Here is a 225015-nt window from a genome sequence, read left to right as displayed (position 1 = left end):
TCCCACGGTGCTGAATCGTCGGGAGGCCGCCTTGCGGGGCACGGAGCGCCGCTACAGCGGACCGGGGCGACGCGCCTCGGACAACCGCAGGGGTCCGCCCGCCTGGGCTCGCATCCTGCTGCTTTGCATTACGCTGGCTGTCGCCGTCTATGTGCTGCTCTTCGCCCGCGAACTGGCCCGTCCGGCCCGTGAAGCCCAGACCCTGCGCGAACAGGCGCTGAACCGCGAAACCCAGCTTTATGCCGCCGTGATCCAGGCCCGCCTGGGCGAAGCGGCGGCCGGACTGAGCGTCGCCGTTCAGGCGCTCGAAGACGGCTCTGCCCCGGCCGCCCTGGCCCGTGCCCAGGCGGCGGCACCGAACACCCGTTTTTCGATCGGCGATGCCGGAGTGGCCGGGACCCGCCTCAGCCCGGACGGTCGCTCCCTGTTGACGCGCAGACCGGCTGCCGACCAATGGGTGACCACGACCACTGCCCTGCCGGCCCTGAACAGCGCCGACGCGGACGTCACGGTCAATCTGATGCCGACCGAGGCCGCCACCGATGCGGGGTCGGCCAATACCCGTCGCGTCGCCCTGCCTCTGGGAGAAACCGGCCTGAGCGTGGTCGGATCTCAGCCGCAGTCGACCGCCCCCAACCTGCTGGACGATGCCTGGGTCCTGCTGGCACCGGTGGTGATCGGCGCCATGGTTCTGTTGCTGGTGCTGATCCAGCAGGCCCGGCAGCGGGGCCTGCGAAAGGAGTTCGCCGAGACCGAGCGCCGGTTCCGGGTAGCGGTCGAAGGGGCCCGCTGCGGTGTCTGGGAATGGGATCTGGAGGCGGATCAGGTCACCGTCTCGGACTATATGGCCGTGATGCTGGGCCTCGAGCGCGGCGGGGTGGTGCCTGCCGAAATCGTGATGGCCCGCGTCCATCCGCGCTATCGCGATCCGCTGCTTCATGCCCTGCGCCAGGCGGCGACCTTCGGAGCCTTCGAGGCCAGCTTTCCGGTGCCTGACCCACAGGGCCGCGCCCGCTGGATCGACGCGCGGGGTCAGGCCCGCGGCGACCGGGGCGACGAAGGCTTCACCGTCATCCTCGGCGTGGCTCTGGACATCACCGAGGAACGCCGTGCCAAGGCCCAGGCCCAGGCCGCCGAGGGGCGCCTGCGCGATGGTATCGAGAGCGTGTCTGACGCCTTTGTTCTGTTTGACCGCCAGGGCCGGCTGATCCTGTGGAACCAGGCCTTCAAGGACGCCTTCGGCTTCGACGAGGGCGTGGTCCGGCGCGGGGCCCAGAAGGACGAGCTGAACCGCATCGCCGCCCTGTCCATCAAGACCGAACACGCGGCCGCCGGGTCGCGGGCCGGTGCGCGCGAGGTCGAACTCCAGGACGGCCGCTGGCTGCAGCTGTCCGAGCGCTATACGTCCGACGGCGGCACGGTCGTCACCGCCGCCGACATCACCACCATCAAGATGCAGGAGGCCGAGCGCCGCCGCGCCGCCGATGGCCTGCGTCAGATGATCGACCAGCTGGAAAAGAGCCAGGAAAAGCTGTCCCTGCTGGCGCGCAAATACGAGGTCGCCATGACCCGGGCCGAAGCCGCCAACCAGGCCAAGTCCGAGTTCCTGGCCAATATGAGCCATGAGCTTCGCACCCCCCTGAATGCCATCAACGGCTTTTCGGAAATCATGGCTGCCGAGATGTTCGGCCCCTTGGGCGACCAGAGGTACAAGGGTTACGCGGCCGACATCCTGCGCTCGGGCCAGCATCTGCTCAGCCTGATCAATGACATCCTGGACATGGCCAAGATCGAGGCCGGCAAGCTGACCCTGCACTATGAGACGGTCTCGGTGCAGGAGATCTGCGAGGACGCGATCCGTCTGATGCGGGGCAAGGTCGACGAGGCGGGTCTGACCCTGCGGCTGCAGACCCCGGACCTGCCGACCATCGAGGCCGACCATCGCGGGGTCAAACAGGTGCTGCTGAACCTGATCTCCAATGCGGTGAAGTTCACGCCTGAAGGCGGCAGCATCACCGTGGCCCTGTCGATGGCGGCGGGCGAACGCATCCGGGTGGCCGTCACCGACACGGGCATCGGCATTGCCGCCGACGACCTGGCCCGGCTGGCCCGTCCCTTCGAACAGGTCGAGGGCCAGCATTCCAAGACCACCCAGGGCACGGGCCTGGGTCTGGCCCTGACCAAGGCGCTGATCGAACTGCACGGCGGCGAACTGACGATGGACAGCGAGCCCGGCCGCGGCACCACCGTCGCCTTCGACCTGCCGATGCGCCGCCCGGCGGCAGCGCCTGTGGAACAGGCCCGCGCGGCCTAAACGGCCTCAGGCCGGGACATAGGTCAGCCGCACCACGTCGCCACTCATGACCTCGTGCTCAACAAGGCGAAGCCGCGATCGCGGGCCTGCGAACAGGGGCTTGCCCTCGCCGATGACGACGGGGTGGACATAGAGGCGATACTCATCGACCAGGCCGAGGTCACCCAGGCCTTTAGCCAGTTCTGGCCCCGCGACCTCGATGATGCCCTCATGCTCGGACTTGATCCGTCGCAACTCAACTTCAACGTCTCGATCAATCAGAGTGGCGTTCGGCCCTACTGACCTCAGGGTGCGCGACACGACCCATTTGGGCTGCGCTCGCCAGGCTGAGGCAAAATCGCGTTCGGCGGCACTCCAGCCAGGCTGGTCTTCGTCCCAATACCGCATCGTCTCGTACATGCGTCGTCCATGCACCACGCCCGAGAGACTGCGCATGTCCTCGACGAAGTGCTGAAACAGAACCGGATCGGGCGCGAAGGCGTCATGATCGACATAGCCGTCCAGCGACTGGTTCAACGCAAAGACGAACTTGGCCATGTTCCAAAACTCCTGACGCTCACTGCAGTCGAGCCTGCGCCAGACTTATGGCATCGGCACCTTCGGTTCACGTCCCTCCCCTCGCCCGCGCCCGCCGCCCCGACCACGCGGGCCATTGCGGGACAGGATGGGGGCCAGGGCCGCGCGGTCGGCGGGCGTCAGCGTTTCGAACAGGGCCAGGGAATCCTCCTCCAGCCGTGCCCGTCCCCGCAGCTCGGCGGTCCGTGAGCGTTCCAGCAGGGCGCGGACGGCAGCGGCATCATAATCCGGTGCGGTGACCGCCTGGACGGCCTGGCGACGCAGCGTCCGCGCCTCCTCGAAGTCCGGGCGAGCCGCCAGGGCCGAGGCCCGCATGGCGGCACGAACCGTCTGCTGCACTTCGGGATCGACGCTCTGGACCACCTCCCATGCGGGCGGACGGCCACCGGGTCGCCGCTGCTGTTCTACCCGTTCCTCGACCTTGGGACGGGTCACGGCCACGGTCACAAAGGCGGTCGCCGCGAACAGGTTCAGCGCGACCGAGACGGCCAGCAGGATCTTCAATGTGCGTGCGGTCACCCCACCCACTCCGTGTCATCGACGGCATCCAGCGACGCCTGATACAGGACCGCATCGGCCTGGGCATCGGCCGTCAGGTGGGTGGTCAGGCCAAGACCGGCCACAACCCCGGCACAGGCCGCCGCCGCCCAGCCGGCGCCCGCCACCAGGAAGATCCGGTCCAGCCACCGCCGCCCCGTCCGTCCGGCCTTCAGGCCCGACTCTGCGGCCGCTGCAATCACCCGATCGCGCAGGGCCATGCTGACGACGGGGGCTTTGGACCCGTGCAGCAGGGCATCGATCTCGTCCGCCTCGGCCAGGGCTGCGCGTGTAGCCTCCGGCGCTGTGGCCAGAAAGGCCTCGGCCGCCGCCCGTTCGGACACGGGCCAGCGCCGCGCATCCGCGCCATAGGCGTCGATCAGGGCGTTGAACCGATCCGGCGTCATCTCAACTCTCTCCATCTGCGCCGGACCGGAGATCGGCCAGCGACAGTCTCAGAGCCCGGCGTCCACGGGACAGCAGGCTTTCCAGCGCCTCGACACTGATCGCCATCAGGGCCGCAGCCTCGATATTGGTCAGTTCCTGATAGTGGCACAGCACGATGGCTTCGCGCTGACGCTCCGGCAGGGCCGCCAGGGCCGCATCGACACGATGGGCGGTGTCGGCGGCGATCAGGCCGCGATCCGGGGCGGGCCCCTCATCGGGACGATCCGGCGGGCTGTCGGTCGGCACCTCACGGCGACGCCGCAGCCGATCATAGCACAGGTTCAGCCCGACCCGATGCAGCCAGGTGTCGAACCGCGCCTGCCCCGGCGTCCAGCGCGGTGCCTGTTTCCAGGCCCGAAGCATGGCTTCCTGCGCCACATCCTCGGCCTCGACCGGGTCGTTCAGCATCCGTTGGGCGAGCGCCAGCATGCGCGGCAGCTTGCGGGCCACCATGGCCTGAATGGCCGCGGGGTCGCCCTGACCCACGCGGCGCACCAGATCCTCATCGGGGTCGGCGACGTTCGCCAAGCCGGCCTCTCTCCTGAGCGCAAGGAGGGGCGACCGAGCGATCGCGACCGTCCCCGACATGGTCTTACTCCGAAGTCGACGCCGCTGGCGATGCCGCCTGTTGACGGGCAGCCCGGCGTTCGCGGCGATCCTCGCGGCGCGCCTGATGGGCGGCACGCTGTTCCTCGGCCGTGACATAGCCGTCGCTGTTGGCATCCATCCGGCCAAAGGCCTGTTCCGCCTTGGCCTGGGCCTCGGCGATCACCACCGGACCCCGCTCACGGCCCTGTCCGCGACCGCCCGCACGGTGCGGCCCACGGGGACCATGCCGGCGTCCGGCACGGTCACCGCGTTCCGGCCGCGCTTCGACGGCGGCATCGAACTCGGCCCGCGTGACCGAACCGTCGCCATTGGCATCCAGACGGGCAAAGCGGCTGTCAGCGCGTTCGGCGCGCCGGGCCTCGCGATGCGCCTGCATCTCCTCGGCGCTGACCGAGCCGTCACGGTTGGTATCCATGGCCGTCAGGCGGACGATCCGACCATCGACGAACTCCGCCCGGCTGATACGGCCGTCGTTGTCGGTGTCGGCGCGCTGCATACGGCCGGGACGATCCTGTCCCGTACGGTCCTGACCGGGCATGGACTGCTGGGCAATGGCAACGCCCGCTGCGGCGGCCAAGGTCAGGGCTGCCACGCCGCCGACCAGCAATGTCTTGGTCTTGGTCTTGTTCATCTCGATCTCCACGATCCCAAAGGGAATCCAAAACCCCCGTCTTGGAAGATCAAACGCGAACCGGGTCAGAGTCCGTCGCGGACCGGTTTCAGCACCCGTTCGAACGCCGCCCGGGCCCGCTTGCGCACCGAGGCGAGCCGCTTCTCCAACTGGCCGAAGGTCTTGCAGCCGCCCGCCGTGGCCAGCAGCGCGCGCAACCCCTCAGGCTCGCCCTGCGGGTCGGGCTTTTCGTCAAAGGCCGCCCCAAGCACTTGGTTCAACGCCTGCTGCAACCGCCAGGCCTCGGCCAACGCCGGATCGTCCTTCAGCGCCGCCAGGGTGGACACCGTCAGCGGCCCGCCCTGCGCCGCCGAAGCCAGCTGACGCACCTGGGCCACGAACTCGGCATCCACCTGACCGCCGGGGGCCAGCTTCAGATCCCACGGCCCCTGGCCCGGACGCTCGCGCGCCATCAGATCGCGCATCCGCCGCGCATCCGCTGCCACGTCGATCCCAGGCCGGGGCCGTCGCAGGATCGCCTCCAGCGTCGCCGTCGTCCGGGCGGCAAATTCCGGATCGTCGCTCCACACCACCCGCGCGCGGGTCAGAGCCATGAACTCCCAGGTATCGGCCTCCTGGGCATAGTATTCGGCCACGGCGGACAGCCGCAGGGACACCGGCCCCTTGGACGCGCCGGGGCGCAGCCGCATGTCGACCTCATAAAGCCGGCCCTCTGCCGTATGGGCCGACAGGGCCGCGATCAGCCGCTGGGTCAGCCGCGAATAGAACACACCGGCGGCCCACCCCTTGGCGTCCGTTGCCGCTTCCGGCGGCGCTTCATAGACGGTCATCAGGTCCAGATCCGACGCCGCCGTCATCTCGCGAGAGCCCGCCTTGCCCAAGGCGACCACGGCGAGACTACCGCCGTGCAGGGTGCCGCCCTGACGCACCGCTTCGGCTGTCGCCACCGGAGCCAGGGCCGCGATCACGGCATCGGCCAGGGCTGTATGCGCCCGGCCCGCCTCGTCCGGTTCGATCCGCCCGGTCAGGGTCTGGATGCCGATGCGGAACATCTGATCGCGGTGCAGTCGCCGGACCGCATTCATCGCCGCCTCGAAATCGGGTGCCGTACGCGCCTCCTCGGCCATCTGGTCGAACAGGCCGGTGTTGGCCCCCAGCGGTGTCTGGAACCGGGAGTCCAGCATACTGTCCAGCGCTGCCGGATAGCGGCCCAGGGTCCGGGCCAGACGCGGCGCATAGGCCAGGACCCCCAGAACCATGGCGAACAACGCCGGCTGATTCAGAAACAGAGCCTGGACCTGAACCCCGGCGGACAGGGCCGAAAAGAACACCGCAAACCGACGGAAGGCGGCATCCGGCGTCCCGGTCTCGGCAACCGCCGTCAGCAGCCGGGGGGCCAACCGGGTGAACAGCTCTCGCCCGCGTTCCGATCGCGTCGCCGGGATGCGCCCATGATGCCAACTGCGGATGGTATCGGCGACATTGGCCGGATCGCTAAACCCCATCCGGCTCAGGGTCAGCAGGGTCTCGGGGTCGTTCTCCACCCCCGTGAAGACCAGGCTGCCATAGGGAGAGGCCAGGGTCTCCTCGCCCTCGAACAGCTCTCCATAGCGATGGTTCACACCCGTCAGCAGCGCTTCGACCGAGGCGTCGAATCCAGCCAGATCCCCTTCGCCTGCCAGCGCCGCCACCATGCCGCGCCGCACCGGATCGACGGGCAGGACATGGGTCTGTTCGTCATCCAGCATCTGGATGCGGTGCTCCAGCCCGCGCAGACGGCCATAGGCAGCGCTCAGTTCCGCCGCCACGGCTTGCGGCACATGACCGGCCGCCGCCAGGGCGGCCAGGGCGTCCAGGGTCCGAGGGCTGCGCAAGGTCCGGTCGCGCCCGCCCAGGATCAGCTGCTGGGTCTGGGTATAGAATTCGATCTCGCGGATCCCGCCGCGGCCCAGCTTCACATTGGCCCCGGCGGCTTCCAGCCCGTCGCCGGTCTTGTGGACATGGATCTGTCGCTTGATCGACTGGATGTCGAGGATGGCCTGATAATCCAGGCTGCGCCGCCAGACGAAGGGCACCAGAGCCTTCAGGAAGGCCTTGGCCTCGGCCATGTCGCCGATCACCGGCCGCGCCTTGATGAAGGCGGCCCGCTCCCAGTTCTGGCCGACGGATTCGTAATAGGCCAGGGCCCGCTGGGTGGCGATGACCGGCGGGGTCGATGACGGATCGGGCCGCAGCCTCAGATCGACACGGAACACATATCCGTCCGCCGTCCGCTCCTGAAGCAGGGTCGCCATGGCCTGCGCCATCCGGTCGACGAACCGCTGCACCTCTGTCCCTTCAGGCAGGACCGCGGCGACCGCGTCGGGGTCATAGAACAGCGACAGGTCGATATCGCTGGAATAATTCAGCTCGAACGCCCCGTGCTTGCCCATGGCCAGACCGAACAGGCCGGGCACGGGATTGTCCGCATCGGGCGCCGACAGCAGTCGTCCGCGCTCCCTCTGGTCATGGGCCACCGCTCGCAGGGCGCACTGGGCAGCCGCATCGGCGAAGCGTGACAGGGCCCCTGTCACGGCGTCCAGGTCCCAGACCCCGCCCAGATCGGCCAGGGCCGTCAGCAGATGCAGGTCCGCCTTCAGGCGCCGCAGCGGCACCCGAACCTCATCCGCCCCCCCCGTCAGGGCTCCGGTCTCGGCCAGCAGGTCCGCCAGCCGCTGATCGGGCCGGGTCTCCAGGATCAGGTGCAGGGATTGCGGCCGTCGCCGCGCCAGACCCGCCAGATAGGGCGACGCGCCGAACACCGGGGCCAGTTGGGGCCAGGCGGCATCCAGCGTCGGTTGCCAGCCTTCCGCACCGGCGGCTTCCGCCAGGGGTTCGCGGGCACGTTCTGCCGCGCCGGGATCAAAGACCGGACCACAGGGGCGAAAGACCGTCATGAGGGTTGCCGCCTCATGCCGAGGCCGGCGGCAGGATCAGCGCGACCCTCAGGCCGGGCCCGGAACCATCATAGACGCCCGGCCCCTCGTCCAGGGTGATGCGCCCACCGTGTGCCTCGATCACCGCCGCGACCAGCGACAGGCCCAAGCCCGATCCCGCCTCGGTCCGGCTGTTGTCCAGGCGCACGAACCGCTGGATCACGCGCTCGCGGTCTGCCTCGGGCACGCCGGGGCCGGTGTCGGTGACCGAGAACTCGATCTCGCCCGAGGACCGCCTCCGCGCCCGCAGCTTCACCGCCCCGCTGGGCGGCGTGTATTTGATGGCATTGTCGATCACATTGGCCAGGGCCTGGGCCAAGAAGGGCTGATTGGCCTCCACCATCAGCCCGCGCTCGATCTCGGCGGAAAACTCCAGCCCCTTGTCCTCGGCCGCGGGCTCGTACAGTTCGGCCATGTCCTCGGCCAGGTCCGCAGCATCGAACAGGGCGGGGTCCGGCGTACGCCCCGCCGCCGCCTGCAATCGGGCAATAGCCAGCACGGTGTTGAAGGTTTTGAGCAGGGCGTCGGCCTCGTCCAAAGCCACCCCCAGGGCATCGACCCCCGACACCTTTCCGGCCTCGGCATCGATCAGGGCCACCTCCAGCTTGGCGCGCATCCGCGTCAGCGGCGATCGCAGGTCGTGGGCGATGGCATCGCCCGCGTGACGGATCGAGGCCATGGAGGTTTCCAGCCGATCCAGCATCGTGTTCAGCCCCTGGCCCAGCTCGTCCAATTCGTCGCCGGTCGAGCGGACATCGGCGCGCGCCCGCAGGTCGCCTTCCTGGACCGCGAGGACGACCTTGTTCAACCGGCCCATGGAGCGTTCGACATTGCGGCTGATGATCAGTCCGCCGCTGAGGCCCAGCAGCAGCACCATGGCCATCGCCCCCCACAGCGCCTGGGTCAGACGGTCCAGATACCGTTCGGTGTCGCCCATCGACTGGCCGACGAACAGCCGCTCACCACCGGCCAGCTCATAGTCAACGCCGATCCCCTGCGGTCGCTCGACCCGGCCTTGATCGTCCGTTTCGGTCAGTCGAAACGTGTCCCACTGGCCCTCGGTCGCCCCTGGTGAGGGCGAAATGGGCGACTGATCCAGATTGCGGCTGACAAAACCCCCGTTGGCGTCGGTCAGGACGTAGAGGCTGGGCCCGCCCCGGCTGATCCGCTCGATCAGCGCCACGTTCAACCCCTCAAAGCCGCGCGCCCGATAGACGGCCATCAGACTGTCCGCCTCGGCCCTAACCTGGCTCCGCGCCCTCGCCTGCGCCTCCGACGCCGAGGCCACATAGACATAGGCCAGCACCGCACTGGCCGTCGCCGCGAACAGCGCCAGAAAAAGCAGCGTCACCCGAAACGGCGTCCGCCGAAAAAGCGTGGGAAGCCTCAACTCTCCCTCCCCTTCATGGGGAGGGACGACCGCGTCAGCGGTCCGGGTGGGGAAGTCTCCAGGACGTCTCTGATATAGGTCAGCACGGCGTGCAGATTGTCCCGTATGGCGGCATTCTCAAAGCGCAGCGTTCGGAATCCCTCGCGTGCGAAGACCGCGTCGCGAATTCGATCGTGTTCAGCCTGCTGCTCCGTTCGATGGGAGGCGCCGTCAACTTCCAGGATCAATCGATACTCAAAGCAGACGAAATCCAGGAAATAGCCTCTGACCGGCGCTTGCTTGCGAAAATGGTAGCCGTCACGCCTCAGCCCCTTCAGTCCGACCCACAATCGCGCTTCAGGAGGGGTCAGTGCCTTGCGCATCTCCCTCGCCCTGGTCGTCGGTTTCATGGGCTGAACTTCCCCACCCGGCTTCGCCTGAAGGCGAAGCGTCCCTCCCCATAAAGGGAAGGGAGATTGCGTATTGCCCCCTCCCCTCCGGGGGAGGGAAAAGCGACCCCCTGCGTCAGGCTTCCAGACGATACCCCGCCCCGCGCACGGTCTGCAGCATGGCGCGGTCGAAGCCCTTGTCGATCTTGGACCTCAACCGGCTGATGTGGACGTCGATCACATTGGTCTGAGGGTCGAAATGATATTCCCAGACCTTCTCCAGCAGCATGGTCCGGGTCACCGACTGCCCCGCATGGCGCATCAGAAACTCCAGCAGCTGGAATTCGCGCGGCTGCAGGTCGATTTCGGTCGTTCCGCGATGCACCGTGCGGGCGATCAGGTTCATTTCCAGGTCGCCGACCTTCAGCACCGTCTGCACCCCGCCGGTCTCGCGCCGGCGCGACAGGGCCTCGACCCGCGCGATCAGTTCCGCAAAGGCATAGGGCTTGACCAGATAGTCGTCGCCGCCGGCCTTCAGACCTACAACCCGGTCTTCGACCTCGCCCAGGGCCGACAGGAACAGGACCGGCGTCTGGTCGCCGTCCTTGCGCAGGGTCTCGACCATGCCGATGCCGTCCAGGCGGGGCATCATCCGGTCCACGACATAGACGTCATAGCCGCCCTTCTGCGCCTCCAGCAGGCCGAAGGCACCATCCACCGCATGGACAACGTCGTGCCCGCCTTCACTCAGGCCCCGGACCATGGCGGTCGCGGCCTCGGCGTCGTCTTCGACCACCAGAATACGCATGGATCAGCCCCTCGCTCAGATTCGACGCACCACCATAACCGATCGGCGGCGTTCGGATCATTGATTCGGCGTCAGGATTCCGGCAGCGCCAGCACGACGGGCAGGGCCCCTTCGCCCGGCACCCACAGCTGGATGAACAGACCCTCGCGGCGCGCCTGGCGGGCGGCCCCGACGGCCCCGGTCAGATCGGCCACCGCCGCGACCCGGCGACTGCCCACGCGCTGGATCACAAAGCCGGGCTCCAGCCGCCGATCCCCGCCCGGCAGGATACCGGTGACGACCAAGCCGTTCACGCCATCGGGGATGCCGTAGCGCTGGCGCAGGGGCGCGCTGATCGGGGCCACGCTCAGACCGGCCACGGCCTGTCCGGCCACCGTGCCGCCCGGCGCATCGGGATTGGCCGGCAGGGCGTTGCGCGTCGCGTTCAGGGCCGCGCGGGCCGGGCGAACACCCGATCGCACCGTGACGGTGCTGCGGCGACCATCGCGCAGGATTTCCAGCTCGAACCGCTGGCCCGGCTGCACCGCGCTGACCCGGCGGGTCAGGTCAGTGGAATCGGTCACGGCGCGGCCGTTCATGGTGACCACGACATCGGCGAACTGCAGGCCCGCCGCGGCGGCGGGACCGCCCGGCGTCACGTCGCTGACGACCGCCCCCTTGGTCGTGGCCGGCAGGCCCAGGGCATCCAGCTGTTCCGCATCCGGCGTACCGATGCTGACCCCCAGATAGCCGCGCTGGATCGACTCGCCCCGCATCAGCCGGTCCGTGATCGGCTTGGCCACGGCGGCCGGGATGGCAAAGCCGATGCCGACCGATCCGCCGGTCGGAGAATAGATGGCCGTATTGACCCCGATCACCCGCCCATAGACGTCAAAGGTCGGCCCGCCCGAGTTGCCCCGGTTGATGGCCGCGTCGATCTGCAGATAGTCGGTATAGGGGCTGTTGGGGTCGTTGATGTCGCGCGCTTTGGCCGACACGATCCCCGTCGTGGCCGATCCGCCCAGGCCGAACGGATTGCCCACCGCGATGACCCAGTCGCCGACGCGTGGTTCGGCCTGTTCCTCGAACGTCACGAAGGGGAAGTCGCCCCCGTCGATCTTGATCACGGCCAGGTCGGTGTCCTCGTCGCGGCCCACCAGACGGGCCTTCAGCTCGCGCTGGTCGGCCAGCCGGACGGTGATCTCCTCGGCATTCTCGACCACATGGTTGTTGGTGACGATGTAGCCGTCGGCCGAGATCAGAAAGCCGGATCCCGCGCCGATGGCCGTCTCGCCCTCGCCCGGCTCGGTGCCTTCGGGAACCGGCGGCGTCGCTCCGGGCGGGACGCCAAAGTCGAACGGCAGGCCGGGAATGGAAAAGCCGCCCTGCCCGCGCTGCACGCGGGTCTTGACGTCGATCTGCACCACGGCTGGCGCGACCTGCTGAAAGATGTCGGCAAAGCTGAGCGGGGCACCCACCGGCGGGGCAAAGGCCAGGCCCGGCGCACCGGCGCTGGGCGTCAGGCGGCCACTGACGGCCCCGGGCTCGGCCCGCGCGCCCGGCCACTGGATCACGCCGCCCAGCGTCGCGACGGCCGCGACGCCCAGACCGGCAGCCGCCCCCAGAATGAACTCCTTGCGCTTCAGCATCGTGGTCCCGGACTATCCATGGGCTCCGGCAGACCCGGAGCGGTTTCGCCTTCAGATATAGGGTGATCGGCCAGGAGGCCAATCATAGCTCCGACAAGCTTCAGCGTTCCCGCGTCAGGGATGGGGCGCCCCTGCGTCCATATCGGGGCCGTCGCCGGGGGTGCCGGTCAGGGCGGCCAGCCGCGCCTCCTCGTCGGCGGTCAGCGGCTGGGGCTCTTCACGACGTCGGCGCGAGGCCAGCCACAGCCCGCTTCCGACCGCCAGCACCAGCGCCAGCGGCCCGAACCACAACAGCCAGGTCCCCACCCGCATCGGTGGCGTGAACAGCACATAGTCGCCGTATCGATCGACCATCCCCTGGCGGATCTGGGCATCGGTGCGCCCCGCCGCGATTTCCTCGCGGACCAGTCGCCGCATGTCCGAGGCCACACCCGCCGGTGAATCCGCAATCGCCTCATGCTGGCAGACGACGCAGCGCAGCTCGTCGAACAGGGCCTGCGCGCGCGCTTCCTGCGCCGCCGACGCCAGGGGCTGGTCGGGGGCAGGCGTCGGCTCCTGCGCCAGGGCCGGGCTGGACAGGCACAGGACCGACACCATGGCGCCGGCGATCAGGTGGCTCCGAAGAACCGTCATTGTGCCCTCGCCCGCCGCATCCCGACGCCCACCCGCAGCCGCCGGTCCATCAGCGACAGCAGGCCGCCCAGCGTCATGATGATCGGCCCCAGAAAGATCAGCCGCGCCCAGGGGTTCCAGTGCACGCGCACGCTCCAAGCCGGGGCTCCGTCCGGGGCCCTGCGGCGCTCGCCCATGACCACATAGACGTCGTCCAGACCCCGGAAATCCAGCCCGACCTCCGTCGTCGTCTGACCCCCGGCCGGGAAGAACCGCCGCTCGGCCGTGATGTCGCGCGCCGTGCCGCCCTGCGTCGGGGCGATCGTCAACCGCCCCTGCTCCGCCAGATAGTTCGGTCCTTCGACCACCTCCACGGCGTTCAGCGTCACGGTGAAGGGGCCGCTGGCCACCGTCCCGCCGACGGGCAGGACTGCCACCGACTCGATCTTGAAGGCCGTCTCAGCCACCGCCCCCAGGACGAAGACCCCCAGGCCCGCATGGGCCAGGGTCATACCCCAGGCGGCCAGAGGCAGGCCGCGCGCCCGGCGGCCGACCTCGCCCAGGGGGGCCCGGAACAGCCGGACCCGCTCCGCCGTCTCGGCCAGAGCCCCCAGAATCAGCCACGCCCCGACGCCCAGACCGGCCGCCGCCAGCGCCTTCTTCGGCTCGAAGGCCATCCACCCGGCCAGGGCCGCGACCAGGGTCAGGCCGCCCGCGACGGCCAGACGCTGGCCCACCCCCTTCAGATCGCCGCGCTTCCAGGCCAGCAGCGGACCGGCCGGCAGGATCAGAAAGGCCAGCACCATCAGCGGCGTGAAGGTCAGGGCGAAATAGGGCGGGCCGACCGAGATGGTCTGGCCGGTCACCGCTTCCAGGATCAACGGATAGAGGGTCCCCAGCAGCACCGTCGCCGCCGCCGCCGTCAGGAACAGGTTGTTCAGGACCAGCGCCCCTTCCCGGCTGACCGGTGCGAACAGACCCCCGCCCTTCAGCCGCGGCACACGCCAGGCGAACAGGGCAAAGGCCGCGCCCGCCGTCACGCCCAGAATGGCCAGCAGCATCAGCCCCCGCTCCGGGTCCACGGCAAAGGCGTGCACGCTGGTCAGGACCCCTGACCGCACCAGGAAGGCCCCCAGCATGGAAAAGGTGAAGGCCAGCAGCGCCAGGAACACCGTCCAGCCGGCCAGGGCCCCTCGCCGCTCGGTCACCACCGCGCTGTGCAACAGGGCCGCCCCGGCCAGCCAGGGCATGAAGCTGGCATTCTCGACCGGGTCCCAGAACCACCAGCCTCCCCAACCCAGTTCGTAATAGGCCCAGAACGACCCCAGGGTGATGCCCACGGTCAGCAGAGCCCAGCTGGCCAGGGCCCAGGGCCGCACCCAACGCCCCCAGGCCGCGTCGATCCGCCCTTCGATCAGGGCGGCCACGGCCAGCGAGAAACAGACCGAAAACCCGACATAGCCGCCGTAGAGCAGGGGCGGATGGAAGGCCAGGGCCGGGTCCTGCAGCAGCGGGTTCAGCGACGCGCCCTGGAACGGGGCCGGGTCCAGCCGCTCGAACGGGCTGGAGGTAAAGACGGCAAAGGCCAGGAACAGGGTGGACAGCAGGGCCTGGGCCCCAAGGGCCGAAGCCTTCAGCCCGAACGGCAAACCGCTGCCGCCCGCCGGGGCCCGCGCCAGCACGGCGCCAAAGCCGGTCATGACCAGGCACCACAGGACCAGCGACCCCTCATGGCTGCCCCAGGCCCCGGCCACCTTGTACAGCATCGGCTTGTCGGTGTGGCTGTTGCCCGCGACATTGGCGACCGAGAAGTCCGAGGTGACGAAGGCTAGGATCAGCGCCCCGAACGCCAGGGCGACCGCCGCCGCCGCCGCGATCATGGCGCCTTCGCCCGCTCCGGCCAGGACCGGGCTGTTGCGCCACCGCCCCAGGCCACAGAAGGCCGTCGACAGCGTTGACAGGGCCAGCGCCAGGGCCAAAGCAAACGCCCCCAGTTCGGCGGTCAAGGCTGCGCCCCCTCTGGCCGCCACTCGCCGCGTTCCTTCAGCCGGTCGGCGACTTCGCGCGGCATATAGGTCTCGTCATGCTTGGCCAGGACCTGATCGGCGCGGAAGCTGCGGTCCGGCTGGAAGGTGCCTTGGGCCACGATGCCCTGCCCTTCGCGGAACAGGTCCGGCAGGTCGCCCCGGAACACCACCTGGGTGGAGGCGGCATTGTCGGTCACGCGGAACCACACCTGACCCTCGGCGTCGTGGCGCACGCTGCCCGCCTCGACCAGTCCGCCCAGACGCATGTCGCGTCCGACCGGCGCGGTTTCGGCATTCGCCTCGGACGGGGAAACAAAATAGGTCACGCCGTCCTGCATGGCCCACAGGGCCAGGCCGACGGCCAGGGCCAGGATCGGGGCGACCGCCGCCACGACCCATAGTCGCCGCCGGGCCTTGGGTGATCGGGGCAGCCAGCTCATGGCGCGGTCTCCGGTGGCAGGCGGGCAATCAGGTCGGCCCGGCGGGGATCACGCGGGTCCAGGACGGCGATCAGCGGTCCCCACATGGCCCGCACCGTCGCCCCGTCACCGCGCGCCAGCGCCGCCTCTCCCAGGAAATAGCGCGCGCCCAGCTGGTCGGGATCACGGTTGATCGCCTCGCGGAAGGCCGCTTCCGCATCGGTGCCCACGACGCCGTCATTGGCCCGCACCAGGCTTTCGCCCAACCGGGCCCAGCTCTGTGCGTCGTTCGGATCGATGGCCAGAGCCCGGCGGAACGCCGAGGCGGCCCCGATCGGATCGCCTGCCTCAAACCGCGCCACGCCCAGGAAGGTCAGGGCAGTGCGGTCACCGGGCGCGGCCTTGACCCTCTGCTCCACCACAGCAGCCAGTTGCGCAGGCTCCAGCGTTTCCAGCGGCCCTGCCGCCCATTCGGCGACCCGCTTCTGATAGGGCTGGTCCGGCAGTCCCAGGCTCCCGGTTCCCAGATACAGGCCCAGGGCGGCCGCGGCCGTCAGTCCGACCCCCGCCAGCACCCACTGCCGATCATGCGCCCCCGTAACGGGTGCGGCCGCTTCCGGCCCGGCTGCGAGCAGACGCCGCCCGGCCTCGGCCCGTGCAAGCGCGTGCGCCTCCGCGTCCAGCAGGCCGCGCGCCAGCAGTCGATCCAGCTCAGCCAGCTCGACCGCGCCCGCTTCTGCCGGGGGCTCGGCCGACGCACCGCGCCGCGCACCGGTCAGGACCAGCAGCCCCGCCAGGGCTGTCGCCAAACCGGTCAGTATCCAGAATACCGTCATGACGGCGGGCTCTACAGGATCAGGCCGCCTGGGGCGAGGGGCCGTCCGTCGTAGTGGGCGCACCGGCCACTGCGGCTCGACGCCGCACGGTGCGCGCCGCATCCGTTGCGTCCAGCCGACCCAGCAGATCGGCCACGCATTCGATCAGGGCCAGGGCCCGGTTCTCGTCCTCGACTTCGCCCGCATTGACCAGGTCCAGCGCCTCGTCGGCATAGGTCGACAGCCGTTCGGTCAGTCGCTCCGACAGCTTCCTGCGATCCGATTCGCAGCCGAACACGGCCGCCGATCCCCGCAGCCGCCCGATCAGGGTCAGTATGGTCGCCAGATCGGCCAGGGCGGGGCTGGCCGGGTCCGCGTCCAGCCGTGGCGCGGCCCGCGTCATCCGACCGGCCAGCTGCGTCCGCGTCAGCGGCAGGGCCGTGTCCATCAGCTTGTCCGCAGACATCATCAGGGCCGTCATCCGGGTCGCCACCTTGACCCGCGCGTCGCGCAGCGCCTTGCCCCACGGGCCGTCCGGCTGGGGCGTCAGGGTGACATCGATCTCGCCGATCGTCGCCGCGCTCCAGGCGATGTCCCGCAGCAGCCGCTCCGTCCCCTCCGCACCGTCCTTGGGCTTATAGGCTTCGACCTGACGCACCCGATCCTGGATGCCTCCGATCAGTCGGTTGACGAAGATCGCCATCTCCGACACCCCCAGAAAGCTCTCGCGGGAGGCGGCGTTGGAGCTGTGCGTCACCACCCGCAGGATCAGGGCCGCATCGCCCAGATGGGCAAACAGGATCTCCATCATCCGGCAGGCGCCGTCCACCGCGATGCCGGCACTGTCGGTGACGAGCAATCGCAGGTCCGCCAGCTGATCGCCGTCCGCCCTGCCGACCCAGGCCGGCAGCTGCGGCAAGGCCCGCCGCGCCAGGGGCGCCAAATCCAGACAGACCGCCAGTTGCTCCAGCCCGTTTTCGCGCTGCTGCGGAGCCAGTGCCTGGGGCCAGACGGCCTCGGGCCTGTCGCGGACGGCGCCAGCGGCGGCCCGGCACAGGCGATCGGCCACGGCGACGGCATCGTCACCATCTTCGTCCAGCTGCGGCAGAAGCTCCGGTTCAGCGGCCGAGGCCTGACGCCACAGGCGGTTCAACACCTCGCGCGGGAATGTCACCCCTTCGAGACCGTCCTGGCGCGGCATGAACAGGGGCATGAGGGGCCACAGGGCCGTATCGCGCCGCGCCCTGTCGGCGACGGCAGCGGACAGGGTCTGCGAAACCAGTCGGGCACGGTCCCCCGCCATCGCCCCCACGGCGTCGGCCAGCTTGACCAGCTGATCGTCGGAACAGGCCGCGATCAGCGGGTCCATCATTGCGCGGTGTGCGACCGAAAGTTCGGCCATGCGAAACTCCCGCAGCCTTTCTGGGGCCGGTCGATCCAGCCTGCACAGCTTGGGTTAACGCCGTATTGCCGCCCCCATCGACGATGATCTGGCCCCTTGAAGATCGTCATTCCGGGTTCTTGGCTAGGCCAAGCCCCGGAATGACGGAGACGGAGCGAAGGTCTTTTCGAATCTAAATCTCGGCGGCCGGCAGTTCCAGCAGCACCTTCAATCCGCCCATGTCGCTGCGGGCCAGGGTCACACGCCCGCCATAGGCCTTGACCAGGTCATCGACGATCGAAAGACCCAGGCCCGATCCCGGCGCATTCTCGTCCAGCCGCGCCCCGCGCTTCAGCACTTCCTCATAGCGATCAGCCGGCAGGCCTGGCCCGTCGTCCTCGACCACCACCACCATCTGACCCAGGCCCGTCGGACCGGCCGAGACACGCACCCGCCGCCCGGACCATTTGCAGGCGTTCTCCATCAGATTGCCCAGGATCTCCTGCAGGTCCTGGCGCTCGCCGCGGAAGCCCAGGGCGTCGGGGGCACGCCAGTCGATCTCGACCCCCTTGGTCTCGAACACCCGCTCCAGCATCACGGCCAGCTCGTCCAGCACCTCGCCCAGGGGGGTGCGTTCACCCAGGCCCTGAGCCCGGGCGGCGGCGCGGGCCCGGCGCAGGTGGTGATCGACCTGCCCCTTCATGATCTCGCTCTGGCGGCGCACGACATCGGGCAGCTGCCCCTCCAGGCTGCCGGCCTCGGCCAGCATCACCGACAACGGCGTCTTCAGGGCATGGGCCAGGTTTCCGACATGGGTCCGCTGGCGCTCCACCACCTCCTGATTGTGGGCCAGGAGGCGATTGACCTGATCGGCCAGGGGCTGAATCTCGATCGGATAGGCCCGCTCGATCCGCGCCGTCTCGCCCTTTCGGACCGCCGCGATCTCGTTGCGCAGGCTGAACAGGGGCCTCAGGCCGATCTGGACCTGGGTGAACACCGCCGCCACCAGTCCCGCGCCCAGCAGGGCCAGGGCGATCCAGGTCACGCGCGCAAAGGCATCGGTGTCTTCGTCGATGGTGGAGCGGTCGATGGCCGCAAAGAAGACGATCGGATTGACCTGCCCGGTCAGGGTCTTGACCGAGGCCGCGACCCTCAGCGGCTCGTCCGCCGGGCCGCGCGCATTATAGGAAATGGTCTTGCCGCCGGCATCGGCCAGCATGTCCGGCAGCTCGACCGGGGTCGGCATTTCGGCGTCCCACAGCGAGACCGAACGCGACAGCATGACCAACCGGCCGTCGGGCGTCAGCTCGGCGACGGCCCAGTATTTCCCCGACAACTGCCTCAGGGTCCGGCTGTCCTGGATCTGGGTCGTCGTGACGCCCATCGGTCCCGACCGCGTCGACAGCAGAACCTCGTCCACCGTCGTCCCGAGCACCCCGCCCAGTCGTCGCAGGCCCGATTCCTCGAACTGCGACGTCAGCACCATGCCGGTCACGGTCAGGGCCACCACAATCCAGGCCGAGGCCAGCCAGATCAGACGCCGCGTCAGCGACCGGCCGGGCCGTCCCAGCCAGCGCGACCACCGCGGTGAGCGGGTCCCAGACGACGGCTCCTCGGCCTCGACCGGCGCGGTCGTCACGCGGCTTCGGCCTCACCGGCCAGCGGCGTCAGGCGATAGCCCAGGCCCCGGACCGTCTCGATGCGGTCAGACCCGATCTTCTTGCGCAGGCGACCGACGAAGACCTCGATCGTGTTGGAGTCGCGGTCGAAATCCTGATCGTACAGATGCTCGACCAGTTCAGTCCGGCTGATGACCCGTCCCTGGTGCATCATCAGATAGTGCAGCAGACGGTATTCCAGCGACGTCAAACGCAGCGGCTCCCCGTTCACATTGGCCCGCGCCGCTCGCGGATCCAGGCGCAGTCCGCCGCACGTCAGCGTGGCCGAGGCGATGCCCGCCGAGCGCCGCAGCAGGGCCCGCAGCCGCGCCAGCAGCTCCTCGGTATGGAACGGCTTGGTCAGATAGTCGTCGGCCCCGGCGTCGAAACCCGACACCTTGTCCGACCAGGCCCCGCGCGCCGTCAGGATCAGCACCGGCGTCGTCTTGCCGTCCCGGCGCCAGCGCTCCAGCACCGAAACGCCGTCGATCTTGGGCAGGCCCAGGTCCAGCACCACCACGTCATAGGGTTCGGTATCGCCCAGGAAATGGGCCTCCTCACCGTCCGCCGCGTGATCGACGGCATAGCCGGCGTCCGACAGCGCAGCCTTCAACTGGCGCGACAGATCGACGTCATCTTCAACCAGCAGAACGCGCATGGGTCAGCCTCCTCCCGCGCGGCCGGACCGCGCATCGACCGAGATGTCGAAGATGCGACCATCGTCGTCCTCGAACCGGAACACATAGCTGTTTCCGCGCGGCGGCAGGGCCCCGACATAGCGCGCGCGGCCGGCCCTCTGGCGGGCGATGCTCAGCGCCTCGGACGAGCTGATCTGGCGCTCCTCGCGAGCGCGTTCACGGGCCTCGCCCTGGCTCATGGAACCGGGCGTTCCGCCACCATAGGGGCGACGGTCCTGGGCGGAGGCCTCGGTCCCCGCAGCGCCAGCGGCGATCAGGGCGGCCAGAAAGAGAAGGCGGACATGGGTCATGGGATCGCTCTAGGCCCCGGCCTCTGAACAGCGGCTGAACGTCATCGCCGCCACCCTGTCAGGCTTCTTGCCGCAGCAGGCCGGCAAACACCAGACCGGCGATGGCGACAGTTCGACCGGGCCGTTCAGCTAGCTGAACCCCAGCTGAAACGCCGTGTTCAGCTTCGGCTCAGGCGGCGGGTGATTTGATGGCCCCATCGCAGCCCATTCCGGACTGCGCCGGAGACAATCTAGGAACCGTCCGATGAACAAGAACGTCCTCATCCCCGCCCTCGCCCTTGCCGCGGCTTCGGTCGCGGTTCCTGCGGCCGCCCAGTCCTATCGCGGCGACAACTGGCAGTCGATCAACCAGCGCCAGCATAATCTGGATCGCCGCATCGATCAGGGCATCCGCAGCGGTCAGCTGAACCGGCGCGAGGCGACCCACCTTCGCGCCCAGTTCAACGGCCTGTTGCGGCTTGAACATCAGTATCGCCGCGGCGGCCTGACCCGCTGGGAACGGGCGGACCTGGATCGCCGCTTCGACAGCCTGTCGGCCCAGATCCGCTATGAGCGCCGCGACCGCCAGCGCGCCCGCTGGTAACCGCCCCCCGCCTGACATCCCCTCAGGCCAGACGAAGGGCGCGATCCGCAAGGGTCGCGCCCTTTTTGTTGCCGCTCAGACCCGCAACCGGCTTTCGACCACCGTCACGGCCCGGCCGCGCAGCAGGACCCGCTCGCCCATCGCCTCCGTTTCGATGTCGCCGCCCCGGCCGGGAAAGGCCTGATGGAAGCGGACGGTCGCCCGGCCCAGCCGGTCGGCATACAGCGGCCCCAGGATGCAGTGGGCCGACCCCGTCGCCGGGTCCTCGTCCACACCGCAGCCGGGCGCGAAGAACCGGTCGATCACATCCACGTCGTCGCCCGGATTTGCGGGCGCACAGACGACGACATGGCCCGCCTCTCCCACCTCGCCCTGGATCGTGGCCAGGGCGCGGATGTCGGGCGACAGGGCCCTCACCGCCCCTGCATCGGCCAGCACCGCCACCAGATACCGCCCGGCCCAGACCTCGACCGGCACCATGCCCAGCGCCTCGTTCAGACACGGCGGGCTGTCCGTCCGGCGCGGCGGATCGGCCGGAAAGTCCATCTCATAGCCCTCGCCCGCCCGCCGCACGATCAGCGGCCCCGATCGGGTGTCGAAGGTCACGGCAGGCACGTCCAGACCCAGCTCGGCCAGCAGGACATGGGCCGCCGCCATCGTCGCATGGCCGCACAGATCGACTTCGGCCGCCGGGGTGAACCAGCGCAGATCGAACCGCGCCGGGTCGTCCGTGGCCCGCAAAAAGGCCGTCTCGGCCTGATTGTTCTCCATCGCCACGGTCTGCATCCAGCCTGCGTCCTGCCAGGCCGCGACCGGCTCGACCACGCAGGCCGGATTGCCCCGGAAGGGCGCGGCGGCAAAGGCATCGACGGTCCATTGGCGGGTCATGACGTGGGCTCCATCACCGTGATCTCGGGCCAGCGCGCCATCGCACTGTCCACCGTCCGCCGCCAGCCCCTCGCCACCCCCCGCAGGGGATTGGGCCGCAGCGTCAGGCCGAACACATCCTCCAGCCCGAACGGCGCGGCCACGCTGATCGTGTCGTCCGCCTCCAGCCGCACCCCGACCCCGAACGCCGGCGTCACGAAGCGCGACAAGGCCTCGTCGGTATGGGCCAGCGGCTCATAGGGTTCGCCAAACCGGTCCTGAAACCACAGATGCACCCGCGCCTGGTTGCGCACCTCGACCATGGACCGCAGCGGTTCGTCGAAGGCGGCGGCGACGCGTCTGATGACGACGTCCTCGGCGTCCCAGGACGTATCCGGGTCGAAATAGCCGAGGTCGTAGTCCTTGATGCCGTATCCGACGGGCCGCCCCGTCATTGCATTCCAGACCCCCTGATAGACCGCCCCCGAAAACACGCGCCAATCGGGCAGGCCCAGCCTCCGCACCGTGGTCAGCACCTGCATCAGCGCGGGATCGGCCCGGACGATCTCCGTCAGGCGGTGCTCCAAATCGCTCATTCCCGACCCCGCACCGGCCAGCCGTGATCCAGCGGACCGTGCCCGCCGCCCAGGCCGGGGGCCCGGCGTATGGCCTCGGCCACATAGGCCCAGGCCTGGGCCACCGCCTGTTCCAGCGGCAGCCCCCGCGCCAGCCCGGCCGCACAGGCACTGGCCAGGGTGCATCCGGTGCCGTGGGTATGGCGGGTGTCGATCCGTTCGCTGGTCAGCAGGGTCTCGCCGTCGGGCGTCAGCAACAGGTCGGTCAGAACCTCGCCCGGCACATGGCCGCCCTTCATCAGCACCGCCCGCGCCCCCAGCCGCAGCAGCGCCTCGCCCGCCCGCCTCTGGCCGTCCAGATCGGCGACGGCGACACCGGTCAGGGCCTCGGCCTCGGGCGCATTGGGGGTCAGCAGCGCCGCGCGCGGGATCATCAAGCTCCGCACCGCACCGACCGCCGCATCGTCCAGCAGGGCCGCCCCGCCCTTGGCCACCATGACCGGATCGACCACGGCGGGCACGGTCGCGCTGTCCAGAACGGCGGCCACCGCCTCGACCACACCCACCGATCCCAGCATGCCGGTCTTGATCGCATCGGCCCCGATGTCGTCCAGCACGGCCCGCGCCTGGGCCGTGATCAGGTCCAGCGGCAGGGGATGCACGCCGTGCACGCCCAGGGTGTTCTGAACGGTGATGGCGGTGATGGCCGTGGCGGCATAGCCCCCCAGCATCGTCACCGCCTTGATGTCCGCCTGGATGCCCGCCCCGCCGCCCGAATCCGAGCCGGCAAGGATCAGGACCCTGCCCCTCGGCAGGCTACCGCTCGCGACGCGGTCGCTCGCTGCTTGAGCCGTCACGCCGGTGCGCCGGAAAACAGCTTCAGCCCCACGATCCCCGCGACGATCAGGACGATGCACAGGATACGGATCGTCGTCGTCGGCTCGCCATAGACCAGCATGCCAACGCTGGCCGCCCCCACCGCCCCGATCCCGGTCCAGATGGCATAGGCCGTGCCGATCGGCAGCTTCTGCGTCGCCAGCCACAGGAACCAGAAGCTGGCCAGCATCGCCACCCCGACCGCCAGCGACGTCACGGGCCGCTGCGGCCCGACGAATTTGAACCCGGAGGCCCAGCCCACTTCCAGCAGCCCGGCAATGACCAGGGCCAGCCACGGATTGATCGCGATCGGAGACATCCCCGCCAGATGGGACAGACCGCGACGGGGGGCAAGGCAAAATCGCCCGACGCAGCCCCACCCGCCTGCGGCGCTCAGTCCCGCGCCAGCGCCTCCTGCACCGCCAGGGCCTGGACCGTCTCGCGCACATCATGGACCCGGATGATCCCTGCACCGCGCCGCGCGGCTTCCAGCGCCAGGGCCAGCGACCCGCCCAGTCTGTCGCCGGGATCGGTAGCCGACGGGTCGATGGCGGCGATCATCCGCTTGCGGCTGGCTCCGTACAGCACCGGAAATCCCCGTGCCGCCAGCCGGTCCACCGCGCGGGTCAGCGCCAGATTGTGCTCCAGCGTCTTGCCGAAGCCTAGGCCGGGATCCAGCCAGATACGCTCGCGCGCCACCCCCGCCGCCATGGCCGCCTGGGCCCGCCCGACCAGCCAGCCACAGACCTCGGCGACTACATCGTCATAGGCGGGATCGGCCTGCATGGTTCGCGGCGCACCGCGCATATGCATCAGCACGACCTCGCACCCAAGGTCGGCGGCGACTGCCGGGGCCTCGGGACTATAGGTCAGGGCCGTGACGTCGTTCCACATCGTGGCCCCGGCGGCGACGGCGGCGCGGGCCACGGCCGGCTTCATGGTGTCGATGCTGATCGGCCCGGCCCAGCGGTCGCGTAGACCCAGGATCACCGGCACCACCCGATCGATCTCCTCTGCCTCCTCGACCGGCCCGGCTCCGGGACGGGTGCTTTCACCGCCGATGTCCAGGATGGCCGCCCCCTGCTCGACCAATGCCAGCCCGTGGTCCACCGCCGCTTGGGCCGAACCCAGCCGACCGCCATCCGAGAAGCTGTCGGGCGTGACGTTGACGATCCCCATCACGCGCGGCACCTCACGCACCACCTTTTCCCCGAACATCAGGGTCAGCACACCGTCCAGTATGCGGCTTCCGATCATGTTGGCCTCCCGATCAATCCGCCCAGGGCTTCCAGATAGGCGGCAAAGGCTTTGCGGCCGGCAGGCGTGATCGAGGCGCGGGTCAGGGGCTTGTTGTTGCGGAAACTCTTGTCGATGGCGACGTATCCGGCCTCGGTCAGCTTCTTCAGATGAACCGACAGATTGCCCTGGCTGGTCTCCAGCGCCGACTTCAGCTCTGTGAACTCGGCGGTCTCCACATCGGCAAGATAGATCATGATCCCCAGCCGCAACCGGCCATGGATCACCTCATCGATCTTGCCCAGATCGCCCAGCCCCATGATCAGTCCGCAGCCTTCAGGTCCACGGCCCGCGCGCGCAGGGCCCCGCGCACCATGACCCAACCCGGCAGGGCGAACAGCAGGAACAGCGCGGCGGTGCAGACATACATATAGACGTCCGGCTGGCGGACCAGCAGGCCCAGCACCACCGCCGTCACCCATCCCCCGGCCGAGGTGGCCAGCATCCACGGGCGCTTCTTCAGCGACCAGGCTACATACCAGGCCGCCGCCTGCCCTGCGAAGATGATGGCCGGATAATACAGCCAGACGGCAAAGTCCTGGTCCCGGCTGGACCCGACGCCGAAGATGATGATGACAGCCAGATTGACCATGCCCGTGCCGGTGAAGGCTGCATTCATGGTCCGCGTGACCACCGGCCCGGCCGAGACCCCCTGTTTGCGATCCTCGCGCACGGCCCAGACCATGACGGCGATAAAGGCCAGGGTGATGAAGACGACAAAGGCCAGCGTCGGCAGCGCCGGCCAGCGGATCACGCCCCAGATCTGGCCCAGGTGAAACAGGCACTGCAGACCGTAAAGCAGCCCCCCGGCCATATAGGCCACCCCCATGGTCAGCATGGCCTTGCCGCTGTTGTGGCCGCCCTCGACGATGGCGCGAAGAAAGGCCAGATCGGCCTCGGGATTGCTGCGGGTCTTGGCGGTCATGGCGCGACTCTCATGGGGCGTCCGGCTCGCCTGGCGTGGACGAGCCGATCTGTGTTGGCAAGCTATTCGGCGAGGTGGCTATTCGGCGGGAAGCGCGTCGGTCCCGGCCCTGGCCTTGCGCCAGGGGATGCGCCGTCCATTCAGCCAGCCCCCGACGAAGGTGTGGCGCACCAGCAGCTCATAGCTGGCCAGGCTGATCGCAAAGGTGCCGACGATCACCACGGCGAACTTGATCCACCACGCCGCCTCGATCTGGAACATGACCACCTGAAGGGCCAGCACGATCGGCATGTGCACGATGTAGATCCAGTAGGAGGCATCGGCCAGGTATCGCCGGACCGCGCTGTATCCCGACAGGAACCGCAGACACAGGGCCATGGCGGCCAGGGCGCTGGCGAAGACGGCAAAGCCATAGACCGCGGCCGCACCGGCGCGCGCCACGGGATCGGCCACCGGGGCCAGTTGCGGCATGGCCCCGCCTCCCAACACCCAGGCCCCTGTGCCCGTGCCCAGCGCCATGACCAGAAAGACCGGCCACAGCCGCTCGATCCGGACCAGCAGGTCGCGGCGACGGTCCAGCAGAAAGCCGAACAGAAACGCCGTGCCGAACCCGGTCAGGGCGATGGCATTGGGCACCAGTCCGGTGTCGGGCGTCGGGATGCCGACAAACGGAATCCAGCCGGGCACCCAGGCCATGGCCACGGCCAGCGGCGCACCCAGCACCAGCGGCGACCACGGCCCCGTGGCGGCGCCCGTCAGGCGATCGACCCTCCGGCCCCAGCCGCCCGACCGGTCCAGCGCCGCGAACGGGGCCCTTAGCACCAGAACCACGGCATAGAAGATCAGCAGCACCCACAGGAACCACAGGTGCAGCAGGGGAAAGTTGAACACCGTCATCGGCGGCTGCGGCGGCCCCTCGGTCGGCAGGCTGCCGCCGTTGTCGATGGCCACCTTCCACAACAGGGCGATCAGGAAGGCGGCGAACACCGGCGTCCACAGCAGACCCAGCGGCCCGGCGATCCGCGCCAGCCGGTTACGCACGAACCCCGCCCAGCCCCGCCGCTCCAGCATCATGTGGGCGAACAGACCGGCGATGATGAAGAAGGCCGTCATCCGGAACAGGTGGATCGCAAAGAACAGCGTGCTGGCCACCTGCGAACCGTCCTCAGCCACGATCCACATCGGCGTGGGCGTATAGGCCAGGCTGGCATGCAGCACGATGCCCAGCAGCAGGGCCCCGCCCCTCAGGGCATCCAGCCCATGCAGGCGGTCGGTCGGATCGGTCGTGGCCGATGACATAATGGCGCTCCCCCTCGTCGAAGAGCCCGTATCTCACAGACTGGTTTGCATTGCAAACTTGTTGGACACTTCACGCCCGCAGCGATGTTCGGTGTGTATGTTCAGCGGCAATGTCACCCCGGCCCTTCCCCTGGAAGGGGGAAGGGTCGGAATGGGGTGGAGGCACGATCCGTCAGCGCTTCGGCTTGAACCCGCTCGGCTTGCCACCGGCCTTGAAGGCGCCGGTCTTGGTTCCGGTCTTGCCCTTGAAGGGGGCCTTGGGCGGGCGCGGGGCCTCGGCATCGGTGCGCGGCGCATAGGGTGCCTTTTCGCCCGCTTCCGCGCGATATGGCGGCTTGCGATGGGCCGGACGCGGGTCGCCGCCGCCACCGCCGATCCGCTCCTCGCGCGAGAAGGGCCGCCGCTCGGGCCGGCCCTCCGCCGCTTCCGGCGCCGGGCGATCGTCGCGGGCATAAGGCTTCTTCTTGAAGTCGGGCTTGCCGAAATCCTTCTTCTTGAAGTCCGGCTTGGGCCCACCCTTTCCGGGCTTGTCGCCCTTATAGCCGCCGCCCTGGCCGGGAGCCTCGGACGGGGTGATGGTCACGTCGTCGCGCGGGCTGGTCTTCAGGGCCTCACGGAACTTGGCCTCGTGCGTCTTGGCGATCTCGAACCGGGTCTCGTTGGGTAAGGTGCGGATGGCGCCGATCTGGGCCTTGGTGATGTGGCCGACGCGGCAGATCAGCGGGATCAGCCATTTCGGATCGGCATTCTTGGTCCGGCCCACATCCATGCGGAACCAGACCACCTCGTCCGGGCCCAGCCGCTCCCCCGGCCAGGGCTCGGCCACGAAGCTCTCGCCCTCGCCGTCCCTGCGGGTCCGCTTGGCGGGCGCGTGAATGGTGCCGGGGTCCAGCAGTTCCTCCGGCGCCGGCAGTTCCTTCCTTTGCAGCCTGACCAGGGCACAAGCGATCTCGATCGCGCTGCGCTCTCCGATCAGCCGGTTGGCCAGGGCCATGTCCTCGTCGGTCGCCTCATGGTCGAACAGGGCGTCGTCGAACAGGCGGCTCTCGTCCTTGGCCCGGATCTCGTCGGCGGTCGGTGCCCCGCCCCAGGTCGCCTCGACCCCGGCATTGGCCAGCAGCATCTCGGCCTTGCGGCGGCGGGTGTGCGGCACCAGCAGGACCGAGACCCCCTTCTTCCCCGCCCGTCCGGTCCGGCCCGACCGGTGCAGCAGCGCCGCCCGGTTCACCGGCAGTTCGGCATGGATCACCAGCCCCAGGTCCGGCAGGTCCAGCCCCCGCGCCGCCACGTCCGTGGCCACACAGACCCGCGCCCGTCCGTCCCGCAGCGCCTGCAGCGCATCCGTCCGCTCGCGCTGGCTAAGCTCGCCCGACAGTCCGACCGAGTTGAACCCCCGCTCCAGCAGCGAGGACTGCAGGTGCCGCACCGCATCGCGCGTCGCACAGAAGACCAGCGCCCCCGGCACTTCAAAGAAGCGCAGCACATTGACCACCGCATGCTCGATCTCGTTCGGCGCGATCCTCATGGCACGGTATTCGATATCGCCGTGCGGCTGGCTCTTGTCGGTGGTGTCGATGCGGACCGCGTCCCGCTGATAGCGTTTGGCCAGGGTCGCGATCTCGCGCGCGATGGTGGCCGAGAACAGCAGCGTCCGCCGCTCGGGCGGCGACTGCTCCAGAATGAACTCCAGGTCCTCGCGGAACCCCATGTCCAGCATCTCGTCGGCCTCGTCCAGCACCACCAGCCGCAGGGCCGACAGGTCCAGATTGCCGCGATCGATATGGTCCTTCAGGCGGCCGGGCGTGCCGACCACGATATGGATGCCAAAGTTCAGCGCCCGCGCCTCCTTCCTGGCATCCATACCCCCGACGCAGGTGGCGATCTTGGCCCCCGAGTACGCATACAGCCACGAAAGCTCGGCCGAGACCTGCAGCGCCAGCTCCCGCGTCGGCGCGATGATCAGGGCCAGGGGCGCATCCGCCTTACCGAACTGCGCCTCATCGCCCAGCAGGGTCGAGGCCGCCGCCGTCCCGAACGCCACCGTCTTGCCCGATCCGGTCTGGGCCGAGACCAGCAGGTCCGCCTGGCCATAGCCCCCCTCCAGCACCGCCGCCTGCACAGGCGTCGGCTGCTCATAGCCGCGTTCGAGAAGCGCGCGGTCGAGCGCGGGGTGGACGGCGGGAAAGGGCATGGAAAACCTGAGTTCGAGAATGGCGAGCGCCGGAAACGCCAGCGCCGGCCCCCATCCTGACCCCGGCGTCACCACCCGGGCCGGTCAAAGGGGACGCGGTCCCTATACACCGATCAAGGCGCTGGTGGGGCGCCGTCGTTTTTTCAATCGACGGTCTCGGCCACCGGCTCGGGCCCCAGCAGCCGCCGAATGCGCGGCCACAGGTTCGACAGGGCCGAAAAGAATCCCACGATCGAGGCGGCCACCTGGAATGCGCCCCAGATGCTGTCGAACAGTCCCGGGCCCAGCACCGCTTCGGTCAGCGGGTACAACAGGCGGCTGACCCCGATCTGGAACCCGGCATAGACGGCGGAATATTCGATGGAACGGTCGGCGAAGAAGGCGATTACCACCGCCGCCGACACCGGCGCCCAAAACAGCGGCAGCACCAGCAACAGCGCCAGGATCACGATCACCAGCTTGGTCCCCAGGGTCTGGCCCGACACCAGGGCCATCACCACCCCGACCCCCAGCGCCAGCCCCACCGCCCCCATCATGACCGGCAGAACGATATCGGCCATGGCCATCATGTCGGCGAACAGCATGCCCAGCAGGATCGACACCCCGCTCAGCAGGAATCCCCCGACCCACAGCGCCCCGTACCAGCCCAGCCGCTGCTTCAGATAGGCCCCGTTGAACATGCCCCTCGGCCCCGCCACAAAACACCGTTAACCCACCATGCCGCGCGCGCGGCGGCGAGTCCATCGGCGGCGGGGCGGGGCTCGGTATCGGCCTTCATCCGGCCCTTTGGGCCAGCTTCTCCCAACGCCAGAAGGGCAGCTCAACGAAATCATCCGCGAACACCTCGTGGCCCTGAACGCCGAGCGCGCGGCCGAAAAGGGGGCCGCCCACGTCCGCTGGCTGCGTCCCGACTCTCAGATCCCGCGTTTCGCCAAGTGCCACCCTCTCACCCCTAGTCCTCCGCGGTCCGGCCCAGGGCGGCCGCCATGGCGCGGGGGCGGTGGAGGTTCCAGTTGCGGTCGTCGTGGGCGCCGGGGGGCAGCAGCTGGCCGTCGGGGGTCCAGTCGCGCGGGTGGGACGAGGTCTGGCTGGCCCTGGCAAAATCGGCCTGTGCCACCTCCGGTCCCAGGGTCTCGGCGCGCCAGCGGTGGGCATAAAGGCTGTGGACGTGGCCCGGATCGGTGCCCTCCAGCATGGCGCGGGCCAGTTTGTCGGCCTCGACCCGGACCTCGGCCTGGCGCGCCTCCCACCGGGCCCGCACCTGCGCCTCCAGGGCGGCCATCTCCTCGGGCGTCGGCTCCTGCTCCGCCTCGGCCTCCTGCGGATGGGCCTCCAGCACGCGGCTCAGCGCCTCCACCGCCTTCAGCAGGGTCAGGGCCTCGGCCGGGCGACCGGCGGCCAGCAGGCGGGCGGCTTCCGTCCGGGCCTGGGCCAGGGCCAGATGCGGCGGAACCGGGTCGGCGGCGGGTTCGGGGCGGTCGGGGCCCGGTCTCTGCGGCGGCGGATCGGCGCGCAGGGCCTGGGCGGCGCGGGTCCAGCCCTCTCTCGACGCCTTCTTGCGCAGATTGGCCAGGCCGACATCGAACCGCCGGGCCACCGCCGGGCCGGGCTCCCCCTCCTCATAGGCAATGCGGACACGGCGCCAGACCTCGGCGCTGCGGTACTTTCTCAGGCGAAAATGTTCCATGACGCGGTCATGGACGATGACGACGCCAGATGCGGTCGTATCGGTGCCCAGGGCGTAGCGGGCGTCGCCGAATTCTCCACCGGGCCGTCGTCGAATTCTTCGGCCCGGTGGGGCGGGGATCAGCTGTCCAGGAAGGAGCGCAGTTTGCGGCTGCGGCTGGGGTGTTTCAGCTTGCGCAGGGCCTTGGCCTCGATCTGGCGGATCCGTTCACGGGTCACGCTGAACTGCTGGCCGACCTCTTCCAGGGTGTGGTCGGTGTTCATGCCGATGCCGAAGCGCATGCGCAGCACCCGCTCCTCGCGCGGCGTCAGGGACGCCAGCACGCGGGTGGTGGTTTCGCGCAGGTTCGACTGGATGGCCGCATCGATGGGCAGGATGGCGTTCTTGTCCTCGATGAAGTCGCCCAGGTGGCTGTCTTCCTCGTCCCCGATGGGGGTTTCCAGGCTGATCGGCTCCTTGGCGATCTTCAGGACCTTGCGGACCTTTTCCAGGGGCATGGCCAGTTTTTCGGCCAGTTCCTCGGGCGTCGGCTCGCGGCCGATCTCGTGCAGCATCTGGCGGCTGGTGCGGACGATCTTGTTGATCGTCTCGATCATGTGCACCGGGATGCGGATGGTCCGCGCCTGGTCCGCGATGGACCGGGTGATCGCTTGACGGATCCACCAGGTGGCATAGGTGCTGAACTTATAGCCGCGGCGGTACTCGAACTTGTCGACCGCCTTCATCAGGCCGATGTTGCCTTCCTGAATGAGATCAAGGAATTGCAGGCCGCGATTGGTGTATTTCTTGGCGATGGAGATGACCAGGCGCAGGTTGGCCTCGACCATTTCCTTCTTGGCCTGACGGGCTTCGCGTTCGCCCTTCTGCACCGTCTGGACGATGCGGCGATAGTCGTCGATGGGCAGGCCGGCTTCGGTGGCGACGGCGGCGACGTCGGCGCGGATCTGGGCGATCTGGCCGGTTTCGTTGTCGCTGAATTTGGTCCAGCGCACGCCCAGTTCCTTGATCCGCTCGGACCAGGTGGGGTCCAGTTCGGCGCCGAAATAGGCCTTCAGGAACTCGGGCCGCGAGATGCCATAGCTGTCGGCCAGGCGCAGCAGTCGCCCCTCCAGCCCGATCAGCCGCTTGTTGATGGCGTAAAGCTGCTCGACCAGGGCCTCGATACGGTTGTTGTTCAGCTTCAGCGTCTTCAGCCGGCCCGAAATGGCGGCGGACAGACCCTCATAAGCCTTCTGATCCTTGGCGCTGAGCGTCTCGCCCTTCAGCCGCGTCTCGACCAGCTTGTCCTGCAGCTTGCGGAAGGCGCCAAAGTCGCCCGCGACCGCGTCCAGGATCTCCATGACCCCGTCCCGCAGCTCCGCCTCCAGCGCCGAAATCGACAGACCGCCGCCATCATCGAAGTCCTCGTCATCGTCATCCTCAGCCCCCTCGGCCTTCTCGGCGGCAGGCTCGGCATCCTCGCCAGGGGTCTCGGACTCAGGTTGGACTGCGCCTGGCAGCGAGGACGGATTCAGGACGCCGTAGGTCGCGTCCAGATCGATAACTTCGCGCAGGAGAATGCGGTTGTTGGCCAACTCGTCGCGCCAGACCATGATGGCCTCGAACGTCAGCGCACTTTCGCACAGACCGCTGATCATGGCGTCGCGGCCAGCCTCGATCCGCTTGGCGATGGCGATCTCGCCTTCGCGGCTCAGCAGCTCGACCGAACCCATCTCGCGCAGATACATCCGCACGGGGTCATCGGTGCGATCATAGGCCGCCTTGGCCGGGGTCTCGGCAACCGAGGTTTCGGCGGCGGCGGCGACCTCGGTGCCCTGGCTTTCTGCCGCGTCCTCTTCGGCCTCAACGACGTTGACGCCCATCTCCGACAGCATGGCCAAGGTGTCCTCGATCTGATCGGGCGTCACCTCTTCGGACGGCAGGACCTTGTTCAGCTCCTCCATCGTCACATAGCCGCGTGCCTTGGCCTGTTTGATGAATTTCTTGACGCCGGCGTCCGTCAGGTCGAGCAGGGGGCCGTCTGCGGCCGCTTCGGTTTCCTGGGTCTCGGTCTGCGCACTCATGTCGTCTCGTCTCCGCGCCGATGTCGGGGTGATCAATCCCGTCGGCCTTGTCATACAATGTGTCGCGAGGCCGTTGGTTACGAGCCTGCGCCGTCTTCCCAAATCGTTCCGGTCTTTATGGCCCGCCTCAACGCGTCGCGCTCGGCCTTCAGACGTGCGAAGGCCGAGGTGTCGAAGGCCTGATTGGCCCCCGATTTCGCTGACGCTAGCGCCTGCTCCAGACTCGCGACACGAATCTGGGCGTCAAACGCCTGCGACCACCGGACCCTTGCTTCGGCGAGGGGCGCATTTGCGGCCAGGAAAGGCGCGCCGGACTTTGCCGCCGCCTTCTCGACCTCGCGCACTAAAGCATCGTGACCCGATTGCGCCAGATGGCGTCGCAGGCCCGCGCTGTCAAGGGATTGTCCGGCCAGCCGCAACCGTACCAACTCCTGCGCCAGCCCATCCAACGCCGGGTCGCCGAAACCGTGGGAAGAAATCGGCTCCAGATGATCGTCCATCCGATCAGGGTCGTCGATGACGCCGTGGGCGAGCGCGGCGGCCACCGGCTCGATCGAGCGCGACAGCGACTGCATCGCCTGGGCCCCCTCCGCCGTCTGGCCCAACTTCGGTGGAGGGCCGGGCCGCCACCGGTTGCCCGCGCCCTGCCCTGCTCGTGCCGGCGCGGCCCGCTGCGCTGCGGGGAGCAGCGCATCGAACCGCTCAAACAGGTCGCGGCGATATTGCTCGGCCAGGTCCTTGTCCTGGATCATCCCCGCTGCCTGACGCAGCCGGCCCTTCAGCCCTGCGCGGCGTTCGGGCGTATCCAGCGGCTCCGCCTCGGCTTCGCGTCGGAACAGCATTTCGGCGAACGGTCGGGTCTCGCCGAGAGCCTGCCGCAGTGCCAGCGCGCCTTTGTCGCGAAGGATGTCGTCCGGGTCCTGCCCCGCGGTCAGCAATGAGAAGCGGAACGAACGCCCTGACTTCAGCAGAGGCAGGGCGCGCTCAATGGCCCGGAATGCAGCACGCTGTCCGGCCCCATCCCCATCGAAGCACAGGACGGGCTCAGCCGAGATCCGCCACAGCAGAGCCATCTGCTCCTCGGTCAAGGCGGTGCCCATGGCGGCCACCGCCGGAAGGCCAGCCCGTTGGCAGGCGATGACATCCATATAACCTTCGACTACCATGATGGCCTGGCCGCCGGTCTTTTCCGCCCCCAGGATTCGCCGGGCTTCGGGCAGGCCGTAGAGCGTCGCCCCCTTGTGAAACAGCGGGCTCTCGGGGCCGTTCAGGTATTTGGCGCGGTCGTCGGGGTTCATGGCCCGGCCGCCGAAACTGACGATACGCCCCCGCGCATCCAGAATCGGGAACATCAGCCGGTCGCGAAACCGATCATAGGGTGCGCCGCCGCCCTCCGGCGCAATCAGAAGCCCCGCCTCGACCAGCTCGGCCGGACGGGCTCCGCGCTGAACCAGTGCATCCTTCAGGCCCGTGCGGCCCTCGGGCGCATAGCCCAGCCCGAACCGATCCCACTGATCTTCAGGCAGGCCGCGTCGTTCCAGATAGTCGCGCACTCCCTTGCCCACCGAGCGTCGCAGATTGGCGGCGAACCATTTCTGGGCCAGATCCATCCAGTCCGACAGGCCCTGCTTCTTCGCTTCGCGCTCTGCGGCGTGCGGGTCTTCTGCTGGCATCTGCATGCCCGCTTCCGCAGCCAGCCGCTCGACGGCCTCGGGGAACGACAGTCGCTCGGTCTCCTGCAGGAAGCTGATGACGTCTCCGTGTTTGCCGGAGCTGAAGTCGTGGAAGAAGCCCTTGTCGTCATTGACGAAGAAGGACGGCGACTTCTCTTTCGAGAAGGGCGACAGGCCGACCCACTCGCGTCCCTGACGCTTGAGTTTGACCGTCCGGCCGATCACGTCGGACGGGCGAAGGCGGGCCTTCAGTTCTTCGATGAAGCGATCGTCGAAACGCACGGGCGTCTTATAGCGCGCAACTCGGGCCGATGGGCCGATTAACGCCTGATTAACCATTTAGCCAGAACCGGGGCCACAACCGTCTGACTCTTAACGCAATTATCGATCAGAAGACGGAACTATCCACAGCCTTTGTGGATTAACCTTACCGCCGGTCCAGAAAGGATCAGCCCATGGCCCGTCTTCTCGAGCGAAGTCCCGAGGTGACAGATCCAAGACGAGCACGCCCCATGTTCATGACCGTCTCACATCCGGCGATACAGCCCATCGGTCCCGATGCCGTCGCCGTTCCCGGTGCCCCGCGCATTCATGACCTGACGCCCAGAGCCCTGCACGCGCGGCTGCTCGACAATGCCGCAGCCCGCCGTCGCCGCGCGATCGAACGCCGTCAGGCCCGCCGCGCCGAAGACGCCGCCTACTGGCTACATGCCGCCCCGGTCGCCGTGCGAAAGGCCCAGGACATCCGCTGTGGCTCCAGCTTTGCCCCCCTGCCCTAGCCCGACCAGAGCGAACTATCGAAGATCAGCCGCTTGCCTCTTGCGGTTCCCGATCGCACCGGGTTATAGACCGCGCCTTCCCGTTCCGGGTCCTTCCCGGAACCGCCACGGCGGACGCGTAGCTCAGCGGGAGAGCACTACGTTGACATCGTAGGGGTCACAGGTTCAATCCCTGTCGCGTCCACCATTGCTTCCCACGACATTGCAAGCGTTGAAGAAACCGCTCTCCGGCGGTCGAGAACGCGCGCTTGCTACACCAGCTTGCTACACCAACAGCATCTGGAAAGGTCGGAAAACCGTTCTGGATCAGGGGCTTCAGCCGACCCGGACTGCTACACCAACCTGCTACACCAACCGTCCAAACGGCCGTCTTCACCGTCTCCACGGTCACCCCATGGTCGGGGCGGAAATCCTCCCTGCATAATTATCAGGGGAAGGGTCTTTCATGTTCGGGTGAAGGTGCCTCGGAAGGCTCAGGCGACAGTCGGGAGAACGCAGGTCTGGCGGTCGCTGGGGACTGGCAACAGGTCTGACGCCATCCGAAAGTCGAAACTCGTCATCGCTGATTTGGAGCGGTCATTTTGGGCGGCGGCCGGAACACCGGCTGATGAAGTGAGGCCCGCCGCGATAGTCATGCCTAAGCCGTGCACGGTCGAGGCGGCACCGATTTCCGCGATGACGTTCAGCGACCTGTTTCGCCACTTCCAAGCAGACCCATCGAAGGTCCGCGCACCCAAGACCCAAATGATCTACGACGGCCTTCTGTGGATCACATCGAGCGTGTGGGGCGAGAACCGTCTCCTGACGTCCATAGACCGTTCTGCGTGCCGTGAGTTGCTGGAGGTGCTGCGCTGGCTACCTTCGAACCCTGCAAAGCGATTTCCGACGCTGAGCGCAGTTCAAGCAGCCAAGATGGCGAAGAAGGCCGGGCTACAAACGACCCTCTCGCCCGGCTCGATCAACGGCTACATGGCGAAGCTGCGCGCCCTCCTGACGTTTGCGGTGAACGAAGGCTGGATCGACAGAAATCCGGCTACTGGCCTGTCCGTGGCCGATCCGGTGCGTGACAAGGACAAACGGCTTCCATTTTCTTCAGAGCAGCTACGGCTGATTTTCAACGCGCCGATCTATCGAGGATGCGTCGATGATGAGCGGCGTTTCGCAACGCCGGGGCCTAATCGCCCCCGACGCGCGCGCTTTTGGATTCCCTTAGTCGCGCTATTCAGCGGGATGCGGCTCAACGAAATCTGCCAGTTGGATGTCGCTGACATACAGAGGCTGGATGGCGTGTTTTGCTTCTGCATAAGGGATGGCGCGGGACAGCATGGCGACGACAAGCGAGTAAAAACCGCATCGAGCGCACGGGTCATTCCAGTGCACCCGATTCTGCTCGCAATCGGGTTTGAAAGTTTTGTTGCCGAGCGATCAGGCGGAGCAAAGTTGTTTTACGAGCTACCGCGATCAAAAGCGGGATATTATTCCGATAGCTACTCGAAATGGTTTGCACGCTTCCTTTCAAAAGTTGGAGCGGCACAATCCAAGACATGCTTTCACTCGTTCCGCCACTGCTATCGGGACGCGCTTAGAGAAGCCCGCATCGACCATCAAATCGCGCTTTCCTTAGGGGGGTGGGCATCGAGCACAAGCGAGATGTCGGAAGTTGCCTCTGCATATGGTGGCGGATACAGACCAGCGACGCTGTTTGGCGCGCTGGAGAAGATTACTTACCCCGGACTGGACCTGTCACATCTTACTCAGGAAACGGGGGGCGAGGGGGCGGCGTCCAGATAGCCTTTTGCCGTGAGCACAGACGAGAGGTCTGCCAAAAGGAGGGCTTCTACACCGGGATAGGCTGGAACCGGCGTCCGACGAATGAAGCTTCCGCCCTTTTTCACAAAGGTCGGGACCAGCCCTCCCTCCCTTTTCCAGCGCGACTTCGTGAACACGCGAGAATACATCGGGCCTGTCACTCCGATGAACTGTCGGAAGTTCACTTGTGTTGTTGAGCTTTGATCGGGGTCTATAACGATGGAATCGTCAAAAAGCTCAGCAGCATAGCTCTTGGGATATGGCCTCAGGTAGAACACATCACAAATGCCGCTTGCTACAATATGTTTGGCGCAGTTGTGGCAGGGGAATGTATTTACAAATAATCGGCAACCCCTAATAGCTCTGCCACTGCGGGCGGCATCAGTGATCGCGTTCATCTCTGCGTGAACTGAACGCCCATATTCTAAAGAGTCCATTATCTGGGCGTCTTTGATGATCTTGTCTTTGCGCTTAAACAGGAAATCGCTGATCTCGGCGGCGGTCTTTAAGTTCTTTTTGAAGGCTCCGGCCTTTTCAAGCCGCAGGGCCAAGTCCATGAGGACGGCCCGTTTCCGCGCCTCGTTCGCATCTTCGCCTCGATTGAATTCCCGGCCATCGGGAACATCGCCCTCCCAGTATGTCCCGCCTCCCGCCCTTGGCACCTCGTTGCAGCCGAGGGCTTGGACCTCATTGTGCTGGTTTAGAACTGCTGCGCCAACCTGACGCGAGAGATCGGAAGAGCGTTGAGAGGCGGTATTAGCCAACTCCATTCCATACTCAGCAGGCGTAGGAGTGACCGAATTGTCCCCGAACAATGCTCTTAGGAAGCGTTCTGTCGTGGTCTTGATGCGGGCACGGTCACGAGCATCAATCACAACATCCGAAAGAGGAAATACATCTCTCACACGCTGGCCAAACGGCTGATCCTCTTGCGCTTCATCTTTCTGGATCAGTTCGGATACGACAGCATCCCATGAGGACGCTCGAGGGCTTTCAGGGTGCCCTGCCACAATCTTGCGAGATAGCCGCTCTTCACGCGACTTGAGCGTAGCGTGGCACGACATCTGAACATAATGCTCGCCGTAGACTGAGCGGAGAAGTTCGAATTCTTCTGGTCGCTTGATTTGGTTTATAATGTAAGCGACGCGACGCTCGGTGCTGGTCCCCAAGCCAGTCTGGCCTCTGAGACGGGTGATTTCCAACATGGCCAACTGTGCCATGATATCGGGGAGTTCCGTATCCGCGCGGAAATCATTGCAAGCAGAGATCAAGCTTTCGTATCGCTTGTCCGCCGGTTCTTGGATGATATTTAACGGCTTCTTAAGACCTATTAACAGGTCTGTGGTGTGAATTTCGACCGCTTCGTAATCGTAAGCCTGAAGCTCTTCCTTTAGGGTGCTTATGACTTCAGGCGTATCAACCCCAATGCGGGCCACAATGCCGATAATCAACTCAGCGTCAGCGGGTTTAAGGTCCATGTCTCACAGATTTTTTGTGCGCGGGGGATTCTCAGTCCGTTCCGTTTAAGTTAGCGTGAGTCGCTTGATGGAGAGAGCGAATGGCTGACGAATCGCGCGCGAAGGAAATTGAGCAGGCATTTGCGGCCGCTAATTCGGCCGTGCGACAGAATCAGGACTGGTCGGATAGGGTCCGCCAGAATTGGAATCGAAATAGCCAAGCTCATAGCGGCCCTCCACCCTCTCCTACGGCATTCAAGCAGTTCGCTTAGTTGACTGTCGCCTGAGCCTTCCGAGGCACCTTCACCCGAACATGAAAGACCCTTCCCCTGATAATTATGCAGGGAGGATTTCCGCCCCGACCATGGGGTGACCGTGGAGACGGTGAAGACGGCCGTTTGGACGGTTGGTGTAGCAGGTTGGTGTAGCAGTCCGGGTCGGCTGAAGCCCCTGATCCAGAACGGTTTTCCGACCTTTCCAGATGCTGTTGGTGTAGCAAGCTGGTGTAGCAAGCGCGCGTTCTCGACCGCCGGAGAGCGGTTTCTTCAACGCTTGCAATGTCGTGGGAAGCAATGGTGGACGCGACAGGGGACGCTCCTGCCACGCTTCCCGGTGAGCGTTCCGAAGCGTCTTGATCGTCGATGTCGTCCATGGGAGCGGCTCTGCGGCTGGCGATGAGAGAGAGTCGCCAAGGCTCTGATCGGACGGGGAGAAGGTCAACGTGTGGAAGCTGGATCACGTCGTCTCTGCGTCCGATGTTGACGCCGAGGAGCAGCGGCTCGCCGAGGTGCTGGCCAAGGCTGGCTACGATGTCGGGAAGCTGTCGCTGAACGCGCTGGCCCAGCAGGTTCTGGCCGAGCGGGCGAAGGCGGTAGTGATGGCTATCGGCATCGAGCCGTCGAACTGGCCCCACTACTCGCTCGGCAACGGAGGCGTGGAAGTGCGCTTCCAGTTCCGCCGCGAGGAAGATCAGGTGAACGCGAAGCTGGCTCTGGCTTAAGCCGGGACGCTCTCCATCGAACGCTTGATGGCCATCACGGTCATGGGCGATGCACGATGGAGCCGGGCGGTGGCGCGGATGCCCTGACCGTCCCGCAACGATTTCCTGATCGCTTCCACACGGTCGTCAGGCATGGGCTTGCGACCGCTCTTCTTGGTCGTCCGACGCAGCCCCGAGAACACGCGCTCCCTATGAATGGCCCTCTCGAATTCGGCAAAAACGCCAAGCATCGAGAACATCATCCGGCCGGAGGGTGTCGAGGTGTCGAGGCCCTGCGTGTGGACGTAGAGGTCCACGTTCTTGGTTTGGATGTCGCCGAGGAAGTGGATCAGGTCAGGCAGGGATCGGCCGATCCTACAGACCGAGAAGCAAGCGATCAGATCGAAATCCCTGCGTGCGACCCCTTTCAGTAAGGCGTCGAAGCCCGGTCGTTTGTCTCGTCCCTTGGCGCCGGATATGCCCTCGTCGAGGAACGTCGCCACGATCTCCCAGTCCTGCCTCTGGGCCACGGCTCGCAGATCACGAAGTTGGTTCTCGACGGTCTGGTTTTTATCGGCCGTGCTCACACGACAATACAGGGCCACGCGCTTGGTCAGGGTGTTCTCCGATCCGGTGATTGGAGAACAGGCTCTCATGGATCGGTAGGCCGTCAATCAAATCGGCCCCGACCTCGCCGCAGATTTTGCGGTGAATAGCAGCCGTAATCACCGCACCACCTATCCGACCATCGCCAGAGCGTTGCGAACTTCGACCTCTTCACCTTCCGACATGAAGCTGTCCGGGTCGCCGCCGAACCGCACCAGCAGCTTGCGTGCGCCACGGAAGAAGGCCAGCCACACCACCTTGAGCGGGAAGGACCAATCATCGGCCGTCACCGCGTCACGCCGAGGTTGGCTGGTCGGTGTGTAGTAGGATGCCGCAGCCCGCTCACCGTGCAGGAACTGCGAAAGATAGATGTAGGCGACGTAGAGTTGGGGGTCGTGCAGGGTCTCCATCATCTGTTCGACAGACGGGGCACCCTTCAATGCCGCGTAGCCATCAGGGAACCGACGCTCGATCTCAAGTCGGAAGGCTCGAAGCTCATCACGTCGTTTCAGTCGGTCAGAGCCGTCTTGTCCTGCCTTCGCCAGATGGCCCGCCAGCCGAGCCTCCATCCGCTCTTCGCTTTCCAGCAACTGAAGCCAACGTCGTTCACGGTCGAAATGGGCGTCACAGTCAACGAGCCAAGCAGCCTTCAGGCTTGTTTCGAAGGCACCCCGCGCCGCCATCATCGCTGCGGGGAACAACACCAGATCGGTTCGTGCGAGAGCCAGCACGCCTTCCACGGACCTGATCGCGACGTTGAACAGCGGCAAGGCGGCCCGATCCGCTTCGTATCGGCCGAGTTCCGCATAGCCATCAAGCGTTCGCCCACGGGCTGAAAGGAACCGGCCGATGGCATCGTCGATGAGATCGCACGCCGCGCGTATCTCGGGGGTAGGCGCAAGGATGATGTTCGTGCTGCTCATTCGGCCAGCTTAACGACATCGGTCGCTGATCCACCAAACAGATGGAAGCGGGCACAAAATATCGATTACGCCAGCACTGCGTTTGCGGGCCGTGAAACACAGCGATTTCCACCCCCGTTTTCGAGAACGGTCGTGACGGGGTTATCGAGCGATCTTCCGGTCGATGACACCCGATCCGGCTGAAGCCTCTGTCAGGATCGGGCCGACCTCACTCCGACTATACTGCCAACTTCCAGACCGATCTGGCGGCGGACACCGTTGGAGGTCATGTGCCAACGAGGATCAGCAGGGTCGATCACGTCTTCACACTTACGGAGATCGTGATTTCGTTGATTGTGCTCGGCCGGTGCTTCGGCATTCCCGTATAGTCGAAGTTCCGCCAGCGCGTTTCGGCCTGAAGACACATATGGCGTCTTTTGGTAGGCTATGTGGCCAGCCAGTTTTTGGGCATCGAAGACTGCCGAATAATAATGATATTGGCCGATCTGTCGGATAGAATAGATAAATAGATCAAAGTTCTCTGGTTTGGGTTTCAGCCGGGGGCAGGTTTCAAGAGGTCGCCTTCGGCGTCTCATGATCCAGCCCCGGCCGATGCCCCAAACCCGGCCGGGGGTTTTCTATTTCGGCGCGCTGTCAGGCCGTAATCTGACGAGGCTCATAACACTCGGGGGCATAGAGGCGGGCGGCCCCACCCGCAGAACTGGAAAAGGCCGGAATACAGGACCGGCGCAGGCGCCAAGGGTGGGCAAGTGGAATCCGATCTGTCGGAGCCGTCCACGATAAATGGTCCGCAAGGATCGTCGTCCGCTGCCACGGGCGTAGGCAAACCGATTCGGGGTCCATCGAGACAGAGTTGAAGCCCCGGAATCTTGTGATGCGTTCCCTCGTTCTGCGCTCGCGAGATGCGCCGCCCCTGTGCAATGGGCGGTCAACCGTTGTGAGGTGATACGTCACTCTTAACCGGCCATTAGATTGGCAGCGGATCGTCCGAAGCGACGACGTGGTTCTGATACCCCTGTCACTATTCAGGATGGGGCGATTTGCTGGCACCGGGCAACCACCAGCGGGGTAACACCCGAACGTCGCTGAACGAGGTTCATACCGACTCAGGAATGAAGAACATCCCTTGCCTTTCCCTCTTCTGCCCCGGCGATGCCGGAAATCAGTGTGTGGGAGGGGCAGGGGAAATTGTTCAATTGATCTTGGAATGAAGCAGATCAGTTCAAAAGAAGCATTCTCGTAGCTCTCAAACGTCTTGGCCGCGAACGGCAGTGAGCGAGCCAAGCGTGCAGAGAGCCGTTCGAGCGTAGCTCGGACGCCTCGGCACATCGGATCAACTATGGCAGATCGGCTCCAGCCTATCTCACTTTGATGGAAGCTGGCGTCCGCTCGTGAACAGGTCGAGTTCAACAACTTCAGGCGTCAGCCCGCGCCGCTTCGCTGTTTCGATAACGCTGGTGATGTAGGCACCGTAGGTGCGCTCTTGTTGGATGGGCGTCAGATCACGCTTTGACCGGTTCAGCGTGGCCTTAAGGTCCGCGAACTCCGGTTCCGCGCTCTGGGCAATCGCCCGGCGCACCATGGAGTCGTAGATCAGACATGGACCTTCGTTGGTCGTGAGCCGCGCAAAGTAGGCAATCTTGGTCGTTGTCGCTGTGCCGACGCCTTTCACGCACATGTTCAGCATCGCCACCGTCTCGTTTGCCGAGCGTGGCTGGGCGCGCAAGCTGTTGAGGGCGTCGCTGAAGCTGGATGAGCGGAAGGCGTCGGAGAAGGCGTGCCATCCACCGCCGGGCAGACTGCCCTTTGGGTAGCCCCACTTGATCGTGGAGATCACGCCCTTCAGGTCGGAGACGTCGAAGTGCTCAAACACTATGGCGCGGGTGAACCTTTGGCCGTCGAGCGCATCGTAGTCAGCAGCGTGTTGGTAGGGTGCCCCGTGACGCTCATCATCACGATGCTTGCGCCAGTTCTTCAACCGGAAGCTCTCGTCCGTAGCGAACTGGAGAATATCGTCAGTCATGGTGCCCCCCGGCAAGTGCCCGCACGGCGTGCGGTGCCCAGCGTTGGTAATCCCCGATCCGCTAACGGCCAAGCTCTTCACTGATCGAATGCGGCAAGCACCAGCTTCATGCCCGCACCTCCATCAGTTCCTCGATGCGCGTTGTGTATCTGGACGAACGGTTGTTGGCCCGCGTGGACCATGGCGTCACCTGACGTATCCCGCCGGGTCGTAGAGTTCCCCGGCCAAAGCGGGCATTCACCGCATCCAGGGCAGTCATCAGCTTCTCCGCCCTGACGGGATCGACGGTCGGCAGGAGATCGCGCGGTGCATCCTGTTGAGCCTGTAGGTCCAGCAGGATCACGCCCGCTTTGGCGTAGCGCGTGTCTGGCTTCCACATCGACCGCCCAGCAGCGACAGCCTGATTGATGATCGCAAAGCTGTCGGCAGTCGGCTCGATCTCGAACGACCTCTGCCCGTGATACCAAGGGTCGCCGTTGTGCGGATGGGTGTGGAAGAAGACCTGCATCGCACTCGCGACCAGACCGTGCTGGCGACATTTTTCGGCCGCCCGACCAGCGTGGACTGCCAGAGCCTCTCGCATGTCAGTCCATGTCTCGACAGGACGTCCGAACATCCGCGTCACCGCAGCCGTCTGCTTCTGATCCGGCGCCAGCGTGAGAGGCAGACAGGACACGCCGTTCAACTCGGCATGAGTCCTCTGCCCGGTGACCGTCATCAACTTCCGCACACTCGCTGATGGCAGCGCAGCGAACTGCTCGACCGTGAAAACGCCGAGGTCGTTGAGCTTGGTCTGGTTGGCTCGACCGACGCCCCAGATTTCGTCGATGGGCATGGTGGCGAACGCTTCGCGCCGGATGTCGATATCGCCGAAATCGGAGACGCCGGTTGCCGTCTTCGCGTGCTTGTTCGCCAACTTGGCCAACGTCTTGGTCGGCCCAATGCCGACGCATGTCGGAATCTTGGTGATGCGGCGCACCCGGTCTCGAACCCGGCGGCAGTAATCCACCCTCGCGAAGGCGGTCAGGTCCAAAAACATCTCGTCGATGCTGTAGGGTTCGACCCGCGCGAAATGGTCGGAGAGCACCTCGAAAACCCTCCGGCTCATGTCGCCGTAAAGGGCGTAGTTCGAGGACTTCGCAACGACGTCGCGATACTCCGGCTTCCGCTTCGACAGGTGCCAGACCTCGCCCATCTTGATCCCGAGGGCTTTCGCCTCGGCTGATCTGGCGATGGCGCAGCCGTCGTTGTTCGACAGCACGATCACTGGCTTGCCGGTCAGGCTGGGATCAAAGGCTCTTTCGCACGAGACATAGAAGTTATTGCCGTCGATCAGGCCGAACATCAGACATCGGTCCTGACCAACGCGGCGATCATGGCCCAGACTCCCGTTTCGTCGGAGACCGGCTGCGGCGTGTCATTCGAGGGTTCGAGCCACCACTGCCCATCCCTCTCCGTGAGGATCGCGAGGACCACATCACCGTGCAGGAAGGCGACGCAGACCTTCCCCGAGCGTGGCTCGGCGTCAGTGTTGACCACAAGGATGTCGCCGCCATGGATGCCGCGCTTCCGTAGCCCTTCACCCTTGACCCTCACTGCGTATCGCTGGGGCCGACGTAGCTCCAGCAAATCGGCCAGATCGGGCACGGCCTCGACGTGATCCTGCGCCGGGCTTTGGAAGCCTGTTGTCTCGGCACCTTTGTAAGCGGCTGCACCCATGCAGCACTAATGTTCTTTTTTTGTTCCGCCCTCAAGACGGGTTGGCTCCCTTGCCTGTGGAAGGTATGGGGTTCAAAAATCGGGGGTTGTAATGTCGTTGGCGTCTAACTTTGCGCGGAGCGTGAAGGTCGAACTGATCGCGAAACTGGTGACGTCATACGAGGCTTATGACGGCGGAACGCTGATCAAAAACGTCGCCCCCCACAATGTCCGAGACTACTTCCGAAAATACGGGAGCACGGCGCGCAAGTTCGATCACATCGAAAGCGACGACATCTACGTCGGATACGTCAGGATGCCGGGCAAACCCGAGTTCCTTTCGGCTATCGTTCTGGCGGGGGAACACGCCGTGGCAGTCAGTTTCGATGCCGAGACGGACGACAGCAATGACTTCCTGACTTTGATGGCCAAGAAGGAGTTTGCAGAGCGCATGACTGCCGCAGTGCAGCGCGCCTCCGCGATCATGAGGAAGGTCGTTGCGCCTACGCCTGTCGCCCCTGCTGCTGTGCCAGAGCCAACCGCCGCAAAGAAGGATAACTCGGTCGGATGGATGCTCATCGCCATCGTCGCAGTGATTGGAGGGGCAATCTTCCTCATCCCCATGCTCACCGCGCAGACCGCCCGAGAAACTGAAAACCCAATGGCCAACTTCAGGCTGCAAGACAGCTACGAGCAAGGCGGTCCACAGTATTCTGCTACGCCACCTGTCTCGGCGGATATCCCACAGGGCTACGAGCAAAAAGGCTCGGTAATCGAGGGGGTCACCTACGGGATGGCTGATGCCATTGAAACGGGCATTGGTGAGTTAAATGCGTCGTTATCAGAGGGAGGGATGTGGGGGGCGGAGGCAGCGAGTCTGGGGTGCTGGGATAGGGCGAAATCTTCTACAAGCATATTTGAAGTAGACAGATGTGCGGCGTTTGATCTGACGGCGCAGTATCGTGACAGGATTGCTCACGGGTCTATTGGAACGCCCCTTAACGAGCATTTTTCGAACACTACCGTGAGGATGCGCCAAGCTTATTCGCGCTTCACTGAAAGCAGCGAGCAAAGAATAGCTTTGGTGGAGGGCCAGACCGCGATTTTGCTTCGAGACCTGTCGACCTGATCTGGTTGACGGATTCGGCTTCCATGAGACCCTGAACCTCCACAGAAAATGGAGGTCAGTTGGCACCGTTCGAAGAACCGCTGCGATGTCTCGCAGTCAGCGTAGTCCTTGACGAAGCTGGCGAAGTCGATGGCATCGAACTCGAAGCATTCCTGAACCACATCGCGGGCCGACATCAGTGGCTATCAACGACGGAATGGCTTTTTGTCGAGCCTCCGGCCGAGGCCGAAGGGCATGCCACCGTGCCCGTGGCGATGCCGCAGGGGATAGCAGTTCAGGCGATCCTGAACGATCTGACAAACGAACCGCAGCGGATCATCTTCGACCTGCCGACAACCCCGGCTGAAACGCGGAAGTGGCGGTGGGTCGCGTTCCAGAGCGCGCCGAACAATCAAGGGCGGGGTCGTTTCCCATGGGAGGCCGCCCATGCGTGATGGAGGCTTGCTCGGCTGGTGCACGGAAGCTCTGGTGAAGCTGGATGACGCCGCCCCCGGTGTTCTGGCCCGCGTGCTGACGGCGGCGCCCGCCCGCCGACAGGCGATCTTCGCTGCGCTGGCATCTCGGGAAGAGCAGGTCGGCCTCTGCGATGCAGGTGACGATCTTCTCCCGATGTCGTTCGCCGAGGTGATCCGCCATGGCCGCCCCGGCGACATCCTGCGACGGGCGTTCGGTGAAGTCCCCGAAGGCTTTGCCAGCATGCTGACGCAGATCGGCGAACGACCTCTGCCGCGCGCCAAGGACTACATCGCCTTGCGCGCCCTCATCGCCGACAGTGATGCGCGAGCCGCCGACGCTTTGCGCGGTTCAGGCCGGATCACATGCCGGAAGCTGGATGTCCTGCAATCGTTGGACCCGCGCTGGCGTCACGCCAACACACTGGAGCGGATCGACAGCGGCGGCGAAGCCCTGATGTTTAATCAGGCCATCGGCTTCATTCAGTCGCTGAACTCGAAAGCGACCGATGAGGTGGTAGCTGGAGCTATCGACTTGATGCGTCCGACCTCCACGCTTGCTCGCTTGCTCGACCGATTCCTACAACGTGCAGATCAACTGCCCCCGCATCCCATCGCATCGGGCGACAACGAACTGCGTCCGCTGCTCTCGATGAGAGATGTGTTGGACGCTGGCCGACGCTATCGGAACTGCCTCCGTCATCGCCTTGCCGATGCGGCAGTCGGCCGTATGGCTCTGGCCGAATACCGGGGCGAATGCCTCGTGGAATTCCGCCCCCTGACTACCGGAGCGGGCTGGCTCCTCCGAGATGTCCACATCGAACGAAATCGCCCCGTGCCGTTGAGCTTGTTCGCCGACGTGGAAGCGAAATGCGACGAGATCGGCATTCCCCGCATCAACGAGACTGGAGGCGGTGATGGTCGCTCCAGCTACCGGCACTTCACGAAGGAGTTGGAGTGGGGCTGAAGTCTGCTCACTTCAATGACCTTGAACTTCCCTCAAACGCCTCGCGTCGAGCGACACGCAAGTCATCCAAGGTCATGCCTCTGCTGCGGTGAACCATGCGATGACAGTTCGCGCAGACCAATGCGAGGTCGGCTGCTCTCGTAATCACCGCCTCGTCTGATTCACCGAGCGGCACGATGTGATGCGCCTCGATGTAGCCCGAGCCCTTCGGGCCATAGGTCGCGGCGAAGTCGAACTCGCAAACCACGCATGACAGCTTTCCGGTGCGTTTCAGTGTTGAGACTTTGAGTTTCTTTGCCAGATCGGCTGATCGCCGCTCACGTCGGAGGTGAGCTTTCAGGACTGGAGCACCTTCGTTTACCCCGTCCTGATCCAGCCAATCATCTTCGCCGTCGTCAGCGTCAGTAGGCTCGTAAGGGTCGTCCCGATCCCAAAGACCCGGAAACAACTCCTGAACCTCAAACCCAAGGGCAATCAAAAGATTGGCCGCTGAATCCGGGGTCGCGATGCCGCCTGAAATCTGTTTGGGGGTAAGTGGCCGCGAGAACTCTGGAAGATATTTGAATGCGACGGCGGCGATAGGCTTCGTGTCGAAAGGCTCGCCTTCATACATGAGGCAATAACGGCGGGAGCGGTGAAAGCCGTAGCGACGTCGAAACGCCTCATGACCGAGCGTTCGGCATTCCTCAATTGCCTTCTCGACTGATGCAACAGTGAGCTTGTTTCGCATCAGCCGTGGCCCGTCGCGAGGGCCGAAGCCTTGTCGGAAACATCTAAAAAGGCGGCATCCAGCGCGCCCTGATGCGTGTCGAGCCAACCCTTTGGCCGCTCGTAGTCTGGCATCAGCGTCGCCATGTGCGCCCAGAAGTCGGGGCCATGCGAGCGGACGGTCAGGTGCGCCAGTTCATGGGCGACGACGTATTCCAGCACCGTTTTCGGCGCGAAGACGAGGGTCCAGTTGATCAGGATGGAGCCGGTCGGGCCACAGGCGCCCCAGCCGGTCTTCATGTCGGCGACGCGGATCGTGCGCGGCCTCAAATCGAACCGGCGACGATAGGCAGCAGCGATGTCCATGACGTCCCGACGCACGCGACGCTTCAGCCACAACTTGATCTCGGTGGCGACGATGGCGTCCTGATCAGCCTCGCGGACCCATGATGGAAGATCGACCAGAAAGCCGTTGCGGTAGTCGATCTCGATGTGCGCGCCGTCGTGTCGGCGCACGGTCAGCCGAGCCATCCGTCCGCGATACGGAATCTTCGAGCCGGTCATGAACCGGGGCACGACCGCCCGCTTCGACGTCTTGGTCTCAAGCTCGCGCAGGGTGTTGAAGAGCCACTGCCGCTTGCGGTCGAGGAAGGCGTCGATCTCGGCGTCGTCGTCGGTCGTGAGAGCCAGCACCTCGACGTGGCCGGGCGTGACTGTGATCCGCCGTTCAGACGCAGCAGCGGATCGGCGAAGTTCGTAGGCGACCTCAGTCTGGCCAATGCGGACGACGCCCATCAATGGCTCTCGGCGTAGGCGTGGACGGCGTAGTCCTCAATCTCGTCCCGCACGGCGTTGGCGTCGTCCAGTTCGAGCGGACGCAGCAGCTTGCGGACTTCGCGGCGAAGCTCCTTCTTGTAGCCGTCCATGAAGAACCACGATGGCTGGCTGGTCTGCGCTCCAGCGTAGAGGTCGCCCACCTCGACGGCGACGCTCTGGAGCGCGGAGTGATCCGCCTCCGGCGCATGCGGCTCGATGATCCGCAGGATGGCGAAGGCGCGCTCGTCCATGCCCAGTTCGTCGTGGGCGCCCACCTCGGCCACGATGCCGCCCGTCAGGTCTTCAAAGTCCTTCAGGCCCTCGGCGGCGGCGATCTGGCCTTCCTCGAAGCGGCGGATGATCTCCAGCACCCGTTCGGAGAAGCGACCGTATTGAGCCGGGTTCTTATCGACCAGTTCGCGGGTCACGCGCTTAAGTTCGACCGACTTCCGCACGAATGCCGCGTGGAGTTCCTCGTCCGACATCTCCTCGGTTTGGAAGTCGTCCTTGAATTCAGGATCGGTGATGTTGCGAAGGCGGACGGTCGTGGTCAGGCCGGTGGCGCGGACGTGCTCTTCCAGCATGTCCCTGATCTTCCCCGAGTAGGTCAGGTGATCGAGGCTCTCGTCCTTGGTGATCGCCTGTTGAGCCAGTCGCAGGAACGTCGCGGCCCACTTCATGTCTTCGGTGAAATCGAGGATCGCCGGATCGGGCGACAGGTCGCCGTAGGTCCGCACGAAATGACGGCCCAACCGCTGAAGCTCGAACCAGTCGTCCTCGCGGCCATCCGCCACCAGCTTCTCGATGGCGTAGGCGGCGGCCTTCTCGTCCATGCCGTCGAGACCGAGCAGCCGAAGTTGGCGTTTGAATTCGGCGTGGGTCTTCCGCAGGTCGCGACGCAGCAGGTCGAGGTCGCGTAGCGCGTTCTGAACATCGTCAGCGCGGTAGGAGGACAGGGCGTCGTCGAGGTGCTGGGTGACGCCGATGTAGTCCACGATCCGGCCGTGCGGTTTATCGACGGTCGAGCCGTCCTGTCGCTTGATCGAGCAGGTTCGATTGGTCCGAGCGATGGCCTGAAGCAGCCCGTGTTCGCGCAGCGGCTTGTCCAGATACATGACGTGCTCGTTCGGCGCGTCGAACCCAGTCAGCAACTTGTCGCACACGATCAGGAAGCTCGGCTCATCTCCGCTTCCTTTGAACGCCTTCTTGGCGGCCTTCTCCCCATCAGCATCGAGGTAGTGCGAGCGCAGTTCGGCTCGGACAGTTTCGATGTCCGTATCCTCGCTCGGCTTGTCGTCCTCTTGGCTCTTGGAGAAGACACAGGCGATCATCCGCTCGGCCTTCGCCGCAGCATCCGCCTCGGCCATGCCGTCCTTCGCAAGATCGTCGGCGATCACCTTTGCCAAGGCCAGCCGGTAGAGCACGACCGACTCGCGGTCGATGGCGACGATCTGGGCCTTGAACCCGTCCGGGCGACAGGTCTGTTTGAAGTGCTCCCAGATGTCGCGTGCGATCAGTTTGATGCGCTCGGGGTGCTTGGCGATCAGGGCGAGGCTAACGCCCGTCTGCTTCAGCTTCTCGCGCTTCTCATCCGACAAATCGACGAACCAGCGGTCGAACAGGATGTCGATCTCGGCCTCGTTGATCGACCATTCGGTCTTCCGACCCTCGTAGAGGATCGGCACGGTGGCGCCGTCGCGCACGGCGTCGTCGATCCCGTATTTGTCGAGGTAGGTCTCACCCGGCTCGCTGAAGCGGGCATAGGTGTCCTTGTCGGCCTTCTTGATCGGTGTGCCGGTGAAGCCGAAGTAGCGGGCGTCGGGCAGGGTCGCCTGAAGGAAGGCGCCGAGGTCTTTCTCCTGTGTGCGGTGGCACTCGTCCACCAACACGATCCAGTCTTCCGAGTTCGGAATCGGCTCCTTGGAGCCTTGGAACTTGAAGATGGTCGAAAGCAGGATTTGGCCCGAGCCGCCGCGCGCTACAGCCTCGCGCAACGCCTTTACGTCCGCCGCCTGTGTCGGGTTGGGCAGACCACAGGCGACGAAGGTCTTGGATATCTGATCGTCCAAGTCGATGCGGTCGGTCAGGACGAGGATGTTCGGATTCTGAAGCGTCGGCGCATCCAGCGTCAGATGGGTCTTTAGCTTCAGGGCGAGGAACACCATTGTCAGGCTCTTGCCCGACCCTTGCGTGTGCCAGATCAGACCCTTCTTCTTTGTCCCTTCAGCGACGCGATACACGGCTTTGTTGACGGCCCGAAACTGCTGATAGCGGCAGACCTTCTTGATCCGCCGTCCGGTGTCGGGATCGGTCTCGAAGACTATGAAGTGAGCAAGCAGGTCCAGCAGTCGCGCTGGCTCCAGCAGGCAATACATGTCCTTGGTCAGATCGTCGGTGAAGTCCGAGCGTTCGAACGGAAATGGGTCAGGCCAAGGCGCATAGAATTTCGCCTTTGCATCGGTCGCACCATACAGCGTCGCCATGCCGTCCGTGACGATGTTGAAGGCGTTGGGATAGAACAGGCGCGGGATGTCGCGCTCATACTGCTTGATCTGCTCGAACGCCTGACCCGAACGATCCGCCGACTTCAGCGGACATTTGGCCTCGATCACGACCAGCGGGATGCCGTTCACGAACACCACCAGATCGGCGATGCGCGACCGCTGCGCCTCGACCTTGAACTGGCGCACGACGTGGTAGCGGTTCCTATCGGGCCGCTTGAAGTCGATCAGGGTGACGGGCTTGTCCTTGGCCTCGCCCTTCAGCCGCCGCGAATAGGCGCCGCGCAGCCGACGCTGCCATTCCTCATTGTCCGACAGGGTGGACAGATCGCTGTAGATCGCCTCGGCGTCCTCGGCGCCCAGCCCTTCGTTCAGAGCCTGAAGGGCTTCGATAATCACCGGCTTAAGCAGGACGCGGTTCGCCTCCTGCCGCATCAGCATCGCCGCCTCGTGATGAAGCGCGACGTAGCCCATGGCCGTCAGGGCATCGAGCGCGGGCTTCTCGGCGAGGCGGTATTCGCTCATGCGGGCACCCTGACGCGGCCGGAGAGGAGGTCGGAAGCGAGACTGCTCTTCAAGTCGCCTGTTTGGGCGCGAGACTCGGCGGCGCGGTCAAGCGCGAGATCAATCTCTTCGAGCATCTTTGCCAAGGTGATCTGGGTCGCGAGCGGTGGGCACGGGATTGGAAGCTGACGGATATCGCCAACGCGAACATGGCCTACCGTTGAACCACCTCCCAAAATTCGAAGGTGGTCCTGAACCGGCTGACTCTGGAGCGCATAGAGCAGGAACGAACTGTCAAGCTTCGTCGGCTGGGGGCGGTAAAGCATCATTCTTTGTCCCAAACAGACCGGTTCGTCGTGCGGCACAGCGCAGACCTCTCCAATCGGGGCCTCGCGAGTGATGAGCACGTCACCGACTCTGGGACGGCCACGCCGAGTCCATTCGTCAAAGGACGCAGGATCAGTTCGCACGAGATCGTGTCGCACGAATCGCCCGTGACGCACATTCGGCGTTCGCACGACGGCGAAGCCGGTTTCCGTGATAGGCGGCGTTCGGTTCTTGCAATCAATCACGGCCTCGCAAATGTCTTCGGCCGGAATAGCTGCCCACCCATGAGGAAGCGGGCCAAGAATGGTGTCTTCGGGCTCCTCGCCATCAGCCGCAGTAAACAGGTCTCGGAGCGCGAGTTTGCGGAGGAGCCGCAGATGGGTGAGCGATAAGTCGTTCAGTCGATGAGCGTCATCCACTGACCGCAGCACCTCGGCGATCCGCCGCTGCTCTTTTAACGGGGGGAGCAAGATGCGCTGACCGTAAGCCTTGTCCCTATTCAAGCCGGGCACCCCGGTCGCTTCGTTCAGTTCGGACAGACGCGCGTTTTCCAACGTCGCCGCCAGCCAATCGAAATCCGACTCCACGCGGGGGACCACATAGTATGTAGTGTCGATAGGCCAGAACGGGCCTGTCGTGACATTCACAGAACCAGCAGTTCCTTTGCGGCCGACCACAATGCCGCGTTCTTTCACAAGCGGAGCGGAATGCTCGCCGCAAATGCCATTGGAGCCATAGACAGGGATTGCGCCGGGTTCGCGCGCGGAGGCGGCAAGAGCACGGCCGTATTCCAATCGGATCACTTCGCCGAGCGTGACCGAAGTCCATCCCTCCGGCACCTCACCCGACATAGCCGAGCCTCTTCAGGTGACCGAACATCACCGCCTCGGCTTCGTCGCGTTTGGCAATCAGGTCTTGGAGCTTTGCGACCTCGGCTGCGACATCCACAGCCACGGCGTCAGCACCGGTCTGGACGTAGCGGCTGATGTTCAGGTTGGAACCGTTGGCCGCGATCTCCTCGACCGGCACCACACGCGCCAGCTTCTCGATGTCGATGAAGCCGTGGAAGGCGTCGGCCAGCGTCCGCACGTTAGCGTCGGTCAGGTGGTTCTGGGCCTTGCCCGGCGTGAAGATGGAGTCGCCGTTGACGACCAACACCTCGCCCTTCCGGTCGGCGGGCTTCGTCTTGCGGATGATCATGATCGCAGCCGGGATGCCCGCACCGTAGAAGAGGTTGGGCGCCAGCCCGATCACCGCCTCAATGATATCCGCTTTCAGCATGGCCTCGCGGATGCGGCCCTCGGCGCCGCCCCGGAATAGCACGCCGTGCGGCACCACCACGCCCAGCATGCCGTCGTCCTTCAGCGAGGCGACCATGTGCTGAACGAAGGCGAGATCGCCATAACCCTTGGGCGGCACACCATATACATCGCGCCCGAAGGGATCGCCGTTGGTCCAGACCTCATGACCCCACTCCTTCACGGAGAACGGCGGGTTGGCCAGCACCCGGTCATAGGCGCCGATGCCGGGCGTGAACTCCTGCGCGCGCGGGTCATATCGCTTGGGGTCGAGGAGGGTGTCGCCCTTGGCGATGAAGGCGTCGTCGATGTCGTGGAGGAACAGGTTGATCTGGGCGATGGCCCAAGTGTCCAGTTCCTTCTCCTGCCCGTAGAGGGACAGGCTGCGCGGGTCTTGGCCCTTGTCCTTCAGGTGCTGGGCCGCCTCCAGCAGCATGCCGCCCGAGCCGCAGGTGGGGTCGTAGATCGACATGCCCGGCTGGGGATCGAGGCATTCGACGATCAGCTTCACGACCTGTCGAGGCGTGTAGAACTCGCCGCCCTTCTTGCCCGCGCCTTCGGCGAACTGCTCGATCAGATACATGTAGGCGTCGCCCAGCATGTCGGGCGGCACGTCGCTGTTCCGCAGCCGGTGCTTCTCGAAGTGCGCGAGCAGCTTCTCCAGCCGCGCGTCGGGGAAGCGTTCCTGATTGGCGAAGTCCACGTCCCCGAACACGCCGCGCAGACGCAGATTGGCGTCTTCGATGGCGGCGAAGGCGTTGTTCAGATGCTGGCCGATCTGGGTGGCGTGCTTCCTGACCGCGTTCCAGTGATGCTGCGGCGGGACGTGGAAGCGGTGCTCGTCAGGATCGGCCGCGTCCTCGCGGTCGCCGGTCTCGGCCAGCAGAACCTCGAACTCTTCGTCCCATACGTCGCAGAGGCGGCGGTAGAACAGCAGGGCGAAGATGTAGTCCTTGAACTTCCCCGCATCGACATGGCCGCGCAGAATGTCCGCCGCTTGCCAGAGATGCCGTTCGAGTTCGGATTGCGTAAGCGTAGCCACTGAAGCCCCCAGTGCGATGACCGCACGGGATCGTTGAATCGAGGTATGACGGCAGGGTCAAGGTTGGAAGCTGGAGGAAATGATGGTGGTGGATTGGACGAAGCTTTGGCCGCTGGTCCTGACCTCTTCGGTCATCGCGGCATTCCTGACCTACGGCCTTGGCCTGCTTAAGGACTGGCTGAACCGAAACCGAGACGCTGACTTCGCTGCATTGTTCGTCGCCTTAAGTCTGGAGGAATACGCCTCTCGCTGCGCCTCGGTCGTAGGTGACATCGGCACGTTCTGGAGTTCATCTGGAAACGCTGGAACGTCCCACGGGAATGTCCCAGAGTTGAACAGCTTCAAAAGCGATATCGAGTGGAAAGCTCTGGGCATCAAGCTGACCTCCAAAGCTTTGTCGTTCCGGGTGCGAGTCGCCCACACCCGCGAAATACTTTCTGACCTCTCCGACCACATCAACGAGGAGATCGTGGAAGAAGCGCGTGATCACGCGGTGAAACTCGGCTTGGAGGCCATCGCGATTGCCGAGGTGTTCCGAAAGACGCGGAAACTCGGTGCCCCACTGCCGGTGTCGGATTGGAGCACCAAAAAGTGGCTTCAGGGGAAGGCTGATGAAATCGCTGCCGTCAGGGCAAAGGAGAAGATGAGAGACGATTAGAACTGGACTACATCTCCGCGCACCGCTTGCGAGCCGTGACCTAAATAGGTGGTATGGACATCTACCACCACTTTCTTGAACGCGGCCTGACAGACTCTCGTCGGCACTTCTCGTCCGCATGGCTCGGCAGAGCCGAGAACTACATGTGCCTTCGTTCTGGGCGAGAAGCGTCGGCCGACGCGCTCATCGAACTGTTCCAGACGCTATGGCGTGAAGGTCAGTTCGCGCTGGCCGTCCGTGTGGGCTGGACAGTCCTTTGGCTAACACCGGAGGCTCGCAGATGAGCCACTTCGTTGTTCTTTTCCCTGACGACGGTGACGCTACGCTGGCGGCCGTGCTTCTTCAAACCAAGACTGGTGCGATCATCTCCAGTCCGATGGAGGACAGACTCCTCATCTGCGCCACAGAAGCGGACGCCGTTTTCATTCGCTGCGGTCTCGGTCTTCGGCCGGTGTCCAACACGATGTTCACTGTCCCGGTAAGCGACCAAGCGAATGTGAGCGCGTGGCTCACCACCAATCGACTTTCCCGACGCTGCGAGTGGCGAGCATTGGAGCACTTCGAATTCATGTCGCTTGAGGCCGCTGACAGGTTGATCGAGGTTTTCATCGGTGTGACCGGTAATATCCCGAAGGTCTTGCCGCTGGCCCTCTGGCCAGATGTCTTCCGGCCAAGCCTCCGAGCCGCTTGAGGCTTCAACGCGGCCAGTTGAAAGCGATGCAAATCGCGCATCCAAGCTCTCGGCCGATTTGCCGCCGAGTTCGCTCGTCCGAACCTCACCGAGGATACGAGCGCGCCCTTTCACAAACCAAACAGCATCACGTTCGACGCCGATGAAACTGCGACCCGTAGCCATCGCGGCGGCGCCGGTCGTCCCGCTGCCGTAGCAGTGGTCGAGCACGACCTCTCCGGGGTTGGAGTAAGTGCGGATCAGATATTCCGCCAGAGCTTGAGGCTTCTGGGTGGGATGGCCGTGGTCACGCTCGCAATCGAACTCCAGCACCGATTGCGGATAGTTCGCGGTGTCGTTCGTCCATTCGCCCTTGGTGTAGGTATCCCGGTAGACGGCTCCCACCTTCCCGCGACGAGTGACCTTGGCGGCCTTCGGCGTCACACCCTGCGGATTGTAGGTCATCTTTCCACGAGGGCGCGCGAACACGAGCACCTCCTCATGGCTCGCCAGATGACGCCGATTGGAGTGAAGGAACCCGACCGGGCGATTCTTCTTCCAGATCAGTTGCTGTCTGAACCAAGGGCGGTTCGACAGGATCAAGTCGATGGAGAACGGCTGTGCGGCATGGATCACGATCATGCCATTGGGAGCGAGGATGCGTTCGTATTCGCTCCACATCTCGGCCGCCGGAAGGGTTTGGTCCCATTCGCAGTTCGTGGTGCCGTAAGGCGGATCGACAAGGATCAGGTTCACCGATTTCGATGGGATCAGCTTCATCTTCTCGATGGCGTCCCCATTGTGAAAGTCGGCGAAAAGCTCGACGCCGGTCTCGGTCCTGCCAACGACATGGCGATCAACCAGTCCCAAACGCTTCTCGATGATCGGCCAGTAACTCGGCTCACGTTCGATGAGAACCGCAGAACGACCGTGTTCGATAGCCGCCGCACCCGTCGTCCCCGAGCCGCCGAACGGGTCGAGCACGACATCTCCGGGGTTCGAGCACGCCAGCACGATGCGTTCGATCATGGCTTGCGGGAACGGGCACGGGTGGCTGGTTCGCTCCTTGGCCGTGCCGTGAACCTGCGTGAAGGCCCAGATGTCGGCGGGGTTGGCACCCGCCGGATTGTTGCGCTTGTCAGCCGATGTCGAGGGACGTCGCACATCGTCGAGATTGAAGGTGGGGTAGATCGTCTTCGGACGACCGCGCGCGCCCTTCAGCACGCCGGGCTTCACCAGATACAGCCAGCGTTCCGAGCGAGTGGAGAAGCGTTGGGTGGTGTTCTGCTGGGCGCGGCGGTCCCAGACAATCTCCTGAACGAAGGTCAGGCCGGTGCCTGCGATCAGGGGGAACAGATAATAGGTGATGGGAACACGGCTGTTTGGCCCGGCCTTATGCATGCCGACGTTGATCCACATCGCGCCGCCGGGTTTCAGCACACGAGCCGCTGCCGTGATCCATTGGCGCGAGAACTCGATGTAGTCCTCGATGCTCGCGAACGTGTCGCCGTAGTGCATGCCGATGTTCAGATAGGGCGGCGACGTCACGACCAGATCGACCGACCCGGCGACCATGGAGTCCATGAATGCGACGCACTCACCCTTCACCAGTCGCGCGGTCGGCGCGGCGGGCGGCGGCGTGGTGGTGGGCAGGTTGTCGTTGGCGGCCGGAGCCTTCTGAACTTGAGCGACCTTCTGGCGGCGGATGACCATGTGTTTGTGACGTCCTCATCGGTTGGTGATGAGAGCGTTGTGATGTCTGGCGGCATTGCGGTCGAGGACGGGGAAATGATGTCCGAAGGACGGATTTTCACTTAAGCTTCCGGGTTCTCACATTGGCTTCCGAGTTCTCACTCGGGGCCGCTCTGAAACCTGATTGAAAGCTTCGAAGTGCGAGGTTGGGCGAATGTCCGACGAAGCTTCCCCCTATCGGTCGATCACTAAAGCCGCGCTCGCTGCGCTTCTCGGCATCCCCGAGCACCAGCTTCGCACCCGAGCAGAAGCGGCGGCCGATCTCGATGTCAGTCAGGGCACTCTCGCGAATCTGGCCATGCCGGATTCCGAGGGCATCGGCAGCGGCCCGGCCTACTACCGATCTACGACCAGCCCCACAGGCGGAACCGCTTGGTATCCAGCATCGGAAGTCGAAGCCTTTAGGAGACATCGCGCTGCGCCGATCAAGCGGAGCTATGATCGCAAAACTGGTCAGCAGGATTGGACCAAGCTCCAAGACGATGTGGATCGGCTCCCTGTCCACACCGTGGTCTCAATGATCGAGGAGTGGCGGGATAGCGAACTCTATCGACGTGCCCAAGCCATCCTCCACGACCCTAATCCGATGGCGGGACGACCGACCTACGAGGAAGAGTGCCGATTGTTTGGGGCGGCGCAGAAAGGCGGCCGCGTCGAGGCGTTTGCTGTCATCGCTGGTTCAGAAGATGGCGCCGCCCAGCGAAAGGCAATCTTCGAGAGCCTCGACGATCAGACAAATGCCGTAGAGACCCACCTTCTCGCGCTGACGTCTTCGCGAGGTTTATCCATCTCATCGGCCCATCCATCCTTCTTCGTCCTGACGACGATGTTCGAAAGGGCATGGGGGGAGGTTCTGGAGGCCGAAACGCGCTGGCGGAACTTCGACTATACGGGAATGCCGAAGCACCGGCCGAGCACAATCAACGAAATCACGATCTCCGTAAGTGTGAAGACGTGATCGACCCTGCTGATCCTCGTTGGCACATGACCTCCAACGGTGTCCGCCGCCAGATCGGTCTGGAAGTTGGCAGTATAGTCGGAGTGAGGTCGGCCCGATCCTGACAGAGGCTTCAGCCGGATCGGGTGTCATCGACCGGAAGATCGCTCGATAACCCCGTCACGACCGTTCTCGAAAACGGGGGTGGAAATCGCTGTGTTTCACGGCCCGCAAACGCAGTGCTGGCGTAATCGATATTTTGTGCCCGCTTCCATCTGTTTGGTGGATCAGCGACCGATGTCGTTAAGCTGGCCGAATGAGCAGCACGAACATCATCCTTGCGCCTACCCCCGAGATACGCGCGGCGTGCGATCTCATCGACGATGCCATCGGCCGGTTCCTTTCAGCCCGTGGGCGAACGCTTGATGGCTATGCGGAACTCGGCCGATACGAAGCGGATCGGGCCGCCTTGCCGCTGTTCAACGTCGCGATCAGGTCCGTGGAAGGCGTGCTGGCTCTCGCACGAACCGATCTGGTGTTGTTCCCCGCAGCGATGATGGCGGCGCGGGGTGCCTTCGAAACAAGCCTGAAGGCTGCTTGGCTCGTTGACTGTGACGCCCATTTCGACCGTGAACGACGTTGGCTTCAGTTGCTGGAAAGCGAAGAGCGGATGGAGGCTCGGCTGGCGGGCCATCTGGCGAAGGCAGGACAAGACGGCTCTGACCGACTGAAACGACGTGATGAGCTTCGAGCCTTCCGACTTGAGATCGAGCGTCGGTTCCCTGATGGCTACGCGGCATTGAAGGGTGCCCCGTCTGTCGAACAGATGATGGAGACCCTGCACGACCCCCAACTCTACGTCGCCTACATCTATCTTTCGCAGTTCCTGCACGGTGAGCGGGCTGCGGCATCCTACTACACACCGACCAGCCAACCTCGGCGTGACGCGGTGACGGCCGATGATTGGTCCTTCCCGCTCAAGGTGGTGTGGCTGGCCTTCTTCCGTGGCGCACGCAAGCTGCTGGTGCGGTTCGGCGGCGACCCGGACAGCTTCATGTCGGAAGGTGAAGAGGTCGAAGTTCGCAACGCTCTGGCGATGGTCGGATAGGTGGTGCGGTGATTACGGCTGCTATTCACCGCAAAATCTGCGGCGAGGTCGGGGCCGATTTGATTGACGGCCTACCGATCCATGAGAGCCTGTTCTCCAATCACCGGATCGGAGAACACCCTGACCAAGCGCGTGGCCCTGTATTGTCGTGTGAGCACGGCCGATAAAAACCAGACCGTCGAGAACCAACTTCGTGATCTGCGAGCCGTGGCCCAGAGGCAGGACTGGGAGATCGTGGCGACGTTCCTCGACGAGGGCATATCCGGCGCCAAGGGACGAGACAAACGACCGGGCTTCGACGCCTTACTGAAAGGGGTCGCACGCAGGGATTTCGATCTGATCGCTTGCTTCTCGGTCTGTAGGATCGGCCGATCCCTGCCTGACCTGATCCACTTCCTCGGCGACATCCAAACCAAGAACGTGGACCTCTACGTCCACACGCAGGGCCTCGACACCTCGACACCCTCCGGCCGGATGATGTTCTCGATGCTTGGCGTTTTTGCCGAATTCGAGAGGGCCATTCATAGGGAGCGCGTGTTCTCGGGGCTGCGTCGGACGACCAAGAAGAGCGGTCGCAAGCCCATGCCTGACGACCGTGTGGAAGCGATCAGGAAATCGTTGCGGGACGGTCAGGGCATCCGCGCCACCGCCCGGCTCCATCGTGCATCGCCCATGACCGTGATGGCCATCAAGCGTTCGATGGAGAGCGTCCCGGCTTAAGCCAGAGCCAGCTTCGCGTTCACCTGATCTTCCTCGCGGCGGAACTGGAAGCGCACTTCCACGCCTCCGTTGCCGAGCGAGTAGTGGGGCCAGTTCGACGGCTCGATGCCGATAGCCATCACTACCGCCTTCGCCCGCTCGGCCAGAACCTGCTGGGCCAGCGCGTTCAGCGACAGCTTCCCGACATCGTAGCCAGCCTTGGCCAGCACCTCGGCGAGCCGCTGCTCCTCGGCGTCAACATCGGACGCAGAGACGACGTGATCCAGCTTCCACACGTTGACCTTCTCCCCGTCCGATCAGAGCCTTGGCGACTCTCTCATCGCCAGCCGCAGAGCCGCTCCCATGGACGACATCGACGATCAAGACGCTTCGGAACGCTCACCGGGAAGCGTGGCAGGAGCGTCCCCTGTCGCGTCCACCATTGCTTCCCAAGACATATCCAAATGTTGGTGGGCGGCACCGGCTGGGAGCCAGCCTGACGGGATCGCACGGCTACCCCGGATCGCCCACCCCCATGACAACGGTCTCGCCGGCGATCAGATCGAGGTCGCGAGGGTCGTGCGACACCAGGATCATCGGCAGGTCGGCCTGGTCCCGCAGCCGCATCAGATAAGGGGCCAGCCGCTCGCGGCGCGATGCATCCAGGCCGGTGAAGGGCTCGTCGAGCAGGAGCAGCCTCGGCTTGGCCGCCAGGGCGCGGGCCAGGGCGACCCGGCGCGCTTCGCCTCCCGACAGGGCGGCGGGCCGTCGATCCTCGAAGCCCTCAAGATCCATCAGGTGAAGGGCTTCCGCCACGGTCAACCGATCCCCGCCATAGGGCTGAGAAAAGGCGATGTTCTGTCGCACGGTCAGGTGCGGAAAGAGCCTCACGTCCTGAAAGACATAGCCGATCCGTCGCTGGTGGGCGGGCCGCCGGTCGATACCGTCATCGAGCAGAAGGTCACCGTCGATCTGGATCCGGGCCGAGCCATGCTTCAGCAGCCCGGCCAAGCCATGCAGGAAGCTGGTCTTGCCACAGCCCGACGGCCCGACGAGCGCCACCGCCCGATGACGACTTTCAAAGGCAAAGTCGAAGGCGAAAGCCCCGCGCCGTCCCTTGGCCTGGCACGCCAGTTTCATTCCGATCTGGCCCGCTGCAGTTGGCGATTGCACAGCTCGGATCCGATCACGGCCAGTATGGAGACAGCCACGGCGATCAGGGCCAGTCGGACCGCGGCCTGATCGCCCTGGGCGCGCTGAAGCGCCGCATAGATGGCAACGGGCAGGGTCTGGGTCTCCCCCGGGATCGACCCCGCAAAGGTCACAGTCGCGCCGAACTCGCCAAAGGCACGGGCAAAGCCCAGAAAGGCGGCGGCCACCAGGCCCGGTGCCGCCAGCGGCAGGGTGACGCGCAGAAAGACCGCCGCCGGAGGCGCACCCAGGACAGCGGCAGCGTCTTCGAGGCCCTGATCGATACTCTCGAAGGCCAGGCGCAGGGGCCGTACCACCAGAGGCAGCGCCATCAGAGCGGCAGCGAGCGCCGCGCCCGTCCAGTGGAAAGCCAGGGTCACGCCGAACAGATCGTTCAACAACCGCCCGACCGGCCCTGTGGCTCCGAACACCACCAGCAGAACAAGGCCGGTCACCACGGGCGGCAGGACGAGGGGCAGATTGACCAGGGCCTCGACCAGCCATCGGCCAGGAAATCGTCCCCGCGCCAGCAGAAGGCCCAGCCCCAGCCCGAGCGGCAGAACGACGATCAAGGCGACGGCCGCTACCTTCAGCGACAGTCCCAGCGCCTGGAGTTCAAAGGGGGTCAACGGTTCAAGCATCAGGCCAGCGGCTCAAATCCGTACCGCTCGAAAACTGCAGCAGCGGCCGGGCCTCTGAGATGATCCAGGAAGTCGAGAGCCTGGTTGCTGGCACCCCGCACCGCCGCCGCCGGATAGACGATTTCCGGATACTGGTCCGGCGCGGGCTCCAGGACCGCCCTCACCGCGTTCTGGCCGACCGCGTCGCTGCGATAGACGATCCCGAAGGCCGCCTCGCCCCGTGCCACAAAGGCGCGTACCGCCCTGACGTCGGCACCATAGACCACCCGGCTCTGAACCCAGGACCAGCGTCCGGAGCCTTCAAGCCAGGCCTTGGCATAGGCCCCGGCGGGAACACTGTCGGGGTCACCGATCACGAGCCGGTTTCCCTTTCCAAGCGCCAAAAATGGATCGGGGCCGACGGCGGCTGCTGCCGGCGCGATCACGACCAGCCGATTGCCCAGCAGGGCACCGGGGGCTTCCGCCAAGAGTCCGGACCGCGACAACCGCAGCATCCAGGCGCGGTCGGCGAGGATGACCACATCGGCGGGTGCCCCGGCCTCGATCTGCCGCGCGAGCGCTCCGCTCGACCCGAAGGACAGTCTGACCCGCACGCCGGTATCCCGCCCATAGTCGGTGGCGATCTCCGTCAGGGCATCGGTCAATGAGGCCGCCGCAAAAACGGTGACGGGTGGGGCACTGCGCGGCGAGCAGCCCATGCCTGTCACCAGGGCCAGCAGAACGCCTGCAGCGATCCAGATCGACCTCGGCATCAAAATGCGCGCCTGTTGCAGGTTTCCGTTATAGTCTGTGGAACATGACGGTCGTCTACCAGTCTGACAAGCTGATCCGAGGGGGTCCCGCCCCCCTGATCGACCCGTTCGGTCGGACGATCCGCTATGTCCGTGTTTCGGTGACCGACCGCTGCGACCTGCGCTGTCTCTACTGCATGGCCGAGCATCCTGCCTTCCTGCCGAAGGCGGAGATGCTGAGCCTGGACGAACTGGACCGCCTTTGCGGAGCCTTCATCGATCTGGGTTGCCGCACCCTGCGCCTCACGGGAGGCGAGCCCTTGGTCCGCAAGGGTTTCATGGATCTGGTCTCCAGCCTTTCGACCCGACTGCGGACCGGGGCGCTGGAAGAGTTGACCCTGACCACCAATGGCACGCGCCTGGCCCAGCACGCCGATGCCCTGGCTGCCTGTGGCGTGCGCCGGATCAATGTCTCGCTCGACACCCTGGATGCCGACACCTATCGCCGCCTGACGCGAGGCGGCGATCTCAACCAGGTTCTGGCCGGTCTTGAGGCGGCGCGGTCGGCGGGACTGGCCGTCAAGATCAATGTGGTGGCGCTGAAGAACGATAATGCGCGCGAACTGCCGGACCTGATTCAGTGGGCGCACAGCCTGGGCATGGCACTGACCCTCATCGAGACCATGCCGATGGGCGAGATCGAGGCCGACCGGACCGACCAGTTCCTGTCGCTCGCAGATGTTCGGAAGGATCTGGCGCGCCGCTGGACTTTGACACCGTCGGCGAAACGGACGGCCGGTCCCGCCCAATATGTGCAGGTCCAGGAAACCGGCGGCGAGCTCGGGTTCATCACCCCTCTCACCCATGTCTTCTGCGAGGCTTGCAACCGGGTTCGCGTCACCTGCACGGGGCAGCTTTATCTTTGCCTGGGCCAGGAAGATCGCGCCGATCTGCGGGCCATACTGCGAGCGAACCCCGGCGACGACGCGCCCGTGCGCGCCGCCATCCGCTCTGCCGTCGACCGCAAGCCCAAGGGGCATGATTTCCGCATAGACCGACCGGGCGCGCCGCCGGCCTCGCCCCGGACCATGTCCGCGACAGGAGGGTGAGTTGCCGCAGGTAAGACTGTTCGGGACCATTGGCGATGCCGCAGGCTGGAGCGAAAAGACCGTGCCGGGCGAGACGCTAGGTGCGCTCAAGGCCATGATTGCCGCCGACGATCCGCAGCTGAGCGCACTGTTGTCCGACGCCTCGACCCTGGTGATCCTCAATCACGCCCTGATCCCGGCCAGCCTGAGGGGCGAGGACCGTCCTCTCGATATCCAGGATGAAATCGCCTTCGGCTCGCCGGTCGGAGGGGGATGACCATGGCCGGCCACGCCCTTCCCTCGCCGCACGGCAGCCGGGTCGTCTTGACCCGCGATGCCCTGGATGTCGCCGCCCTGACCGCGGCCTTCCATCGCGACCGATCCCATGTCGGGGCCGTGGTCATCTTCACCGGACTGGCCCGGAGCACCACCGATGGCGTGGCGGCGGGACAGCTGACCCTCGACGCCTATCCGGGGTTCACGGAAAAGGTGATGGTCGAGATGGCTGACGAGGCCCGCAGCCGGTTCGATATCGACGATGTCTCGGTCTGGCACCGTTGGGGCGAGATCCCCGTTGGAGAGGCCATCGTCTTCGTGGCTGTCGCCGCCGTCCATCGCCGTCCCGCCTTTGAGGCGGCGGACTTTCTGATGGACCATCTCAAGACAAGGGCACCGTTCTGGAAGCGGGAGGACGGCCCGGACGGACGACGGTGGATCGAACCGCGCCCCCGCGACCTTGCCGACCTCGCCCGCTGGAGCCAGGAGCCTTCATGACCGACGCCCTCGCCGATCTTCAGCCGCCCGCGCCCGGCGGCCGCCTTGTGGACCTGCCGTTCATTCCGATCCGGCTGGCCGTGCTTACGATTTCCGATACCCGGGACGAGGAGAGCGACACCTCCGGCGGCATCCTGGTGGATCGCATTCGGCAGGCCGGCCATGTCTGCGACCTGAAGGCCATCGTGCCGGACGACGTCACGGCGATCCGGGCGGCGGTGAAAGCCTGGATCGCATCAGGACAGGTCGACGCGATCATCACCACCGGGGGTACCGGCCTGACCGGGCGGGACGTGACGCCCGAGGCGCTCGAGCCCCTGTTCGACAAACGGATCGATGGCTTCTCGGTCATCTTCCACCAGGTCAGCTATCAGTCGATCGGATTGAGCACCCTTCAGTCGCGGGCGACCGCCGGCCTGATCGACGGCGTATTCGTCTTCTGCCTGCCCGGATCGAACGGAGCCGTGCGGGATGGGTGGGACAAGGTGATCCGCTGGCAGCTCGACAGCCGACACCGCCCTTGCAACATGGTCGAACTGATGCCGCGCCTGGACGAAGCCTGATGCCTGGCCCCGGACTTACCCATATCGACGCTGATGGCCGTGCGCGGATGGTCGATGTGTCGGACAAGGCCGACACGCATCGGCAGGCCGTAGCCCGAGGCCGGTTGTGCATGGGTCCCGATACGCTTCGCCTGGCCCTGTCCGGCGAAGGGCGCAAGGGCGATGTGCGGGCGGTCGCAGAGATTGCCGGCGTCATGGCGGCCAAACGGACGTCGGACCTCATTCCCATGTGCCATCCGCTGCTGCTGTCCTCGGTCAAGGTCACGATCGAGCCGACTGAGGACGGCTCCGGACTGACGGCCACCGCCACGGTCAAAACCCGGGGGCCGACCGGGGTAGAGATGGAGGCGCTGACGGCGGTCAGTGCTGCCTTGCTGACCCTCTACGACATGCTCAAGGCGGTCGATCGCGGCATGACGCTGGCGGACATCCAGCTGGTCGACAAGACCGGTGGGGCCAGTGGCGATTGGGCGCGCCCATGAGCCTGCCCACTCCCGCTGAGGCCCGGTCACGCATGCTGCAGGCACTGGCCCCTCTGGGCGCCGAGGAGGTGCCCCTGGAGGCCGCGGACGGTCGGGTTCTAGCCGAACCGGTAACGGCCATCCGCGACCAGCCACCCTATGACGCCTCGGCCATGGACGGCTGGGCGGTGCGCACAGTCGATGCCGTATCGGGCGCCGCGCTCAGCATCGTCGGGGAAAGCGCGGCGGGCCACGATGCAGGCGCACACATCGGCCCCGGTGAGGCCGTAAGGATCTTCACCGGCGCGGCCCTGCCCCCCGGTGCGGACCGGGTCGTCATCCAGGAACAGGCCAGGCGCACGGGGATGACCGTCGTCCTGGACGACCTCGCTGACGCGCCTGCCTATGTGCGTCCGCGCGGCGGTGATTTCCGCGCCCAGGATGGTTTGTTGGAGGCGGGCTTGCGCCTCAACCCCTGGCGCATCGCCCTGGCCGCCTCCGCCGGCAGAGCGACGGTGACGTGCACGTCTCGGCCACGGGTCGGCCTGCTTTCAACCGGCGACGAGCTCGTCGCGCCGGGGGATGCGGCGGGCGATCGGCATATTTATGACACCTGTACGCCGGCCCTTGCGGCCTTCATTGCCCGCTGCGGCGGCCTACCCGTCGCACTGCCGCGAGCACGGGATACGGACGCGGCCATTCTGGAAGCGGTGGCCTCTCGGCCCTTCGACCTTCTGGTGACCATCGGCGGTGCCTCGGTCGGCGACCATGACCGCGTCAAGCCCGCCCTGAAATCTGCCGGGGCTCAACTTGTCGTCGAGGGCATTGCCGTTCGCCCCGGAAAGCCGACCTGGTTCGGCCATCTTGGCGACGGACGCCCGGTGCTGGGCCTGCCGGGAAACCCGGCGTCGGCCCTGGTCTGCGCGGAGCTGTTTCTGGCGCCCGTTCTGGCGGGCCTGCAGGGGATCGCCTGGGCCGAACCACTGGAAGCGGCCATTCTGGACACCGACCTGCCGGCCAACGGCCCGCGCGAACATTATATGCGCGCTCTGGTCTCTGAGGGTCGGGTCCGGGTCCTGAATGATCAGGATTCCTCACTGGTGACGGTCATGGCGGCCGCCAACGCCCTGGTTAGGCGGCTTCCTCACGCGCCCCCTCTTGCTGCAGGGGCCAAGGTTCATGTGACGCGGCCCATTTGGGCGACCTAGAGCCTGATCGGTTGGCGCTTTCGCCGCGCAGACCCGACCTCGGTGCTCGGAACACGAAGGATTACCCCATGCTGGCCACCATCGGTCCCGTCGAACTTCGGGTGCGGATCATGAGCGGCCAAGTCCGTGCCATCGGGCCCGGCAAGGCGGCCGTCCTGGAGGCCATCCAGGCCTACGGCTCCATTTCTGCATCAGGACGGGCCCTGGGCATCAGCTACAAGCGCTGCTGGGCGCTGGTCGATGAGATGAACCGTTGCTGGCGCGAGCCGCTGGTCGCCACGCGGCGCGGGGGCTCAGCACAGGGTGCCGCCCTTACTCCTCTCGGCGAGCAAGTCCTGGCCGCCTATCGCAGGCTGGAGACGCGCCTGCTCGAGACCGTGCGTGACGACCCGGCCTTTGCCGACATCTGCGAGAATCTGCGGGCTCATCCGATCGCGGCGGCCGATGGCGGTAACCCTCGCGGCGTCGAGACCTGAAGGGCTGTCCAGCCAGGACGCCTCGACAGGCGAGATCAGCAGCCCCCGAAAATGCACTGCTGACAAAGCAGGGTGCAGGGATGCGTCTGCAGCTGGGCAATCATCTGCTGCAGGATTCCCACCATCGAATCCATTTCCATAGACGCCATGTCGGGAATGACGGCTGCTGCCTTGGCCTGGGTGGCGCGGTCACAGTGGTCGACCTGCTGCATACCCTTGTCGGACAAGTGCAGCGTCTTCATCCGGCGATCGAACTGATGGGATTCCCGGACGATGAGACCTTCATTCTCCAGCTCGTCGCACAGCCTGGACACACAGGCATGGGACAGGGCCAGTTCACCGGCTATCGCGGCCTGGCTGGTGCCGCGCCGTCCGGACGCATGGATCAGGCGCAAGGCTCTCATTCTGGTGTCGCGCATACCGCTGTTGACGGACTGCAGCGCATCCGCCGCCGCCAGGAACTTCAGCACCTCTGTACTGGACAAGGGCGGCTCGGTCCTCTGACCGCCGATCGCCATGGTAGCACCCCCAAGATACGGAATCGTACACCTCTGATTGCGCCCCCAAATGCGAAAGAAAGCCTACCGATCGTTACAAAGCGAAATCACTACAACCTGTAGCATTTGATTGTATCAACGAAGTCTAACGCTCGCTTAGGTCGTATCGCTCAGAGTGCGGACATAAACCAACCCTCGGGGTCCCTGGCATGTCCGACACACTCGCCCTTCAAGAACGTCTTGCCTTTATCGCACTGGACCAGGAAGCCCAGTCGGCCCTCGCCAGGGCCAAGCCCGTCATCGAGCAGGCACTGCCGGCCAGTCTCGACGCCTTCTACGATCAGGTTCGGCGCTTTCCCGAAGTGGCCAAATTGTTCGGCAGCGAAAGTCATATCTCGGGAGCCAAGGGTGCCCAGGCGCGGCACTGGTCCATCATCGCATCGGGCGCATTCGATCGCGGCTATGTCGAAGGTGTCCAGCGGATAGGCTCGACCCATGCCCGGATCGGACTGGAGCCGCGGTGGTATATCGGCGGCTATGCTCTGGTGCTGGACGGGCTGGTCAAGGCCATCGTCAAGGACCACGAGGCGCGCCGCAAACGCTTTGGCCGGTCCGACGCGGGTGACGGCCTGGGCTCGACCCTGGCTGCGGTGATGAAGGCCGCCATGCTGGACATGGACTTCGTCATCTCGCTGTACCTACAGGCCGCCGAGAACGCCCGCGCCGAGGCCGAGGCGGCAAGCGCACAGGCCCGTGAGGAAAACGAGCGTCTGATGCAGACCATGCAAGGCATCGTGCAGGCCCTCGATCAGTCCCAGGCCACCATCGAGTTCGACATGGATGGGCGGATCCTGACCGCCAATCCCCTGTTTCTGAAAACGATGCGCTACGACCTCGACGAGGTCGTCGGTCAGCATCACCGCCTGTTCCTGGACAAGGACTATGCCGCCAGCGACGACTACCGCCAGTTCTGGAAGCAGCTGCGCCTGGGACGGCCCCTGACCGAGAAGTTCACCCGCTACGACAAGACCGGCCAGCGGCTGGTTCTGCTGGCGACCTACTGCCCGGTCATGGGCAACGACGGCCTGCCGGTGAAGGTGGTCAAGATGGCCACCAACATCACCGCGATCGAGGAGGAAAGGGAGAAGGCCGAGAAGGCTCAGGCCTTCGTCGTCAGCGAAACCGCGCGCGCTCTGGCCGACGTTGCGGATGGCAATCTGACGGCCCGGATCAACTCGGCCTTCGATGGCGACTACGAGCAACTGAAGACGGATTTCAACGGCGCGATGCAGCGGTTGGAATCGGCGATGTCTGAAATCGCCTCCAACACCCTGACCATGCGGACAGGGGCCAGCGAGATCAGCCAGGCGGCCGACGATCTGTCGCGGCGGACCGAACAGCAGGCAGCCACCCTCGAACAGACGGCTGCCGCCCTCGACGAAATCACGGCAACGGTGCGGCGCACCGCCGACGGCGCGTCACGAGCGGGAGAGGTTGTGGTCGCGGCGCGCGACGATGCCGAACGCTCCAGCGAGGTCGTCAGCAAGGCCGTCGATGCGATGGATGCCATCGAATCGTCTGCCACCCAGATCAGTCAGATCATTGGCGTCATCGACGAAATCGCCTTCCAGACCAATCTGCTGGCGCTGAACGCCGGGGTCGAGGCGGCACGGGCCGGGGATGCAGGGCGCGGCTTTGCCGTCGTCGCATCCGAGGTGCGCGCCCTGGCTCAGCGCTCGGCCGAGGCGGCCAAGGAGATCAAGTCGCTGATCTCGGCCTCCACCCAGCAGGTCAAGACCGGCGTCACCCTGGTGGGTCAGACGGGCGAAGCGCTGACGGCCATCGTCGGCCGCGTTCTGGAGATCAACGGTCTGATGGCCGAGATCACCGCATCGGCCCAGGAGCAATCCACCGCGCTCAGCCAGATCAACACGGCCGTCAATCAGATGGATCAGGCGACCCAGCAGAATGCGGCCATGGTCGAGCAGTCCACGGCGGCAAGCCATAGCCTGACCCAGGAGACGGACCAGTTGGCCAAGCTCGTGGGCCGCTTCCAGGTCTCCGGTATCCGCGACGCCGCTGCCCGGTCCTCCAATCGGACACCGATGACGTCCAACCCTGCCCTGGCCGACTCTCAAGGACGGATTGCCGAGTTCGCCAAACGCCAGGCCCCCGCGCCTCGCACGCATGGATCTCTGGCCCTGAAGGCGACCAGCGAAGCGGAATGGGAGGAGTTCTGATGGGCGCTGTACTCAATCTGCCGAAACGGCTGGAAGGCCACGCGCTGGATCCGATCAAGTCGCAGATCCTGTCGATGAGGGGCCATGACCTGGATCTCTTCGGAGAGGAGGTCGAGCGGGTCAACGGCCTTGGTGTCGAGCTGTTGCTGGCGTCGTTTCGGACCTGGCGTGAGGACGGGCTGACGCTGCGGATCGTCGATCCCTCGCACGCCCTTGTCGAGGTGTTCGACCGCCTGAATCTCAATCTTGGGATCGGAGAAGCTGCGTGAGCAAGATCGTTCTGACCGTCGATGACAGCCGGACCATGCGGGACATGCTCCGACTGGCCCTGACCGATGCCAGTTTTACCGTGGTGCAGGCGGTCGATGGTGTCCACGGGCTGGAGGTGCTGAACGACAGCACGCCGGACGTCATCATCACCGACATCAACATGCCGAACCTCGACGGCTTCGGCTTCATCGAAGGCGTGCGCCGGTCCGCGCGCCACGGTGCCGTGCCCATCCTGGTCCTCACCACTGAAAGCGATCAGGAGAAGAAGCAGCGCGCCCGATCGGCGGGTGCGACCGGATGGATCGTCAAACCTTTCGACCCCGTCAAATTGGTCGACGCCGTGCGTCGGGTCGCTGCCTGAGGTTGGCCATGGATCCGATGGAGGCCATCCGGGCGACATTCTTTCAGGAATGCGACGAGCTGCTCGGCGATCTGGAAAGCGGACTGCTGAGCCTGCAGGACGGCACCGGCAATGACGAGACGGTCAACGCCGTGTTCCGCGCCGTGCATTCGGTCAAGGGCGGGGCCGGCGCGTTCGGTCTGGATGAACTGGTGCGGTTCGCGCATGTGTTCGAGACCACCCTCGACGACGTCCGCAGCGGCAAGCTGCCGATCGAGCCGGGGATCGTGGCCGTCCTGCTGCGCGCCGCAGATGCTTTGGCCGACCATGTCACCATGGCCAAGGGCGGGCCAGCGGTGGATGCCGCCAATGCCGCCGTCATCATTGCCGATCTGCAGCGCTTCACCGGTGCAGACCCCTTGTCGCTCGACGCCGAGCCGGACGAGGACATCGCCTTCGTCCCGCAGAAATTGAGCCTGGACATCGACGAACCGCAGATCGCGGATCCGACATCCCCGGCCGAGTGGACCGTTACGTTCAAACCCGCCGCCGCCCTCTATCGCAATGCCAATGACGCCATCCTGCTCATCCGCGAGTTGGAGCGTCTGGGTACGGCCCGTGTCGTGGTGGACCCGGATGAGGTGCCGGGCCTGGAGCACAAGGATGTCGCCGAGCCGGCCCTGACCTGGGTGGTTCACCTCCTCGCCGGATCAGACGTCGATGAGGACCAGATTCGAGAGGTGTTCGAGTTCGTTCAGGGCGACTGCGATCTGCACATCGCGCAGGACAATGGCCTGGCGGAAGTATCACCCCTGAGCCTGAACGAGGACGACGGCTCTGAGCTGGTGGCTCCTCACGGCGAGACACCCGAACAGCTGCTGGATCGGCTGATGCGCGAGGCGAGCACAGCCTCCGATGCCGAGACCTCTTCCTCGCCCGCGCCCATAGGCCCGATCCCTCCCCCAGTGATCGAAGCCCCCGTTGCCGAAAGCGAGGCCACGGCCGCCGGTTCGGCACGTCCCGAGGCCCTGGTCCAGACGACGATCCGGGTGGACCTGGAGCGGGTCGATCGGCTGATCGATCTGGTCGGAGAGCTCGTCATCAACCAGGCCATGCTGGCTCAGCGGGTGGTCGAGGCTGGCCTGGCACGCTCCAGCACGATCGCCCTGGGTCTGGATGACCTCGAACAGCTGACCCGGGAAATCCAGGACAGCGTCATGGCCATCCGCGCCCAGCCGGTGAAGTCGGTCTTTCAGCGGATGCCCCGCCTGGTTCGCGAGGTCGCAGCGGCCACCGGCAAGAAGGTTCGCCTGATCACCGAAGGCGAAGGCACAGAGGTCGACAAGACCGTTATCGAACGCCTGTCCGAGCCCATCACCCACATGATCCGCAATGCGATCGATCATGGTCTGGAATCCCCGGCGGCCAGGCTGGCGGCCGGCAAGACGGAAGAGGGTACAGTCCGGCTGAGCGCGCAGCATCGGTCGGGACGGATCATCATCGAGGTGGCCGACGACGGTCGAGGGATCGACCGCGAGCGGGTGCGCGCCATCGCGATCGATCGCGGCATCGTCTCGTCCGACGCCCTGCTGTCGGATGAGGAGGTCGACAACCTGATCTTTGCCCCCGGCTTTTCGACCGCGCAGGCCATCTCGGACATTTCCGGCCGGGGTGTCGGCATGGATGTCGTCAAGCGGTCGATCCAGGCGCTGGGGGGGCGGATTGTCATCACCTCCCGTCCGGGCGAAGGGTCTGTGTTCACGCTCAGCCTGCCCCTGACCCTGGCCGTCCTGGACGGCATGGTGGTCACGGTGGGCGATCACACCCTGGTCGTCCCGATCAATGTGATCGTCGAGAGCCTGCAGCCCAAGGCCATCGACATTCGCAGGCTGGGGCCGGAAGGGACCGTCCTGTCCGTGCGCGGACTGCACGTCCCCCTGATCGATGTCGCCCCGTCCCTGGGCTGGCGCAGCGGCCCCGATGGCCCGGCCGGCGGCGTTACCCTGCTGGTCGAAAGTGAACTGGGCGGGCTGGCGGCCCTGCGGGTCGACGCCATCCAGGGCCAGCGACAGGTCGTCATCAAGAGCCTGGAGCAGAACTACCGACAGGTTGAAGGCGTGGCAGCCGCCACGATCCTGGGGGACGGCCGCGTGGCCCTGATCCTGGATGTCGACGGACTGATCGCCAGCCGGAGACGTGCGGCACCGCGATCGCTGCAACAGGCACAGGCACAGGCCATCTGAGTGACCCCCATGACCCAGGTTCAATCCACCGTCCTCAACCCGCAAGAGCTGATCGCCTTCACGATCGGCGAGCAGGAATTCTGCGTCGACATCCGGTCCGTCCGCGAAATCCGCGGCTGGACCCCCGCGACCTCCCTGCCCCAGTCACCCGCCTATGTCCGGGGTGTGATCAACCTGCGCGGCGCGGTCCTGCCCATCGTCGATCTCAGCTGCCGCCTTGGCCTTGGATCGGTCGAGCCTTCGGCGCGGCACGTCATCATTGTCGCGCGGGTGGGCATGCGCACGGTTGGCCTGCTGGTGGAGGCGGTGTCCGACATTCTGACCGTGTCCGACGAGGCCATTCAGCCCACGCCCGATATCGCCTGCGAGGTCGTGCGCGGCTTCGTGAAGGGCGTGATCCCGGTCGATGGCCGCATGATCAGCCTGATCGCCCTGGATGGGCTGCTCCCCGAAGTGGCGGTGGAGGAAGCGGCATGAGCGCCTTGCGCAAGGCCTCTCTGGTCGACGGCGAGTTCTCCTTCACCCAGGACGACTTCCGCATCATCGCGGACACCCTCTATGCGGCATCCGGCATCGCCCTGCCGCCGAGCAAGGCGACCCTGGTCTATTCGCGTCTGGGCAAGCGGCTGAGGGCTTTGGGCCTGAGCTGTTTCCGCGACTATTGCGCCGTGCTGGATGGTCCGGACGGTGAACAGGAGCGATCGGCCCTTCTGAGCGCGCTCACGACCAATGTGACGCGCTTCTTCCGCGAGCCGCACCACTTCGACGCCTTGCGCGATCAGTTCCGCCGCCACCTGGGGCCGCTGGCGGCGTCCGGCGGACGGGTCCGGCTGTGGTCCGCCGGCTGCTCGCTCGGGCACGAGCCCTATTCGATCGCCATGACGGTCCTGTCCGAACTGCCGAACGCTGCGGATCTGGACGTTCGCATTCTGGCGACAGACATCGACCCGCAGGTCATCGAGACGGCCAAACAGGGACGGTATTCTGAGGACGATCTCAGCCCGGTGCCCGCCGAGATGGCCGCCCGCGGCATCAGCCGGGCCCGAGGCCAGATGGCCTTGACCGACGACGTCCGTCGCCTCGTGCGGTTCGGCGTTCTGAATCTGCACGAGACCTGGCCCATGAAAGGGCCGTTCGACGTCATCTTCTGCCGGAACGTCGCCATCTACTTCGATGACCAGACCCAGAAGCGCCTGTGGTCGCGCTTCGGCCAGGCGCTGACGCCTCGCGGTCAGCTCTACATCGGCCATTCCGAGCGCGCCGAAGCGCCGGAGCTTCAGCCCGACGGCCTGACGATCTATCGGCGGAGGTCAGCATGAGGCGTCATCGCGTCGTCATCGTGGACGACTCTCCAACGATGCGCGCCATCATTCGCGTGGCCCTAGAGCGGCGTGCCGATCTGGAAGTCGTGGGCGAGGCGGGCGATCCCCTGGAGGCCCGAACCTGCATTCGCGAGACCCGGCCTGACGTCATCACCCTGGACGTCGAAATGCCGAACATGAACGGTCTGGAGTTTCTGGATCGGCTGATGCGCCTGCATCCCCTGCCGGTCGTCATGGTCTCGACCCTGACGCAGGCGGGTGCCGAGGCGTCGCTGTCTGCGCTAGAGCTGGGGGCCGTGGATTGCGTCGGCAAGCCGACCGGCGCCGACGATGGCAGCTTCGACACCCTCGCCCAGGTGGTGGTTCAGGCGGCTGGCGCACGGGTGTCGCCTCGCGTGCCGGCCCCGGCCCCCACCCCGGAACCGAAATACCAGCCGGGCGACCGCATGGTTGCCGTAGGGGCCTCGACGGGCGGAGTCGAGGCGTTGATGACCGTGCTGGGCGGCTTTCCCGAGCAGTGCCCTCCCACGGTGGTCACTCAGCACATGCCCGCCAATTTCACGACCAGTTTCGCTGGTCGCCTGGATCGGCATTGCGCGCCCCGTGTGGCCGAAGCCCAGGACGGCGACATCCTGCGGCCCGGCCATATCTATCTGGCCCCGGGCGGTGCCCGGCATCTGACCGTCCATCGACGGGCCGGGCAATTGGTGGCCCGGTTGGTCGAAGGCGATCTGGTCAGTGGGCACAGACCGTCCGTCGATGCCCTGTTCAATTCCGTGGCCAATGCCGCCGGGCCCGACAGTATCGGCGTCATACTGACAGGGATGGGAAGCGACGGCGCAGCCGGCCTGCTGGCGATCCGCCAGGCCGGAGGCATCACGATCGGACAGGACGAGGCCACCTCGGTGATCTTCGGCATGCCCCGCATCGCCGCCGAAATCGGAGCGGTCGAACGCCAGCTGCCTCTTCATCGCATCGCCCGGGCAGCCCTGTCCGCCAGCCGTACCCCAGTCAGAAGGAACGCATAATGCCGGCCGCCGCTGCGATCAAAGTCATGATCATCGATGATCAGCAGACCATGCGTTCGCTGGTGAGGAACGGTCTGCGCGAGATCGGCATGACCGACATCCGTGAAGCCTCCGATGGCGAAGAGGGCCTGCGTCAACTGCTCGGCAGTCCGGTGAATCTCGTCATCTCGGACTACAACATGCCCAAGCTGGATGGACTGACGCTGTTGCGGGCCGTGCGGGCCGCGCCGCAGCTGAAGTCGATGGGGTTCATCATGCTGACCGGGCGCGCCGACGGCGATCTGGTCAAGCGCGCCGTCCAGTTCGGCGTGAACAACTATCTGGTCAAGCCCTTCACCGTGGCGACGCTGCGGATGAAGATCGAAGACGTCTATGGGCCGCTGACGTGATGGCAGGACCTGGACCAGGGCCCGGCGAGCGACGCATTCATGTCGTCCAGGGCCGCCATGAAGTCAGCAGCGATGCCCAGGTCTGCCTGACCACCATTCTGGGCAGCTGCGTGTCGGCCTGTCTTTGGGACCCTGTGGCCGGGGTGGGTGGCATGAACCACTTTCTGCTTCCCCAGGCACCCGATGGTGCCTCGGGTGACCGCCGCTATGGCGTGCAGGCCATGGAACTTCTGATCAACGGTCTGCTGAAGCACGGGGCTCGACGCGACCGCATCCAGGCCAAGGTTTTCGGCGGCGCCAGGATGACCACCGGCGGCACGGATATCGGCGGCAAGAATGGCGTGTTCGCCAGAAAATTCCTGTCCGACGAGGGCATTCCGGTGGTGGCGGTCAGCCTGGGCGGCGATTCGGCACGGCGTATCCAGTTCTGGCCCGCCTCAGGTCGCGCCCGGCAGTACGTCGTGGACGGCGGTGCCGTTGCCGCCTTCGAGCGTCCTTCGCCCCCCGCCGCGCCCGCCAACGTCGGCGAACTGGAGCTGTTCTGATGACCGAGATGTCGCGTCTATTGACCGCCATGCGCGACGAGCTGGGCGACTGGGCGGCGGCGTCCGAGCGGCTGGAGCATGTCATCGGCGATGTCCTGGTGGGCCGCAGGCTGACCGAGGTCGAGATCGAGGCCGTTCAGGCCCTGGACGGCCTCAGCCAGCACCTGCGGCAGCTGTCTCTGCTTTGCGGCGACATCAGTGGGGCCTCGGTCGATCATCAGGAGACGGCGGATCATATCCGTGCGGCGGTGGCTCGCCTTAATCTCAGTGGTCTGGGACGCAGGCTGGCCGGCCTGCCGCCCGTGCCCATGGCCTCGGCGGGTTCTGGCGAAGCGGAACTCTGGTGATGGAGGCGGACCCCCACATAGACGGCAGTGCCCGCCTCGACTTTCGCGAGGCACGGGTCCTCTGTGCCGATGCGAACTCCCAGGGGCTCGATATCCTGGGCCAGATGTTGATCGGCTTCGGCATCCAGCACATCACGCGGGTGCAGACGGCTGAGGAGTTCAAGGACTGCCTGTCACGGACCAAGTTCGACCTGATCCTTCTGGAGGGCGGGCTGAACGGCAACGGCTATGAGCTGGTGACCTGGTTGCGGCGCAGCCGGTTGGAGCCGAACCGCTATGCGCCCGTCGTCATGATCGCCGGACACCCTCCACGAACCCAGGTGGAGCAGGCCCGCGATTGCGGAGCCAGCTTCGTCGTCGTCAAGCCGATCAGCGCGACCACCCTCTTGGCCCGGATCATGTGGGTGGGTCGGAGCGGCCGGTTGTTTGTCGAGGCTGACAACTTTGTGGGACCGGACCGGCGGTTCAAAAACGAGGGCGTCCCAGCAGGTCAGACGGGCCGCCGACGCAGCGACCTGTCCGGCGAGGTCGGAGAGGCCGTGGACCCGAACATGTCCCAATCGGAGATCGACAGTTTGCTCAAGCCTCAGAAGATGTCGCTATGACCTCGGTGATCATCCGGCGCGTTACCAACAACCTCGAGCGGATGGTCCGCAGCCGCGATGGCGTTCGTGTCAGCGAGGCCCTGGCCGCCGCACAGTCCAATCTTGAGACGATTGAGGAAATCTGCGTCCAGGAACTGGATCGTCGTCTCGCGCCGCTCGCCCAATTTGCCCGCGACCATCCCATCAGACGTCCACCGGACAGCGTTCTGGAGCAGGTGAGCCAAGACGCCAGCGCAGCACTCACCGCCTGCAGCGGCCTCAACCGCCCGATGCTGGGAAAGGCCCTGCTGATGCTCTGCGCCATGGCCGACGCCCTGTCCCATACACGCTACTGGCCCGACGGTGCCTTGGGTCCAGCCATCGCCACCATAGGGTTGTTACGCTCTGGCCAGTTGCCGGATCCGGTCGCCGAAGACCTAATCTCGGAGTTGCAGCGGTGTCTCGTCTGCTATGTTCAGCATGCTGATGAGGCGCTTCAGCGGCGAAGCGACTAAGATCGAGTCCGTTCCGCGATCAATGCTATATCTTGAGACCACCGAATGACCTATGGTGGTGATCAAAGAGGCGACGCAAGAGTCGCCCGAGGTCGGAAACGAGCCATGGGCCAATCGACTGATCCCCGCGGAGCGCGGGGTGATCCGCGCTCCCTTGAACGACGCGAGTCGGAGTTGGAGGCCCTGCGCGGCATCTTCGGCCTGGCGATGCATCTCAACGAACGGATGTACGCGGCTCTGGGGCACAAGCGCGACCAGTTCGACATCTATGCCCTCAGCACCCTGGCGCGCCGGGGTCCCATGAAACAGAGCGAGCTGGCGATCGGCATCGGCAAGTCGTCGGTGTTCGTGACCCGCATGGTCGATCATCTTGAAAAAGACGGTCTCGTGGAGCGGGGCCAGCATCAGTTCGATCGCAGGATCAATGTCATTCGGCTGACTAGCGAGGGCAAACAGGCCTACGAGCGAATGAAAGCCAGTGCGGAAGCGTTGGCCAGGGACCTGTTCATACAGACCCCGGACGAACGACTGGACCTTCTGATCGCCAATATGCGGCGAATGAGCACGAGAATGGGCTTTTCGCTGAACGCCGGACCGTGGCCGGACGAACCCCAGATCCCGTCCTAAGGCGACGCTTCCAGGTCCGATGCTCTAACGCTTCTTGCCCAGTTCGGCGGCGATGTCCTTGACCATGCGGCCCGCCTTGCGATGCGCGGTGGTGATCTGTTCGCGGGTCACCCCCCAGCGCTTCATCCAGTATTCGACGGCCTGCCGTTCGGACAGGTCCAGGCGGTCCTTGTCGATGAAGCCGCGCTTGTCCTTGAGGCCCGCCATATGTCGTCTCCGCGATAAGGCGGCATCGTCGCCGGGCGGACGCCAAAGCTCAAGGGTGAAACGCCCCGGGCCATCGCGTCTCCGATCGATGGCGCGATAGGGAATCTGAAGCCCGCCGGACTGGACGCGCGATGCCGGACACCGCAATACGGACCCGCTGAAACCAAGGAGGCCCCATGTCCGGTTCGTTCCCCGCCCCCTCGCGTGAGACGTGGCAGGCCGAAGCCCGCCGCGCCTTGAAGGGAGCCGAACCTTCCAGTCTGGACCGGATCGACGCCGATGGTCTGCGGGTATCGGCCCTCTATGCTGCCGATGACGGGGTTCTGCCCGTGATCGCGCCGCGGGCCGGCGATGCCGATGGTCGGGCCTGGGATCTGCGGACCCTTGTCGAAGGCGATGATCCGACCCTGGTCAATGCGGCCGTGCTGACCGATCTGGAAGGCGGCGCCGCCTCAGTCCTTCTGTCGGGTGCGGTCCTGGCCGATCCCGAGCCTCTGGGAGAGGCGCTGGCGGGTGTCGCACTGGAACTGGCACCGGTCGCGCTGGATGCGGGACTGGACGGGCCGGATGCCGCCAATGCTCTGGCGGTGGTCGCCAAGGGATCGCCGCGCGCCCGGCTTCGCTTGCACATGGATCCGATCAGCGCCTTTGCCGAAGCAGGCACCTCGCCGCGTCCGATCGCCGATCATCTGACCCTGGCCGCCAACACGGCCGCCCGCCATGCGGGGGCCTATCCGGAGGCGACCTTCTTCCTGGCTTCGGGCCGGGTCGTGCACGAGGCGGGTGGATCGGCGGCACAGGAGCTGGGCTTCGCCGCTGCGGCAGCTGTGGCCTATGTCTCGGCGGGAATCACGGCCGGGCTGAGCCCTGAGCGCGCCTTGGCCGGCACGGTCCTGTCGGTCTCGGTCGATGCAGAATACTTCGATGCCCTGGCCAAGGTCCGCGCCCTGCGGCTGATCTGGCGGTCGATCAGCCGGGCCTTCGGCGCGGAATCCCCCGCCGCGATCGAGGCCCGGTCGTCGCGCCGGATGCTCAGTGCGCGCGATCCCTGGCCCAATCTGTTGCGGCTCACTGCCGCCGGGTTCGCAGGAGCGGTCGGCGGAGCGGACACAGTGGTTCTGGACGGCTTCACCCGGGCCGTGGGACGCCCCGACGCCTTTGCCCGCAGACAGGCCCGCAATACCCAGCTCGTCCTGATGGAGGAGGCGCACCTGGGCCGGGTCGATGATCCCGCCGCCGGATCCTGGTTCCTGGATGCCCGCACGCGCGACCTGGCCCAGGCGGGATGGTCGGCGTTCCAGACGGTTCAGGCTGAAGGCGGAGTGCTGGCGGCCTTGGAGGCCGGAACCATCCAGACACGCGTCGATGAGGCCCGCAGCGCGCTGGAAGCGGCCTATCGCGATGGCGCAAAGCAGATCGTTGGCGTGACGAAATACGTCGATCCGGACGTCCGCCCCGCACCGGTGGAGGTGTCTGCCGCGACGCAGCCGGCAGATCGTGGAAGCCGCACCTTCGCGGCCCTGCGTCCCATCCGCCTGTCCGAACCCTTCGAGATGGAGACCTCGGCATGAGCCTCCCCGATTTCGCCCGTATCGACCTGGATCTGACCGGCACCGCGGCGGGCACCAGCACGGATCGCGCTCCCTGGCCGACGCCGGAGGGGATCGCTGTCGCTGCGGCCTATGGGCCAGACGCACTTCACGGCCTGGACGCCATCCACGGCCTGCCCGGTATCGCGCCCTATCTGCGTGGTCCCTATCCGACCATGTATGCGGGCAATCCCTGGACCATCCGCCAATACGCGGGTTTCTCGACCGCCGAGGCTTCCAACGCCTTCTATCGACGCAACCTTGCGGCTGGGCAGAAGGGGCTGTCGATCGCCTTCGATCTGGCCACCCACCGGGGATACGACTCTGACCACCCGCGCGTGGCCGGGGATGTCGGCATGGCGGGTGTTGCGATCGATTCCATCCTGGACATGCGGACCCTGTTCGACGGCATTCCGCTGGACCAGATGAGCGTGTCGATGACCATGAACGGCGCGGTGCTGCCGATCCTGGCCCTCTATGTCGTCGCGGCCGAGGAACAGGGGGTGCCACACGCCGCCCTGACCGGGACCATCCAGAACGACATCCTCAAGGAGTTCATGGTCCGCAACACCTACATCTATCCGCCCGCGCCCTCGATGCGGATCATCGCCGACATCTTCGCCTGGACGGCGCAGGAGACGCCGAAGTTCAACTCCATCTCGATTTCCGGCTACCATATGCAGGAGGCCGGGGCCTCGGCTGACATCGAGCTGGCCTACACCCTGGCCGACGGCCTGGAGTACATCCGGGCGGGCGTGGCGGCAGGCATGGACGTGGACCGGTTCGCCCCGCGCCTCAGCTTCTTCTGGGCCATCGGCATGAACTATTTCATGGAGGTGGCCAAGCTGCGCGCCGGTCGCCTTCTGTGGGCCGAGGCGGTTCAGAAGCAGTTTGAGCCGAAGGACCCCCGGTCGCTGTCCCTGCGGGCCCACTGCCAGACCTCGGGCTGGTCGCTGGCGGCCCAGGACGTGTTCAACAATGTGCCTCGCACCATGGTCGAGGCCATGGCGGCGGCGGGCGGCCAGACCCAGTCCCTGCACACCAATGCCCTGGATGAAGCCTTGGCCCTGCCCACCGACTTCTCGGCCCGGATCGCTCGAAACACCCAGATCCTGCTTCAGGCCGAGACGGGCCTGACCCGCACGATCGACCCGTGGGGCGGCAGTTTCTATGTCGAGCGCCTGACCCACGAGCTGGCCACCCGCGCCCGGGCCCTGATGGCAGAGGTCGAGGGACTGGGCGGCATGGCCAAGGCGATCGAGGCCGGGATTCCCAAGCTGCGGATCGAGGAATCGGCGGCTCGCACCCAGGCCCGGATCGACACGGGCCAACAGACCGTGGTGGGCGTGAACCGCTATCTGAGCGACACGCCCGACGACATCCCGATGCTGAAAGTGGACAATGCCGAGGTGCGCGCCCGCCAGATCGAAAAGCTGCAACGGCTGCGCGCAGAGCGGGATGAGGCCGCCACGCAGGCGGCCCTGACCGCCCTGACCGAAGGGGCGCGCGGCAGCGAAAATCTGCTTGAACTGTCCGTCCGCGCCGCGCGGGCCCATGCCACGGTGGGCGAGATTTCGGACGCCCTGGAGGCTGCATTCGGGCGTCATGTCGCGACGGTCCAGACCGTGCGGGGTGTCTATGCCAAGGAAGCGGGCACCGATCCCAAGGTCGCCAGAGCCCGCGACATGGTCGCCGCCTTCGTCGAGAATGAAGGCGGCCCGCCGCGTATCCTGATCGCCAAACTGGGCCAGGACGGCCACGACCGGGGCCAGAAGGTGATCGCCACCGCCTATGGCGACCTGGGGATCGAGGCCACGGCCGGGGCGCTGTTCCAGACCCCGGCAGAGGCGGCGCGCGATGCGGTGGCGGCCAATGCCCATGCCGTGGGCGCCTCATCCCTGGCGGCTGGTCACCTGACTCTGGTGCCCGAGCTGAAAGCGGAACTGAAGCGCCTGGGGCGGCCTGACATCCTGATCGTGGTCGGCGGCGTCATCCCGCCGGGCGACGTGCAGCCCCTGCTCGATATGGGGGCCGCCGCCGTCTATCCGCCCGGCTCGGTTGTTGCGGACACCGCCATCGACCTGATCGAACGGCTGAACCAGCGCCTCGGCTACGCCCAGAAGAAATAGCCGCTTCAGGGACGCAGGCGGGGAGCCAGTGCAGCCACCTCGGCCTCGGTGAGTTTCCGCTGAACCTCGCCGCGGCAGGGGCCCTGATAGCGACCACCGGTGCCCAGGCCCGACAGGGCAATGCTGACCGTGTCTCCCACACAGACGTTGACGCTGGACCCGCCGAACGGGGTGACAGACACGGAATTGGCCGAAGATAAATCCTGGCAGTACCCCGCCACCTGAACCTCAAACACCTCGCTGCGCGAGCTGCGGACATACAGGGTCGTGTCGCTGGCGCGAAAATTCTGCAGGCTGGGTGCCAGGAAACACGCCCGCTGCGCACGCGGCACCGCCTCTGCGTCCGGCTGGGTGGTGGGCGCGCAGCCGGCCATTGCGCCCAGCAGGGCCATGGCAGGGATGAGGATCGCAAGGCGCATCGGAAACTCCTGAACAGGATCAACCAGCCTCGAACGTGGCCGGGATACGGTCGTTGCACAAGAGAGGTCGCGCCTTCGCCGACCCATCACGGTCAGGACGTCAGACGCAGGGGGTCCACCCTCCGAGCCAGATCGCGCGGCAAGGGCGAGGGTCGATCGGCCACCATGGCCGCCACATGCTCGGCCAGCAGCGGGGCCGCGCAGAAACCTCGCGATCCCAGCCCCCCCAGAACGAAAAGCCCCTCCCGACCCGGCACGGCACCGGCCAAGGGAAGGCGATCGGGGGTCGCGGCGCGGATGGCGGCGCGCCGTGCGGTTGGACCTCCAGCGTCGATTTCTGCAGCCCACAGCGGAAATCGCCGTGCCAGGGTCGCCCGGTTGGTCTCGGATGCAGCGTCGCTAACGACGGGATCCGTCTGACCCCGCTCGTGGGTCGCGCCGAACAAAAGGCCCGTGCCGGTCGGCACCGCATAGCCGCCCCAGGCGACCGGGACGGCCGCCCTCCCCTCAGCCCAGTCCGCCTGGCCCCGCACGGGTGACAGGCCAAGCTCCGGCGTCAGGGCGTCAACGCCCCACCCGGCCGCCAGCACCACAGCATCGAACGTCAGCTCAGCAGACTGGCCCGCGACCGCAATGGCCCACCGCCCGTCCCGCTGCGTCAGCCCGGTCACCGTTTCGGTCAGACGCTCGATCCCCGACAGCCAGTCGGCCAGGATCGTCTCCGGCCGGACCGCCATGGCTCCAGCCATCCAAAGGGCTCCCGTCTCGACCGGCAGGCCCAGTCGATCCGAGGCCTCGCTCGCCTTCACGACCTCCATGGCGTGGACCGGCCAGATGGGCTGAGCCGCCACCTTTGCGAATCGCCCCTCATCCCGTGGCGACTGTTCCAGCTGCAGCACGCCCTCCTCGATCACGGCATCGGGGATGCGCCGATAGAGCGCCGTCGCGCGCGCCAGGGCCTGTGCGTAAAGGGCCGCGATACCGCCATCACCGGCATCCATCCGGGGCGTGACAAGGGCCGCGGGAAAGCCCGATGCCCCAGCCCCCGGTCGCTCAGCCTCGAGCAGGGTGACCCGCGCGCCGTCCGCCGTCAGGGCACGCGCCATGGCAGCCCCGGCGATGCCGCCGCCGATCACAGCGACATGGGGCGCGGGGGGCTGCGCCACGGGGGAACCCAGGCGGGCCTCCAGCCGCTCGCGCTTTCGGCCGTGGCCAGGCCGCTTCTCGACGGCGAAGCCCCGGTCGGCCAAGCCCCGGCGAACGACCCCTGCGACAGTGAAGGTCGCCACCCTCGCCCCCGGTGCGGACCGGGCCGCGATCGCGTCGAAGACGGTCGGCGACCACATGCCCGGATTGGTCGAGGGCGCAAATCCATCCAGAAACCAGGCGTCAGCCTGGCCCATCCACTGGTCCAGGGCCCACTCCACCGGCCCGATCGCAAGATCGAGCGCGGCGCCCAGTTCGGGCAGGTCCAGCCGGTGAAAGCCCGGCACCAGGTCGGGCCAGCGGTCCAGCAGGGCGCGCGCCGTATCAGCGACTTCGGGAAAGGCGGCCAGGGCGCGCGCTGCTTCTTCCCGGCTCAGCGGAAAGGCCTCGACCGAGAACAGGTTCAGCCGCCCCCCGGCCGGGCGATGCCGACGCCAGAGGTCCAGCACGGCCACGATGTTGAGCGCGGTGCCGAAGCCCAGTTCGGCGATCGTGAAGGTGCGCCGATCGGCCCAGGCCTGCGGCAGGTCGCATCCCTGCAGAAAGACGGCGCGGCTCTCGGCCAGCCCGTCCTCGCGCGAGAAATAGACATCGTCGAAGCGGCCGGACCTTGGGGCCCCTTCCTCCGTCCAGATCAGGCGTGGAGAAGCGTCGTGAGGATCGTCGGAGTCCGGGCCGGGCAGCATCGCCGATCTATAGCCGTTCCTGATGCAGCGGCATGAAAAAAGGGGCCGCGACTGCGACCCCTTTCCTCCAGGACGGACCGGGGCCCGTCATGATGTCTGGTTGCGGCTTAGTGAGCCGGAGCCGGAGCCGGGGTCGCGGCCGGAGCCATCGCACCTTCGGCCGGGGCCGGGGTCATGGCAGCGGTCTCGGCAGCAGCCGTGGCCTCGCCCGCAGCAGCGGCGGCGTCGGTGGCGGCGGCATCGGCCGTCGTGGCGGCTTCCATCGCGGTGTCGGCAGCAGCCGTGGCGTCGGCAGCGGCGTCTTCGGCCTTGTCTTCAGCGGCCGGTTGGCAGGCAGCCAGGGCCAGAGCGGCGGCCGAAGCGACGATCAGAGCAGTGATACGCATTGGGTGTTTCCTTCCCGAGGTTCACGCGAGGACGTTGCCCCGCAATGGGGAGGTAACGACCGTCTGCGACGCTTCGCAAGCGAATTCTCACGGGTTCGTGATCCTTTGCCCTGCGTTTGCGACCGGCTCTGACCGTCTTGATCAGACCCCTATTGGGCGGGAGCCATCTTGTCCTCGGCGGGAGCCATCGCCCCCTCGGCCGGGGCCATCTTGTCGGCGGCGGGAGCCATGGCATCGTCAGCCGGAGCCATCGCGCCCTCGGTCGCCGGGGCCATGGCCCCTTCGGCGGGAGCCATCGCACCTTCGGCGGCCATTGCGCCTTCGGTCGATTCGGACGGGGTATCCGCCGCGGGCTGGCAGGCGGCGACGCCCAGGGTGGCGACGCCGGCAATGGCGACGAGCAGTGTGCGAATGGTCATGGGTAGCCCCTGTGATTGATGCGGCCTGTCGCCGCCGATATTCGGGGCGAACAGCCCCCTCGGACATACGCCAGGGGTCGATCAGAGGTTACAGCCGGTAGGCCAGGCCTCGGCTCAAGTAGCGCGACCGCGCGGTAGCCAAAAAAACGTGACTCAGGCAGCGCGACCGCGCGATAGCCAGGAAATCAAGCTTCGGCGGGGGCGTTGGTCAGGGTCTCTTCCATCTCGGCGAACGAGGGCTGTGCGCCCGACGGGATATCGCCGCGACCGATCTCGATCGAGATCTGGGCCGCATTTCCGTGCAGATGGGCGACCAGGACCGACTGGATGATCTTGTAGAAAGCATGATCGCCGTCGACGATCTCCTTCAGCCGCGCAGCGAAGGGCCCCACCATCCCATAGGCCAGGAACACGCCCAGGAAGGTGCCCACCAGCGCCCCACCGATCATGCCGCCCAGAACTTCCGGCGGCTCGGTAATCGAACCCATGGTCTTGATGACCCCCAGAACGGCCGCGACAATGCCGAGGGCGGGCAGGCCGTCAGCCATGGTCTGCAACGCATGGGCCCCGGCCTGTGCCTCGTGGTGGTGCTTTTCCAGCTGCTTGTCCATGGCGTCCTCGATCTGGTGAGGATCCTCCAGGTTCATCGTCATCATCCGCAGGGTGTCGCAGATGAAGTCGATGGCAAAATGGTCCTTCATGATCCGCGGATACTTCTGGAAGATCGCGGACTCGGCGGGCTTTTCGATATGGCTTTCCAGGGCGATCACGCCCTTGGACTTCATCGTCTTGGTCAGCTGGAACAGCAGCGACAGCAGGTCGACATAGTCCTTCTTTTTCCACTTGTTGCCGGCAAAGACCTTGCCGAAACCGCCCAGCGTGGCCTTGATCGTGGACACGCTGTTGCCGATCATGAAGGCGGCGACGCCGGCCCCCAGAATGGCCATCAGCTCATAGGGCAGGGAGTGGAGGATCACCTCCATCTTGCCACCGGCCAGGATGTAGCTGCCGAAGACCATGCCGAACAGCAGGACGATGCCGATGATCTGGAACATGGAAGACGGTTATCCGCAGGCGTGAAGAAGAGACCCGCAGCATCGCCGTTAATCATTAAGGGCGGGTTGCCGATCGCTTTGCCGCCGTTGAATGCCCGCTCAAACGCATCCGGGCCGGCTGACATATGATGTCAGCCGGCCCGGCTTCAGGCTTGCACTTTCGAGCAACGGCCGTTGCGATGCCGCCCCCGCAAATCCTGTGGGATCAGTTGCTTTCGGCCTCGTCGTCGGTCGCGATCACGACCCCACCCGCGAAAACCGCTCCACCCACGATTACGACCGGCGTCGGCACACCGAACATGCTGCCATAGGGTGACGGAGGGTTCGGCGTCCATTCGAAGTACCCCGGGCCCTCACCATAGGTGCCGATCAGCTTGCCCGAGCTGTCATAGACACGACCGTTCGAACGACCATCTCCCAAATCGTTCAGAAGTTCCTTTCTGGCACCAGGCGGCAGTTCTGTTTGCGGAAGCCCGGGGTCCTGATTTGCTTCGGCGCGATCGTCGATGACGATGCGGTCACGGATCGAGGCCTTGGCCGCCACAGTACCGGCCTCGGCATGGACCTCTTCACGGTCGGCAGACTTCGCCGCCGCGACGTTTGCACGCCCGGCCAGAGCCTGTCCGGCGACCAGCACGCCAATGGCTGCGGCGGCAATGGCGAACTTGGTTGCTGTTTGATTCACGGTATCCCCCCCCTCGAATCTGAGATGTCACCGTTAGATAAGATTTTGGGGAACTGCAACGCTGGGAACGCTGCCGCTAGTGATTAGTGCGGCCGTGTGTCGGGAGCATCATGGACGGGTTTGATCCAACGAAAATCCGAAGGCGGACGGACCGCCAAAACGCCTTTAACGATCCGTCGCCAAACGCAGCGCCGTGGGGACGGCAGGGGCTGCTGACGGCTTAGAGCCGCGTCGTGCCGTTCAGGATCGCGGTGCGCGCCGTGGCCGTCAGCTTGGTGTAGCCGGTCTTGCCGCCCCGGACATAGATCGGGCCGTCCACCCGCTCCGGGTCGAAACCGTCGGCGACCAGATCGCTCTTCTTGTATTTGAAGGTGCCGGTCGTATCGGCGCTCTTGATCAGCCGCACAAACACCGGACGCGCATAGAAGGGCAGTTCGGCGTCGACCCAATCACAAAAGGCCTGGGGTGCAAACTTGCCGTCGACGACCAGGGCCACCATCCCGGCCTTGCCCTCATAGCCCGGCACCGGCACGCCATAGGCGATGACTTCCTGAACGCCCGGCGCATCGGCCAGCCGCTGCTGCACCTCGGAGGTCGAGACGTTCTCGCTCTTCCAGCGGAAGGTGTCGCCGACCCGGTCGATGAAGTAGAAATAGCCCTCGCGATCCTGACGCATCAGGTCGCCGGTTCGGAACCAGCGATCGCCCGGCTGGAAGACGTCGGTGATGATCTTCTTCTCTGACGCAGCCTTGTCGGCATAGCCGGAGAAATCGTGGCGGATGTCGTTGCCGATCAGGCCGATCGCCTCACCGATCTGGCCGACGCCGGTCAGCCGGCACAGTCCATCGGGCCCCCGCACCGGCATCTCGGTCTCGACGTCGAACTGCACCAGGCGGATGTTGACCTTGGATTTGACGAACCAGGGCACCCGACCGATCGAGCCCGGCTTTCCGTCGAAATTGAACACCGAGACATTGCCCTCGGTCGAGCCGTAGAATTCCAGGATGTCGGGAATGGCGAACCGCTTCTGGAAATCATCCCAGACATCGGGCCGCAGCCCGTTGCCATAGGCCAGGCGCAGCTTGTGCCCCCGCTCGTCCGGGTTCTCGGGCGTATTGACCAGATAGCGGCACAACTCGCCGATATAGACGAACAGGGTCGCACCCGTCGCCTTCACGTCCGGCCAGAAGGCCTGGGCCGAAAACTTCTTCCTCAGGACCAGACGCCCGCCGTTAAGCAATGCCGGACCGATGCCGACCAGCCCGCCGGTCGAGTGATACAGAGGCAGGGTGTTGAAGGTGACGTCCTTGTCCGTCGCCGCGGTCGCTCCGGCGAAGGCGCGCATATAGGTCCGCGCGCGCGAATGCGGCACACGCGCCGCCTTGGGCAGGCCGGTGGTGCCCGAGGTATAGATGAACAGGGCCGTCGACCGGTTGGTGAGGCCATCGCGCAGATTACGGGGCGGTCGCACGGTGGAGGCCCCGCGCACAGGCTTGTCCAGCCCGCGCCGGTCGCTGGTCTCGTCCGCGTCCGCCAGCCCCAGGACCCAAAGCATCAGGTTGCGGCCAACGTGGGGACGCGCCGCCTCAACCGCATGCCAGCAATCGCTATCGACGATGACCTGCGATGCCCCTGAAATGGACAGGCAATGGGCCAGGGCGTGGCCGGTCAGGTTGGTGTTGATCAGGGCCGTCGCCACCCCGACCTTCGAAAAGCCGATCCAGGCGGCCAGGTATTCGACCCGGTTCAGCATCACCATGGCCACGGTGTCGCCGCGCTTCAGATTGCGTCCGCGAGCCCAATGGCCGAACCGGTTCGCCAGGGCGTCGAACTCGCGATAGGTCAGGCTGCGGGTGTCGTCCTCGACGGCGATGTGATCGGCAAAGCGATCGACCGCCTCTTCGATATCGTCGCAAAGCAGCACGGGACTATCGAGCGTGATCGGCTTGATACGCCCGAACAGACGGCACAGTCCCCCGACGAACTTCAGGTCGCGGCGGATGTTCGCAACCAGACCCATGGCGACTTCAGCTCCTTGAACGACGGCGAGAAGATTGTCCGCTTCCGGTGATGGCCAACCGTGACGCGCGGGTCAACCGCAAGGGGAATTCGCACGGTGATCGCACACCGGTTTATGGCGGGGCGTGGCGCTTGTGCCCCTGTGACGCAAGGGAAAGGCGGATCACACACCCCAGTGAAGTCGAAACGCACTTCGGAATAGCAGTGACGCTGTCGTCAGGCTGTCCAATCTGAACTCGTCTGCGCCACACTTGTGTTCTTACTGGTGTTTCTTCGCGACATTGCGTGAAATCCGGAACGGACCTGAACCTTATGCTGTTCTTCTACCATCGTTATGGAGAGACATCATGACCGTCACTTATACGGATGACTTGAAGCACACTGAGACGCGCCCGGATCGTGCCGAGCAGGTTTTCACCCCCGTTTATGCGCGCAGCAAGTCGCGCCGCACCAAGCCGTTCAAGACATGGATGATACTGGCCCCCGTCGGAGCCCTGGTGTTGGGCGGTTCGGCTATCGCCATGATGATGGCACCACCGTCGACAGGACGCTTGGCGGAGGCCGAGCCGGCAGGCGAGGCCATGACCATGCCCCTGTCGGCCCCGCTGGCCACCATCCCTGAACCTGTGGCCATGACGCCTGCGGCCGTCGAGGCCCCTGCGCCGGCCGCGGCACCTGTTGCCCGCGCCGAACCGGCTCCGGCTATGCGGCGTTCCGCCAGCCCCTCGGCGGCGAGGCCTGTCGCGGCACCGGAACCGGTGAGCGCCGAACCCATGGGCCCGCGCCCCTACAGCAGTGAAACGTCGGCCACTGCCGAACCCGCCGCCCCGGCCATCACGCCTGCGGCTCCGAACATTTCGGTCCAACCTCTGGCCTGATCGATACGCCAGAATGAAGGAGGCTCCGGATACGCTCCGGAGCCTCTTTCGCATCACTGACTGGGCGACACCCGCCAGATGACATTGCCCACGTCGTCCGCCACCAGCAGGGCTCCAAGGCGATCAAACTGAACGCCGACCGGACGGCCCATGGCCTCGCCCTTTTCGTTGAGAAAGCCGGTCAGGACATCGCGGGGCATACCGCTGGGCATTCCGTCCGCGAAGGGGACAAAGATCACGCGATAACCGACGCGCGGATCACGGTTCCAGGAGCCATGCTGGCCGACGAAAGCGCCGTTCGCAAAGCCGGATCCAAGAAGGGACCCTTCCGCAAATGTCAGTCCGAGGGACGCGGTGTGGGCCCCCAGCGCATAATCCGGCCGCATCGCTTTGGCCACCATGTCGGGACGGGCGGGCTTCACGCGCTCATCGACCGTCTCGCCGAAATAGCTCCAGGGCCAACCGTAGAAGCCCCCAGGCGCGACCGAGGTCATATAATCCGGCACCAGATCCGGCCCCAGTTCGTCCCGCTCGTTCACGGCCACCCACAGACGACCCGATTCCGCGTTCCAATCCATGCCGACCGGATTTCTGAGGCCCGAGGCATAGACCCGGCGCGCTCCGGTCGCGGGATCGATCTCCAGGATGGCCGCGCGATCGACTTCTTCATCCAGGCCGTTTTCACCAATGTTGGAGTTGGACCCGACCCCCACGTAAAGTCGGCTGCCGTCCGGGCTGGCTACAAGGCTCTTGGTCCAGTGGTGATTGCGTCCGGCCGGCAGGTCGGCGACCTTGACGGCCTGTGCCGTGATGCGAGTCTGGCCGGCCTGATAGGGAAAGGCCACCACGGCATCGGCATTGGCCACAAACAGTCGGTCTCCCACCAGAGCCATGCCGAACGGGGACGTCAGATTCTCCAGGAAGGCCGTTTTCGTTTCCGCCACGCCGTCTCCATCGGCATCGCGCAACAGGGTGATGCGGTCCGCGCTGGGCACGGTCGCCCCGGCCCGCCCCATGATCAGCCCCTGAATCCAGCCGCGGATGCCGCCCTTCTTGTCGTCAGGCTTGGGTGGCGCATTGGATTCGGCCACCAGGATGTCTCCATTCGGCAGGCGATACAGCCAGCGCGGATGGTCCAATCCCGTTGCAAAGGCCTGAACCCGAAAACCGGGCGCGGGCGTCGGCATGCGTCCGGCGGGCCAACCCACGGCCGGGGCGATCCGCACCTCGGGCAGCAGAGAGGATGAAGGCGGCGGCAGCTGCGGATTGGGTCCAAAACCCGCCTCCGGCGGAAGCGACTGCGGGCCTCCGCAGGCCGCCAGCACGAGGCCGAGCGCCAGGGTCGAAACAGCAGCCAGTCGCTTCATGGTCGGGTCCTATTGTGCGGCCGTGGCCGGGAATTCCAGGCGGCTGACGTCGTATCCCAGAGCCTGGGCACGGGCGACGAGGGCGGCCAGCTCGCGTTCCGACGGCACTTCGCGCGTATAGATGAACAGCTTCTCGAAGGTCGGATCGGCCGAAATGAACCAGCTGTAGTCATCGGCCCGGTCCAGCACCCAGTACTCCCAGGTCACGAAGCCCGCCAGATAGCGAACCCGCATCTTGGCATTGGTGCCGGGATCGACGATCTCGCCGCGCCCGCCGATCGCCTTTTCCCGCCCGTCAGGCGTGCCGACCTGACAGGTGTCAAGGACATCGACACGCGTCGGATTGACCAGGACGTAGTTGGAGGCACCGGCCACGCAGCCGTCCGTGATCGACATCGGGAGACGCGCGATCTCCAGCCAGCGCCCGCTGTACAACCGCTCGGCATCGATCGGCTTCAGCGGCTGCGGCGCTCGGTATTCGGACGGGGACGGGGCCGTGACGCAGCCGGCGACAAGGGCGCTGGCAAGGGCAACGGCAGCGAGAGGACGCACAGACATGGGGGTGAGCTCCGACAGGGCCAAAACGGCAATGCCTCAGATACGGCACAGGTTCCCGCCGGACGCGTTCAACCCGCGATCAGTTTCTTGGGCGGCCGGATCCGGCGATAGCGCGCCTCGACAAAGGCGAAGGCCCCAAAGGCCATCAGTCCGATCGCCGTCACGCCTAACAGCCACGAACCGGCCGGTAGAGCTTCCATCGCGTCCAGACCACCGCCGAAGCTGGTGACGTCCGAAGCTCGGGCATGAACGCCAGCCAGGATGACAAAGCCGGCCAGCGGCAGATAGGCCAGGCCGCGCGCCACATAACCTGCACGCGCCACCGGCGTGACCCGCTCGCAGATTTCGGTTGAACAGGCCAGGTCCTCGGCGAAATCGGCCGTGGCCCCCTTGATCATATTGCCCACGCCAACGGCCAGAATGATCAGTCCCGCCCCGATCAGCATCAGATCGCCGAATGGCAGGTCCAACAGCATGGCGGCTTTCTGCTGGTTCTCAGTCTCATCGTCGCGGGACGGTGTGCGACCGAACTCGTCCAGGATTTCAAACACACCGGCCGCCAGCAGACCATAGAAGACACCGCTCATGGCCTGGCCTGCCCTCAGCATCAGGGCCTTGGAATCGCGCCCTTCCCGATCCGCATCGAAGACCGCCTGGAGCACCCGCCACACGACGAAGGCCCACAGGCCAAGGCCCAGGAGGATCAGCCACACCCGGCCAAAAGGCTGCTCGGCCAGCATGGCGACCGCACCGCTGGAGCCCGTCGACTGACCGATCTGGTCGGTCGCAGCCAGGAACACGATCAGCCCGATGGACAGATAGACAAAGCCTCGCGCGCCATATCCGACCCGCGCCGCGCCCTCCAGCAGGTCATGCAGGGGTGGCACGCGCTTGAGTATGGGCAGACGTCTGCGCCCCTCGTCTCCCAGATCGGCCAGACGCGTGCGGATGGTTTTGATGAGGCTCGCCATGGGGCGACCAACGCCGAATGGGAAATAAGGCTCCGCTGGCGCTGTCGGCCTTGAGCCGGCTCGTGCGTCTTCCTACTTGGGTTCACCATCGGGAGGGCGCGCATGCATCCGGTTATCGCCATCGAAGGCCTGACCAAGACCTATAAGTCAGGGCTTCAAGCGCTGAAGCGCGTCGATCTGACCATTTCAAAAGGCGAAATCTTTGCCCTGCTTGGCCCGAATGGAGCCGGCAAGACGACGCTGATCTCCATCGTCTGCGGGATCGTGACCCCGACCACCGGGACGGTGGTCGCTGATGGTTTTGACAACCAGACTCACTATCGACAGGCGCGTGAACGCATCGGCCTGGTGCCCCAGGAACTGACCACCGACGCCTTTGAGACGGTTCTGGCCACGGTGACCTTCAGCCGCGGCCTGTTCGGCAAGGCCCCGAACCCGGCCTTCATCGAACAGACGCTGCGCGATCTCAGCCTCTGGGAAAAGCGCAACGACAAGATCATGACCCTGTCGGGCGGCATGAAGCGCCGCGTGATGATCGCCAAGGCCCTGAGCCACGAGCCCGACATCCTGTTTCTTGACGAGCCCACAGCCGGGGTCGACGTCGAACTGCGCCGGGACATGTGGAACCTGGTCCGCGCCCTGCGCGACCGGGGCGTCACCATCATCCTGACCACCCACTACATCGAAGAGGCCGAGGAGATGGCCGACCGTGTTGGGGTGATCCTCAAGGGCGAACTGATCCTGGTCGAGGAGAAGTCGGCCCTGATGAAGAAGCTGGGCAAAAAGACCCTGACCCTGAACCTGCAGGAACCGCTGGAGGCTCTGCCCGCCGAACTGGCCGAATGGGCCCTGACGTTGAAGGCGGACGGGGCAGAACTGGAATATGTCTTCGATTCCAACGCTGAAAAGACGGGCGTACCCTCCCTGCTGCGCCGCCTGTCGGACCTGGGGATCGCGTTCAAGGACCTGAACACCCGCCAGAGTTCGCTGGAGGACATCTTCGTCAGCCTGGTCCACCAGAATGGAAAGGCCGCGTGATGAGCTTCAACGGTTACGGCGTATGGGCCATCTATCGGTTCGAGATGGCGCGCGCCCTGCGCACGGTCTGGCAGTCGATCGTCACGCCCGTCATCACCACCGCGCTCTATTTCGTGGTGTTCGGCTCGGCCATCGGATCGGCCATGACCGAGATCGACGGCATCCCGTACGGGGCCTTCATCGTGCCGGGACTGATCATGCTCAGCCTGTTCACCCAGTCGATCTTCAACGCCAGTTTCGGCATCTACTTCCCGAAATTTACCGGCACCATCTATGAGCTGCTAAGCGCACCGGTCTCGCCGTTCGAGATCGTGCTGGCCTATGTGGGAGCAGCGGCGACCAAATCGGCGATCCTGGGCCTGATCATCCTGGCCACGGCCGCTTTCTTCGTGCCGTTGCAGATCCTGCATCCCTTCTGGATGCTGGCCTTCCTGATCCTGATCTCGGTGACCTTCAGCCTGTTCGGCTTCATCATCGGCATCTGGGCCAATGGGTTCGAGCAGTTGCAGATGATCCCCATGCTGGTCGTGACGCCTCTGACCTTCCTGGGCGGGTCTTTCTATTCGATCGACATGCTGCCCGACGCCTGGCGGACGGTGACCCTGTTCAACCCGGTCGTCTATCTGATCTCGGGCTTCCGCTGGGCCTTCTACGGAACGTCGGACGTGGGCATTGGCGTCAGCCTGGCGGCGACGCTGGGCTTTTTCTTCATCTGCCTGGCGATCGTGACCTGGATGTTCCGCACCGGATATCGGCTGAAGTCCTGATCCATAGGCGGGGGGCCACGAAACCGCCCCGGTCGCGGAACAGTCTGGCGGCTCTTCGCTTATCCTGAAGCGCGCTGCCCGTTGCAGCGCGGGAGTGTTCATGTCCACCGACGCCCCCCAGCCCTTCCGCCGCCAGGTTCAGTGGTCCAGCCTGCCCAAGCCGGTGTTCCGCGCTGGCCCCCTGCCCAGCGGCGGGACCCTTCCGCCTTTGCCTGAGTTGCCAAAGCCGTTGCCGCCACAGGCCGCGGCGACCCGGCCCGTCGCACCTCGCCCAGCGGGGGGCGGCATATTGAACGGTTCGCTGATCCCCCAGGCTCCCCGGCCGCGTCCTCAGGCTCAGCCGGCCGCCCCGGTTCCCGCCGTATTCCGGGCCCAGCCGCCAGCGCTGCCCGCCGAGCAAAAGCCCGAGCGCGCACCGGTCCCGCCCCCGTCGATGCATGACATGACCGTGCGGGCCCTGCCTGAACCCGATGCAGCAGAAGTCGCGGCACCGGAGGCACCGCAGCCGATCCGCCCGGTCAGCGCTGCGGCGTCCGAAAAGTCCCGGCGGACCTCACGCCTTCCGCTGATGGTCGGGGCCGGACTGGCCGCTTCGGTTGCCGTCGTCGCAGGGGTCTGGACCCTGACCCGGAATGAGGATGCGCCCAGCACGACTGCCCCGGCGGAAGCAAGGGTTGAGGCTCCTGCCCCGCCCGCGCCTGTCCGTGTGGATGCCGTCGTCGAGCGCCAGGCCCCCGTCGCCGAGACCACGGTGCCGGTGGAGGCCGCCTCGCAGCCGGTCCGTGAAGCGCCAGCGGTCTCGAGCGTGCAACCGGCCCGGCGCACCACCCCCGCGCCGGTGCCGTCAGAGGCGACCCCGTCTCCGGTCGTTGCGGTACCGCAGATCGACACGGCTCCGTTGATCGAACCGGCCCCGGTTCCCGCCGGTCCAGCGCCGACGACCGCCGAACGTCCCACCAGCGACCCCGACGCGCCGGTGCTGACGCGGCCCCAGCCCCTGGACTGACGCCGTCTCTATTTCATGGTCAGATAGCCGCGCTCGACCATGCGGCGCAGGGCTTCATAGGCTTCGGCCAGTTCCTCATAGGCGGTGCGTTGCGCTGTCAGGCGGGCGGTCTGATCCGGCGTGACGGGCGATCCGGACTCGGCCAGGCGCAGGGCCTCTGCTGCCCATTTGGCGCGGGCCGTGGCGGTCAGCACGGCCAGTTTCTGGAAACTGGCGGTGTCCGCCTGGGCCAGCATATGGCCGATGACTTCCCGGTTCGAGACGAAGGCGGTGTAGTCGATCTGTTCCATCAGGCCGCGCAGGCGGCGCTGTTCGTGGGGATCGTTATCCTGCGGCTCGAAATGGTCGCGCTGGCGGCGGTAGCTGCTGGTCTGGATGGTCGACATCGTGCGTCTCCCGGAGGGAAGACATCAGGCTGCGCCCGTTCGATTAACGCAGGGTTTCAGCGGGGCTTCAGCACCATGACCGTCGAGGTACCGTGGGCCAGCAGACGCCCACCCGTGTCACGCACCGTCGCCTCCGTCGTGATGATCTGCCGGCCGGCATTGATGACGCGGCCCTCGCACCGCACGCGGCCGGTATCCACCAGGATCGGTCGGGTAAGGTTGCCCGTGGTGGATAGGGTCGTGTAGCCGACCCCGGCGGGCAGGGTGGAGTGCGCCGCACAGGCCGTGGCGCTGTCAATGAGGGCCAGGGCCCAGCCCCCGTGGACCGTTCCGGCGGGGTTCAGCAGATGCGGCCCCGTCTGCCCCTCGAATACGGCCATGCCGTCACCGACCTCGACCAGTCCATAGGTCAGCGTCAGGCCCATGGCGACCGGCGGCAGACGGCCCTCGATGATCGCCTGAAGCAGGTCACGCCCGGACAAGGTTCCAAAGGCCTCGGCCGCCGTGTTCGGATGGAATTCAGCGGAAATTGCAGCTCACTCCCGACCAAAGGGCCGTGATTTTTGCCTGCGGCCCCGGCCCGTCCAGGATGCCGTAAAGCTGCCCGGCGGCGAATTCCTGGCCCAGGGTGGTCTCGCTGACCGTCACGCCAGCATAGACGTCTTCCATTTCGGCTCGGGTCGAGCCGACGCCGATGCCGCTCATGGTGGTGGGACCGGCGGCATTGACGGCCCAACCCGCGAACGCGTCATTCTGGAAATAGGCGGTCAGGCCGTCCGACCACCCGACATAGACCAGGGGTCCGGCCCCGCACTCGCTGTTCAACCCCTGCTGAGCCGGGGCCCCGCGGCCAGCGGTCAGGGCTTCGTTCGCCGCCTTGGCGGGCTGGCCGAAGGCAATGAGGAGGGTGGAACCGGTCGGGGAGACCAGACGAAGACCCTCGGCGTCCAAGGCAGTGGGCGTCGTGGTCGCCGAGGTCGGTGTCTCCGTCGAAGGCGTCGCTGGCTCGGTCGTCGTTTCGGCCGGTGCATCCGCCGGCGGCGGCGGCGACTCTCCACAGGCACCGAGAGCCAGCACAACAGCGATCGCAAGCATGGGGCGCAGATGAGTCATGCGCCGGACACTAGATTGAAATTGTGCCGGAGCGAAGCGCCTCTTGTCGCGACTTCGGTTTCAGTCCCGGGGCTTGCGAAGGGTCCAGGGCACGAAGTTCGACGGGTGGCTGACCACGGGGCCGTTGCCGCGCGTGGATCGTGGATTGACCAGCATCCCGCCCCACAGGGCAAAGGACATCATGGCGTGCTGGAGGTTGCGCTCCTTGTCGTTCATCTTGGCGTCTCCTTTCGCGTGAACGATGAAAAGAGACGCGTCGTGCTGTTCGGGAATCTCACCGTCATAGTCGTTTCGCGTCGTCCTCCTTGTCGCTCATTCGGCCGGGATTTGCAAGTTTTTTGATCCGCTACCGGAGCATTTGTTATCGAACCGTCGCCGAAAAGACCGATCGACCTGTCCGCTGTGCCGCGCGCAGTGGTCACGCCCTGCATCAAGGTCTGCATCGTGGACGGCGCGACCGGCCTGTGTCTGGGGTGCCTTCGCAGCCTGACCGAAATCGGCAGTTGGAGCAGCATGACCGCTGACGAGCGCGCTGCAGTCATGGCGGAGCTTCCGGCGCGGCGTGATCAGATTGATCCCGCCAAGTTGGAGGGCGGGCCCCAGAGGACTTAACCCTTCATCAGCCACGCCGATTCACCCGATCCCAATCGGTGCGTGCCAGGGTCGCTTCGGGCCGCAGAAGCAGCCTTCAGTCGCGTGTGTGCTGCTCATGATCCGTTTCGATGCCTCGTCCGCCTTCGTCATGACCCTGGCCGTGGCCTCGGCTCTGACCACTGCCCTGTGGCTGAACCGACTGGGCGACCGGGGCGAGGCGCAGGCGGCGACGATGGCTCCGATGGTCGCGACGGCCCACGGCAGCGCGGCCCAGATCATCAAGTCCGCCGACGGCCATTTCTGGGCCGAGGCCGAAATCGACGGCCGGGCTGTCCGCGTCATGGTCGACACTGGGGCCAGTGTCGTCGCCCTGACCCGTGCCGATGCGGCTCGCCTGGGCTTCCCGCTGACGGACAGCGATTTCACGGGATCGGTCCAGACGGCGTCGGGCACCGTCCCAGCCGCGCCGATCGAACTGGCCAGCGTCGCCGTGGCCGGGGCTCGGGTAGATGCCGTCCAGGCCCTGGTGGTCCAGGAAGGCCTGCCCCATTCGCTACTGGGCATGAGCTATCTGGGGCGGCTGTCGCGTTTCGAGGCCACGCCGACCGGCCTGACCCTGCGGCCCTAGAGCGCCTTCAGCACCACCGACAGGGCGGTCAGCAGCAGATAAAAAGCAAAGGCCTTGCGCAGCACGCGCCGATCCAGCCGATGGGCCAGACGCGCGCCGAACGGTGCCGTCAGGGCCGTCAGCACCCCCATGATCAAGGCTGCTGGCAGGTTCACGTAACCCAGCGACAACGGCGGCCGTCCCGGCGCGTCCCAGCCGAAGATCACGAAGCCAACCGTCGCAGCCGCCCCGATCGCCATGCCGAAACCGGAGGCCGTCGCCACGGCCTGATGGATAGGCCTGCCGCACAGGGTCATCAGCATGCCGCCGAAGCTGCCGCCGCCGATCCCCATCATGGCCGACAGCAGACCGATGCCGGTCCCCGCCCCGCGCCGGCCCCAGCCCTGAGGCAGGTCGGACCGGAGAGTAATACGCTCGGGCAACAGCCCCATCTGCGCCGCGATCAGGGCCAGGCAGATGCCATAGACGATGGCCAGACCCTCCATCGAGGTGATCCCGGCGACGAAGGCCCCGACCAGAGCCCCGAAACCCACCCAGGGGATCCAGGTTTTCAGCACCGCCTCGTCCACGGCACCGTGCTGACGATGGGCCGCCAGCGAGCGCCACGAAGTCGCGACGATGGTCAGCAGGGACGAGCCGACCGCCACATGCAGATTGCTCTCGCCGCCGACGCCCAGAACCTCGAAGGCATAGAACAGCACCGGCACGATGACCGTCCCGCCCCCGACGCCGAACAGTCCGGCGATGACGCCCGCAAACACCCCTGCCCCGGCCATAGCCGCCAGCAGGACCAGCGCGTCGGAAAGGGTCAGGGCGGTCAGGCGGCCCGTCCGACGGAATCGGTTTCGACAGGATCCCGTCCCAGCCGGGCCTCGGCTTCGCGCACGGCTTCCACGGCCCGGTCGACGACCTCCAGACCCGCGCCCGGCTGACATGCCTCGACCGTCAGGATGCGGCGGAAGCTGCGCGCCCCGGGCCGTCCGTGCATCAGACCCAGCATGTGACGGGTCATGGCGTGCAGACCCCATCCCTCAGCCAGACGCGCGGCCATATAGGGTTTGTAGCGTTCAATGGCCTGATACGGATCGACGTCCGGCGTCGCCTCTCCGAACACGCGCCGATCGACCTGCCCCAGCAAAGCCGGTTCGTGATAGGCCGCGCGGCCCAGCATGACCCCGTCCAGCTGGACGCCGTCCGCATCGTCCAGATGGGCGTCTACGGCTTCAAGCGAGGTAATGCCGCCGTTGATGACGATGGTCAGATGCGGGCGCTCGCGCTTCAGCTGGCGGACCAAGGCATAGTCCAGCGGGGGCACGTCCCGGTTCTCCTTGGGCGACAGGCCCTGCAGCCAGGCCTTGCGCGCATGGACGACGAAGGTCGTCACGCCGACCGCCGCACAGGCATCGACCGTGGCGAACAGGGAAAGCTGCGGGTCCTGATCGTCCACGCCGATCCGGCATTTGACGGTTGCAGGAACATCCACCGCCCCGGCGATGGCCGCCATGCAGTCGGCGACCAGTTCCGGCTCGCGCATCAGACAGGCACCGAACCGGCCGGACTGAACCCGATCGGACGGGCAGCCGACGTTCAGATTGATCTCATCATAGCCAAAGGACGCCCCGATCCGGGCCGCCTGGGCCAACTGGTCCGGGTCCGACCCGCCCAGTTGCAGGGCAACGGGATGCTCACAGCCGTCAAAGCCCAGCAACCGCTCGCGATCGCCGTGAATGACGGCGGGTGCCGTGACCATCTCGGTATAAAGCAGGGCGCGCCCCGACAGCGCACGGTGGAACGCCCGGCAATGCCGGTCGGTCCAGTCCATCATCGGGGCGACCGACAGGCGGTGAGGCGCGAACGAACTCATCGGATCAGATTACGACAAGTCGGTCCGCGCCGCATCCTGCGCCTATTTGCCGAACAGCTTGGCCCAGCGGCGCTTGTCGCGGTTCTTCCAGGTGCCGCGGTGATAGGCGTCCGATCCGATCAGCGGCACGACCGTGGTCGCTTCGGCAAAGACCATCTGCTCGTGCGTGGTCTGGACCTTGCCCCAGGAGGCGGCTTCTTTCAGCGTCGAGGACGAGCAGGCACCGTCGCGGACGTCGGCGACCGTGATCTGGACCGCATAGCGGTGCATCTCGGCTTCGATCCCCAGGATCTCGGCGCAGACGACCGTGTCCTGGGCAAAGTTCTTGGGCACCCCGCCGCCGACCATGAACAGGCCGGTCACGCCCGCCGCGATCTTGATGTCGGTCAGTTCGCGGAAGTCGGCGACCGCGTCGATCATCAGATAGGGCTTGCCCTCGGCCATCCGCTCCTTCTGGTGCTTGACCAGGCCGAAGCCGGCCGAGGAGTCGACGAAGGCCGGGCAGAAGATCGGCACGCCTTCTTCATAGGCGGTCTGGATCAGGCTGCCGGGCTTCTTGGCGTTGCCCTCCGACAGCCACTTGCCCATTTCCCAGATGAACTCACGGCTGGAATAGCCGCGCGGCTCCAGCCGGTTGCAGATTTCCAGGATGGTGTGGTCGCAGGCCTGGAGCTCTTCCTCGTCGATATAGGTGTCGTAGATCCGGTCGATGTAGTTGTCGCGCAGGACGTTGTCGTCCACCTCGCCAGCGGCCTGATAGTGTTTGAAGCCCAGGGCCTCGAAGAAATCCATGTCGACGATGGAGGCGCCGGTGGCGACCACGGCGTCGATCATGCCGAACTTCACCATGTCGCGGTACACATGCATGCAGCCGCCGGCGGAGGTCGAACCGGCCAGGATCAGCCAGGGCGAGCAGTCCTTGTCCTCGAGCGCCATGTTGAAGATGTCGGCAGCGCGGGCGGTGTCCCGGCTCGAGAACGACATCTTGCGCATGCTGTCGATGATCGGGCGCGCGTCGAAGGACGTGATATCGATGTGTTCGACGACGTTCTGAAGCAGCTCGGCCTTGGTATTCTTTTGAACGGGAGCGTTCATTGCAAGGGTTTCCCTTTGGTTTGAGCGCCCGTCGATCCACAAGGACCCGGTCGGGACGGAGCGACCGCCGGGAGGCGCCTAATAGGGTGCGAAAGCGGCGAGATTCAAGCAGCGAAGCCACCAAAGCCAACCTTTACCGGAACAGGACGCCATGTGACGCCTTCTGGACCAGACTAAGGGGGCCTCATGAACCGCTGGCGATATTATTGGCGGGTGCTCAGCACCCAGATCTGGTTTCGGGCCGGGCTATATGCTGGCTTTGGCGTTGCGGCGGCCTTGACCGCTGCACTGGTGGCCCCCCTGGTCCCGCGCGAAGTCGCGGACCGGCTTGGGGGAGAGTCCGTCGAGGCCATTCTGACCATTCTGGCCTCCAGCCTTCTGGCGGTGGCGACCTTTTCCCTGGGGGCGTGGGTCAGCGCCTATACCGCCGTGTCGCAGGCGGCTTCACCTCGCGTCGCGGTACTGATCACCTCCGATGAATCGACGCAAAAGGCGCTGGCCACCTTCGTCGGGGCCTTTCTCTATGCCGTGGTCGCGGTCACGGCCATTCACGCCCGCTTTTATGGGGCCGAAGGACGCGCCGTTCTTTATCTGACCAGTCTGGCTGTCGTCTGCCTGGTCGCGTTTCGCCTGCTGGCCTGGATGAGCCGTCTGTCGAACCTGGCCCGGGTGGGCCACATGATCGAACTGGTCGAACAGCGCACCGCAGACTGTCTGGCTTCGCAGCCGCCGACGCCGGCACCCCCGCCCGTCGAGGGTGAAATCTTTGAGGCGCCCGCGACCGGCTACATCCAGAACATCGACCTGCCCCATCTTCAGCGTCTCGCCGAAGAAAAGGATGGACGCATCGAAATCCTGGCCCCGGTCGGCAGCTTTCGCCGCCGCGGGGAGCCCTTGGGGCGGATCAGTTTCGGCAAGCCGGACGAGAAGACGACGGAGACCTTGCAGTCGGCGTTTTCAATCGCGCGGACGCGGACCTTCGATCAGGATCCTCGCTTCGGCCTGATCGTCCTGGGCGAGATTGCGGCGCGGGCCCTGTCTCCAGGCATCAACGATCCGGGGACGGCGGCGGAGGTGGCCGGGGTAGCGGTGCGCCTTCTCGACAACTGGGCACGCCGGGCCGATCCGGAAGCGGACGCCAATGCTCAGAACGACAGGGTCACCCGGCCGAGCCTCGACCCGCAGGTCCTGATTCAGGACGTGTTCGGCCCCATCATCCGCTATGGCCTGGACGATCCGATCGTGGCGATCCGGGTGCAGAAGGGGTTGCAGTCGCTCGCGGCGTGCCAATCGGCGGTATCGGACGCAGCCCGGTCGCTGGCGCTGGAGGCGGCCGAACGCGCGCGTGAAGGCCTTCACCCGGCCGATCGTCGTCGGTTTGATGCCCAGTTTGCAGGGCGCGACTGATCCGGAGGTCCCTGCCAGGGTCGGTGGAACGGCGCGAACCGTCCCACCAAAACCGACCGGGTCTTAGCGACGCGACTTCTTGCGCTGACCGGCCTTGCCCTTGGGACGCGACAGGCGGACGACCTTGCGAGCCTGCTCCTCCGCCGTGGTGCGCACGGTCGGGATGGAGCGCGGTGCGAGGCCATAGAGCGACGCCATCGGGGCATCCTCGACCGCGGCGATGTCATGCTCGCCATAGCCGTTGAAGCCCGTGGACATCGCCACGCCGTAAGCGCCCAGCATGCCGATTTCGATGAAGTCACCTTCACGGATATCGGCCGGCAGATAGAACGGACCCGGCATGTGGTCGATGGAATCGCAGGTCGGCCCATAGAACTGGAACGGCTTGAGATCGGCCGAGGCCGCTCCGTCCCGGACCAGCTTGGTCGGGAAGGGCCAGCGCGAGTGGGTCGCATCGAACAGCGAGCCATAGGACCCGTCGTTCAGATACAGAGCATCGCCCTTGCGCAGGTCCACACGCGCCAGGATCGACGAGCTTTCGGCGACCAGGGCGCGGCCCGGCTCACACCACAGCTCGGTCGTTTCCGACACGGGCATTTCGTTGAAGCCGCGATGGATGGCGTCGGCGTATTCGCTCATGTCCGGAGGGACCATGCCCGGATAGACCGAGGGGAAGCCACCGCCCACGTCGACGATGTCCACGATCACGCCCGCACGGCTGATGGCACGACCGACCTGGGCCATGGCGGCCTGATAGGCGGTCGGCCGCATGCACTGCGACCCGACATGGAAGCATACCCCCATCAGACCGTCCTTGACCGCCCGGCGGACGGACAGCAGCAGAGACGGGGCCTGATCGGGAGAGACGCCGAACTTGCCCGACAGGGAATAGGCCGCACCATCGGCCGAGACCGCCATGCGAACGAGCAGATTCAGGTCCGTCGCACCGCCCGTGGCGTCGAGGATCTTCTGCAGCTCATCCTCGCAGTCGAGCGAGAAGGTGCGAACGCCATAGTCGAAGTAGGCCTTGGTAATGGCCGTGCGGCTCTTGACCGGATGCATGAAGGCAATCCGCGCATCGGGATCGACCGAGCGCACCAGTTCGATCTCGGCGATCGAAGCGGCGTCATAACCCTTCACTCCGGCGTCCTTCAGGGCCTCGATGACCCACCGCGAAGGGTTGGCCTTCACGGCATAGAAGACGTCAGCCTTTAGATTGTCCTGGAACCAGCGCGCCGCTACGGCAACCGAACGCGGCCGCACGAGGGCGACGGGGCGTTCAGGGGACCGCTCGCGGACCAGGTCCAGGGGAAATTGGTACGTGCGCAATTCACGTAAACCCCTGTAATTGTTGAACCCAGCCGGCGTTAGCAGCGCAAACGTAAGACCTACGGGGTCCGCCGGAAGCCGCGATGTAGGGTCACGGGACTGTCATGTAAAGCGGTATTTTTGCGACATTTGAGCCTTTGGCCGCGCGCTTGTCCGACTTCGGACGGAAGTCGATCGCGTCAGAAGGATATGCTGAAGGCATAGTCCGGCCAGTCGCCGCGGTCTGCGGCGCTCTGATCCAGGTGGATTTGCCGGTTCCCGTTGGAATCCAGGCCGTTGACCAGCAAACATCGGGTCTGGCCCACATGCTCCAGGACCAGCAGGACCGTCCCGCTGGAGTCCCGTCTGATATAGGGTTTCCAGCGTGACTTCGGGTCGGTCCGGCTTCCGCCCAGACCGACCTCGTCCGAATATTTGACCTGACGCCCCGCCTTGGTCTGGTGGCTGTAGCTCTTGAAGCTGTAGTGCCCCAGGAACTTGTCCGTATCCATGGCCCGGAGCAGCACGGCATCCGCCGGCGCGCCCGCCCCTTCCGCCGGCATCATCTGCCACCAGTGATTCGGGGCCGTGCGGGTCCGCTCGCCATGATCGGCGAACACCGGCTTCTGTCCGCGATAGCTCTCGCTGGCCCAAATACCGCTTGTGACCGCGATCGGATGGCGATCGGCCCCGGTGTCCCACTCCAGCATCCGTTTGCGGGCCGTCGTAAGGCCCAACCGCAAGGAACCCTTGCCGATGTAGATTTCGGCATAAAGGTCGAAGGCCATCGGACAGACGTGGGCGATCCCGTCCATCAGCCAGTCTGTGGCCATCCCCGCCAGGCCCGGGCGTGTCAGAAGCGCGGGGTTGTCGACGCTGTTCGGGGCGTATTCCTCCTTGCTGGCCTGACGCAGGAACGGATTGCCCCGCTCGACCAGATACTGGTTCACCGCGATGATGGCCGTGGCCAGCAGGCCGAAATAGCCGGACATGTCCACATGGGCGGCCAGCAGCTTGTCGACATAGTCCTTCAGTCCGACGGCCCGGCGCCGGAACATTTCGTCCGACAGTTCGCGGATGTGACCGCCGGTCGTTTTGGGCCCATGGATCGGCTCGCCCCGGTTCCAGAACCCGTCCGGGGTCGTCTGGCCGGACCCGAACAGCTTTTGAGAAAGATCATCCGCCAGTTCGCGAGCCGAGCCGCGTGAGGCGGGCTCCAGAAAGCTGATCATGCGCTTGAGCTGACGCGCCTCGGGCTCGCGCTTCATGGCCAGATGCAGACCGTGGATTTCGGTGTGAATGCGCTCCAGCGGGATGCGATAGCCGACATCGGCCCGCAGTTCAGCCAGCTGGGACTTCAGCACCTCCTGCCCCTTGACCAGCAGGTCCAACTTCTCGTCCAGCGCGTCGAAGCGAGCGTTCTCGCCGCCGATCAAGGTCCAGAGAAGGGTGGTTGCAGCCCCCTTGCCAGCCTGTTTGGCCCCCTCTTTGAAAGTGAACCTTGCCAGTGCCTTGAACGCCGAAAGCGGCAACCCTACGTCAGTCATGATCGCTCCTTTTGCAACTTTCGGTTGCAGATAGAGCGAGTCGGCATCCTGGGCCAGTGATCGCCACCGCTGGACGAAATCGACACCGCTGTGTCATTAAGACTTGCCGACGGCCCGCAGACGGGCCATGCGGCGCGCCCTTGCAACAGCTGACAGCGTGTCCATGACAACCGCATCCGCCGCTGTCGCGTCCGTTCGCGACGTGTCCAAGACCTTTGGTGCCCGCAAGGCACTGGACGGCGTATCCCTTGATGTCGCTGCCGGAGAGATGGTGGCCCTGATCGGCCCGTCCGGCTCTGGCAAGTCGACGCTGCTGCGGTCGATCACCGGGCTGCAGCCCATCGACCCCGGTAAGGGCCGCATCGACGTCTTCGGCGAAACCGTCCAGCAGAACGGCCGCGTGACCGGGGCCGTGCGCCGGGCGCGCGGCAAGCTGGGCATGATCTTCCAGCAGTTCAACCTGGTCGGCCGCCTGTCGTTGTTCTCGAACGTCATGCTGGGGGCCCTCGGCCGTATTCCCGGCTGGCGCGGGGCACTGGGCCTGTGGCCGTCGCAGGACAAGGCCCGCGCCATGGCAGCCCTGCACCGCGTCGGCGTGTCCGATTACGCGGCCCAGCGCGCCAATACCCTTTCGGGCGGTCAGCAACAGCGCGGGGCCATCGCCCGCGCCCTGGTCCAGGGCGCACAGGGCATATTGGCCGACGAACCGGTGGCCTCCCTCGATCCCGTCTCCGCCCGCAAGGTCATGGAGCTGCTGGTCGAGCTGAACAAGCGCGACGGCCTGGGCGTCATCGTCACCCTGCACCAGGTCGACTATGCCATTCGCTATTGCGACCGGGTGGTCGCACTGAAGTCCGGCAAGATCGTCTATGACGGCCCGGCGACCGGGCTGGACACCCGTATCCTGATCGACATCTACGGTCCCGAGTTCGAGGACGCGTTCTGGGAAACCAAGGCATGACCGCTTTCAACACCCAAACCCTGAGCCGACGCCTGGTGGCCATGGCTGGCGCCCTGTCGCTGCTGGGCCTGGCGGCCTGCGGCGGCGAGGAAAAGTCTGCGGGCGCTGCCCCGACCGCGATCACCTTCTCCATCCTGTCGGCCGAGGGCCAGGCGTCCTCTGGCCCGCTGTGGGAACCGCTGCTGGAAGACATGTCCAAGGCGATCGGGGTGGAGGTGAAGCCCTTCTTCGGCTCCAACTATACCGTCCTGGTCGAGGCGATGCGCGGCAACCAGACCCAGGTCGCCTGGTTCTCGGCCAAGCCGATGCTGGAAGCGATCGACCGCGCCGACGCCGAGGTGATTGCCCGTACCGTCGATATCGAGGGGCGTGACAGCTATCGCTCGACCCTGATCGTGCGCCGCGGATCGGGCATTACTCTGGAAGACGTGATGGCCTGCGGGCGGCGTTTTGACTTCGGCATCGGCGATGCCCAGTCGACGTCGGGCACCCTGGCCCCGCTGACCTTCCTGTTCAACGCGCGTGGCGTCGTCCCGGCCCAGTGCTTCAAGACCGTGCGGTCGGCCAACCACCAGGCCAACGCCTTCGCCGTCGCCAATGGCGTGGTCGACGTGGCCACGTCCAACACCGTCAACACCGTCTTCATGACGCGTCAGAATCCGCAGATCGCCAGCCAGATCGAGGAAATCTGGTTCTCGCCGCCGATCCCGGAGTCCGGCATCGTGCTGCGCGCCGACCTGGACCCGGTCCTGAAAGAAAAGATCCGCGCCTTCTTCCTGGGCTATGGCCAGGGTGAGGGAGCCGAGGCCGAGCGCCAGCGCGCGGTCCTGGCCGGTCTGAACTATTCGCAGTTCCGTGCCGCCGACGACACCTATCTGGACCCCGTCCGCGAAATGGTGGCCGACCAGGCCCTGACCGAGGCCCGCGCCAAGGGCGACACCGCCGGCGCAGCCGCTGCCGAAGCCGAACTGAGCACCCTGCGTGCCCGCCGTCAGGTGCGGCCTTGACCGTAGCCTCGACTGCCGCCGCCTCTGCGATCCCCAAGCCGCCCAGCAAGTCCGCGGCCGCCTGGGCCATGGATGTCCTGTTGTGGGGCGGCATCGCTGTCGCCCTGATCATCAGCTTCACCGACGTGGACCTGCCCAACCTGCCGCGACTGGCCAGCAACTCCGGCAGTATGGAGGCCCTGGGCCGCGACCTGCTGCGTCCTGATTTTGGTGACTGGCGCCTGTTCGTGAAGCAGATGTTCCAGACCATCCAGATCGCTCTGTGGGGCACCTTCCTGGCCGTCTTCATGGCCATTCCGCTGGGTCTGGCTGCCGCGCGCAACATCGCCCCTGCCTGGGTTGTCTGGCCGGTGCGCCGGGTCATGGACATGCTGCGGTCCATTCCCGATCTGGTCATCGGCCTGCTGTTCGTGGTGGCTGTGGGCCTGGGCCCGCTGGCCGGTGTCCTGGCCATTTCGCTGAACACCGCCGGCGTGCTGGCCAAGCTGTTCTCCGAAGCGGTCGAGTCGATCGACAAGGGTCCGGTCGAGGGCGTGCGCGCCACCGGTGGGTCGGGCCTGCATGAGATCGTCTGGGGCGTGATTCCCCAGGTGGCTCCGCTGTGGACGTCGTTTGCCCTTTACCGCTTCGAATCCAACAGCCGCGCGGCCACCGTGCTGGGCCTGATTGGCGCGGGCGGGATCGGCCAGGTGCTGTTCGATCGGATGAACGCCTTCGCCTTCCGCGAAGTGGCCGCCATCGTGGTGGTGATCATCGTCGCCGTGACCCTGATCGACACCCTGTCGCAGATCATGCGCAAACGGTTGCTGTAACGTCACACAGCTTTGATCTAAGCGGGTCTCGACCTGTTCCAGACGAGGCCCCCGATGATCCGCACCCTGTCGACCGGCGTCTGCGCCCCGGCCCTGCTCGCCCTGAGCGTCATTGCCCTGTCCGGCTGTGACGGCGGCCAGGGAAGCACCCGCTCGGGCATCTGGGCAGCAGGGTCCTCGACGGTCTTTCCGTTCACCACTCGCGTGGCCGAGAATTTCGCGCGCGCAACCGACAGCGCCATGCCGCGTGTCGAATCGCTGGGCACCGGCGGCGGCATCCAGGCCTTCTGTGCCGGCATCGGTCCGGCCACGCCGGACATCGCCAATGCGTCGCGCCAGATGAAGGCGTCCGAGTTCGACATGTGCCGGGCCAACGGCGTCACCGATATTCTGGAGATCAAGATCGGCTATGACGGCCTGGTCGTCGCCATTGCCCGCAACGGCAAGGACTATGCCTTTGAAGGGGCCGACCTCTATCTGGCCGTCGCCAAGCAGATCCCTGGCCCGAACGGCTTCATCGCCAACCCCAACACCGACTGGAGCCAGGTCCGGCCGGGCCTGCCGTCTGGACGGATCCTGATGTACGGGCCGCCGCCGACGTCCGGCACGCGCGACTCCTGGGTCGAACTGGGCCTGACCCCCTCGGCAGAGGCCCTGCCTCAACTGGCTGCCCTGGCCGAAAGCGACGCCGACCAGTTCGAGGCCATCGCCCATACGGTGCGCGAGGACAGCGTCTGGGTCGACTCCGGTGAGAACGACAACGCCATCGTCCAGACCCTGACCCGCACGCCCGGTGCCATGGGCGTGTTCGGCTATTCCTTTCTGGAGCAGAACAACGATCAGGTGAAAGCTGCCAGCGTCAACGGCGTCTATCCGACACTGGAGACCATCTCTTCGGGCGACTATCCGATTGCGCGGTCGATGTTCATCTATGTGAAGCTGGCCCATATCGGCGTGACGCCGGGTCTGGAGCAGTTCATCACCGAGTATCTGTCCGACGCCTCGGCGGGACGCGGCGGCTATCTGCAGGACCGGGGCCTGGTGCCGCTTCCGCCCGCCGAGCTGGAAGCCCAGCGCGCCGCCGCCCGCGCCCGCACACCGATGCAGCGCCCGCAGTAGGGACGCCGCCTCGCCCCGCGATCACGGGGCGAGGCAGACCTCAGCCTCAGACCTTGGCCGACCGGCTGCGGGTCCAGGCATAGAGGGCCACAACAACCACCGCGAAGGTCGCAATGCCCGCCGTCATCGCCGGCCAGGTCGACCCTTCCGGCAACATGGCAAAGGGCGCGTCATTGCCGGTGCCGACGATGACCCCGGCCGTCATGACCAGGAACAGGCTCTCGCCCACGATCAGGCCGGAGGCCAGCAGCACGCCCATCCGCCTACCGACGTCCGCAAAGCGCGTCGTCTTGATCGCCCGGTCGTAAAGCCATCCGCAGATCGCCCCGATCACCAGCATGGTGGTGACGGCAGCCGGCAGATAGAAGCCGATCCCCACGGCCAGGGGCGGCAGCTTCATCCGGTCCTTGGTCGCGGCGCGCAGCACGATGTCCAGCACGATGATGACCACGCCGATCACGGCCCCCAGGCCGATCAGGTCCCAGCGCAGCCCGCCCTCGATCACGCCCTTGGCCAGGGCCGAGATCAAGGTCGCCTGAGGCGCGGCCAGGGGCTCGTCAGCGATGCCCTGCGGGCCGCCCGCAAAACCAAAGGCCTGGTTCAACAGGTTCAGGATCAGCGGAATGACCAAGGCCCCTGCCCCCACACCCACGATCAGGGCGGCCTGCTGACGCCAGGGCGTGGCCCCGACCAGCTGGCCCGTCTTCAGGTCCTGAAGATTGTCATTGGCGATGACCGCGACGGCAAAGACGACAGCCGTCACGATCAGTGCGAAGGCCACCACCGATGGGTCGGCGGGCAGTCCGGCCAGGCTCAGCACGCCCAGCATCAGCAGCGAGGCGATCACGATCGCCAGGATGCCGACGCCCGACACCGGGCTGTTGGACGATCCGATCAGTCCGGCCATGTACCCGCAGATGGCGGCAACGGCGAAACCGATGACGATGACATAGATCAGCCCCCCGCCGACCAGCAGGGCAGTCGAGGAGGCCAGGGTCGGGTTGCCCTGGGCGAACCAGGCCAGCAGACCTGCGATCCCGACCAGGCAGCCGAGCGAGATCATGCCGACGAGGCCGATCGGGATGTCCTGCTCGGTGCGGTCCAGCACCTCTCCACCCTGACGACGGCGGTTGGCCGCCAGCGCCGAGACCAGTCCGCCGATCAGCGGCCCGGCCAGCTTGATCAGGGTCCACAGGGCCGCCACGCCGATCACGCCCGCCCCCATGAAGCGCACCTCGCGGGCCCAGACCGTCCCGGCCAGTTCTTCGGCCGCAGCCCCCGGCTCCAGGGTCGTGGCGATAGAGGGAATGCCGTTGGCCGTCAGCCAGGCGATGGTGTCCGGGCTGGTCAGAATCGGCACGGCGATGGCCCACGCCAGGATCAGTCCGAACAACTGCGCCAGGCCCACGGCCAGCCCAATCAGATGACCCGCGCCCAATAGGGCGAACTGCATGCCGAAGCCCAGCCCCGTCGCACCGCCGCCCAGGGCCGCCGGCAGCTTGAAGAAGCGTGCCGCCTCGCCGGCGAACACCCGGCCGGCCACCAGCAGGGCATAGCCCGCCGACACCACCGCCCCGGTGACCACCACCCACAGGCCTGCCGCATTCTCTCGCACCGCGCTGTCGGTCTGTTCGGCCCCGCGCGAACCGACGGTCAGCACCTCGGCCGCAGCCACGCCCTCGGGATAGGGCAGGCCGCCTTCGACCACCAGCGCCCGGCGCAGCGGGATCGAGAAGGTCACGCCCAGCACCCCGCCGAAGGCGCAGATCAGCACCGATTCCCAGAACGGAAACTCAAGCCACCAGCCGACCATGACCAGACCCGGCAGGACGAAGATGATGGCACTCATCGCGCCGCCCACCGAGGCGACGGTCTGGACCGTCATGTTTTCCCAGATGGTCGAGGTCTTGAACGCCCGCAGTATGGCCATCGAGATGACCGCCGCCGGGATCGCCGAGGCGAACGTCAGCCCGACCTTCAGCCCCAGATAGGTGTTGGCCGCCGTGAAGACGATGCCCAGCAGGGCCCCCAGTGCCAGGGCCCGGAAGGAGAACTCCAGGCGGCGGCCGCTCGTGGCGGGCGAGGTCGAGGCATCGGTCATCGTCGGCAATCCTGAAACGCTGATCTCCCGACCTAAGCCGAGAATTGCCCGTTCGGCAATCGCGCGGTCTCAGCGCCCCGGACAGGGCCCGGGGGCAACCAACGGCAGGCGGGCATCGCTGAGCAGGAACAGATGCACCCTGCGCTCCTCGATGGGCCCGACAGGCGTCGACATTGGGCCCAGGTCGATGACGCGCGCATAGGATGCAGCGAACCGGGCGCTCCCGGCACAGGGACTGATGGCCAGGACGGGGCCGACCTCCTGGCCGGTCAGGGCACGGGTCATCTGGAAATGGCTCTGCGGGGGCTGGCCGGATGCGGGCGGCCAAGCCTTGGCCGTAACGGCCCGATCGCGCCCATAGTAGGCCAGGGCTGCGATCTCGCTGCGGCGCTCGGCCACGAGGGTGACGGTGCCGTTCGCCTCGGCCTGGTCGGCGATGGCGTCGGTAAACGTGTCCCAACCCAGAACCGGCGCGTAGGGGGTCTCGCCCGCAACCACCCAACGGTCCGCGTTCACATCGCCCCACAGGGTCAGGGCCTGAAAGGCGAGGGCCAGGGCGAAGCCCGCGACCAGCCAGCCCGTTCGCCCGGCCCGCACCAGGACCGCCGCGCCCAGGATGAAGGCGGCGATCAGGCCGCTGGCGGCCCAGTTCGCATGGGCCCGCGTCAGCGTCGCCACCACGGTCAGTGCCAGGAAGATGGGCAACGAGAACAGCAGCAGCAGCCGCTCGTTGGGACCGACCTGCCCTCTGATCCCGCGCCAGACGGCCCATAGAAAGGCGACAAACACCACCGGCCCGGCAATGAAGACCTGCGCCCCCGCAAAGGCCAGGGGATCGACAATCCCCGGCGTCAGCCCTCCGCCCGAAGCATTGTCTGCCGTGTGCCGGACCGTCGCCAGCCCATGGCCCAGGTTCCACAGCAGATTGGGCATCAGGACGATCAGGCCGATCCCCATCACCACCAGGCCGCGTCGCGACAGCAGGGCCTGGCGCGTCGCCGGATCGACGATGACCGCCAGAACCAGTCCGCCGATGAAATAGAGCATGGCGTATTTGGACAGCAGACCCAGACCGACGGCCGTCCCCAGCAACACCGCCCATCCCAGGCCCCCGCCGGCCCTCAATCGTGCCAGGGCGAGCAGGGCCGCCGACCAGAACAACAGCAAGGGCGCATCCGTGGAGATGATGCGCGCCGAAAAGATCGCCCCGGGAGCCAGCAGGGCAGCCAACCCGGCCACCACGCCCACGCGCGGCCCGAACAGGGACCGCGCGGCCGCCCCCACGAACAGGCTGGTCCCGGCCCAGGCCAGGGTCGCGGGCGAACGGATGCAGGCCTCAGATGGACCACAGACCGACTGCGCCGCCCCGATCAGCCAGGCCACCATGGGCGGCTTGGAATAATAGCCCCAGGCCGGATCCTGGGCCCACAGCCAGTATTGTGCCTCGTCGACGCCCAGATCGACCTGCGCCAGCGACAAGCCGAACAGGCGGATGCCGGTCACGCCCAGAACGACTGCCACCAGGGCGACCCAGGAAAGATCGACAGGCTTGGTCATCCCAGGCTTCACGACAGGGCGGGCGCTCCGGCGGCGCGGCGACCACGCCTGCGGACGCGTGCCTCGGCCACGCGCGGAAGCAGCACCGCGCACAGCAGCGCCATCACCGATGCGACAAGCGCCCAGGACAGCACCGTATCGGACAGGAAATGCCCCCCGAAGGCGATCCGGTTCACCGAAAGGGCGGCGGCATAGGTCAGAACGGGCAACAGCAGCCGCCCGCGCCAGGGCTGGGGCAGCAGGATCACTGCAGCCACCATCCAGGCGGCCGATGCGCTCTCACCAGAGACGAACGAACAATTGGACGTGCACCAGTCGCTGATGCGCCAGACCTCGACATAGGGCGCATCCCCCCCGAAGGCCTCCAGATGCACCGGACGGGGCCGCCCCCACTGTCCCTTCAGCAGCCCATTGACCAGCAGCACCGGGCCCAGCACCAATCCGGCCAGGACGCACCACGACCGCCGGGCGGCCGTCACGCCGCGCCAGTCCTCACGCAGCCCGGCCCGAACAAGCAGGATCACCGCCGTCAGAAAGACCGCGACGAGCGCCAAGGTGGAGCTTTTGCGCAGGGCCCGCAGCACGGGCGATTGCGACAGGGCAAAGCCGGTCTCGGGTGAATGGAAGGCCTCGGCCACCGCCAGGTCCACGCCCGGCAGGACCCAGAAATACAGGCTGAGCGCCATGGTCGCGCCCAAGGCCATCAGCAGGGCATCGAACCGGCGCTCGCGCATCGTCCAGGCCCGTCGCCACGTCACGGCCTGACGCCGCCCAAGCCCGACCGCTGTCAGGTTCCAGACCGCTGCCCGTGCCCGGCTCATCGTATCCCCCGATCGGATGTCCTGGCGGTGATCTGCCCGACTCATTTGGCGGCGAGGTCACGGTTCGGCGTCGGTGCGGTGGAAGTTTGGCGGCAGTGGTGTTGCGCTTGGTCCGTCTGCTGCAGAACAGGCGGTCATGACGTCTGGTCGGCGACCGCCCGAGGCGTTAAGCCCGGTCCATGCCTGAACTTCCCGAGGTCGAGACCGTGCGCCGGGGGCTGGAACCGGTCCTGGCCGGGGCGCGCCTGACACGCGTGCGTCAGAACCGCCCCGACCTGCGCTTTCCCTTTCCCGACCGCTTCGTTGAACGGCTGGAAGGCGCGACGGTGACGCGCCTGGATCGGCGCGCCAAATACCTGCTGATGCCGCTGTCGACGGGCGAGACCTGGGTCAGTCACCTGGGCATGACCGGGCGGTTTACCCTGGACGGCAGCCAGATCGGCGAGTTCGAGGAACCGGCACCGATCGCGGGCAAGCATGAGCATATGAGCCTGTGTGCCGTGCGCGGCGACGCCGTGACCCGGATCGGCTTTGCCGATGCCCGACGTTTCGGCTTCATGGGACTGATCCCCAGCGAGGGGATCGAGGCCCACCCCTGGTTCGCCGCCATGGGGCCCGAGCCCCTCGGCAACGGCTTTTCGGCCCTGCATCTGGCCCAGGCATTTAGCGGTCGAAAGCAGAATGTGAAGGTCAGCCTGCTGGATCAGAGGATCGTCGCGGGCCTCGGCAATATCTATGTCTGCGAGGCGCTGTATCGTGCGCGCATATCGCCCCTGATCGCAGCGGGACGGATCAGCCAGCCTCGCCTGGAACGGCTGACGGCGGTGATCCGCGACGTGCTGAACGACGCGATCGCGGCGGGCGGATCCACCCTGCGCGACTTTGCCAATGCCGATGGCGGCCAGGGCTATTTCCAGCACCGTTTCGACGTCTATGGCCGCGAGGGCCAGCCCTGCCTGGGCGAGGGCTGCACCGGCGTGGTGCGGCGCATCGTCCAGGGCGGTCGCTCGACCTTCTACTGTCCGTCCTGCCAGAGGCGGTAGGACCCCTATTCCACCCGCACCAGACGCAGATCGCGGATCCGTCCGTTATTGAGGTGCAGGGTCGTGACCCGGCCGCTCTCGTCACGCTGGAACCACAGGGTGCCGGGGCCGCCCATGAAGGTGTCGGCCTGGGCGGGAGACAGGGCCTGTGGGGCATCGCTGCCGCGCGACAGGGTCAGGCCGTTGTCCACGACCGATACCGTCATCCGCACCGGTATCTCGTCGCTGACATAGGTGCCCACGAAGGATTCCAGGTCGGCCGGGGCGGGCGTGAACCAGGGCTTGCGCGTATAGGTGACCGTGCCGCGATCGACGGTGGTCACCTCAAGACGGTCCTCTGATAGTACGCTCACCGTGGCCGACCCCATCCGGTACTGATCCGGTCCGGTCTGGATCAGGCGTTGCCCCCGCAGCGTCGGATAGCCTTCCGCATCGACCGCGAGGGTCAGAGGCGGTTCGGCCCCCTCGCCGACGAACAGGCCGGGCGCCGGCGGCGTGCGCCCCTCGGCAAAGGCTCCGGTCTCCGCCACGGGATCAGCCCGATCCGGCAGATAGAGGGCCGCGACCGACCGGCCCAAGGCCCCGCCGTCGGCTTCTGCCGTATTGCACAGCAGGGCGATCGACAGCCCGACCTCGGGATAGCGGCCCAGCCACGCGCGGTATCCGGCGGTCGAACCGGCATGAGCAACCTCTGTCACCCCGCGATAGCGGTCCACAAAAAGGCCGAGGCCATAGGCGATCTGGCGTCCGCCCGCCGTGCCCCGCTCCTGCATGGCCTCGACCATGGCGGGCGGCAGCCGGCCGTCGTCCAGCGCCCGGTTCCAGTTCAACAGGTCCTCGACCGTGGTCAGCATGCCGCCGTTGCCATAGGCGTTCTCGAACGGCATGGCCTGGTGATAGGTGCCGCCCCGTCGGCCATAGGCAATGGCGCGTCCCGGCACGACGGCACTGAAATCGTCGCGCCAGCGGCTGTGGGTCATGCCCAGGGGCTGAAACAGCCGCTCCTGAGTGAACTCGGCCAGGCTCTGGCCCGTGATCCTCTGGATGATGACCGCCGAGAGGTTGTAGCCGGCATTGGTGTACTGCCACTCGCTGCCGGGCACGAAATTGGTCTGGCGCTGACGGGCCGTGATGCGGACAGTGTCGTCATTGGTCACCGTGCGGGTGCCGCGCGGCCAGCCCTCCATCTCGACCACAGCGCCCCAGTCGCGCAGGCCGCTGGTGTGGTTCAGCAACATGCGGATGGTGATCGGGGTGCCATAGTCGGGCAGTTCGGGGACATAAGCCCGGACATCGTGATCCAGACCGATCCGGCCATCCTGGACCAGCAGCAGGATGGAGGCGGCCACCACCTGTTTGGACACCGACCCTGCTTCATAGACCGTATCGGGGCGGGCGCGGACGCCATGCTCCATCTCTGCCAGGCCATAGGCCCGGATAAGCGGTGCACCCTTGCCGCGCTGAACGCCCACCGTGCAGCCCGGTGTGCTGTCGGTGTCCCAGCGGGCGAAAACGCCGTCCAGGCCGGGTTCGGAAGAGGATGCAGGGGTCTGGGGCGCCGTCGGTGTCGTCTGGGCCACGGCTGAGCCCGCGCTGAGCAGAACGGCCGCAAAGGCGCAGCTGGCCCAGTTCCGGGCGGAGCGCGAGCGGATGGGATCAGGGGTCGGCAGGACAGACATCAGAGACCTTGTGGGATCAGCGCGAGCGCAAGGCTCGCAAGCTATCCGCCTGCCGACAAGGTCTTTGCGATAACGGGAGCGTCAACCGCCGAGGTTGAGCACCCCGCCTTCATGCAGCAGGCCCACCAGAGCCCTTCCGGCGATCAGCCAGAAGGCGAGACTGCCAACCAGGGCCAGAACCAGGCCCCGATCGTAGAACCAGCGCCGCAGCGCCTTGAACGATAGCATCACACCATCCTCCCCCGGCCGACTCGCTCATGACGCGCCGTACCGAACCGGCATATTAGCTTTTTCAGGTTGTTCTGAAAACTTCGCTAATCAGGCAACGCACGGAATTTCGAACGGCTCCCGAAACATCGGCGGAGCGCTATTCCCGGTCGTTCCGCGTGGGGTAAGACGGGACGTACCCTTCAGGAGCGAATGCCATGGCCGATACCTATTCCAACCTGCTGATCGAGCGCCACGCGGATGGCTATGCCGTGGTGACCCTGAATCGGCCCGAGGCGCTGAATGCGCTGAATTCGGCGCTGTTCGCCGATCTGGCGGCCTTTCTCGACGCGGTGGAGCAGGACGACAGCGTGCGCTGTCTGATCCTGACGGGCTCCGGCGACAAGGCGTTCGCCGCTGGTGCTGACATCAAGGAAATGTCCGACCAGTCCTATGCCGATATGTACAAGGGCAACTTCTTTGCCCTTGGCCACGACCGGATCGTGCGGTTCCGAAAGCCGATCATTGCCGCGGTCAACGGCTTTGCCCTGGGCGGGGGCTGCGAACTGGCCATGCTGTGCGACTTCATCGTCGCTTCGGACAAGGCGAAATTCGGCCAGCCCGAGATCAATCTGGGCGTGGCCCCTGGCATCGGCGGATCCCAGCGCCTGACCCGACTGGTCGGCAAGTCCAAGGCCATGGACATGGTCCTGACGGCGCGGATGATGGATGCCGCCGAGGCGGAACGGGCTGGCCTGGCCAGCCGCATCTTCCCCCACGACACCCTGCTGGATGAAACGCGCAAGATCGCGGCCCGGATCGCGGCCCAGAGCCCCCTGGCCATCGTCGCCAACAAAGAGATGGTCAACGCCGCCCTGGAGACGACCCTGACCCAGGGCGTCCAGTTCGAACGGCGCCTGTTCCACAGCCTGTTCGCCTTCGAGGATCAGAAGGAGGGCATGGCCGCCTTCGTCGAAAAGCGGAAGCCCGTCTTCACGGGCCGCTGAGCCTCAGCACATCGCCAGGAAGTGGACCGTCAGGGACGGAGCCGTCTCGATTTCGCTGGAACGGCCCCCGGCGGGAATGGTCCAGTCCCGGACCACTTCCTGGGCGATCAGCATCTGCACTCGAGCGGGTCGGGTGCCACGGTTCTCGACATGGAAGATAAGGCGGCTGTTGCGGATCGAACTGACCGCGAACACCCGCCCCTGGCCCGATGCGCAGTCTATCCGCTGATCCTCAGGGGCGCGATCCCGATAGGTGACGCCCTGGTCCATCAGCTCGGCCGTATACTCTGCCATCATGGCATCGCTGCAGCCCCCGACGGCCAGTGCTGCCGTCATTGCCACCACCAACCCAACTGCCCGCATATTCTAAGCTCCCTCCTGTATGGCCAACACTCATAACGCGGGTCGCTGGCAGGCTGTAGAGGTTCAATGCAGACGTCAGATTGCGTCAGCCGCCTGGGTGGCGAGGCGAGTATCCAAGACTCAGCTTGCCGGGCGCGACCCTTTCCGCTATAGCCGCCCGCTCTTGAGATTTCTGCGCCGTGGACGTGTGGTCCGCGGCGTTTTCGCACCATAGGTTTGACTGATGGCCAACAACCCCGGCGCCCGTAAGGCGATCCGCAAGATCGAAGCGCGGACCGAAGTGAACCGTGCGCGTCGCACCCGCGTCCGCACCTATCTGCGCCGCTTCCAGGAGGCGATCGCCGCCGCCGACGCCGGTGCCGCCAAGGCCGCTTTCGTCGAGGCTCAATCCGAGCTGATGCGGGCGGTGTCCAAGGGCGTCGTTCACAAGAATACCGGCTCGCGCAAAGTCAGCCGCCTGGCCGCCCAGCTGAAGAAAATTTCGGCGGCTTGATCTGACGCGTTCGGATGGGTCGTCATCGACCTGTCGTCGGAAAAACTAGAGAATTCAATGGCGAGAGAGCTCCTGCTCTCTCGCCATATTCGTGTCCGCCGCTAACCCCTCGTGGGTGAATGGGCGCTCGCCTCGGTGGCGAAATAGCCAAAATCCCAAGCCCGATTTGGCTTTAGCGGAGTCAACAAATTTAACTGCAATCGGCCGAACGAATCAGCGTTGACCCACCCCGCGCCGAGGGTAAGTTTTGGCCTCTAACGCACTTCCATCCCAACACGGATGAAGGCGGCGCGGGACATGGTTCCGTGTCGGCGGGAGCAGTCTGTCCACAAGGTCGACCCCCCTTGTGAAGCCCTCGCTTCACGAGATGGGAACCGTCGTCCCTGTGTTCCGGCCTCCGAAGGGCGTCGTCTGTCTTTTAAGGAACGCGGGGTGGCTGAGGTGACGGGAGGCGTGGCTATGGCGGGGGTGACCGCAGGGATGACGGATCCGGATCGCATCTGGAGCGAGGCCGCGCTGCGCCTTCGTGCCGAGATCGGCGAGGGTCCGTTCAGTTCCTACATCGCCCCGTCGAGCGTGCGCCTGGATGGGTCCGGCCAGCTGGTTCTGGTCACGCCCACCGTCTATGCCCGCGACTGGGTCCGCAAGAATGCCCTGCGCCGGATGAACGAGCTGTGGCTGGGCCTGGACGGGCTGTCGCGCCGTCTGGACGTGCGCTGCCGGGCAGAGATGGGGTCTGCCCCTCCGGCCTGCGCCGTCGCGCGTGGGGACGCCCCCTCGCCCGCTGCGGCCGTGATACCGATGGCCACTGTGGCCCCTGTTGCTGACGGGGCGCGTGCCGTTCGTGCTGCCGGCCTGCAGGAGCGCCTGACGTTCGACACCTTCGTGGAGGGTCAGGGCAATGCCTTCGCCCTGGCCATCGCCCGTCAAGCCGCCACCTGGGCCGATGGTCATTTCAATCCGATCGTATTCTGCGGCCCCTATGGCTACGGCAAGACGCACCTGCTGAACGCCATCGCCTGGGAGGCGCAGCGCCTGCGCCCCGACGCCAAGGTCGTCTATCTGACCGCCGAACGGTTCCTGTCGACCTTCGTGCGCGCCATGCAGGACCGCTCCACGGCAGCCTTCAAGGAAAGCCTGCGCGGGGCGGACATGCTGCTGATCGACGACGTTCAGTTCGTCGGCGGCAAGGCCTCGACCCAGGAAGAACTGCTGTCGACCCTGACGGCCCTGATCGAGGACGGCAAGCGGATCGTCCTGTCGGCCGACCGTCCGCCCATGGCCCTGACCGAGGTCGAGCCTCGCCTGCGCAGCCATCTGGCCTCGGGCCTGACCTGCCCGGTCGAGCCGGCCGATCGCGCCCTGAAACTGGCCGTGGCCCGTCATCGCCTGGAGGCGCTTGGCCGTCTTGGCGTCGTCTCGGGCCAGGCCCGTCCCGACGTGCTGGAACATCTGGTCGATCGCACCCCCGGCTCGATGCGTGAACTGGAAGGCACGGTGAATACCCTGGCCGCCGTCGCCGGTGCCCGGCTGTCTTCGCTGACGGTCGAAGAGGTCAAGGGCCTGCTGGGTGCGGCCCTGCGCGGCGGTCCCGATCGCCGGATCACCGTCGACGAGATCCAGAAGACCGTCGCCGATCATTTCAGCCTGAAACAGGCCGACCTGCTGAGCGAACGCCGCACCCGCGCCGTCGCCCGCCCCCGCCAGATCGCCATGTGGCTGTGCAAGCAGCACACCACCCGCTCCTATCCCGACATCGGCCGCCGTTTTGGCGGACGCGACCACACCACCGTCCTGCACGGTGTCCGCAAGGTCGAGGAACTGATGGCCGCCGACGACCAGATTGCCCGCGACGTCGAGGCCCTGACCCGCAAGCTGCGGGGCTAGGACGCGCGGCTTTCCCCTCCCCCTCCGGGGGGAGGGACAAGGCCTGTGAACAACCCGCATCCCCTTCCTTGCCCCACGCGCCCAATCCGCTAGTGTCCAAGGCCCTCTATCCGCGGTGACGCTCACCTGAGTCGCCGCAACCGGGCGATACGACATGCAGCTGACCATCGAACGATCCGCGCTTCTCCGGGCCCTCGGCCACGTGCAGAGTGTGGTCGAGCGGCGCAACACCATCCCGATCCTGTCCAATGTCCTGCTGTCGGCCGGGCGCGACCGCCTGTCGTTCGCCGCCACCGACCTGGACATGGAAATGACCGACGAGGCCGAGGCCCAGGTCCATGTCGAGGGCCAGATCACGGCCCCCGCCCACACCCTGTATGAAATCGTCCGCAAGCTGTCGGACGGGGCCGAGGTGTCCCTGTCCTATAACGGCGACGACCCCCGCCTGGTGGTCTCGGCCGGGCGGTCGAAATTCAACCTGCCGGTCCTGCCGGCCGGGGACTTCCCGATCATGTCCAGCGATGCCTCGGGCACCCGCTATGCCATGCCCAAGGAAGACCTGGCCCGTCTGATCGACAAGACCCGCTTCGCCGTCTCCACCGAGGAGACGCGCTATTATCTGAACGGTCTTTATCTCCACACCGTGGCCGAGGCGGGCGTGCCCATGCTGCGCGCCGTGGCGACCGACGGTCACCGCCTGGCCCTGGCCGAGACCCCCGCGCCCGAAGGGGCCGCCGGTGGCCCCGGCGTGATCGTGCCCCGCAAGACGGTGGATCAGGTCCGCCGCCTGCTGGACGACGGCTCCGGCCCGGTCGAGGTCCAGGTCTCGGCCCAGAAGATCCGCTTCGAGTTCGGCCAGGCCTCCCTGACGTCCAAGGTGATCGACGGGGCCTTCCCCGACTATATGCGGGTCATCCCCAAGGGGAACGACAAACAGGCCGACATCGACAATACCGTCTTCGCCTCGGCCGTCGACCGGGTGGCCACCATCTCGGCGGAAAAGAGCCGCTCGGTGAAACTGGCCTTCGACACCGATCGGGTAAAGCTGACCGTCCGCAACATGGAAGCCGGTCAGGCCGAGGAAGAGATCGAGATCGGCTATTCCGAAGAACCGTTCGAAATCGGCTTCAACGCCCGATACCTGATGGACGTCGCCGGCCAGATCACCGGCGAGACCGCCATGTTCAAATTCGCCGACCCCGCCTCGCCCACGCTCGTCCTCGATCCGGGCGATCCGGGCGTCCAATATGTGCTGATGCCGCTGCGGGTGTGACGCGGAGTCTGAGCGACACTCTCTTTTCCGCTCATCCCGGCGAAAGCCGGGATGAGCAGATTTGTGGGTTCGGTCACCCCACATACCCTTGATCACCGCCCTCACCCTCACCGACTTCCGCTCCTATGCGGTGGCGACCCTGGCCCTGCCGCCGGGGCCGGTGGTGCTGTATGGGCCGAACGGGGCGGGCAAGACCAATCTGCTGGAGGCGATCAGCCTGCTGACCCCCGGCAAGGGACTGCGCGGAGCCACGGCACCCGAGATGGGCCGCCGCGAACCGGGCGAGGCGACCGGCCGGGCCTGGGCCGTCGCGGTCACCCTGGATGGCGAGGACGGCGAAGTGCGGCTGGGCACCGGCGTTCAAACGGCCGGGGCGGCCCGGCGCACGGTCCGCATCGATGGCGAGACGGCCCCGCCCGGACGGTTGCTGGATCATCTGCGCCCGGTCTGGGCCACGCCCGAGCAGGACCGGCTGTTCTCGGACGCGCGGGCCGACCGGCTGCGGTTCTTCGACCGGCTGGTGTTCGCCGCCGACCCCGACCATGCCGCCGCCGTCTCGGCCTATGACAAGGCCCTGCGCGAGCGGCTGCGCCTGCTGACCGACGGAGCAGAGGGCCGAGAGGCCGATCCCCTTTGGCTGGACGCTCTGGAAGTCCGTCTGGGTGAGGCGGGGGCCCGGGCGGCCTCGGCGCGCGCCGGGGCGCTGAAGACGCTTCAGGCCGGCATCGATGCCCGCAACGACCGCCCCTTCCCCCAGGCGGACCTCGGTCTGACCGGAGAGGCGGAGACCCTGGCGCTGGGCGGCCAGCCGATGGCCGATATCGCCACCTCAATCCGTGAGGGCATGGCCCGGTCGCGGGCCCGCGACGCCGCCGCCGGGCGTTCCCTGTTCGGGCCGCATCGCTCGGACCTGACCGCCCTGCACCGCGAGAAGAACCGGCCCGCCGCCGAAGGGTCTTCCGGCGAACAGAAGGCCCTGGTGCTGAACCTGATCCTGGCCCAGATCGAGCGCCTGAAGGGGGGCGTGCCGCCGATCCTGCTGCTGGACGAGGCACCGGCCCACCTGGACACGGCCCGCCGCGCTGCCCTGTTCGAGGAGATCGTCGCCCTCGGCCTTCAAGCCTTCATGACCGGAACCGAGGCAGACCTCTTTGCCGATCTGAAAGGGCGTGCCGCCTTCGTGCGGGTCGAAGACGGCGGTCTGTCGCCTCAGATCTGAGGGGAACCGAAGCGGCCGCCGACGGCTTCCTTGCGGGTCACAAGGGAGATCATGCCATGACCGACTCCAACGCAGAGAACCACGAGGCCGTCGAAGCGGAGGCCATGGGTGAGAAGCCCGATACCGGCCGCCAGACCGACGCCCTGATCGACGCCCTGTCCGGCTCCAACATGGGGTCGGATACCCAGGCCGGATCCCTTCGCGGCGGCTCGGCCTCGGGCTCCGATGTTGATCCCGATCAGGAAGCGATCGACGAGGCCCTGACCCAGGAAGGTGAAGGAATGAAAGACGAAACGGACGGCGGATCGAATATCTGACCGCCTTGCTGACGCCGCATCCTTGGGCCACGGTAACGAAAGATTTCAGAGTACGACGAGGATGATGGTTTTGAAAAAGCCGATGCTGGCGATGGCGGCCGTGGTTCTGACTCTGGCCGCCTGCGACACGCGCGGTGCTGCCCCCACCGAAGCCGAAGCGACCGATCAGGGCACGGTCGCCGAAGCCGGTCGCGCATCGGACGCTGCCTCGTCGCCAGCGCCGAATACAGGCCCCGCGGCCACCCCACAGGGCCAGGTTCCGGTCTTTGCGGCCCTTTATCCGGATGCCGCCGTCAGCGCGCCCGCGACGCTCGCGGACGGTGCCGATGGTCCCGGCGGTCTGGTCTCCTTCACGACCAAAGCCGCGCCGGATGTTGTCGTCGGCTTCTACAAGCAGCGGGCCGAGACTGCGGGCCTGACCTCGATCTCTGCGATGAACCAGGGCGAGGCTCGCGCCTATGCCGCTGCATCGCCGGACGGCAGCGGGGCCAGCGTGCAGGTCGTCGCGGCCCCGGCCGAAGACGGCACCACCTCCGTTCAGCTCAGCTGGAGCGCGGGCCGGTGAAACGCGCGCGGCGAGCGGCCGGAGCCGTCGCTGCCGCCGGTCTGGTGATCCTGTCGTCCGCCTGCACCACCGCACGCCCTGTAACGGCCACGACGGCACTGGCGGGATATCTGCCCGCGCCAGCCATGGCCGCGGGCCCAGCCCCCAGCGAGCCTTCGTCAACGGACCGGCAGCAATCGCTGGCCCTGGCGGCTCTGGTCGATACCGATCGCTGGTTCATGGCCACAGCCCATGCCGAGTTGTCGCCGACGCTGGCCGTCCAGCATTTCGACTGCCGCCTCGGCACGCGCATAGAGGCTTTACCGACGCCAGCGCTGGACCGCCTGATGACCCGTCTCGCCACCGATGTGATGGCACGCATCACGGCCCTTCGCCCGGCTGAGGGTCGTCCGGGCCCGGTGGCGATGGAGCCGGGACGGCGAAGCTGTGTCCGGCTGACGGCGACGCGGCAGGCTCAGCCGTCCTGGCCCTCGGGGGCTGCCGCCCTCGGAGTCGCCTATGGTGAGGCCCTGGCCCTGCTGGCCCCCGACCGCGCCGAAGCCGTGCGCGGCATGGGTGCCGCCATCGGCCACAGCGCTGCTGTCTGCGGCCTGGTCTGGCCCAGCGACGTCGCCGCAGGCGCCGAAGTGGGCCGCACAGTCTTTGCGCAAGTGGCCACCACGCCCGAGTTCATCGCCGACGCCCAGGCCGCGCGGGCCGAGATTGACGCCGCCCGGGCCAGCGGCCTGACCAACCCCGGCTGTGCCGCCGAACGCCGGGCGCTCGCTCTGAACTAGGCCGGGCGCGGGCTGGCCAGCGCGCCATACAGTTCAGGCCGCCGGTCGCGGAAGAAGCCCCAGGCCGCCCGGTGCCGGTCCAGGAAGTCCAGGTCGAAGCTGTGGACCAGCACCCCCTCCTCCCGGTCCAGGCTCTGGACCAGATCGCCGCGATGATCGGCGATGAAGGAATGGCCGTAAAAGGTCTGGCCTGCCGCCGTCACCGTTTCATGGCCGATGCGGTTGGCGCCGACCACCGGCACGACATTGGACACAGCGTGCCCCTGCATGGCGCGCCGCCACGGCTGGGCGGTGTCCAGAGTATCGTCGTGCGGCTCGGTGCCGATGGCCGTCGGGTACATCAGGACCTCGGCCCCCATCAGCATCATCGCCCGCGCCGTCTCTGGGTACCACTGGTCCCAGCAGATGCCGACGCCGACCCGTCCGAACCGCGTGGACCAGACCTTGAAGCCCGTGTCGCCGGGCCGGAAGTAATATTTCTCCTGATAGCCGGGGCCGTCCGGAATATGGCTTTTACGATAGACGCCCAGCGGCGAGCCGTCGGCATCCAGCATGACCAGACTGTTGAAATAGTGGGGTCCCTCCCGCTCGAAGATCGAGACCGGAATGGCCACCCCCAGGTCCTTGGCCAGGTCCGCCATGGCGATCACCGCCGGATGCTCGCGCCAGGCGTAGGCGGTGCCGAACCAGTGCTCCTCCTGACTGACGCAGAAATAAGGCCCCTGGAACAGCTCCGACGGCAGGATCACCTGCGCGCCCTGCGATGCCGCCTGTTTCACCAGATTGGCCGTCTTGGCGATGTTCGCCTCCATGTCCTCGCCATAGGACGTTTGAAGGGCAGCGACTGAGATGGTGCGGGTCATTATTCGGGCTCCTGCTGGCTGATGCAGTGGAACGATCCTCCGCCTGACAGGATGGCCAGGGACGGCAGGGGGATGATCTTGCGATCGGGGAATACGGTGGCCAGGCCCTGGCATGCCAGGTCGGCGGCCCGCGCGTCGCCATAGGTCGGCACGATCACCGCGCCATTGGCGATCAGGAAATTCATGTGGCTGGCCGGCACGGGCTTCTCGTCCTCGTCACCGACGAAACCGGGTGACGGCAGGCGCAGCACGGTGATCGGGTTGCCGTCGGCGTCGGTCATCTGGGACAGGGCCTGGGCTACCGCGTCATAGACATCGTCGTTGGGATCACCGCGCCCCCAGGCTACCGGACAGGCCACCACCCCCGGCGCCACGAACCGGGCCAGGTTGTCGACATGGCCATCGGTGTGGTCGTTCAGCAGGCCGTCGCCCAGCCACAGCACCTTGCGCGCCCCCAGGGCTTTTGCGAGCGCCGCCTCGGCCAGATCCTGCGTCCAGCCGGGATTGCGATTGGGGTTCAGCAGGCATTGCCGCGTGGTCAGGATGGTGCCGCGCCCATCGTGATCCAGGGCCCCGCCCTCCAGCACCACATCGTGGCGGGTCAGCGTAACACCGGAAGCCGCACCGATCTGATCGGCGACGGTATCGTCATGCTCCAGCTCATACTTCCCGCCCCAGCCGTTGAAGCGGAAGGCGGCGGCATTGGCCGATCCCTCACCAAAGATGGGGCCGGTGTCTCTCAGCCAGATGTCGCCAAAGCGTCCATCGACGACGGTCACCCCAGCTACGCCCGCGAACCGCGCCTTGGCCTCGGCCAGGGCCTCGGGATGACCGACCATCAGGCGCACCTGCTCCCGGCCGGGCCCGGCCAGGGCGCGGACCAGGGCCTCGACCTCGGCCTGCGCCGGTTCCAGGTTGTCCTCCCAAAGATCGGCGTGGCTGGGCCAGCCGACCCACATCGCCCGGTGCGGGGCCCACTCCGCCGGGATCGGCGCGGTGGCGATGGAGGCGGAAACGGTCGTCATCGGCGGCGGTCCTGATCGGCCAAGAGGCAAGCCGCGCCACATAGACATGCGTCGGTGTCAGTTCAACGGCAGTGCCGACAACCATGGCCATCGATCAAGCCGCGAGCGACCGCGCGGCAAGCACAGACGCCCCCACAAATATGGGCTCCAGTCGCGAGGTGCCGCGCGCCCAGTGGTAGCCCCAGAACAAGAAAAAGGCGGCCCCTTTCGGAGCCGCCTTCATCAGATTTAGAGCGGTGCGCTTCTGGATTTAGAAGCGCGTGCCCAGGGTGATCACGGCCGTGCGCGGGGCGCCGATGCCGAAGGTCCGCGGCGAGCCCGAGCGCGAGTTGACGCCCGCATTGGGGTTCACATCGGCGATCGGCAGAGCGTTGGTGCCCGACGAGATGTTGATCGGGTATTCCTCGTCGAACAGGTTCGACACGTTCACCTGCACATAGGCGTTCTTGACGCCGAACACGTCCGTCAGGTCATAGCGGGCGTCGAAATCGACGACCGTGTAGGACGGCACCAGTTCGTCGTTCACGTCGGTGGTGAAGCGCTCGTCGACCCACTTGGCTTGCAGACCGACCGAGAGGTTCTCGGTGACCAGCCAGTCACCGCGAACGGTGGCCATCCATTCCGGAGTCTCGACGACCTTCTTGCCGGCCGTCGGGATGATCAGGGGCGAACGCTGGTTGGGCGTGCAGCCGAAGCCGTTGGCACCCGGGGTCGTCACGCCGCCCGCCGGGCAGGTGAACGAACCGACGATTTGGTCTTCCTGCAGCTCGGCATTCAGATAGGTGGCCGAGGCGTACAGCGAGATGGCGTCGGTCACCGACCAGCCGATCGAACCTTCGGCACCGTAGGACGACACTTCACCGATGTTGCGATCGATGGTGGTGTTGAAGGTTTCCGAGGTCGGATCATTGTCCAGGGTCGAGACCACGCGGTTGCTGTAGTCGTTCTGGAAGATAGCCGCCGAAGCCACGACCGAAGAGGTCGTGTAGCGATAGCCGACTTCGTAGTTCTTGGTGAACTCGGGCTCGACGTCGTTGAAGGCGATCGGCTGGAGCGTGGTCGCCGTGGGGTTGCGGAAGGCGGTGTAGAGGTTGTCTGTCCGCGGCACGGCGATCTGCTCGGAGTAGCTGGCGTAGACGCTGCTTTCGCCGAAGTCGTAGCCGACCTGGAAGCTGGGCAGGATGTCGTCATACTCGAAGCGCTGCGAGTACGGGGCGACATACTGGTTGGTGTTGCCGGCGAACTGGACGTTGCCGTTGGCCAGGGTCGTGGCGACGGGCTGAGTCGTGCACAGGACCGTCGAGGTGCCGTTCTGGGTGTAGCAGAACTGGTTCAGGTTCCGCGCGAAGAAGGGCGCACGGGCACCGACCAGGATGGTCAGGGCATCGTTGAAGAAACGGCCACGGTAGTCGATCGAGAACTGGTTCAGGATCGCTTCCGAGAAACGGTCACGCGAGCGGTAGAAGGAGCCGTCGGTGCCGAAGACGCGGCGGGTTTCGTCGCCCCAGCCTTCCTTGCCGCCGTACACTTCGAACGGCTCCGAGCCTTGGTTGAAGCGCGTGGCCTCGCCCGTCTGGCGGTGACGTCCATAGTCGTTGGTGTAGGAGAAGGTCAGGCGGTGGTTGTCGGTGACGTCCCAGATCGCCGAGGCCAGCACGCCGTAACGACGGGTGTTGGTGTTCGACGGAGTGTACAGGCCGACGTTGTCGCAGCTGTCACCGTCGCCGTTCAGGTCCACGCCGCCGTTCAGGTTGTTGCCGGCCAGACAGGCGGTGGAGTTGTTGGCGCTGTTGCGGTCCAGACGGTCGTCACGCTCCTGCACCAGGGTGAAGCCGCCGCCGTTGGCCATCACATACTGGAACGAGGGGTCGATCGTGATGCGGAAGCTGTCGGTCAGGCCATAGCTGAAGTTACCGCGGATGTTGCCGGTGTCCGACGGATTGATCCGCAGGCCGTGATAGTTGGTGCAGCTGCCGGTGGCCGAGCTGCCGTCCGACAGGATGCGGACCGAACCGGTGCTTTCGTTCTGCACCGAGCCGTTGACGCCGGCAGGACGGAAGCAGGCGATGTCATTCTCGAGATAGCCGCCAGCGTTGAACTGGGCCAGGTTCACGAAGTTGTTGTAGAAATCGTTGCGGTTGCGGTTCCAGTGCGCCGAGATGGAGGCGAAGTTGCCGTCACCCAGGTTCTGGTACAGGCGAGCGTTGAACTGGCTCTTTTCCAGTTCGCCCGGGCCCTTGAACTTGTCGTAGCGGGTGTTCGAAATCGTCGCATAGGCCGTCGTGCCCCAGGGGCCGAAGGCACCCGTGTCGGCCCGCAGGAACACGCGGTGATAGTTGAACTCGCCGATCGAGGCCGTGGTCGAAACACCGGCTTCTTCGTACGGGATGGAGCTGATGTAGTTGATGATGCCGCCGATGGCCGCAGCCGTCGGGCTGTCGTTGTCGGTCGTGCCCTGGTTGACCGAGGCGCGCTCGATCAGTTCCGGGTCCAGCTGCTGGTTGCTGTAGGTGGCGTAGTTGCCGGTGTCGTTCAGCGGCACGCCGTCGAAGGCCAGACCGACGCGGTTGCCGTCGAAGCCACGCAGACGCAGGTTACCGCCCGAGTTGCCGTACGGGTCCGAGTTGGTGAAGTTCAGGCCGGGGACCAGGTTCAGCGACTGCAGGATGGTCTGGCCGGGGTTCTGACGGGCGATCAGCTCTTGCGTGATGGTCGAGCGGGTCTTGTCGACCGTCTGAGCGACGGCGCCGCCGACTTCGCGCGGGCCACGGACGCCGGTGACGACCAGTTCATCGACGTCGGTCGCTTCAGACGCGACGGTGCCGGTCGATTGGGCGGAAGCAGCACCGGCTACGAGCAGGCCGGTCACGAGGGCGGTGGTCGCCCAGAACACGCGTTTGCGGTTCATCATGGTCATCTATCCCCAGATGGTAAGGCCAATGGCCCCAGGCGACAGGCGACAGACCTGCCGTAATGTCGCCCCCTCTAGGCCCGCATCCTCAAGCTGGGACGACAGTCGTATGACAGAGATGTGACGACCACAGGGGGTGACCAAAGAGCCACACCGGTGTTTTCAGGCCCCCGCTTGTGCACCCCAGACGGCCCTCAGCCGCGCGCCACGGCCGCAGAAACGCGAATAACCGCCATATCGGGCCGGATTCCGCCGGGCAAAATCCTGATGGTAACTTTCGGCTGGCCAGAAGCGGGCGGCGGCCCGAACGGGTGTGACAAATCGCGCAGGGCCGATCACGGCGGCGGCGGCGGCGCGAGAGGCATTGGCCGCCGGGGCCTGAGCCGTCGTTGCGAATACAGCCGTCCCATAGGGCGCGCCGCGATCGCAGAACTGACCTGCCGCATCTGTCGGGTCGATCGTGCGCCAGAACCGGTCGACCAGCTGGCGGTAACTGATGCGCGCCGGGTCATAGGTGACCTGCACCGCTTCCAGGTGGCCCGTGCCACCGCGGACCACCTGATCATAGGTCGGATTGCTGGTGCGCCCGCCCGCAAATCCCGAAACGGCCGAGACGACGCCCGGCATGGCCTCGAAATTGGCCTCTACCGACCAGAAGCATCCTCCCGCGAAGACGGCCGTTTCGCGACGACCGCTGTCCTGGACCGAAGCGGCCTCGGCCCCCACTGCGGCGGGGCGGCTGACGGCCTCTCCCTGACCGCAGGCGGCGGCGGCGAACAGGGCGGCGATCATCAGGCGAGTGCGGGTCATGGCGATCCTCGGGTGCGGCGTCTGCAGATCATACGACGCACAGAGCCCGCAGGTTTCAGTCCGCCCGCTCGACCAGGGCATCCGCCAGGCTCTGCGCCGTTCGGGCGCGCCAGGCCGGCGCGTGAAAATTGCCGTTGATCTGGGTCCGCGCGATGACATGGGCGCGGAAGCGTTCGAACAGGTCGGGGTCCGGCTGGATCGGATCGTGCCAGAAGGCATCGAGCGGGCGGGGATCCGTCAGGCCATCGATATCGAACAGGGCGCGCCCCAGCGCCTTGACCGGAACGCCCCAGCCGAGCGCCGACAGGGCGGCGGTCGAGTTGTTCACAATCAACCCCCTGGAGCCCCTGCACAGCTCGGCCAGGAGGCCGGCGTCGACATAGTCCACGCGGTTCGCGACCCCATGAACCCGCGCCACGCCCCGCGTGATCCGGCCCATGTCCAGGACGCCGGGGTCCAGAGGATGGTTCTTGACGATCAGCCGCAGGCTTCGGGGAGCATGGGCAGCAAAACTGGCGATGACCCGATCCAGAAAGGCACGATTGTCGGTCAGGTCGGAATGGCGCGTCAGCTGGCTGTCGCCCTCGCGTTGCAGACAGACCGCGACATAGGGACCGCGTCCGATGGCCCGCCGCACGGCCCGCAATCGGGGCGCATAGGTCACGGCCTGGGTCCCATAGCGCCAGATGTGGGCCAGGCACTGACGCCAGGGCTGGACGGCAAACGCCGGGCGATGAACGGGGAAGAAGGGTCGCCCCAGCAACTCCACCAGATAATAAAGACTAATCTGAGCCACGAGCGAGGGCGTGACCCGTCCCACCGCATGAAATGGCTTGAGTGACGGGGTGTCGGCATAGGCGGCTGGATCGCGTGGCAGAGCGCTGGATCCGTTGACCCCATCCCGCTCCAGCGTCACCCAGTCGGGCCGGAAATAGCCGTTCTCCAGCACCCAGACCCGGACGGGCAGCGGCCTGACGGGCCTGAGTACGGCTGCGTTATACGGACCGCTCTCGCCAAAGACCACGATGTCGGTATAGGCGCCGGCCATGCTCGAGAGGCGAAACGGCCACTGCTCCACCGGGCCGCGGTAGACGACGGCCCCTGGCCCCCGGCGACTGATGACATCGCCCGCATTCACAACCAGGTGGTCGACCTGAGCGCCCCTTTCTCTCAGAGCCGCGCAGAACAGGCGTCCGAAAGGCCCGAACGGCAGCGACACCATCAGGAAACGGCGACCCGCAAGGGGCCCGGTGTTTAGACCCGGAGCGGCGGACTCCGCTGGCGCGTCCGGTGCGGAGGTCCGCGCGTCGATCGGATCGGGACGGGTCAGCAAAACGGAAAACGCCTCAGCACTAGCCCATCATCGATACACGATTTCGACTTGGCGTCGACCGTGCGCTCGCGCCGTGTGGCCCGCCCCCCCCCCCACAGCAAAAGCGCCGACCCGGTTTCCCGGATCGGCGCTGATGTTTGTTTCGACAACTTCGCCGACCTTTGGGCCGAAGCCCGGGATCAGGGCCCGGTTTGTGACCAGGCCCGTCTCCGAAGGGTCTTAGAAGTTGATGTCGATGGTCGCACGACGGTTCAGCGGCTCACGCACGCCGTCAGCCGTCGGACGGGCCAGGGCGGTTTCACCCTTGGCGTCCAGCGAGATCACGCCGCCGTTGACCTGTTGGGCCACCAGGGCGTCCGCAACGGTGCGGGCGCGGCGGTTGGACAGGCCGACGTTATAGGCGGCCGAACCCGAGGTGTCGGCGTGGCCGACGACCAGGATACGGGTCGGACGGCCCGACTTGGCGTAGTTGGCCGCCTGGGTGATGATCGAGCGGGCTTCGGCCGTCAGGTCCGAGCGATCCCAGTCGAAGTACACCACGAACTGACGCGCCTGGACCGGAGCCGGAGGCGGCGGCGGCGGCGGAGGAGGCGGCGGGGGCGGAGGAGGCGGCGGGGGCGGCGGCGGCGGCGGGGGCGGCGGCGGCGGGGCGTCAGCCGCACCGAAGGCATAACGCAGGCCCAGCGTCACCGCGTGGCTTTCGTTATAGTCACCGTCGAAGTTGCCCTGGGCCAGACCGGCGTTCGACGTGAAGGTGTCGAAATCGGCCGTCGTGGCGAAGTAGCGGTAGGTCAGGTCGACGTTGGCGCGATCGCTGATCGCCCAGGCCAGACCGGCGATGGCCTGACCGGCCAGCTCGGTCGAGCTGTCGTCGGCGGCAATGCTGGTCGTGCGGGCAGCACCGGCGTTGCTGAGCGTGCCGACGAAGTCGGTGTTCACGCGGGCCACACCGACACCCAGGCCGATGAAGGGACGCAGGGTCCAGGAGGCATCGCCGAAGTCATAGATGACATTGGCCATCAGCGAGGCGACTTCCATGTCACCGTCCGGCACATCGCAGGCACCGGTCGCGATCGGGGCACAGATGTTGGCCGCCGACGGGGCCGTGCGCTGGAAGTTGCCCAGCTCGCCCGAGCGGTAACCGCCCTCGAGTTCGGCGCGCCAGTTCGGGTTGAACCGGTAGCCCAGGCGGGCGAAGGCGGCCCAGCCGTCCTCGACTTCGACTTCCCAGCTGGCACCACCGGTGCCTTCGCTGTCGAAGGTCACGTCGTTGACGGTGTGCCAGCCGGCATCGACAGCGCCGTACCAGCCGTTCGGTTCAGCCGCGGCGGCGCCGGCGGCCAACAGGCCCACGGTCGCGACGCTGGCGAGAAGTTTCAGCTTCATCGTATCCTCATTACTCAGTTGAAATGCCCAGATGGCAAAGCTTGCGCTCAGCCGTCGAATGCCCGAACGGCCTGCCCTCTGTGCGGTTCCGCTCATCCAACCGGATTGTGGCAACTGTGGCGCCATTTCAACACGATCTGCGGGGGCGGGCCAACTTACCCCCTACCAACGCCCATTCGATCGATCTGTTTTCCGCCGGTCCAAGGATTCCCCTTTTTCCAGCCAGGCTCTAGGAGCAATGGAAGTCCAAGGGAGACATGAAGATGACGATGCGGTTCGACGGACGGGTGGCGATCGTGACGGGCGCCGGGGGCGGCCTTGGCCGTGAGCACGCGCTGGCGCTGGCAGCACGCGGGGCAAAGGTCGTGGTCAATGACCTTGGGGTTGCCCGCGATGGAGAGGGATCGTCCGCCACCCCGGCCCAGCAGGTCGTAGCCGAGATCGAGGGCGCCGGCGGCGAAGCCATGGCCAATGGCGCGTCCGTGACTGATTTTGCTGCCGTCGAGGCCATGGTGGCCGAGGTCATGGCCAAATGGGGCCGGATCGACATTCTGGTGAACAATGCCGGGGTGCTGCGCGACAAGACCTTCGCCAAGATGTCGCTGGATGACTTCCGCTTCGTCGTCGATGTCCACCTGATGGGCGCGGTCAACTGCACCAAGGCGGTCTGGGACATCATGCGGGCCCAGAACTACGGCCGGATCGTGATGACCACGTCTTCTTCTGGACTGTATGGCAATTTCGGCCAGTCGAATTACGGCGCGGCCAAGATGGCCCTGGTCGGCCTGATGCAGACCCTGTCGATCGAGGGGGCCAAGAACGACGTCCGCGTCAACTGCCTGGCTCCCACCGCGCACACCCGCATGACCGAGGACCTGGGGGCTGCTCTGCCGCTGGAACTGCTGGGTCCCGACATGGTGACGCCCGGCCTTCTGTATCTGGTCAGCGAGAACGCGCCCAGCCGCTGCATCCTGGCGGCCGGTGCCGGCGGGTTCGAGCGCGCCTATGTCACCCTGACCCAGGGCGAGTTCATCACCGGACCGGACGCGCCCGAACAGGTCGCAGCCCGCATCGACGCCATTTCGGACCGAACCGGAGAGATCATCCCGGAAATGGGCGCAGCCCAGGGCATGGTCGAACTCACCAAGGCCAAGAGCTTCAGCGGCAGCTGATGTTGCCGGCTGCGGGGCTTGCCACCTTCGGCGACGTGCGCCGGGCTCTTGTCTTTACCCTGCGGCAGCAGCCTAGACCGATCCAGAGAAAACCAGGCTGAAGTCGGGCAGAGGCCCGACAGCCCCCAAGGAGGATACCATGCGTGAAGCCGTCATCGTCTCCACTGCTCGCACCCCGATCGGGCGCGCCTATCGCGGAGCCTTCAACGATACTGCTGCCCAGCAACTGGGGGCCCATGCCGTCCGGCACGCGGTCGCCCGCGCAGGCGTCGACCCTGCCGAGATCGAGGACGTGGTCATGGGCGCGGCTCTGCAACAGGGCGCAACCGGCACCAATGTCGCTCGCCAGATCGCCCTGGCCGCCGGCCTGCCCGCATCGGTGCCGGGCATGAGCCTGGACCGTCAGTGCGCTTCCGGCCTGATGGGCATCGCCACCGCCGCCAAACAGGTGGTTTTCGATCAACAGAAGATGGCGGTCGGCGGCGGCCTGGAGTCCATTTCCCTGGTCCAGAACCAGCATATGAACCTGTACCGCATGAAGGATGAGGCGCTGCTGCAGCTGTCGCCTCATATCTATATGTCCATGCTGGAAACCGCCGAGGTGGTGGCGCGTCGCTATGGCATTTCGCGGGACCGCCAGGACGAATACGCGCTGCAATCGCAGCAGCGTACGGCCCAGGCCCAGGCTGAAGGCCGTCTGGATGCCGAGATCGTGCCGATGACCACGACCATGCTGGTGGCGGACAAGGCGACGGGGCAGACCTCCTCCAAGGAAATCACCCTGTCCAAGGACGAGGGCAACCGCCCCGAAACGACACTGGAGGGCCTGCAGTCGCTGAAGCCCGTTTTCGGCGGCGGCGAGGAGATCCAGCAGGGGGAGTTCATCACCGCCGGCAATGCGTCCCAGCTGTCGGACGGGGCATCCGCATCGGTCATCATGGAGGCCGGCGAGGCGGTGAAGCGCGGCTTGCAGCCGCTGGGTGCCTATCGCGGCATGGCCGTGGCCGGCTGCGAGCCCGACGAAATGGGCATCGGCCCCGTCTATGCCGTGCCCAAACTTCTGAAGCGTCACGGCCTGACGGTCGACGACATCGGCATCTGGGAGCTGAACGAGGCCTTTGCGGTCCAGGTGCTCTATTGCGCCGACACCCTGGGTATTCCGATGGACCGGCTGAACGTGTCGGGCGGGGCCATCTCGATCGGTCACCCCTACGGCATGAGCGGTGCACGGATGGCTGGCCATGTCCTGATCGAGGGCAAGCGGCGCGGTGCCAAATACGGCGTGGTCACCATGTGCGTCGGCGGCGGTATGGGTGCGGCCGGACTGTTCGAAATCTTCTAAAGTTCAGGCCCGTTCCATGGATGATGGAACGGGCCCCTTGGCTCAGGCCGCGTCTGCGCGCGGTTGATGGTGGAGCGGGCGGTCGCCGTCGTCTGCAACCTCTATCGACCGCAACGCCTGCACGAAGTCGTCGCGCCAGATGGCCACGTCAGTATCGCGCACCACCTTCATCAGGGCAGTCCATTTGCGGATGCGTTCCTCACGCGGCATGGTCAGGGCCGTCTTGATGGCGTCCGACAGTTCTTCGCGGCTGAACGGATTGACCAGCAGCGCCTCGCCCATCTGTTCCGCCGCGCCGGCAAAGCGCGACAGGATCAGAACGCCCGGATCGTCCGGGTTCTGAGCGGCGACATATTCCTTGGCCACCAGATTCATGCCGTCACGCAGCGGCGTCACCAGCCCCACACGTGCGGCGCGATAGATGCCCGCCAGCTGATCGCGTCGATAGCCCCGGTTCAGATAGCGGATCGGTTGCCAGTCCATGTCGGCATATTCGCCGTTGATCCGGCCCGCCAGGGCATCCAGCCGCGCGCGGATGTCCTGATAGGTGTCCACGTCATCGCGGCTGATCGGCGTCACCTGGACCAGGAAGACATCGCCGCGCAGTTCCGCATTGTCATGCAGGAACTGCTCGTAGCCCAGCATCCGCTCTTCCAGACCCTTGGAGTAGTCCAGCCGGTCAACCCCGACCATCATCGAGCGGAAGGCAGACGAGGCAGCCATCCGGTCATAGGTCCGCAGACCCGCAGGTGAATCTCGCGCGCCCATGAAGTCTTCGACATCGATGCCGATCGGATAGACCCCGACACAGACCTTGCGGCCAAAGGCCTCCAGCCCATTGTCCCCCGCCAGCTCGCCGCGGGCTTCGGAGATGACGTAGTCGCGGAACAGATCCAGCCATTCCTCGGTCTGGAAACCGATCAGGTCATAGGCGAACAGCGATTCCACCAGTCGGCGATGATGCGGCAGGGTCACCAGAAGCTGACGCACCGGCCACGGCGTATGCAGGAAAAAGCCGATCCGATTGGTCACGCCCAGCCGGCGCAGATCGCGCGCCATCGGGATCAGGTGGTAGTCGTGCACCCAGATGATGTCGTCCGGTTCCAGCATGGGGGCCAGAACCTCGGCGAACCGCTGGTTCACCCGCTCATACCCTTCGCCGTAGGACCGCTCATAGGCTGTCAGGTCCAGTCGATGATGAAACAGCGGCCAAAGCGTCTTGTTGGCATAGCCGTTGTAATATTCGTCGACGTCCTGCGGCTCCAGATCGACCAGCGCCACCGTGACGCCCGCCCGGTCCTCGATCTTGGCTTCGCCGGTGAAGGTCTCGATCGTCTCGCCGGACCAGCCGAACCATAATCCATCATAGGTCCGCAGGGCTGCGGACAGGGCCATGGCCAGCCCACCGGCAGAGCCGGCAGCAGGATCCTTGGGGGCGGAGACACGGTTCGATACGACGATAAGACGGCTCATGCCGTCGCAACGCCTTGATGGCAAAAAGGTGGCATAACGCTTTCGTGAACCGCCCTAGCGCGCATCCGTCCAGGACCGGCTGAGCAGCACAGCACAGTTGATGATCCCGACCAGCGAGTAGGTCTGGGGATAGTTGCCCCACAGTTGGCCGTCCTCGATCGAGATGTCCTCGCTCAGCAGGCCCGCCGACGTCCGGCGGCTCAGCATGTCCTCGAAGATCACCCTCGCCTCTTCGGTTCGCCCGTTCAGCGCCAGGGCTTCGATGAACCAGAAGGTACAGAAGTTGAACGCCGTCTCCGGCTCGCCGAAGTCATCCGCCTCGATATAGCGGAACAGATAGGCTCCCTTCTTCAGGTCGCGCTCCACCGCATCGAATGTCGCGACCTGGCGGGGATCGCGGACGTCCAGAAAGCCCAGGTCGGTGAGCTGCAGCAGCGAGGCGTCCAGCTCCTGCCCCCCGAAGCTGGCCGCGAAACGCCCTTCTTCTGGCAAGAAGGCCTCCTTCTCGATCCGGGCACGGATGATTGCAGCCCGCTCCCGCCAGAACTCGGCCCGGTGTCCCAGGCCGATGTGGTCCGCCGCCTTGGCCAGCCGGTCGCAGGCCGCCCAGCACATCACGGATGAATAGGTGTGCACGCGCGCGATCGTGCGGAACTCCCACAGGCCGGCATCGACCTGGTCGTGCATGGCAAAGGCCCGGTCTCCGACCTTCTCCAGGGCATGGAAATCCTCGATGGATCCGGGGCGCAGCAGCCGGTGGTCATAGAAGGCCTGAACCAGCGGCAGCACGATCTGGCCATAGACGTCGTGCTGCAGATGCTCGCGCGCCTGATTTCCCACCCGGACCGGCTTCATCCCGCGATAGCCGGCGACTGACGTCACGATCCGCTCGTCGATGTCCTCCTCCAGACCCACGCCATAGACGGGCTGAACATGGCCGCCCGCCGAGTCGTCCACGAGATTGCGCAGATAGACGAGGTAGTTCTCCAGGATATCGACCGCGCCCAGCCGGTTCAGAGCCCGCACCGTGTAATAGGCGTCCCGGATCCAGCAGTAGCGATAGTCCCAGTTGCGACCGCTCTCGGGGAATTCGGGCACCGAGGTCGTCATGGCCGCGACGATGGCCCCCGTCTCCTCATAGGCACACAGTTTCAGGGTGATGGCCGCCCGGATCACCGCCTCTTGCCAATCAAGCGGCAGATAGAGGGTCCGCACCCACTGCTGCCAGTAGTCGACCGTGCGATCCAGGGCCGCCTGGACCCCCGCCCCGACCGCCTGATCGTAACCCTCGTCCGGTCCAAAGAAGAAGGCCAGGGGCCGCTCCAGCCGGAAGGTCCGCTCGCTTGTGACATGCGACACCGGACAGTCGGTCGTTAGCCGGAAGGTGACCTCGGGACAAACATAGCGGATGTGGTTGGATCCCGCCGTGGTCGGGGCCCGGCGCGCGCCCCAGTCTGCGGCAGGACGCAGGCGAACCCGGATCCGTGGCGCTCCGGCCAGGGGACGCACGATCCGGCTGAACGCCAGAGGCCGATAGGTCCGCGAATTCTTGGCATGGCGCGGCGCGAAGTCGATGATCTCGATCGATGCTCCGTCTTCGGCCGTCAGAACGGTCCGCAGCACGGGCGTGTTGCGGATATAGGCCTGATCGACATTGGAGAGCCCCTCCAGCTCGATGGCCCAGAATCCGTGTTCCGGGGTATCGCCGTCCATCAGAGCCGAAAAGACCGGATCGCCGTCCACGCGCGGGGCGCAGGCCCAGACGAAGCGGCCAGTCCGGTCGATCAGCGCGCTGACAGCGCAGTTGCCGATGGGGAACAGATCCAGTGTCTGGGTCATGCAGGGGTCTCCGAAACGGACGCCGCCACGGCCTCCAGCCAATCCAGGACGGCGTCGACATCGGCCAGGCCGTAGCGTGCCGCCGTCTCGCGCGGCGGGCCGACCAGGACGCCGAACCCACCCAACGCCGTCGCCGCAGCAAAGCCATGCTCGTCGGTCAGGTCGTCGCCGACCATGATGGGGAATGCCCCCTTGAACGGCGGCTGATCCATGAAGGCCGTCACCGCCGTGCCCTTGTCGGTGCCGGGCGTCTTCAACTCCAGCACCATCGAGCCCGGCTGCAGCACCAGTCCCGTCCGGTCGGCGATCTCACTGGCCAAGGCCTGAGCCGCACCACCTTGGTCGGGTGCCCTGCGGTAATGCAGTCCGGCGGCCACGCCCTTGTCCTCTACGACAACGCCCGGCCGTTCGGCTGCGAAGGCGTTGAAGGCCGCCACGGCCTGTTTCACCGCCGGATCGGCTTCGTCCCGCACCGAAACCCCGTCGGCGCCGCGTCGCTCCAGTCCATGCACGCCCGAGGCAGCTTGGGCCGCCCCATCGCTGATCCTGTCGATCTCCGCCAACGTCCGTCCACTGACGATCGCTACCCGGCCGTCCAGTCGCTGGATCAGCTGTTTGAGCACCGCCGTCCGTCGCGCCACCGGCACCACGTCGTCGGGATGCGGGGCCAGCGGAGCCAACACACCGTCCATATCCAGAAACAGCGCCGGACGCCGCAAGGTCTCGATCGGCGGCGGTGGCAGGATATGGGTCAGGCTTCCGGCGTGGACGGTCATACGGTTCCAATGGTCGTTGTTGTTTGCCCCGTCGGCGCTAACGCTTCAGTCCGGCAAAGGTTGGGCAGGCGGCCCGATTTATCGATCGCACCCGATACACGGCGTTCGTCTCGCCATTGTGAAACCGGTCCGGATGCTGCAATTCGCCACTCCATAAATGCCCGCGCAAGGGCGCCCTGGAAGCTGTGAATGACCGCCGACACCCTTGCCGCCTCGCCGTCCGCTATGATCGAGCGCGCCCGTGCGGTGATCCGGCTGAACATCCAGGCCCTGCAGGCTCTGGAAGGCACGATCGACGACAGCCTCGCCCGGGCCTGCGACATCATCATGGGTCGCCCCGGCTATGTCGTGGTGACCGGCATGGGCAAGTCCGGCCATATCGGCGGCAAGATCGCCGCCACCCTGGCCTCCACCGGGACCAATGCCTTTTTCGTCCATCCGGCGGAAATGAGCCATGGCGACCTGGGCATGCTGCGCCATGACACGACGCTTCTGGCCATCTCCAACTCGGGCGAGAGCCGGGAACTGCGTGACCCGCTGATCTTCTGCCAGCGCGAGGGTATTCCCGTCATCGGCCTGACGCAGCGGCCGTCCAGCTTCCTCGGCCGCAACGCCCAGGTGGTCCTGGCCATGCCCCAGGTGGCCGAGGCCTGTCCCGAGGGTCTGGCCCCCACCACCTCGACCCTGATGACCCTGGCGCTCGGCGATGCCCTGGCCATGGTGCTGATGGACCGGCGCGGCTTCAGCCGCGAAGCCTTTGGTCTGCACCACCCCGGCGGCAAGCTGGGCATGAGCTTGCAGAGCGTCGGCGACTGGATGGGCGATGCCCATGCGCCCGCCCCCACCGTCGGCCATGCCGCGACCTTCGCCGAGGTCGTCTCGGCCATCACGGAGGGACGGAAGGGCGCGGTCGCCGTTCTTTCGGACGACGGCACCCTGGCCGGCGTCATCACCGACGGCGATGTGCGCCGGGCCTTCGCGCGGGACATTACCGCATTGACGGCCGCCGACATCATGAGCCGGGACCCGAAGGTCGTCGGCCCGGATGCCCGCATGAGCGATGCGGTCGACATCCTGACCCAAAACCGCATCTCGACCCTGTTCGTGGTGGTCGAGGGACGGCCCGCCGCCATCATCCACATCGCCGAGCTGATGCAGGCGGGGTATGTGGCCTGATGACTGGCTCTTCTAAGACCACCGTCTGCATCGACGGCATGAACCTGGCCCTCAAGAAGGGCTCCGGCATCGCCACCTATGGGCGCAACCTGCTGTCCAACCTCAATGCCATGGGGATGGAGACCCAGGTCCTTTACGGTCCCGCCGCCACCTTCAACCGGCGTGAGCTGCTGAACGAGATCGCTCTCACCGACGCCTATTCGCCCAATGTCCGGCCTTGGCGCCGGGCGTGGGAGCATCACACCGGTCGGTTCGGCCGACCGGCCCGGGCCGTGGCCCCCACCGACGAGATCATCTGGCCGGCACGCGGCGGCGGACGCCCGCCGGTCAGCGCCTTCTGGAGTTCGCCGCGCATTTATGGCCTGGCGGGCGGAGCCTTCGGCCAGTCCAAGGTCTTCACCCCGGTCGGTTTCCGGGGTCACCCGACCGTGTCGAGACCGGACGTCATGCACTGGACCACCGCCATGCCCCTGCGGGCACGGGGCATGGCCAATGTCTATACGATCCACGACATGATCCCGCTGCGCCTGCCGCACACCACCTTGGACAACAAGCGCATGTTCCTGCGCCTGTGCCGCAAGATCGCGAAGAAGGCCGACCACATCGCCGTGGTGTCCGAGGCGACGCGCCAGGACGTGATCCGCCTGCTGGGCGTGCCCGAGCACCGGGTGACCAATACCTATCAGTCGGTCGGCATCCCCCCGCGCCTTCTGGCCAAGGACGATACCGAGGTCGCCGCCACGATCGAGAATGTCTTCAAGGTGCCGTGGAAGGGCTACTTCCTCTATTTCGGCGCGATCGAACCCAAGAAGAACCTGGCCCGGATCGTCGAGGCCTATCTGGCCTCGGGCGTCAGCCAGCCTCTGATCGTTGTGGGCGGCCGGGCCTGGCTGGACGAGGAAGAGACGGCCCTGATGCATCAGGCGCGGCGCGACAAGGCGGTCCGCAAGAAGAAGCTGCTGCTGTGGGACTTTCTGCCCTTCTCCCTGCTGGTGGATCTGATCCGCGGCGCGCGCGGCACCGTGTTTCCGTCGCTGTACGAAGGGTTCGGCCTGCCGGTGCTGGAGTCCATGAGCCTGGGCACCCCGGTCATCACCTCGACGGCCGCCTCCCTGCCCGAGGTGGCGGGCGACGCAGCCCTGATGGTCGATCCCTATGACGTCACCGGCCTGACCCGCCATTTCCGCGCCCTGGCCGCCGACGACGATCTGGCGGCCGATCTCTCGGCACGCGGCCGCATCCAGGCGGCCAAGTTCACGCCCGAGGCCTATCAGGCGCGACTGGCCGATCTCTATGGCCGCGTCGGGGTGAGATGACGCAGCGGGTCCTGTTCGACGCGACGCGGCTGCTCCATCGGGGCGGGCGGCGCGCGCCGACGGGGGTGGACCGGGTCTGCCTGGCCTATGCCGAATGGCTGGTCTCGCTTTCGGGCATCACCCTGACCCCGGTCCGGATCGTGCGGGACCAACTGGGGGCGCTGGACCCGCGCTGGTTCGCCCAGACGGTGGCCCAGCTTCGGGCGCGCTGGTCGGGCTCTGCGGACGAAGCCCCGGCCGAGGCCGAAATCCGGCTGGTCCAGGCCCTTGGTGCTACCCAGCGGGGACGCAGCCTGATCGGCCTCGATCCCGCCGCTCCCGATCATGGGCGACAGGTGCTGCAGGGCCTGCTGCGAGGTCGTCCCCTGCCCCGACTGCGACGCGGGGATCTGTATGTGAACGTTGGCCACACCGGCCTGAACAGCGCCCGCGTCCTCAGCGAACTGACGGCGGCGGGGGTCGCCCCTCTGATCCTGATCCACGACCTGATCCCGATCACTCACCCCGAGTTCTGCCGTCCGGGCGAGGCCACCCGCCATCGCACGCGGATGCGGGTTGCCCTGCGCCACGCCGACCGGATCGTAGTCAACTCGGCCCATACCGGCGAGCAGCTGTCGGCCTTTGCCGCGCGCGAGGACATCGCCACGCCGCCGGTTCTGGCCGCGCCCCTGGGTCTGGAGTCCCGGTTCCTGACGCCGGGCTGGACTCCCGCCGAACCGCCCTATTTCGTCCATGTCGGGACGCTGGAAGCCCGCAAGAATCTGGCCTTCCTTCTGACCCTTTGGCGACGGCTGGAAGAGCGCATGGGTCCGGCCACGCCGCGTCTGGTTTTGATCGGCCGGCAGGGCTGGGAGAATGAGGCGGTCATGGACCATCTGGAGCGCTCGCCCAATCTGCAAGGGCTGGTGCATCAGGCGGCCGACCTGCCCGATGCGGCCCTGGCCCGGCTGATGCGCGGCGCAAGGGCCGTCCTGGCCCCGTCGTCGGAGGAGGGCTTCGACCTTCCAGCGGTCGAGGCCATGGCCATGGGCGTGCCCCTGATCGCTTCGGACATCCCCGTCCATCGCGAGCTGGTGGCGGGCGCGCAGCTGATTGATCCACTGGACGGTCTGGGTTGGATGGCCGCCATTGCCCAGGCCACCGCAACCCCGGTCGCAACCCTGGCCCCTGGCCCGTCGTTCAAGGCGCCAACCTGGCCGGCCCATTTCGAACAGGTAGCGGCCTTCGCAAACCTGCCCCTTGCCGGTAAGCAGGATGTTCTGCGGAGTGTGCGTCCATGACCCGAGCGGTCCTGTCCCTGCTGATCGTCGCCGCCCTGGCCGGCTGCCAGACCCTGCCCCGCGACGGACCGTCCGGCCGTTCCGTGGCCAGCGCGGATCAGTCCGGCTATGTCCTGGTCGATCTGGATGCCGCCGTGGCCGAGCGGATCCGCCTGGTCTCCGCCCCGGCCGGGACCAGCCTGGCCGGTGCCGACAGCGACGCCCCGGTCGACGTCATCGGCATCGGCGACACCTTGACCGTGGCCATCTTCGAGCCCAGCGGCACCCTGTTCGGACCGCGCGGCAATGGTGCCTCGGTTCAGTCCGGCAACCAGACCCTGCCGCCGGTGACGGTGGACCGATCGGGCGGCATCGCTGTGCCGTTTGCTGGCTCGGTCCGTGTCGTCGGCCTGACCGCGCCCCAGGCCGCCGAGGCCGTGCGTCGGTCCCTGGTGGGCAAGGTCGCCGCGCCCCAGGTGGTGGTGTCCATCGCCTCCAATCCGTCCAACGGCGTCACCGTCCTGGGCGAAGTTCGCAATCCGGGCCGGACGTCGCTGAACGTCAACGGCAACCGCGTGCTGGACGTGATCGCAGCGGCAGGCGGGGCCTCGCGCCCCTCCGAGGACGTTACGGTCGTGGTGCGCCGCGGCGGCGACAGCTGGTCAGCCCCCCTGTCCGCCCTGAACAGCGAGTTCGGACAGAACATCCGCCTGGCCCCTGGCGATCAGGTCAATCTTGTTCATCGTCCCCGGCGCTATGCCGCCTTCGGGGCGTTGGGCTCGGTGTCCGAGACCGACATGGGCGCGGGCGAGCTGACCCTGGCCGGGGCGCTTGGCCGGGCCGGCGGTCTGGATCCCCAGTCCGCCAATGCCCGTGCCGTCATGGTCTTCCGCTTCGAGCGGCCCGAGGTGGCCCAGGCCCTGGGCCTGACCCAGGCTCCGACGCCCCGCGGCGTGCCGGTGGTCTATCGCCTGGACCTGGCCGAGCCGGACGGCTTCTTCGCTGCCGGGAGGTTCCTGATCCAGCCCGACGACGTCCTGTATGTGCCTCGCTCCGATTCCGCCGAGGCCCGAAAATTCTTCGAGTTCGTCCAGAGCATCACCCGCGTCGTCTATGACGTCTCGGTCACCAGCACCCTGTCCAACGATTGAAGCGGCGGTGAGCGACCCGTCCGTGGACCAGCGGCTGGCGGCGATCGAGGCAGCGGCCTTGCGGGTCTATGCCGCCCACGGCCTGCCGACGACGCCGGGGCATTACCGGCGCGGCCCGCGCGCCAAGGCATGGACCTTCCTGGGCTCCGACCTGACCCCGTCGGACCGATTTCAGCTGGTGTTGGAGCGTCCGCCGGAAAAGGGCTGGCGCTATGGCACGCTGGACCGGCTGGGAGCCGACGCGGCTGACGCCGACCTGGCCAATGCCGCACGGAGCCTGGGCCTGTGTCGCACCCTGCGCGAGCGACGCGCTGCGGGCGAGATCGACGATGCCGTCCTGCTAGCCGCCCTCGACCTGACGGCGCCGAAAGTCAGGCCGCGACGGGCGCGTCCGCCATCGCCCCGGCCAGCAGCTCCAGCGAGCGGACGCGGGCGGCCGGATCCCAGATCTGGCTCGTGATCATCATTTCGTCTGCCCCCGTAGCCTCGACAAAGGCCTGAACCTGACGGCGCACGGTCGCGGGTGAGCCCACGGCCGAACAGGCCAGGGCTTGATCGATCATGGCCCGCTCGCCCGAGCTCAGGCCTTCTGCATAGCCGGCTACGGGCGGCGGCAGCTTGCCGGGACGACCCGATCTCAGGTTCACAAAGGCCTGCTGGACCGAGGTGAACAACACCTGCGCTGCCTCGTCCGTTTCGGCAGCGAAGACGTTGAAGCCCAGCATCACATGCGGCTTGGCCAACTGCTCGGACGGCCGGAAGGTCCGGCGATAAACCTCCAGCGCGCGGTGCAGGTCGCCCGGCGCAAAATGGCTGGCGAAGGCATAGGGCAGGCCCAGATGTGCGGCCAGTTGCGCGCCATAGGTTGACGACCCCAGGATCCAGATCGGCACGTCCTGGCCCTGCCCCGGATGGGCGGCGATGCGCTGGCCGTCCTGTGCCGGACCGAACCAGTGCATCAGTTCCTGCACATCCTGCGGAAAGGCATCGACATCGCCCTGCAGCGTCCGGCGCAGAGCCCGGCTGGTCGCCATGTCGGATCCCGGTGCGCGGCCCAGGCCCAGGTCGATGCGCCCAGGATGCAGAGCCGCCAGGGTGCCGAACTGCTCGGCGATCACATAGGGGGCGTGGTTGGGCAGCATGACGCCCCCTGCCCCGACCCTTATCGTCCGGGTCGCGGCGGCCACCGCCCCGATCACCACCGAGGTCGCGGCGCTGGCGATCCCCGGCATGTTGTGATGTTCGGCCAGCCAGTAGCGGTGATAGCCCAGCCGCTCGGCATGGCGGGCCAGGTCGATGGTATTGGCCAAGGCCTGGGACACGTCGGACCCTTCGGGCACCGGCGCGAGGTCGAGTATGGAAAGCGGGATCATGCCCCCGATATGGGGACGCCGCCCCGCCGCTCAAGCGTCGGGGTGAGCACGGGTGAAGAGTGAGCCCAGAGGTGAGCGGGTCAGCTTCTACCCGCACCCCAACGCCCCATTGAACGCGCTCAAGCAGCGAGCCGCCGCGCGGCGAGCGATAGCGCCCTACTTCGAGTCTACTGGCAGGCCAGGCACTCGTCGTAGTCGGTGCGGGCAGCGCTGAACAGGTCGGGCTGGTTCGGATCGACCTCGGTCTCTGCCTTGTCCTCGCTGCCGGCGAAGGCGGCGCGCTGAACCGACTTGGAGCGCAGGTAATACAGCGACTTCACGCCCCGCTCCCACGCCGTCCAGTGCAGCATGTGCAGGTCCCACTTGTTCACATCGCCGGGGATGAACAGGTTGATCGACTGCGCCTGACAGATTTCCGGCGTCCGGTCGGCGGCCAGTTCGACCACCCAGCGCTGATCCAGTTCGAAGGCGGTCTTGTAGATCGCCTTTTCGTCCTCGGTCAGGCTGTCCAGGTGCTGGACCGAGCCCTCTTTCTCCAGAATGGAGGACCAGGTCGCGTCGGTGTTCAGCCCCTTCTCTTCCAGCAGTCGCTCCAGGAAGGGGTTCTTGACGGCGAACGAGCCCGACAGGGTCTTGTGGGTATAGATATTGGCCGGGATCGGCTCGATCCCCGCGCTGGTACCACCGCAGATGATGCTGATGGAGGCGGTCGGGGCGATGGCCAGCTTGTGGCTGAACCGCTCCATCACGCCACGCTCGGCCGCATCCTCGCACGGGCCCTTTTCCTCGGCCAGCAGGCGGCTGGCCTTGTCGGCCTCGCGGCGCAGGTGTTTGAACAGCCGCATGTTCCACGACTTGGCCATGGCCGATTCAAAAGCCACGCCCTGGGCCTGGAGGAAGGAGTGGAAGCCCATCAGGCCCAGGCCCACCGACCGCTCGCGGCGTGCGGAATAGACGGCCGCCGACATCGACGGCGGGGCGCGGGTGATGAAGTCTTCCAGCACATTGTCCAGGAACCGCATCAGGTCCTCGACGAAGCGCGGCTCCTCGCGCCATTCCAGGAACATTTCGGCATTGACCGACGACAGGCAGCAGACGGCCGTGCGGTCGATGCCCAGGTGGTCACGGCCGGTGTGCAGCATGATCTCGCTGCACAGGTTCGACTGCTTCACCTTCAGGCCCAGGTCCCGCTGGTGCTGCGGCATCTGCCGGTTCACCGTGTCCGAGAAGATCAGATAGGGCTCTCCGGTCTGCAGCCGGATTTCCAGGATCTTCTGCCACAGGCTGCGCGCATCGACCGTCTTCAGCACTTCCTGGTTCTTGGGCGAACGCAGGCCGAAGGTCGTGCCCGCCTTCACCGCCTCCATGAACTCGTCGGTGATGTTGATGCCGTGGTGCAGGTTCAGGGACTTGCGGTTGAAGTCGCCCGAGGGCTTCCGGATTTCCAGAAACTCCTCGATCTCGGGGTGATGCACGTCCAGGTAGACGGCCGCGGAGCCGCGCCGCAGGCTGCCCTGGCTGATCGCCAGCGTCAGGCTGTCCATCACGCGGATGAAGGGGATGATGCCGCTGGTCTGGCCTGCGCCCTTGACCTTCTCGCCGATCGACCGGACGCTGCCCCAATAGGTGCCGATGCCGCCGCCGTTGGAGGCCAGTGAAACGTTCTCGTTCCAGACCGATTGGATGCCGTCCAGGCTGTCGCCGACGGCATTCAGGAAACAGCTGATCGGCAGACCGCGATCGGCCCCGCCGTTCGACAGCACCGGCGTCGAGGGCATGAACCACAGCTTGGACATATAGTCATAGACGCGCTGGGCATGGCCCGGATTCACCGCTTCATCGTCGGCGTAGGCGGTGGCGACCCGGGCGAACATGTCCTGATAGCTTTCGCCCGGAAGGAGATAGCGGTCTTCCAGCGTCTTTTTGCCGAAGGCGGTCAGCAGCTCGTCGCGCGACCGGTCCAAAACGATGGACGGCACGACCTTCAGCTGGGGTCGGTCGGAGACCGTCCCGGACGCAACCGCCTGGAATTCCGCCGTCTTCAACGCTTCGACACCAGCCATTACCGTCTTCGCCCTGAACTAAATCAATGAGTGAGTTGCCAACGCCCCGACACATCATCTTGTGGCCGAAGCGCCCCCGTGGCCCACATATGGGGCGCAGATGGCTAACGATCGGTCAACGGGCTTGACGATCACTTTGTGCGCGAATCACGATCAAGACGGGGGATGAGCCTGTGGATGGCCCAAGACGCGGGCGTGACGGCCACCCAACTCTCGTGATCACGAAGCCGTGAACGGAACGCGGAGCCAGCTTGGCCGTTGGCGGACGATGACCCGTGCACAAGTTCCCGCGTTTCTGCGCCGCGCCCTGCGGATCGCCCGTACTGAAATCGCCGCCCTGACCGCCTTGCTGGTGATCGCGGCGGGCGTCATGACCTTCGTCGAATTGGCCGACGACATGACCGAGGCCGATGGCCAGGCCTTTGACGAGGCCGTCCTGTCAGCACTGCGGCCTCACGCCGCCCCGTCCGACGCCTGGGGGCCCTGGTGGCTCGAAGAGGCGGCGGCCGATCTCACGTCCCTGGGCGGCATAGCGGTCCTGGGATTGTTCGCGACGGCGGTGATCGTCTTCCTGATCCTTCAGCGCAAGCGGCTGTCGGCCCTGTTGCTGGTCGTGGGCCTGGCGGGTGGTGTGGCGCTGAGCGAAGGGCTCAAGGCGATCTTCGAGCGCGACCGCCCTCCGTCGGTCTATCAGGCCGTCGACACGATCAATGCCAGCTTTCCCTCCGGCCATGCCCTGCTGTCGGCGGTCTTCTATCTGTCGATCGGCGTCATGCTGACCCGCGCCTTTCCGCGTCGGCACATGAAGGCCTATGTGCTGGGCATCGCCATCCTGCTGACGCTGCTGGTGGGGCTGACGCGCGTCTATCTGGGGGCCCATTGGGCCACCGACGTGCTGGCAGGCTGGAGCGTCGGGGCGGCGTGGGCCATGGCGCTCTGGCTGGTGGCCTATGCGGTTGAACGCCGTCAGATCGTCCACCACGCTCCCCTCCAGGATGAGCCGTCGCCCGGCACCCCGGCCTGACTCCATCGTCCCTGCGATGCGAGTCGATCTCGCTTGCCAGTCCGCAAGGCCTCGCCCTAAAGAGCGCCCCGTCATCGGGGAGTAGCCACCCGCACCGATCAGCGGGGTCCGCGTCAACACACTTCCTCTCACCCGGAGAGGATGGCGCGGTCTGTCAGTGACCTAAGCGTTCCGCATTGCTGCGGAATGGCGCGAAGGCCGAGCTTTCGGTCCTCACGCCGCAAGCCTCCGCGAGGCGCGCCTTAGGACCACTTTCAAGGCAAGACCGCTGGCGTCGCAGGGTGCTTCAACGCGGGGCCCGGCTGCGATGCCTTTGGTCTGTCCGCCGACGTCCCGCGCAACGATGCTGCAATGCCCCACTTCCCCTGGGACGCCTTCTTCATTTCCACCGGCCTCGTCTCGATCGCCGAGATCGGGGACAAGACCATGCTGCTGGCCATCGTCCTGGCGGCAGCCTGGCGGCGACCGACGCCCATCATCCTGGGCATACTGGCCGCGACCCTGGCCAACCATGCCGTTGCGGCCCTGGCCGGATCGGTGCTGGCCCGCTTCATGGACGGCGACTGGGTACGCTGGGTCGTCGGCATCGCCTTCATTGGCTTCGGTGTCTGGGCTCTGATCCCAGACCGGTTCGACGAGACGCCCGACACGACGGAAAAGTCATTCGCCGGGGTCTTCTGGACGACGACCGCCGCCTTCTTCCTGATCGAAATGGGAGACAAGACCCAAGTCGCCACCGCCATGCTGGCCGCCCGGTTCCAGGACATCGTCGTCGTCGTGGCCGGATCGACCCTGGGCATGATGCTCGTCAACGGGCCAGCGGTCCTGCTGGGCGAGGCTGCCGCCGCGCGACTGCCGCTCAAGTGGATCCGCATCGCCGCCGCCGCCGGTTTCGCCGCAACGGGGCTGTGGGTCCTGCTGGCGGGCTGATAGGCAGACAGCCGCTCACCGAGACCCCTTGCCCATGCGCCTGTTCCTTCGCCTCGTCGGGGCCGCCGTCCTGACGGTCATGCTCGTCCTGATGCTGGGCCCGGCCCCGCAGGCGCAGACCAGCGGCCTGATCTGGGACAAGGCGGCACACTTCGTCGGCTTCGGCCTGATCCTGTGGAGCCTGGCGGTCATGATGCGCCGCCTGCCGCGACTGTGGACGGTGGTCGCCGCCATCGCCATCGGCGGCGCGGTCGAACTGATCCAGGGCCAGATAGGGCGCGACGCCAGCTGGTGGGACTTCGTCGCCGACATCCTCGGCATCGCTGCGGCCTGGGCGGCCTGGGTCGTCTGGCGCCGGTTCCAGCCCCGCCGCGAGCGTCAGACCTCGAACACGCGATAGGGCGTCTCGCCCAGGGTCCGCAGCACCGGCAGGGCGACGTTATAGACCGGCGTGCCCTTGTTCGTCCGACCTTCCGGTGCCCCGCGATGGGCGTGGCCGTGCACCACCAGGCTGATGTTGTCGTACCGGTCGATGGTCTCGGCCAGGCGTGACGACCCCAGGAAGGCGTGGATCTCCGGCGGTTCGCCCACCACCGTATCCACCACCGGCGAATAATGAAGCAGGACGACGGACCGCTCGGTCCTCAGCATACGGATGGAGTTCTCGATGCCGTTCGCATCCTCCACCGCCTCTTGCACAAAAGCCTTGATCGAGGACTCGCCGAAGGAGCTCAGCATGTAGCGGCCGAACCCGCCGATGAAGCCCTTGCCGCCGGCGAAACCGACGCCCTCGATCTCATAGGCCTGTCCGGTCAGCATCTTGACGCCGGCATCGCACAACATCTGGGTAACCTGCTCAGGCTGGCCGCATTCATGCTCGTGATTGCCCAGGACCCCCACCATCGGAATGGTGCAGGCCTTGAGGTCGGCCAGCAGGTTCTGGACTTCGGCCGTCTTGCCATAGTTGGTCAGGTCGCCGCAGAGGCACAGCACATCAGCGTCGTCCGAGACCTGCTCGAACAGGGCGCGATAGCTGCCCTTGGTCGTGTCGTTGACATGAAGGTCCCCGACCGCCGCCACGCGCAGGCGTTTGGCGGGTCCGGCATCCATGCCCGGCTGCGGGGTCTGTGCGGTCGTATCGGTCACGAGGTCCCTCCCACCACGAACCCGACCTTAGCGCGCTCGAGCCGCAAGCGACCGCGTCGCGCGCATGGCGCCCTCAAGTCAGTGCACCGGGTCATGGCGTTCCTCCAGCCCCTTGCCCACGACGTCGCCAAAGCCCCACTCGGCCACGTCAGAGATATAATCGCGGGGGCTGAATAGCCGACCCCGGCACACCTTCACCCGGGGCGCGGGCAGGTCGACCTGGGCCCGCAGCCGCTCGGTCAGTTCGTGCATCAGCCAGGCCGGGATGTTGTCCCGCTCGGTCGGATAGGCGAACCGGAAGTTCAGCAGGTGCGACATCAGCACCTCCCAATACAGGTCCATCTGGTCCAGCAGGGACTTCCAGTCGATGGCCTCGGCCTGTTTCAGGATGACGTGGTTCACGTCGGCCCCGTCATAGCGATAGCGGTCCTGGATGAAGACCTTCGACAGGATCAGGGCCGTCGGCGGCGTGATCGACACCTCATGGCCATAGACTTCGATGGTATCGGGTCCGAACCAGGCATCGTTCACCGCGATCGTGCCGTTCGACATGGCAAAGATCACGTCGAAGAAATGCTTGTCGTCCTTCCAGACCTTGGCGATCCAGCGCTCATCCTCGACGTCGGTGCGATAGCCGCGCGCCTGGAAGAAGGCGAGGATGCGGGGATAGTCCCCCGGCTTGCAGAAGACATCCAGATCCTTGGTCGGTCTGCGGATGCCGGTATAGGCCGTAACGGCATAGGTCCCTGACAGCAGAAAGGGGATGCCGCTTTCCTTCAGCAGCCGCAGCGATTCCTCATAGAAGGCCACCGCCTCCTCGGGCGGATGGAAACTGGGACCGGCGGCGGTGTCTGACATGGATCGTCCTGGTGGGTGAACAGGGGCTTGAAACGGGCGCATCCGGCAGCAGGTTCCCGCGCCTTCATCTGGCGAGACGCGGCCGCCTGGCCTATGGATCAGCCGATGTTCGGGAGCCCTTTCATGACAATACGCGCCACCTGCACCGCCTTGGCGGCGCTGGTCCTGACCGGTATTGCCGGACCGGCCCCTGCCCAGGACACCGGCCTGCTGTTCTGGAGCCCCGAGCGTCGCGAGGCCCAGTTCCGCAACATGACGGCGATCCAGGCTCATGGCCCGGTCTCACGCGGCGACGGTCCGGTCCGCGCCCTGCCGGTCGGCACACCCCTGGACCTCGACATCGAAGCCCACATGCAGGCCGAGCGCGTGGCGGGCGTACTGGTCATTCAGGACGGCCAGATCCGGCTGGAACGCTATGGCCTGGGCATGACGGCGGCCGACCCCTGGGTTTCGTTCTCGATGACCAAGTCGCTGACTTCGACTCTGGTGGGGGCCGCGATCCGCGACGGCTATATCGAAAGCCTGGACGATCCCATCACGGACTACATCCCGGAGATGGCCGGCGGCGGCTATGAGGGGGTAACCCTGCGCCAGCTGTTGACCATGACCTCGGGGGTCCAGTGGAACGAGGACTACGCCGACCCGAACTCCGACGTCGCCCGCATGCTGACCACCCCGCCCGAGCCCGGGCTGGACGCAACCGTCAGCTATATGCGTGGACGCGCCCGCGTCGCCGAGCCCGGCACCCGCTGGCATTATTCGACCGGTGAAACCAATCTGGTCGGCGTGCTGGTCGCCCGCGCCACCGGCCGTCCGCTTTCGCAGTATCTGGCCGAAACCATCTGGAGCCGCGCGGGCATGGAGCAGGACGCGGCCTGGGCCATGGATGCCCAGGGTCGCGAGATCGGTGGCTGCTGCGTCTCGGCAACCTTGCGCGATTGGGGCCGTGTCGGCCTGATGGCACTGGAGGACGGTGTTGTCGGCGGAACCCGCATCGTGCCTGAGGGATGGTTTGGCGAGGCAACCCGAAAGCAGGCCGACATTGGCACCCCCGGTCGCGGCTACGGCTATCAGTGGTGGACGCGCGAACCGGACCAGTTCGAGGCCAGCGGCATCTTTGGCCAATGGATCCACGTCGACCCGAGCCGGCGCATGGTCGTCGTCGTCCTGTCCGCCTGGCCCACCGCCATCGGCCCCGACCGCAGCCGGGCCCGGTTTGACCTGCTGAGCCGCATCCGGGCGGCGGTGGACAACTAGAAGCCGTCCCCAGGCTTCTCCCCAGAACCCATTAACCCAACACTAGATGTGGTGGGCCGCGACACTGTGATCGCAACATAGGCGGCAATTTCGCTTGTTCGGGGACGAGGTTTCCCGCCATGATCGGTGCTGTTCACCGGATTCGTCGCCGAGGCCCGCCCCATGACCATTCACACGCCCATCATCCGCGCCGAGCGTCCCGGCCTGCTGACCCCGTCGGCCGCCTACAAGCCGTTCCGCTATCCGTGGGCGTTCGACATGTGGAAAAAGCAGCAGCAGGTCCACTGGATGCCCGAAGAGGTGCCGCTGGGCGAGGACTGCAAGGACTGGGCGGCAAACCTGAATGACAAGGAGCGCAATCTGCTGACGCAGATCTTCCGCTTCTTCACCCAGTCGGACATCGAGGTCGCCGACAACTACATGGAAAAATACGGTCGGGTGTTCAAACCGACCGAGGTGAAGATGATGCTGTCGTCCTTCGCCAACATGGAGACGATCCACATCGCGGCCTATGCCCTGCTGCTGGAAACCATCGGCATGCCCGAGAGCGAGTTCGGGGCCTTCATGGAATACGAGGCCATGCGGGACAAGCACGACTACATGGGCCGTTTCGGGGTGGACACCGACGCCGATATCGCGCGGACCCTGGCCATGTTCGGCGGCTTCACAGAGGGGCTGCAGCTGTTCGCCAGCTTCGCCATGCTGATGAACTTCCCGCGTCAGAACAAGATGAAGGGCATGGGCCAGATTGTGTCCTGGTCGGTGCGCGACGAGAGCCTGCACTGCGACGGCATCATCAAGCTGTACCACGCCTTCAACAAGGAAACGGGCTGCGTCACCCCGTCCGTCGCCGACGATATCGTCGAATGCTGCCGCACCGTGGTCGGGCTGGAAGACAAGTTCATCGACCTGGCCTTCGAGGCCGGCGAGGTCAGCGGCATGACGCCCGACGACATCAAGCAGTACATCCGCTTCATCGCCGACTGGCGCCTGCGCCAACTGCACCTGCCCGAGGTGTATGGCGTCAAGGAAAACCCCCTGCCCTGGCTGCAGTCGCTGCTCAGCGGAGTTGAACACGCCAACTTCTTCGAGGCCCGCGCGACCGAATACTCCAAGGCGGCAACCCAGGGCTCATGGCACGGCGCCGACGGCGTCTGGGGCGAGTTCGACAAATTGATGGCCCGCCGCGACATGAGCATGGTCGCGGGCTAGTGCGTCTCCTCCCCATCACAGATGGGGAGGTGGATCGGCGTGCAGCGACGAGACGGAGGGGGCGACCGGGTCTCGCCCGCTAAGTCTCAGGTTCACAGGGGTTATGACCCACCGTCATTCCGGGGCGCTCGCAGAGCGAAACCGACCCGAAGGGCGGCACAGCCAAACCCAGGCGGACATGCCGAATGCCAGACCCGATCTGAGCGCCTGCGACACACCCCTGGGTTCCGGGTTCTTGGCTGCGCCAAGCCCCGGAATTACGGATCAGTTGCGAGTGTCGATTGAACCTCGCCCCTACCCCCGCGCCATCCCCACGCCCATCGAGCCGCCGGGAGCCGGGGCGACGTCTAGCATCTTGACCCGGAACACCAGCACCGCATTGGCCGGAATGGTCGGCGGCGCACCGCGTTCGCCATAGCCCAGCTTGGGCGGCACATAGAACAGCCACTCGTCCCCGACCCGCATCTGCTGCAGGCCTTCGTTCCAGCCGGGAATGACCTGTTCGGGCGTGGTCACCATCGGCGCGCCGCGCGTGTAGGAACTGTCGAACACCGTGCCGTCGACCAGCGCTCCTTCATAATCCACGCGGACCAGGTCGTTGCCGTCGGGCCGGGGCGATCCAGCCGGGCCGGACGACAGGATCTTGTACTGCAGCCCGGACGGCAGGGTGACGACGCCCTGTTCACCCGCATTCTTCTTCATGAAGAAGGCGGCGGCCTCCTCGGCCTTTTTCAGCTCGGCCGCATTGTCCTCAGCCCCTGCGCCGCAGGCGGCCAGGCTGACCAGGCCGATCGCGACCGCGACGGCCCTAGCTTGCGAAGTCCTGACCCATCCGAAGCGCATAACCCTTGTCCCTCAATGCCCGACCGATCTCGTCGGCATGGGCGCTATCGCGCGTTTCGACCATGATGTCGAACTCTGCGCCCTTGGCCGGAACGTCCAGCGCCAGCCGATTGTGGACGACATCGATGATGTTGCCGCCCAGGCCGCCGATCACCGCCGCCATGGCCGACAGCATGCCCGGCCGGTCGTCCCCCAGGATGCGATAGACGATCAGCCGCCGCTCGCGCACCATCTCGCGGTTAAGCACCACGGCCAGCATGCGCGCATCGATATTGCCGCCGCACAGCACCAGCCCGACCTTCATCCCCTTGAACCGCTCGGGATAGGCCAGCAGCGCGGCCAGACCTCCAGCCCCTGCACCTTCGGCCACGGTCTTTTCCAGGGTGGCATAGAAGGCGACCGCCTTTTCGAAATCCTCTTCCTGACAGACCAGGACGTCCTCGATCAGCGGCTCGGCCAGGGCAAAGGGAATGTCGCCGACCGCCTTGATGGCGATGCCCTCGGCGATGGTGGCCCCGCCGCATTTGGGTGTCTCGCCCCGCCGCCTGGCGCTGAAGGACGGATACATCGCCGCCTCGACGCCGAAGATCCTTATGTCGGGCCGCGCGGCCTTGGCCGCGATGGCACAGCCGGCAATCAGGCCCCCGCCGCCGATCGGAATGATGAGCGCATCCAGATCCGGCGCATCAGCCATCAGTTCCAGCGCACAGACGCCCTGGCCCGCCACAATCCCTTCGTCATCGAAGGCCGACACGAAGACATAGCCCTTTTCGTCGCGCAGACGGTGCGCCTCGGCGGTCGAGGCAGTGAAGTCCAGGCCATGGATCACCACCTCGGCCCCATGGGCGCGCGTTCCGTCGATCTTCACGAAGGGCGTGCCCTCGGGCATCACGATCGTCACCGGCACACCCAACCGCCCACCGTGATAGGCCAGGGCCTGGGCATGGTTGCCGGCCGAGGCCGCCACCACCCCGCGCTTGCGCTCCTCGGGGCTCAGCAGCAGCAGCCGGTTCAGCGCACCGCGCTCCTTGAACGAGCCGGTGAAGTGCAGATTGTCGAACTTGACCCAGACCTCCGCCCCGGTCAGCTGCGACAGGCGGCGTGAGTGGCGGGTCGGCGTGCGATCCACCGCCCCGGCGATGCGCTCCTGTGCGGCCTTGATGTCGGCGACGGTGACGGACATTCCCTGCTCCTGAACATCGACCTTGTGTGCGGTCGTTGCGGCCTTGTGGCGCAGCCGCCGTGGGCGCGCAACATCAGCAGGGACAGCGGCGTCAGGCGGCAGCCTGCCCGGGCAGCGGGCGCGGCTTCCCATCCGGGCCGATCGCCACATAGGTGAAGACACCTTCGGTCACACGGATCACATGCTCGGCGTAGCGGGGCCTTTTCCAAGCCTCGACATGGACGCGGATGGAGGTCCGCCCGGCCCGCACGACCCGGGCATAGATGGACACCTCATCGCCGACCGATACCGGCTGATGGAACACCATGGCGTCCACCGCCACGGTGGCGCAGCGGCCTTGCGCCAGGGCAAAGGCCGGTGTGGCCCCGGCGATGTCCATCTGAGCCAGCAGCCAGCCGCCGAAGATGTCGCCCTCTGGATTGGTGTCCGCCGGCATGGCGATGACACGTCCCACCAGTTCGCCTTCGGGTACTCCTAGATCCGTCACTTATGCGCCTCGCCTGCCGATGTGGGACGGCTTGTCGCCCAGCGCCCCCCGGCTCGCAACCTTGACCATGCAATGGGCGTTGGGGAACAAGCTCCCCAACCGGCCGCCTTCAACGGTCCTGTCAGGAAACGTCCCATGTCGATGCGTCCCGCCCTTCTGTCCGCCCTGTTCCTGGCCGCCGGGGCTGCCGCCTGTGCGCCCGTGCCGGGGCCCAGCGCCTATCGCGCGCCCAGCAGCGCCTTCAACGTGGCCGACTTCGCCTGGTCCGCCCGCCAGGGACAGGGATCGATCAACGGCCGCATCGCCTACCGCCATGACAACCAGGCCTACGGATGCTCCGGCTCGGTCGGCCTGACCCCGGACACCCCCTATACGCGCCAGCGATTCCTGACCCTCTATGGCTCGATCGATCAGGCCAACGCCCCTGAGTCGGTCGTGCGCGCCCGGACCGTGGCGGACCCGAACGCCGACTACCGCTCCTATGTGCGATCCGTGCCGTGCGAGAACGGCCGCTTCGCCTTCACCGGCCTGCCCGACGGCAGCTGGTTCATCATCGCGCCGGTTTCGGCGGGTGGAGATCGGGTTGTACTGATGCGCCGCGTGGAGACCCGCGGCGGCCGGGCCATCTCCGTGACGCTGTAAGGTCTGGCGCTGGGGCTCATCTCGTGATCCAGTCCGCTCGAATAACGGAGTTAACCATGCGCACTGCCGTCATGACCCTTGCCGCCGGCTTGATGCTGGTCGCCGCGCCCGCCGCCGCCCAGCACGCCTATGGCCATTACAACCAAGGACAGGGCTACCACGGCTATGGCCAGGACCGTTCCGGCTGGAACGTTGCGGCTCAGTATGACCGACCCGGCGACTATCGCTGCGACGCCTTCTGGGATGCCAACCGAGACGACTGCGGGGCCGCCTGGCGCGACCAGCGTCACCGCACATCCTATGGCTATCGCAACGACGGCTACGGCCGCAGCTATGGCTACAACACCCGTCGTCGGGGTTACGGCTATGCGCAGGGCGAAAGCGCGCGCGGGGGCTCGACCTATTACGGAGCCTATGGCCGACCGGATATGGTCTATCCTGGTGGTGGGTATTCCTATGGCGGCCATGGTGCCTACAGCGGGGGGCGCGACGCCCGCCGTATCGATTGGTGCCGCGCCACCTATCGATCGTATGATCCGGCGAGCGGTTACTACCGCGCCTACAGCGGCCGACTGATCTACTGCGGGTAAGGCGGCCGCCTGCCTCACGCCAATGTGCTCGCACCGGCTGAGCACGAGCCGACAGCAAACAAGGTTCGCCATCCTTTGGCCTCATGACGGGGGCCTGTCGTCGGTTCTCGTTCTGAGCATCGTGGGGAGCGCGTTAATGTCCCAGCACAATATCGTCGGATCGGAGGCTTTCGACCGCCGACCCTTCGTCATCATCCGGTCTCTGCGATCCGGTGGCCTTCGTCGACGCAAGGCCCGCACGGTCATGGCCTTCATGGCGGGCGCGGCCGTCATGCTGGCTGGCGGCGTCGTCGCGGCCGTCGTCGCCTTCGGTCCCGCTCTGGCTGGCGGCTGATCAGGCCAGCCAGACCATCCGGCGCGTATCGACGTCGCTGCCCCGGGCCCGGCTGAAACCCCGCCGAACCTCGCCCGTATACAGAAAGCCTGCCTTCTCCAGCACGCGGCCAGAAGCGGGGTTGTCGCTGAAATGCCCGGCGACCAGCGCCCGCCTGCGCCAGCGGCGGCTGGCCCAGACCAGCGCGCCCTCCAACGCCTCGGTCGCATAGCCGCGCCCCCAGAACGGCCGACCGATCCAATAGCCCACCTCGGGCGCCGGATCGCCGTCCTCGAACAGACCGATCACCCCCACCGGCCCGTGGTCCTCATGGGCGATGACAAAGGTGGAGGCCCGGCGCGGGTCCTGTGAGGCGACCTGCAGCACAAACGATTCGGCGTCGGGCAGCCCATAGGGATGCGGCATCCGCAGCGTCATCCGGGCCACGTCGCGGTCATTGGCCAGATCCGCCAGGCGCGCCGCGTCCCGTGGTTCGGGGCTTCTCAGCATCAGCCGCCGCGTCTCGACGACAGCAGGGGTTTCGATCACGCACATGGGGCGAACCTCGTTTCTGTCCGCCACCTTTTCAGGAGGGCTCGGGCGGACGATCGAGGCGGGGAACGAAAACGGGGAGCCTGGTGATCCAGACTCCCCGCGGAATATTTCCCTCGGTCCGGATCGCGGCTGTTTCGAGCCTTGCGCGATCCGGTCTGTGGTCGGTTCGCGCTACTCGGCGGCCATGGGCACGGTGTCGTTGGCCGGGAGAATCGACACGTAGCAACGCCCACCGCGCTTGGTGGTGAATTTCACGGCGCCGGTTTTGGTCGCAAACAGGGTGTGATCACGGCCCAGGCCGACGTTGTCGCCCGGATGGAAGGTCGTGCCGCGCTGACGCACCAGGATGTTGCCGGCCAGGACGTGCTCGCCGCCGAACTTCTTCACGCCAAGGCGCTTGGATTCCGAATCGCGACCGTTGCGCGACGAACCGCCAGATTTCTTGTGAGCCATAACGAACTCTCTTCTCTTCGGCGCCGGAGGCCCTCAAGGCCGGATCAGCGCGATCTGATCTTTATACTCTGTGCCGCCCCCGAAAGGATCGGCGCGAACGGGTCTTAGGCTTCGTCGGTGCTGGCGTCGTCAGCCTTGGCCTTGGGCGCAGCCTTCTTGGCCGGAGCCTTCTTGGCGACGGGCTTTTCGGCCGTGTCGTCGGCGACGGTTTCGGCGGGCGCATCGGCCTTGGCGACCGGGGCCTTCTTGGCGGGCTTGGCCGGGGCTTCTTCCTGCTCAACGCGGGGGGCCAGGCCACGGGCGCGAGCATTCATCTCGGCCTTGGTCATCAGCGAGGTCTCGCCGTCCCACTTGGCGTTCTCGCCGGCACCGTCGATGCCGACGATCCGCAGGACCGATTCCATCTGACGGTGACCGCCGGTCCGGCGATAGCCCTGACGACGGATCTTCTTGAAGATCTTGATCTTCTCACCCTGACGGGTCTCGATCAGCGTGGCGGCCACTGAGGCACCAGCGATCAGGGGCGCGCCAACGGTCACGCCGTTGTCGCCACCCAGCATCAGGATGTCGCCGAAGGTCACGTCGGAGCCGGCATCGCCGTCGAGTTTCTCGACGACAATGACGTCACCCGGTTGAACCCGGTATTGTTTGCCGCCGGTCTTGATCACCGCGTACATGGGCAGGCCTCGAAGTGAACGCTAAAGCGCGTGAACGCAAAAAAGATTGCGCCCGCAAGGAAACCCCGGCGGGCGAAGAGCGGCGACATATACGGATGGGGCCTGTTGAGTCAACGCGAAAGGCGCGCATGCAGCGGTTTCTGAGCGATCTTACCGGTGCCTCGACCCGTTGGGGGCGTACCATCCTCTATGGATTCATCGCCGCGCGGGCCTCGATTACCCTGGTCGGGATCGCCGTGGTGCTGATCTGGGGCGAGGCCGGATACGAAGGCTTTTCGGGCCTGCTGGATCAAGCCGACCTGGTGGTCGCCCTCGTCGCCATTGCCGTCGCCCCGTTGGTCGAACAGTTGATGGTGCTGTTCATCGTCTGGGTCCTGGCCTTCGTCCTGCGCCTGCCCGGCGGCATCGCGGCGGTCCTGACCGGCCTGGGATTCGGTGCTCTGCACGGCCTGGCCCCCGCCTCCCTGTCGGTCGTGCCGCTGTTCATCCTGCTGGCGCTCATTCAGATCCATTGGGCCCGGCGCAGAAAGGGCATGACCGGCTTCTGGATTGGCGTCGCCATTCATGCGCTGACCAATGCCACGGCCGTGGGAACATTATTTCTTCTGGAGGCCCCACCTGCCTGACCGCACCCCCTCGACCGTTATAAAGTAACAGGCTATAGGGCGCGCCATGTCTCCCGATCTCGCCCCGACTGTGCTGGCTTCGCTTCTGGCGGGCGGGTTCGGCGTGGCCTTTCTGCATGCGGCACTTCCGACCCATTGGCTGCCATTCGTTCTGGTCGGACGCGCCCAGCGGTGGAACCTGGCGCGGACCTTGGGCGCGGTTGCGGCCGCAGGGCTGGCCCACATCGCTGCCACAGCCGTCGTGGGCACATTGATCGTGGCCGCGGGTCTGGCGCTGGATCGCTGGATAGAAGGGGTTCTGCCGCATCTGTCGGCCGGACTGCTGTTCTTGTTCGGCATCTTCTATCTGGGTCGGTCAATGATCCGGCGGCCTGTGACGGCCGGAGGGCCGCCGATCGACCTGCCCACACCCGCGGTCACCGATGCCGCCGCCGTCTGGGGACTGATCGTCATGATGGCGGTTTCGCCCGGAGAGGTGCTGCTGCCCCTCTATCTGTCCTCGGCCTCCGAAGGGCTGGCCGTCCTGGCGGGCCTGACCCTGGCCTTCGCCGCCGGCACGGTTCTGGGCATGGCGACTTTCACCACCCTGGCCCGGGCAGGGGCCTCGGTCCTGCGGCTGGAGCGATGGGCCCGCTATGAAGGGGCCGTCCTGGGCCTGGCCCTGATCGCCCTGGGCCTTCTCGTCGCCCTGCACCAGCACTAGGGTCTCGCGATGGCCCACGATCACGCGCACGAACACCACCACGGCCATCATCACCACGACCATGACCACGGCCACGGCCATGCGGGTCATCATCACGGACCGGTGGATACGGGCGACTGGCGCTATGCCCTGGGCTTGAGCGTCAATCTGGCGTTCGTGGCGATCGAGTTCGGGGCTGGCATCATCAGCGGTTCGACCGCCCTCATGGCCGACGCGGGCCATAACCTGTCCGATGTCCTGGGCCTGGCCATGGCGGGCGGCGCGGCCTGGCTGGCCCGCCGGGCGTCCGGCAGCCAGAACACCTATGGCTATGGCAAGGCGACGGTGCTGGCCGCCCTGTTCAATGCCCTGCTGCTGATCTTCGCCTGCGGGGCCATCGCCTTTGAAGCGGCGCGGCGCCTGGCAGACCCTGCCCCGGTGGCTTCCGGCATCGTCATGGCCGTGGCCGGGATCGGCTTCGTCATCAACCTGGGCACGGCCCTGCTGTTCATGCGCGACCAGCACAGCGACCTGAACGCCCGCGGGGCCTATCTGCACATGATGGCGGACGCCGCCGTCTCGATCGGCGTGGTCCTCGTCGGCGGCCTGGTCATGCTGAGCGGATGGACGGTGCTGGATCCGCTGGTCAGCCTGGTCATCGTCGTCGTCATCCTGCTGGGCACCTGGGGCCTGCTGAAGGATTCCGTCAGCCTGGCCATGGACGCAGCCCCGCGCGGCGTCGATGTGGCCCAGGTCCGGGCCGCCTTCCTGGCCCTGCCCGGCGTCCAGGCTGTCCACGACCTGCACGTCTGGGGTCTGTCCACGACCCAGACCGCCCTGACCGCCCATCTGGTCCACGACCGCGCCGACCCCAAGACCCTGCTGGCCGAAGCCCAGGCCCTGGCCCGATCCCGCTTCAGGATCGGCCACACGACGCTTCAGCTCGAAACCGACGTCATGCCCGACTGCCCGGACTGCTGAGCCTGTCTCATCCCTCGCTCACTGGCACGCCCACTGGCACTCGCTCTCGGCACCCCCTAGATGAGGCCCATGACCGACACCCGCACTCCCGTCACCGTGCTCACCGGCTATCTCGGCGCCGGAAAGACCACCCTGCTGAACCGCATCCTGACCGAGGATCACGGCAAGCGTTACGCCGTCATCGTCAATGAGTTCGGCGAGATCGGCATCGACAACGACCTGGTCGTCGGCGCCGATGAAGATGTGTTCGAGATGAACAACGGCTGCGTCTGCTGCACGGTGCGCGGCGACCTGATCCGCGTCGTCGCCGGCCTGATGAAGCGCCAGCGCCCGGGCAAGCCCGCCTTCGACGCCATCATCGTGGAAACCACCGGCCTGGCCGACCCCGGCCCGGTGGCCCAGACCTTTTTCGTCGACGAGGACGTCAAGGCCAAGACCCGGCTGGACAGCGTCACCGCCCTGGTCGACGCCAAACACGTCATGGCCCGGCTGGACGACTCCAAGGAGGCGCGCGAACAGGTCGCCTTCGCCGACCGCATCATCCTGAACAAGACCGATCTGGCGTCAGAGGGTGAACTGGTCGCGGTCGAACAGCGCCTGCGCAAGCTGAACCCCCTGGCCCCCATCACCCGCGCGATGCGCGCCAATGTCCCGCTGGATCAGGTGCTGGGCCTGGGCGGGTTCGATCTGGAGCGGATCCTGGACATCAATCCCGAGTTCGCCAATCCGCCGCACGGAGAGGCCGGCCACGTCCACGACGAACACTGCGGCCACGGCCATGACCACGATCACGACCACGATCACCACCACGGCCATCACCACCCCCATGTGGACCGAGTGGACTCAGTGGACGGTGTTTCCGGCGCGCGCGGCCATGACCATGGCGACGACATCCGTGGTATCTCCCTGTCGCTGGACCGACCGATGAACGGGGCCAAATTCACCGCCTGGCTGGACCGCCTGCTGGGCGAGCAGGGTCAGAACATCCTGCGCGCCAAGGGCATTATCGACGTCCAGGGCGAGGACCGCCGCCTGGTCTTCCAGGCCGTCCACATGATCCTCGAGGGCGAGCTGCAACGCGACTGGGGCGTCAAGGAACGCCGCTGGAGCCGCGCCGTCTTCATCGGCCGCGACCTGGACGAAGCGGCACTTAAGGCCGGGTTCGAGGGGTGTGCGGCATGACCGCCGCTCCGCAGACCATTCTGATCGTCGGCGCGTCGCGCGGCCTGGGCCTCGGCCTCGTCGCCGAACACCTAGCTCGCGGCTTCGACGTCATCGCCACAGTGCGCAAGCCCGAGGATGAAGCCGGACTGAAGGCCCTTCCTGGTGCCGAGCGCCTGACGCTTCATCAGATCGACGTGACCTCCGACGCCGACATCGCGCGCCTGGTCGCCCAGTTGTCGGCACCGCTCGATATCGCCTTCATCAATGCGGGGGTCTCTGGTCCCAAGAGCGTCGTCAGCGCCGATGCCGACACCCTGAACCAGGTGATGCAGGCCAATGTCTTCGGCCCCGTTCGGCTGGCACACGCCCTGCTCGGCCATGTCCGCGAGCAGACCGGCACCCTGGCCTTCATGTCCAGCATCATGGGCTCCATCGCCGAGAACGAGAGCGGCGGGATGGAGGTCTATCGCGCCTCCAAGGCAGCCCAGAACAGCCTGGCCCGGTCCCTGTGGCTGACGGCCGCCCGGCCCTTTGGGATCACGGTCCTGTCGATCCACCCCGGCTGGGTCCGGACCGACATGGGCGGCTCCGGCGCCGACATCGACGTGGCGACCAGTGTGGCGGGCATCGCCGACCAGTTGGCCGCCAATGCCGGGGCACAGGCTCATCGCTTTATCGACTACACCGGTCGCGAGATCGCCTGGTGACGACCGCCCCCATGCAGATTTCATTCGATGCCCAGATCACCGCTGCCCTGTTCGACGCCGATGGCGCGGTCTTCGCCCTTGGCGACGGCACGGTCCGGTTCGAGGGCGGCGCAGTGGCCCAGGTTCATGATGGTGCCGTGCTGTGCGCATGCGTGCACCCGTCCGGCCGAGGGATCGTCACCGGCGGCGACGACGGGAAACTGGTCTGGTCCCGCTCGGACGAGATCGTGGTTCTGGCCGATGTCGGCGGACGCTGGATCGATTCCGTGGATGCCTCGCCCGCCTCTGGCCTGATCGCCTTTTCGGCGGGCAAGGTCGTGTCGGTGCTGGATGCCGCCGATCCCGCCTTCCGCCGCGACTTCAGCCATGAGCGCACCGTGTCCGGCGTCGCCTTCGAGCCCAAGGGGCGACGGCTGGCGGCCTCTACCTATGGCGGGGCCGCTCTTTGGTATGCGCGCATCGCCCAGCAGCGTCCCGTGATGCTGGCCTGGGCTGGATCGCACACCGGCGTCGGCTTCTCACCGGACGGGGCCTTCGTCATCACCATCATGCAGGATGCCCAGCTGCACGGCTGGCGGCTGAAGGACGGCAAAAACCTGCGCATGGGCGGCTATCCGTCCAAGATCCGCGCCATGGCCTTCCTGTCCAACGGAGCCCTGCTGGCGACGTCTGGGGCCCAGGGTGCCGTCCTGTGGCCCTTCATCGGGGCGAACGGTCCCATGGGCCGCGAGGCGACCGAGATCGGCTATGACGAGGGAAGCCTGGTCGCCCTGGTCGCGGCCCGCCCGGACCACGGCGTCCTGACGGCCGGTCTGAACGACGGCCGCGTCTGGCTGGCCGATCCGGCGGGCCAGGGTCTCAACTTCGTCAAGGCGGACAAGGGCCCGGCCATCGCCGCCCTGGCCCTCAGCCCCGATGCGACCCGCATCGCCTGGGCCGATGAGGATGGAGCGGCCGGGGTCGTCTCGGTCTGATCTTGCTCCGCCCGGTCCAGGGGGCCATCATCCATCCATGACGGGGGCGTCCGACACCATCCGAAAGCGCGGCCGGCCGATCCTGATCGGACTGCTGGTCCTGGCGTTGCTGCCGATCGGCGGCGTCCTGATCCATGCCGTGGTCCCGCCGCCGCTGACCCTGCTGATGACCAGTCGGGCCTTGAGCGGCAACGGGCTGTTCTATCGCTGGCGAGGGCTGGACGACATCTCCCCCCGACTGGTCGAGGCCGCCATCGCGGCAGAGGATGCCAACTTCTGTGCCCATTCGGGCTTCGACATGAAGGCGATCGAAAAGGCTCTGCGGACCAATGCCTCCGGCGGTCGCGTCCGGGGCGGTTCGACCATCAGCCAGCAGACCGCCAAGAACGTCTTCCTGTGGCCCGGCCGCGACTGGATCCGCAAGGGGCTGGAGGCGGGCTATACCGTCCTGATCGAGGCGACCTGGTCCAAGCGCCGGATCATGGAGGTCTATTTGAACGTCGCCGAATGGGCCCCCGGCGTCTATGGGGCCCAGGCCGCCGCCCGCCACTGGTACGGCAAGGACGCCGACGAGCTGACCGCGCGCGAGGCGGCCCGGCTGGCAGCCATCCTGCCCAGTCCGCGCCGCTATAAGGCCGCCTCGCCCGGCCCCTATGTCCGCCGCCGCGCGGCACGCATCCAGGCCGCCATGGGCACAGTGCGCAACGACGGCCTGGCCGCCTGCGTCCTGGACTGAACCGCGGCGCTTGACGGACGCTTCGCCGTCACATCCTGTGCGGCCCACGAACGAGGTCCGGGGCGCATCGCCCGGCCTGCGTACAGGAGACCCTGATGAAACGCCCCCTGATGACTGCCACTGCTGTCTGCGCCCTGACCCTGGGTCTGGCCGGCTGCGCCCTGTTCCGCGACGATACCCCGATGGCCGAGACGCCGCCCCCCGCGTCGGAGCTGGGTGCCATGCCCGTCGCCACCGACCAGACCTTTGCCGCCACGGCTGAAGGAGCCACCGCCTTCGTCGCCAAGGCCGAAGCCGATCTGAGCGCGCTCAGCGAATATGTCGGCCGGGTCCAGTGGGTGCGCGCCACCTATATCACCCACGACACCATGTGGCTGGAGTCCAAGGCCAACGCCCAATACACCGAGCTTCAGGTCAAGCTGGCCAATGAGGCCGCCCGCTTCAACGATGTCCAGGTGCCCGCCGACGTTCGGCGCAAGCTGAACCTGCTGCGTCAGGGCATCACCCTGCCGGCCCCGAACCGTCCGGGCGGCGCCGACGAACTGGCCCAGATCACCACGCGGCTGGATTCCACCTATGCCACCGGCAAGTTCGACTATCAGGGTCGCCAGATCACCCTGGATGACGCCGTCGGCCTGATCGCCGAGAGCCGCAATCCGGCCGAGACCAAGGCCCTGTACGAAGGCTGGCGCACCGTCTCGCCGGTCATGGCCTCCGACTATGCGCGCATGGTCGAAATCGCCAACGAAGGGGCTCGCGAGCTGGGCTTTGCCGACACCGGGGCCATGTGGCGCTCGGGCTATGACATGACCCCCGACGCCTTCGCCGCCGAGACCGATCGCCTGTGGGAACAGGTCAAGCCCTTCTACGAGAACCTGCACTGCTATGTGCGCAGCCGACTGAACGAGCGTTATGGCGACGCCGTCCAGCCCGCGACCGGACCGATCCGCGCCGACCTGCTGGGCAATATGTGGTCGCAGCAGTGGGGCAACATCTATGACGTCGTGGCCCCCAAGACGGGCGGCGACAGCAGCTATGACCTGACCGACCTGTTGGTCCAGGGCGGCTATGATGCCGAAAAAATGGTCCGCACCGGTGAGGGCTTCTACACCTCGATCGGCCTGGATCCCCTGCCCGAGACCTTCTGGGAGCGCAGCCAGATCACCCGCCCCGAAGGCCGCGAGGTCGTCTGCCACGCCTCGGCCTGGAACCTCGACAATCTGGAGGATGTGCGCATCAAGATGTGCACCCAGGTGAATGGCGACGACTTCTATACCGTCCATCACGAGCTGGGCCACAACGTCTATCAGCGCGCCTACAAGGACCAGCCCTTCCTGTTCAAGAACGGGGCGAACGACGGCTTCCACGAGGCGATCGGCGACTTCATCGGCCTGTCGGCCCTGACCCCGACCTATCTGAACCAGATCGGGCTTCTGGAGACCGTGCCGGGCGATGCTGAGGACATCCCCTTCCTGCTGAAGATGGCGCTGGACAAGATTGCCTTCCTGCCGTTCAGCGTGATGGTCGATCGCTGGCGCTGGGATGTGTTCAGCGGCAAGACCGGCCCGGCTGAGTATAATCAGGCCTGGACGGCCAATATGCTGAAATACCAGGGCCTGACCCCGCCCGGACCGCGTCCGGCCGACGCCTTCGATCCGGGGGCCAAGTATCATATCCCCGGAAACACGCCCTACACCCGCTACTTCCTGGCCCACATCTATCAGTTCCAGTTCCATCGCGCGGCCTGCAAACAGGCCGGCTGGACCGGGCCGCTGCACCGCTGCTCGATCTACGGCAACACCGAGGTCGGCCAGCGCTTCAATGCCATGATGGAGATGGGCCAGTCCCGCCCCTGGCCCGAAGCCATGGCCGCCTTCACCGGTGAGAACGGCAATGACGCCTCGGCCGTCGCCGACTACTTCGCGCCGCTGAACACCTGGCTGACCGAACAGAACCGCGGCAAGGCCTGCGGCTGGTGACGCGCTACCTCGCCCCCCGCCCATGCGGAGGGGGGCGAGGTTCCGTTAACCCTGCGTCTTGGCCGATCCCTTAACCGGCCCACGCCATCATGCCGGCATGAGATGTCGGCACAGTTGCGCCCGGCGTCGGGATGAGCGGATCGGTATGAGCCTGTTGACCTGGACCCATGCGGCGCGGCGCTTTGCGCGCGACACTCGCGGCAACATCGCCATGATGTTTGCCCTGAGCCTGCCCGTATTAATCCTGATGACGGTGGGCGGCGTGGACATCCACCGGGCCTCAACCGTGCGCGTCAATCTTCAGGACGCCCTGGACGCCGCCACCCTGGCTGCGGCCCGATCATCCTATACCGAGGACGTCGACATCAACCGGGTCGGCATGGCCTCGCTCGAAGCGAACCTGAAGGCCTACCCCCAGATCACGCTGCGCACCGGCGACACCCGCTTCAGTCTGGATGAAAACGACGTCGTCATCGCCGACGCCAAAGTCGATGTGAAGACCCTGGTCGCCCACATCTTCCTGCCGCCCTACGGGCAGTTCATGGACGAGTATATCCCGGTCGGGGCCCATTCGGAGGTCAACCGGTCGTCCAAGAACGTCGAGGTCGCTCTGGTGCTCGACACCACCGGCTCGATGCAGGGCCAGAAGATCATCGATCTGCGCGCCGCCGCCTCAGACCTGGTCGACATCGTGGTTCAGGACCAGCAGTCACCCTATTATTCCAAGGTGTCGGTGGTGCCCTATTCGATGGCCGTCAACGTCGACTCCTATGCCACCAACGCCCGCGGCTCCATCATCGGCTCGGCCAATATCACCGGAGCCTCCTGGTCGACGGGCTCGTCGAAGTCGATCAGCAACATTACCCGCAACAACCCCGCCCGTATCACCTCCAACAACCACGGCTTCCAGAACGGTGACGTCGTCTGGATCAACGGCGTCAGCGGCATGACCCAGGTCAATAACCGCGCCTATGTGGTCTCGAACCGAGCGACAAACACATTCACCCTGTCCGGCGTCTCGAGCTCCAACTGGAACAACTACAGCTCGGGCGGCACGATCCGGAAATGTCAGGTCGACGACTGCTCGGTAGTGGTCACAGCCAACAGCCACGGCCTGTCCAACAACCAATATGTCCGCATCACCAATGTCAGCGGCATGACCCAGATCAACGACCGGACCTATCGGGTCAGTGACGTCACGACCAATACCTATTCGATCGGCGTGAACGGGGCCAACTGGGACAACTACTCCAGCGGCGGCCGGTCGTGGTGCGCCCAGGCCGGCTGCACCTACTACGCCTTCTTCAACCCCTACGGCACCCTGGTGACCCAGCAGATCAGCACCTGCGTGACCGAGCGGCACGGCACCAATGCCTATACCGACGCTTCTCCGGGCTCGGCGCGACTGGGCCGCAACTATCCGTCGTCCAGCAACCCGTGCCTGCCCAACACCATCCTGCCGCTCAGCAGCAACCGCACCACGATCAAGAGCCGTATCAATGGCCTGACCGCATCGGGCTCCACAGCCGGTCACATCGGGGTGGGCTGGGGCTGGTACACGGTCTCCCCGAACTTCGCGTCCCTGTGGCCGTCCAATGCGGCCGGTCCCTACAACCCGCTTGAGGTCCTAAAGGCTGTCGTCATCATGACGGACGGCGAATACAACAGCGGCTATTGCAACGGCGTCATCGCCCAGGACTCGACCAATGGCTCCGGCTCGCGCGAGGTGCAGATCAACTGCAATGCGCCGAACGGCCACCCCTTCGACCAGACCCTGGCCCTGTGCGCCTCCATGAAGGGATCAGGCGTCATCGTCTATACGGTCGGGTTCCAGGTGGTCGACGACCCGCGCGCGCGGGCGATCGTCAACGAGTGCGCGACCTCGGCCAATCACGTCTATATGCCCAACAGCGGCACCGACCTGTCCGCCGCCTTCCAGGCCATCGGCCGCGACATCACCCGGCTGCGGATCTCGAAGTAGGCGTCTAGAGCAGGCGGATTTCCCGCAGCCGCTGCAACAGGAACTCCTCCGCCGTGATCGACTGCCCGGCATAGCGGTCCGGCCGGTCGGGCGTGATCGTCGACGGCAGGGTCGCGATCTCGAAATCCGGATTGAAGTGCAGGAAGAAGGGCGTCGAATAGCGCGCGAAACCGCGCCGTTCCGGCGCCGGATTGACCACGCGGTGCGTCGTCGACGGCAGGACATGATTGGTCAGCCGCTGCAGCATGTCGCCGATATTGACCACCAATGCGCCCGGCGGCGGAGCGATATCCAGCCAGCGCCCATCGGCATCCTTCAGCTGCAGCCCCGCCTCCTCCGCGCCGAGCAGAAGGGTGATGACATTGATGTCCTCATGCGCGCCGGCCCGGACACCGGGGGCATCAGCCGGAACCGGCGGATAGTGCAGCATCCGCAGGACGCTGTTGCCCATATCGACCTTGTCCTCGAACCAGTCGTCGGACAGCCCCAATGCCCGCGCGATGGCCCGCAGCAGCTTGCGCCCTAGGTCATCCATCGCCTGGAACATGCCGTAGAGGTGGGTGCGGAAGCCCTCGATCTCGGTGGGCCACACATTGTCGCGCATATACTGGCGGTAGGGATGGCCAGCCGGGAGTTCGCGCCCGACGTGCCAGAACTCCTTCAGATCGACGGCCGCGGCATCCTTGGCCGCCTCGATCCCGAAGGGCGTCAGGCCACGTGCCCCACCGATCCCCGGCACATGATAGGCCCGCTTGACGGCCTCGGGCAGGGCGAAGAAGGCCTTGGCATCGTCGATGGCAGCCTCGATGACGGCTTCATCCAGCCCATGATCGGCGACCACCGCAAAGCCGTAGCGCCGGAATGACGACCCGAGGGCGTCGCTGAAGCCCTGAAAATCCTCGTCATACAGCCGCATCGAAACCGGCTCGATGGCGCGACCTGAAGAAGCAGGAACGGATGACGGGACAGGATTCACGGACTTGGCCTTTGGCTTGATCAGGGTCGGCTTTTACGTTGTGGGCCCCGATCTTGGCAAACCCGCGTCGTTCATCTCAGATACAGCTAGGAACCTTCACCGTAGACTGGCGTTTTCGCGCCGACCCATTCGGATCAGAAGGATATATCCATGCGCGCCAAGATTTTCGTCGCCAGTGCCGGCGTCATCACCCTGCTGGCCACGGCCGCCTGCACCACGACCGACCCCTACAGCTCGACCCCGCGTCGCAACAACACCGGCACCGGTGTGATCGCCGGCGCCGTGGGCGGGGCGATCCTCGGTTATCTGACCAACACCTCCAACAGCGAAGAAGGCCGCAAGAACGCCCTGATCGGGGCTGGCATCGGAGCCCTGGCCGGTGGTGCGGTGGGCAACTACATGGATCGCCAGCAGCGCGCCCTGGAAGCCGAACTGTCCGGCACCGGCGTTGGCGTGGCGCGTCAGGGCGACGTCCTGGTGCTTCGCATGCCGTCGGATGTGACCTTCGCCAGCAACCAGTCCAACATCGAAGGCGGCTTCTACGCCGTGCTCGACGATGTGGCCGCGGTCCTGAACCAGTACGATCAGTCGACCATCGACATCATCGGCCACGCCGATTCCGACGGCGCGGACGCCTACAACCTGGACCTGTCGCGGCGTCGGGCGTCCTCGGTTGCGTCCTATCTGGTACAGCGCAATGTTCTGGCCGACCGTCTGTACGTCGAAGGGCGCGGCGAGGCCGAGCCGGTCGCGTCCAACGCCACGGCCTCGGGCAAGGCCCAGAACCGCCGGGTGGAGATCACCATCCGTCCGTTCCGCGGCTAAGCGCCTACAAGCCTGAATGAATGACGGGCGGCATTTCGGTGCCGCCCGTTTTTTAGTGAACAGCGACTTGCGATGCCGCTCATCTCGTGGTGACTGTCCTTCTGTCGAATCTCGGGGGAGCGGCAGTGGGTCCAGATCATCGCGACTTGATACACGGCCTTCGGTTGGCCGGTATTGCTCTGGTCTCCGCCGTCCTGACGGCCTCGCTGGTGATCGGCGTCGGAGAGGCCATAAGGGAACGCGGTACTGCCGGTCCCAGCGTGATCCAGGCCAGTCTGAGCTAGCGGAAGCCGGATCCATAGAGGTTGCGCAGCGGCGCAGCCATCCGCGTCAGCATTCAAGCCCGGCCCGTCGGCACAGCCTTGCCTGACGTGAGGATCGATTGTGACCCTGGCGACGGCGTCGGCCTTCCACACTCTCCCGTAGCGGCTCTGCTTTCCGACCACGCCCCACAGCAAAAGCGCCGACCCGGTTTCCCGGATCGGCGCTGATGTTTGTTTCGACGACTTCGCCGACCTTCGGGCCGAAGCCCGGGATCAGGGCCCGGCTTGTGACCGGGCCCGTCTCCGAAGGGTCTTAGAAGTTGATGTCGATGGTCGCACGACGGTTCAGCGGCTCACGCACGCCGTCAGCCGTCGGACGGGCCAGGGCGGTTTCACCCTTGGCGTCCAGCGAGATCACGCCGCCGTTGACCTGTTGGGCCACCAGGGCGTCCGCAACGGTGCGGGCGCGGCGGTTGGACAGGCCGACGTTATAGGCGGCCGAACCCGAGGTGTCGGCGTGGCCGACGACCAGGATACGGGTCGGACGGCCCGACTTGGCGTAGTTGGCCGCCTGGGTGATGATCGAGCGGGCTTCGGCCGTCAGGTCCGAACGATCCCAGTCGAAGTACACCACGAACTGACGCGCCTGGACCGGAGCCGGGGGCGGCGGGGGCGGCGGAGGCGGCGGCGGGGGCGGAGGAGGCGGCGGGGGCGGCGGCGGCGGCGGGGGAGGCGGCGGCGGCGGAGCGTCGGCTCCGAACGCGTAGCGCAGGCCCAGCGTGATCGCGTGGCTCTCGTTATAGTCGCCTTCGAAGGTGCCGAACGGATAGACAACCGACGTGGTCGAGCTGTCGAACTCCAGGTCCGTCATGAAGTAGCGATAGGTCAGGTCCAGGTGAGCGCGGTCCGAGATCGCCCAGCCCAGGCCGGCGATGGCCTGAGCAGCCAGTTCGGTCGAGCTGTCGTCAGCGCGGAAGCCGACGGCGCGAACGCCGGCGAGCGAACCCACGATGTCCGTGTTCACGCGGGCCACACCGGCACCCAGGCCGATGAAGGGACGCAGGCTCCAGGAGGCATCGCCGAAGTCGTAGATGACATTGGTCATCAGCGAATAGGATTCGACGTCACCTTCCGGGGTGTCGCACGGGCCGGTCGTGGCCGGCGAGCAGATCGAGGATCCAGCGCCCGTCGGGGTGCGCGTGAAGATGCCCACTTCACCCGAGCGATAGCCGCCTTCGAGTTCGACGCGCCAGTTCTGGTCGAAGCGATAGCCCAGACGTCCGAAAGCGGCCCAGCCGTCTTCGACTTCCAGTTCCCACAGATCGCTGAAGCCAGCGTCGGCGACCTTGACGTCGTCAACACCATGCCAGCCAGCGTCGATCGCGCCGTACCAGCCGTTCGGTTCCGCAGCAGCGGCACCGGCAGCCATCAGAAGCGCCGCAGCAGCTCCCGAGGCCAGAATGAAGTTCTTAGCACGCATGAAAAAGTGCCCTCCGCAGCTCTATGTTCAAAATGCGACGGACACGCCGCCTCGAACGTCACATATCAGCCTCGCTGTACGAGGTCGAGTAGCAAACACTGCCCGGCGAGGAAGGCACGCCAAACCGTGTTTTCGGGGATACAGGGCGGCCTGCCGGCGGACACACCCCAAGCGACGCTTGCCTGCCTCCGCGCGGTCGCTATCGTCAAAACGTGACCGACCGCCCCCTCGCCTTCGCCATTCTGTCGCCGTGGACGCGCCACAGTCGCGTTGTCGGGGCGCTAATGATGCGTGAACTGATCACCCGGTACGGCCGCCGGGGCCTGGGCTTCGTCTGGCTGATCGGCGAACCCTTGCTGTTCTGTCTGGGTGTATTGGTGCTGTGGTCCATCATCCGCCCCGACCATGAGCACGGCGTCCGGCTGGGTCCCTTCGTCATGACCGGATACATGGCACTGTTGCTGTTCCGCCATCAGATCAGCTTCAGCCTGGCCGCGCTGCAATCCAATATCGGGCTGCTGCACCATCGGGCCGTGACCGCCCTGCACATTTACGCTTCGCGCAATCTGCTGGAGTTTCTGGGCGCGACCGGCGCCTTCGTCGTTGTCTATGCCATCCTGATGACCCTGGGACAGGTCAGCCTGCCACACGACTGGCTTCTGCTGTATTTCGGCTGGATCATTCTGGGTCTGATGGGGATGGGCCTGGCCCTGACCCTCAGCGGTCTGGCCGTCCGCTTCGAGGTCATGGAGCGGATCGTCCCCCTCCTGACCTATGCGCTGATCCCGCTGTCAGGCGTATTCTTTATGGCCGACTGGCTGCCCCCCGCGTATCGCGAGCTGTTCCTGCTGATCCCCCTGCCCCATCCGGTCGAGATGATCCGGGGCGGGGTGTTCGGCGAGTTCGTGGCCACGCACTACGATCCGGTCTATGCCCTGACCTGGTGCGGAGTCCTGAACCTGCTGGGTCTGGCGCTGCTGAACGGGGCCAAGGACCGCATCGATGCCGAATAGGATAAAGTCTGTCGTGAGCGTGTATCTGTGAGCGAGCCCCGGCTGACCTATCTGGGCCCCACGCCCGACGCGGAAGACCGCGGCCGTTCGACCAGCGACTGGCGCAGCCGGCTGCCTTGGCCCTTTCTGATCGTCGTAGGGGTGCCGACCTTGCTGGCGGTGCTCTACTTCGGCCTGATCGCCTCGCCGCGCTATGTTTCCGAGGCCCGCTTCATAGTGCGCGCGCCCAGCGAGATGCAGCCGTCATCCCTGGGCGTGGCTCTGGGCGGGATCGGTGTCGCCCAGGCCCAGACCGACGCCTTTGCCGTTCACGAGCACATTCGGTCACGCGACGGTCTTCGTGAGCTCGGGGCCCGCTATGATGTGGCGGCCCTGCTGGGTCGGCCCGGGGTGGATGTCTTTTCCCGCTACCCGCGCCCCTGGGAAAGCCGCAGTTTCGAGGGACGGCACAAGGCGTTCCAGCGTTTCGTCACGGTCGGCTATGACTCCACCACCGGGATCAGCACGCTGCGGGTCGAGGCCTTCCGCCCCCAGGATGCCCAGGGCATGGCCGAGGCTCTGTTGCAGGGCGGCGAGCGCCTGGTGAACCGCCTGAACGAACGGGCAGCTGCCGATGCCGTGGCCCAGGCCGAGCGCGCGCAACTGGAGGCCCAGGCGCGGCTGGCGGCGGTCCAGGCGCGACTGACGTCCTTCCGTAATCGCGAACGCTTCATCGACCCCCAAAGGGCCGCGGCCGAGAGCACGGCCCTGATCGGCGAACTTCTGGCGGCGGTCGCCGGCCTGCGCGCCGAACGCTCGCAACTGGCCGCCGAGGCCCCGCAAAGCCCGCAACTGCCCAGCCTGGACAGTCGCATCAGCGCCTATGAGCGCCAGATCGCCGCCGAGCGAGCGAAGATCGCGGGTGATGCCGGATCGCTGGCCCCCCGGGTTGGAGCCTATGAGGAACTGGTTCTGGAACGCGAGTTCGCCGACCGCCAGCTGACCCAGGCGGCCGCGGCCCTGGTCGAGGCGCGTCAGGAGGCCCGGCGTCAGACGCTGTATCTGGAACGGATCGTCGATCCTGGCCGACCGGACGAGGCCATGTTGCCGCGTCGCTGGCTGTCGATCCTGACGGTCCTGCTCAGTTCGCTTCTGGTCTATGCCCTGGGTCGCCTGATCTGGGCGGGGGTGCGCGAGCACCGCCAGGACGGATGACGCCGCCCGACCTGCCGGGACTGTCGGTGCGTCGGCTGGGCAAGACCTGGCGAGGAGCCACGGCCCCGGTTCTCAGCGATGTCGATTTCGACCTGGAACACGGCGGGCGACTGGCCTTGCTGGGCCGAAACGGTCAGGGCAAGTCCACCCTGATCAAGATCCTCGGCGGGGTCCTGTCGCCAAGCCGGGGCGTCGTGACCTGGCGCATGAGCGTGTCCTGGCCCATCGGCTTCGGCGGTGGATTTCAGGGCAGCCTGTCGGGCCTGGACAACATCCGCTTCATCGCCCGCATCTATGACCGACCCTATGCCGAGACCCTGGCGCGGGTAGACGATTTTGCTGAACTGGGCCCTGCACTGCGGGAGCCGGTGAAGCACTATTCCTCCGGCATGCGGGCCCGACTGGCCTTTGGCCTGTCGCTGGCAATCGAGTTCGACTGCTACCTGATCGACGAACTGGTCGCCGTAGGCGATGCCCGCTTCCAGCAGAAATGCCGCGAGGCCCTCTTCGAGCGCCGGGCAGAGCGCGCCTTCATCATGGCATCCCACGACATGCATCTGGTCGCCGAACAGTGCGACCGCGCCCTGATCATCGAGGGCGGCCGCGCCAAGCTGTTCGCCGACATCGACGAGGCGATCGAGATCTACAGCTGGCTGAGGGCGGCATGACGGCCACGGTTGCGGCCTGCATCCTGCTGTTGCCGGGTAAGGCCGCAGCGGCCTGGCACGAAAGGCTTTTGGCCTCAGCCGGGGAAGACTGGTCCGTCCTGCCCTATGCGGGGCAACCCGTGTCGGCCATAGCGCACGGGACGATCCTGCTGGTTTCGGACATCGCCCATGCCAGGCATCTGGAGCCTGCCCGCTGGATCGTCGTGGCCCCGGACCTGGGACAGGCGGCGCAGGCGGCAGCGAGCGCCTATGACCTGCCACCGGAACAGGGCCTGTGGGTCGTGTCCCGTCTGCTGGCCGAGGCCTCGACGCTCAGCGACGCCCTGTGGATCACCGACCAGACGAGGGGGGCCACCGAGATTGTACCCGGGCTGGTGGTTCCGGCCGCTGAGCACCTAGCGGAAGCCACCGATGCCGGCTCGGCACGGACGGCCTTATCGCTGTTTGCCGACGGACCACCCCTTCATGGCGCATCGGCGCAGTGGGCGCGGGACCTGTTCCGCCACACCTCCACATCCGGCGTGGTTCAGGGCGTACCGGAGCGGCTCGATATCACCGGGCGTGCGCGCATTCTGGTCTTTGGACCCTACGTCAGCCTTCCCCCCGGCGACTGGCGTATCCGGCTGCGGTTCTGGCTGGATGCGTCGGCCGCAAAGGCGTCGTGGCGGCTGGAGTGGGGCGATCAGGCCAGGTTCGCCACACACGCGTTTCGTCCGGGGCGGGCCGGTCGGTTCGAAGTCGAGCTCTCTCATCGCTGGGAGGATGCTGCGCCGTCCGAGCTTCGACTGGCGCTGGACGTGCCGGCGGTCGACGGCGTGCTGGGGTTCGAAGGGGTGCGGGTGGACCGGGTCGGCTGAGATTGCTTTCGCGGCGACACCTCCTTAGCGAGGCAGGATGGAAATCTTTGGAATCAGGGTGTGGGGCGAACCGTCGGCGGGCGGCCTGGCGACCATGGGCGACGCAGCCCGCGATCGTGGCGATTGGGCCGGTGCGGCCCGTGCCTATCGCGCCTCGCTGGATCTGGACGACAGCCGGGCAGACCTCTGGGTGCAGCTGGGTCATGCCCTGAAGGAAGGCGGGGATCGAGCGGGGGCCGAGGCCGCCTATCGCCAGGCCCTGGCCCGTGCGCCGGAGGTCGCCGACACCCACCTGCAACTGGGCCATCTGCTCAAGCTGACGGACCGGCTGGACGAAGCGGCCCAATTCTATAGCCGCGCCCATCGGCTGGACCCTGGCCAAGATGATGCCGGGCGCGAACTGCGTGGGTTGCTGCGCGCGGGCGTTTCCCTGCCTCGCGAGGTGCCGCAGGACGATCCGCAGCCTCAGCGGCGGGTGTCTGCGGTTGCACGCAACCGGCGCGCCCTGCGGGTCGAACCCCTGTTGCACCGGCGGCCGCCGCAGGCTGTTACCCCGGCACATGAAGCGCCTGAGCCCGAGCCGGTACGCATCGAGGCCGAAGCCGCCCCCGCCCCGCCCCCGCCTCCACCACCCCCTCCCCCTCCGCTTCCGGAGCCCCAGCGCTATTTCACCCTCGGTCCGGACCTGGGGCTGACCCGGCTGACGGATGGACATTTCCTCTATGTCGATCCGATGGATGAGGCGGTGGCGGCCCATCTGATCGCGCGGGGATACTGGGAGGCCTGGATTCATCAGGTCATCTGCGGCCTGGTCCAGCCGGGGGACCATGCGATTGAGGTCGGCGCCAATTTCGGCGTCTACACCGTGGCCATGGCCCAACGCATGGGACCGGAGGGCAGCCTGGTCACCTTCGAGGCCAATCCTCATCTGGCCGAACTGGTCCGCCGCTCGGTGCATTTCAACGGCTATTCGGGCCGGGTCAAAGTCGTCGCCAAGGCGGCGGCCGACCGGGCGACGACCCTCAGCTTTGCCACCTCTCGGCGCAATGCCGGCGGCGGCACCCTGTCGACGCGTGAAGGGGCCCTGGGTCAGGACAGCGAGCTGATCGTAGTCGAGGCGGTGCGCCTGGACGATGTCGTCACCGGCGACGTCCGCCTGATCCGCATGGACGCGGAGGGGTCAGAGCCCCTGATCCTGCGCGGGGCCGAGCGGCTGCTGCAGCGGCCCGACATTGTCGTTTGTATGGAGTGGGATGTGGTCCAGATGGGCGCACGCGCCGATCTGAATGCCTTCGTCGCCTGGCTGAGCGGTCAGGGCTTCCGCTTCTGGCGTATCCAGTATGACGCGACCCTGCTGGAGATCGACGCTGGCGAAATGGCGACCCTGTCCGCCTGCGATGTCGTCATGAGCCGGCAACCGCCCATCGGCGGCGTTATCGCCTCGCCCCTTCAAACCTGAACCCCGAGGCGGGAAAACCGCCTCGGGGAGTATCAGATCGGAACCGGCCTATCAGGCCCAGGGATCGTGCAGATCGCGCAGATGGGTGGTGGCGCTGTCGCGTCCCAGATCCATCACGCCCTGCAGATCCAGCTGGTCGTTGAACAGGGACTCCGTCCCGTTCGTCGCGCCGCCGCCCAGCGCCGCGGCCAGGTCGAAGCCGCCGTCGCGAACGCCCGGCAGGACCAGCGGGCCGAAGTCGAAGTCCGCCTTGCCGGCACCCGACACGATGTCGCCCGACAGCAGGAAGCCGTCATCGACCACGCCCGGCAGGACCTGCGGCGCATCCACGTCGAACTTGCTGGCGTTCGCCACCGGTCCGGGCAGGACCTGGGCTTCGTCCCAGTTCGCCTTGCCGTCAGCACTGTCGTCGACGATCCCCGGCAGGACCAGCGGTCCGTCCAGCGAGACCTTGCCCGCCACGGCCGAAGCCGGTCCGGGCAGGACCTGCGGACCGGAGGCGGGATCCGCCTTGCCCAGGTCCAGCATGAAGCCGTCGTCCGACACGCCCGGCAGGACCAGCGGACCCTCGTCCGCCTTGCCTTCGGGCAGGGCGGGAGCCGCCGCTGCAGCCTGGCTCGGCAGGATGAAGTTGGCGGCCGTCAGATTGGCCATGGTGACGCCGTTCAGAACGATGAAGTCCCCATTGCTGAGGTTGATCGCGCCATCGGCACCGACCTGGCTGAAGGTCGTCTGCAGGGCCGCAAAGCTGGTGAACTGGGCAAAGGCCGACAGATCGATCCGGTCGTTGGCCAAGGAGAAGTCGACGATCACGTCGCCGCCCGTACGGGCGTTGAAGACGAAGGTGTCGTTTCCGGCATCACCGTAGAGGACGTCGTTTCCGGCCCCGCCGTTGATGATGTCGTTGCCGGCGCCGCCCCGCAGCGTGTTGGCCGAAGCATTGCCCGTGACCGTATTGTTCAGATCGTTGCCGACACCGAAGGCCGTCGTGCCGATCAGGACCAGGTTCTCGATATTGGCCTGCAGATAGACGCCGCTGTTGGCGACGCGAATGTCGGCATAGACGGTGTCGGTGCCGCCGCCGGAGGCTTCGGTCGTCAGATCGTCGCCGCTGTCGACATAGAAGCTGTCGTTGCCGGCGCCACCGTCCATACGGTCGTAGTCGCCCAGGCCGGAGTCCCCGCGCAGGGTGTCGTTGCCGTTTCCTCCGACCAGGATGTCGGTGAAGAAGCCGTCGCCGCCGGTCAGGGTGTCGTCACCCTCACCGCCCTGGAGATTGTCGGCATCGGCGCCGCCGTTCAGCGTGTCGTTGCCGATCCCGCCGTCCAGATAGTCGATGCCCGCATCACCGTTCAGCGTGTCATTGCCGTCCTGGCCATACAGGGTGTCATTGCCCGAACCGCCGTTGACCGTGTCGTTTCCGGCACCGGCGATCAGCAGGTTGGCCCCCTCGTTGCCGGTGATGACGTTGGCCAGACCGTTGCCGACGCCGAAGATGTTCCCGGCGCCCGCTTGAAGCGTCAGATCCTCGACGTTGGCATAGAGGTAGTAGTTCGACGTCGAGAAGACGCGATCCTGACCTTCGCCGGCACCCTCGAAGATGATGTCGGACTGAGAGTCGACATAGAAGGTATCGTTGCCGATGCCGCCGCCCAGGTGGTCGTCGCCGCCACCGCCATAGATGGTGTCGTCGCCCGCGTTGCCCGACAGCACGTCGAAGCCGGTGCTGCCATAGACGGTATCGTTGCCGTCATCGCCATTGATGACCGAGCCGAGCAAGACCTCAGCGACGGGCGTCTGGCTGGGGGAAGAGACGTGCAGCGTATAGGTGGCACCGGCGGCCGGCGGGGCGCTGACCAGGGTCGCATCCGCGCCGGACTGCCAGCGGCCAACCTGGATGTAATAGGTTCCCGCCGTAGCGAAAGTATAGGTGAGGTAGGAGTCCGTCGAAGCGCCTCCGTCACCGGCCTGCCCCGCATCATCATTGTTCGCCAACTCGACATTGTCGGCCGTGACGATCCGCAAGGTGCTGTCGAAGCTCGCATTGTCAATGTCGAGCCGGATCGTTTCGCCCGCCGTCACCGTCACCGCATAATATTCGAGGCCGCCATGAGCCGTTGCCACGACCGTGGAGTGCGGGATCGAGGTGGCGTCCTGAACACCGGCGCGCGCCTGAAGATCGAACGTTCCGGTCAGAGAAACAGCTGTTGTCGTGCTGTTGTTGAGCGTTGTCTGAGCCTTGATCACGTCAGGGGCGGCCGTCACGACCGCGGCTCCGGCGTAGAGGGTGTCATTGCCGCCGCCGCCATTGATCAGGTCTGCCCCGCCGCCGCCGCGGATGACGTTAGCGTTGTTGTCGCCGTCCAGACGGTCGTTGAAGGCCGAACCGGTGAGGTTCTCAATGGTCGCGAGGGTGTCAGTGCCCGCACCGCCCGTCGCGGTTCCCGTCGCCAGGCTGACGGTGACGCCGGCCCCGGCACCGGTGTAGTCGGCAGTATCGATTCCGTTGCCACCGACCAGAGTGTCGTTGCCTAGGCCACCGATCAGGATGTCGTCGTTGTCGCCGCCGTTCAGAATGTCGTTGCCCGACCCGCCGTTCAGCGTGTCATTCCCGGCCAGGCCATTGATGGTGTCATTCCCACCCAGTCCGCCGATGGTGTCGGCAAAGGCACTGCCGTTGATCGTCTCATTGGTCAGATCCCCGGCGACCAGCAGCCCGCCCGTGGGCGCAGCGGCGATCCGCTGGTCCGCGAACTGCAGGAACTCGACATTGGTGATGGTGTCCGTGCCGTCGGGCCCGACGACCGTGCCGACCTGGCCATTCCAGGTGATGGTGTAGGCCGAGCGGTTGCCGGCAAAGACCACCGTGTCGGTGCCCAGGCCGCCATCGATGGTGTCGTTGCCGCCGTTGCCGCGCAGGCTGTTGTCGGCCGAGTTGCCGCGGATGGCGTCGTCGCCGGACCCGCCAATGGCGTTCTCGATCGTCACGCCGACGGCGACGGCCACGTTGCCGACCATGCCGCCCACGTTGGAGAAGGCCCCCTGGCGCAGGTCGATGATCTGGTTGTTGAGGTATCCGGAGAAATCAAAGGTGTCGGTGCCGCCGGCATCCCAGACCGCAAAGATCAGGACGCTGGTTTCGAAGGCGGCGCTGTACCAGGGCTGGCCTGCGTTGGAGTTGAAGCCATAGACGGTGTCCCCGGTCCGGGTGGTCATATTGGCCCCGTACAGACGCTGGGCTCCCGCGATGTCGTCGACCAGGGGCGCGGCGGCATAGCGCTGGGCACCGATCGAATAGTTCGCCCCGGTGAACCCTTCATCGAAGTAGCTCATCACCGTGTATTGCAGCGAGTCTTCGAAATAGGTGGCGTCCGTGCCGTAGCGAATTTGAACGCCTTCGCTGGCGTTATAATCGGCGGGGTGGCTGAACCCGATCGCGTGCCCGATTTCGTGCACCAGCACCAGCTGGCCATACTGATTCATGATCGGCGTTGCGTTGTAGTCGATCGAGTTATTGATCCAGACGTCGCCGTTGTTGACACCAGCGTTGCGGTTGTTCGCGTTGGTGGCGGAACCCGGCAGATAGGCAAAGGCGGCAGCACCGGCGGCGCCCGTCGCATAGTTGCCGAACACCATGGTGGCGTTGTTGGAATAGTTGCTCCCGGCGTCGTTCACACGGGTGAAGGTGATGTTGGCCACGTCAGACCATGAGGCCAGCGCCAGCAAGGTCGCGTTGATCTGAGTGGCCGTGAACTGGCTGAAATCGCCTGTCCCATTGGGCATGGTGTCCGGTGCGGTGGCCCGGAACGAGAAGGTCACATTGGTCGCCTGACCCAGGGCCGACCAGCTGGCCCCCGAGCGCGTCAGCTGCTGTCCGGCCTCGCCAACACCCAGGGACGGCTTGCCGTTTGGCTGCAGGGTTCCCCGGTCATCGGCATTGATGATCGCGCCCTGGGTGTCACCATTGGCATCGGTCGCGCCGTGGAAGCGGCCGCAGCCGCCGCACAGGCCATAGGTCGAGATCCCGCCGAACAGAGAGTCCGTCGTGTCGGTCGGCGTGTTGAAGACGGCGGTGTTCAGCGGCGCGTCTGCATCTTCGATGAAGCGGCCCGAGGTGGAGGAGCCGCTGCGGGCGCCGGCGAAACTGTCGAACATGATGAACCCCAACCGAGAATGAACTACGCGATACCAGCACCCTAACCGGCGCACGGCAAACGGCAAGCGTGACCGTCGTCAGCGGGTTCAACGGTCGGTGATCACGGGTCGTTCGCTGCGGCCCAATCGGCTTTGCCGGTGACAGGAAGCGTCCTCATCGCTATCAGCGCCTCGATGGACGAGAACGAACGCCAATCCGAAGATCGCGGCTGGGACACCGCCAAGACGCTGGCCGAAGCCCTGCCCTATATTCAGGTCTATGATCGCGAGACGGTCGTGATCAAATACGGCGGCCATGCCATGGGCGAAAGCGCCGTGGCGCGGCAGTTTGCCGCCGATGTGGTGCTGCTGAAGCTGATGGGCGTCAATCCCGTCGTGGTACACGGCGGCGGGCCCCAGATTAGCGCCATGCTGGACAAGGCGGGGGTGAAGTCCAGCTTCGTCGACGGCCTGCGTGTCACCGACAGGGACACGATGGCGGTGGCCGAGATGGTCCTGTCCGGCGCGGTCAATAAAGAGATCGCCCACTGGATCACAGTGGCGGGCAAGGAGGCCGACGTGCGCGGCATCGGCCTGTCCGGCAAGGATGCGGGCCTGCTGACCGTCGAAAAGACCAAGCGCACCAAGCGTGACCCCGACAGCATGATTGAGCATGAGGTCGATCTGGGCTTCGTCGGCGACCCGACCCGGGTCGATGCCAAGCTGCTGACCCGCCTGCTGGAATCGGACGCCGACTGGGTGCCGGTCATCGCGCCGATCGGGGTGGCTGAGGACGGCCAGACCTATAACGTCAATGCCGACACGGTCGCCGGTGCCCTGGCCGGAGAGCTGAGGGCCAAACGGATGCTGCTGCTGACCGACGTGCCGGGCGTGCGCGGCGCCGACGGCCAGATCATCCGCCAGATGACGGTCGGCGAGGCTTCGCGCTTGATCGAGGACGGCGTCGCCACCGGCGGCATGATCCCCAAGCTGCAGACGGCCATGGCCGCCGTGCGCGCAGGCGTCGAGGCTGTGGTCATCCTGGACGGGCGTCGCCCCCACGCTATGCTGGTCGAACTGTTCACCGAGCACGGGGCCGGAACCCTGGTGAAGGCGGCATGAGCGCGCCCGACCTGTCGCACGTCGTGTCCTGGATCTTCGACATGGACGACACCCTCTACCCGCGGGAACAGGGGGTGATGGGGCTGGTTCAGGAGCGGATCAATCTGTTCCTGATCGATGCGGTCGGCCTGCCCGGGCCGGAGGCACGCGTCCTGCAGAAGCAGTTCCTGAACGAATACGGCACGACCCTGGCCGGGCTGATGGCCAACTATGCCGTCGATCCCGAACGCTTCCTGCGCGAGGTCCACGACGTTCCCCTCGACGGGCTGGAGCCGAACCCCCGCCTGGATGCGGTCCTCGCCGATCTTCCTGGCCGACGCTTCGTGCTGACCAATGGCGCGCGCAGCCATGCGGCACGCGTCCTGGATCGGATCGGCATCCCCGACCGGTTCGATGGCGTCTTTGCCATCGAGGATATGGACCTGGTCCCCAAGCCGGCACCGGCCACCTTCCGCCGGTTCCTCGCGGCCCATGACATCGATCCTCACACCGCCATCTTCTTCGAGGATACGCCGCGCAATCTGGAACCGGCCAAGGCCATGGGCATGACCACTGTTCTGGTCGGCGATGGCCATGGTCACGAGATCGGTCCCTGGATCGACCATGTCGCCCCCGATCTGCTGGAATTTCTGACCCCCCTGACCCTGAAGGCCGCCGCATGACCGATCTTGCCCAACTGGAAACCGTGATCGACGCGGCTTGGGAAGACCGCGCGTCCTTGTCACCCACCAGCCGCGGCGAAGTCCGCGAGGCGGTGGAGCATGCGCTGAACCTGCTGGATTCGGGTCAGGCGCGCGTCGCCTCGCGTGGGACGGACGGTCTCTGGACCACGCATCAGTGGCTGAAGAAGGCCGTGCTGCTGTCCTTCCGGCTGAACGACAACCAGGTGATGCGTGCCGCCGACCGGACCGCCACCTCGAATGCGCCGGGCGTCGGCCCGTGGTGGGACAAGGTGCCCAACAAGTTCGGCGACATGACCCCGACCGAGTTCCAGACGGCCGCCTTCCGCGCCGTGCCGGGGGCCATCGTCCGTCAGGGAGCCTTCATCGGCCGCAATGTGGTGCTGATGCCCAGCTTCGTGAACATCGGAGCCTATGTGGACGAAGGCTCCATGGTCGATGCCTGGGCCACCGTGGGGTCCTGCGCCCAGATCGGCAAGAACGTGCACCTTTCGGGTGGGGCCGGCATCGGCGGCGTGCTGGAACCGCTCCAGGCCAATCCGACGATCATCGAGGACGGCTGCTTCATCGGGGCCCGTGCCGAGGTGGCCGAGGGCGTCATCGTCCGCGAAGGCGCGGTCCTGGCTATGGGCGTCTATCTGTCCGGATCGACCAAGATCGTGGACCGGGCGACCGGCGAGGTCTTCCGCGGCGAGGTCCCGGCCTATTCCGTCGTGGTGCCCGGCGCCCTGCCCGATCCGAACGGTGGCCCGTCCCTGTATTGCGCCGTCATCGTCAAACGCGTCGACGCCCAGACCCGCGCCAAGACCGGGGTCAACGAGCTGCTGCGCGACTGATTGATCAGGCGGCGGCCTCGACCGTCGCCGGTTCCAGAGGGCGCAGGTCCAGCAGCGCGAACAGCCGCGCGTCTTCGTCCTGTTCCGGATTGGGCGTCGTCAGCAACCGTCCGCCCACGAAGATGGAGTTGGCCCCGGCCAGGAAGCACAGGGCCTGCATCTCCACGCTCATGGTCTCGCGTCCCGCCGACAGCCGCACCATGGCGCGTGGGCAGACGATCCGGGCGACGGCGACGGTGCGGACGAACTCGATGGGATCGATCTCTCCCGTCTTCAGCACCCGCTCGCCCAGCGGCGTTCCCGTGACCGGCACCAGGGCATTGACCGGCAGGCTGTCGGGATGGACCGGCAGGGTCGCCAGGGCGTGCAGCAGCCCCGCCCGGTCGCGGCGTGCCTCGCCCATGCCGACAATGCCGCCGCAGCAGGTGCTCATGCCCGCGTCGCGAACATGGGCCAGGGTGTCGAGACGGTCCTGATAGGTCCGCGTGGTCACCACCTCGGCGTAATAGTCGGGCCCGGTGTCCAGGTTGTGGTTGTAATAATCGAGACCCGCCGCCTTCAGCTGGCGCGCCTGGTCGGCGGTCAGCATGCCCAGGGTGGCGCAGGTTTCCAGACCCAGGGCCTTAACCCCCGCGATCATGGAGGCCAGCTTGGGCGTATCGCGATCCTTTAGTTCGCGCCAAGCCGCCCCCATGCAGAAGCGCGAGGCACCGCCCGCCTTGGCCGCCATGGCCTCGGCGATCACGGCCGAGGCGTCCATCAGCTTCTCGGCCTTCAGTCCGGTGTCGAAACTGGCCGACTGCGAGCAGTAGCCGCAGTTTTCCGCACAGCCGCCGGTCTTGATCGAAAGCAGTTGCGACTTCTGGACCTGCGACGGATCGAACCAGGCCCGATGCACCGTCGCGGCGTCGAACACCAGCTCCATGAACGGTCGAGCGAACAGGGCCTCGACTTCGTCCAGGGTCCAGTCATGGCGGGGTTGGGTCAGGTCACGGGTCATGCCGCTTCCTGCGACGCTCGGCGGCGAAGGGCAAGCCCCCGCTGCCCCAAGGGCGCTCAACATCGCTTTGGCACCGGCCATCATATAAGGATATCCTTATACGATTGTTGTGCCGCAGGCCGTGCCGGGCTATAGCGCCCGCAATCTTCATTCCGACGCTGAAAGACCCGCCCTCATGACCGACTATATCGTTCGCGACATTTCCCTGGCCGATTTCGGCAACAAGGAGATCGCCATCGCCGAAACCGAAATGCCGGGCTTGATGGCGCTGCGCGAAGAATTCGGCTCGGACAAGCCGCTGAAGGGCGCGCGGATCGCCGGGTCGCTGCACATGACGATCCAGACCGCCGTGCTGATCCAGACGCTGGAAGCCCTGGGCGCCGACGTCCGCTGGGCCTCATGCAACATCTTCTCGACCCAGGACCACGCCGCCGCCGCCATCGCCGCCAACGGCACGCCGGTGTTCGCCACCAAGGGCGAGACGCTGGAAGAATACTGGGACTATGCCCACAAGATCTTCGAATGGGCTGACGGCGGCTATCCGAACCTGATCCTGGACGACGGCGGCGACGCCACCCTGCTGTGCGTGCTCGGTCCCAAGGCCGAGCAGGACGCCTCGGTCCTCGACAATCCTCAGAACGAAGAGGAAGAGGCCCTCTACAAGGTCATGAAGCGGTACCTGAAGGAGAAGCCCGGCTTCTACTCGGCCATCCGTGATGCCATCGGCGGCGTCTCTGAAGAAACCACCACCGGCGTTCACCGCCTGTATCAGATGGCCGAGAAGGGCGAGTTGCCGTTCCCAGGCATCAACGTCAACGACAGCGTCACCAAGTCCAAGTTCGACAACCTCTACGGCTGCCGTGAATCGCTGGTCGACGCGATCCGTCGCGGCACCGACGTCATGCTGTCGGGCAAGGTCGCGGTCGTTTGCGGCTACGGCGACGTGGGCAAGGGCTCGGCCGCCTCGCTGCGTCAGGGCGGCGCCCGCGTTAAGGTCACCGAGATCGACCCGATCTGCGCCCTGCAGGCCGCGATGGAAGGCTATGAGGTCGTGACGCTGGAAGACGCGGCCCCCGAGGCCGACATCTTCGTCACCGCCACGGGCAACAAGGACGTCATCACCGTCGATCACATGCGGGCGATGAAGAACAACGCCATCGTCTGCAACATCGGCCACTTCGACTCCGAGATTCAGGTCGCCGGCCTGAAGAACTTCAAGTGGGACGAGATCAAGCCGCAGGTCCACCACGTGGAATTCCCGAACGGCAACAAGATCATCCTGCTGTCGGAAGGCCGTCTGGTGAACCTGGGCAATGCCACGGGTCACCCCTCGTTCGTGATGAGCGCCTCCTTCACCAATCAGGTGCTGGCCCAGATCGAACTGTGGACCAATGCCGACAAGTACGAGAACAAGGTCTACACCCTGCCCAAGCACCTGGATGAGAAGGTCGCCATGCTGCACCTGGCCAAGCTGGGTGCCAAGCTGACGACCCTCAGCAAGGAACAGGCGGACTATATCTCGGTGCCGACCGAAGGCCCGTTCAAGCCGGACCACTACCGCTATTGATCCCGACGTCTGCCGCCCGGGCCTGAAAGGGCTCGGGCGGCATCCGCCCACCTTGCTGCGCCGCAACAGGGCGGGCATGGTCGGAGCGTGACCGTACCCGCCTCCACATTACTGCCCCTAGATGCCGCTGCGGCCCTGGCCGGAGCGCGCAGGGTCGTGGTCAAGATCGGGTCGGCCCTGCTGGTCAGCCAGGGGCGACCGGCCACGGGCTGGCTCTCGGCCCTGGCGCTCGACGTGGCCGCCCTGCGAACGCGGGGGGTCGAGGTGATCGTGGTGTCGTCCGGTGCCGTGGCCCTGGGGCGCGGTCGGTTGGGCCTGAAGAAAAGCGCCCGTCTGGATGAAACCCAGGCCGCGGCTGCCGCCGGCCAGTCGCTGTTGATGCAGGCCTGGGAGACCGCCCTGGCCCCGCACGACCTGATCCCGGCACAGGTCCTTCTGACCCGCGAGGATACAGAGCGGCGCCGCCGCTGGCTGAACGCCCGCTCGACCGTCGAGGCCCTGCTGAGGCTGGGAGCCGTGCCGGTGGTCAACGAGAACGACACGGTCGCGACCGAGGAAATCCGGTATGGCGACAACGACCGGCTGGCGGCCCGCACGGCGCAGCTGGCGCGCGCCGACCTGCTGATCCTGCTCAGCGATGTCGACGGCCTCTATACGGCCGATCCCCGGCGCGACCCGGCGGCGGCCCACCTGCCCGTTGTCGACAGCCTGGGGCCCGAGATCATGGCCATGGCGGGCGAGGCCAATGCCGTGGCGGGAGTAGGGTCCGGCGGGATGCGGACCAAGCTGCTGGCCGCACGCATCGCCCGCTCGGCAGGCTGCGCGACCCTGATTGCGTCCGGCTTGGTCGAGCGACCGCTGAGCGCGGTGGCGGACGGCGCCCGCGCCACCCTGGTTCCCGCCCCCGGCACGCCGCTGGACGCCTACAAGGCCTGGATCGCAGGCAGTGTGGAACCGGCCGGTTCGCTGACCCTCGACGCCGGGGCAGTGACCGCGCTCAAGGCCGGCCGCAGCCTCCTGCCCTCGGGCATCCTGGCGGTCGAGGGCCGGTTCGACAAGGGTGACAGCGTGATCCTGAAAACAGCCGAGGGCCTGCGCGCCGGCGTCGGCCTGGCCGCCTATCCGGCCGAGGAGATGGCCTTGATCCTGGGGCGGAACACCGGCGACATGGAAGGTCTCGTTGGCTATCGCGGTCCCCAGGTCGCGGTGCACCGCGACGACCTTGTTCTGGACACGGACGGATGACCGAGCGGATGAGCGACATTCACGCACAGATGCTGGACATGGGTCGGCGCGCGCGGATGGCCGCCCAGGCGCTGCGCGACGCCCCGGCCCAGGCCCGGACCGACGCCCTGATCGCAGCGGCTCAGGCCCTGACGGCCGCCAGCGCGGACATTCTGGCGGCCAATCTGCGTGACGTGGACCGCGCCCGGGCGGCGGGTCTCAGCGAAGCGCTGATCGACCGGCTGTCCCTGACACCCGCCCGGATCGAGGCGGTGGCCGCCGCCGTGGCCGAGGTGGCGACCCTGCCCGATCCTTTGGGCCGGGAACTGGCGCGGTGGGAGCGTCCGAACGGCCTGGATATCGCGCGGGTCTCCACGCCGATCGGCGTCCTGGCCATCATCTATGAGAGCCGTCCCAACGTCACCGCCGACGCCGCCGCGCTTTGCCTGCGCTCGGGCAATGTCGCGATCCTGCGCTGCGGATCCGACTGTCTGGAGTCCTCGCTGGCCATCCATGCGGCCATGACGCGAGGCTTGATCTCCGCCGGACTGCCTGCCGACGCCATCCAGATCGTCGCCACGCCCGATCGCGCGGCGGTCGGCGCCCTGCTGACCGGGCTGGAAGGCACGGTCGATCTGTTGATCCCGCGCGGCGGCAAGAGCCTGGTTGCCCGGGTCCAGGCCGAGGCCCGGGTGCCTGTGCTCGGGCATCTGGAAGGCCTGTGCCACACCTATCTGCATGCCGCCGCCGACGCCGACATGGCGGTCGCCCTTTCCCTGAATGCCAAGATGCGGCGCGTTTCGGTCTGTGGCGCCACCGAGACCCTGTTGGTCGATGCCGAGGCGGCGAAGCGGCTGCTGCCGCCCGTCGCCCAGGCCCTGAGCGCGGCGGGCTGCGCGCTCCGGGGCGATGCGGCGGCCATGGCCCTGGTGCCGGAAATGACCGAAGCGGAAGAGGCTGACTGGACCACCGAATACCTGGCCCCCATCCTGGCGGTGCGGATCGTGTCCGGTCTGGATGAGGCGGTCGATCACATCCGGCGCCACGGCTCGGGTCACACCGAATGCATCGTCACCGAGGATGCCGCCGCTGCCGCCCGGTTCCTGAACGCCGTCGACAGCGCCATCGTCATGTGGAACGCCTCCACCCAGTTCGCCGATGGCGGCGAGTTCGGCTTTGGCGGCGAGATCGGCATCTCCACATCGCGTCTGCACGCCCGTGGGCCGGTCGGGGCCGAGCAGCTGACCAGCTACAAATACGTCGTGCGCGGCACGGGCCAGACGCGCCCCTGACGGCTCAGCCGCGCCGCCGCCGACGCGGTTCGACCGACACCTCGATCACCGTCGAGACATGCAGGGTCCCGCCGCCCAGGTCCAGGACCATCCGACGCCCTTCAAAGGCCCCCATGCCCAGCAGAGCCTTGGGAAAGCCGGGCGCGCGCACGTCTTCGAAGATGGCCGTGCTGACGCCGCGATAGATCTGGTCACCCAGGGTGACGGTGCGGGCCTCCACCACCTGGGCCGAGAGGGAACCGCCGAGCACCAGACTGGACCCCGCCTGCTGGGGCCGCCCGTCCAGCAAGCCCGCCGCCGAGGCTGTTTCCCGCCCCAGCGCCAGAAGCGAAGAGGCACCGGTATCGACCAGGGCCTCGATCACCGCGCCCTCCACCGTCATCTCGGCCATCAGGGCCCCGCTGACCCGCCGGACCGGCACCGATGACACCTGGGGCGGCAGGACATGGGTGTCGCTCGAAACCAGCCGCAGCCGCCGTCCCGCGACATCGATGTCGAGGATCAGGGCCTCCAACAGATCCCGCCCCAGGATCAGCGGTGTCGAGAGACCTTCAGCAGCGGCCAGGGGGCCCAGGTCCAGGATCGCGGTGCGCAGGCCCGAAACCGTCAGTCCCGGCAGGGCCAGATCCAATGTCGCCCCTCGGCCCAGCTGCGGCTGTCCGCCCAGCCCGTAAGCCACCAGAGGCATGTCAAAACCCGGCTCACGCCCCAGAGCTGCAAAGGCCGCGCGATCGATTACCGAATACTGGGCACCGCTATCGACCAAGGCGCGTATCGGCCGTCCGTCCAGCATCAGGTCGATGGTCGGCGTCAGGGTGCGATCCGTCGCGAACGGCATCCAGCCGGTCGAGCCATCGGTGCCGAAGCGCAGGTCTGGCCCCCGCCACAGGACATTGTCCTTCAGCCACCAGCCGGCACCCACGCCGCCGGCGATCAATCCCAGCCGGATCAGGAGGCTACGACGGTTCATGGATTACAGATGGACCGGCCAAGGCCCGCACGCCATGGGTCCGGCAGTCGCAGTTGCACAAGAAAAACGGCTGGGGGTCCGTCCAACGCCCCCCGACGCCGGACGGACCCTCGTCGCGGAGACAATGCCCCCATCGTCCGCGAGTCCGTGATCGGGGGCTCCGCCCGCCGACCGAGCGACATCTGGCCGGGAGAACAGCGTCTTGTCGATAGGGGTGTGACGCGAATGCCGGTCACCGTGGCTTCGAAGCCACTCTGCGTCGACCGAAGGGGACGATCTTGTTGCCCGCATCATGGCCGATGTCGGCGGACCCCAGAAAGGCGATGCCGGAGCGGTCGCACCAGTCGCGAACGATCTGTTCCGGTGTCTGGCCAAAGTCGGGATCATTGGGAACGATGTCGGATACCCGTCCCAGACGAAACCCGGCGATCCTGCGCATCGCGGGCTGGCTGGTGATGTGAAAAAGGGTTCGGTCCAGTCGATAGAGCGGCTCGGACACATCTTCCAGCAGCACGACGTGATCGCTCAGGTCCGGCTCCAGCGCCGTGCCCAGCAGGGCGCTCAATATGGTGATGTTGAAGGCCACGGTCGGGCGGTCGTCCAAGTTCGGGTCCAGCGCCGATGCCGTGCCGGTCGCCAGCCAATCCAGCGCCCGTTCGATCGCCGCCGCGCCGCCCTCCCGGTTCAGGTCGCCGACCATCGGACCGTGCGCCAGCCGCGGAAAACCCATCCGGTAAAAGCCCGCCAGAAGGCTGCCCGCGTCGGAATAGCCCAGATAGATCTTGTCCCGCGCCGCCGGGGTGACGCCTGCCATCACCGCCTCGGCGATACGGCACGCACCATAGCCCCCGCGCCCGAACCAGACGGCATCGAGGCCCGGGTCGTTGGCGAAGTCCAGAACGGCCCTTGCCCGCACCGCATCCTCGCCCGCGAAATGGCCGTGCTCCAGAAAGCTGTCGGGGTGGAACACGACCTCGATCCCGTCACCCCTGGCGGCGACCTGGGCCATCAGCCGGTCGGCGAGGTCACGCGGGAAACGCGACGAGGCGGCGACGACACCGATCTTCATGCTGACGGCTGGCCTCCGGCTGCGCCCGTGCTAGTCAGGCTGAAATCACACTCCCCGGTTTCGCCCTGATGAATCAAGACGCTTCCTATTTCTTCTGCGGCATCGGCGGTTCGGGTATGTTGCCCCTGGCTCTGATCGTCCAGGCACGCGGTGCCGCGATCGCCGGGTCCGACCGGTCGCGCGATCAGGGACGATCACCTGAGAAGTTCGCCTGGCTTGCGTCTCATGGGGTTACCCTGTCGCCCCAGGACGGCTCGGGCGTCACACGGCAAGACCAGATCGTGGTCGCCTCCGGCGCGGTCGAGGACACCGTGCCCGATATCGCCGCCGCCCGCTCGGTCGGGGCCACGATCATGACGCGGCCGCAGCTGCTCAGCCAGCTGTTCAATGCCTCGCCCACCTCGATCGGAGTTGCAGGGACCAGCGGGAAATCGACCATCACCGGCATGATCGCCTGGATCCTGCACCAGGCGGGTCGAGCCCCGACGGTGATGAACGGGGCGGTCATGCGCAACTTCATGAGCGCGGACCAGCCCTTTGCCAGCGCCCTGATCGGGCAGCCGGACCTGTTCGTGTCTGAGGTAGACGAGAGCGACGGCTCGATCGCGCGCTATGACCCCACCGTGGCGGTGGTCTCCAACATCTCGCTGGACCACAAGTCTATGGAGGAGCTGCGCGACCTGTTCGGCGGCTTTACCCGCAGGGCCCAGACGGCCGTGCTGAACCTCGACAACCCCGAGACGGCCGCCCTGTCCCAGGCCCTGTCACCGGGGCAGGTCGTGACCTTTTCGCTGGGCGATGAGGGGGCAGACCTGTCAGCCCACAATCTGGCCCCCCTGCCGACCGGCATGCGGTTCGAGCTCATCGCGCAAGGCGGCGGTCCCGCGCAGAAGGTGGTGCTGAACGTCCCCGGCGCCCACAACGTCGCCAATGCCCTGGCCGCCTTGGGGGCCGTCCACGCCCTGGGCGTGCCGCTGGATCAGGCGGTCGCGGCCCTGGAATCCTTTGCTGGCATCCGTCGCCGGATGGAGGTGGTCGGCACGGCGAACGGCGTCACCGTCATCGACGACTTCGCTCACAACCCGGACAAGATCGCCGCCTCGCTGAAGACCCTGCACGCCTTCCCCGGCCGCCTGCTGATCCTGTTCCAGCCGCACGGTTTCGGTCCGCTGCGGCTGATGCGTCAGGAATTCATCGACGGCTTTGCCGGGCTGATGCGGCCAGAGGACGTGCTGCTGATGCCTGAGCCCGTCTATCAGGGCGGCACAACCGACCGCAGCATCGGATCCCAGGACATTGTGGACGGCGTTCGCGGGGCCGGCCGGTCGGCCGAGGCCCTGGCCGATCGCGCGGCCTGCGGCGACCGACTGGTTCAGATGGCGCGGCCGGGAGACCGGATCATCGTCATGGGCGCACGGGACGACACCCTGTCGGACTTTGCCGCGAACGTCCTGTCCCGCTTGGGTCATGGTGAATCCGGCGTTAGGGTTTCTTAACCGCAGACGGGCAAACTGAAACCCGAGAGAGGGCCGCCCCTGCGGTCCTTCGGGATTCAGCGTCGCTCGTGTCCATGTTCGCCAAACGTCAGTCCGCCCTCGCCGCCGCCGCCGGGGCTCCGCCCGCCCGCCGCAGCCTGGCCGAGACGGCCGCGCCGATCCTGGCCTTCCTCAAACGTCCTCCGGTCGCTGTGGCCGGCGCAGGCCTGCTGCTGTTGGCCGCCGGGGGCCTGTTCATCGCAGTCCTCGGCGATCCCCGCGCCGGTGCCCCGTCCGCCCGTGTCTCTCTGGAGCGCTCCGCCCCGGCGGCTGCTCCGGTACCGACCGCCCAGGAAGTCTTCTCCTTTGGGGCCATGGGGGTCTATCAGGATCTGGCGGGCACCCCGGTCGGGCCGGACGGCGCACCCTTGGGCGACTCCGTCATCACCCTGCCCGATGGTGCCAGCGTCTCAGGCTCCGGTGCACCGATCACGGCCCCTGTTCGTGCCCCCTCCAATCCTCTGGTCCAGGCGCCGATCGCGGGGCTCAGCCAACCCGGACCGAACGGTCCCCTGCCGGTGATCGCCGCTGATGGCCGCGTCCCGGCCCAGGCCTATGCCCGGCCCTTCCGGTCGAACGGCAAGCCGATGGTGGCGGTGGTGGTCGGAGGGCTGGGGCTGAATGCCGTCACCACCCGCGCGGCGATCGAGCGGCTGCCAGCCGAGGTGACCCTCAGCTTCGTCCCCTATGCCGAGGGGCTTCAGGGCTGGATCGACCTGGCGCGCGCCCATGGTCATGAGGTGATGCTGGAAATCCCGATGGAGCCCACCGGCTATCCGGCGACGGATCCTGGCCCCTATACGCTGCTGGCATCGGGCGATGCGGACGATATCCAGTCCCGCCTGTCATGGATCCTGGGCCGGGCGACGGGCTATTTCGCCGTGACCAACTATCTGGGCGACCGTTTCGTCACCTCAGAGGCGGGCATGGGCACCTTCATGGGCGTGCTGCGCCAGCGGGGCCTGGCCTTTCTGGACGACGGCACGGCACGTCGCCGCCCCGGTGCCTGGGCCCGCGCCAGCGCCGACCGCGTGATCGACGAGACCCAGAACCCCGCCGCCATCATGGGCCAGCTGAACGCCGTCGAGGCCGCCGCCAAACAGCGGGGTTCTGCCCTGGGCATGGGCTTCAGCTATCCCGTCACCGTCGAAGCCGTAGCCCGCTGGACCGCAGGCCTGGATGCACGCGGCCTGCAACTGGCCCCGGCCTCTGCGATGACGCAACGTCCGGGCAGATAGGGGTCGGGGCGCTACCGGCCTTCAGCCTGCTTGAGCGCGGAGTTGGCGGCGCTACCGGCCTTCGGCCTGCTTGAGCGCGGAGTTGGCGGCGCTACCGGCCTTCGGCCTGCTTGAGCGCGGGGGTAGTGACGACCTCAGAGCCACGCTGTTGCGAAAACCATCATCACCGGCCGCACAGGTGCCTGTTAGGCGCGACACCTTTCGGTGATATGCGTTAACCTGTCCGAGCGGTGAAGCTGGAGCGTGCGTGACGATGCGGCGGTTTTTTGTGTGGTCGGCCCTGGCGGCCCTGATCGGCCTGCTGCTGGCGGGCGGTGGCTACTGGGCCTACTGGAATTTCCACGCGCGGTTCCAGCCGGTCGTGATCACCGAAAACCAGGCCGAGATTCAGGCCCTGCTGGACGAGGCCTCCTGGGTCTCGGGCGGAGGCGGCGGTGAGCCCCTCTATATCGTCGGCTACCGCGACAGTGCCGCCATGGCCCGCTATGAGCGCGAGGAAGTCGCCAAGCTGCGCGCCGGTGGGGTCGAGGCCCGCTTCATATTGTTCGCCCGCCCGGACCGCGAGGGAGCCCCGCAGTCCACCGCCGCCGAACGCACCACCGTGGCCGAGCTGTGGCTCAGCCGCGACTGGGGCCTGTATCAGCGCTGGACCGCCACCCCGGCCAGCGCCTGGACGGCGGCGGGCATTCCCCAGGCCGACAACAACCTGGCCCGCTCGGCGGTGGTCGATGCCAGCCGCCAGTTCGTCGACCGGCTGTCCGAACTGCTGGGCGGCGCGGGGCTTCAGACCCGCTATCCGCTGATCATCTGGCGCGACCGTGAAGGCTTCCTCAAGGCTTGCGCCTGTTCGGACTCTCGGTCCTGGGCCTTTATCCGTGACGACCTGGGTGCGCCCGACTCGGTCGGTGCCCAGGGCGTACCGGGCGAAACCCCGCCGATGCCCGAGGCGATCAGCCCCGACATCGGCCCGGATGGCAGCCTGCCCTATCCCAACTTGCCGACCATTCCGCCGGCAGAGGGCACGGTTCCGGCACCCACGGCTCCGACCCCGACACGTCCGACCGAACCGGCCCAGCCGCGCGCCGCGCCCAAGGCCGAAAAGCAGGACGACACGACCTTCTACTGATCCGGTTCGCGCTCGCCGACCTCGACCGGACGGACCGCCCTCAGCCAGCCCTCGTCGGGCTTGATCTCGGGTGCGGCATCGCGCGTGAACGGCAGAAACCAGGTCTGCCCCCCCGCCGCGGGCGCGATCTCGAGCATGTCGCCGGCCCCGAAATTCTGCACCGACTTGACCCGACCGATGACGGTATCGGCCGGATCGCGGGCTTCCAGCCCCACCAGATCGGCCAGATAGAATTCGTCCTCATCCGCCGGGGGAAAGCGATCGCGCGGCACATACAGCTTCAGTCCGCGCAGGGCGTCGGCCTGTTCCTTGGTAGCGATTTCCTTGGCCCGGCCGACGACCGCTGACTTTTCGGCACGGCCCGACGTCAAGGTCAGGCCGACCGATCCATCCGCCCGCAACAGCGGCCCATAGCTCAACAAGGCCATGGGATCGGCGGTCCAGGCCGTGACCCGTACCTCGCCCTTTACGCCAAATCCCCCGGCGACCTGAGCGACGAGGATCAAGGGATTGCTGGTCATCTCATCTCCAGACGCGACGAAGGGCGATGCCGGCATCCGGCACCGCCCTCCTTAGACGATTTCCGCAGGAAATCAGGCCTCGGTCTTGTCTTCCTCGGCGGCCTCGGCAGCCGGGGCTTCCTCGGCAGCGGCTTCCGGGGCCGGGGCGTTGGCAGCCGCTTCAGCGGCGGCAGCGGCCTCTTCCTTGGCGCGGGCAGCGGCCTCGGCAGCTTCGATCTTGGCGGCGGCTTCGGCTTCCAGACGATCGGCTTCGCGCTGCGCGCGCTCAGCGGCACGTTCCTGCGCCTTCTTGCCCGGCTCGCCCTTCTTCAGGTTCTGACCGGCGGCCCACTTGACCTTGCCGACCAGGGCTTCGTCCTGGCTCTCGCTGATGAAGCGCGCGACGCGGTCGGTCGGCTGGGCGCCCTTGCCGAGCCATTCCGAGATCCGGTCGGCCTTCAGGGTCACGCGGGGCTTGTCACCGTCCTTGGGCAGCATCGGGTTGTAGGTACCGACGCGCTCCAGGAACTTGCCGTCCCGGGGCGCATGCGAGTCGGCGACGACGACGTAGTAGTAGGGGCGCTTCTTGGAGCCACCGCGGGCCAGACGAATCTTCAGCATTTCAGTCTCTTTCTAGGGAATCGAAGTCAGTTCTTCTTGGTTGGAAAGCCGGGCAAACCTGGAAGGCCTCCCGGAAGTTGTCCGCCACCCAGGCCCGACAGGCGCTCCTGGATCGCTTTCAATTCGTCGGCGCTGGGCTCAGGCATCTTGCCGCCCCCCAGGGCCTTGAGGCGGGCCATGTCCGGGCCGCCTCCCATGCCACCGCCCAGGCCGCCCATCATGGCGGCCATCTGCTGCATCTTGCGCGGTCCGCCCTTGGACAGGGACTTGACCATATCGGCCATCTGGCGGTGCTGCTTCAGCAGCCGGTTGATGTCCTGCACATCCACCCCAGCACCTGCCGCGATACGCTTCTTGCGGCTGGCGTTCAGCAGGTCCGGCTTCTTGCGCTCGGCCTTGGTCATGGAGCTGATGATGGCTTCCTGCCGGGAGATCAGCTTGTCGTTGACGTTGTTGTCGGCCATCTGGGCCTTCATCTTGGCCACGCCGGGCAGCATGCCCATGATGCCCTGAAGCCCGCCCATCCGCTTCATCTGCTGCAGCTGGGCTGCCAGGTCGTTCAGGTCGAACTGCCCCTTGGCCAGCTTCCGGGCCATGGCCTCGGCCTTGGAAGCATCCAGCTCCTGGCTGGCTTTTTCCACCAGGGCGACGATGTCCCCCTGACCCAGGATGCGACCGGCGACGCGGCGGGCGTCGAAGACGTCCAGCTGATCGACCTTTTCGCCGGCACCCATGTATTTGATCGGCAGGCCGGTCACGGCCCGCATCGACAGCATCGCCCCGCCGCGCCCGTCGCCGTCCGCGCGGGTCAGGACCAGGCCGGTCAGGGGCAGACGTTCGTGGAAGGCCTTGGCCGTGCGCACGGCGTCCTGACCGGTCAGGCTGTCGGCGACCAGCAGGGTCTCGACCGGATTGGCCACCCGCGCGACCTCGGCCACCTCGGCCATCAGGGCCTCGTCCAGGGTGATGCGCCCGGCGGTATCCAGGATCAGGACGTCGAAGCCCTGCAGCTTGGCCGAGGTCAGGGCGCGTTTGGCGATCTGCACCGCGCTCTCGCCCGCCACGATCGGCAGGGTGGCGACCTCGATCTGCTTGCCCAGGGTGGCCAGCTGTTCCATCGCGGCCGGACGGCGCGTGTCCAGCGAGGCCATCATGACCTTCTTGCGATCGAACTTGGTCAGGCGCAGCGCCAGCTTGGCCGAGGTCGTCGTCTTGCCGGACCCCTGCAGGCCGGCCATCAGGATGACGGCGGGCGGGGTAGCATTCAGGTTGATCGGCGTCGGCTCTTCGCCGCCCAGCATCTCGACCAGACCGTCATAGACGATCTTGATGACCTGATCGGCGGGCCGGACCGAGCGGATGACATCTTCGCCCGTGGCACGCTCGGTGGCGAAGGCGATGAAGTCCTTGACCACCGGCAGGGCGACGTCCGCCTCCAGCAGGGCCACGCGCACTTCGCGCATCGCCTCGGTGACGTCCTTTTCGGACAGGGCTCCGCGCCCGGTGATCCGGTCGAAAACGCCTGTCAGTCGCTCGTTCAGAGCCTCGAACATGAACACCTCATCTGGGCGGGTGAGGCGGCTCCATACGACAACGGCCCCTGGCGACGATCACGTCGGCAGAGGGTTCTCGCCATCCTCGTCCCGTCGAAACGGGGGTCGTGATGGTGGAGACGCGAGGTTCACTTGCGCCGGAAGCGGCGGCTTATGCGGGAAAAGCGGCCAGAAGGCAAGTTGACCCCTCCGCGTCGGCCACCGCCGATACCTGGCGTCATCAAATCGCGTTCCACGGGTCGCGCGGCATCGCACAATCGATCACTGTGTTCGCTCATTCAGCCTCCCCGCTGCGAGATACGCCATGTCCCCTGCCGCCGACGACCGTATGCGAGACGAGGTGCGCCTGCTGGGCGGCCTACTGGGCGAGGTCATCCGCGACGAAGGGGGACAGGTCCTCTACGACCGCGTCGAGGCGGTGCGGCAGGCGTCCGTCGCCTATCACCGCGACCCGGCGTCCAAGGATGCCTCACGGCTGGAGGCCCTGCTGGCGGATCTGAGCCTGGACGAGGCGGTCGGACTGGCGCACGGGTTCGCCGTCTTCTCTCTTCTGGCCAATGTCGCAGAGGACCGCGCGGGCAAGCGGCGGGCCCAAACGCAAACACGGTCAGCCCAATCGGGCGAAGCGGCTCGGGCCGATACGCCCGAAGGCGCCTTGGCCCGACTGGCCCAGGCCGGTCGCACGCCGCAGGATGCCCGCGACCTGTTGTCGGACGCGCTGATCTCGCCGGTCCTGACCGCCCACCCGTCGGAAGTCCGCCGCAAGAGTGTGCTGGACCGGATCGCTGCGGTCTCGGCCCTGCTGGATGCCTGCGACCGCGACGCGCTGAGCTGCGCGCCCGAGGTCCTGACCAACGGCTTGCGGCGTCAGACGGTGATCCTGTGGGCCACGCGGCTGGTGCGGATGAGCGGCCTGGTGGTGCAGGACGAGATCGACACCGTGGTCTCCTTCCTGGAGCGCGTCTTTCTGCGGGTTGCGCCGGACCAGTTGGCAGACTGGCGCAAACGGCTGGACGCGCCCGATCTCAAGCCCTTCCTGCGGATCGGGGCCTGGGTCGGCGGCGACCGGGACGGCAATCCCAATGTGGACGGCACGACCCTGACGGCGGCCATGGCGACGTCTGCGCGCGCGGTCATGCGCTTCTATCTGGACGAGGTGCATGCCCTGGGGGCGGAGCTCAGCCTGTCGGGGACCCTGGCCCGTGTCACGCCCGAGCTGGCGCGGCTGGCCGGAGCGTCCGAGGATGGATCGCCCCATCGAACCGACGAGCCGTATCGTCGGGCCCTGACCGAAATCTATTCGCGGCTGGCCGCCACCCACGTCCGCCTGACCGGCCTGGCCGCGCCCCGTCCGGCCCGCTATGAGGCCGCGCCCTATGACGGCCCGGACGGGTTCCGCGCAGAGCTGGCCATCCTGCACGACAGTCTGGTGGCCAGCCATGGGGCCGTCTTCGCCGACGACAGCCTGACCCGGCTGATCACCGCTCTGGACATCTTCGGCTTCCACATGGCGACGCTGGATCTGCGCCAGAACTCGGACGTCCATGAGCGCGTGGTCGCCGATCTGCTGAAGGTGGCGGGGGTCGAGGCCGATTACGCCGGTCTGGACGAGGAGGCGCGCATTGCCCTGCTCTCCGCCGAACTGGCCTCGGGCCGTCTGCTGTTCAGCCCCTATGCCGACTATGCCGAAGAGACGCTGAAGGAACGCCGCATCCTGGAAGCCGCCGCCCAGGCGCTGGAGCGGTTCGGACCACAGGCGATCCGCACCCATATCGTGTCCAAGACCGATGCGGCCTCGGACCTGCTGGAGGTCTATCTTCTGCTGAAGGAGGTCGGACTTTATCGGCCCGAGAACCCGGCTGCCTGTCCGATCCAGGCCGCGCCCCTGTTCGAGACCATTGATGACCTGCGTGCCGCCCGTCCGACGCTGGAGCGGCTGCTGGCCGACCCGTCGGCCCTGGCGGTGGCCAAGGCCCGCGGCGTGCAGGAAGTGATGATCGGCTATTCCGACAGCAACAAGGACGGCTCCTATCTGACCTCGACCTGGGAACTGCACGAGGCGTCGCGCGCCTTGCTGGCGGTCACCGAAAAGGCGGGGCTGCGCCTGCAGCTGTTCCACGGACGCGGCGGCGCGGTCGGGCGGGGCGGCGGCTCCAGCTTCGCCGGCATTGTGGCCCAGCCCCAGGGCACGGTCGCAGGCCGAATCCGCATCACCGAACAGGGCGAGGTCATCGCCAACAAATACGGCGAGCCCGATGTGGCCAGGCGGAATCTGGACGCCCTGACGTGCGGCGTCCTCCTGGCCTCGCTGGCCCCCGCTCGTGACGAAAGCCTTACGGAAAGACACGGTGCCACCGCCTCGGCCCTGTCCTCTGCCTCCATGGCCGCCTATCGCGCCCTGGTTTATGAGACGCCGGGCTTCGTGGACTATTTCCGGGCCGCCACGCCGATTGCCGAACTGGCCGAGCTTAAGATCGGATCGCGTCCGGCCTCGCGCACCGCCTCGACCGCCATCGAGGATCTGCGGGCGATCCCCTGGGTGTTCAGCTGGTCGCAGTCGCGGGTCATGCTTCCCGGCTGGTTCGGCTTCGGCTCCGCCATCCAGGGCGCAGACCTGGGTGAGCTGAAGACCATGGCCCGCGACTGGCCTTTCTTCCGCACCCTGGTCCAGAACATGGAGATGATCCTGGCTAAGTCGGACATGAGCATCGCCCGCCGCTATGCCGACCTGGTGCCGGACAAGGCGCTGGCAGAGCGGATCTTCGGCGAGATCCAGTCCGAGTGGACCCGCACCCGCGATGCTGTCCTGACCATCACCGACCAGACCGAACTGCTGGCCGGCCAGCCGGAGCTGGATCGCCTGATCCGCATGCGCATGCCCTATGTCGAGCCGCTGAACCACGTCCAGATCGAGCTGATCCGCCGCCGCCGGGCCGGGGACGACGACCCCCGCGTCCGCGAGGGCATACTGGTGGCCATCAACGGCGTGGCCGCGGGCCTTCGCAACAGCGGCTAAACGAACGAGGCCCGCAGGACGATCGTCCTGCGGGCCTCGTCCCTCGTCACTGTCGCCAGGACTTAGCTGACCGGGAAGCCCCGGACGCGCAGCAGGGCGGCGACATCGGGATTGCGACCGCGGAAGCGGCGATAGGCCTCGGCCCGGTCCGTCGTATTGCCCTCGGCCAGGATGATGGCCTTGTAGCGCGCGGCGATGTCCGGGTTGAAGACATCACCCGACTCTTCGAAATAGGCCCAGGTATCGGCGTCCATCACCTCGGACCACAGATAGCTGTAATAGCCGGCCGAATAGGCGTCCGACGTGAACAGGTGATTGAACTGCGGCAGGCGGTGCCGCATCACGATCTCCTTGGGCATGCCATAGCGGGCCAGGCTTTCGCGCTCGAAGGCGTCGATGTCGGTCGGCGGCGTAGCCTGGGTGTGCAGATCCATGTCGACCAGGGCCGAGGACAGATAGCTGACCGTCGCATAGCCCTGGTTGAAGGTGGCGGCCGCCTCGATCTTGTCGACCAGGGACTGGGGCATGGGCTGGCCGGTTTCGACATGCTTCATGAAGCCGTCCAGGATCGGACGGCTCAGCACCCAGTGCTCGTGCACCTGAGAGGGATATTCCACATAGTCGCGCGGCGTGCCGCCCAGGGCCGGATAGGTATAGGCCGCCGACAGCGAATGCAGGGCGTGGCCGAACTCGTGGAACAGGGTCTCGGCATCGTCCAGCGAGATCAGCAGGGGCTGGCCCGGCTCAGCCTTGGTGAAGTTGTTGTTGTTCGACGACAGCACGTTCTTGACGCCGTCATAGGTCGAATAGCTGCGATAGGTCGTCGCCCAGGCCCCCGACCGCTTGCCGGTGCGCGAGAAGTCGTCGGAATAGAACAGGCCGACGTGGCGGCCGGTCGCCTTGTCCTTGACCTCGAACACCTCGACGTCGGGATGGAAGACCGGCACGGTCCCGGCCGCCAGCGGCGTGAAAGTGAAGCCATACAGGCGCTCGGCCATGTAGAAGGCGCCGCGCTTGACGTTGCCCAGTTCGAAGTACGGCTTCAGCTCGTTCTGATCCAGGTCGTACTTCTGCTTCTTCACCTTCTCGGCATAGAAGAGGTAGTCCCACGGCTCGATGTCATGACCGGCGATGGCGCGCATATCCGCCACTTCCTCGGCGACACGGGCCTTGGCCGGTGCCCAGACACGGTTCATCAGCTCGAACGCCGCTTCCGGCGTCTTGGCCATGGTGTCCTGCATGCGCAGTTCGGCATGGTTGGCATAGCCCAGCAGCTTGGCGCGCTGGTCCCGCAGCTTCACGATCTCGGCGATGGTCGCATTGGTGTCGTTGGCATCGCCGTTGTCGCCGCGATTGACGAACTTCTTCCACACGATCTCGCGCTGCGCCCGGTCCGACCCCAGGGTCAGGAAGGGATCGACGCTGGAGCGGGTGTTCACAATGGCCCAGCCTTCCAGATTCCGGCTGCGCGCCGCGGCGGCGGCGGCGGCCTTGTCCGACGGCGACAGCCCGGCCACACCCGCTTCATCGGTGATGTGGGTCCAGGCGTTCTCGTCGGCGACGACCTTCTGGCCAAAGGCGGTGAAGGCATTGGCCAGGGCGGTGTTGATGCGGCCCAGTTCGGCCTTCTGGGTGGGGTTCAGGGCGGCACCGCTGCGCACAAAGCCGTCGCGGCTGCGCTCGGCCAGGCGGGTCTGCTCGGCCGTCAGGCCAGCGGCTGCGGCACCATCCGCGACGGCCTTGACCCGGGCGAACAGCTTTTCGTTGAAGGTGATCTCATCGCCGGCGGCCGACAGGATCGGCGACAGTTCGCGCGCCACGGCCTGATACTCAGGCGTGCCGATGTTGCCGGTCATCACACCGAACAGGGCAAAGGCGCGGCCGATCGGCTCACCCGCCATCTGCATGGCAACCAGGGTGTTGGCGAAGGTCGGCGGCTCGGGGTTGTCAGCAATGGCAGCGTATTCAGCGCGGCGCAGTTCGATGCCTTCCAGCATCGCCGCCTTCAGCTTCTCGGCCGTGACGCGGTCCCACGGCGGAACGCCTTCATAGGGGCCGGTCCACACCTGCAACAGTTCCGCCTGGGGCGACTGCACCGGCAGGACCGCGCGGGCGACGGCGGCATCGGCCGCCAGGGTGGAGACAGGAGTGCCCCCAACCATGTCCATGCCGGTAGCGGAACAGGCCGATAGCACCATCAGGCTGCCCCCTGCCGCGAAAAACTGGCGTCTGTGCATACTGGAAACTCCGTAAACTTATGCGTTGCCGAACCTTACGCCGGGGCGAGGGGGTCTGTCACATTAATCGGATCACGATCTTGGCGATGGACGGCGAACGGTCGCAGCCGCTAAAGCCCCCGCATGGCGATAGGCGTATTCGACTCCGGCGTGGGTGGCCTGACGGTTCACCGCGAATTGACGCGGCGGTTTGCCGACCGCGACTTTGTCTATTTGGCTGACCAGGCCCATGCGCCCTATGGCGGCCTGGGGGGCGAGGCCATTGTCGATCTGACGCGCGCGGGCTGCGGGCGGCTGTTCGATGCCGGGGCTTCGGTGGTGGTTCTGGCCTGCAACACCGCCTCGGCGATTGCGCTGCGCCGTTTGCAGCAGACCTGGATTCCGGCAGAGCGGCAGCGCCGCGGACGCGCGGTCAATGTGCTGGGGATCATCGTCCCGACCATCGAGGCGGCTACCGGCCTGCCCTGGACCTATGAGGCCGAGCGGGCGGGCGACAAGGTTGAGGCGATCGATGTCATCGGCGTCTTCTGCACCGCCGCCACCGCCATCAGCCGGGTCTATGAGATCGAGATCGACAAGCGGCGCGAGGACCTGGCGGTCTTCTCCGAGCCTTGCCCGGGCCTGGCCGGACTGATCGAGCTGGGGGCTCCGGCCGATGAGCTGAAGGTGGTCGTCGGCGATCATGTCGATGCCCTGCGCCGCCGTATCGGCCGCCATCCGGACAAGGCGATCCTGGGTTGCACCCACTATGAGATTGTCGCCGACCTCTTTGCCCAGGCCCTGCCGCCCGGAACGCCGGTCATCCACCAGCCAGAGGCGGTGTCAGACTCCCTCGCGCGCTATTTCGAACGGCATCCCGAGTTCGACCTGGGCAACAGCGGCCGCCGCGATTTCCTGACCACGGGCCAGCCTGGGCCCCAGTCCGAACTGGTCGCCCAGTTCTGGGGTGCGCCCCTTTCCTTCGAGGCAGCCTAGACCGGCCGGGTCACGGCATCTGCGCCCAGCACCTCGCCCGCCAGATATAGCGAGCCGCAGATCACGACGCGGCCTGCGCCTAGTGCCAGTGCCCGATCGAGAGCCTCCTGGACCGAGCCCACGGCGACGGCCCCGAGACCATGTCCGCGCGCAACGGCGGCCAGGGCTGCCGGCTCGGCCGCTGCGCCGTCGAACCCGACCGTGAAGACCTGGGCCTGCGTCGTCTTCAATGCCTCGAAGAAACCGCCCGCGTCCTTGTTGGCCAGCATCCCGACGATCAGCGCCAGGGGACGCGGGGCGCGCGTCTGTCGTTCCTCCAGGGTGCGGGCCAGGGCCTGGGCCGCATGCGGATTGTGCCCCCCGTCCAGCCAAAGCTCCGCATCCGCCGCGCGCGCCGCCCGGCCATAGGGGCCGTCCTTCACGCGCTGCATCCGGGCCGGCCAGACCGCCCGCGTCAGCCCTTTCGCGATGGCGGCCTCGGGCAGGTCCAGTTCCAGGGCGACGGCGATCGCCAGACCGGCGTTGGCCACCTGATGTGGGCCGGGCAGAACGGGTGCCGGCAGGTCGAGGAACCGCTCCTGATCCTGAAAGGCCAGACCGCCCCGCTCCGCCCAGGCATCGAAGTCCGTTCCCATGACGGTCAGGGGAGCCAGGACCCGCGCCGCCGCCGCCTCGATCGCCGCCATAGCCGGCTCGGACTGGCGTGCGATCAAGCCCCGAGCACCGGGTTTCAGTATGCCGGCCTTCTCACCGGCAATGGTCGCCAGATCGGTGCCCAGAAACTCGGCATGATCGAGGTCGACGGGGGTGATGACGCTCAGCAGAGGCCGGGCAATCACATTGGTGGCGTCCAGCACACCCCCCAGTCCCACCTCGACAATGGCTAGGTCGGCGGGCGTCTCCGACATCGCCACGAAGGCAGCGGCCGTCGTGCTTTCGAAGACGGTCGCCTCTCCGGACACCGCCTCGATCCGATCCAGTATAGCGGTCAGGGCATCATCCTGGATCAGGGTGCCCGCCAGTCGGATCCGCTCGTTGAACCGCACCAGATGCGGCGAGGTATAGGCATGGACCCGCAGGCCCGACGCCTCGGCCATGGCCCGCAGGAAGGCGACCGTTGATCCCTTGCCGTTCGTCCCTGCGACATGGATCACAGGCGGCAGGCGGTCCTGCGGGTCGCCCAGAGCCGCGCACAGAGCCCTCATCCGGCCAAGCGACAGATCGATCCGCTGAGGATGTCGGGCCCGCAGCCGCTGGGAGATCGGGTCCATCGGCCTTTTATGCCGCGGCCCGGGTTCCACCCATCAGCATGGACAGGAGAAGTCCCAGAACCCGCGGCAGGTCAGCACGCGTCACGACGCGATCGACCATGCCCTTTTCCTGCAGATACTCGGCGCGCTGGAAGCCGGGGGGCAGTTTCTCGCGGATGGTGCTCTCGATCACGCGCGGACCGGCAAAGCCGATCAGCGCACCCGGCTCGGCCAGATGCACATCGCCCAGCATGGCATAGCTGGCCGTCACCCCGCCCGTGGTCGGGTCGGTCAAAACGACCACGAACGGCAGCTGGGCCGCCTTCAGCTCCTGAATGGCCAGGGTCGTACGCGCCATCTGCATCAGGGACAGGGCCCCTTCCTGCATCCGGGCCCCACCCGCCGCAGTGAAACAGACCAGAGGTACGCCGCGCCTGACCGCCTCGCGCGCCGCGGCAATGAAGGCCTCGCCCGCCGCCATGCCCAGCGATCCGCCCATGAAGCTGAAGTCCTGGACGATGGCGACCGCCTGGGTCCCGTCGATCGACCCGAAGCCGATGGCCATGGTGTCCTTGCGGCCCGCCGCCTTGCGCGCCGCAGCCAGACGGTCCTTGTAGGGTTTGCCGTCCGAGAATTTCAGCGGATCTTCGGGCACGTCCGGGGTGTCGATGGACTCGAAGGTCCCGCCGTCGAAGGTGTAGCGCAGCCGGGTGGGCGCATCGATCCGCATGTGACGCCCGGTCGGCGTCACCCACAGGCTGTTTTCCAGGTCCGACCGGTACAGCATCTCGCCGGTGTCGGGGTCCTTGACCCACAGGTTGTCGGGTGTGTCGCGGCGGCTGACGATCTTGCGGACGCCGGGCGCAAAGCGGCTGAGCCAACCGCCGCGCTTCTCGATCTGGGGTTTGTTCTTGTCGACCATGGCGGGCCTTTAGACGTTTTCGCTCTGTCGCGCCAACGCCACCGCATCAGCGAGAGGCTGCATCCGACCCAGAACGCGCGGGGCCACCGCTTCGTTCGCCTCGAGGGCGGCAGCCACTTCGTCCACGAAGGCGGAACCGATCACCACCGCATCGGCCACGCGGGCGATCTCGGCCGCACGCTCGGGCGTGCGGATGCCGAAGCCGACCGCGACCGGCAGGCCAGAGGCGGCGCGGACGCGGGTCACGGCGGGCGCGACATCGGCGGTCTGCGCTTCCTTGACCCCGGTCACCCCTGCGACGGAGACGTAATAGATGAAGCCTGACGTCCGCTCGGCGATGACCTTCAGCCGGGCGTCGTCGGATGTCGGCGTGGCCAGGCGGATCAGGGACAGATGATTGGCTTCCAGCGCCTCGACCAGCGGAGCCGATTCCTCAGGCGGACAATCGACCACGATCAGGCCGTCGACGCCCGCCTCTGCCGCATCGGCCGCAAAGGCTGCATAGCCATAGCTCTCGATCGGATTGAGATAGCCCATCAGCACCACCGGCGTTTCGGTGTTCACCTCGCGCAGGCGCCGCACCAGAGCCAGGACGTCGCGCGTCGTGGTTCCGGCCGCCAGGGCCCGCTGGGCCGCACGCTGGATGCTGGGGCCCTCGGCCATCGGATCGGAGAAGGGCAGACCCAATTCAATGATGCCGCCCGGGAAGTCCTTCAGGATCTGAAAGGTCGTTTCCAGGTCCGGGTCTCCGGCCATGACATAGCCGACGAAGACGGCCTTGCCGTCCCGGCCGTTGGTCTGGGCGAAACAGGTATCGAGCCGGGCGGTGGTCACAGCTTCACCCCCAGGTGTTCGGCGACGGCGAAGATGTCCTTGTCTCCCCGTCCGCACATGTTCAGCACGACGTCGCCGCCAGTGCCGACCTCGGCCGCGATCTCGCCGATCCGAGCCAGGGCATGGCTGGGCTCCAGCGCCGGAATGATGCCTTCCTGACGCGAGCACAGCTGAAATGCCTCCAGCGCCTCGGCATCCGTCGCCGCGCGGTATTCGGCACGGCCGATGTCCTTCAGCCAGGCATGTTCCGGACCGATACCTGGATAGTCGAGGCCGGCGGAAATGGAGTGCCCCTCCAGGATCTGGCCGTCCTCGTCCTGCAGCAGATAGGTGCGGTTGCCGTGCAGCACGCCGGGCCGTCCGCCTTGCAGCGACGCCGCATGGTCCGGACCGTCCAGGCCCCGCCCGGCCGCCTCGACCCCGATCAGACGCACACCGGCATCATCGATGAAGGGATGGAACAGGCCGATGGCGTTGGATCCCCCGCCGATCGCCGCGACGCAGGCGTCGGGCAGCTTTTCGCGCCGGGCCAGCATCTGGACGCGGGTCTCGCGGCCGATCACGCTCTGGAAATCGCGCACCATGGCTGGATAGGGGTGCGGCCCCGCCGCCGTGCCGATCAGATAATAGGTGTCGGCGACATTGGTGACCCAGTCGCGCATCGCCTCGTTCATCGCGTCCTTCAGCGTGCCGCGGCCGCTGGTGACCGGCACGACTTCGGCGCCCAGCAGCTTCATGCGGAAGACGTTCGGCGACTGACGCTGAACATCGGCCGCGCCCATATAAACGACGCATTGCAGGCCGAACCGGGCGCAGACGGTCGCCGTCGCCACACCATGCTGACCGGCCCCGGTCTCGGCGATGATGCGCTTCTTGCCCATCCGCATGGCGACCAGGATCTGGCCCATGCAGTTGTTGATCTTGTGCGCGCCGGTATGGTTCAGCTCGTCGCGCTTGAACCAGATGTTGGCTGCCCCGTAATGCGCCGTCAGCCGCTCGGCCAGATACAGCGGGCTGGGCCGGCCGACATAGTGGGTCAGATAGTCGTCCAGCTCCGCCTGAAACGTCGGGTCCGCCTTGCAGGCCTCATAGGCCTGGTTCAGCTCCAGAACGAGCGGCATGAGGGTCTCGGCCACGAACCGCCCGCCGTATGGACCGAACCGGCCCTCCGCATCGGGCATGGTGTACTGGTTCGGCAGGATGGCGTTCACAGGCAGGACTTTCGCGCGGGGAGAAGCGAGATCAGGACCGGTTGACCGCCGCCATGAAGGCCGCGATCCGGCCGTCGTCCTTAACACCGGGCGCGCTTTCGACGCCAGAGGACACGTCCACCAGGGGCGCGCCCGTGAGCGAAATCGCCTGCGCTACATTGTCCGGGTTCAGACCACCGGCCAGGAACCAGGGCCTCGGCCAGGACCGCCCGGCCAGCAGCGTCCAGTCGAAGGCGTGCCCCACCCCGCCCGGCAAAGCCGATCCCTGGGGCGGACGGGCGTCGAACATCAGGTGGTCGGCAACATCCTGCCAGTCGGCGGCGGCCTCAAGATCGGCGGCGGTCGATACCGGCAGCGCCCGGATGATCCCGGCACCCGTCAGGGCCCGAACCTTCTGCCCGCGCTCGGGCGTTTCATTCCCATGCAGCTGGATAAAATCCGGCTTCAGGATCAGGGCGATCTCGGTCAGCAGAGCATCGTCAGCGTCAACGGTGACCGCCACGATCCCTGCCCGACCCCGCGCCCGTTCGAACAGGGTCGCGCCGTGCAGGGGCTGGATGTGGCGCGGGCTCCTAGGGAAGACCACCGCCCCGACGAAGGCCGCGCCGTGGGCCAGCGCCGCGTCCAAGGTTTCGGGCGTGGTCAGGCCACAGATCTTGGCTTGGGTCACCGTTCATGCTCCGAACCTGCGAGCGCGGCACCCGTCACTCCGGGCGACGACCGCCGCGCGGCGTCATGGGTCACCCCGCCGTCCCCGTCAATCGGGTCGATACAAGTCTGCATCCGGGTCCGGCTTTCCGCGCACCGCCGCCGACACGATCTGCGAGGCGATGACCGAATAGGTGATGCCGTTTCCGCCAAAACCCATGACGGCAAAGGCGTGGTCCATGTCAGGCACCGGCGCGATCGACGGCAGGCCGGTCGTGCTGGTCCCGAAGGCGCCGGCCCAGGTGTAGTCGATCTCGAACTCCAAAGTGGGCATCAGGGCTTTGAGCTTGCGCGCAATGGTCTCGCATTTGCGCTTCAGCTTGGCGGGGTCATCATGGGCGATGGGATCGGCTTCGTCCTCGCCGCCGACGATCAGCCGACCGTCCTGTCCCATACGGAAATAGAGGTAGGGGTCGGACGCCTCCCACACGAGCATGTCCTTTAGCCAGGCGGGGCAGACGCTGCGCGGCTTGGTGGCCAGGGCCCAGGTCGAGATGACCTCAGCCCCCGGTGTCGGCACGCCCTTGGGGAACTCATAGCCGCAGCAGAAGATCACCGTCCGGGCCCGAACCGCATGACCGGCATCGGTCAGCAGGGTCACGCCATCGGGATCGCTGGCCGCCTGCAGAACCTCGACCGGCGAATAGACCTTGGCTCCATCGGCGATTGCGCGCCGCATCAGACCCGCGGCCAGCCTGGCGGGGTCGGCGCTGGCCGAGCCCTGGGACACGATCGCCCCTGTCCGCTCGATGCCGTACCGGTCGCGCAAATCCGCCGGCCCGATGAAGAGACTGTCCAGCCCGATCCCGGCCCTGGCTTCGGCCTCGGCTTCCAGGGCGCGACGGCCGTAGTCATCACCCGCCAGATAGAGCGATCCCTTGTCCTTCAGCCCGCAGCGGATGCCCTCCTCGGCCACGATCCGCTTGAGATCATCGACCGCAGCGCGGGACCGGCCATAGGCCCGCCTGGCCTTGGCCATGCCGATCTCGTCCGCCAGCGCGGTCAGAGGCAGGTCGATCTCCCACTGCAACATGGCGGTCGAGGCCACGGTCGAGCCCATAAGCGGCGGACGCCGATCCAGCACAGCGACCGAATGGTCCCGCGCCAGCTCCCTGGCAATGAAGGCCCCGCTGATGCCCGCTCCCACGATGGCGACATCGACGGACACGGCCTCGGTCAAGGGCCGGACCGACACGCCCAGGCCCGGACTGTCGGCCCACACCGACCGACCCGTGCGAAGGTCACGTTTGTTGGTGGCACCCGTCATCGTCAGACCCCGTTGAAGCGGAGCAATAAGGCCTGCGGGGCGGCGTGGTTCCAGCAGGCGCTACAGGAAGATCTGCTCAATCTCCTCCGGCGTCATCAGCCGCCACTCACCGGTTGCCAGATCGTCCGGCAGGGTCAGGCCACCGAGGCGTTCGCGATGCAGCGCCTCGACGTGATTGCCGACCGCCGCGAACATGCGGCGCACCATGTGATAGCGGCCTTCGGTCACGGTCAGCCGCGCCCTGTGGCGACCATCGGGGGCCGGCGACAACACCTCCAATGTCGCGGGGGCCAGAGGCTTGGCCTCGCCTTCCAGCACCAGCCCCCCCGCCGCGAACAGATCGCCCTCGGTCCCGACCAGCGGCCGGGCCAAGGTGGCCACATAGACCTTGGCCACATGGCGTTTGGGCGAAATGACCCGATGCAGCAGGTCGCCGTCGTCGGTCAGCAGCAACAGGCCGGTCGTCGCCTTGTCCAACCGGCCGATGGTGGAGATGGCCGGGTCGCGACGCCGCCAACGCTCGGGCAGGACATCATAGACCAGCTCGCCGTCCTCCTTGTGCGAACAGGTCATGCCCAGCGGCTTGTTCAGCAGGATCACCAGGCCGGGAACAGGGTCCAGCGGCTGGCCATCGACCTGCATGCGCGATGGCAGGTCGGGGGTGATGGGGATGCGGACCGAAACGTCCCGGATCTCGCTGCCGTCCAGGGTGATGCCGCCCAGCTTGCCGAGACGGGCCATCTCGGTGCGAGAGCCATAGCCCATCGACCCCAGCAGCTTGTCCACGCGGGAAGTGGGCGTTTTCACTTCACGGCCTCGATGACCTTATAGCCTCCGGTGTCCGCCACCGGAGAGAACCGCTTGAACGCCGCACTCAGCTCGGCCTCATAGGGCAGGTGCCGGTTGGCGACCAGCCACAGAACCCCGCCGGTGCGCAGCATCCCGGCCGCCTGGCGAACAAAGGCCTGACCCAGGCGGCGATCCTCGCTGCCCCCTTCGTGAAAGGGCGGGTTCATGACCACGAAATCCAGATCGCCCTCGGTGGGCAGGGTGCGCGCATCGGCCCATTCAAAGCTGGCGCGCGGATCCTCGACATTGCGCCGGGCCGCCGCGACCGCCCGGCGGTCCAGATCGACCAGCCGCAGGCCCGTGACTCCCTCCGATCGCAGCGCCACGGTCGCCAAGGCTCCATAGCCGCAGCCCAGATCCGCACCCCGCCCCCGCAGCGACGGCAGGTGGTTGGCCAGCAGCGCCGTGCCCGGGTCGATCCGGTCCCAGGCGAAGACGCCCGGCTGAGACCAAGCGCCGACCGGGTCGACCCATTGCAGGTCCCCTGCTGCGATCGCGGCCTCCAGACCCGTCGGCGCTTCCGGCACCAGGGCGATGCAGCGGCGATGGTGCGCCTTGGCCGTTTCCTCGACCGTGACGCCAAAAGCCGCCAGTTCCTTCTTCAGGCGCGAGCCACCGCGGTCCTTGGGGGCCATGACATCCAGCCGTCCGCCCGGCCGCAGCGCCCGCAGGGCCAGCGCCAGGGTGTGGCGGCGCTCCAGCACGCCGGGGGGCGCATACACCATGGCCATGGAGGCGCAGCCGGACGCCAGGTCTTCCAGCGAGGCGGAGCCGGGAATCAGTGGCGAGGTCTGGACGGCCCCGGCGGGCGGGTCGAACACGGCGGGCGGGTGCCCATGAAGGATGATCGTCATGCCGCACGCCTTACCCCCCGTCGCCATGCGGGCAAAGCGCGATATAGATCGCCGATCGAAGTCGAGAGGTCCCGATGTCACTGATCAACCAGGAACGGCGCGGCAGGATCGCGATCTGGACACTGGATCGCCCAGAGCGACTGAATGCCCTTCCCGACCCCGAAGACGGTCAGGCCTTTGCCGACGCCTGCGAGGCGGTCAATGCGGACCCGGAAATCCGCTGCGTCATCCTGACCGGGGCAGGACGGGCATTCTCCGCTGGTGGAGACCTGAAGGCGATGAAGGCGCGGACGGACCTGTTCGAAGGGTCGGGCACCGCCATCCGCGAGCGCTATCGGCGGGTCGTTCACCGTATCGTGCGCGCTCTCTATGGGCTTGAGGTGCCGCTGGTGGCCGCTGTCAACGGGCCGGCCATGGGGCTGGGCTGCGACATCGCCGGACTGGCCGACATCCGGATCGCCTCGGACCGGGCCAGTTTCGGCGTGCCGTTTCTGAAGCTGGGCATCATTCCGGGCGACGGTGGAGCCTGGCTGCTGCCGCGCAACATCGGCTATGTCCGCGCGGCCGAAATGCTGTTCACGGCCCGCTCGATCGATGCGGAGACGGCCGAGCGCTGGGGTCTGGTCAACCGCGTGGTGCCGCACGATCAGCTGATGGACGAGGCGATGGACACCGCCGGCCAGATCGCCGCCCAGCCGCCCCAGGCCCTGAGGATGGCCAAGAGCCTGCTGCGCCAAGGTCGTGAGGCAAGCTTCGATCAGATCCTGGAAATGTCCGCGGCCATCCAGGCCCTGGCCCATCTCAGCGACGACCACCTGGAGGGGGTCAGCGCTGTGCTGGAGAAGCGCCCGGGGGACTTCACGGGGCGATGAACCGTCCTGCCCCGCGAACCTGCGGGGAGAACTCTGACAAGTCTTACCCCGGCGTCCGCATCGCCTGGTCAGGGCCGACGCCGACCGTGGTCTGGCGCGGAGCTCCGGCCGTTTCACCCGGCTTCATGAACTTCACCAGCACCCGCTGACCGATCAGCAGCGGGGCGTCGTCGGACGACACCACCACCTCGACGACCCGCTCGTCGGAGCGTTGCGACGGATCGTCCGAGGCCAGTTTGCGGGCCCCGAACACGGCGGCACGGCGCAGCACCCGCCCGACATAGACCTTGGAAGGATCGCCCTCGGGGCTGATCTCGACCTGCTGGCCGGGGGTGATGTTCGGAATGTCGGCCTCGACGATCTCGGCGCGGACGATACGCGGGGCATCGGGCTCCAGGTCGAACATGGTCGAGACGTTCAGGGTCGAGGCGCCCGCGCCGGGATTGGCATAGCGACGCACGATCCGGCCGGCCATGGGAGCACGGATAACGGTCAGTTCCAGGTTATAGGCCGCCTCGTTCAGCCGCGCCCGGGCAGTCATGATCGAAGCCTGCTGTGAGGCCAGGCGTGCCTCGGCCGTGGCAATGGCGTCGCGGGCCTGGTCGATGCGCTGGGCGGCGACGAAATTGGTGTCCACCAGCCGGGCCAGGCGATCGTATTCGCGCCGGGCCGTGCTGATCTCGACCCGGATCGCGGCCAGCTGGCTTTCGGCCTGGGCGACCTCGGCCTGGGCCCGCTGATAGGCCAGGCGCGGCTCGTCGTCCTCCTGGCGGGCCAGGACCTGACCGGCGACGACCCGATCGCCTTCCTGAACCAGGACTTCCTTCACGATACCGCCACGACGCGCAGCGATCTGGATGATGCCGCCCTCAACATCCGCCTTGCCGTTGGCGATGGCCGAATAGGGGCTGGCCGGGGCATTGGCGGCCGCCTTCTCATCCTCGGCCTTCTTGGCGGCCCCGGCGCTTTGCATCATCAGGAAGCCGACCACCAGGACGATGATCAGGGCGAGGCCGATCCAGATCCGTTTTTTCTTCAGGAAGGCGGGCATAGCGGGGTCTTTCGGTCTTTAAGACGGAGATGAATGTCAGTGATGGGAGGCCAGGACGGCATTGGGATCGGGCGTGTGACGCTGGTCGTCGACGATCTTGCCGTCTTCGATCTTGATGACCCGATCGGCCCAGGCTTCGAGGCGCGGATCGTGGGTCACGCAGATGACGGCAGCCCCGTGCTCCGTGGCCGCCCGTCGCAGCAGCCGGATCACGATCTGGCCGTTCTCGCCGTCCAGGGCCGAGGTCGGTTCGTCCGCGAACAGGATCTGCGGATCCTTGGCGAGGGCGCGAGCGATGGCGACGCGTTGCTTTTCGCCACCTGACAGGATGGTCGGCCGCTGATGCAGACGCGGCCCCAGGCCCACCTCTTCGAGGGCCGCCGTGGCCCGCCGCTTGGCATCGCCCGACGACAGCCCCTGGAATTTCAGCACCACCTCGACCTGTTGCAGGGCGGTCAGGGCCGGAAACAGGTTGAAACCCTGGAAGATGAAGCCGCAGTGGTCCAGGCGGAATTTGTCGATCTTGCCCGACGACATCTTCCAGAGATCATCGACGTCCAGCATGTCGACGCGGCCCTCCTCCGGGCGCAGCAGACCGGACAGGGTCGCCACCAGGGTCGACTTGCCCGAACCGGATGGCCCCATGACCATGGTCAGGTCGCCGTGACGGGCGTCGAAGTCCACGCCCTTCAGAACCTCGACAAAGCTCTTTCCGGACTTGAACCGCTTGACCAGGCCCTTGGCCTCGATCGCGAAGTCGCCGTGATTGCCGTGCACCTTTGTGGTCATCGCAGAAGGTCCGCAGGCTGGCTGTTCTTCAGGATGCCGAGCGACAGAAAGCCCGACAGCATGGCGATCAGGATCAATCCGCCGCCGACGACGATCAGCAGGATGGGTGGCAGGGCGATGATGACGGCATTGGCCATGGCGAACAGGGACACCAGCCAGGTCAGGCCGATCGCCGCGATCACGCCGACGCAGCCGACCCAGAAGCTCAGTTCCATCACGATCCGCCGAAGCGACCCCATGCCGACGCCCAGGGCGCGCAGCGAGGCGAATTCCTTGATGTTGGCCATGATGGCACCGCGCAGCGTCTGCCAGGTGATGGCGACGCCGATGATGGTGCCCAGAACCACGCACCCGCCGATGATGATGACCAGAATGCCTTCCTGAAACATCGCCCCGGCATTGGCATCGGCCAGTTCCTGGCGGGTCCATGCCTTCCACTGACCATTGCCCAGCTCATTCAGCTGCGCCGCCACCGCCTGGGCCCGCTCGGGATTGCGGATCTTGACCATCAATGGCCCGACGCGAGGTCCGTTGTCGGCCTGGCCGAGCATCCGCAGGGTGTCGCGCGACATCACGACCGTAGCCTGCATCATGTTGGGATAACCGCGCGTCACACCGACGACGGTGACCGTCTGGCCGTTGTACAGGGCCTTGTCGCCCAGTTTCACACCCAGCTTGGGCAGGGCCGTCTCATCGACCGCGACCGTATAGGGTTGCCGCAGGGCGTCGACCAGTTCCTGGGAATAATCCTGAGGGATCGTAACGGCATCGGGCGTGGTGTCGATGATGCTGGCCTGGACGAACTCCTGGCGCGGCGCCCCCATCTTGGCTCGCTCGGCCTGGGACAAGGTCGGATCGACGTTCTTGACGGATTGGAACGTGCCGCCCGCGCCGTCCAGCGGCTGGACCTCGACCACCTCCGGGTTGCGATAGACCATGGGGATGAAGCGGCGGGGCACGCCCGATGGGCCGCCGATCAGGCTGGTGGCCCCCGGCTGCATGATCATGATGTCGGCGTTCGACCGCTCGATCGTGGCGGTGAAGCCCTTGCCGATGCCGATGAAGACGCCGGTCATGGCCAGGACGAGCAGACCCGACAGGGCCAGCGCCATCACGGCGGCCATGTAGCGGCGCCATTCGTACAGCAGGGTGGAGAGTGCGAGAGACATGCGGTTCCGACCGGCCCTTTCGGTTGTCCGCTATGTGACGACCCCCGGCGTAAGGGCCAAGTTAAATCGGGGTAAGGCGACGACGACCCGCCATGGCCCTTCCCGTCCCGCCGCCTTCGGTGTTAGCCCCAAGGCCATGAACCCGACGCTGCTTTCCATGATCGCCATCATCATCGCCGGCGGCGCGACGGCGCTTCAGGCCCCGACCAATGCGCGACTGGCGACCGCCGTCGCCTCACCGGTCAATGCCGCCTTTGTGTCCTTCGCCGTGGGAACAGCCGCCCTGGGGATCATGGCCCTGGCCCTGCAGACGCGGCCCGACATCCAGGCGGCCAAGGCCCTGCCGGCCTGGGCCTGGGCCGGAGGGCTCTATGGCGTGGTCTTTGTGGTTGCCGCGGCCTGGGCCGTGCCGCGTCTGGGCGTGGCGATGACCGTGACGCTGATGGTGGCAGGCCAGCTGCTTCTCAGCCTGACGCTGGATCATTTCGGAGCCCTGGGCGTGCCGCGCCAGCCGTTGAACCTGGGCCGGGTTGCCGGCGTCGCCCTGGTCATTGCCGGGGTGGTTCTGGTCCGGCGTTCCTGAGCCTATATCGGGGGGAATGAACGACGCTCCGATTCCCGAGACCCGGCTGGTCGCCGCCGACCTGATCCGCGACGAGGCACGCCGCGCGCCAGACAAGCCCGGCGTCTATCGGATGTATGGCGAGGACGGCACCTGCCTGTATGTGGGCAAGGCCAAGTCGATCAAGAAACGCATCCTTCAGTATGCTCAGGGGCGTTTTCACACCCAGCGCATCGGCCTGATGGTCAGTCTGACCCGGTCGATGGAGCTGGTGGTCACGGCAACCGAGACCGAGGCCCTGCTGCTGGAATCCAACTTCATCAAGAAGCTGAAGCCTCGCTTCAACGTCGTGCTGCGCGACGACAAGTCCTTCGCCGAGCTGATGATCCGCAAGGACCACCGCGCGCCCCAGGTCCGCAAGCACCGCGGGGCCCATACGACGCCGGGCGACTATTTCGGGCCGTTCGCCTCGACCTGGGCGGTGAACCGCACGCTGAACACGCTGCAGAAGGCCTTCCTGCTGCGGTCCTGCTCGGACAGTGTCTATGAGACCCGCACCCGGCCCTGCATGCTGCACCAGATCAAGCGCTGCTCGGCCCCCTGCACCAGCCTGATCTCGCTGGAGGATTACGGCGAGCTGGTCGATGAGGCCTCGGCCTTTCTGAAGGGCAAGTCCCGCGCCGTGATCGCCCGGCTGTCCCAGGAAATGACCGACGCCGCTGAAGCCATGGACTTTGAACAGGCCGCCCGCGTCCGCGACCGCATCCGCGCCCTGTCGGCCATCACCATGGAATCCAGCGTCAGTGCCGAAGGCGTGGCAGAGGCCGACGTCTTTGCCCTGTTCAGCGAAGGCGGGCAGGCCTGCGTGCAGGTGTTTTTCTATCGGGCGGGCCAGAACTGGGGCGGGCGGGCCTATTTCCCGCGCGTCGACAAGACCGACACCGATCCCGAAATCCTCGCCGCCTTCCTGGGCCAGTTCTATGAGGACAAGCCAGTCCCGCGGCTGATCCTGTCCAACGTTCTGCCCTTCGAAAAGGAACTTCTGGAAGAGGCCTTTTCCATGAAGGCGAAACAGGCGGACGGGCGCCGGGTCGTCTCGATCGAGCGCCCGTTGCGCGGCGATCGTCACGCGCTGGTCGATCACGCCCTGACCAATGCCCGCGAGGCCCTGGGTCGCAAGATGGCTGAAGGGTCGGCCCAGGGCAAAATCCTGGACGAGGTCTGCGAGGCGTTCGGCCTGGAGGCCCGCCCCGAGCGGATCGAGGTTTACGACAACGCCCACATCCAGGGCACCAATGCCGTCGGCGGCATGATCGTGGCTGGCCCCGAAGGCTTCCAGAAGTCGCAGTATCGCAAGTTCAACATCCGGGGCACCGACCTGACGCCGGGCGACGACTACGGCATGATGCGCGAGGTGATGCGGCGCCGGTTCAGCAGACTGGTCAAGGACGAGGAAGAGGGCACCGAGGACGTGGTTCGCCCCGACCTGCTGCTGATCGACGGCGGCGCCGGTCAGCTGGCCGAGGTGCTGGCCGTGCTGGCGGACCTGGGCCTGGACGACATCACCGCCGTCGGCGTGGCCAAGGGACCGGATCGCGATGCCGGGATGGAGCGGTTCTTCGTGCCGGGCAAGCCGCCCTTCATGCTGCCCCTGAAATCGCCGGCCCTCTATTACGTCCAGCGCCTGCGCGATGAGGCGCACCGCTTCGCCAACGGGGCCCACCGCACCCGTCGCAGCATGGACATCAAGAAGAACCCGCTGGACGAGATCGAGGGTGTCGGGCCCGGCCGCAAGAAGGCCCTGCTGCACGCCTTCGGCTCGGCCAAGGGCGTGTCACGCGCCGCGGTCGCGGACCTGGTCAAGGTGGACGGCATCAACCAGGCCCTGGCCGAGCGCATCCACGCCTTCTTTCGGAAGGCCTAGCAGAGCCCCCGATGCCGCCTCCAGCTCCGCTTCCAGCCGGGCCATGAAGTCGGCCCGCTTCAGGCCTGCAGGGATCGCGGGCAGGAACTCATAGACCACCGTCCCCGGATAGCGGCGGAAGCCGTGGGCCGGCCAATGGACGCCTGAGTTGGTCGCCATCGGAATGCAGGGACAGTCCAGGTCGCGGTACAGGGCCGCGATGCCGGGCTTGTAATCCGGGGCGGCCCCGACCGGTGCGCGCGTGCCCTCGGGAAAGATCAGGATCTGGCGGCCCTCGGCGTAACGGGCGCGCGCCTGTTTGACCATGTCCTTCAAGGCCTTGGCATGGGCCGAGCGGTCCACCGCGATCATTTTGGTCTTCCAGGCGAACCAGCCGAAGAAGGGCAGCGGCATCAGCTCCTTCTTCATGATGAAACAGTTGTCCGGCAGGATGGCGAAGGGGGCGATCACGTCCAGCATCCCCTGATGCTTGCCGGCCAGCAGGGCGGCTCCGGTCGGCATATGCTCCAGGCCCCGGAACTCGACCTTGACCCCGGCGATCCAGCGCAGGCCGAACAGGCAGAACCGGGCCCAATGGCGGATCACCCACATGGCCTGGCGGTAGGGCATCAAAAGCGCCGGCGACAGGCCGACGGCAAACACGGCCATCGACAGATAGAGCCAGGCCACGAACAGCAGGGAACGCAGGGCAGTCAAATCAGGCAGCCTTTCTGGCCACGTCCTCGGCCGTGTCCTGCACCGCGCGCGCCGGTTCGTCTCCGGCCACCTTGCGGATACCCTCGCGGATCAGGACGGTCAGATATTTCATGTATTCCAGCGTCATGCGGCGTGCCGTGACCGCCGCGCGCCACCAGCGGGAATCGTCGAGAGAAGGCGTCACCACCGCATAGGGGATAAGCTCGATCTCGGGCGCAGCGCTGCGGATTTCCACCAGGCTGCGCGGCATATGATAGTCGGACGTCACCACGATCAGGCTGTCGTAGCCGCGAGAACGCGCCCAGGCGGCGATCTCGCTGGCATTGCCCAGGGTATTTTCGGCCTCGAACCCCAAATCGACACAGCAGTTGAACAGGCGGCTGGACCCCGGCGTCAGGTCGCGCAGCTCCTGGCGTCGGACCTCGCGATTGACGCCCGAGATCAGCAGGCGTCGGCCCTTGTCCTGTTCCAGCAGTCGAACAGCGGCGTTGACGCGCTCGGCCGACGGGCCGGTCAGGGCGACGATGGCATCGGCGCGAGGTGGCTCCTGGGCGGGCGTGAGGCCGCGCACCCGGTCGGCAAAGGCAAAGAGCCCCACCAGCCAGACCAGCACGACGATCGCGACCACGGTCAGAAACTTCAAACGCACGCCGGTCCGTTCCCTTATCGAAGACGCCGCAGGACGGTCACCCGCGCCGTCACAAGCGCCACAGTAGCCGCGACCAGCGGCGTTGGCGATACAAGGATGATGTCGCTCCAGGTCAGGGGCAAGGCCGGGATAAGGCCTTCGCTGCCGCCCAGCATTCTCAGCACAAGGATCAAGAAGGCAGAGGCCGCGGCAGCGATCGCGCCGGCCGCCCCCGCCAGCAGGCCGTAACGCTGCTGAAACTGGGCCGCGATCGTGTTGGGCGTCGCGCCATGAAGGCTCAGGACTTCAATGGTCTCGGCCTGGGCGGCCAGACCCGTCCGCGTGGCATAGATCACCGCAACCGCCGCCGCACCCGCCGTGACGCAAAACACGGCCAGGGCCAGGGCCGCGATCCAGGCGGCGGAACGCTCGACCTCCTCGCGCCACAGGCTGTGATCGTCGACGCTCGCATCCAGCCCCGCCTCGGCAAGGGCACGGCTGAGGCTGACCGCGCTGGCCGGCTGGGCCGTGTCCAGCCGCACCGTAACCAGATAGGGCAAGGGCAGGTCCGGCAAGGCCGCCTCGCCCAACCAGGGCCTCAGAAGGGCCTCGGCCGCTGCCCGGTCCAGCACGGCCGCCTCCTGCACACCGTCCAGACCAGAAAGGGTTTCGGCGGCGCGGGCGGCGGCGGCATCGCCGGTCTCGCCGACGCGGGGGCGAACCTGGACCGTGGCTTCGGTCCGCAGAGCCCGGCTCCAGCCGGACGCCGCGCGCTCGGCCGCCACCCCGCCCGCAGCCGCCAGACAGGCCAACAGGCTCAGCACGGCGATCAGTCCGATCAGCCACCCCTCGCCCGCCCGGTCCCGAGCGATCAGGGAGCGGCCGGACGGAAACCAGCGCGGGATCACGCGAGATCTCCTGTCAAACGGCCATCGGTCAGGCCTAGGACCCTCGCACCCAGGCGCTGAGCCACAGCTGGGTCATGCCCGGCGATCAGCACCGTCGTGCCCATGCGGTTCAAGGTCTGAAACAAGGACATCAGGCGGTCGGCCATGGCCGCATCGACGCTGCCCGTCGGTTCGTCGGCCAGAATCAGGTCCGGCTTGGCCACCACGGCGCGAGCAACGGCCAGCCTTTGCTTCTCGCCACCGGACAGGGCGGCGGGGCTGGCGGACATCCGGGGGCCCAGCCCGACCCATTGCAGCATCTCTTCGACATCGGGGCGGTAGTCGATCTCGCGTCCGCCTGCCAACCGCAGGGGCAGAGCGGCGTTTTCGAAGACGCTGAGGTGATCCAGCAGACGGAAATCCTGAAACACCACACCGATGCGCCGCCGGATCGGCGGCAGGCTGCCCCGCGCCACCTCGGTCACATCTTCTCCGAACAGGGCGATTCGCCCCGCAAGTGGTCGCTCGGCCAGGGTCATCAGCTTGAGCAGCGATGTCTTTCCCGCTCCGGACGGTCCGGTAAGGAAGTGGAAAGAGCCCGCAGGCAGACTGAGGTTAACGTCCTTCAGCACGCCGGGCGTCTCCGCATAGCCGAAGTCCACCCCGTCCAGCGCGACGGCGGCGGGCAGGGATGAGGAGCGGGCGGCGCGGCGGGGCGTGACGGACATCGGTTTTTCAGGTTTCAACGGGGCCGCGAGCCTCGGCGGGAGGGGGCACATGCGGCCTCGCAGTCAGCGATCATGATACTGACGTGCCCGTCCTGCGCCACCAGCTATTTCGCGCCCGATCAGGCCATCGGGGCGGGCGGCCGCACCGTCCGCTGCAAGGCCTGCGCCCACACCTGGCGCGCGACGCTGGACGAACCCCTGGAACTGACCGCCAGCGCCGAGGAAGAGCCCGCTCCGTCCGCGGGGCGACGCGACGAGACGCCCGAGACCCTGGCCGAGACCCCCGCCCCCGAACTGCCCCGCGCCTATCGGGCAAGAGCCGAACATCAACGGCGTGTCCGCCGGGCCGCCACCCACGGCGTGGCCTGGGCCGGCCTGGCCAGCGTCTTTGTCGCCCTGATGGGGGCGGCCTGGCTGTTCCGGGTCGAGGTCGTTGACCTGGCCCCCCGCACCGCCGCCGCCTATGCCGCCGTCGGGATTCCGGTCAATCCGACAGGGCTGGAGTTCGAGGCGGTCAGCGCCCGTGCCGTGCCGAACGACCCCGGAACGGTGGTGGTATCCGGGGCGCTGCGCAATGTGCGAGATCGCGAGGTCACGGCCCCGGCGGTCCGCGTCGCCCTGCTGGATACGCACGGCGCCGAGATCGGCCATGCGGTGGTCCGCATCGACGCCGCGCCGGTCCTGCCCGGTGGCGTCCAGGGCTTTGCCGTGCTGATCCCCGATCCGGGCAGCAAGGCGTCCGGCGTCGGCGTCGATTTCGTGCTGGCGACGGATGGCGAGGACGACCGCAAGACGGACCCGTCCCATGCCGGCCATGGTGCGGACCACGGCCCGGCCGCAAGCGATGATCACGGTCCGGCCGTGCCTGCGCCGCGCCCTCTGCCCACTGCCGATCAAGGCTCCCTGCGACCGGCCCTGTCACCGGTGGCGGACGATCTGCCGACCATGCGGCCGCTGGACGCCGTGCCGGTCGAGACGGCCCCTCTCGACAAGTCTCATGACGAGGCGGTATCCGCCTCGCATCATGGCTGATCCCGAAACCCGCGCCGACCCGACCGTCCTGTTGCCGGAGGCGGAGGTTCGCCGCGTCGTCGACGAACTGGCCGCGCGGATCGCACCCGTCGTCGATGACCAGACGGTGGCGGTGGTGCTGCTGACCGGCGGCCTGTGGTTCGCCGCCGATCTGACCCGCGCCCTGGCCCGCGCCGGGGCCCATGTCCGCTTCGATGCGCTGTGGCTGGCCTCCTATGGCGACGAGACGACCAGCCGCGGCCGGATCGACGTCCATGCCCCGCTCCAGCGGTCGGTTCAGGGGCGAAAGGTCTTGATCCTCGACGATGTGTTCGACACCGGACTGTCTCTGGCCGAAGCCGTGCGGATCATGCGGGAGGCGGGAGCGTCGGAGGTCCTGACCTGCGTCTTCGCCCGCAAGCCGTGGCCCCTGCCCCGCGCGCCAGAGCCCGACTTCGTGGGATGGGAAGCCCCGAACCGCTTTCTGGTCGGCTATGGCCTGGATCATGCCGGCGCCTGGCGGGGCCTGGCCGATATCTGCGCCCTGGACTGACGGGGTCAGGCGGGTCGCGGTCTTCGCAGCCTGCGCGCCAGGCGGAAGACCACCACCGCCAGCACAATCAGCAGGATCGGCACCAGGATCGGTGCCAGGAAGGACAGGATGACGGTGAACACCGCCAGTATGTCCTCTAGGAACGACAGAACCGGATTGCCCAGGCCACCCGTCGTCGCTGTGGAGGTCAGGCGCGCTCCGCCTTGGGCGGCATTGAACGCCAGGGCCGTCGGCGCTCCGATGATCACCCCCGCCACGGCCGCCGTGGTCGGATCGACACCGGCAAAGACGCTGCCCGCCGCCACGGCCCCGGCGACCGGGCGCGTGATGAGGCCCAGGGTCGACAAAGCATTGTCCACGACCGGTATCTTGTCGCCGGTGAACTCCACCACTGCCGCTATACCCAGGGCCATGATGGCGGCGTCGGACGTCAGCCAGGCCATCTGGGCATTCAGATCGATGCCGAACAGGCCAAACCGTGCCGCTCCGGCCAGCATGAGCAGGGGCAGGAACGTCCGCAGCCCGGTCGCCGAGGCTAACCCCAGCCCGAGCAGCACAGGCAGCACCCAGACCGCCCAGGCACTGTCGGCTCCGGCCAGGGCGGAAAGGTCGATTTCCGGCATCAACTCAGGCCTCGTGATCAGCGCCGGGTCAGGCGGACGGCGCGTTCCCGGCCGTTCTGGCTGAGAACGGCAGAGAAACCCGTCGAAGTGGGCGTCAGGCTGAGCCTGCCCTGACCGTCCAGAACGATCGTCGCCGCATCGATGGCCGCGACGACGCCGGTGTCGCCCGAGGCCGAGCGCCAGCCGCCTTCGACCGATATGCCGTCGTCGGGCGCGTCGGAGAGGATCAGATCATAGACGACCGTTCCATCCTCG

The 225015-nt window shown here is 66.4% G+C and carries 222 protein-coding genes, 1 tRNA gene, 1 pseudogene and 1 riboswitch (1 of these 225 running past the window's edge); of the genes and pseudogenes, 104 read left to right on the top strand and 120 right to left on the bottom strand.

What is annotated here, in order from left to right:
- Positions 1-7: 7 nt before the first annotated feature.
- Positions 8-2314: a sensor histidine kinase gene (locus JIP62_RS12765; RefSeq protein ID WP_230974755.1), complete on the top strand. Its 2307-nt coding sequence runs from the start codon at positions 8-10 to the stop codon at positions 2312-2314.
- Between the two features lie 6 nt (positions 2315-2320).
- On the opposite strand, the gene JIP62_RS12760 is transcribed toward JIP62_RS12765, so the two are convergent.
- The 18 genes from JIP62_RS12760 to JIP62_RS12675 all read right to left on the bottom strand — a co-directional run bounded on the left by JIP62_RS12760 (position 2321) and on the right by JIP62_RS12675 (position 20183).
- Positions 2321-2851: a dihydrofolate reductase family protein gene (locus JIP62_RS12760; RefSeq protein ID WP_201102539.1), complete on the bottom strand. Its 531-nt coding sequence runs from the start codon at positions 2849-2851 to the stop codon at positions 2321-2323.
- Positions 2852-2896: 45 nt separating this feature from the next.
- Entirely contained in the window at positions 2897-3409 is a 513-nt protein-coding gene (locus tag JIP62_RS12755; protein WP_201102538.1) for a periplasmic heavy metal sensor, read from the bottom strand.
- On the bottom strand, positions 3406-3834 hold the full coding sequence (locus JIP62_RS12750) for a hypothetical protein (protein ID WP_201102537.1): 429 nt from the start codon (positions 3832-3834) through the stop codon (positions 3406-3408). The genes JIP62_RS12755 and JIP62_RS12750 overlap by 4 nt, the downstream gene beginning before the upstream one ends.
- 1 nt (position 3835) lies before the next feature.
- Entirely contained in the window at positions 3836-4402 is a 567-nt protein-coding gene (locus tag JIP62_RS12745; protein ID WP_230974754.1) for an RNA polymerase sigma factor, read from the bottom strand.
- A 64-nt stretch (positions 4403-4466) separates the two neighbouring features.
- Entirely contained in the window at positions 4467-5114 is a 648-nt protein-coding gene (locus tag JIP62_RS12740; protein WP_201102535.1) for an EF-hand domain-containing protein, read from the bottom strand.
- A 65-nt stretch (positions 5115-5179) separates the two neighbouring features.
- The gene (locus JIP62_RS12735) at positions 5180-8050 is read right to left on the bottom strand and encodes a bifunctional [glutamine synthetase] adenylyltransferase/[glutamine synthetase]-adenylyl-L-tyrosine phosphorylase (protein WP_201102534.1); all 2871 of its coding nucleotides are present in this window, start codon (positions 8048-8050) and stop codon (positions 5180-5182) included.
- 13 nt (positions 8051-8063) lie between these two features.
- Entirely contained in the window at positions 8064-9479 is a 1416-nt protein-coding gene (locus JIP62_RS12730; protein WP_201102533.1) for a sensor histidine kinase, read from the bottom strand.
- Complete coding sequence (locus JIP62_RS12725; RefSeq protein ID WP_230974753.1) at positions 9476-9841, bottom strand: endonuclease domain-containing protein; 366 nt, start codon at positions 9839-9841, stop codon at positions 9476-9478. The genes JIP62_RS12730 and JIP62_RS12725 overlap by 4 nt, the downstream gene beginning before the upstream one ends.
- Before the next feature lie 142 nt (positions 9842-9983).
- Positions 9984-10655, bottom strand: coding sequence for a response regulator transcription factor (locus tag JIP62_RS12720; protein ID WP_201102531.1), 672 nt, complete (start codon positions 10653-10655; stop codon positions 9984-9986).
- Between the two features lie 71 nt (positions 10656-10726).
- Positions 10727-12283: a trypsin-like peptidase domain-containing protein gene (locus tag JIP62_RS12715; RefSeq protein WP_201102530.1), complete on the bottom strand. Its 1557-nt coding sequence runs from the start codon at positions 12281-12283 to the stop codon at positions 10727-10729.
- 114 nt (positions 12284-12397) lie between these two features.
- Positions 12398-12916, bottom strand: coding sequence for a cytochrome c-type biogenesis protein (locus JIP62_RS12710; RefSeq protein ID WP_230974752.1), 519 nt, complete (start codon positions 12914-12916; stop codon positions 12398-12400).
- Positions 12913-14901: a heme lyase CcmF/NrfE family subunit gene (locus tag JIP62_RS12705; RefSeq protein ID WP_201102529.1), complete on the bottom strand. Its 1989-nt coding sequence runs from the start codon at positions 14899-14901 to the stop codon at positions 12913-12915. The genes JIP62_RS12710 and JIP62_RS12705 overlap by 4 nt, the downstream gene beginning before the upstream one ends.
- Positions 14898-15362 (bottom strand): cytochrome c maturation protein CcmE, encoded by a 465-nt coding sequence (gene ccmE, locus JIP62_RS12700; protein ID WP_201102528.1) that lies wholly within the window; start codon positions 15360-15362, stop codon positions 14898-14900. The genes JIP62_RS12705 and ccmE overlap by 4 nt, the downstream gene beginning before the upstream one ends.
- Positions 15359-16177, bottom strand: coding sequence for a c-type cytochrome biogenesis protein CcmI (gene ccmI / locus JIP62_RS12695; RefSeq protein ID WP_201102527.1), 819 nt, complete (start codon positions 16175-16177; stop codon positions 15359-15361). The genes ccmE and ccmI overlap by 4 nt, the downstream gene beginning before the upstream one ends.
- Positions 16178-16196: 19 nt before the next feature.
- Positions 16197-17558, bottom strand: coding sequence for a hypothetical protein (locus JIP62_RS12690; RefSeq protein WP_201102526.1), 1362 nt, complete (start codon positions 17556-17558; stop codon positions 16197-16199).
- Positions 17559-17730: 172 nt separating this feature from the next.
- Entirely contained in the window at positions 17731-19176 is a 1446-nt protein-coding gene (locus tag JIP62_RS12685) for a sensor histidine kinase (protein WP_201102525.1), read from the bottom strand.
- A complete protein-coding gene (locus JIP62_RS12680; protein WP_201102524.1) occupies positions 19173-19853 on the bottom strand; it encodes a response regulator transcription factor in 681 nt (226 codons plus the stop codon). The genes JIP62_RS12685 and JIP62_RS12680 overlap by 4 nt, the downstream gene beginning before the upstream one ends.
- Before the next feature lie 3 nt (positions 19854-19856).
- Complete coding sequence (locus JIP62_RS12675) at positions 19857-20183, bottom strand: PepSY domain-containing protein (protein WP_201102523.1); 327 nt, start codon at positions 20181-20183, stop codon at positions 19857-19859.
- Positions 20184-20427: 244 nt separating this feature from the next.
- On the opposite strand from JIP62_RS12675, the gene JIP62_RS12670 reads away from it, so the two are divergent.
- Positions 20428-20766: a hypothetical protein gene (locus JIP62_RS12670; RefSeq protein WP_201102522.1), complete on the top strand. Its 339-nt coding sequence runs from the start codon at positions 20428-20430 to the stop codon at positions 20764-20766.
- Positions 20767-20841: 75 nt separating this feature from the next.
- Here JIP62_RS12670 and JIP62_RS12665 read toward each other — a convergent pair whose 3' ends face one another.
- The 13 genes from JIP62_RS12665 to dnaG form a co-directional block, all read right to left on the bottom strand.
- Positions 20842-21654, bottom strand: a complete 813-nt coding sequence (locus JIP62_RS12665; protein WP_201102521.1) for a PhzF family phenazine biosynthesis protein — start codon at positions 21652-21654, stop codon at positions 20842-20844.
- Positions 21651-22229 (bottom strand): nucleotidyltransferase family protein, encoded by a 579-nt coding sequence (locus JIP62_RS12660; RefSeq protein WP_201102520.1) that lies wholly within the window; start codon positions 22227-22229, stop codon positions 21651-21653. Before JIP62_RS12660 ends, JIP62_RS12665 begins: the two co-directional genes overlap by 4 nt.
- Positions 22226-23023 (bottom strand): bifunctional hydroxymethylpyrimidine kinase/phosphomethylpyrimidine kinase, encoded by a 798-nt coding sequence (gene thiD / locus JIP62_RS12655; protein ID WP_201104757.1) that lies wholly within the window; start codon positions 23021-23023, stop codon positions 22226-22228. Before thiD ends, JIP62_RS12660 begins: the two co-directional genes overlap by 4 nt.
- Positions 23024-23061: 38 nt before the next feature.
- A complete protein-coding gene (locus JIP62_RS12650; protein ID WP_201102519.1) occupies positions 23062-23403 on the bottom strand; it encodes a DMT family transporter in 342 nt (113 codons plus the stop codon).
- A 74-nt stretch (positions 23404-23477) separates the two neighbouring features.
- Positions 23478-24302, bottom strand: coding sequence for a dihydropteroate synthase (gene folP, locus JIP62_RS12645; protein WP_230974911.1), 825 nt, complete (start codon positions 24300-24302; stop codon positions 23478-23480).
- A 35-nt stretch (positions 24303-24337) separates the two neighbouring features.
- Positions 24338-24640, bottom strand: a complete 303-nt coding sequence (locus JIP62_RS12640; RefSeq protein ID WP_201102518.1) for a winged helix-turn-helix domain-containing protein — start codon at positions 24638-24640, stop codon at positions 24338-24340.
- Between the two features lie 2 nt (positions 24641-24642).
- Positions 24643-25305, bottom strand: coding sequence for a hypothetical protein (locus tag JIP62_RS12635; protein ID WP_201102517.1), 663 nt, complete (start codon positions 25303-25305; stop codon positions 24643-24645).
- A gap of 78 nt (positions 25306-25383) precedes the next feature.
- Entirely contained in the window at positions 25384-26604 is a 1221-nt protein-coding gene (locus JIP62_RS12630; protein ID WP_201102516.1) for an acyltransferase family protein, read from the bottom strand.
- Positions 26605-26776: 172 nt separating this feature from the next.
- Entirely contained in the window at positions 26777-28795 is a 2019-nt protein-coding gene (locus tag JIP62_RS12625; RefSeq protein WP_201102515.1) for a DEAD/DEAH box helicase, read from the bottom strand.
- A gap of 143 nt (positions 28796-28938) precedes the next feature.
- Positions 28939-29475 carry a hypothetical protein gene (locus JIP62_RS12620; protein WP_201102514.1) on the bottom strand — a complete coding sequence of 179 codons (537 nt, stop codon included), beginning with the start codon at positions 29473-29475 and terminating at the stop codon, positions 28939-28941.
- 272 nt (positions 29476-29747) lie between these two features.
- Positions 29748-30482, bottom strand: coding sequence for a hypothetical protein (locus JIP62_RS12615; RefSeq protein WP_201102513.1), 735 nt, complete (start codon positions 30480-30482; stop codon positions 29748-29750).
- Positions 30483-30601: 119 nt separating this feature from the next.
- Positions 30602-32599, bottom strand: a complete 1998-nt coding sequence (gene rpoD / locus JIP62_RS12610) for an RNA polymerase sigma factor RpoD (RefSeq protein ID WP_407932721.1) — start codon at positions 32597-32599, stop codon at positions 30602-30604.
- 23 nt (positions 32600-32622) lie between these two features.
- Complete coding sequence (dnaG, locus tag JIP62_RS12605) at positions 32623-34500, bottom strand: DNA primase (RefSeq protein ID WP_201102511.1); 1878 nt, start codon at positions 34498-34500, stop codon at positions 32623-32625.
- 230 nt (positions 34501-34730) lie between these two features.
- On the opposite strand from dnaG, the gene JIP62_RS12600 reads away from it, so the two are divergent.
- The 4 genes and pseudogenes from JIP62_RS12600 to JIP62_RS12590 all read left to right on the top strand — a co-directional run bounded on the left by JIP62_RS12600 (position 34731) and on the right by JIP62_RS12590 (position 36788).
- Positions 34731-34997 (top strand): hypothetical protein, encoded by a 267-nt coding sequence (locus JIP62_RS12600; RefSeq protein ID WP_201102510.1) that lies wholly within the window; start codon positions 34731-34733, stop codon positions 34995-34997.
- A gap of 112 nt (positions 34998-35109) precedes the next feature.
- Positions 35110-35184 (top strand) — tRNA-Val (locus tag JIP62_RS12595).
- A gap of 266 nt (positions 35185-35450) precedes the next feature.
- A pseudogene (locus JIP62_RS15350) lies at positions 35451-35525 on the top strand (hypothetical protein); the annotation flags it as partial.
- 147 nt (positions 35526-35672) lie between these two features.
- On the top strand, positions 35673-36788 hold the full coding sequence (locus tag JIP62_RS12590; RefSeq protein WP_201102509.1) for a site-specific integrase: 1116 nt from the start codon (positions 35673-35675) through the stop codon (positions 36786-36788).
- Here JIP62_RS12590 and JIP62_RS12585 read toward each other — a convergent pair.
- Positions 36752-38284, bottom strand: a complete 1533-nt coding sequence (locus JIP62_RS12585) for an anti-phage dCTP deaminase (protein WP_201102508.1) — start codon at positions 38282-38284, stop codon at positions 36752-36754. The genes JIP62_RS12590 and JIP62_RS12585 overlap by 37 nt on opposite strands.
- A gap of 700 nt (positions 38285-38984) precedes the next feature.
- On the opposite strand from JIP62_RS12585, the gene JIP62_RS12580 reads away from it, so the two are divergent.
- Positions 38985-39263 (top strand): hypothetical protein, encoded by a 279-nt coding sequence (locus JIP62_RS12580; RefSeq protein ID WP_201102491.1) that lies wholly within the window; start codon positions 38985-38987, stop codon positions 39261-39263.
- On the opposite strand, the gene JIP62_RS12575 is transcribed toward JIP62_RS12580, so the two are convergent.
- From JIP62_RS12575 to JIP62_RS12555, 5 genes are all read right to left on the bottom strand, one after another.
- Positions 39260-39829 carry a recombinase family protein gene (locus JIP62_RS12575; protein ID WP_201102492.1) on the bottom strand — a complete coding sequence of 190 codons (570 nt, stop codon included), beginning with the start codon at positions 39827-39829 and terminating at the stop codon, positions 39260-39262. The genes JIP62_RS12580 and JIP62_RS12575 overlap by 4 nt on opposite strands.
- A 150-nt stretch (positions 39830-39979) precedes the next feature.
- Entirely contained in the window at positions 39980-40771 is a 792-nt protein-coding gene (locus JIP62_RS12570) for a DUF5677 domain-containing protein (protein WP_201102493.1), read from the bottom strand.
- Positions 40772-42134: 1363 nt separating this feature from the next.
- Positions 42135-42794 carry an 8-oxoguanine DNA glycosylase OGG fold protein gene (locus tag JIP62_RS12565; protein ID WP_201102507.1) on the bottom strand — a complete coding sequence of 220 codons (660 nt, stop codon included), beginning with the start codon at positions 42792-42794 and terminating at the stop codon, positions 42135-42137.
- A gap of 106 nt (positions 42795-42900) precedes the next feature.
- On the bottom strand, positions 42901-44139 hold the full coding sequence (locus JIP62_RS12560) for a Y-family DNA polymerase (protein WP_201102506.1): 1239 nt from the start codon (positions 44137-44139) through the stop codon (positions 42901-42903).
- Positions 44139-44513, bottom strand: coding sequence for a LexA family protein (locus tag JIP62_RS12555; protein WP_201102505.1), 375 nt, complete (start codon positions 44511-44513; stop codon positions 44139-44141). The genes JIP62_RS12560 and JIP62_RS12555 overlap by 1 nt, the downstream gene beginning before the upstream one ends.
- Positions 44514-44634: 121 nt before the next feature.
- Here JIP62_RS12555 and JIP62_RS12550 point away from each other — a divergent pair, with 121 nt between their 5' ends.
- From JIP62_RS12550 to JIP62_RS12540, 3 genes are read left to right on the top strand one after another with little or no spacing between them, the layout of a single operon-like run.
- The gene (locus JIP62_RS12550) at positions 44635-45621 is read left to right on the top strand and encodes a hypothetical protein (protein ID WP_201102504.1); all 987 of its coding nucleotides are present in this window, start codon (positions 44635-44637) and stop codon (positions 45619-45621) included.
- A 59-nt stretch (positions 45622-45680) separates the two neighbouring features.
- Complete coding sequence (locus JIP62_RS12545) at positions 45681-46055, top strand: hypothetical protein (protein WP_201102503.1); 375 nt, start codon at positions 45681-45683, stop codon at positions 46053-46055.
- The gene (locus tag JIP62_RS12540; RefSeq protein ID WP_201102502.1) at positions 46048-47040 is read left to right on the top strand and encodes a hypothetical protein; all 993 of its coding nucleotides are present in this window, start codon (positions 46048-46050) and stop codon (positions 47038-47040) included. Before JIP62_RS12545 ends, JIP62_RS12540 begins: the two co-directional genes overlap by 8 nt.
- 7 nt (positions 47041-47047) lie before the next feature.
- Here JIP62_RS12540 and JIP62_RS12535 read toward each other — a convergent pair whose 3' ends face one another.
- From JIP62_RS12535 to JIP62_RS12515, 5 genes are read right to left on the bottom strand one after another with little or no spacing between them, the layout of a single operon-like run.
- Complete coding sequence (locus JIP62_RS12535) at positions 47048-47770, bottom strand: HNH endonuclease (RefSeq protein WP_201102501.1); 723 nt, start codon at positions 47768-47770, stop codon at positions 47048-47050.
- Complete coding sequence (locus JIP62_RS12530) at positions 47770-48543, bottom strand: M48 family metallopeptidase (RefSeq protein WP_201102500.1); 774 nt, start codon at positions 48541-48543, stop codon at positions 47770-47772. The genes JIP62_RS12535 and JIP62_RS12530 overlap by 1 nt, the downstream gene beginning before the upstream one ends.
- Positions 48543-51590, bottom strand: coding sequence for a type I restriction endonuclease subunit R (locus JIP62_RS12525; protein ID WP_201102499.1), 3048 nt, complete (start codon positions 51588-51590; stop codon positions 48543-48545). The genes JIP62_RS12530 and JIP62_RS12525 overlap by 1 nt, the downstream gene beginning before the upstream one ends.
- Complete coding sequence (locus JIP62_RS12520) at positions 51587-52747, bottom strand: restriction endonuclease subunit S (protein ID WP_201102498.1); 1161 nt, start codon at positions 52745-52747, stop codon at positions 51587-51589. The genes JIP62_RS12525 and JIP62_RS12520 overlap by 4 nt, the downstream gene beginning before the upstream one ends.
- The gene (locus JIP62_RS12515; RefSeq protein WP_201102497.1) at positions 52737-54236 is read right to left on the bottom strand and encodes a type I restriction-modification system subunit M; all 1500 of its coding nucleotides are present in this window, start codon (positions 54234-54236) and stop codon (positions 52737-52739) included. The genes JIP62_RS12520 and JIP62_RS12515 overlap by 11 nt, the downstream gene beginning before the upstream one ends.
- A gap of 79 nt (positions 54237-54315) precedes the next feature.
- Here JIP62_RS12515 and JIP62_RS12510 point away from each other — a divergent pair, with 79 nt between their 5' ends.
- Both JIP62_RS12510 and JIP62_RS15320 read left to right on the top strand, forming a co-directional pair.
- Entirely contained in the window at positions 54316-54894 is a 579-nt protein-coding gene (locus tag JIP62_RS12510; protein ID WP_201102496.1) for a hypothetical protein, read from the top strand.
- A gap of 53 nt (positions 54895-54947) precedes the next feature.
- A complete protein-coding gene (locus JIP62_RS15320) occupies positions 54948-55178 on the top strand; it encodes a DUF6626 family protein (RefSeq protein WP_330999926.1) in 231 nt (76 codons plus the stop codon).
- Here JIP62_RS15320 and JIP62_RS12505 read toward each other — a convergent pair.
- Complete coding sequence (locus tag JIP62_RS12505; RefSeq protein WP_201102495.1) at positions 55112-57277, bottom strand: DNA-methyltransferase; 2166 nt, start codon at positions 57275-57277, stop codon at positions 55112-55114. The two genes, JIP62_RS15320 and JIP62_RS12505, sit on opposite strands and share 67 nt — an antisense overlap.
- A gap of 193 nt (positions 57278-57470) precedes the next feature.
- On the opposite strand from JIP62_RS12505, the gene JIP62_RS12500 reads away from it, so the two are divergent.
- The 3 genes from JIP62_RS12500 to JIP62_RS12490 all read left to right on the top strand — a co-directional run bounded on the left by JIP62_RS12500 (position 57471) and on the right by JIP62_RS12490 (position 60081).
- Complete coding sequence (locus tag JIP62_RS12500) at positions 57471-58274, top strand: hypothetical protein (protein WP_201102494.1); 804 nt, start codon at positions 57471-57473, stop codon at positions 58272-58274.
- 295 nt (positions 58275-58569) lie between these two features.
- Positions 58570-59361 (top strand): DUF5677 domain-containing protein, encoded by a 792-nt coding sequence (locus JIP62_RS12495; RefSeq protein ID WP_201102493.1) that lies wholly within the window; start codon positions 58570-58572, stop codon positions 59359-59361.
- 150 nt (positions 59362-59511) lie between these two features.
- The gene (locus JIP62_RS12490; RefSeq protein WP_201102492.1) at positions 59512-60081 is read left to right on the top strand and encodes a recombinase family protein; all 570 of its coding nucleotides are present in this window, start codon (positions 59512-59514) and stop codon (positions 60079-60081) included.
- On the opposite strand, the gene JIP62_RS12485 is transcribed toward JIP62_RS12490, so the two are convergent.
- The 4 genes from JIP62_RS12485 to modA form a co-directional block, all read right to left on the bottom strand.
- Positions 60078-60356, bottom strand: a complete 279-nt coding sequence (locus JIP62_RS12485) for a hypothetical protein (protein WP_201102491.1) — start codon at positions 60354-60356, stop codon at positions 60078-60080. The genes JIP62_RS12490 and JIP62_RS12485 overlap by 4 nt on opposite strands.
- 217 nt (positions 60357-60573) lie before the next feature.
- Positions 60574-61200, bottom strand: coding sequence for an ATP-binding cassette domain-containing protein (locus JIP62_RS12480; protein WP_201102490.1), 627 nt, complete (start codon positions 61198-61200; stop codon positions 60574-60576).
- Complete coding sequence (gene modB, locus JIP62_RS12475; RefSeq protein WP_201102489.1) at positions 61197-61892, bottom strand: molybdate ABC transporter permease subunit; 696 nt, start codon at positions 61890-61892, stop codon at positions 61197-61199. The genes JIP62_RS12480 and modB overlap by 4 nt, the downstream gene beginning before the upstream one ends.
- A complete protein-coding gene (gene modA, locus JIP62_RS12470) occupies positions 61892-62644 on the bottom strand; it encodes a molybdate ABC transporter substrate-binding protein (RefSeq protein ID WP_201102488.1) in 753 nt (250 codons plus the stop codon). The genes modB and modA overlap by 1 nt, the downstream gene beginning before the upstream one ends.
- A gap of 44 nt (positions 62645-62688) precedes the next feature.
- Here modA and moaA point away from each other — a divergent pair, with 44 nt between their 5' ends.
- From moaA to JIP62_RS12435, 7 genes are all read left to right on the top strand, one after another.
- Positions 62689-63732, top strand: a complete 1044-nt coding sequence (moaA, locus tag JIP62_RS12465) for a GTP 3',8-cyclase MoaA (protein WP_201102487.1) — start codon at positions 62689-62691, stop codon at positions 63730-63732.
- 1 nt (position 63733) lies between these two features.
- Entirely contained in the window at positions 63734-63988 is a 255-nt protein-coding gene (locus tag JIP62_RS12460; RefSeq protein WP_201102486.1) for a MoaD/ThiS family protein, read from the top strand.
- A gap of 2 nt (positions 63989-63990) precedes the next feature.
- A complete protein-coding gene (locus JIP62_RS12455; RefSeq protein WP_201102485.1) occupies positions 63991-64485 on the top strand; it encodes a molybdenum cofactor biosynthesis protein MoaE in 495 nt (164 codons plus the stop codon).
- Entirely contained in the window at positions 64482-65048 is a 567-nt protein-coding gene (gene moaB / locus JIP62_RS12450) for a molybdenum cofactor biosynthesis protein B (protein ID WP_201102484.1), read from the top strand. The genes JIP62_RS12455 and moaB overlap by 4 nt, the downstream gene beginning before the upstream one ends.
- Complete coding sequence (gene moaC / locus JIP62_RS12445) at positions 65048-65530, top strand: cyclic pyranopterin monophosphate synthase MoaC (protein ID WP_201102483.1); 483 nt, start codon at positions 65048-65050, stop codon at positions 65528-65530. Before moaB ends, moaC begins: the two co-directional genes overlap by 1 nt.
- Positions 65527-66717: a molybdopterin molybdotransferase MoeA gene (locus JIP62_RS12440; RefSeq protein WP_201102482.1), complete on the top strand. Its 1191-nt coding sequence runs from the start codon at positions 65527-65529 to the stop codon at positions 66715-66717. The genes moaC and JIP62_RS12440 overlap by 4 nt, the downstream gene beginning before the upstream one ends.
- Positions 66718-66785: 68 nt before the next feature.
- Positions 66786-67193 (top strand): winged helix-turn-helix domain-containing protein, encoded by a 408-nt coding sequence (locus tag JIP62_RS12435; RefSeq protein ID WP_201102481.1) that lies wholly within the window; start codon positions 66786-66788, stop codon positions 67191-67193.
- Between the two features lie 35 nt (positions 67194-67228).
- Here JIP62_RS12435 and JIP62_RS12430 read toward each other — a convergent pair whose 3' ends face one another.
- On the bottom strand, positions 67229-67711 hold the full coding sequence (locus JIP62_RS12430) for a MarR family winged helix-turn-helix transcriptional regulator (RefSeq protein WP_201102480.1): 483 nt from the start codon (positions 67709-67711) through the stop codon (positions 67229-67231).
- A gap of 188 nt (positions 67712-67899) precedes the next feature.
- Between JIP62_RS12430 and JIP62_RS12425 the strand changes: the two genes are divergently transcribed.
- From JIP62_RS12425 to JIP62_RS12365, 13 genes are all read left to right on the top strand, one after another.
- On the top strand, positions 67900-69930 hold the full coding sequence (locus tag JIP62_RS12425; protein WP_230974751.1) for a methyl-accepting chemotaxis protein: 2031 nt from the start codon (positions 67900-67902) through the stop codon (positions 69928-69930).
- Positions 69930-70199 carry an anti-sigma factor antagonist gene (locus tag JIP62_RS12420; protein ID WP_201102479.1) on the top strand — a complete coding sequence of 90 codons (270 nt, stop codon included), beginning with the start codon at positions 69930-69932 and terminating at the stop codon, positions 70197-70199. Before JIP62_RS12425 ends, JIP62_RS12420 begins: the two co-directional genes overlap by 1 nt.
- Positions 70196-70561 (top strand): response regulator, encoded by a 366-nt coding sequence (locus JIP62_RS12415; protein ID WP_201102478.1) that lies wholly within the window; start codon positions 70196-70198, stop codon positions 70559-70561. The genes JIP62_RS12420 and JIP62_RS12415 overlap by 4 nt, the downstream gene beginning before the upstream one ends.
- 8 nt (positions 70562-70569) lie before the next feature.
- Positions 70570-72783, top strand: coding sequence for a chemotaxis protein CheA (locus JIP62_RS12410; RefSeq protein ID WP_201102477.1), 2214 nt, complete (start codon positions 70570-70572; stop codon positions 72781-72783).
- Positions 72784-72792: 9 nt separating this feature from the next.
- Positions 72793-73260: a chemotaxis protein CheW gene (locus tag JIP62_RS12405; protein ID WP_201102476.1), complete on the top strand. Its 468-nt coding sequence runs from the start codon at positions 72793-72795 to the stop codon at positions 73258-73260.
- A complete protein-coding gene (locus JIP62_RS12400) occupies positions 73257-74102 on the top strand; it encodes a CheR family methyltransferase (protein ID WP_201102475.1) in 846 nt (281 codons plus the stop codon). The genes JIP62_RS12405 and JIP62_RS12400 overlap by 4 nt, the downstream gene beginning before the upstream one ends.
- Entirely contained in the window at positions 74099-75133 is a 1035-nt protein-coding gene (locus tag JIP62_RS12395; RefSeq protein ID WP_201102474.1) for a protein-glutamate methylesterase/protein-glutamine glutaminase, read from the top strand. Before JIP62_RS12400 ends, JIP62_RS12395 begins: the two co-directional genes overlap by 4 nt.
- A complete protein-coding gene (locus JIP62_RS12390) occupies positions 75133-75522 on the top strand; it encodes a response regulator (protein ID WP_201102473.1) in 390 nt (129 codons plus the stop codon). Before JIP62_RS12395 ends, JIP62_RS12390 begins: the two co-directional genes overlap by 1 nt.
- Positions 75522-76067: a chemotaxis protein CheD gene (locus tag JIP62_RS12385; RefSeq protein WP_201102472.1), complete on the top strand. Its 546-nt coding sequence runs from the start codon at positions 75522-75524 to the stop codon at positions 76065-76067. Before JIP62_RS12390 ends, JIP62_RS12385 begins: the two co-directional genes overlap by 1 nt.
- Positions 76067-76414 (top strand): hypothetical protein, encoded by a 348-nt coding sequence (locus JIP62_RS12380; protein ID WP_201102471.1) that lies wholly within the window; start codon positions 76067-76069, stop codon positions 76412-76414. Before JIP62_RS12385 ends, JIP62_RS12380 begins: the two co-directional genes overlap by 1 nt.
- Positions 76414-77019, top strand: coding sequence for a response regulator (locus JIP62_RS12375; protein WP_201102470.1), 606 nt, complete (start codon positions 76414-76416; stop codon positions 77017-77019). Before JIP62_RS12380 ends, JIP62_RS12375 begins: the two co-directional genes overlap by 1 nt.
- Positions 77016-77513, top strand: coding sequence for a hypothetical protein (locus tag JIP62_RS12370; protein WP_201102469.1), 498 nt, complete (start codon positions 77016-77018; stop codon positions 77511-77513). Before JIP62_RS12375 ends, JIP62_RS12370 begins: the two co-directional genes overlap by 4 nt.
- Positions 77514-77618: 105 nt before the next feature.
- Positions 77619-78140, top strand: a complete 522-nt coding sequence (locus tag JIP62_RS12365) for a MarR family winged helix-turn-helix transcriptional regulator (protein ID WP_201102468.1) — start codon at positions 77619-77621, stop codon at positions 78138-78140.
- Between the two features lie 24 nt (positions 78141-78164).
- Here JIP62_RS12365 and JIP62_RS12360 read toward each other — a convergent pair whose 3' ends face one another.
- Complete coding sequence (locus tag JIP62_RS12360; protein ID WP_201102467.1) at positions 78165-78347, bottom strand: DUF3606 domain-containing protein; 183 nt, start codon at positions 78345-78347, stop codon at positions 78165-78167.
- 176 nt (positions 78348-78523) lie between these two features.
- Here JIP62_RS12360 and JIP62_RS12355 point away from each other — a divergent pair, with 176 nt between their 5' ends.
- Complete coding sequence (locus tag JIP62_RS12355) at positions 78524-79918, top strand: methylmalonyl-CoA mutase family protein (protein ID WP_201102466.1); 1395 nt, start codon at positions 78524-78526, stop codon at positions 79916-79918.
- Positions 79915-82065 (top strand): methylmalonyl-CoA mutase, encoded by a 2151-nt coding sequence (gene scpA, locus JIP62_RS12350; protein WP_201102465.1) that lies wholly within the window; start codon positions 79915-79917, stop codon positions 82063-82065. The genes JIP62_RS12355 and scpA overlap by 4 nt, the downstream gene beginning before the upstream one ends.
- A 5-nt stretch (positions 82066-82070) precedes the next feature.
- On the opposite strand, the gene JIP62_RS12345 is transcribed toward scpA, so the two are convergent.
- From JIP62_RS12345 to JIP62_RS12315, 7 genes are all read right to left on the bottom strand, one after another.
- Positions 82071-82484, bottom strand: a complete 414-nt coding sequence (locus JIP62_RS12345) for a DUF6491 family protein (RefSeq protein ID WP_201102464.1) — start codon at positions 82482-82484, stop codon at positions 82071-82073.
- Positions 82485-82576: 92 nt separating this feature from the next.
- Positions 82577-84376, bottom strand: coding sequence for an FAD-dependent 5-carboxymethylaminomethyl-2-thiouridine(34) oxidoreductase MnmC (mnmC, locus tag JIP62_RS12340; protein WP_201102463.1), 1800 nt, complete (start codon positions 84374-84376; stop codon positions 82577-82579).
- 107 nt (positions 84377-84483) lie between these two features.
- The gene (locus tag JIP62_RS12335; RefSeq protein ID WP_201102462.1) at positions 84484-84762 is read right to left on the bottom strand and encodes a hypothetical protein; all 279 of its coding nucleotides are present in this window, start codon (positions 84760-84762) and stop codon (positions 84484-84486) included.
- Positions 84763-84911: 149 nt separating this feature from the next.
- On the bottom strand, positions 84912-85181 hold the full coding sequence (locus JIP62_RS12330) for a hypothetical protein (protein WP_201102461.1): 270 nt from the start codon (positions 85179-85181) through the stop codon (positions 84912-84914).
- Positions 85182-85366: 185 nt separating this feature from the next.
- Positions 85367-86236, bottom strand: a complete 870-nt coding sequence (gene motA / locus JIP62_RS12325) for a flagellar motor stator protein MotA (protein WP_201102460.1) — start codon at positions 86234-86236, stop codon at positions 85367-85369.
- 205 nt (positions 86237-86441) lie between these two features.
- Positions 86442-86921, bottom strand: coding sequence for a hypothetical protein (locus JIP62_RS12320; RefSeq protein ID WP_201102459.1), 480 nt, complete (start codon positions 86919-86921; stop codon positions 86442-86444).
- Positions 86922-87141: 220 nt separating this feature from the next.
- Positions 87142-88941 carry a long-chain-acyl-CoA synthetase gene (locus JIP62_RS12315; RefSeq protein WP_201102458.1) on the bottom strand — a complete coding sequence of 600 codons (1800 nt, stop codon included), beginning with the start codon at positions 88939-88941 and terminating at the stop codon, positions 87142-87144.
- Between the two features lie 346 nt (positions 88942-89287).
- Here JIP62_RS12315 and JIP62_RS12310 point away from each other — a divergent pair, with 346 nt between their 5' ends.
- Positions 89288-89818, top strand: coding sequence for a hypothetical protein (locus JIP62_RS12310; protein WP_201102457.1), 531 nt, complete (start codon positions 89288-89290; stop codon positions 89816-89818).
- A 53-nt stretch (positions 89819-89871) separates the two neighbouring features.
- On the opposite strand, the gene JIP62_RS12305 is transcribed toward JIP62_RS12310, so the two are convergent.
- The 3 genes from JIP62_RS12305 to JIP62_RS12295 form a co-directional block, all read right to left on the bottom strand.
- A complete protein-coding gene (locus tag JIP62_RS12305) occupies positions 89872-91185 on the bottom strand; it encodes a PQQ-dependent sugar dehydrogenase (protein ID WP_201102456.1) in 1314 nt (437 codons plus the stop codon).
- A gap of 9 nt (positions 91186-91194) precedes the next feature.
- Positions 91195-91743, bottom strand: coding sequence for a lipocalin family protein (locus JIP62_RS12300; RefSeq protein WP_201102455.1), 549 nt, complete (start codon positions 91741-91743; stop codon positions 91195-91197).
- Between the two features lie 68 nt (positions 91744-91811).
- Complete coding sequence (locus tag JIP62_RS12295; protein WP_201102454.1) at positions 91812-92714, bottom strand: DUF1206 domain-containing protein; 903 nt, start codon at positions 92712-92714, stop codon at positions 91812-91814.
- Positions 92715-92816: 102 nt separating this feature from the next.
- Between JIP62_RS12295 and JIP62_RS12290 the strand changes: the two genes are divergently transcribed.
- The 3 genes from JIP62_RS12290 (at position 92817) to JIP62_RS12280 (ending at position 95525) form a co-directional block, all read left to right on the top strand.
- A complete protein-coding gene (locus JIP62_RS12290; protein WP_201102453.1) occupies positions 92817-93752 on the top strand; it encodes an ABC transporter ATP-binding protein in 936 nt (311 codons plus the stop codon).
- Positions 93752-94519, top strand: a complete 768-nt coding sequence (locus JIP62_RS12285; RefSeq protein WP_201104752.1) for an ABC transporter permease — start codon at positions 93752-93754, stop codon at positions 94517-94519. Before JIP62_RS12290 ends, JIP62_RS12285 begins: the two co-directional genes overlap by 1 nt.
- A gap of 100 nt (positions 94520-94619) precedes the next feature.
- Entirely contained in the window at positions 94620-95525 is a 906-nt protein-coding gene (locus JIP62_RS12280) for a hypothetical protein (RefSeq protein WP_201102452.1), read from the top strand.
- Between the two features lie 8 nt (positions 95526-95533).
- On the opposite strand, the gene JIP62_RS12275 is transcribed toward JIP62_RS12280, so the two are convergent.
- Genes JIP62_RS12275 through JIP62_RS12260 form a run of 4 tightly spaced genes read right to left on the bottom strand, consistent with a single transcriptional unit; the run spans position 95534 to position 97240 of the window.
- Positions 95534-95911, bottom strand: coding sequence for a hypothetical protein (locus JIP62_RS12275; protein ID WP_201102451.1), 378 nt, complete (start codon positions 95909-95911; stop codon positions 95534-95536).
- Between the two features lie 56 nt (positions 95912-95967).
- Positions 95968-96393 carry a PaaI family thioesterase gene (locus JIP62_RS12270; protein WP_230974750.1) on the bottom strand — a complete coding sequence of 142 codons (426 nt, stop codon included), beginning with the start codon at positions 96391-96393 and terminating at the stop codon, positions 95968-95970.
- A gap of 37 nt (positions 96394-96430) precedes the next feature.
- Positions 96431-97024: a hypothetical protein gene (locus tag JIP62_RS12265; protein ID WP_201102450.1), complete on the bottom strand. Its 594-nt coding sequence runs from the start codon at positions 97022-97024 to the stop codon at positions 96431-96433.
- Between the two features lie 60 nt (positions 97025-97084).
- Positions 97085-97240, bottom strand: coding sequence for a hypothetical protein (locus JIP62_RS12260; protein ID WP_201102449.1), 156 nt, complete (start codon positions 97238-97240; stop codon positions 97085-97087).
- A gap of 186 nt (positions 97241-97426) precedes the next feature.
- Between JIP62_RS12260 and JIP62_RS12255 the strand changes: the two genes are divergently transcribed.
- The gene (locus JIP62_RS12255) at positions 97427-97636 is read left to right on the top strand and encodes a DUF1289 domain-containing protein (RefSeq protein ID WP_330999925.1); all 210 of its coding nucleotides are present in this window, start codon (positions 97427-97429) and stop codon (positions 97634-97636) included.
- 97 nt (positions 97637-97733) lie between these two features.
- Positions 97734-98246 carry a TIGR02281 family clan AA aspartic protease gene (locus JIP62_RS12250; RefSeq protein ID WP_201102448.1) on the top strand — a complete coding sequence of 171 codons (513 nt, stop codon included), beginning with the start codon at positions 97734-97736 and terminating at the stop codon, positions 98244-98246.
- Here JIP62_RS12250 and JIP62_RS12245 read toward each other — a convergent pair.
- From JIP62_RS12245 to JIP62_RS12235, 3 genes are read right to left on the bottom strand one after another with little or no spacing between them, the layout of a single operon-like run.
- On the bottom strand, positions 98243-99022 hold the full coding sequence (locus tag JIP62_RS12245) for a sulfite exporter TauE/SafE family protein (RefSeq protein WP_230974749.1): 780 nt from the start codon (positions 99020-99022) through the stop codon (positions 98243-98245). The genes JIP62_RS12250 and JIP62_RS12245 overlap by 4 nt on opposite strands.
- A gap of 41 nt (positions 99023-99063) precedes the next feature.
- The gene (gene dusA, locus JIP62_RS12240; RefSeq protein WP_201102447.1) at positions 99064-100110 is read right to left on the bottom strand and encodes a tRNA dihydrouridine(20/20a) synthase DusA; all 1047 of its coding nucleotides are present in this window, start codon (positions 100108-100110) and stop codon (positions 99064-99066) included.
- 42 nt (positions 100111-100152) lie between these two features.
- Positions 100153-101205: a 1,9-bis(guanidino)-5-aza-nonane synthase gene (locus JIP62_RS12235; RefSeq protein ID WP_201102446.1), complete on the bottom strand. Its 1053-nt coding sequence runs from the start codon at positions 101203-101205 to the stop codon at positions 100153-100155.
- A 186-nt stretch (positions 101206-101391) separates the two neighbouring features.
- On the opposite strand from JIP62_RS12235, the gene JIP62_RS12230 reads away from it, so the two are divergent.
- Positions 101392-102612 (top strand): DUF2254 domain-containing protein, encoded by a 1221-nt coding sequence (locus JIP62_RS12230; RefSeq protein ID WP_201102445.1) that lies wholly within the window; start codon positions 101392-101394, stop codon positions 102610-102612.
- 63 nt (positions 102613-102675) lie between these two features.
- Here JIP62_RS12230 and JIP62_RS12225 read toward each other — a convergent pair whose 3' ends face one another.
- Together JIP62_RS12225 and JIP62_RS12220 are read right to left on the bottom strand one after the other, a co-directional pair.
- Entirely contained in the window at positions 102676-103941 is a 1266-nt protein-coding gene (locus tag JIP62_RS12225; RefSeq protein ID WP_201102444.1) for a type III PLP-dependent enzyme, read from the bottom strand.
- A gap of 179 nt (positions 103942-104120) precedes the next feature.
- Entirely contained in the window at positions 104121-105467 is a 1347-nt protein-coding gene (locus tag JIP62_RS12220; protein ID WP_201102443.1) for a hypothetical protein, read from the bottom strand.
- A gap of 163 nt (positions 105468-105630) precedes the next feature.
- Here JIP62_RS12220 and phnC point away from each other — a divergent pair, with 163 nt between their 5' ends.
- The 4 genes from phnC to JIP62_RS12200 all read left to right on the top strand — a co-directional run bounded on the left by phnC (position 105631) and on the right by JIP62_RS12200 (position 109366).
- On the top strand, positions 105631-106428 hold the full coding sequence (gene phnC / locus JIP62_RS12215; RefSeq protein ID WP_201102442.1) for a phosphonate ABC transporter ATP-binding protein: 798 nt from the start codon (positions 105631-105633) through the stop codon (positions 106426-106428).
- Positions 106425-107435 carry a phosphate/phosphite/phosphonate ABC transporter substrate-binding protein gene (phnD, locus tag JIP62_RS12210; RefSeq protein ID WP_201102441.1) on the top strand — a complete coding sequence of 337 codons (1011 nt, stop codon included), beginning with the start codon at positions 106425-106427 and terminating at the stop codon, positions 107433-107435. The genes phnC and phnD overlap by 4 nt, the downstream gene beginning before the upstream one ends.
- 68 nt (positions 107436-107503) lie before the next feature.
- Complete coding sequence (gene phnE, locus JIP62_RS12205; protein WP_201104746.1) at positions 107504-108247, top strand: phosphonate ABC transporter, permease protein PhnE; 744 nt, start codon at positions 107504-107506, stop codon at positions 108245-108247.
- A gap of 54 nt (positions 108248-108301) precedes the next feature.
- The gene (locus JIP62_RS12200) at positions 108302-109366 is read left to right on the top strand and encodes a substrate-binding domain-containing protein (protein ID WP_201102440.1); all 1065 of its coding nucleotides are present in this window, start codon (positions 108302-108304) and stop codon (positions 109364-109366) included.
- 46 nt (positions 109367-109412) lie between these two features.
- Here JIP62_RS12200 and JIP62_RS12195 read toward each other — a convergent pair whose 3' ends face one another.
- The 3 genes from JIP62_RS12195 to JIP62_RS12185 all read right to left on the bottom strand — a co-directional run bounded on the left by JIP62_RS12195 (position 109413) and on the right by JIP62_RS12185 (position 113845).
- Positions 109413-111467, bottom strand: coding sequence for an OPT family oligopeptide transporter (locus tag JIP62_RS12195; protein ID WP_201102439.1), 2055 nt, complete (start codon positions 111465-111467; stop codon positions 109413-109415).
- Between the two features lie 69 nt (positions 111468-111536).
- Positions 111537-113024 carry an ArnT family glycosyltransferase gene (locus JIP62_RS12190; protein ID WP_201102438.1) on the bottom strand — a complete coding sequence of 496 codons (1488 nt, stop codon included), beginning with the start codon at positions 113022-113024 and terminating at the stop codon, positions 111537-111539.
- 8 nt (positions 113025-113032) lie between these two features.
- Complete coding sequence (locus JIP62_RS12185) at positions 113033-113845, bottom strand: phosphatase PAP2 family protein (RefSeq protein ID WP_201102437.1); 813 nt, start codon at positions 113843-113845, stop codon at positions 113033-113035.
- 179 nt (positions 113846-114024) lie between these two features.
- On the opposite strand from JIP62_RS12185, the gene mutM reads away from it, so the two are divergent.
- The gene (gene mutM, locus JIP62_RS12180; RefSeq protein WP_201102436.1) at positions 114025-114888 is read left to right on the top strand and encodes a bifunctional DNA-formamidopyrimidine glycosylase/DNA-(apurinic or apyrimidinic site) lyase; all 864 of its coding nucleotides are present in this window, start codon (positions 114025-114027) and stop codon (positions 114886-114888) included.
- A gap of 5 nt (positions 114889-114893) precedes the next feature.
- Here the strand turns inward: mutM and JIP62_RS12175 are convergent, their stop codons facing one another.
- Both JIP62_RS12175 and JIP62_RS12170 read right to left on the bottom strand, forming a co-directional pair.
- The gene (locus JIP62_RS12175; protein ID WP_201102435.1) at positions 114894-116567 is read right to left on the bottom strand and encodes a serine hydrolase; all 1674 of its coding nucleotides are present in this window, start codon (positions 116565-116567) and stop codon (positions 114894-114896) included.
- 81 nt (positions 116568-116648) lie between these two features.
- The gene (locus tag JIP62_RS12170) at positions 116649-116795 is read right to left on the bottom strand and encodes a hypothetical protein (RefSeq protein WP_201102434.1); all 147 of its coding nucleotides are present in this window, start codon (positions 116793-116795) and stop codon (positions 116649-116651) included.
- Positions 116796-116992: 197 nt separating this feature from the next.
- Between JIP62_RS12170 and JIP62_RS12165 the strand changes: the two genes are divergently transcribed.
- Positions 116993-117781 carry an enoyl-CoA hydratase-related protein gene (locus JIP62_RS12165; RefSeq protein ID WP_201102433.1) on the top strand — a complete coding sequence of 263 codons (789 nt, stop codon included), beginning with the start codon at positions 116993-116995 and terminating at the stop codon, positions 117779-117781.
- A 3-nt stretch (positions 117782-117784) separates the two neighbouring features.
- Here JIP62_RS12165 and JIP62_RS12160 read toward each other — a convergent pair whose 3' ends face one another.
- A complete protein-coding gene (locus JIP62_RS12160) occupies positions 117785-118117 on the bottom strand; it encodes a hypothetical protein (protein ID WP_201102432.1) in 333 nt (110 codons plus the stop codon).
- Between the two features lie 250 nt (positions 118118-118367).
- Here JIP62_RS12160 and rpsT point away from each other — a divergent pair, with 250 nt between their 5' ends.
- The 7 genes from rpsT to JIP62_RS12125 all read left to right on the top strand — a co-directional run bounded on the left by rpsT (position 118368) and on the right by JIP62_RS12125 (position 124674).
- Positions 118368-118637, top strand: coding sequence for a 30S ribosomal protein S20 (gene rpsT, locus JIP62_RS12155; protein WP_201102431.1), 270 nt, complete (start codon positions 118368-118370; stop codon positions 118635-118637).
- A 459-nt stretch (positions 118638-119096) separates the two neighbouring features.
- Positions 119097-120524, top strand: a complete 1428-nt coding sequence (gene dnaA, locus JIP62_RS12150) for a chromosomal replication initiator protein DnaA (protein WP_201104745.1) — start codon at positions 119097-119099, stop codon at positions 120522-120524.
- Positions 120525-120678: 154 nt separating this feature from the next.
- Complete coding sequence (gene dnaN / locus JIP62_RS12145) at positions 120679-121797, top strand: DNA polymerase III subunit beta (protein ID WP_201102430.1); 1119 nt, start codon at positions 120679-120681, stop codon at positions 121795-121797.
- A gap of 88 nt (positions 121798-121885) precedes the next feature.
- Positions 121886-123016: a DNA replication/repair protein RecF gene (gene recF, locus JIP62_RS12140; RefSeq protein ID WP_201102429.1), complete on the top strand. Its 1131-nt coding sequence runs from the start codon at positions 121886-121888 to the stop codon at positions 123014-123016.
- Between the two features lie 56 nt (positions 123017-123072).
- Positions 123073-123333: a ribonuclease gene (locus JIP62_RS12135; RefSeq protein ID WP_201102428.1), complete on the top strand. Its 261-nt coding sequence runs from the start codon at positions 123073-123075 to the stop codon at positions 123331-123333.
- Between the two features lie 61 nt (positions 123334-123394).
- Entirely contained in the window at positions 123395-123898 is a 504-nt protein-coding gene (locus JIP62_RS12130; RefSeq protein WP_201102427.1) for a hypothetical protein, read from the top strand.
- A complete protein-coding gene (locus JIP62_RS12125) occupies positions 123895-124674 on the top strand; it encodes a phosphatase PAP2 family protein (RefSeq protein WP_201102426.1) in 780 nt (259 codons plus the stop codon). The genes JIP62_RS12130 and JIP62_RS12125 overlap by 4 nt, the downstream gene beginning before the upstream one ends.
- On the opposite strand, the gene aguB is transcribed toward JIP62_RS12125, so the two are convergent.
- The 6 genes from aguB to JIP62_RS12095 all read right to left on the bottom strand — a co-directional run bounded on the left by aguB (position 124671) and on the right by JIP62_RS12095 (position 133002).
- On the bottom strand, positions 124671-125537 hold the full coding sequence (aguB, locus tag JIP62_RS12120; protein ID WP_201102425.1) for an N-carbamoylputrescine amidase: 867 nt from the start codon (positions 125535-125537) through the stop codon (positions 124671-124673). The two genes, JIP62_RS12125 and aguB, sit on opposite strands and share 4 nt — an antisense overlap.
- A complete protein-coding gene (locus JIP62_RS12115) occupies positions 125537-126496 on the bottom strand; it encodes an agmatine deiminase family protein (RefSeq protein WP_230974910.1) in 960 nt (319 codons plus the stop codon). Before JIP62_RS12115 ends, aguB begins: the two co-directional genes overlap by 1 nt.
- A gap of 316 nt (positions 126497-126812) precedes the next feature.
- Positions 126813-129479: a TonB-dependent receptor gene (locus tag JIP62_RS12110; protein ID WP_230974747.1), complete on the bottom strand. Its 2667-nt coding sequence runs from the start codon at positions 129477-129479 to the stop codon at positions 126813-126815.
- A 156-nt stretch (positions 129480-129635) separates the two neighbouring features.
- Positions 129636-130283, bottom strand: coding sequence for a peptide-methionine (S)-S-oxide reductase MsrA (msrA, locus tag JIP62_RS12105; RefSeq protein ID WP_201102423.1), 648 nt, complete (start codon positions 130281-130283; stop codon positions 129636-129638).
- 55 nt (positions 130284-130338) lie between these two features.
- Positions 130339-131331, bottom strand: coding sequence for a capsular biosynthesis protein (locus JIP62_RS12100; protein WP_230974746.1), 993 nt, complete (start codon positions 131329-131331; stop codon positions 130339-130341).
- A gap of 504 nt (positions 131332-131835) precedes the next feature.
- The gene (locus tag JIP62_RS12095; protein WP_201102421.1) at positions 131836-133002 is read right to left on the bottom strand and encodes an outer membrane beta-barrel protein; all 1167 of its coding nucleotides are present in this window, start codon (positions 133000-133002) and stop codon (positions 131836-131838) included.
- A gap of 263 nt (positions 133003-133265) precedes the next feature.
- On the opposite strand from JIP62_RS12095, the gene JIP62_RS12090 reads away from it, so the two are divergent.
- The gene (locus JIP62_RS12090) at positions 133266-134174 is read left to right on the top strand and encodes an SDR family NAD(P)-dependent oxidoreductase (RefSeq protein ID WP_201104743.1); all 909 of its coding nucleotides are present in this window, start codon (positions 133266-133268) and stop codon (positions 134172-134174) included.
- 139 nt (positions 134175-134313) lie between these two features.
- Entirely contained in the window at positions 134314-135516 is a 1203-nt protein-coding gene (locus tag JIP62_RS12085; protein ID WP_201102420.1) for an acetyl-CoA C-acyltransferase, read from the top strand.
- A gap of 42 nt (positions 135517-135558) precedes the next feature.
- On the opposite strand, the gene JIP62_RS12080 is transcribed toward JIP62_RS12085, so the two are convergent.
- Genes JIP62_RS12080 through otsB form a run of 3 tightly spaced genes read right to left on the bottom strand, consistent with a single transcriptional unit; the run spans position 135559 to position 139604 of the window.
- On the bottom strand, positions 135559-136989 hold the full coding sequence (locus JIP62_RS12080; protein ID WP_201102419.1) for an alpha,alpha-trehalose-phosphate synthase (UDP-forming): 1431 nt from the start codon (positions 136987-136989) through the stop codon (positions 135559-135561).
- A gap of 54 nt (positions 136990-137043) precedes the next feature.
- The gene (locus tag JIP62_RS12075) at positions 137044-138828 is read right to left on the bottom strand and encodes a glycoside hydrolase family 15 protein (RefSeq protein WP_201102418.1); all 1785 of its coding nucleotides are present in this window, start codon (positions 138826-138828) and stop codon (positions 137044-137046) included.
- Positions 138825-139604 carry a trehalose-phosphatase gene (gene otsB, locus JIP62_RS12070; protein ID WP_201102417.1) on the bottom strand — a complete coding sequence of 260 codons (780 nt, stop codon included), beginning with the start codon at positions 139602-139604 and terminating at the stop codon, positions 138825-138827. The genes JIP62_RS12075 and otsB overlap by 4 nt, the downstream gene beginning before the upstream one ends.
- A gap of 189 nt (positions 139605-139793) precedes the next feature.
- Between otsB and JIP62_RS12065 the strand changes: the two genes are divergently transcribed.
- The 5 genes from JIP62_RS12065 to JIP62_RS12045 are packed head-to-tail and all read left to right on the top strand — an operon-like array spanning position 139794 to position 144966.
- Positions 139794-140780 carry a KpsF/GutQ family sugar-phosphate isomerase gene (locus tag JIP62_RS12065; protein WP_201102416.1) on the top strand — a complete coding sequence of 329 codons (987 nt, stop codon included), beginning with the start codon at positions 139794-139796 and terminating at the stop codon, positions 140778-140780.
- A complete protein-coding gene (locus JIP62_RS12060; protein ID WP_201102415.1) occupies positions 140780-142096 on the top strand; it encodes a glycosyltransferase family 4 protein in 1317 nt (438 codons plus the stop codon). Before JIP62_RS12065 ends, JIP62_RS12060 begins: the two co-directional genes overlap by 1 nt.
- A complete protein-coding gene (locus tag JIP62_RS12055; protein ID WP_201102414.1) occupies positions 142093-143376 on the top strand; it encodes a glycosyltransferase family 4 protein in 1284 nt (427 codons plus the stop codon). The genes JIP62_RS12060 and JIP62_RS12055 overlap by 4 nt, the downstream gene beginning before the upstream one ends.
- A complete protein-coding gene (locus tag JIP62_RS12050; RefSeq protein ID WP_201102413.1) occupies positions 143373-144506 on the top strand; it encodes a polysaccharide biosynthesis/export family protein in 1134 nt (377 codons plus the stop codon). Before JIP62_RS12055 ends, JIP62_RS12050 begins: the two co-directional genes overlap by 4 nt.
- Before the next feature lie 7 nt (positions 144507-144513).
- Complete coding sequence (locus JIP62_RS12045; RefSeq protein ID WP_201102412.1) at positions 144514-144966, top strand: hypothetical protein; 453 nt, start codon at positions 144514-144516, stop codon at positions 144964-144966.
- On the opposite strand, the gene JIP62_RS12040 is transcribed toward JIP62_RS12045, so the two are convergent.
- Together JIP62_RS12040 and JIP62_RS12035 are read right to left on the bottom strand one after the other, a co-directional pair.
- A complete protein-coding gene (locus tag JIP62_RS12040; RefSeq protein WP_201102411.1) occupies positions 144878-145879 on the bottom strand; it encodes an LLM class flavin-dependent oxidoreductase in 1002 nt (333 codons plus the stop codon). The two genes, JIP62_RS12045 and JIP62_RS12040, sit on opposite strands and share 89 nt — an antisense overlap.
- A 167-nt stretch (positions 145880-146046) precedes the next feature.
- Positions 146047-147942 carry a ribonucleoside-diphosphate reductase subunit alpha gene (locus tag JIP62_RS12035; RefSeq protein WP_201102410.1) on the bottom strand — a complete coding sequence of 632 codons (1896 nt, stop codon included), beginning with the start codon at positions 147940-147942 and terminating at the stop codon, positions 146047-146049.
- 268 nt (positions 147943-148210) lie between these two features.
- Here JIP62_RS12035 and JIP62_RS12030 point away from each other — a divergent pair, with 268 nt between their 5' ends.
- The 3 genes from JIP62_RS12030 to JIP62_RS12020 all read left to right on the top strand — a co-directional run bounded on the left by JIP62_RS12030 (position 148211) and on the right by JIP62_RS12020 (position 150296).
- Complete coding sequence (locus JIP62_RS12030) at positions 148211-148966, top strand: phosphatase PAP2 family protein (RefSeq protein WP_201102409.1); 756 nt, start codon at positions 148211-148213, stop codon at positions 148964-148966.
- A 64-nt stretch (positions 148967-149030) separates the two neighbouring features.
- Positions 149031-149195, top strand: a riboswitch (yybP-ykoY riboswitch).
- A 122-nt stretch (positions 149196-149317) separates the two neighbouring features.
- Positions 149318-149896: a TMEM165/GDT1 family protein gene (locus tag JIP62_RS12025; RefSeq protein ID WP_201102408.1), complete on the top strand. Its 579-nt coding sequence runs from the start codon at positions 149318-149320 to the stop codon at positions 149894-149896.
- 34 nt (positions 149897-149930) lie between these two features.
- Positions 149931-150296, top strand: a complete 366-nt coding sequence (locus JIP62_RS12020) for a VanZ family protein (RefSeq protein ID WP_201102407.1) — start codon at positions 149931-149933, stop codon at positions 150294-150296.
- Here JIP62_RS12020 and JIP62_RS12015 read toward each other — a convergent pair.
- Positions 150275-151042, bottom strand: a complete 768-nt coding sequence (locus JIP62_RS12015; protein WP_230974745.1) for a metallophosphoesterase family protein — start codon at positions 151040-151042, stop codon at positions 150275-150277. The genes JIP62_RS12020 and JIP62_RS12015 overlap by 22 nt on opposite strands.
- A gap of 78 nt (positions 151043-151120) precedes the next feature.
- The gene (locus JIP62_RS12010; RefSeq protein ID WP_201102406.1) at positions 151121-151900 is read right to left on the bottom strand and encodes a nucleotidyltransferase family protein; all 780 of its coding nucleotides are present in this window, start codon (positions 151898-151900) and stop codon (positions 151121-151123) included.
- Positions 151901-152023: 123 nt separating this feature from the next.
- On the opposite strand from JIP62_RS12010, the gene JIP62_RS12005 reads away from it, so the two are divergent.
- The gene (locus tag JIP62_RS12005; RefSeq protein WP_201102405.1) at positions 152024-153157 is read left to right on the top strand and encodes a serine hydrolase domain-containing protein; all 1134 of its coding nucleotides are present in this window, start codon (positions 152024-152026) and stop codon (positions 153155-153157) included.
- A 162-nt stretch (positions 153158-153319) separates the two neighbouring features.
- Positions 153320-154369, top strand: coding sequence for a ribonucleotide-diphosphate reductase subunit beta (locus JIP62_RS12000; protein ID WP_201102404.1), 1050 nt, complete (start codon positions 153320-153322; stop codon positions 154367-154369).
- Positions 154370-154663: 294 nt separating this feature from the next.
- Here the strand turns inward: JIP62_RS12000 and JIP62_RS11995 are convergent, their stop codons facing one another.
- From JIP62_RS11995 to JIP62_RS11985, 3 genes are all read right to left on the bottom strand, one after another.
- On the bottom strand, positions 154664-155212 hold the full coding sequence (locus JIP62_RS11995; RefSeq protein WP_201102403.1) for an FKBP-type peptidyl-prolyl cis-trans isomerase: 549 nt from the start codon (positions 155210-155212) through the stop codon (positions 154664-154666).
- Positions 155178-156395 carry a threonine ammonia-lyase gene (locus tag JIP62_RS11990; RefSeq protein WP_201102402.1) on the bottom strand — a complete coding sequence of 406 codons (1218 nt, stop codon included), beginning with the start codon at positions 156393-156395 and terminating at the stop codon, positions 155178-155180. The genes JIP62_RS11995 and JIP62_RS11990 overlap by 35 nt, the downstream gene beginning before the upstream one ends.
- A 91-nt stretch (positions 156396-156486) precedes the next feature.
- Positions 156487-156831, bottom strand: a complete 345-nt coding sequence (locus tag JIP62_RS11985) for an acyl-CoA thioesterase (protein ID WP_201104740.1) — start codon at positions 156829-156831, stop codon at positions 156487-156489.
- A 186-nt stretch (positions 156832-157017) separates the two neighbouring features.
- Here JIP62_RS11985 and JIP62_RS11980 point away from each other — a divergent pair, with 186 nt between their 5' ends.
- From JIP62_RS11980 to JIP62_RS11970, 3 genes are all read left to right on the top strand, one after another.
- The gene (locus JIP62_RS11980) at positions 157018-157524 is read left to right on the top strand and encodes a hypothetical protein (protein WP_201102401.1); all 507 of its coding nucleotides are present in this window, start codon (positions 157018-157020) and stop codon (positions 157522-157524) included.
- Positions 157525-157580: 56 nt separating this feature from the next.
- A complete protein-coding gene (locus JIP62_RS11975) occupies positions 157581-158114 on the top strand; it encodes a BA14K family protein (protein ID WP_201102400.1) in 534 nt (177 codons plus the stop codon).
- Positions 158115-158250: 136 nt separating this feature from the next.
- Positions 158251-158448 carry a hypothetical protein gene (locus JIP62_RS11970; protein WP_201102399.1) on the top strand — a complete coding sequence of 66 codons (198 nt, stop codon included), beginning with the start codon at positions 158251-158253 and terminating at the stop codon, positions 158446-158448.
- Here JIP62_RS11970 and JIP62_RS11965 read toward each other — a convergent pair whose 3' ends face one another.
- From JIP62_RS11965 to rplU, 3 genes are all read right to left on the bottom strand, one after another.
- Positions 158449-158982 (bottom strand): GNAT family N-acetyltransferase, encoded by a 534-nt coding sequence (locus JIP62_RS11965; RefSeq protein WP_201102398.1) that lies wholly within the window; start codon positions 158980-158982, stop codon positions 158449-158451.
- Between the two features lie 171 nt (positions 158983-159153).
- Positions 159154-159435 (bottom strand): 50S ribosomal protein L27, encoded by a 282-nt coding sequence (gene rpmA, locus JIP62_RS11960; RefSeq protein WP_201102397.1) that lies wholly within the window; start codon positions 159433-159435, stop codon positions 159154-159156.
- A 104-nt stretch (positions 159436-159539) separates the two neighbouring features.
- The gene (rplU, locus tag JIP62_RS11955) at positions 159540-160112 is read right to left on the bottom strand and encodes a 50S ribosomal protein L21 (RefSeq protein WP_201102396.1); all 573 of its coding nucleotides are present in this window, start codon (positions 160110-160112) and stop codon (positions 159540-159542) included.
- A gap of 128 nt (positions 160113-160240) precedes the next feature.
- On the opposite strand from rplU, the gene JIP62_RS11950 reads away from it, so the two are divergent.
- From JIP62_RS11950 to JIP62_RS11910, 9 genes are all read left to right on the top strand, one after another.
- The gene (locus JIP62_RS11950; protein WP_201102395.1) at positions 160241-160738 is read left to right on the top strand and encodes a hypothetical protein; all 498 of its coding nucleotides are present in this window, start codon (positions 160241-160243) and stop codon (positions 160736-160738) included.
- 46 nt (positions 160739-160784) lie between these two features.
- Entirely contained in the window at positions 160785-161441 is a 657-nt protein-coding gene (locus JIP62_RS11945) for a hypothetical protein (RefSeq protein ID WP_201102394.1), read from the top strand.
- A gap of 9 nt (positions 161442-161450) precedes the next feature.
- Positions 161451-162401 carry a cation diffusion facilitator family transporter gene (locus JIP62_RS11940; protein ID WP_201102393.1) on the top strand — a complete coding sequence of 317 codons (951 nt, stop codon included), beginning with the start codon at positions 161451-161453 and terminating at the stop codon, positions 162399-162401.
- Between the two features lie 69 nt (positions 162402-162470).
- The gene (locus JIP62_RS11935) at positions 162471-163583 is read left to right on the top strand and encodes a CobW family GTP-binding protein (protein WP_201102392.1); all 1113 of its coding nucleotides are present in this window, start codon (positions 162471-162473) and stop codon (positions 163581-163583) included.
- On the top strand, positions 163580-164272 hold the full coding sequence (locus tag JIP62_RS11930; RefSeq protein WP_201102391.1) for an SDR family NAD(P)-dependent oxidoreductase: 693 nt from the start codon (positions 163580-163582) through the stop codon (positions 164270-164272). The genes JIP62_RS11935 and JIP62_RS11930 overlap by 4 nt, the downstream gene beginning before the upstream one ends.
- 11 nt (positions 164273-164283) lie before the next feature.
- Complete coding sequence (locus tag JIP62_RS11925; protein ID WP_201104738.1) at positions 164284-165246, top strand: WD40 repeat domain-containing protein; 963 nt, start codon at positions 164284-164286, stop codon at positions 165244-165246.
- A gap of 37 nt (positions 165247-165283) precedes the next feature.
- Complete coding sequence (mtgA, locus tag JIP62_RS11920) at positions 165284-165982, top strand: monofunctional biosynthetic peptidoglycan transglycosylase (RefSeq protein WP_201102390.1); 699 nt, start codon at positions 165284-165286, stop codon at positions 165980-165982.
- Between the two features lie 95 nt (positions 165983-166077).
- On the top strand, positions 166078-167961 hold the full coding sequence (locus tag JIP62_RS11915; RefSeq protein WP_201102389.1) for a M2 family metallopeptidase: 1884 nt from the start codon (positions 166078-166080) through the stop codon (positions 167959-167961).
- 145 nt (positions 167962-168106) lie between these two features.
- Complete coding sequence (locus tag JIP62_RS11910; RefSeq protein WP_201102388.1) at positions 168107-169942, top strand: ubiquitin-activating E1 FCCH domain-containing protein; 1836 nt, start codon at positions 168107-168109, stop codon at positions 169940-169942.
- A gap of 4 nt (positions 169943-169946) precedes the next feature.
- Here JIP62_RS11910 and JIP62_RS11905 read toward each other — a convergent pair whose 3' ends face one another.
- A complete protein-coding gene (locus tag JIP62_RS11905; protein ID WP_201102387.1) occupies positions 169947-170858 on the bottom strand; it encodes an isopenicillin N synthase family dioxygenase in 912 nt (303 codons plus the stop codon).
- 210 nt (positions 170859-171068) lie between these two features.
- Between JIP62_RS11905 and JIP62_RS11900 the strand changes: the two genes are divergently transcribed.
- Complete coding sequence (locus JIP62_RS11900) at positions 171069-171743, top strand: OmpA family protein (RefSeq protein WP_201102386.1); 675 nt, start codon at positions 171069-171071, stop codon at positions 171741-171743.
- Between the two features lie 146 nt (positions 171744-171889).
- Positions 171890-172027, top strand: a complete 138-nt coding sequence (locus tag JIP62_RS11895; RefSeq protein ID WP_201102385.1) for a hypothetical protein — start codon at positions 171890-171892, stop codon at positions 172025-172027.
- A gap of 292 nt (positions 172028-172319) precedes the next feature.
- Here the strand turns inward: JIP62_RS11895 and JIP62_RS11890 are convergent, their stop codons facing one another.
- A complete protein-coding gene (locus tag JIP62_RS11890; protein ID WP_201102384.1) occupies positions 172320-173486 on the bottom strand; it encodes an outer membrane beta-barrel protein in 1167 nt (388 codons plus the stop codon).
- A gap of 212 nt (positions 173487-173698) precedes the next feature.
- Between JIP62_RS11890 and JIP62_RS11885 the strand changes: the two genes are divergently transcribed.
- From JIP62_RS11885 to JIP62_RS11865, 5 genes are read left to right on the top strand one after another with little or no spacing between them, the layout of a single operon-like run.
- Positions 173699-174499: an ABC transporter permease gene (locus tag JIP62_RS11885; protein WP_230974744.1), complete on the top strand. Its 801-nt coding sequence runs from the start codon at positions 173699-173701 to the stop codon at positions 174497-174499.
- A 27-nt stretch (positions 174500-174526) separates the two neighbouring features.
- On the top strand, positions 174527-175693 hold the full coding sequence (locus tag JIP62_RS11880; protein WP_201102383.1) for a chain-length determining protein: 1167 nt from the start codon (positions 174527-174529) through the stop codon (positions 175691-175693).
- Positions 175690-176361: an ABC transporter ATP-binding protein gene (locus JIP62_RS11875; RefSeq protein ID WP_201102382.1), complete on the top strand. Its 672-nt coding sequence runs from the start codon at positions 175690-175692 to the stop codon at positions 176359-176361. The genes JIP62_RS11880 and JIP62_RS11875 overlap by 4 nt, the downstream gene beginning before the upstream one ends.
- Positions 176358-177218 (top strand): hypothetical protein, encoded by an 861-nt coding sequence (locus JIP62_RS11870; protein ID WP_201102381.1) that lies wholly within the window; start codon positions 176358-176360, stop codon positions 177216-177218. Before JIP62_RS11875 ends, JIP62_RS11870 begins: the two co-directional genes overlap by 4 nt.
- 37 nt (positions 177219-177255) lie before the next feature.
- Entirely contained in the window at positions 177256-178677 is a 1422-nt protein-coding gene (locus JIP62_RS11865) for a protein arginine N-methyltransferase (protein ID WP_201102380.1), read from the top strand.
- A gap of 51 nt (positions 178678-178728) precedes the next feature.
- Here the strand turns inward: JIP62_RS11865 and JIP62_RS15315 are convergent, their stop codons facing one another.
- Positions 178729-182832: a M10 family metallopeptidase C-terminal domain-containing protein gene (locus JIP62_RS15315; RefSeq protein WP_330999924.1), complete on the bottom strand. Its 4104-nt coding sequence runs from the start codon at positions 182830-182832 to the stop codon at positions 178729-178731.
- 174 nt (positions 182833-183006) lie between these two features.
- On the opposite strand from JIP62_RS15315, the gene argB reads away from it, so the two are divergent.
- The 3 genes from argB to dapD are packed head-to-tail and all read left to right on the top strand — an operon-like array spanning position 183007 to position 185449.
- Complete coding sequence (gene argB, locus JIP62_RS11830) at positions 183007-183933, top strand: acetylglutamate kinase (protein WP_201102379.1); 927 nt, start codon at positions 183007-183009, stop codon at positions 183931-183933.
- A complete protein-coding gene (locus JIP62_RS11825; RefSeq protein WP_201102378.1) occupies positions 183930-184595 on the top strand; it encodes a pyrimidine 5'-nucleotidase in 666 nt (221 codons plus the stop codon). Before argB ends, JIP62_RS11825 begins: the two co-directional genes overlap by 4 nt.
- Positions 184592-185449: a 2,3,4,5-tetrahydropyridine-2,6-dicarboxylate N-succinyltransferase gene (dapD, locus tag JIP62_RS11820; RefSeq protein ID WP_201102377.1), complete on the top strand. Its 858-nt coding sequence runs from the start codon at positions 184592-184594 to the stop codon at positions 185447-185449. Before JIP62_RS11825 ends, dapD begins: the two co-directional genes overlap by 4 nt.
- A gap of 4 nt (positions 185450-185453) precedes the next feature.
- Here the strand turns inward: dapD and bioB are convergent, their stop codons facing one another.
- Positions 185454-186449, bottom strand: coding sequence for a biotin synthase BioB (bioB, locus tag JIP62_RS11815; RefSeq protein ID WP_201102376.1), 996 nt, complete (start codon positions 186447-186449; stop codon positions 185454-185456).
- Between the two features lie 175 nt (positions 186450-186624).
- On the opposite strand from bioB, the gene ahcY reads away from it, so the two are divergent.
- The 3 genes from ahcY to JIP62_RS11800 all read left to right on the top strand — a co-directional run bounded on the left by ahcY (position 186625) and on the right by JIP62_RS11800 (position 190532).
- Positions 186625-188016 (top strand): adenosylhomocysteinase, encoded by a 1392-nt coding sequence (gene ahcY / locus JIP62_RS11810; RefSeq protein ID WP_201102375.1) that lies wholly within the window; start codon positions 186625-186627, stop codon positions 188014-188016.
- 111 nt (positions 188017-188127) lie between these two features.
- Complete coding sequence (gene proB, locus JIP62_RS11805) at positions 188128-189261, top strand: glutamate 5-kinase (protein ID WP_201104733.1); 1134 nt, start codon at positions 188128-188130, stop codon at positions 189259-189261.
- A complete protein-coding gene (locus JIP62_RS11800; protein ID WP_407932720.1) occupies positions 189258-190532 on the top strand; it encodes a glutamate-5-semialdehyde dehydrogenase in 1275 nt (424 codons plus the stop codon). The genes proB and JIP62_RS11800 overlap by 4 nt, the downstream gene beginning before the upstream one ends.
- A gap of 4 nt (positions 190533-190536) precedes the next feature.
- Here JIP62_RS11800 and JIP62_RS11795 read toward each other — a convergent pair whose 3' ends face one another.
- Both JIP62_RS11795 and JIP62_RS11790 read right to left on the bottom strand, forming a co-directional pair.
- Positions 190537-191502 (bottom strand): retropepsin-like aspartic protease, encoded by a 966-nt coding sequence (locus JIP62_RS11795; protein WP_201102373.1) that lies wholly within the window; start codon positions 191500-191502, stop codon positions 190537-190539.
- Positions 191503-191734: 232 nt separating this feature from the next.
- Positions 191735-192571 carry an LD-carboxypeptidase gene (locus tag JIP62_RS11790; RefSeq protein WP_201102372.1) on the bottom strand — a complete coding sequence of 279 codons (837 nt, stop codon included), beginning with the start codon at positions 192569-192571 and terminating at the stop codon, positions 191735-191737.
- A 68-nt stretch (positions 192572-192639) separates the two neighbouring features.
- On the opposite strand from JIP62_RS11790, the gene JIP62_RS11785 reads away from it, so the two are divergent.
- From JIP62_RS11785 to JIP62_RS11775, 3 genes are all read left to right on the top strand, one after another.
- Positions 192640-194067, top strand: a complete 1428-nt coding sequence (locus tag JIP62_RS11785) for a UDP-N-acetylmuramate--L-alanine ligase (RefSeq protein WP_201102371.1) — start codon at positions 192640-192642, stop codon at positions 194065-194067.
- A gap of 74 nt (positions 194068-194141) precedes the next feature.
- Entirely contained in the window at positions 194142-195344 is a 1203-nt protein-coding gene (locus tag JIP62_RS11780; RefSeq protein ID WP_201102370.1) for a divergent polysaccharide deacetylase family protein, read from the top strand.
- A gap of 253 nt (positions 195345-195597) precedes the next feature.
- On the top strand, positions 195598-196470 hold the full coding sequence (locus JIP62_RS11775; protein ID WP_201102369.1) for a hypothetical protein: 873 nt from the start codon (positions 195598-195600) through the stop codon (positions 196468-196470).
- Here the strand turns inward: JIP62_RS11775 and rimM are convergent.
- From rimM to ffh, 3 genes are all read right to left on the bottom strand, one after another.
- Positions 196464-196991, bottom strand: coding sequence for a ribosome maturation factor RimM (gene rimM, locus JIP62_RS11770; RefSeq protein WP_201102368.1), 528 nt, complete (start codon positions 196989-196991; stop codon positions 196464-196466). The two genes, JIP62_RS11775 and rimM, sit on opposite strands and share 7 nt — an antisense overlap.
- Before the next feature lie 72 nt (positions 196992-197063).
- Positions 197064-197591 carry a 30S ribosomal protein S16 gene (gene rpsP / locus JIP62_RS11765; protein WP_201102367.1) on the bottom strand — a complete coding sequence of 176 codons (528 nt, stop codon included), beginning with the start codon at positions 197589-197591 and terminating at the stop codon, positions 197064-197066.
- Positions 197592-197617: 26 nt separating this feature from the next.
- A complete protein-coding gene (gene ffh, locus JIP62_RS11760) occupies positions 197618-199144 on the bottom strand; it encodes a signal recognition particle protein (RefSeq protein ID WP_201102366.1) in 1527 nt (508 codons plus the stop codon).
- Between the two features lie 304 nt (positions 199145-199448).
- Between ffh and ppc the strand changes: the two genes are divergently transcribed.
- Positions 199449-202160 carry a phosphoenolpyruvate carboxylase gene (gene ppc, locus JIP62_RS11755; RefSeq protein ID WP_201102365.1) on the top strand — a complete coding sequence of 904 codons (2712 nt, stop codon included), beginning with the start codon at positions 199449-199451 and terminating at the stop codon, positions 202158-202160.
- Positions 202161-202222: 62 nt separating this feature from the next.
- On the opposite strand, the gene JIP62_RS11750 is transcribed toward ppc, so the two are convergent.
- The gene (locus tag JIP62_RS11750; RefSeq protein WP_201102364.1) at positions 202223-204397 is read right to left on the bottom strand and encodes a M3 family metallopeptidase; all 2175 of its coding nucleotides are present in this window, start codon (positions 204395-204397) and stop codon (positions 202223-202225) included.
- Positions 204398-204520: 123 nt separating this feature from the next.
- Here JIP62_RS11750 and JIP62_RS11745 point away from each other — a divergent pair, with 123 nt between their 5' ends.
- Positions 204521-205372, top strand: coding sequence for a glutamate racemase (locus JIP62_RS11745; protein WP_201102363.1), 852 nt, complete (start codon positions 204521-204523; stop codon positions 205370-205372).
- Here JIP62_RS11745 and JIP62_RS11740 read toward each other — a convergent pair.
- From JIP62_RS11740 to JIP62_RS11705, 8 genes are all read right to left on the bottom strand, one after another.
- Entirely contained in the window at positions 205369-206643 is a 1275-nt protein-coding gene (locus tag JIP62_RS11740) for a bifunctional folylpolyglutamate synthase/dihydrofolate synthase (protein WP_201102362.1), read from the bottom strand. The genes JIP62_RS11745 and JIP62_RS11740 overlap by 4 nt on opposite strands.
- Positions 206644-206650: 7 nt before the next feature.
- Complete coding sequence (locus tag JIP62_RS11735; RefSeq protein WP_201102361.1) at positions 206651-207544, bottom strand: acetyl-CoA carboxylase carboxyltransferase subunit beta; 894 nt, start codon at positions 207542-207544, stop codon at positions 206651-206653.
- A 9-nt stretch (positions 207545-207553) separates the two neighbouring features.
- The gene (trpA, locus tag JIP62_RS11730; RefSeq protein ID WP_201102360.1) at positions 207554-208378 is read right to left on the bottom strand and encodes a tryptophan synthase subunit alpha; all 825 of its coding nucleotides are present in this window, start codon (positions 208376-208378) and stop codon (positions 207554-207556) included.
- The gene (gene trpB, locus JIP62_RS11725) at positions 208375-209559 is read right to left on the bottom strand and encodes a tryptophan synthase subunit beta (RefSeq protein WP_407932735.1); all 1185 of its coding nucleotides are present in this window, start codon (positions 209557-209559) and stop codon (positions 208375-208377) included. The genes trpA and trpB overlap by 4 nt, the downstream gene beginning before the upstream one ends.
- A gap of 61 nt (positions 209560-209620) precedes the next feature.
- A complete protein-coding gene (locus JIP62_RS11720; protein WP_201102358.1) occupies positions 209621-210259 on the bottom strand; it encodes a phosphoribosylanthranilate isomerase in 639 nt (212 codons plus the stop codon).
- 87 nt (positions 210260-210346) lie between these two features.
- Positions 210347-211564 carry an NAD(P)/FAD-dependent oxidoreductase gene (locus JIP62_RS11715; RefSeq protein WP_201102357.1) on the bottom strand — a complete coding sequence of 406 codons (1218 nt, stop codon included), beginning with the start codon at positions 211562-211564 and terminating at the stop codon, positions 210347-210349.
- Positions 211565-211624: 60 nt separating this feature from the next.
- Positions 211625-212329 carry a pseudouridine synthase gene (locus JIP62_RS11710; protein ID WP_201104731.1) on the bottom strand — a complete coding sequence of 235 codons (705 nt, stop codon included), beginning with the start codon at positions 212327-212329 and terminating at the stop codon, positions 211625-211627.
- Between the two features lie 38 nt (positions 212330-212367).
- On the bottom strand, positions 212368-213267 hold the full coding sequence (locus tag JIP62_RS11705) for a class I SAM-dependent methyltransferase (protein WP_201102356.1): 900 nt from the start codon (positions 213265-213267) through the stop codon (positions 212368-212370).
- Positions 213268-213341: 74 nt separating this feature from the next.
- On the opposite strand from JIP62_RS11705, the gene JIP62_RS11700 reads away from it, so the two are divergent.
- On the top strand, positions 213342-214139 hold the full coding sequence (locus JIP62_RS11700; protein WP_201102355.1) for a crotonase/enoyl-CoA hydratase family protein: 798 nt from the start codon (positions 213342-213344) through the stop codon (positions 214137-214139).
- Positions 214140-214182: 43 nt separating this feature from the next.
- Here JIP62_RS11700 and JIP62_RS11695 read toward each other — a convergent pair whose 3' ends face one another.
- From JIP62_RS11695 to JIP62_RS11685, 3 genes are read right to left on the bottom strand one after another with little or no spacing between them, the layout of a single operon-like run.
- Positions 214183-215190 carry an HlyD family secretion protein gene (locus JIP62_RS11695; RefSeq protein WP_201102354.1) on the bottom strand — a complete coding sequence of 336 codons (1008 nt, stop codon included), beginning with the start codon at positions 215188-215190 and terminating at the stop codon, positions 214183-214185.
- A gap of 36 nt (positions 215191-215226) precedes the next feature.
- Positions 215227-215979, bottom strand: a complete 753-nt coding sequence (locus JIP62_RS11690; RefSeq protein WP_201102353.1) for an ABC transporter ATP-binding protein — start codon at positions 215977-215979, stop codon at positions 215227-215229.
- The gene (locus tag JIP62_RS11685) at positions 215976-217148 is read right to left on the bottom strand and encodes an ABC transporter permease (protein ID WP_201102352.1); all 1173 of its coding nucleotides are present in this window, start codon (positions 217146-217148) and stop codon (positions 215976-215978) included. The genes JIP62_RS11690 and JIP62_RS11685 overlap by 4 nt, the downstream gene beginning before the upstream one ends.
- A 136-nt stretch (positions 217149-217284) precedes the next feature.
- Here JIP62_RS11685 and JIP62_RS11680 point away from each other — a divergent pair, with 136 nt between their 5' ends.
- Together JIP62_RS11680 and uvrC are read left to right on the top strand one after the other, a co-directional pair.
- Positions 217285-217731, top strand: a complete 447-nt coding sequence (locus JIP62_RS11680; RefSeq protein ID WP_201102351.1) for a DMT family transporter — start codon at positions 217285-217287, stop codon at positions 217729-217731.
- A 16-nt stretch (positions 217732-217747) separates the two neighbouring features.
- Positions 217748-219634: an excinuclease ABC subunit UvrC gene (gene uvrC, locus JIP62_RS11675; RefSeq protein WP_201102350.1), complete on the top strand. Its 1887-nt coding sequence runs from the start codon at positions 217748-217750 to the stop codon at positions 219632-219634.
- Here uvrC and JIP62_RS11670 read toward each other — a convergent pair.
- From JIP62_RS11670 to JIP62_RS11655, 4 genes are read right to left on the bottom strand one after another with little or no spacing between them, the layout of a single operon-like run.
- A complete protein-coding gene (locus JIP62_RS11670) occupies positions 219545-220330 on the bottom strand; it encodes a lysophospholipid acyltransferase family protein (protein ID WP_201102349.1) in 786 nt (261 codons plus the stop codon). The genes uvrC and JIP62_RS11670 overlap by 90 nt on opposite strands.
- 1 nt (position 220331) lies before the next feature.
- Positions 220332-220973 (bottom strand): YdcF family protein, encoded by a 642-nt coding sequence (locus JIP62_RS11665; RefSeq protein WP_201104729.1) that lies wholly within the window; start codon positions 220971-220973, stop codon positions 220332-220334.
- A 20-nt stretch (positions 220974-220993) separates the two neighbouring features.
- The gene (locus JIP62_RS11660) at positions 220994-221866 is read right to left on the bottom strand and encodes a cell division protein FtsX (RefSeq protein ID WP_201102348.1); all 873 of its coding nucleotides are present in this window, start codon (positions 221864-221866) and stop codon (positions 220994-220996) included.
- Positions 221863-222573: a cell division ATP-binding protein FtsE gene (locus JIP62_RS11655; protein WP_201102347.1), complete on the bottom strand. Its 711-nt coding sequence runs from the start codon at positions 222571-222573 to the stop codon at positions 221863-221865. The genes JIP62_RS11660 and JIP62_RS11655 overlap by 4 nt, the downstream gene beginning before the upstream one ends.
- Before the next feature lie 72 nt (positions 222574-222645).
- Here JIP62_RS11655 and JIP62_RS11650 point away from each other — a divergent pair, with 72 nt between their 5' ends.
- Positions 222646-223605: a DUF3426 domain-containing protein gene (locus tag JIP62_RS11650; RefSeq protein ID WP_201102346.1), complete on the top strand. Its 960-nt coding sequence runs from the start codon at positions 222646-222648 to the stop codon at positions 223603-223605.
- Positions 223598-224137, top strand: a complete 540-nt coding sequence (locus JIP62_RS11645) for a phosphoribosyltransferase (RefSeq protein WP_201102345.1) — start codon at positions 223598-223600, stop codon at positions 224135-224137. The genes JIP62_RS11650 and JIP62_RS11645 overlap by 8 nt, the downstream gene beginning before the upstream one ends.
- A gap of 5 nt (positions 224138-224142) precedes the next feature.
- On the opposite strand, the gene JIP62_RS11640 is transcribed toward JIP62_RS11645, so the two are convergent.
- Both JIP62_RS11640 and JIP62_RS11635 read right to left on the bottom strand, forming a co-directional pair.
- Positions 224143-224760, bottom strand: coding sequence for a DUF4126 domain-containing protein (locus JIP62_RS11640; protein WP_201102344.1), 618 nt, complete (start codon positions 224758-224760; stop codon positions 224143-224145).
- Between the two features lie 17 nt (positions 224761-224777).
- On the bottom strand, positions 224778-225015 hold the 3' portion of the coding sequence (locus tag JIP62_RS11635; RefSeq protein WP_201102343.1) for a hypothetical protein. Its footprint extends 377 nt past the window's final position; 238 of the gene's 615 nt are visible here — the last part of the coding sequence; its start codon lies off the right edge, out of view — the gene reads right to left on this strand; its stop codon occupies positions 224778-224780.

Source organism: Brevundimonas vitisensis (genome assembly GCF_016656965.1).
Classification (GTDB): Bacteria; Pseudomonadota; Alphaproteobacteria; order Caulobacterales; family Caulobacteraceae; genus Brevundimonas; species Brevundimonas vitisensis.
Note: the sequence above shows the minus strand (reverse complement) of the source record. Positions and strands in the feature narration are given on the sequence as shown.

Coding starts and splice junctions, on each gene's coding strand:
- JIP62_RS12565 (WP_201102507.1), bottom strand. CDS start 42,794: ATGACTGACGATATTCTCCAGTTCGCTACGGACGAGAGCTTCCGGTTG.
- JIP62_RS12410 (WP_201102477.1), top strand. CDS start 70,570: ATGGATCCGATGGAGGCCATCCGGGCGACATTCTTTCAGGAATGCGAC.
- JIP62_RS12510 (WP_201102496.1), top strand. CDS start 54,316: ATGATGGTGGTGGATTGGACGAAGCTTTGGCCGCTGGTCCTGACCTCT.
- JIP62_RS11740 (WP_201102362.1), bottom strand. CDS start 206,643: ATGGACCCGATCTCCCAGCGGCTGCGGGCCCGACATCCTCAGCGGATC.
- JIP62_RS11990 (WP_201102402.1), bottom strand. CDS start 156,395: ATGTCCGTCACCGTCGCCGACATCAAGGCCGCACAGGAGCGCATCGCC.
- JIP62_RS12675 (WP_201102523.1), bottom strand. CDS start 20,183: ATGACCCATGTCCGCCTTCTCTTTCTGGCCGCCCTGATCGCCGCTGGC.
- JIP62_RS12560 (WP_201102506.1), bottom strand. CDS start 44,139: ATGTTCGGCCTGATCGACGGCAATAACTTCTATGTCTCGTGCGAAAGA.
- JIP62_RS12540 (WP_201102502.1), top strand. CDS start 46,048: ATGCGTGATGGAGGCTTGCTCGGCTGGTGCACGGAAGCTCTGGTGAAG.
- JIP62_RS15320 (WP_330999926.1), top strand. CDS start 54,948: ATGGACATCTACCACCACTTTCTTGAACGCGGCCTGACAGACTCTCGT.
- JIP62_RS12035 (WP_201102410.1), bottom strand. CDS start 147,942: ATGGCTGGTGTCGAAGCGTTGAAGACGGCGGAATTCCAGGCGGTTGCG.
- JIP62_RS12345 (WP_201102464.1), bottom strand. CDS start 82,484: ATGCGCCTTGCGATCCTCATCCCTGCCATGGCCCTGCTGGGCGCAATG.
- JIP62_RS12030 (WP_201102409.1), top strand. CDS start 148,211: ATGACCCGTGCACAAGTTCCCGCGTTTCTGCGCCGCGCCCTGCGGATC.
- JIP62_RS12130 (WP_201102427.1), top strand. CDS start 123,395: ATGATGGTTTTGAAAAAGCCGATGCTGGCGATGGCGGCCGTGGTTCTG.
- uvrC (WP_201102350.1), top strand. CDS start 217,748: ATGAACGACGCTCCGATTCCCGAGACCCGGCTGGTCGCCGCCGACCTG.
- msrA (WP_201102423.1), bottom strand. CDS start 130,283: ATGACCCGCACTCGCCTGATGATCGCCGCCCTGTTCGCCGCCGCCGCC.
- JIP62_RS11790 (WP_201102372.1), bottom strand. CDS start 192,571: ATGAAGATCGGTGTCGTCGCCGCCTCGTCGCGTTTCCCGCGTGACCTC.
- JIP62_RS11975 (WP_201102400.1), top strand. CDS start 157,581: ATGCGCACTGCCGTCATGACCCTTGCCGCCGGCTTGATGCTGGTCGCC.
- JIP62_RS11905 (WP_201102387.1), bottom strand. CDS start 170,858: ATGCGGCTGTATGACGAGGATTTTCAGGGCTTCAGCGACGCCCTCGGG.
- JIP62_RS12360 (WP_201102467.1), bottom strand. CDS start 78,347: ATGGCGGGCCTCAAGGACAAGCGCGGCTTCATCGACAAGGACCGCCTG.
- rpoD (WP_407932721.1), bottom strand. CDS start 32,599: ATGACAAGGCCGACGGGATTGATCACCCCGACATCGGCGCGGAGACGA.
- JIP62_RS12300 (WP_201102455.1), bottom strand. CDS start 91,743: ATGTCTGTGCGTCCTCTCGCTGCCGTTGCCCTTGCCAGCGCCCTTGTC.
- JIP62_RS12315 (WP_201102458.1), bottom strand. CDS start 88,941: ATGGGTCTGGTTGCGAACATCCGCCGCGACCTGAAGTTCGTCGGGGGA.
- JIP62_RS11645 (WP_201102345.1), top strand. CDS start 223,598: ATGGCTGATCCCGAAACCCGCGCCGACCCGACCGTCCTGTTGCCGGAG.
- JIP62_RS12095 (WP_201102421.1), bottom strand. CDS start 133,002: ATGAAGCTGAAACTTCTCGCCAGCGTCGCGACCGTGGGCCTGTTGGCC.
- JIP62_RS11745 (WP_201102363.1), top strand. CDS start 204,521: ATGGCGATAGGCGTATTCGACTCCGGCGTGGGTGGCCTGACGGTTCAC.
- dusA (WP_201102447.1), bottom strand. CDS start 100,110: ATGAGTTCGTTCGCGCCTCACCGCCTGTCGGTCGCCCCGATGATGGAC.
- JIP62_RS12295 (WP_201102454.1), bottom strand. CDS start 92,714: ATGGCGAGCCTCATCAAAACCATCCGCACGCGTCTGGCCGATCTGGGA.
- JIP62_RS12090 (WP_201104743.1), top strand. CDS start 133,266: ATGACGATGCGGTTCGACGGACGGGTGGCGATCGTGACGGGCGCCGGG.
- JIP62_RS12395 (WP_201102474.1), top strand. CDS start 74,099: ATGAGGCGTCATCGCGTCGTCATCGTGGACGACTCTCCAACGATGCGC.
- JIP62_RS12050 (WP_201102413.1), top strand. CDS start 143,373: ATGACCCGAGCGGTCCTGTCCCTGCTGATCGTCGCCGCCCTGGCCGGC.
- JIP62_RS12185 (WP_201102437.1), bottom strand. CDS start 113,845: ATGAGCCGGGCACGGGCAGCGGTCTGGAACCTGACAGCGGTCGGGCTT.
- JIP62_RS12535 (WP_201102501.1), bottom strand. CDS start 47,770: ATGCGAAACAAGCTCACTGTTGCATCAGTCGAGAAGGCAATTGAGGAA.
- ahcY (WP_201102375.1), top strand. CDS start 186,625: ATGACCGACTATATCGTTCGCGACATTTCCCTGGCCGATTTCGGCAAC.
- JIP62_RS11785 (WP_201102371.1), top strand. CDS start 192,640: ATGAATCAAGACGCTTCCTATTTCTTCTGCGGCATCGGCGGTTCGGGT.
- JIP62_RS11965 (WP_201102398.1), bottom strand. CDS start 158,982: ATGTGCGTGATCGAAACCCCTGCTGTCGTCGAGACGCGGCGGCTGATG.
- JIP62_RS12100 (WP_230974746.1), bottom strand. CDS start 131,331: ATGGCCGGCGCCTATACCGACATCGTGGTCTTTGGCGAGAGCGGTCCG.
- JIP62_RS12025 (WP_201102408.1), top strand. CDS start 149,318: ATGCCCCACTTCCCCTGGGACGCCTTCTTCATTTCCACCGGCCTCGTC.
- JIP62_RS12310 (WP_201102457.1), top strand. CDS start 89,288: ATGACCGTCACTTATACGGATGACTTGAAGCACACTGAGACGCGCCCG.
- JIP62_RS11875 (WP_201102382.1), top strand. CDS start 175,690: ATGACGCCGCCCGACCTGCCGGGACTGTCGGTGCGTCGGCTGGGCAAG.
- mtgA (WP_201102390.1), top strand. CDS start 165,284: ATGACGGGGGCGTCCGACACCATCCGAAAGCGCGGCCGGCCGATCCTG.
- JIP62_RS11925 (WP_201104738.1), top strand. CDS start 164,284: ATGCAGATTTCATTCGATGCCCAGATCACCGCTGCCCTGTTCGACGCC.
- JIP62_RS12375 (WP_201102470.1), top strand. CDS start 76,414: ATGGAGGCGGACCCCCACATAGACGGCAGTGCCCGCCTCGACTTTCGC.
- JIP62_RS12625 (WP_201102515.1), bottom strand. CDS start 28,795: ATGCCCTTTCCCGCCGTCCACCCCGCGCTCGACCGCGCGCTTCTCGAA.
- JIP62_RS12005 (WP_201102405.1), top strand. CDS start 152,024: ATGACAATACGCGCCACCTGCACCGCCTTGGCGGCGCTGGTCCTGACC.
- JIP62_RS12165 (WP_201102433.1), top strand. CDS start 116,993: ATGGCCGATACCTATTCCAACCTGCTGATCGAGCGCCACGCGGATGGC.
- motA (WP_201102460.1), bottom strand. CDS start 86,236: ATGTTCCAGATCATCGGCATCGTCCTGCTGTTCGGCATGGTCTTCGGC.
- JIP62_RS12425 (WP_230974751.1), top strand. CDS start 67,900: ATGTCCGACACACTCGCCCTTCAAGAACGTCTTGCCTTTATCGCACTG.
- JIP62_RS12065 (WP_201102416.1), top strand. CDS start 139,794: ATGACCGCCGACACCCTTGCCGCCTCGCCGTCCGCTATGATCGAGCGC.
- JIP62_RS12505 (WP_201102495.1), bottom strand. CDS start 57,277: ATGGTCATCCGCCGCCAGAAGGTCGCTCAAGTTCAGAAGGCTCCGGCC.
- JIP62_RS12335 (WP_201102462.1), bottom strand. CDS start 84,762: ATGCGTATCACTGCTCTGATCGTCGCTTCGGCCGCCGCTCTGGCCCTG.
- JIP62_RS12305 (WP_201102456.1), bottom strand. CDS start 91,185: ATGAAGCGACTGGCTGCTGTTTCGACCCTGGCGCTCGGCCTCGTGCTG.
- JIP62_RS11940 (WP_201102393.1), top strand. CDS start 161,451: ATGGCCCACGATCACGCGCACGAACACCACCACGGCCATCATCACCAC.
- JIP62_RS11970 (WP_201102399.1), top strand. CDS start 158,251: ATGTCCCAGCACAATATCGTCGGATCGGAGGCTTTCGACCGCCGACCC.
- trpB (WP_407932735.1), bottom strand. CDS start 209,559: ATGCCCGATGCGGAGGGCCGGTTCGGTCCATACGGCGGGCGGTTCGTG.
- JIP62_RS12275 (WP_201102451.1), bottom strand. CDS start 95,911: ATGTCGACCATCCAGACCAGCAGCTACCGCCGCCAGCGCGACCATTTC.
- JIP62_RS11935 (WP_201102392.1), top strand. CDS start 162,471: ATGACCGACACCCGCACTCCCGTCACCGTGCTCACCGGCTATCTCGGC.
- JIP62_RS12715 (WP_201102530.1), bottom strand. CDS start 12,283: ATGCTGAAGCGCAAGGAGTTCATTCTGGGGGCGGCTGCCGGTCTGGGC.
- ccmI (WP_201102527.1), bottom strand. CDS start 16,177: ATGACGGTATTCTGGATACTGACCGGTTTGGCGACAGCCCTGGCGGGG.
- JIP62_RS12175 (WP_201102435.1), bottom strand. CDS start 116,567: ATGTCTGTCCTGCCGACCCCTGATCCCATCCGCTCGCGCTCCGCCCGG.
- ppc (WP_201102365.1), top strand. CDS start 199,449: ATGTCCCCTGCCGCCGACGACCGTATGCGAGACGAGGTGCGCCTGCTG.
- dnaA (WP_201104745.1), top strand. CDS start 119,097: ATGGCGGGGGTGACCGCAGGGATGACGGATCCGGATCGCATCTGGAGC.
- JIP62_RS12235 (WP_201102446.1), bottom strand. CDS start 101,205: ATGAACGCTCCCGTTCAAAAGAATACCAAGGCCGAGCTGCTTCAGAAC.
- rpsT (WP_201102431.1), top strand. CDS start 118,368: ATGGCCAACAACCCCGGCGCCCGTAAGGCGATCCGCAAGATCGAAGCG.
- ccmE (WP_201102528.1), bottom strand. CDS start 15,362: ATGAGCTGGCTGCCCCGATCACCCAAGGCCCGGCGGCGACTATGGGTC.
- aguB (WP_201102425.1), bottom strand. CDS start 125,537: ATGACCCGCACCATCTCAGTCGCTGCCCTTCAAACGTCCTATGGCGAG.
- JIP62_RS12725 (WP_230974753.1), bottom strand. CDS start 9,841: ATGCGCAAGGCACTGACCCCTCCTGAAGCGCGATTGTGGGTCGGACTG.
- JIP62_RS12080 (WP_201102419.1), bottom strand. CDS start 136,989: ATGAGCCGTCTTATCGTCGTATCGAACCGTGTCTCCGCCCCCAAGGAT.
- JIP62_RS11900 (WP_201102386.1), top strand. CDS start 171,069: ATGCGCGCCAAGATTTTCGTCGCCAGTGCCGGCGTCATCACCCTGCTG.
- phnD (WP_201102441.1), top strand. CDS start 106,425: ATGACCGCTTTCAACACCCAAACCCTGAGCCGACGCCTGGTGGCCATG.
- JIP62_RS12620 (WP_201102514.1), bottom strand. CDS start 29,475: ATGTTCAACGGGGCCTATCTGAAGCAGCGGCTGGGCTGGTACGGGGCG.
- JIP62_RS12630 (WP_201102516.1), bottom strand. CDS start 26,604: ATGTCATCGGCCACGACCGATCCGACCGACCGCCTGCATGGGCTGGAT.
- JIP62_RS12385 (WP_201102472.1), top strand. CDS start 75,522: ATGGCAGGACCTGGACCAGGGCCCGGCGAGCGACGCATTCATGTCGTC.
- JIP62_RS11945 (WP_201102394.1), top strand. CDS start 160,785: ATGTCTCCCGATCTCGCCCCGACTGTGCTGGCTTCGCTTCTGGCGGGC.
- JIP62_RS12160 (WP_201102432.1), bottom strand. CDS start 118,117: ATGACGGCAGCACTGGCCGTCGGGGGCTGCAGCGATGCCATGATGGCA.
- JIP62_RS12690 (WP_201102526.1), bottom strand. CDS start 17,558: ATGGCCGAACTTTCGGTCGCACACCGCGCAATGATGGACCCGCTGATC.
- JIP62_RS12760 (WP_201102539.1), bottom strand. CDS start 2,851: ATGGCCAAGTTCGTCTTTGCGTTGAACCAGTCGCTGGACGGCTATGTC.
- JIP62_RS12585 (WP_201102508.1), bottom strand. CDS start 38,284: ATGGACCTTAAACCCGCTGACGCTGAGTTGATTATCGGCATTGTGGCC.
- JIP62_RS11655 (WP_201102347.1), bottom strand. CDS start 222,573: ATGTCCGTCACGCCCCGCCGCGCCGCCCGCTCCTCATCCCTGCCCGCC.
- JIP62_RS12170 (WP_201102434.1), bottom strand. CDS start 116,795: ATGCTATCGTTCAAGGCGCTGCGGCGCTGGTTCTACGATCGGGGCCTG.
- JIP62_RS11700 (WP_201102355.1), top strand. CDS start 213,342: ATGTCACTGATCAACCAGGAACGGCGCGGCAGGATCGCGATCTGGACA.
- JIP62_RS11985 (WP_201104740.1), bottom strand. CDS start 156,831: ATGCCGGCGGACACCAATCCAGAGGGCGACATCTTCGGCGGCTGGCTG.
- JIP62_RS12250 (WP_201102448.1), top strand. CDS start 97,734: ATGATCCGTTTCGATGCCTCGTCCGCCTTCGTCATGACCCTGGCCGTG.
- JIP62_RS12530 (WP_201102500.1), bottom strand. CDS start 48,543: ATGGGCGTCGTCCGCATTGGCCAGACTGAGGTCGCCTACGAACTTCGC.
- JIP62_RS12400 (WP_201102475.1), top strand. CDS start 73,257: ATGAGCGCCTTGCGCAAGGCCTCTCTGGTCGACGGCGAGTTCTCCTTC.
- JIP62_RS12495 (WP_201102493.1), top strand. CDS start 58,570: ATGAGCAGCACGAACATCATCCTTGCGCCTACCCCCGAGATACGCGCG.
- rplU (WP_201102396.1), bottom strand. CDS start 160,112: ATGTACGCGGTGATCAAGACCGGCGGCAAACAATACCGGGTTCAACCG.
- JIP62_RS12525 (WP_201102499.1), bottom strand. CDS start 51,590: ATGAGCGAATACCGCCTCGCCGAGAAGCCCGCGCTCGATGCCCTGACG.
- rpmA (WP_201102397.1), bottom strand. CDS start 159,435: ATGGCTCACAAGAAATCTGGCGGTTCGTCGCGCAACGGTCGCGATTCG.
- JIP62_RS12280 (WP_201102452.1), top strand. CDS start 94,620: ATGTCCACCGACGCCCCCCAGCCCTTCCGCCGCCAGGTTCAGTGGTCC.
- JIP62_RS12735 (WP_201102534.1), bottom strand. CDS start 8,050: ATGACGGTCTTTCGCCCCTGTGGTCCGGTCTTTGATCCCGGCGCGGCA.
- JIP62_RS11685 (WP_201102352.1), bottom strand. CDS start 217,148: ATGTCTCTCGCACTCTCCACCCTGCTGTACGAATGGCGCCGCTACATG.
- bioB (WP_201102376.1), bottom strand. CDS start 186,449: ATGACCCGTGACCTGACCCAACCCCGCCATGACTGGACCCTGGACGAA.
- JIP62_RS12000 (WP_201102404.1), top strand. CDS start 153,320: ATGACCATTCACACGCCCATCATCCGCGCCGAGCGTCCCGGCCTGCTG.
- JIP62_RS12135 (WP_201102428.1), top strand. CDS start 123,073: ATGACCGACTCCAACGCAGAGAACCACGAGGCCGTCGAAGCGGAGGCC.
- JIP62_RS12670 (WP_201102522.1), top strand. CDS start 20,428: ATGAACAAGAACGTCCTCATCCCCGCCCTCGCCCTTGCCGCGGCTTCG.
- JIP62_RS11950 (WP_201102395.1), top strand. CDS start 160,241: ATGCAGCGGTTTCTGAGCGATCTTACCGGTGCCTCGACCCGTTGGGGG.
- folP (WP_230974911.1), bottom strand. CDS start 24,302: ATGTTCGGGGAAAAGGTGGTGCGTGAGGTGCCGCGCGTGATGGGGATC.
- JIP62_RS11910 (WP_201102388.1), top strand. CDS start 168,107: ATGAGCCTGTTGACCTGGACCCATGCGGCGCGGCGCTTTGCGCGCGAC.
- JIP62_RS11890 (WP_201102384.1), bottom strand. CDS start 173,486: ATGCGTGCTAAGAACTTCATTCTGGCCTCGGGAGCTGCTGCGGCGCTT.
- JIP62_RS12720 (WP_201102531.1), bottom strand. CDS start 10,655: ATGCGTATTCTGGTGGTCGAAGACGACGCCGAGGCCGCGACCGCCATG.
- JIP62_RS12660 (WP_201102520.1), bottom strand. CDS start 22,229: ATGAGCGATTTGGAGCACCGCCTGACGGAGATCGTCCGGGCCGATCCC.
- moaA (WP_201102487.1), top strand. CDS start 62,689: ATGACGGTCGTCTACCAGTCTGACAAGCTGATCCGAGGGGGTCCCGCC.
- JIP62_RS11680 (WP_201102351.1), top strand. CDS start 217,285: ATGAACCCGACGCTGCTTTCCATGATCGCCATCATCATCGCCGGCGGC.
- rimM (WP_201102368.1), bottom strand. CDS start 196,991: ATGACCAGCAATCCCTTGATCCTCGTCGCTCAGGTCGCCGGGGGATTT.
- JIP62_RS11995 (WP_201102403.1), bottom strand. CDS start 155,212: ATGCGCTTCGGATGGGTCAGGACTTCGCAAGCTAGGGCCGTCGCGGTC.
- mutM (WP_201102436.1), top strand. CDS start 114,025: ATGCCTGAACTTCCCGAGGTCGAGACCGTGCGCCGGGGGCTGGAACCG.
- JIP62_RS11800 (WP_407932720.1), top strand. CDS start 189,258: ATGACCGAGCGGATGAGCGACATTCACGCACAGATGCTGGACATGGGT.
- JIP62_RS12260 (WP_201102449.1), bottom strand. CDS start 97,240: ATGAACGACAAGGAGCGCAACCTCCAGCACGCCATGATGTCCTTTGCC.
- mnmC (WP_201102463.1), bottom strand. CDS start 84,376: ATGCTGCCCGGCCCGGACTCCGACGATCCTCACGACGCTTCTCCACGC.
- JIP62_RS15315 (WP_330999924.1), bottom strand. CDS start 182,832: ATGTTCGACAGTTTCGCCGGCGCCCGCAGCGGCTCCTCCACCTCGGGC.
- JIP62_RS12245 (WP_230974749.1), bottom strand. CDS start 99,022: ATGGCCGGGGCAGGGGTGTTTGCGGGCGTCATCGCCGGACTGTTCGGC.
- JIP62_RS12085 (WP_201102420.1), top strand. CDS start 134,314: ATGCGTGAAGCCGTCATCGTCTCCACTGCTCGCACCCCGATCGGGCGC.
- JIP62_RS11695 (WP_201102354.1), bottom strand. CDS start 215,190: ATGCCCGCCTTCCTGAAGAAAAAACGGATCTGGATCGGCCTCGCCCTG.
- JIP62_RS11795 (WP_201102373.1), bottom strand. CDS start 191,502: ATGAACCGTCGTAGCCTCCTGATCCGGCTGGGATTGATCGCCGGCGGC.
- JIP62_RS12055 (WP_201102414.1), top strand. CDS start 142,093: ATGACGCAGCGGGTCCTGTTCGACGCGACGCGGCTGCTCCATCGGGGC.
- JIP62_RS12520 (WP_201102498.1), bottom strand. CDS start 52,747: ATGTCGGGTGAGGTGCCGGAGGGATGGACTTCGGTCACGCTCGGCGAA.
- JIP62_RS11930 (WP_201102391.1), top strand. CDS start 163,580: ATGACCGCCGCTCCGCAGACCATTCTGATCGTCGGCGCGTCGCGCGGC.
- phnE (WP_201104746.1), top strand. CDS start 107,504: ATGGATGTCCTGTTGTGGGGCGGCATCGCTGTCGCCCTGATCATCAGC.
- JIP62_RS12390 (WP_201102473.1), top strand. CDS start 75,133: ATGCCGGCCGCCGCTGCGATCAAAGTCATGATCATCGATGATCAGCAG.
- JIP62_RS11870 (WP_201102381.1), top strand. CDS start 176,358: ATGACGGCCACGGTTGCGGCCTGCATCCTGCTGTTGCCGGGTAAGGCC.
- JIP62_RS12020 (WP_201102407.1), top strand. CDS start 149,931: ATGCGCCTGTTCCTTCGCCTCGTCGGGGCCGCCGTCCTGACGGTCATG.
- JIP62_RS12455 (WP_201102485.1), top strand. CDS start 63,991: ATGGCCGGCCACGCCCTTCCCTCGCCGCACGGCAGCCGGGTCGTCTTG.
- JIP62_RS12380 (WP_201102471.1), top strand. CDS start 76,067: ATGACCGAGATGTCGCGTCTATTGACCGCCATGCGCGACGAGCTGGGC.
- JIP62_RS11980 (WP_201102401.1), top strand. CDS start 157,018: ATGTCGATGCGTCCCGCCCTTCTGTCCGCCCTGTTCCTGGCCGCCGGG.
- JIP62_RS11915 (WP_201102389.1), top strand. CDS start 166,078: ATGAAACGCCCCCTGATGACTGCCACTGCTGTCTGCGCCCTGACCCTG.
- JIP62_RS11825 (WP_201102378.1), top strand. CDS start 183,930: ATGAGCGCGCCCGACCTGTCGCACGTCGTGTCCTGGATCTTCGACATG.
- JIP62_RS11775 (WP_201102369.1), top strand. CDS start 195,598: ATGCGGCGGTTTTTTGTGTGGTCGGCCCTGGCGGCCCTGATCGGCCTG.
- JIP62_RS12480 (WP_201102490.1), bottom strand. CDS start 61,200: ATGAAACTGGCGTGCCAGGCCAAGGGACGGCGCGGGGCTTTCGCCTTC.
- JIP62_RS12435 (WP_201102481.1), top strand. CDS start 66,786: ATGCTGGCCACCATCGGTCCCGTCGAACTTCGGGTGCGGATCATGAGC.
- JIP62_RS12615 (WP_201102513.1), bottom strand. CDS start 30,482: ATGGAACATTTTCGCCTGAGAAAGTACCGCAGCGCCGAGGTCTGGCGC.
- modB (WP_201102489.1), bottom strand. CDS start 61,892: ATGCTTGAACCGTTGACCCCCTTTGAACTCCAGGCGCTGGGACTGTCG.
- JIP62_RS12290 (WP_201102453.1), top strand. CDS start 92,817: ATGCATCCGGTTATCGCCATCGAAGGCCTGACCAAGACCTATAAGTCA.
- otsB (WP_201102417.1), bottom strand. CDS start 139,604: ATGACCGTCCACGCCGGAAGCCTGACCCATATCCTGCCACCGCCGCCG.
- JIP62_RS12040 (WP_201102411.1), bottom strand. CDS start 145,879: ATGATCCCGCTTTCCATACTCGACCTCGCGCCGGTGCCCGAAGGGTCC.
- JIP62_RS12370 (WP_201102469.1), top strand. CDS start 77,016: ATGACCTCGGTGATCATCCGGCGCGTTACCAACAACCTCGAGCGGATG.
- JIP62_RS12060 (WP_201102415.1), top strand. CDS start 140,780: ATGACTGGCTCTTCTAAGACCACCGTCTGCATCGACGGCATGAACCTG.
- JIP62_RS12440 (WP_201102482.1), top strand. CDS start 65,527: ATGAGCCTGCCCACTCCCGCTGAGGCCCGGTCACGCATGCTGCAGGCA.
- JIP62_RS12265 (WP_201102450.1), bottom strand. CDS start 97,024: ATGACTCATCTGCGCCCCATGCTTGCGATCGCTGTTGTGCTGGCTCTC.
- JIP62_RS12195 (WP_201102439.1), bottom strand. CDS start 111,467: ATGACCGATGCCTCGACCTCGCCCGCCACGAGCGGCCGCCGCCTGGAG.
- JIP62_RS12640 (WP_201102518.1), bottom strand. CDS start 24,640: ATGGGGCTGGGCGATCTGGGCAAGATCGATGAGGTGATCCATGGCCGG.
- moaB (WP_201102484.1), top strand. CDS start 64,482: ATGACCGACGCCCTCGCCGATCTTCAGCCGCCCGCGCCCGGCGGCCGC.
- JIP62_RS11705 (WP_201102356.1), bottom strand. CDS start 213,267: ATGACGATCATCCTTCATGGGCACCCGCCCGCCGTGTTCGACCCGCCC.
- JIP62_RS11640 (WP_201102344.1), bottom strand. CDS start 224,760: ATGCCGGAAATCGACCTTTCCGCCCTGGCCGGAGCCGACAGTGCCTGG.
- JIP62_RS12430 (WP_201102480.1), bottom strand. CDS start 67,711: ATGGCGATCGGCGGTCAGAGGACCGAGCCGCCCTTGTCCAGTACAGAG.
- modA (WP_201102488.1), bottom strand. CDS start 62,644: ATGCCGAGGTCGATCTGGATCGCTGCAGGCGTTCTGCTGGCCCTGGTG.
- JIP62_RS12330 (WP_201102461.1), bottom strand. CDS start 85,181: ATGACCATTCGCACACTGCTCGTCGCCATTGCCGGCGTCGCCACCCTG.
- JIP62_RS12740 (WP_201102535.1), bottom strand. CDS start 5,114: ATGAACAAGACCAAGACCAAGACATTGCTGGTCGGCGGCGTGGCAGCC.
- JIP62_RS11690 (WP_201102353.1), bottom strand. CDS start 215,979: ATGACCACAAAGGTGCACGGCAATCACGGCGACTTCGCGATCGAGGCC.
- JIP62_RS11650 (WP_201102346.1), top strand. CDS start 222,646: ATGATACTGACGTGCCCGTCCTGCGCCACCAGCTATTTCGCGCCCGAT.
- JIP62_RS12010 (WP_201102406.1), bottom strand. CDS start 151,900: ATGTCAGACACCGCCGCCGGTCCCAGTTTCCATCCGCCCGAGGAGGCG.
- JIP62_RS12650 (WP_201102519.1), bottom strand. CDS start 23,403: ATGTCTCCGATCGCGATCAATCCGTGGCTGGCCCTGGTCATTGCCGGG.
- JIP62_RS12635 (WP_201102517.1), bottom strand. CDS start 25,305: ATGACCGCCAAGACCCGCAGCAATCCCGAGGCCGATCTGGCCTTTCTT.
- ffh (WP_201102366.1), bottom strand. CDS start 199,144: ATGTTCGAGGCTCTGAACGAGCGACTGACAGGCGTTTTCGACCGGATC.
- JIP62_RS12555 (WP_201102505.1), bottom strand. CDS start 44,513: ATGGGTGCAGCCGCTTACAAAGGTGCCGAGACAACAGGCTTCCAAAGC.
- dapD (WP_201102377.1), top strand. CDS start 184,592: ATGACCGATCTTGCCCAACTGGAAACCGTGATCGACGCGGCTTGGGAA.
- JIP62_RS11750 (WP_201102364.1), bottom strand. CDS start 204,397: ATGCACAGACGCCAGTTTTTCGCGGCAGGGGGCAGCCTGATGGTGCTA.
- JIP62_RS12190 (WP_201102438.1), bottom strand. CDS start 113,024: ATGACCAAGCCTGTCGATCTTTCCTGGGTCGCCCTGGTGGCAGTCGTT.
- JIP62_RS11865 (WP_201102380.1), top strand. CDS start 177,256: ATGGAAATCTTTGGAATCAGGGTGTGGGGCGAACCGTCGGCGGGCGGC.
- JIP62_RS11710 (WP_201104731.1), bottom strand. CDS start 212,329: ATGGGCTATGGCTCTCGCACCGAGATGGCCCGTCTCGGCAAGCTGGGC.
- JIP62_RS12110 (WP_230974747.1), bottom strand. CDS start 129,479: ATGACCATGATGAACCGCAAACGCGTGTTCTGGGCGACCACCGCCCTC.
- scpA (WP_201102465.1), top strand. CDS start 79,915: ATGAGCCTCCCCGATTTCGCCCGTATCGACCTGGATCTGACCGGCACC.
- JIP62_RS12665 (WP_201102521.1), bottom strand. CDS start 21,654: ATGACCCGCCAATGGACCGTCGATGCCTTTGCCGCCGCGCCCTTCCGG.
- JIP62_RS12600 (WP_201102510.1), top strand. CDS start 34,731: ATGTTCATGACCGTCTCACATCCGGCGATACAGCCCATCGGTCCCGAT.
- JIP62_RS11735 (WP_201102361.1), bottom strand. CDS start 207,544: ATGGTCGACAAGAACAAACCCCAGATCGAGAAGCGCGGCGGTTGGCTC.
- JIP62_RS12220 (WP_201102443.1), bottom strand. CDS start 105,467: ATGACTGACGTAGGGTTGCCGCTTTCGGCGTTCAAGGCACTGGCAAGG.
- JIP62_RS12750 (WP_201102537.1), bottom strand. CDS start 3,834: ATGACGCCGGATCGGTTCAACGCCCTGATCGACGCCTATGGCGCGGAT.
- JIP62_RS12405 (WP_201102476.1), top strand. CDS start 72,793: ATGACCCAGGTTCAATCCACCGTCCTCAACCCGCAAGAGCTGATCGCC.
- JIP62_RS12680 (WP_201102524.1), bottom strand. CDS start 19,853: ATGCGCGTTCTGCTGGTTGAAGATGACGTCGATCTGTCGCGCCAGTTG.
- JIP62_RS12075 (WP_201102418.1), bottom strand. CDS start 138,828: ATGACCCAGACACTGGATCTGTTCCCCATCGGCAACTGCGCTGTCAGC.
- JIP62_RS12355 (WP_201102466.1), top strand. CDS start 78,524: ATGTCCGGTTCGTTCCCCGCCCCCTCGCGTGAGACGTGGCAGGCCGAA.
- JIP62_RS12420 (WP_201102479.1), top strand. CDS start 69,930: ATGGGCGCTGTACTCAATCTGCCGAAACGGCTGGAAGGCCACGCGCTG.
- argB (WP_201102379.1), top strand. CDS start 183,007: ATGGACGAGAACGAACGCCAATCCGAAGATCGCGGCTGGGACACCGCC.
- moaC (WP_201102483.1), top strand. CDS start 65,048: ATGCCTGGCCCCGGACTTACCCATATCGACGCTGATGGCCGTGCGCGG.
- JIP62_RS12230 (WP_201102445.1), top strand. CDS start 101,392: ATGAACCGCTGGCGATATTATTGGCGGGTGCTCAGCACCCAGATCTGG.
- JIP62_RS12285 (WP_201104752.1), top strand. CDS start 93,752: ATGAGCTTCAACGGTTACGGCGTATGGGCCATCTATCGGTTCGAGATG.
- JIP62_RS12710 (WP_230974752.1), bottom strand. CDS start 12,916: ATGACGGTTCTTCGGAGCCACCTGATCGCCGGCGCCATGGTGTCGGTC.
- dnaN (WP_201102430.1), top strand. CDS start 120,679: ATGCAGCTGACCATCGAACGATCCGCGCTTCTCCGGGCCCTCGGCCAC.
- JIP62_RS12115 (WP_230974910.1), bottom strand. CDS start 126,496: ATGTGGGTCGGCTGGCCCAGCCACGCCGATCTTTGGGAGGACAACCTG.
- JIP62_RS12590 (WP_201102509.1), top strand. CDS start 35,673: ATGACGTTCAGCGACCTGTTTCGCCACTTCCAAGCAGACCCATCGAAG.
- rpsP (WP_201102367.1), bottom strand. CDS start 197,591: ATGCTGAAGATTCGTCTGGCCCGCGGTGGCTCCAAGAAGCGCCCCTAC.
- JIP62_RS12200 (WP_201102440.1), top strand. CDS start 108,302: ATGATCCGCACCCTGTCGACCGGCGTCTGCGCCCCGGCCCTGCTCGCC.
- JIP62_RS12365 (WP_201102468.1), top strand. CDS start 77,619: ATGGGCCAATCGACTGATCCCCGCGGAGCGCGGGGTGATCCGCGCTCC.
- phnC (WP_201102442.1), top strand. CDS start 105,631: ATGACAACCGCATCCGCCGCTGTCGCGTCCGTTCGCGACGTGTCCAAG.
- JIP62_RS11780 (WP_201102370.1), top strand. CDS start 194,142: ATGTTCGCCAAACGTCAGTCCGCCCTCGCCGCCGCCGCCGGGGCTCCG.
- JIP62_RS11715 (WP_201102357.1), bottom strand. CDS start 211,564: ATGACGGGTGCCACCAACAAACGTGACCTTCGCACGGGTCGGTCGGTG.
- JIP62_RS12570 (WP_201102493.1), bottom strand. CDS start 40,771: ATGAGCAGCACGAACATCATCCTTGCGCCTACCCCCGAGATACGCGCG.
- JIP62_RS12500 (WP_201102494.1), top strand. CDS start 57,471: ATGTCCGACGAAGCTTCCCCCTATCGGTCGATCACTAAAGCCGCGCTC.